Below are 230,686 nucleotides of genomic sequence, written 5' to 3'. Positions count from 1 at the left end.
GCCAACCATTTCGCCGTGACGAATGGAATTGAATTTGAAGTTTGCTTCTTGGAGCAGGCGTCGAAGCTCATCCTCCGAATAATAGACATAGAAGCGACCTGCTTCGTCACGCTCTTCGATGTCGCCTGTCTTGAGGCCAAGGTGCAGCAAGCCGCCGGTTTTCAGCGCCGTATGAATTGCCGAAAGATGACGAGGCATGTCAGCACGCGGAGCATGCAGTAAGGAGAAATTGGCCCAAATACCATCGTATAGGTTTTGCGCGGTCAAATCGTCAAACCGCTCTAATCGTGCATCTATTGCGTAGCGTTCTTTGGCGATGGCTACCATTTCAGGAGACGCATCGGAGGCGTCTACCTCCAGCCCCGCATCCCGCATCATCCGTGCAGAATTGCCAGGGCCGCAGCCCAGATCGAGGACGCGTCCCCCTTCAGGCATAGCGTCGAGGAAGGCTTGCAGGTCACCGTCAGGTGTCTTGCGCGAGACAAGGCTTGCATAGGATTCGGCCTTGGCGGCATAGGCTGCAAGAGTTTCTTTGTCGCTCATGTCGTTCCTTACGAAATGTTCTACGGGTCAACGTTTGTTGGGTGGGATGTCTCGGATCCGCGCGACATGCGCCTCGATGTCTTCCTTGGTGAACTTTGTGTGGCGTCGCGTTTGGTCTGCGGGCTGATGTCCCAAGCCCAGCTTCAAGTCTGGCCGGAACGCAGTTTGTGGCCGGATCGGACGCGGGGAGAAGCCGCCGCCGCAAGTCGGGCAAACGTTGTGAAGCACTGACTCCACGCAATGCGCACAATAGGTGCATTCGTAACTGCAGATGCGCGCGTCCTCGGCTGCGGGGGGCAAATCTTTGTCGCATAGTTCGCAATTCGGTCGTAGTGCTAGCATCGAAACCTCCTCAGGCGGGTACGCGCAGCACGCGGGGCACCTTGAATTCCACGTTCTCTACCGCGGTCTCCACGATTTCTTCGGTGACGTCGTAGCGGGATTTGAAGGCGTCAATCACCTCATTGATCAAGATTTCAGGCGCAGAAGCCCCAGCTGTGATGCCGATGCTGTCAATCCCGTCCAAAGCGCGCCAGTCAATGTCGGTGGCGCGCTGCACCAATTGTGCATAGCTGCAACCGGCCTTTGCCCCAACCTCGACCAGCCGTTTGGAGTTGGACGAGTTTGGCGCGCCAATGACCAGCATTGCCTTGGTTTTGCTGGCCATGGCCTTCACCGCCTCTTGGCGGTTGGTTGTGGCGTAGCAGATGTCTTCCTTATGCGGCCCGATGATCGCGGGGAAACGCGCGTTGAGGGCGGCGACCACATCGGCGGTATCGTCCACGGATAAGGTGGTTTGAGTGATGAAGGCCAGCTTGCTTGGGTCACGCGGGGTGATGGTGGCGACATCCGCTGCGGTTTCGACCAATATGACCTCGCCCTTTGGCAACTGCCCCATGGTTCCGACTGTCTCTGGGTGGCCGTCATGGCCGATCATCACCATCTGCAGGCCGTTTGCGTGATGACGTTCGGCTTCGATATGCACTTTGGAGACCAGCGGGCAAGTGGCGTCGACATAGACCATTTCGCGTTGGGCGGCTGCGGCGGGGACGGATTTGGGGACGCCGTGAGCCGAGAAAATAACCGGCCTGTCGTCTGGGCATTCCTCCAACTCTTCAACGAAGACTGCCCCTTTGTCCCGCAGCCTGTCGACCACATATTTGTTGTGCACGATTTCGTGGCGCACATAGACGGGAGCGCCCCATTTTTCCAACGCCATTTCCACAATCTTGATCGCGCGATCCACTCCGGCGCAAAAGCCGCGCGGGGCTGCAAGGTAGAGGGTCAGTGGTGTTTTGCTCATCTGGTGGCACTCCTGCTTCTTGTCAGATTTAGGGGCTGGGCGGGCTGGGGTCCAGTGTGCAATCTGTCTCCAGTTGAAAGATTAAGGTGAACCATGACGATTGTGATTAGAGCGATTGAAGAAAGCGACCGTGCGGAATGGGAGCAGCTCTATAGCGCCTATGCCACGTTCTACGACGTAGAGCAGACTTCTGACATGCGGGCGGTGGTTTGGGGCTGGATGATGGAGCCAGCCCATGAGGTCAACGGATTTGTAGCCGTTGCAGATGGCGTATTGGTTGGCTTTGCGCATTTCCGCCAGTTCGCGCGACCATTGGCGGCAGGTGTGGGCGGCTTTTTGGACGATCTATTTGTCAGCCCAAACGCACGTGGGCTGAAAGCCGGTGATGCGTTGATCGCAGCGGTTAAGGCAGAGGGTCGCAAACGCGGTTGGGGGGTGGTTCGGTGGATTACAGCCGACAACAACTACCGCGCACGAGGGCTGTATGATCAAGTCGCCTTGCGGACGGGCTGGGTGACGTATGATCTGGATGTAGACGGTTGAAATGAAAAACGCCGGAGTGTTGCTCCGGCGTTTGACATATTATTCAGTTGTTTCGTGTTCCCGCTCTCGGGTGAAACTCATATCACCTTCGCGAGGCGGGCGACCGATCACATCACGCAACTCGTCCAATTCGATGAAGTTATCAGCCTGACGGCGTAATTCATCAGAGATCATCGGCGGGTTGGAGCGGATCGTAGAGACTACCGATACACGCACCCCTTTGCGTTGTACCGCTTCGACCAAGGGGCGGAAGTCGCCGTCGCCAGAGAAGATCACGATGTGATCCACATGAGGCGCCAACTCCATGGCATCGACGGTAAGTTCGATATCCATGTTGCCTTTGACCTTACGCCGGCCTTCGCGGTCGGTGTATTCCTTGGCGGGTTTGGTGACCATTGTGAACCCGTTGTAATGCAGCCAGTCGACAAGTGGCCGTATTGGGGAATAGTCATCATTTTCAAGTAATGCTGTGTAGTAAAATGCACGAAGCATCTTTCCACGGCGCATGAATTCGTGTCTCAGGAGTTTGTAGTCAATGTCGAACCCCAAAGACTTGGCAGCGGCGTATAGATTCGACCCGTCTATAAACAGTGCCAACCGTTCGTCTTTATAAAACATTAAATGTCCTTCCATAAACGCTCAGCCCAATTAATAGTCCCCGAGTGAAGGGCGTAGGCAAACGCGCTTCAATAAACATAAGGAAAAAAGCTTATGCCGCAACCCACGGTGGGTCACAAAGAGCTGATAATAGCCCATGTTGCCTTAGGAAGTAACGCAACGTCAAGCTTTGGCACCCCGTTCGTGACGCTCTCTAAAGCAATAGATGCCATTTCTAATGATTCGGTTAAGTTGCTGGCACAAAGCCGTTTTTTTCGCAGTCCGGCCTTCCCAAAGGGAAGTGGCCCAGACTATGTGAACGGTGTGATCACAGTGCAGACGAGTCTGTCTGCATCGGCGCTTTTGACGCATCTACATGCCATCGAAGCAGAGTTTGAACGACAGCGGACAACTCGATGGGCGTCGCGGACTTTGGACCTTGATTTACTGGATTTTGCTGGGAAAATTCTTCCAGATGAAGCCACTTTGAAGCAGTGGATGGACCTGCCCCTTGAACGCCAAAAGACAGTGGCGCCGGACCAGCTTTTACTGCCACACCCCAGACTTCAAGATCGCGCCTTTGTGTTGATTCCTTTGGCAGAGGTAGCGCCGGATTGGGTGCATCCAATGACCGGAAAGGGGCTACCAATCTTGCTTTCGGCTCTCTCTGAAGCAGAAAAACGCGATGTTTGCCCTCTGGAGTGACGATTTTGGCAGGTTTTAAGGTTGTATTCAGGCTTTATCGGTCCTAATTGTGCGGTCTGACATCCCCTGTGAATGACTGGAGTCCCCCATGGCCCGCGTGACGGTTGAAGATTGCGTAGACAAAGTTCCTAACCGCTTTGAGCTGGTTATGTTGGCGTCCCATCGCGCCCGTGAGATTGCTTCTGGTGGGGCCATCACTGTGGACCGCGACAACGACAAAAACCCTGTCGTTTCCCTGCGTGAGATTGCGGATGAGACCCAGACTGCCGACGAACTGCGTGAGCGCATGATCGAAAGCAACCAAACCCAGATTGAAGTTGATGAGCCGGAAGAAGACGCGATGGCGCTTCTTATGGGTGTCGAGCAGGACAAGCCTGCCGAAGACGATATGTCTGAGGAAAAGCTGCTGCGCGCTTTGATGGAAGCACAAGGGCCAAAGTAAAGGCCTTCAAGAATGGCGACGGACCACACGGATGATTTCTGACAGCGACCTGATCGCATTGGTCCGCGCCTACAATCCCAAAACGAATGAAGCCTTGTTGCGGGACGCCTATGCCTATGGTGCCCAGATGCACGAAGGGCAAACGCGGCATTCGGGCGAGCCCTACTTTACCCACCCAGTCGAAGTCGCCGCCCTGCTTACTGAGCAACACCTAGACGACGCGACCCTTGTGACGGCACTTTTGCACGACACAATTGAGGACACCGGTTCCACATTCGCAGAAGTGGAGCGCCGCTTTGGTTCCGAAATTGCCGAGTTGGTGAACGGTGTTACCAAGCTGACCAATCTTGAGCTAAGCTCCACCGAAACAAAGCAGGCCGAAAACTTCCGCAAGCTGTTTATGGCGATGTCGAAGGACCTGCGCGTCATTTTGGTGAAACTGGCGGACCGGCTTCACAATATGCGCACGATCAAGCATATGCGCCCCGAGAAACAGGTCCAGAAATCCCGCGAAACAATGGATATCTACGCCCCTTTGGCTGGCCGCATGGGGATGCATTGGATGCGCGAAGAGCTGGAAGATTTGGCCTTTCGGGTTTTGAACCCCGAAGCGCGCGCATCGATCATTCGCCGGTTCATTACGTTGCAAAAAGAAACCGGAAACGTTGTCCCCAAAATCACCGAGGACATCCGCACCGAGCTGGCCAATGCCGACATTGTTGGCGAAGTTTACGGGCGAGCCAAGAAGCCGTTTTCCATCTGGCGCAAGATGGAGGAGAAGAAGCAGAGCTTCTCCAAGCTGTCGGATATCTATGGATTTCGGATTATTACCAACTCCGAAGATGACTGTTACCGCGCCTTGGGGGTGATGCATCGCCGTTGGAGCGCTGTTCCAGGGCGCTTCAAAGACTACATTAGCCAACCGAAAACCAATGGTTACCGGTCGATCCATGCGACGGTTTCCGGGCGAGACGGCAAGCGGGTGGAAATCCAAATCCGAACCCGCCAGATGCATGACGTCGCCGAAGCAGGCGTTGCAGCTCACTGGGCCTACCGCGACGGTGAGCGTGTCGAAAACCCGTTTGCTGTTGATCCGGCCACATGGATTTCCACCATGACCGAACGGTTCGAGCAGGCAGAGGACCACGACGACTTCCTCGAGCATGTGAAGCTTGAAATGTATTCTGATCAGGTGTTTTGCTTCACCCCCAAGGGGGATGTGATCAAGCTGCCGCGCGGTGCGACCCCGTTGGACTATGCCTATTCGATCCACACGCGGATCGGGCACAGCTGCGTCGGCGCCAAGGTGGATGGGCTACGTGTCCCTTTGTGGACGCGCTTGCGGAACGGGCAATCCGTAGAGATTATCACCGCTGAGGGGCAAAAACCGCAGCCTACATGGATCGATATTGCCGTGACGGGGCGGGCAAAATCGGCAATCCGCAAGTCGCTGCGCGAAGAGCACCGAGATCGCTACATCAAGTTGGGCCGCGAACTGACGCGAGTGGCGTTCGAGCATATTGGCAAGAAGTCCTCAGACAAGGCCTTGGAAACCGCCGCCAAGGAGCTCAGCCTCACCGACGCGTCTCAATTGTTGGAATATGTCGGCTCGACAGAACTGTCAGCACGCGAAGTTGTCATGGCTTTGTACCCAGAGTTGGCGGAAAACTCTGGCATGGAGACGGTCGACGCCAAGCGCCCTGTTGTCGGCTTGCCCGAAGGCGTTCAAGTGAAGCGCGCCGCCTGCTGTCAGGCTGTGCCAGGTGAACGCATCGTAGGTATCAAGTACAAAGGTCAAGGGGTGTTTGTTCACGCCATTGCCTGCGATGCCTTGGTCGAGTTTGAAGAGCAGCCGGATCGCTGGCTGGACATTCACTGGCATGCAGGCCGTCACGCCGCGAGCAACACAGTTACACTGGCTTTGACCATTGTGAACAGCTTTGGTGTGTTGGGGCGCATTTGCACATTGATCGGCGAGCAGAACGCGAATATCTCAGATATGCATTTCATCGACCGCAAACCGGACTACTTTCAACTGCTGGTGGACGTAGATGTGCGCGATGCAGAACACTTACACGGAGTTATGACCGCGATGGAGGCCGACAGTGATGTCGCGGCGCTGGAGCGGCACATGGATTTGAACCGCAAGCCCTAAAAGACAGGCTCCGCATGTCGGAGCAGAGAGGTGAATAACAAAACGTGTTCAAACGCAGGACACCAAAAAGCTGGGCGCTTTGGGCGCTACACCTGCTGTGGCCCCAAGGGGGATGGGGGCGGGCGTTTGACTATGTCAAACACCGTGTTCGTCGTCTGCCGGATGACCCGCGCCGGATCGCGCGCGGCATTTTCGCTGGCGTGTTTACGACGTTCACTCCGTTTTATGGCTTTCACTTCTTTATCGCCGCTTTTGGGGCGAAGGTGATGCGGGGCAACATGCTCGCGGCGCTTATGGCAACGTTTTTTGGCAACCCGTTGACCTATTTGCCGATTGGGGTCATTTCGCTAAAAACAGGTCACTTCTTGCTGGGGACCGAGTTTGAGCCGCATATGAACATTGGTCGCCGCTTTGCAGGGGCTTGGCGTGATCTCAAAGACAACTTTTTTGCTATGTTTACCGACGATGTCGCGCAATGGGATCGCCTGTCTGGGTTCTACGACGAGGTGTTCTTTCCCTATATGATCGGCGGGCTCATCCCCGGTGTCATTACGGCGACTGTGATTTACTACATCAGTGCGCCGCTGATTGCGGCCTATCAAAACCGCCGTAAGGGGCGGATCAAAGCCAAGTTGGAAGAAATCCGCGCACGCAAGGCCGCCAAAAAGGCCGAGGATAAGAGCGCGCAATAAGCGTTGTTGAGGTTGCCGCGCGTTCTCCTATGATCCTAAGCAACCAGCTACCTAAAGGATCCATCAGATGACCAACAAGCTACGCCTTGGCGTCAATATCGACCATGTTGCAACGGTTCGAAATGCCCGCGGCGGAGACAACCCTGATCCTGTTCGTGCGGCACTGCTCGCGCAAGAGGCGGGCGCAGATGGGATAACGGCGCATCTGCGGGAGGATCGGCGCCATGTTCGCGACGCCGATATGGCCGCGATCAAGGAGGCCATTTCGGTGCCCCTGAACTTCGAGATGGCCGCAACAGACGAGATGCAGGCGATTGCTCTGGCAACAAACCCGCATGCAGTGTGCCTTGTCCCCGAGCGGCGCGAAGAACGGACAACCGAGGGCGGGTTGGACGTGGCAACAGACGACAATCGCTTGGCTGAATATATCGCTCCCTTCAAAGACGCCGGCACGCGCGTGTCGCTGTTTATCGGTGCGGATGAACGTCAGGTGCGCGCCGCCGCCCGCATTGGCGCGGATATCATCGAGCTGCATGCAGGCAGCTATTGCGACGCCCACGCGGAAGGCCACTTGGACCTACGCGACGCCGAATTCGCCAAGCTGCGCGACATGGCAGCATTGGCCCATTCACTCGGGTTGGAGGTTCATGCGGGCCACGGGTTCACCTTTGATAGTGTACAGCCCGTCGCCGCACTGCCGGAAATCGTAGAGCTCAACATAGGACATTTCATCATCGGAGAGGCCATTTTCACGGGGCTGGTCCCCGCGATCCAAGAGATGCGCCGCTTGATGGACGAGGCGCGGGCGTGACCGGTATAGAGTTCGGGTTGCTTTTGCTGGCATGGGCGGTTGGCGGCGCGTCCCCCGGGCCTGCGACTTTGGCGATTGCGGGCACCTCGATGGAGCGGGGCCGGACAGCGGGATTGGCGGTTGCGGCTGGCATCGTTTGCGGGTCGGCCTCTTGGGGCGTTGCCGCCGCCTTAGGGATGAGCGCTTTGATGCTTGCGAACGCGTGGCTGGTGGAGATTTTACGCTATGTGGGGGCAGCCTATTTGATGTATTTGGGGTTCAAGGCCTTGCGCTCGGGCATGTCGAGCAAACCACTGACGGATGTGCAAGCTAAGCGCGGTGGGCTGCGGTCTGTGTTTCTAAAAGGGCTGCTGCTTCACCTCACAAACCCGAAAGCGGTGTTTGGGTGGGGCGCGATTTTCGCGATTGCGGTACCGCCAGGATCAGACCCGCGTGCGGTTTGGGAAACCTTCACAGCCTTGTTTGCCGTATCGAATGCCGTGTTCTTCGGGTATGCATTTTTGTTCTCTACAGGTGCCTTTATCCGAGGATACCAAAAACTGCGCCGTTGGTTTGAAATCAGCTTTGGGGTGATGTTCGGGCTGGCGGGTCTGAAAATATTGACTGCGAGGCTTTCATGATACTGGGCATCGGCACGGACTTGGCGAATATCGAACGCATCCAAGGCACATTGGATCGTTTCGGGGATCGATTCCGAAATCGGGTATTCACTGATCTGGAACAGCGCAAGGCCGAGAACCGTAAGGATGTGGCGGGGACATATGCCAAGCGCTGGGCCGCAAAGGAAGCGTGCTCCAAGGCGTTGGGGACAGGGCTTCGCATGGGGATTGCGTGGAAGGACATGGCCGTGAGCAACTTGCGCACGGGGCAGCCGGTGATGGAAGTCTCGGGCTGGGCCGCAGAGCGTTTGAGCGACATGACACCTGCGGGCCATGAGGCGATAATTCATGTCACTTTGACCGATGACCACCCTTGGGCGCAGGCGTTTGTCGTCATCGAGGCGCGTCCAATTGACCCCGCTGTGACTTGACTCCAACCCCTTGCAGTCGCATGTAGCAAACAACCTTTAAAATAAGAGAATATTGATGGCACCCAGCAGTGACAAAGAGCCCGAAGGCATCATGGAAACCGTAAAGACGGTGGTTTACGCTTTGGCAATTGCCGCCGTATTTCGCACTCTGTTCTTCCAGCCGTTTTGGATTCCGTCGGGGTCGATGAAAGATACACTGCTCGTTGGGGACTTCTTGTTCGTTAACAAGATGGCCTATGGCTACTCAAAATACAGCTGTCCCTTTGGCGTTTGCCCGATCCCAGACCGCCTGTTTGGCAGCGAGCCGGAACGCGGTGATGTCGTCGTGTTTCGCCACCCTGTAAGCGGGCAGGACTACATCAAACGCCTTGTGGGCCTGCCGGGCGACAAAGTGCAGGTGAAGAATGGTGTGCTGTTTTTGAACGGCAAAGCGCAAAAGCAAGTGCCGGTAGAGCCATTCGTGGAAACCTATGAAGCGCAGGGCTCCGTCGGTAGTTTCCCTGCATGTAGTAATGGCGCGGTCGGCCTTGGCGGCGACTGCGAAAAAGAACGCTTCATTGAGACGCTGGAAGGCGGCGTGGAGCATAGAATTTTGAACATTCGCAATGGCTTGGGTGGAGATAACACCCCTGTCTTTAATGTGCCCGAGGGCCATTTCTTCTTCATGGGTGACAACCGCGATAACTCTATCGACAGCCGCTTTACGCAGGCTGGTGACGGGGTTGGCATGGTGCCGTTCGCCAATCTGTTGGGGCGTGCCGATCGCGTCGTGTTCTCATCTGCGGGATCACGCATGCTGTATTTCTGGACTTGGCGCAGCGATCGCTTCTTCAAAGCGATTGAGTAGATCTAAATGTTGGAACCCCAATATCGCTGGTTGTTGTACCTTTTCGGGCCAATCGGAATCTGTGTTGCTGCACTCGTTTTGTGTTTTAGGCCGTTTTGGATTCCATCGGGGTCTATGCAACCATCTTTGCGCAGCGGTGATTACATGATTGCCAATCGAGCGATCTATGGGTTCCCGCAACTAAGGTGCTTTTTCGGGGGATGTTCCGAAGAACTCGGGGTAATCGGAGACAGCTTGTCACGAGGCGATGTCGTGGTGTTTAAACATCCAGTCAACGATGTCCATTATGTATCCCGCGTGATCGGGCTTTCTGGCGATGAGGTCCAGATGGTTGATGGAGAGGTGATAATAAATGGCGTTGCACTGGATCAAACACAGGTAGAAGACTTTGTTGAGCCCTTTGTCCCTAATGTGACGGGGGGGTACCCAGCCTGCGGAAATGGTAATGTTGCTTTGGGCGAGGATTGTGTAAAACAACGGTTCTCTGAAACATTGGAGAATGGTGTGTCCTATGATGTGTTAAACATCTCGGACGTGGCGCGTTCTGATAGTACGGACATTTTTAGCGTACCTGAGGGGCATATTTTCCTCCTTGGCGACAACCGCGACAATTCTATTGATAGTCGCTATCCACAGGTCGCGGGTGGCGTAGGATTTGTTCCGGTCAACAACGTGATTGGGCGCGCCGAACTTGTGATGTTTAATTTTGCAGGTGTTCAAGAGCGGAGTTGGACGTGGTTGCGATGAAACTGTCGGGTGAGCTTTCGAAATTTTGCGACCGCATTGGATACAGGTTCACTGAACCAGAACTTCTAGTGCGTGCTTTGACGCATGGCTCGATCTCATCCGCGACACGGCCTGACAACCAGCGGTTGGAATTTTTGGGAGACCGTGTTCTTGGTTTGGTGATGGCTGAGGCTTTGCTCGACGCTGACACGGGTGCGACCGAGGGTGTGTTGGCCCCGCGCTACAATGCTTTGGTGCGCAAAGAAACCTGCGCGGCGGTTGCGCGCGACATAGAGCTGGGCGCCGTGCTGAAATTGGGCAAATCGGAAATGGTCTCGGGGGGGCGCCGCAAAGAGGCGCTGCTGGGTGACGGCATGGAGGCGTTAATCGCTGCTGTTTACCGCGACGGAGGTTTCGCTAAAGCCCGCGATCTGATTTTGCGGCTTTGGGGGGCGCGCGTGCACGAGGTCGAAGACGACGCCCGCGACCCGAAAACCGCCCTACAGGAATTTGTACAAGCTCGTGGCGAACAGGCCCCGAGCTACGAAATTATCAAGCGCGAAGGCCCCGACCACGCGCCGGAATTCACCATCGCGGTGACGCTGACCTCTGGAGAGCAGGCGCAAGCGAAGGCAGGGGCCAAGAGGCAAGCGGAACAGGCTGCGGCCAAGGCGCTTTTGGAAAGGCTAGACAAATGACTGAAGCAACCCGCGCGGGGTTCATCGCGCTGATTGGGGAGCCGAACGCAGGTAAATCCACCCTGCTGAACCGTATGGTTGGCGCGAAAGTGTCGATCGTGACCCATAAGGTGCAAACCACCCGCGCCCGAATTCGGGGTGTCGCGATGGAAGGTCAGGCGCAGCTGGTGTTCGTTGATACGCCTGGTTTGTTTCGCCCGCGCCGCCGTTTGGATCGCGCCATGGTCGCGGCCGCTTGGTCAGGTGCGTCTGACGCGGACATTGTGGTGCTGCTTGTCGAGGCGCATCGCGGGGTGACTGAGGGTGTAAGCGCCATTCTGGATGGCTTGGCGGAGCGTACAGACGGCGCGCCGGTGATTTTGGCGATCAATAAAATCGACCGCGTGAAAACGGATGCTTTGCTGGGATTGACCAAAGAGTTGAACGAACGTTTTGCGTTTCAAGAGACCTTTATGATCTCTGCTGAAAAAGGTCATGGCACTGATGCATTGCGCGGCTGGCTTGCAGGCGAAGTGCCAGAAGGCCCTTGGCTGTATCCGGAAGACCAGCTGGCAGATGCCCCAATGCGCAACATTGCGGCTGAGATCACCCGAGAAAAACTGACGCTGCGTTTGCATCAAGAGCTGCCGTATCAGATGACCGTCGAGACCGAAAAATGGGAAGAGAAAGACGATGGCTCCGCCCGCATTGAGCAACTGATCTACGTTGTCCGCGACGGGCACAAAGGGATCGTTTTGGGCAACAAAGGTGAGACGATCAAAGCCGTTGGTAAGGCTGCCCGCGAAGAACTCGTCGAGTTCTTGGGGCGCAAGGTTCACCTGTTTTTGCAGGTCAAAGTTCGTCCGGGTTGGCTGGAAGACAGCGAACGGTACTCTGAAATGGGGCTGAACTTCAAAGACGGCAATGACTAACCGTCTGACCACAGACTTCTGGGTTTCAGCCTATCTGACCCGTTTGCGGCTGGCGGATATTCCGGTGTTCGTGACGGCCAAGGGCGATGCAACGGCTGGCGTGGTTATGGTGAAGGTGAATACGCTGGACGGGCAAGCGGTGGTCTATCAGCGCTCGTTTGATCTGATGAGCGGCGAGCGGGCTTGGGTTGTGTTACGGGAGGGTGCAGAGCACGAGGTCGATGAAGCGATTGCCAAGCAACGCAATTTTGATGCCGACCTTTGGGTGATCGAAGTTGAAGACAAAGCTGGGCGACATCTACTGGATCAAGACGGGTTAAGTTAACAAGGGGCGAATGATGGACTGGCGCAGCCAAGGGGTTTTGCTATCGGCGCGCCGCCATGGCGAGAACGCGGCCATCATTGATGTCTTTACCCCCGACTATGGCCGCCATGCAGGTGTCGTGCGCGGCGGGGCAGGTCGCAAGCTGTCTCCGATCCTACAACCTGGAGCCCAGCTGGATGTCTCGTGGCGCGCCCGTCTTGAGGGGCATTTGGGGGCCTATACCGTCGAGCCGATTAAATCTCGGGCCGCCGCAGTCATGGGGGACCGCAAGGCGCTGGCTGGGCTGAATGCACTTTGCGGCTTGTTGCAATTCGCGTTGGCCGAGCGTGACCCGCATCCCGACCTCTACGAGCGAAGCTTGCTGGTGTTTGACCTGCTTGGTGTGAGCGACGCGTGGCCCTTAGCCTATGTTCAATGGGAGTTGGCGTTGCTTGAGGACATGGGGTTTGGGCTGGATTTATCATCCTGTGCTGTGACTGGATCAATGCAGGAGCTGATCTATGTTTCCCCCCGTACCGGCCGCGCGGTGTCGCGTCAGGGGGCGGGGGAATGGGCGTCGCGTTTGCTTGCATTGCCTGCATGTCTGCGCGGAGTGGGCGATGGTACATTGGACGGGGTGCCGGATGCTTTGGCAACGACCGGACATTTTTTGACCACTTGGATGGCCCCGCAATTGGGGAACAAACCACTGCCACCTGCAAGGGCGCGTTTGGTTGACGTTCTTGGGGGCGCTAGTTCACGACCTTGAACAGCATTTCGCGGCCTTTGTCATTCGACAGGATCAGGGTGTCTCCGACGCTTTCAGACAGGGTCATATCGCTCAGGGCTTCGAAAAACTGCGTCTCGGATTTGAGGTCTGCGCAGGCCCGCCTCGTGCTGCCGATCTTTTCAGCGTTGAACCACGGATAGGGCACGGTCTGCGCGCCGAAGTAACTATTGCAAGGGGCCTCGCCAGCAATTTTTCCGGTTTCGGGAAAAGAGATCGTGGCGTTGGCCTTAAAGGGGACGCCGTCGATGGACTGCAGGGCCCAGCTGGCCCCTTCGGTGGAATAGCCCGAAATGGTTTCATCCTTGCATGCGGCCAGCATTGCCAAGGCGATAAGAGGGTAGAGTTTCATGGGGTGGACCCTAACAGGTCGCACCCCGAATGTTTAGTCACCTTTACTTAATCAAGCAGGCGCCGTGCGATAACTTGGGCTTGAATTTCAGCGGCCCCCTCAAAGATATTGAGGATACGTGCGTCACACAGAATACGGCTGATCTTGTATTCCAAGGCGAAACCATTGCCGCCATGAATTTGCAAGGCGTTGTCCGCACTGGCCCATGCCACGCGGGCGCCAAGCAACTTGGCCATGCCAGCCTCTAAGTCACACCGCCGGTCATTGTCTTTCTCATTGGCCGAAAAATACGTGAGTTGGCGCGCAACCATGGTCTCCACTGCCATCATGGCAATTTTCCCCGATACGCGAGGGAAATTGATCAAGGATTTCCCGAATTGCTTTCGCTCTTCGGCGTATTGCATGGCCACATCGATGGCCGATTGTGCCACGCCAATGGCACGGGCGGCGGTCTGGATGCGCGCGCTTTCGAAGGTTTGCATCAACTGTTTGAAACCCTGACCCTCATTGCCACCCAACAGGTTTTCACCTTTGACGTGGAAGTTGTCGAAGGCCAATTCATATTCCTTCATCCCGCGGTAGCCGAGAACCTCGATTTCGCCACCGCTCATGCCTTGGGTGGGGAAAGGAGCGTCGTCCGTGCCTGGGGTTTTCTCGGCGATGAACATCGACAGACCTTTGTAGTTGGTCGTTTCCGGATCGGTGCGCGCCAGTAGGGTCATAAAATGGGTGCGCGCGGCATGGGTGATCCATGTCTTGTTTCCGGTGACTTTATAGTCGTCACCGGTTTTAACCGCCCGTGTACGCAAAGACCCCAGATCGGATCCGGTGTTCGGTTCGGTAAACACCGCCGTCGGCAAGGTCTCGGCAGAGGCCAGTTTGGGCAACCATTTTTGCTTTTGCTCGTCCGTCCCGCCACAAAGGATCAACTCGGCAGCAATTTCGGAACGTGTGCCAAGGCTTCCGACACCGATATAGCCGCGTGACAGCTCTTCGGACACAACGACCATTGATGCCTTGGACAAACCAAAGCCGCCAAATTCTTCGGGAATGGTCAGGCCGAAGACGCCCATTTCAGCCAATTCTTCGATGATTTCCATCGGGATCAACTCGTCGTTGAGATGCCAGTCGTGGGCGTATGGCTCAACCTTATCGATGGAGAAACGGCGGAATTGCTCGCGGATCATTTCCAGCTCGTCATCAAGGCCGGAGGCACCGGTGATAATCTCGGCAGAGCGTTCTTGCATCAGTTCAACGAGACGCGTGCGCGCGGCTTGGGTGTTGCCACCCTGTGTCAGCGTCATGACTGCGGGGACCATCATGCCGCGCTGATCCTCTTGGCTCAGGCCGATATCTTGCATGCGCAGAATTTCGCCCTGCGACATCGGGATGCCACCATAAAGCTGCCAGAGATATTCGCCGAATGCGATCTGATGGATAAGCTGTTCAACCTCGGTGAACTTGCCTGCGGCTGTCAGGTTTTCCGCCCATTTTTGCATCTGGGTCAGGGATTGAACATAGGTCGCCAACCAAGCCAAACCATGGGCTGCGGTTTGGTTTTCCTCAAGTAATGCACCAGAAATGCGCCCGTTGTCGGTGAGTTTGCCACGCAGCGTTTCCTTGGCCTTGGCCAGCAACTCCTCCAGCGGCGTTAGGGTCGCTGCAGTCAGGGTCAAAAGATCCGGCAGAACCGCATCACCGGGCGTTGCAAGGGTCATATCCTGTCCATCATGAGCCATGTCTCGAATCCTTTATAGAGCATCCCTTTGGAATAATCACTTTGCAGGTGCAGCGCAACTTTAATGCGAAACTGCGGGTTGCTGTGAACAAAAGTGTCGCACTGCTTTTCTTGCTGCGTAGGGGCTGAGGAAGGGCTAGCAATGGCACATGGAGAGTTTCACATCCCTCATGACACTCGATTTATTGGCTTTGGCCTTGCTGGTGGGCTTGCTATCGGGCTTTGTGAAGGGGGTTATCGGATTTGCGATGCCGATGATTTTCATTTCTGGCCTCAGCAATTTTCTGTCGCCTGAATTGGCGCTGGCTGGGTTGATTGTCCCGACGTTGATCACCAACGGATTGCAGGCGTTGCGTCAGGGGGGGCGGGCAGCTTGGGCTTCTTTAGTGCACTTCAAGCTGTTCTTGGTCGTTGGCGGCGCATTCTTGGTTCTTAGCGCCCAGTTGGTCAGCGTGATCCCCGTGCATTACCTGTATTTGGCCATCGGCGTGTCGGTCGCTGCGTTCTCTGGGTTGCAGCTGACTGGCTGGCGTCCCAATACGACGAAGCGCAGCCCAAAAACGGATGTGGTTGTAGGTACAATTGCGGGATTTTCCGGCGGGATGTCGGGCATTTGGGGGCCCCCAACGGTTTTGTACCTGAACGCGATCAACACCCCCAAGCAAGAACAGTTGCGCGTTCAGGGAATTGTGTTTGGGTTGGGCGCCGTGCTGCTGATGGCGGCGCATCTTCAGTCTGGCGTTTTGAGCAAGGAGACGCTCCCGTTCTCGGCGCTTTTGGTGCTTCCAGCGGTTGCTGGCATGTGGCTCGGGTTTCAGGTGCAGGGCCGCATTGACCAAAACACCTTCCGCAATCTGACGTCATGCGTGTTGTTGATCGCGGGGTTAAACCTTATTCGGCGCGCGCTATTGGGCTAGGACAGTAGTTTGCCGGAACACAGCCCAGACAGGTTGTGAACGCGCGATGGGTCCACGGCTTTAAAGGTCACTGAATAGATGATGCGACCTTGATGGCTTGCTTGTAGCGTCCAGTCCCCTGCAATCATCTCATGGGGGAACTCGAACAAGAAGAAGTTGAGATTGGAGCCGCGCGGCTTCAGCTCTGTGTTCCAATGCTCTTGTGTTACATCGGTTCCGGGGTATGGGGGGTGGATCACGGCGATCTCCACGTCGCGCAGTTTTGCGCCCCATGGCAGTTTCACATCCACGCCAAAACCAATGCCCTTGGACAGTGGGACGATTTGGGTGGTGTGTTCGATACGTTGTGATTTGTCGCGTTGCGTGATGAAACCCAAATGTGTGTCTGGGGCTGGCAACTTGACCGTTTTGCCCGAGGGGCAGACCAGCCCGTAGCTGATGTCTTTGATCTTTTCCTCATCAAAGAAGGCCTTAGGCGCAACACTATCTAGGTGCTGCGCCTGCGCGATGGTGCCAAAGCTGATAAGGCCAGCGGTGATGATGGCCCTCACAGAGACGTTGATCATCCGATTGCGGCGTCTTTCACGTCGGTATCGATGAACGGAAGATATTGGCCAAAGTTCTCTGCGAACATTTCCACCAGCTTTGCGGCTTGCTTGTCGTAGCTTTCTGGGTTTTCCCAAGTGCGGCGCGGATCAAGCAGCACATCGGCCACGCCGCCACAGGCTACCGGAACCTCGAAGCCGAAATTTGGATCCTTGCGGAATTCGCCCGCGTTGAGAGACCCGTTCAAGGCCGCCGTCAACAACGCCCGCGTAGCGCGAATAGGCATGCGTGAACCGGTGCCATATGCGCCACCAGTCCAGCCGGTGTTTACCAACCAGCATGACGCGCCATGTGTCGCGATCTTTTCGCGAAGCAGGTTGCCGTAAACCTCAGGGCGACGCGGCATGAAGGGGGCGCCAAAGCAGGTGGAGAACGTAGGCTCCGGCTCGGTCACGCCGCGCTCGGTGCCTGCGACCTTCGATGTGAAGCCTGACAGGAAGTGGTACATGGCCTGCGCCGGCGTCAGCCGCGAGATCGGAGGCAACACACCAAAGGCATCACATGTCAGCATGATGATGTTCTTCGGGTTCCCCCCAAGGGCCGTGTCCGATGCGTTTGAGATATAAGGCAACGGGTAGGCGCAACGCATGTTGGCGGTCAGGCTGTCATCCTCAAAGTCCAGCTCTTTGGTGTCTTTGTCGAACACCATGTTTTCGATGACGGTGCCAAATTTTTCAGTGGTCGCGTAGATTTCCGGCTCTGCCTCTGCAGAGAGCGAAATGGTCTTGGCGTAGCAGCCACCTTCAAAGTTGAAGATTCCACGATCTGACCAACCGTGCTCGTCGTCGCCGATCAAAGTGCGAGACGGGTCCGCGGATAGCGTCGTTTTGCCGGTGCCGGACAATCCAAAGAACACAGCCGCATCATCGGGATTGCCATGCGCGTGGTTGGCTGAGCAGTGCATCGGCATGATGTTTTTCTCTGGAAGCAAGTAGTTCAGCAACGAGAAGACCGACTTCTTGTTTTCGCCCGCATAGGCCGTGCCACCGATCAAGATAAGCTTCTTGTCAAAGTTCATCGCGATGACAGTTTCCGACCGGCACCCGTGGCGCGACGGATCTGCCTGAAAGCTTGGGCAATTGATGATCGTGAACTCTGGAACAAAGGTTTCCAACTCTTGCGCTTCTGGGCGGCGCAACAGATGGCGAATGAACAAACCGTGCCACGCCAGCTCTGTGACGACGCGGACATCAAGGCGGTGCTCTGGGTCAGCCCCGCCAAACAAATCCTGCACAAAGTAGTCGCCACCTTTCATATGCGCGAGCATATCCGCGTGCAGAACATCAAAGGCGTCGGCCTCCATGGGGGCGTTGTTTTCCCACCAGATTGTATCTTCTACAGATGGGGTGCGGACGACAAATTTGTCCTTTGGCGAGCGCCCCGTGTGCTTGCCGGTTGTGACAAGGAAAGAGCCACCTTTTCCCAATGTACCTTCGTCCCGCTTCAAGGCCTCTTCGACCAGAGATGGCTCCAGATAGTTATAGTAGACGCCCCCAAGGCCGGTGATACCTTGTGTGTCCAACGTGTGTGCTGGATTTACGCGTCCTAAACTCATGGGCTTGCTCCTGTTGCGCGACATTGTCCGCATATCTTGGTGCCGACGGGCCGTTGTGGCCGCGGCGATCACCCCGGCGGGGCGACCTCCTTCCATATAGCACGTCACTTTTCTGAGGAAACCGGCGGAGGGCCGTGTGATAGCGTTATCATGGGCGTCAGGTGCGGCAAATTAGTCAAACATTAGGCCGCAAATGCTCAAATGAAGGGGACGGTGCCCTGATTCGCCACTATTTCGTTGATTCTGCGGCTCCAAACGCAGATGGTAGTGAAAAAATAAGAGCAACGAGCAGCACAAAGGGATCCCCAATGTCCAAAATTGCGTTGGTGGACGACGACAGGAACATTCTGACGTCCGTTCAAATGACCCTTGAGGCCGAAGGCTTCGAGGTTGAAACATATAATGACGGTCAAAGCGCCCTGGATGCGTTTTCCCGTAAGATGCCGGATATGGCGGTTCTTGATATCAAGATGCCGCGCATGGATGGTATGGACCTGTTGCAGCGTCTGCGGCAAAAGTCCGAAGTTCCTGTGATCTTCCTCACCTCTAAAGATGATGAGATTGACGAAGTTCTGGGCCTGCGGATGGGGGCGGACGACTACGTGCGCAAACCGTTTTCACAACGGTTGCTGGTTGAGCGTATTCGCACGATCCTGCGCCGCAAGGAAGCTATTGCCAAGGATGATGCCGGCGAAGGCGAAGTGGCACAAACTATGGTGCGCGGCGATCTGACAATGGATCCATTGCGCCATACGGTGACATGGAAAGGCAACGATGTTTCACTGACAGTGACCGAATTCTTGCTTTTGCAGGCGCTGGCGCAACGACCCGGCTTCGTGAAATCACGCGATCAGTTGATGGACGTCGCCTATGACGATCAGGTCTATGTTGATGACCGCACGATTGATAGCCACATCAAGCGGCTGCGCAAAAAGATGCGCACGGCGGATGATGAGTTCTCTGCGATTGAGACCCTCTACGGCATCGGTTACAGATATAACGAAGAGTAACTATGTCATTGGTGTCGAGGTTTTCTGTGGCAAATTCTAGGCCAGCGAATAACGCGGAATTGGTAATGGGCGAAGACTGGACGCGGTCTGGAGACAGCGTCGAGCAGGAGCTCAAGACCAAACGGGAGAAGCGAAATCTGATTTCGCTGAACCGGTCCCCCTTGGCACGCAAAATCATCACCTTCAACCTGTTGGCCTTGGTGCTATTGGTTGCAGGTGTTTTGTTTCTAAACCCCTTTCGCGACAGTCTTGTGGCGCAGCGCGAAGTGGCTTTGGTCTCTGAGGCGCAACTCATCGCAGATGTTTTCGAGGCGCAATTGGCGATTTCCGGCGATGAAGCTGAACTGGCCAATCCCGCAGCGACCCTAAGCGCCTTAGATATTGCGCCGGGGGTAGAAGTTTATGTTTTCTCTCCGGAGGAAGACTTGCTTGCCAGCACCCTTGGGGCCGACCGTCCGGAACTGTCGGGAACCGAAGGGCTGGCGAATGATCGAAACGGGACCGTGATTACAGGATTCTTGAACAGTGTTTGGGAATCCATCTCAGGTGCGTTCGGGGCATCAACATCCCGCGAACCAAGTATTTCCGGCGAAGAAGAAGCGCGCAACCTGCTGGCCGAAGCCATTTCCGGATCCACGTTAAACCGGACGGGCCAAGATGGCGCAGGCGGCAGCATTTTCTCGGTCGCTACTCCGATAGAACGTAACGGAGCTGTCGTTGGTGTGATCGCTTTGTCTACGGTTGCAGGGCAGATTGATCAACTGGTGCGGAGTGAGCGCGAGCAGGTGTTGCAGATGTTTGTGATTGCAATCCTCGTATCCATTGGGTTGAGCCTAGTTCTGGCCTCAACCATCGCGAACCCTTTGTCCGATCTCGCGGCAGCAGCGGAGTTGGGGCAAGATAAGAACGCCCGTAAGGTGAGCCCAAGCCGCGTGAGAATTCCTGACCTCACCGCACGACCTGATGAGATTGGCCGCTTGTCTGGTGCGATGCGTGGCATGGTATCAGCGCTCTATGAACGCATCGATGCCAATGAGCAATTTGCGGCAGATGTGGCGCATGAAATTAAGAACCCGCTTGCATCGTTGCGCTCTGCAGTCGGAACGCTTCACGTCGCCAAGACCGATGAACAGCGCGGCCGCCTTCTGGATGTGATCGAACATGACGTGCGCCGGTTGGACCGTCTGGTGAGCGACATTTCCAATGCGTCCAGACTGGACAGCGAATTGGTGAAAGAGGACGAAGAGCCGTTCGACCTTATGCGCATGATCAATAACCTGTCTGAATACCTAGGTCAGCAGGCCGCTGAAAACGGTGTCGAATTCATCAAAGATGTACCGGATGAATCGATTGTCATTCACGGACTTGAAGCGCGTTTGGCGCAGGTGTTTGTAAACCTTATTACCAACGCCACATCTTTTTGCGAAGACGGGGATGCCGTTCGCATTTGGGCGCGCCGTCGCGATAACCGTGTTCTGGTCGTCGTTGAAGACACTGGCCCCGGAATTCCAGAGCAGGCGTTGAACAAAGTCTTTAACCGGTTCTACTCCGAACGCCCTGAACGACAGTTCGGTAACCACTCTGGCCTTGGTTTGGCTATTTCCAAGCAGATCATCGAAGCACATGGTGGAGTGATCTGGGCTGAGAACATTCGCCCTACCGACGCTGACGTCACCTCCGAGCCCCTTGGCGCGCGCTTCGTGGTGGGTCTTCCAACCTAGCAGTTTTTCTTAGAATCGTCTGGGCGTCACTTCGGATCCGTTCTAGTTTCAGCTATGGCGTTTCAATGTCCTCCCCTCCCGTGCCAATTGCATGCGACCTGCGTGTCCCTAGTGGGCAACGGTCTTTTGCTTGTGGGCCGTGCGGGGATAGGGAAATCCACCTTGGCACTGGAATTGATGGCCTTGGGAGCGGAGTTAGTTGCTGACGATCGCTGTGACATCTCAATCTGTGGTGAATATGTGGCGGTTCGCCGACCTCCAAACTTGCCGCAAGCGATAGAAGCTCGCGGAATTGGACTGCTGTCGGCCCCTTGCGCGGATGAGGCCCGATTGGTGGGCGTGGTTGATCTGGAGGGTGCGTCACAGGAACGACTGCCAGTTCGACGATACGTCGATTTCGCAGGAACCCCGCTGCCGTTGATACAAAAGAGTGATCAAACAAACTTGGCAGCGGCGCTTTTGCACTTTCTAAAGTTTGGTTTTCACGGTTCAATAAACACATGAACCAAAAACCCCCGCATCAGATTGTGATTGTGACTGGCCCTTCGGGTGCCGGACGCAGTACCGCGATCAACGCGTTGGAGGATATGGGGTATGAGGCGATCGACAATTTGCCATTGTCCATGATCCCGCGATTGCTGAGCGGGGCTCCTTTGTCGCGGTCCATCGCTTTGGGCGTTGATGTCCGGAACCGTGATTTCACGACTAGGGCTTTGATGCAGCTTGTGGAAGCCCTGCCTGGGCAAGTCAGCTCGGAAGTGAGTTTGCTTTATCTGAATGCGCGCGAAGACGTTCTTGTACGCAGGTATTCTGAGAGCCGGCGCCCGCATCCGATGGCCCCGAACGAGGGTTTGATGGACGGGCTGCAACGCGAACGCGAGCTTCTGGGGGCTATTCAATCGCGAAGTGATGTGGTTATCGACACGTCTGATCTGTCCCCTCATGAATTGCGTGATGAGCTTGGCAAACTTTTCGGCACTCCTGATGACAAGGGCTTGTCCGTATTGGTGAATTCTTTCTCCTACAAGCGCGGAGTTCCACATGGGGTGGACATGGCATTTGACTGCCGCTTCCTGCGAAACCCTCATTGGGACCCGAACTTAAGAGACTTGACGGGCCAAGAGGAAAACGTGGTGGCCTATGTTGCGCAAGACGAACGATTGTCGCCCTTTTTCACTAAAATCATGGATCTCACATTGATGTTGCTGCCCGCATTCCATGATGAAGGGAAATCTTACCTCACAATCGGTCTGGGATGCACGGGTGGAAAGCACCGATCCGTTGCCGTTGCGGAAATGATGGCTAAGGGCCTTGCAAATAAGGGTTGGCAGGTGTCTATAAGGCATCGAGAATTAGAACGCCGGACCAAGTCCGGTGTTGGGGAAATGTAACGGGATGTTTGTCGGGTGATCGGAATAGTCATCGTCGCACATGGCGGGCTGGCAAGGGAATACTTGTCAGCCGTTGAGCATGTCGTCGGCAAACAAACCGGCATTCGCGCAATTACCATCGAAGAGAACCACGACCGCTCCGACAAGCAATCCGAAATCTGCCAAGCCGCAGACTCTGTGGATGACGGGGATGGGGTTGTTGTTGTTACAGATATGTTTGGCGGCTCGCCTTCCAATTTGTCCTTGTTGGCGTGTAGCCCCGAAAATAGACGTATTTTGTATGGGGCGAACTTGCCCATGCTGATCAAGCTCGCGAAATCGCGCACCACCAGCGTCGACACTGCGGTGGCGCTCGCGATGGACGCAGGGCGTAAGTATATTAACAGTTTTGACGGGTCGGTAGAATGATGATTGAACGCACACTTGATATCATCAATGAGAAGGGCCTTCATGCGCGCGCAAGCGCCAAATTCGTTGAAGTTGTAGAAGGCTTTGATGCCCGTGTGACCGTTTGCAAAGACGGCATGGATGTCTCCGGTGATAGCATTATGGGGCTGCTGATGTTGGCGGCGTCGCGCGGGACCTCAATTGAGGTGCGAACCGAAGGTGCTGATGCACAAGGGGTTCTGGACGCTTTGTCAGCCTTGATTGCCGATAAGTTTGGCGAAGGAAATTGAGCTCTGATCAAGATATCAGCGGTGCGCCTGATGAGGCACCTCGGACGGAGGACTTGCCCTTCGACCATCCTGAATATGTGGCCTACGACAAGCGCAACCTGTCCTACGCGAACACGTTTACCAATCCGTGGAAAGCCAATGCCATCCGAGTGATGGAGCTGTTCACCGGAAAGCTGCACCTTCTGTTTTTGATCCGTAAGTTCGAGCGAGGCGGGGTCAAGTTTGGCCAAGGGTTTTGGCGTGATGCATTGGATGTGATGGGCATCGAGCTGCAAACTCCGCAAGATCAGATCGACAACATCCCAAAAGATGGTCCGGTTATTTTTGTCGCCAACCACCCGCATGGGCTGGTGGATGGTATGGTTTTGGCCGAACTTATCGGCCGAGTGCGCACCGATTACAAAATTCTGACCCGCTCTTTGCTGACGGGTGTGAACGCGATCGACATGTTCATGATTCCGGTGCCATTTCCACATGAGGATGACGCCCTTCAAAAGAACCTGGAAATGCGGCGCAAAGCGATGGAGCATCTGAAAGACGGCGGAGCCATCGTGTTGTTCCCGTCAGGTGTCGTCGCCACGTCAGAGACTGCGTTTGGGCCCGCAATCGAGGCCGAATGGAACCCGTTTACCGCCAAGATGATCCACCGGTCCGGCGCCAAAGTCGTGCCGATCTATTTTCAAGGTCAGAACTCGCGCGCCTATCAAATTGCCAACAGATTGTCCGCAACCCTGCGCCAAGGGTTACTGATCTACGAAGTGCGTCACGCGCTTTACAAGCCCCAAGCCCCAGTTGTGGGGACCCCAATTGATCCAGAGGAGATCAAGGAATGGGTCAGCAATCCACGCGGCTTTGTCGCTTGGCTTCGGGAGAAAACACTCGCACTGAAGGCGCTGGCCAAGAAGTAAGGCCTATCGCGTCGGCACGGGGGGATCTTGGCGGTAATCGTAGAACCCGCGTTGCGTCTTGCGACCGAGCCAACCGGCTTCGACATATTTTGTGAGCAAAGGGCAGGGACGGTACTTGGTGTCCGCCAACCCGTCATGCAGCACATTCATGATCGCAAGACAGGTGTCGAGACCAATGAAATCGGCAAGCTCCAGCGGCCCCATCGGGTGATTTGCACCCAATTTGAGCGACTGATCGATGGATGTGACCGAACCGACCCCTTCATAAAGCGTATAGACGGCCTCGTTGATCATTGGCATCAGGATGCGGTTTACGATGAAGGCGGGAAAATCCTCGGCGCGGGCTGCTGTTTTCCCCAGCTTTTCAACCACTGCCAAACAGGCCTCGAAAGTTTCCGTATCGGTCGCAATGCCGCGGATCAGCTCTACCAATTGCATGATCGGTACAGGGTTCATGAAGTGGAACCCCATGAATTTTTCAGGACGGTCCGTGCGTGAAGCCAGCCGTGTGATCGAAATCGACGATGTGTTCGACGTCAAAATTGTATGGGGGCGTAGATGCGGTATCAACTCTTCAAAGATCGCGGTTTTAACTGTTTCACGTTCAGTTGCGGCCTCGATAATCAAATCGGATGGCCCCAAGTCCGACAACACAAGTGTGGTCGTGATGTTGGCCATAGCGGCAGCGCGATCTTCGGCAGAGATCTTTTCTCGGCTGACCTGACGATCTAAATTGCCTTTTATGACCTCAATCGCTGCATCCAAATTGTCTTGCGAAATGTCGTTGATCAAAACTTTATAGCCAGACAATGCAAACACATGTGCAATGCCATTTCCCATTTGGCCTGCGCCGATGACACCAACTTTTGAGATTTCCATTTCCGCATTCTCCATCCGGTTCGCGACAAGATAGGCCTCTGTTCACACGGGGCGCAAGGGGGCGTGGGAAAGCTAAAAGTTTTAAGAAATTAACACTTTAGCTTTTTGGCAACGGGTCACTGCGAATGTGAGGTTGGGTGAGTCGAAAAGAGGTGGGGCAATGGCCTATGAAAGAGCGGACGCTAGTCCATTAAATTACAATCAATGCCGTTACGGTCAGTCGAAACTGCTGTTCCGAGGACCAAGGCGCAGTCTTAAGAAGGAATATATTTCCTTCATTGGGGGTACAGAAACCTACGGGAAGTTTGTTGAGCATCCGTTTGTAGAAATCGTGGAAAATGCGAAGGGAATGCCCTGCCCCAATTTTAGCGCGGTGAACGCGGGGGTCGATGCATTTGTGCATGACCCATCATTGATGGGGCTGTGCAGCAAAGCGAAAACGACTGTTATACAAGTCATGGGCGCGCAAAATATGTCGAACCGCTACTACATGGTTCACGCGCGCAGGAATGACCGGTTCTTGAAAGCGTCGGCACTGTTGATGTCAATCTACCGCGAAGTCGATTTCAGCGAATTTTCCTTCACACGGCATATGCTAACAACCCTGAAAGGCATATCTGCCCAACGCTTTGCTGCAATCGAGATGGAGCTGCGCACGGCTTGGATCGCACGAATGGAGCTGATGATCCGCCAGATCAACGGGCGATGTATCCTTCTTTGGTTGCGCGAGCCACAACCGGAGTTGTCCTCTGCTGTTGATCTTGGGCCAGAGCCGCTGTTTTTGGATGCCCCGCTGGTCGGACGATTGAGCGGCCTAGTCGATGAGATCGTCGAGGTGAATATCGCCAATGAGCGCGGGATGATGGACGGCATGATCTACAGTGAGATGGAAGCCCCAGCCGCAAAGGAAATGATAGGCCCCTCAACGCATCAAATGATCGCAGAGCGTTTGCTTGACGTCTTGTAACAAAAAAGGGCCCGCCAATGGCGAGCCCTTTTACATGATGTAGAAGAGGCCTAGATCGCGTCGATCAAGGCAGGCACCGCGTCGAACAAGTCGGCGACCAGACCGTAGTCTGCGACTTGGAAAATCGGGGCTTCCTCGTCTTTGTTGATGGCGACGATGACTTTGGAGTCTTTCATACCAGCCAAGTGCTGGATTGCGCCGGAAATACCGACCGCAATGTAGAGATCCGGAGCCACAACCTTGCCGGTCTGACCAACTTGCCAGTCGTTCGGTGCATAGCCACTGTCAACAGCCGCACGGGATGCGCCTACGGCGGCCCCAAGCTTGTCAGCCAGTTTTTCGATCAATGCGAAGTCGTCCTCGGAGCCAACGCCGCGACCGCCGGATACGACGATGCCCGCGGAGGTAAGTTCTGGGCGATCAGACTCTGCAACCTTGTCTTCAACCCAAGACGACAAGCCAGGGTTTGCAGCTGCAGCCGCAGCCTCGACAGATGCAGACCCGCCTTCACCGGCCGCGTCGAAGTTCGCAGTGCGGACTGTCAGAACTTTTTTGCCATCGTTTGACTGAACGGTTTGGATCGCGTTGCCCGCGTAGATCGGGCGCTCAAAGGTGTTGCCATCCACTACGGCAGTCACATCCGAGATCATCATGGCATCCAACAGGGCCGCGACGCGCGGAAGCACGTTCTTCGCAGAGGCCGTGGAAGGCGCCACGATTTGCTCAAAGTCACCTGCCAGTGAGATGATCAAATCGGCCAAAGGCTCGGCCAAGTCGTTCGCATATGCAGCGTCATCCGCCAGCAGAACTTTGGATACACCGTCCAGTTTGGCGGCGGCATCGGCAGCTGCGGCACAGCCGGAACCTGCAACCAAAACGGTCACATCGCCCATGGCTTTGGCAGCGGTCACACCTTTTGCAGTGGCGTCTACGGCCAAATCTGCTCCGGTTGTTTCAGCAATTAGAAGAACAGCCATTTTACAAAACCCCCGCTTCGTCTTTGAGTTTCGCAACCAGCTCGTCTACGGATGCAACTTTTACACCGGCTTTGCGGCTTTCAGGCTCGGATGTTTTTACAACCGTCAGGCGGTTCGCAACATCTACGCCGTAATCAGCAGCGGCCTTTTCATCCAAAGGCTTTTTCTTAGCTTTCATGATGTTTGGCAAAGACGCATAGCGCGGCTCGTTCAAGCGCAGGTCGACAGTCGCGACCGTGGGCATGTTCACTTTGATGGTTTGCAAGCCGCCGTCCACTTCGCGGGTCACGACGGCTTGGTCGCCATCAATGTCCAGCTCGGATGCGAATGTTGCTTGGGACCAACCCAAAAGCGCAGACAGCATTTGACCTGTCGCGTTCATGTCGTTGTCGATCGCCTGTTTGCCGCATAGTACAAGGCCAGGTTGCTCTTCTTCAACCACGGCTTTGAGCAGCTTGGCGACGGCCAATGGCTCGATGTCATCATGCACATCATCGGCCGCGACAATGAGGATCGCGCGATCGGCGCCCATTGCGAGCGCTGTGCGCAGTGTTTCTTGGTTTTGCTTAACGCCAATGGAAACCGCTACGATCTCTTCGGCTTTGCCAGCCTCTTTGAGGCGGATAGCCTGTTCGACGGCAATTTCGTCGAACGGGTTCATGGACATTTTGACGTTCGCGAGATCGACACCGCTACCGTCCGCTTTTACACGAACCTTCACGTTATAGTCGATGACGCGTTTGACGGGTACGAGGACCTTCATCTGCGGTATCTCCCTAGATAAGCGTCCGGAGTGGACGCGCTAAATTTCCAGTTTCCGAGATACCGGAGGCACGCCGCGGAAAACAGGCCAAAATCGACACGGACGCCATATGTCGCGCCGTATTGATGAAAAAAAGACCAAAAATTTCACAAAGGCAAGATGTTTGCGCTACCGATTTGCTCCGGGAACCCAGAGCACGTCATCTTTCCCGTCGTTGTTGGAGATTCGGGAGGCGACGAAGAACCAATCCGACAGACGATTTAGGTATTTGATGGCGTCTGGATTTACTGATTCCACCGTCGCGAGCTCCACGGACAGGCGCTCTGCGCGGCGTGAAACGGTGCGGCAAAGATGAAGCTGGGCGGCCAGTGCCGAGCCTCCGGGCAAAATAAAGGACCGCAAAGGCTCCAACGCTGCGTTCATTGCGTCGATCTCGGCCTCCAGACGGGACACCTGATTGGCCGCAATTCGCAGAGGTTGATACTCCGCGTCGGCATCCTTCTCCATATCTGGCCGGCACAGGTCCGCCCCCAGATCGAAGAGGTCATTTTGGATCATTGCCAATTGCGCATCCATCTCGCCATCGGCGTAGTGGCGTGCCAAACCAACTGTCGCATTAGTTTCGTCAACCGTCCCGTAGGCGTTGACCCTTTGGGAGTGCTTCGCAACCCGAGCACCATTGCCAAGCGCCGTTTCACCTGCGTCACCGGTTCTGGTGTAAATTTTGTTCAAGACGACCATAAATCTATGCGCCTCCCAAGCGACGGACAAAGACGAACACCAGAATAAGGATCACCGCAACAAACTGCGCCGCGACGCGGTACCGCATAAGGCGATTGGCGTGTTTTCGATTGAAGTCCCCGCCCTTGGCGAAGGTTCCAATGCCCGCGAGCAAAATGATCAGCACCACAGCGCAGGCTAGGGCGACGACAATGAAAAGCGGATCGTTGATCATAGTTTTGGTCCTCGTGAGGAATTCGGTGGGCTGCATTTACCCCAGCATAGACCAAAAGCGAACAGGAATCACATGCGATCAATTAGCCAATCAAGAAGGCGGGTGGGCAGAATGCGTTTGAGGACCGCCATCAGGAACGTAGGGGTGGTGATCTTGTAGCGCGCACTTGGGGTGTTGTCGGTGAGGGCCCGCCAAACTTGGTCACTCACGGCGGAGGCGGGCAATTCGAACGTGTCGGGGCCGCGATCCTCATATAGCCGTTTTACCAGCGTTTCCTCATATTGAGATTTGCGCACCGAAGATTTCCAGTCGATCCATTTCTCAAAATGCGGGATGGAGTTTTGGCGAATTTTAGAGGTGATCGGCCCTGGTTGGATTAGAATGACATCGATGCCTGTGCCGCGCATTTCTATGCGCAATGTATCGGTCAGACCTTCCATTGCGAACTTGGTGCTGTTGTAGGCGCCGCGCCACTTCATCGTGACAAACCCCAAAACGGAAGAGCAATTCAGGATGCGCCCATGCCCTTGGGCCCGCATGATCGGGATCACTTGGCGGGTCAATTCGTGGTAGCCAAACAGGTTCGTCTCAAAAATGGACCGCAGGGCGTCGGTCGGCAAGTCTTCGACCGCACCCGGAACCCCAAAGGCAGCGTTATTGAACAATGCATCCAATGTGCCGCCAGTACGGTTAAGGGTTTCGGCAAGGGCCGCTGTCATGGAGGCAGCATCGGCTTGGTCGAGCACAAAGCTTTCCAGCCCCTCGGCAATCAACCGATCACAGTCGCTTTGCTTTCGGCAGGTCGCGAAAACTCTCCAACCGCGTTTGTGTAAAGAATGAGCGGTGTCATAGCCGATCCCAGAGGAACAGCCGGTGATCAAAATGGATTTGCGTGTCATAATGCTTTCGGTTTCAAAGAGTATGGTCTTTTCAGGCGATTAGCCCGCGTCTGATAGGAACTGCGAGGAAATATAGGCCTCGATGCCGGTTTCCAAAATGTAGACTTTGGCCCAACCACTTGGCAACAACTCGACTACCTCGGCGCTATCATCACGGACCGCGCGACCTACAATTTCCGAAGTGGTCGAGGGCCCTGCGCGCAGGTTCACGCGCTTTCCGGTGACGCGGCGGATGGATGTGTTGGTGGGGGCGGGTGCGATTGCTTGAGTCGTCACCGGTTCTGCTTCAGCAGGGGCAGTGGCGCCGGTCGTGGCAGAGACCAGCAACGGCGTTGTGATTTCAGCGGTAGCCGACGCATCTGCAACGGCGGGCGTTGCCTCTACCGGCGCGGCATTCGCGGAAGTTTGAAGAATGACAGGCGGCGCTGGCGTTGGTTTTACAGTGCGGGCCGCGATTTGTTCATCACGCAGCTTACGTTCCGCCAGCTCTTCTTTTGTTGGCTCGCCAATTGTGACCAAAGCCAAGTACATAATTGCGCAAAGTCCGACGACCCATTTGAACATCTATTCATCCCCCCCGAGGCGTTTTGATGCTTTTCGCATACTACCACAAAGAGGCAACGGGGAAACGATCTAAATTGCTCCCCTGCGGATAAAAAATCTCGCGGCTTTACGCTTCGGAATTGTGACGCTACACAGCATTTATGTCAGACAACGCCGACACCCCCGAAATAGAGCCAACAGAATTGGCCGAACCGCTTCGCCGTGCAATTGGCGAGCGCTACTTAACCTATGCGCTTTCGACGATTATGCACCGCGCCCTGCCGGATGCGCGCGACGGCCTGAAACCGGTTCACCGCCGCATTTTATATGCAATGCGCGAATTGAAATTGGCGTCAAACGGGGGCTTTCGGAAGTCTGCTAAAATTTCCGGCGACGTGATGGGCAACTATCACCCGCATGGCGACGCGGCGATCTACGACGCGATGGCGCGATTGGCGCAGGATTTTAACGTCCGTTATCCACTGGTCGACGGCCAAGGAAACTTTGGGAACATCGACGGCGATAACCCAGCTGCGGCGCGGTATACAGAGGCGCGCATGACCGCCGTCGCCGAGGCGCTTCTGGAAGGGCTGAATGAAGACGCGGTTGATTACCGCCCAAATTACGACGGTACGTTGGAAGAGCCGGCCGTGCTGCCTGCCACCTTCCCGAACTTGTTGGCCAACGGCTCCAGCGGGATCGCGGTGGGGATGGCGACGAACATCCCGCCTCATAACGTTGATGAATTGATCAGTGCTTGTGTGCATTTGATCAAGTCGCCAAACGCCCGCGACGAGACATTACTTGACCACGTACCTGGCCCTGATTTTCCAACCGGCGGTACCATTGTCGAGCCGCGGGAAAACATCCTCGAGGCCTACCGCACAGGGCGTGGCTCATTCCGGTTGCGTTCCAAATGGGAAGTTGAAGACCTTGGTCGCGGATTGTGGCAAATTGTAATCACCGAGATCCCGTATCAGGTGCAAAAGTCCAAGCTGATCGAGAAAATCGCCGAAGTGATCCAGACCAAGAAGGTCCCGATCCTTGCCGATATTCGAGACGAAAGTGCCGAAGACATCCGCGTTGTGCTGGAGCCAAAGTCGAAGAATGTCGACCCAGAGGTTCTGATGGGCATGATGTTCAAAAGCTCCGACCTTGAGGTACGGTTCTCACTGAACATGAACGTGCTGATCGACGGGCGCACGCCTAAGGTGTGTTCGCTGAAGGAGGTGTTGCGCGCCTTCCTTGATCACCGGCGCGAGGTTTTACAACGCCGGTCGCAGCACCGGTTGCAAAAGATTGACCATCGTTTGGAAGTGCTGGAAGGCTTCATTCTTGCCTTCTTGAACCTTGACCGAGTGATCGACATCATCCGCTATGATGACGACCCAAAAACAGCGTTGATGTACGAGGATTGGGACAAAACTCACCCTCGGGCAATGGACGAGAAAGACTATGTCGGGCCGTCTTCGCGCACGGGTGATGTGTCTTTGACCGAAGTTCAGGCCGATGCGATTTTGAATATGCGCTTGCGGTCGTTGCGTCGTCTCGAAGAGATGGAATTGAAGCGCGAGCGTGACGAATTGATGCTGGAACGTGCGGGCCTTGAAGACTTGCTCGACAGCGAAGATTTGCAATGGAAAAAGATCACCGAACAACTGCGCGAAGTGCGCAAACTCTTTGGCAAGGACAGCACAGGTGGCGCGCGCCGCACGTTGTTTGCTGAGGCCACCGAAATTGCCGAGGTGCCTCTGGAGGCGATGATCGACCGCGAGCCGGTGACGATTGTATGCTCCAAGATGGGGTGGGTGCGTGCGATGACGGGCCATATCGACCTGAACCGCGAATTGAAGTTCAAGGACGGTGACGAAGGCCGCTTTATCTTCCATGCGGAAACCACCGACCGCCTGTTGGTCTTTGGCTCGAACGGGCGCTTCTACACAGTACTTGCCGCCAACCTTCCCGGCGGGCGCGGCATGGGCGAGCCATTGCGATTGATGGTTGATTTGCCCAATGAGGCCGAGATCGTTGACATGTTTATTCATGTCCCGGGCCGCAAGCTGTTGGTGGCGTCGTCTGAGGGCAACGGTTTTGTCGTACCTGAGGACGATATCGTGGCGCAGACCCGCACAGGTAAACAGGTGCTTAACGTCAAAGACAATGTGCGCGCGGTCATCTGTAAACCTGCGACCGGTGACCACGTGGCGATTGTCAGTGAAAATGGCAAATTCTTGGTCTTCCCGTCCTCAGAGCTGCCCGAAATGGGGCGCGGCAAAGGTGTGCGCTTGCAAAAGTACAATATGGCTAGGGGCAAGCAGGGCTCGCTTGAGTTGGACGGCGGTCTGTCCGACCTGACGACCTTCCAATGGGATGAAGGCCTGACATGGGGCATGGGCGGCGGCAAAACCCGCCACGAGCCTGACTTGTCAGAGTGGCTGGGCAAGCGCGCTGGCGTGGGCAAACGCCCACCTTACGGTTTCCCGAAGAACTACAAGTTTAGCTAAACCGGCAGGCATCGGGGGCGTCAAGCCGGGAGCGAATGTGCCCTCGCTAGGCTTTCTCCACGTTCAGCCAAACGCCACCTTCTGGCCTTAGGGTCAAGATCAACACGGGTTCAGGGTCTTTGCCCTTTACTCTTGTAAACTTGAACCGCGACAGGATCGTGGCGAGGATGATCACTGCCTCTTGCACTGCGAAACTCATGCCGATGCAGACCCGTGGCCCATCGCCAAAGGGCAGGTAGGCGAAGCGGTCGATTTTATTGTCTTTGGCAAAGCGGTCCGGATCAAACGCATCGGGATCGTCCCACAACAGTCGAGAGCGGTGAAGCGCATAGACGGGCAACATCACCGTGTCGCCGGGGGCGATGGGGCGACCGCATAGTTCGTCTTGCTTTTGTGCGGTCCGCGACAGGAATGCGGCTGGGGGGTAAAGGCGAAGGGTCTCGTCGATGATTTGCTGGATGTAGGGCAGTTGGGCGATGTCGGCTTCGGTGGCGGTCCGCCCTTGCAAGACGGATTGCGCTTCTGCGCGGGCGCGCGTCTGGACAGTTTCGTCAAAGGCACACAGGAACAATGCCCAACCAAGTGTCAACGCGGTGGTTTCATGCCCCGCCACGATGAAGGTCAGCAGGTTATCGCGCAATTCCGAGGTGTTCATGGAACGCTTGGTTTCAGGATCTTCGCCGGCCATGAGCAAATCCAGCAGATCGGGCACTTCGTCCTCTGCTTTGGGCGCTCTATTGTTGATCACCTTGTCGGCCATGGATTTCATAGACTTCATGCCGCCTGATGACATCATGCGACTTGGGCGCGGAATCCACATGGGAAGGCCCATGATGTCGAACAAGGACACTTTGGCGGTGCTGTCGATATAGCTGTCGATGGCCTTGTGAATGGCCGCGCGATCAAAGCTTTCGTTCCCCGAGAATGTTACATCCGAGATGACCTCAAAGGTTGAGGTGACCATCTCCGCATACATATCTGTGGCGCGGCCCACATGTGCTTCAATGCGCGCACAAGAACGGTCGGCGGCTTTGCTCATGATCGGGGCAAGGTTTGCGACGTTGCGGTGTGAAAAAACCGGCGCGGCCGCGCGCCTTTGCCAGCGCCAATGTGCGCCCTCTGCCACGAACATACTGTCCCCAATCGCGGGGCGTAAAATGTTTTTGGTTATGTCCGATTTCGGGTAATCCTCCAGCCCGTCACGCAGAACGTGCCGGATGCCATCTGGGTCCATCAACATGTGCCAAGGCTTCCCCATTTTTCCAGAAACGATTGGTTGATGAAGCGCTACCTCTGGAATAATTTCGATCAGGTTGCGCCTTGCCGCACGTAAGGATTGCAGCATGCCCCATTTTTCGGTGACGAGTTTGACGCGGGGCGGGTAGGAGGGGGCAGTGTCTGTCATGCCCTCACTATACGGGGCAATTGCCTCACCACAATGCGACGTTTGATTGCGCCTGTTGCTCCGCTCGGGTATCCAGCTCTAACGCTTTCTTTGGGGGACCATCACATGCGCGCCTATTTTGCAGCTTTAGTTGTTGCCTCAGTGCTGTCGGCATGTGCCGTGGCCGATCCTGACACCGAGGAGCAAGTTGACTTGGGTGATTTCAAGCTCGACTTGAATGTGGGGGTTACCGACAAGGCACGAAAGATGGGAGTGACCCGAGAGGCTTCTGCTGAAGAATGGGAAGAGGTGTTGGAGGCGGCGATCGAAAAGCGCTTCCGCCGATATGAAGGCAATAAACTCTATCACATAAGCTACAGCCTTGATGGCTACATCCTTGCCACCAAGGGAGGGAGGCTGGCGCTGGCCCCTCGCTCCGCCATGAGTGTGACGGTACATGTCTGGGATAGTGAAACCAAGACGCAATTGAAGGATCGATCCAAGCAAATTCTCGTTTTGGAACAACTGGATGGCGAGACATTTATCGGCTCCGGATTTTTCAATTCCAAAGATCAGCAGATGGAGAACCTTGCGGCGCAATTTGCCAAAGCGGTAGAGCGTTGGCTGGTATCCAACGGTGATTTATTCGGGCTGGATGTGGATCAAGAGGCCAAAGACGCGGCGGCGAAAGACGATTTGGCAGCCCTGTCCGAAAAGGCGCAGGCCACGGCCGCGAATGACAAGGAAGTCGCAGTCCCAGATGAGGACGAGGCCGCCGATAACTGACGCTTGATTTTCCTGTCAATCCTGCATAACTAGCGCGCGAAGTGAACCGGGTCGTTGTGGCCCCCTAATTTTAAGGCGCCTACCGATATGGCTAAGGAAAAGTTTGAACGCTCTAAACCGCACGTTAACATCGGCACAATCGGCCACGTTGACCACGGCAAAACCACGCTGACAGCAGCAATCACGAAGTACTTTGGCGACTTCCAAGCCTACGACCAGATCGACGGCGCGCCAGAAGAAAAAGCACGTGGTATCACGATCTCCACAGCGCACGTTGAGTATGAAACAGAGACACGTCACTACGCGCACGTTGACTGCCCAGGCCACGCTGACTACGTGAAAAACATGATCACTGGTGCGGCGCAAATGGACGGCGCGATCTTGGTTGTGAACGCGGCTGACGGCCCAATGCCACAAACTCGTGAGCACATCCTGCTGGGTCGCCAAGTTGGCATCCCTAAGATGGTTGTCTACATGAACAAAGTTGACCAAGTAGACGACGAAGAGCTGCTTGAGCTGGTTGAAATGGAAATCCGCGAACTGCTGTCTTCCTACGACTACCCTGGCGACGACATTCCTGTGATCCCTGGCTCCGCACTGGCTGCTATGGAAGGCAAGACACCTGAAATCGGTGAAGAGTCGATCAAGAAGTTGATGGCTGCTGTTGACGAATACATCCCAACACCAGAGCGCGCTGTTGACCAGCCGTTCTTGCTGCCAATCGAGGACGTATTCTCGATCTCTGGCCGTGGTACAGTTGTCACTGGCCGTGTTGAGCGTGGCGTTGTGAACGTGGGCGACGAGCTGTCCATCGTTGGTATCCGCGACACAGCGAAAACCACCTGTACTGGTGTTGAAATGTTCCGCAAGCTGCTGGATCGTGGTGAAGCTGGCGATAACGTTGGTGTTCTGTTGCGCGGCATCGACCGTGACGGCGTTGAGCGCGGTCAGGTTCTGGTTAAGCCAGGCTCCGTTACTCCACACACCAAGTTCGAAGCAGAAGCCTATATTCTGACCAAAGAAGAAGGCGGTCGTCACACACCGTTCTTCGCGAACTACCGTCCACAGTTCTACTTCCGGACTACTGACGTAACCGGCACAGTTCAGCTTCCAGCTGGCACCGAGATGGTTATGCCAGGCGATAACCTGAAGTTCGACGTTGAGCTGATCGCACCAATCGCGATGGAGCAAGGCCTGCGCTTCGCGATCCGCGAAGGCGGCCGCACAGTTGGCGCGGGCGTTGTGTCTAAGATTACTGAGTAATGGGGTGCGGGCCTAGGCCCGCGTACCACGTGGGTGACCTGCGGCAGTCGTTCGTAAGAACGATGAGAGCAGAGACCCCACTCGGTTGCTAATAAAGAAGGCCGCTCCACATAGGGGCGGCCTTTTTCATCTAGGGCATTCATTGCATTCGAGTCCATTTTCCTCAAATATTTGGCCGTATGAGGTGTTGGTGTGCTCTGAAGGAAGTTAAATTGCGTTTTCTGAAATTTTTGGGGCTAAGCGAACCCGTTTGCACTAGTTTGCCTGCGGGTGTGTACGAGTATTCGAATACTTTTGAATTGGATGAGGATCGCTTTGTTTGCGAAGGTGATCTATCCATTCCCACCGAACGATTAGATCAGCAGATTCTGACTTTGTACGAAGTGCTGAGTTCGAAAGTTGATTCGAAGATGCGCAACCAGATAGCCAATGGAAGAATGACCACTTTCCTTTTTCCGGTTGTTTCCGATTGCCAAGAATTCAGCAAATTGATGTCTAGCGCATCATCCAGAAAATTTGGATATGATGAAGGCTTTACGGAGACTGATAAATTCTCTTGGAATTACCGCGATATATCTTTTTGCGATAGCTGGTTAATCGAATTGGTGTGCAATGAGACGTCAAGGGCCGGCGACGGGGATTGACCGAATTACAGTTTCCCAACAAAGCCCCAGACTTCTACTAGCCCGGATTCAAGCGCGTAGCGCGCCGGGCATCGCCAGACCGTTGTCGGCAACACATCGAAGATGTGTGAGAGACGCTCGATAGGGCTGGCGACATAGAGGCCTCACCTCATCATCTCAATGACGAATGTGCTCATCTACCATAAAGTGGTATGAACCAGTGTTGCATCGCCACCCCGCGGTCTGGCGATGCCCCGCAAATCGGCTGTTACTAAACAGAAGGCCGCGCCTGAAGGGAGGCGTCCTTTTTCCCTGCCACCTCCCGTGCTAATCTACCTTTGCAACCGATGGAGGGTGACATGAACTAAGCCGCGATCTGACCTAGTTACTTTACAGATCTACATAAGGCTTTTCGAATGTCTGAACGTTTTCCTGCGCCGACAGAGCGCTTTCCCGTGGTCTTGCCAGACGGATCCCATCACGCTGGCACCGTTTTCCTTAAACCCATCCTGAATCACCCACGAATAAATGTGGGTGACTACAGCTATGCCAGCGCGCATGAACCACCAGATGACTGGGCTGCGCGGCTTGCCCCATACTTGTATGGTTTTTCACCAGAGCGCCTGACAATTGGGAAGTTCTGCCAGATTGCGGATGGCGTGCAGTTCATAACGTCTTCCGCAAATCATCGGTATGACGGATTTACGAGTTTTCCCTTTATGGCGTTTGGCGGCGGGCATGAAGGGCGCCCTTCTATGCCGGAGCCTGGCCCAGACACTGTGATTGGTAACGATGTTTGGATCGGGCAGGGCGCGCGAATACTTCCCGGAACACATATCGGTTCGGGGGCGATTATTGGCGCAGGAAGCGTCGTTTCCGGATCTGTATCGGACTACGCCATTTACGCGGGAAACCCCGCGCAGTTGGTCCGCATGCGGTTTGATCCTGCCACGATTGAGGACCTGCTAGGCCTGTCGTGGTGGGATTGGCCAATCGAGGAAATTATTCGTTTGGAGGCTCAGATATGCGGGGCGGACATGGCGGCTTTGCGGCTGGCGATTGGGAACGCTTCAAAAGGGTGATGCGGCGTCATATTGCGAAGAAATCGACTATTTTGCACAGGCGTTGTGCGGGCTGGTGGGAGGTAATTTTTCCGATGAAAAACAGACCATTAGATATTAGTTTGCCCCCTCTCACACTGCTGTGAGCCACCGCGATGACTTCGTGTCTTCCAATCGCGCCGCTTTGCCCCACATAGAGCAGTGCCGGACCGTTTTGGTTCGACCCTAACTCGAAGGGTGTCGAGTGTTCATCGAAAGGAACACACACGATGAAAAACGTAATTATTGCACTAGGCCTTGCTTTGGGTATCGCAGCTGGTCCTGCTGTGGCGGTGACCTCTGGGGTGACGAATCCCACCCAAGCGGAAACCCTGACCGAAACCCAAACGGACGCGTTGATTGCCATTCTGTCAGGGTTGCCGCGTCAGTAATGCGTGGCATTTCTGCGCGCCTGTCGCCCCTGCAAGCGCGCAGAACACCAAAACTGACCTCTTTGAGCAGATGATGACTTGCAAAGGGATCAATGCTTGAATAACACCTCTTCAATAAGCGCAGGGGATTAGCTCAGTTGGTAGAGCATCGGTCTCCAAAACCGAGGGTCGTGAGTTCGAGTCTCTCATCCCCTGCCAGTTTGTTTCCTAGCTGGGGATACGTCGGTCGCCATGAAATGTGTCCCTGACATAGTTTACGACCCGCGTCACAAGCTGGAGTTTGACCTCTACCTTCCTGACAGCCTATCCGCCGATGCCTGTGTGATCTATGCACATGGTGGTGGCTTTCGCCGTGGGCATCGCGCCCATGTAGAGACGGGGCATTTCGCGCAGAAATTGACGGATGCGGGCTTTGCCATGGCATCTATCAGCTACAGGCTACGCACCGAACTGGATGCGTTTTCCGAGGCCGACCAAGAACATATTCGGGCGCAGGTCACGCGAAGCGAAAAGGTTGGCTTGGAGCTGTCCCCAAACCTTTATGGCGCTGCGTTTACGGCTGCGATGGAAGACGTCTCCAACGCGATCGAATACCTATGGGTTGAAGGTGAGCGCCTCGGCATTGCATCGCGCAAGATCGGAGTTTTGGGCATTTCAGCGGGGGGCATTGCCGGCTTGGCGTTGGCCTACCCGCCCATGCCTTGGGTTCGGCGTGTATCACGGCCAGATGCGGTCGTCGCCATTAGTGCTGCGATTGTACATCCTTGGCGGTTAGAGGTCGACGGCCCACCATGCTTGATGATCCACGGTCCCAACGATCAGGTTATCGATATTGGGAACGCCCAACTGGGGGCCGCAAGGGCGCAACAGATCGGGGCTCCGGTGACGCTTGTTGATACCAAGGTTGACGGCCATGTTGCGCAGGTTGGCGAAGTACTGGACGGATCGCACGCGGACGGGACGCCCTATATGCAGATGGTCATGGATCAATTCGCAAGATTGCGGGAAGAGGATTAAATTTCCTCTCCTTTCTTGAGCAATTTGTCGATCAACTCTCGGTGCAATTGCGTGCTATCCCCGCCGCCGAACTGCATTGCACCTCCGGTGAACAACGTGCCGTAGGTCAATGCCAGATTGGCGGCCTGCCCCAGACCCGAAATCAACTGATCCTTTTCAAGTGGAGACAAAGGGTGGATGAACACCGCCCATAGCTGCCCTTGCGCGACGGCATATCGCGCATCCAGTGCTGTGTCGAAATTTGCCTGCATCACGCGCATCACTTCTTCGGCGGTCATGCCGTCGACGCTTCGTATAGGTATCAAGGCGCGCATTCGGTCTGCCAGTGGGTCGGTGACGATCACCACGGGCACATCCGAGACCGTAAGCCGGAATGCGGTGCCGCCTGTTTCTACGTCCGGATCCAATGCGGTAAGGATCTCTGCCATGCGGGGCAGGGTCATCGGCGGCTCTGACGTGGGCGTGTTTTGGGCTGACACAGGCCAAGCCAGCACTGCGATCAAAGGGAGGGCGAGGGCAAGTGTTTTCATAGCATTGAGCTTTCCTGATTGCCCCCACATGCTAGGACAGCCTGCCGTATTTCGCCAATGCACCCTTTTGTGAGTATATGTTTCCTTCAGTCCCCCTCTTGCAAACTGGGCCGAGGAGCCGTAACTGACCCAGTGAACACATCTAGAGGTCCCGAATTCATGGCACGCACGAATCCAGCACAGTTTATCCAGCAGGTCCGCGGCGAGGTTTCGAAAATCGTTTGGCCGACACGTCGCGAAGTTTTGCTGACGACGGTTATGGTGTTCATCTTGGCGACGATCACCGCGATCTTCTTTTCCTTTGTGGATATTGGAATTCGCGCTGGCCTGAACGGCATCTTTGACCTGTTCTAGCCTTTGAGCTGTCATTTTGGTGTTTGCAAAGAGCGCTTGAAATAGTGCTGGCGAAGCCGTGTGTTTTCTTGTCAGATCGCCAAGACGCAATCCGGCAAAGGCGCTGACCCAATGACTGACAAAAGCAACCGCACCCCCTCATTGGTAACCAAGGTCACCCAAGCCTTGCATTTCACCGAAGAGGAGACCGGCGCGGTTGTGCCATCCATTCAGCCTGCGGCAACCTACGCCCGTGACGAGAATTACGAGGTGCGCAAGCCCTATTGGTATCGCCGTGATGGCAGTCAGACGACGGCTCATGCGGAAGCGGTGATTTCCGAACTGGAGGGCGCAAAGGAAACGCTGCTGTTTGCTTCCGGCATGTCGGCCTGTACGGCGGTGATTGAGCATTTGCCCACAGGCGCGCATGTGGTGGTGCCGGAGGTCATGTATCATGGGGTCTTGGCGCAGATCCAAAACTATCAAGCCAATGGCCGAATCCAAGTTAGCTATTACGCCGCTGGCGATTTAGACGCGCTGGCCGCCGCTGTGCGACACGAAGAGACAGCACTGGTTTGGGTTGAAACGCCAAACAATCCCAATTGGGAAGTCACCGATATCGCCGCCGCCGCCGAGATAGCGCATGGGGCAGGGGCGAAACTGCTGACTGATTGCACCGGCACGCCGCCAAATTTGACGCGGGCATTGGACTTCGGGGCGGATATTTCCTTCCATTCCGCGACCAAGTATTTGAACGGTCATTCAGATGTGACCGCTGGCGTTCTTTCTGTGCGCGAAACCGGCCAGTTCTGGGAAGACATCTACATGGTGCGCAAATTGCAGGGCACCGTTTTGCATTCATTCGATGCGTGGCTGCTGATCCGAGGTATGCGAACATTGTTTTTGCGTGTCGAGCGCTCCTGCCAAAATGCCATGGCGGTGGCGCGCCATTTCGATGGTCATCCTCATGTGGAAAAGGTGCTCTACCCCGGTTTGCCGTCCGATCCAGGACATGCCGTGGCCAAGTTGCAAACCGACGGCAAATTTGGTGGCATGATGTCAATTATCGTTAAAGGGTCGGAGCAAACGGCAATCGACGTCACGCGGTATTGCGAGGTGTTCTACCCCGCAACATCCCTTGGTGGGGTCGAAAGCCTGATTGAGCACCGCAAAACCGTTTCGGGCGAAGGGTTTCCGGTACACCCGCAGCTTTTGCGCCTTTCTATCGGCATCGAGGACGTGAGCGATCTGATCTATGATCTTGAGCAGGCTCTGACACGGGCCAACAATTAACGGGCCAACAATTAACTGCGCTGTGAATGGGTGAGGCTGGCTTAATTCACGGCGCAACCCCTTGAATCTTGGGCGATAGCGGCGTAATGCAGCGCTCAACACGGACAGTTGGCGCGTATCGATTCGAGATGCGCGCTGTTTTCGTTTCGGCAAGAGTCACCTAATTTTTTGGTGTAACTTGTTGGGAATATTGGAACTTACCGGCTAGGCCGGAACAGATAGAGGCGCAGGCAAGATGGCAAAACGTTGGTATTCGGTATCAGTGCTATCCAACTTCGAGAAGCGGATCGCGGAACAAATTCGCGCTGCTGCTGAAGAAAATGGCCTGCAGGACGAAATCGTTGAAGTTCTGGTTCCGACTGAGGAAGTCATCGAAATCCGCCGCAACAAAAAAGTGACCGCCGAGCGTCGCTTCATGCCTGGCTATGTGCTGGTGCGCATGGACATGTCCGACCGCGGCTACCACCTGATTAGCTCGATCAACCGCGTTACAGGTTTCTTGGGCCCGCAAGGCAAGCCAAGCCCGATGCGTGATGCCGAGGTTCAGGCCATCTTGGGCCGCGTCGAAGAGGGGGCGGAAGCGCCACGCTCGACCATTGTGTTCGAGATCGGCGAGAACGTGAATGTGACCGAAGGCCCGTTCGAGGGCTTCGCAGGTCAGGTCGAAGAAGTAGACGACGAGAACCAGCGCCTGAAGGTGACTGTCTCGATTTTTGGCCGCGCTACGCCGGTCGAACTGGAATTCACACAGGTCGCCAAAACGGCCTGATGTGCATCACGTGGGAGGCGAGCGGCACGCGTGCTGCGAACCGGACCACGACAACCACTTGCCCGACGGTCGCGACCCGAGGGTGTTGATAAAGGAGAAGGCCAATGGCCAAGAAGATCGCTGGTACGATGAAACTGCAGGTTCCTGCAGGTCAAGCCAACCCATCCCCACCCGTAGGCCCAGCATTGGGTCAACGCGGTATTAACATCATGGAATTCTGTAAGGCATTCAACGCCAAGACACAGGATCTGGAGCCAGGTGCGCCTTGCCCAACTGTGATTACATATTACCAAGACAAATCGTTCTCGATGGACATCAAGACGCCACCTGCGTCCTACTTCCTGAAGAAAGCGGCGAAGCTGAAGTCCGGCTCTAAAACACCTTCTCGCGAAGTTGTTGGCCATGTGACCAGCAAGCAGGTCAAAGAGATCGCTGAAGCGAAAATGAAAGATCTGAACGCGAACGACATCGACGCGGCTATGCAGATCATTCTGGGCTCTGCCCGTTCTATGGGCATCGAGGTGAAGTAATGGCTAAGTACGGAAAACGCACTACCGCCGCTCGTGAGCAATTCGCTGGCAAGCGCAACGTCACTGTCGAAGAAGCTGTTGCTCTGGTAAAGAACAACGCGAAAGCGAAATTCGACGAAACTGTAGAAATCGCAATGAACTTGGGCGTTGACCCACGTCACGCCGACCAAATGGTCCGCGGTGTGGTTGCTTTGCCAAACGGCACAGGCAAAACCATGCGCGTTGCTGTTTTTGCGCGTGATGCGAAAGCTGAAGAAGCCAAAGCGGCTGGCGCAGACATCGTTGGTGCCGAGGACCTGATGGAAATCGTGCAATCCGGCAAGATCGACTTCGATCGCTGCATTGCAACACCAGACATGATGCCAATCGTTGGTCGTCTGGGTAAAGTTCTTGGCCCACGTAACCTGATGCCTAACCCGAAGGTTGGTACAGTTACTATGGACGTCAAAGCGGCTGTTGAAGCTGCGAAGGGCGGCGAAGTTCAGTTCAAAGTTGAAAAAGCTGGTGTTGTACACGCAGGTGTCGGCAAAGCTTCTTTCGGCGAAGACAAGCTGGTTGAAAACGTTCGCGCGTTTATCGACGCAGTTGGCAAAGCTCGCCCAGCGGGTTCCAAGGGCACATACATGAAGAAGATCGTTGTGTCTTCGACAATGGGCCCAAGCGTTACCATCTCTGTGGACAACGCAACTGGCAACTAAAGCGAAGGAATGAGTGCCTATTATATAGGCGCTTAGTCGCTGCTCTAAAAATTTCTGAAAGGCGCTTCGTTTGGAGCGCCTTTTTTTATGGAAAACTGTTTTGCTTGCGAAATGTTAACCAAATTTTATTAATTATTAATTTTAATTGACGTTTAAATTGCGCCATACTTCGTTGATTGAAGTGTTTGTAGTTATTTTGTGTGTTGGAGTTTTTAGTGTGGGTAAGCACGAAGAATTAATTGAATTTAGAAGTGACGCAATTAGAGCGTTGCAAGAAAACAATTCGGATTTACAGCCGCGAAAACGTCTGCGTGCCATGGATGACATGCCAGCAGAGCTACGCGGCCTTATAGAGTTCCGCGAAGCATTCGTCGCAAACGCGGTTGTGGGTCGCTGTCGTGCGGCAGCCGCGAACAAACAGATGGCTATGTTGCGCGAAGCTCGGGAGAAGGCCGGAGCGATGCACTTGTATGACAGCTTCGAAGATCAGCTTAAGGAGCATCTGGGCGGCGTTTCGTTTGGCGCGCACGGCTTTATGGACAAGCAGCTAGCGGATTGTGAGGAAGAGGCCATCTATGAAGGTATCCGCAAGATAATAGCGGTGCTGAATGATCTGGGGTACGAGGCCTTTGCGAACTCTGGGACGCTTTTGGGTTTGGTCCGCGATAAGGGGCTTATTCCTTACGATGACGATGTTGATCTTGCGGTAATATTGCCGGTGCGCCGTGACGAGGATGCAGCCGAAGAGTTCAAGCTTCTCTTGGCCTGCCTGCTTGCGGAGGGGATTGAATGCCGTCTGATTGAAAGCAAGAATGCGATTATCAAACTTCCAAATATTGAAGGCTTCGAAGTGGATTTATTCCCAGCCTATGGGACGCACCGCCGCTACAATATTTTTCCGTATTCTCGCAAACAATTAACGTACTCAGATGTTTGGCCTTTGAAGACCTGCCCGATTAGTGGCGTTCCATTGCCTGCACATCCCGAGGTGTTGCTTAAGGAGAATTATGGCGACGACTGGAGAATTCCGAATTCGCGGTTCACGTTTCCTTGGGTGGCCCAGAAACAGAAGTTCTCGGCATTATTGAGCGAGTTGAACAATGGAGAGTAAGGACAAGGTCGTACTGACGTATGGGACGTTCGATATGTTTCATGTGGGGCATGTCCGTTTACTGGAACGGTTAAGCTATTTTGGTGATCGGTTAATCGTTGGATTGTCGACCGATGACTTCAACGCGCGTAAGGGCAAAAAGGCGGTGATATCCTATGAAGACCGCGCCTCGATTCTGCGGTCGTGCCGCTTTGTTGAAGAGGTTGTTCCCGAAAAATGCTGGAGTCAGAAGGTCCTTGATATCAGGCGCTTCAATGTCGACGTTTTTGGTATGGGGGACGACTGGCAGGGTGAATTCGATAGTTTGAAGAGCCTGTGTCAGGTGGTGTATTTACCACGCACAATCGATGTTTCGACAACTGAAATTCGTGCGAATGTTTTGAGGCACTCAGCGTAAATACGGCGCCTCAACGCCTTCCCATTTCATTCTCTGCGCTTCCATCGGCGCAAGCCTATTGAAAAGGTCACCCGTCCAACTGGGTGATCTTTTCGCATCATCCCTATATGGGGCATGAGGCCCCATGCCAGCCAATACTTGCCGGAAATGCCATCAAGCCGGATGATCTGCGCGTGATCCAGCCTGTGCTGAACTTCCGACCCTTTTCCCCTGATAATTTTAGGAAAATGCACCTAACTCTAAGGCATGGCGCAAAATGCGTCCGTAGTTTTGGTAACTGTTAGGATGGTGATATCCGCGTCGGTGACGTGGAGGCGGCCAGTAGGTAAATGGCAACAACTTTTGACGTGATATCCCTTGGTGTCCAATCGGACATGGACACCATCGAAGGAAACAACTCGGCCGAGGGCGCAGGCGCTTTGGTGGGGTTGACGTTTGGTGGTGCCGGCGACGCTTTGGTCAATGATGTTCAAACGCTGTCTCCGGGCTCAACCGGAACGTCAGGGGGCGTGTCGACGGCCTACGACATGAACAACAACGCCTCAAACGAGACCTTCTCGATAGACGGAGGGCCGGATCAGACCTTTGACGGCACATCTGTCTACAATGCAACGATCACCTATATTGACGGCACGACCGCGACGATTACAGCGGTTATTTTTCAAGACACAGACGGGAACACATATCTGGCCCCCGAATTCTCGGCCAATTCCGACCAGGTGGCGCTAGAGGCTGCTGCAATTCGGTCTTTGACCTTGGACAGTTTGCTTGGGAGCAATTTTTCCGGACTAACTGCCAGCCGCGAGGACCCAGATTTTGTGACTTGTTTTACCGCCGGTGCGCGTATCCTGACCCTCAGGGGGGAACGCCCGGTGGAGGAGCTGCAGGTTGGTGACCTCATCATGACCCAAGATCGTGGTGCGCAGCCCGTTCGATGGATCGGCACGTCCTCCTTTCTTGCGACCGGTAGGTTCACCCCTATTCGGATTGAGGCAGGGGCGTTGGGTATGGGGTTGCCCGTTGCAGATTTGGTTGTATCGCAGCAGCACCGAATGATTGTCAGCTCCAAGATCGCGCAAAGAGTTGCGGGGCAGACCGAGGTTCTGGTGGCGGCGAAAAAGCTGTTGGGCCTGCCTGGAATTTCTTATGCCAAGGACTTTTCGGTGGTCAGTTACTACCACATTTTGCTGGATCACCATGAGATCATTTTCGCCGAAGGGGCCCCGACAGAATCCCTGCTCACCGGCCCTGTGGCGTTGAAATCTATCAACGCGGCGGCGCGAAAAGAGATCGAAGAATTCTTCCCACAATTGATAGAGGCGGCGGGGTCACCTGCGCGCGTCATCATGAAGGGGGATCCGATGCGACAACTGCTTTCGCGGCACCGAAAGAACGCGCAGCCGCTGCTGCAGTCCTAAGTTCAGAAAAAATTTGAGAAACTTGCAATATTTCGCATGATCGGTCTTGGCTTTTGGGCCTCAGGGGACTAATTGAACCCATGCTTTAGAGCGCGCGATTCGTCACGCGCTCTTTTGCGTTTCGTCCGAGATGGCGGGTTGGGGCCTTAAACCCCTTTAATTCCTGCCTGAGACGGGATCAGACCAGATTGACTGTGGGTGAGAACTCCAGGCGGTTCGGGCGTCCCGTGTACGATGGACCCAACCGCCGGAGTGATCCGGTAGACTGAGCCGGGGAGCAATCCCCACAATTGGAGTGAAACTGTGGATAGAGCACAAAAAGAGAAACTGGTCGAAGAGCTCGGCCAAATCTTTGAAAGCTCTGGCGTCGTAGTGGTTAGCCACTACGAAGGTATCACGGTTGCCGAGATGCAAGACCTGCGTGCGCGTATGCGCGAAGCTGGTGGGTCTGTCCGCGTCGCCAAGAACAGGCTCGCCAAAATCGCTCTTGAGGGCCAGCCATGCGCAAGCATTGCTGAATACCTCGAGGGAATGACCGTTCTCGCCTACTCAGAGGACCCAGTCGCCGCCGCGAAAGTGGTGAACGACTATTCCAAGGACAACGAAAAGCTCGTTATCCTTGGGGGTGCTATGGGCGAAAACGCGTTGGATGTCGCTGGTGTTAAAGCCGTGGCCGCCATGCCAAGCCGCGAGGAGCTTATTGCTTCCATCGTGGGTTGCATCGGTGCCCCTGCTTCGAACATTGCCGGCGCGATTGGCGCACCTGCTTCGAACGTCGCAAGCATTCTCAGCACCATCGAGGACAAAGCAGCCGCTTAACCTCGGGACGATACTTTCGTGGGGCGAATGCCTACGCGTTGGAACACAACTTAATAGAACGGAAACAGTATAATGGCTGATCTGAAAAAACTTGCTGAAGAGATCGTTGGTCTGACCCTTCTCGAAGCACAAGAACTGAAAACCATCCTTAAAGACGAGTATGGCATCGAGCCTGCAGCCGGTGGCGCAGTCATGATGGCTGGCGGCGGCGACGCTGCTGGTGGCGCAGCGGAAGAAAAATCCGAGTTTGACGTAATCCTGGTTTCTGCTGGTGCAGCAAAAATCAACGTCATCAAAGAAGTCCGTGGCATCACTGGTCTGGGCCTCAAAGAAGCAAAAGACTTGGTCGAAGCTGGCGGCAAAGCTGTCAAAGAAGGCGTCGACAAAGCAGAAGCAGAAGACATCAAAGGCAAGCTGGAAGCAGCTGGCGCAGAAGTCGAGCTCAAGTAATTGTCGCGCAGCACTGCTGCGTCGTCAAAATAATGGCTGGATCCGGGTTAATTCCGGGTCCGGCTTTCCGCGTCTCAGAGAGGGCTTTGTTTTGGAGCCTTTTCTAAGGAGCGGTATCAGGTTCGGGAGCACGCCCGTGGGAAGGCGCGCAAGTATTGAACCACATCTCCTTGATCCAAGTGGTATGCCACCCGGCCCCGGGGTGACATATCCGAGGAAATTGAAAGGCTTTGACGAGCATGGCTCAAACATACGTTGGTCAAAAACGCATCCGTAAATATTTCGGCAAAATTAATGAAGTTTTGGCAATGCCAAACCTTATTGAAGTGCAGAAGTCCTCTTATGATCTTTTCCTGAAGTCCGGCGACCAGCTGGCGCCGATGGACGGTGAAGGTATCAAGGGCGTCTTCCAATCGGTTTTCCCGATTAAAGACTTCAATGAAACCGCAATTCTGGAGTTCGTAAAATACGAACTCGAAAAGCCAAAGTACGACGTTGAGGAATGTCAGCAGCGCGACATGACTTACAGCGCCCCGCTTAAAGTAACCCTTCGTCTGATCGTGTTTGATATCGATGAGGATACAGGCGCGAAGTCGGTTAAAGATATCAAAGAGCAAGACGTCTTCATGGGCGACATGCCTTTGATGACCCCAAATGGTACCTTCGTTGTGAACGGCACCGAGCGTGTTATCGTTTCCCAGATGCACCGCTCCCCTGGCGTGTTCTTCGACCACGACAAAGGCAAAACCCACTCCTCGGGTAAGCTGCTGTTCGCATGCCGCATCATCCCATACCGCGGCTCTTGGCTGGACTTTGAGTTCGATGCCAAGGATGTGGTTTTTGCGCGTATCGACCGTCGTCGTAAGTTGCCTGTGTCTACCCTGCTTTACGCATTGGGTCTGGACCAAGAAGGCATCATGGATGCCTATTACGATACCGTAGATTTCAACGCAGTGAAGAAAGGTGGCTGGTCCACGAAGTTCTTCCCAGAGCGGATCAAAGGCACCAAGCCTGCTGCCGACATCATTGACGCCAAAACCGGTGAAGTGATTGCAGAAGCGGGTAAGAAAGTTACACCGCGCGCAGTTAAGAAACTGATCGAAGAAGGGAACGTCGAAAACGTCCTGTTGCCGTTTGAGGGCATCATCGGTCGTTTTGTAGCGCGTGACATCATCAACGAAGAGACCGGCGAAATCTGGGTTGAAGCCGGTGACGAGCTGACTTGGGAGTTGGACAAAAAGGGCGAAGAGGTCGTAGGCGGCACTCTGAAAACTTTGATCGACAACGGTGTTACCACGATTCCAACTCTGGACATCGACCACGTCAACGTGGGCCCATACATCCGCAACACTGTGGCCGTGGACAAGAACTTCAGCCGCGAAACCGCGCTGATGGATATCTACCGCGTTATGCGCCCGGGCGAGCCGCCCACCGTTGAATCCGCATCCGCGTTGTTCGACACATTGTTCTTCGATAGCGAGCGCTACGACCTGTCGGCCGTTGGTCGCGTGAAGATGAACATGCGTCTTGATCTGGATGCTGAAGACACCGTGCGCACCCTGCGCAAGGAAGACATCATCTCCTGCATCAAAGCGCTGGTTGACCTGCGCGATGGTCGCGGCGACATCGACGACATTGACCACTTGGGCAACCGTCGTGTGCGTTCCGTTGGCGAGTTGATGGAGAACCAGTACCGCGTTGGTCTGCTGCGCATGGAGCGCGCGATCAAAGAGCGTATGTCCTCTGTCGAAATCGACACAGTGATGCCACAAGACCTGATCAACGCGAAACCGGCTGCGGCTGCGGTGCGTGAATTCTTCGGCTCCTCGCAGCTGTCGCAGTTCATGGACCAAACCAACCCGCTGTCCGAAGTCACGCACAAGCGCCGCTTGTCCGCGCTTGGACCAGGTGGTCTGACACGTGAACGTGCAGGCTTTGAGGTTCGCGACGTTCACCCAACTCACTACGGCCGCATGTGCCCGATTGAGACACCCGAGGGTCCGAACATTGGTCTGATCAACTCGTTGGCGACCTTTGCCCGCGTGAACAAATACGGCTTCATCGAGACACCTTACCGCAAAGTTGTGGACGGTGTTGTCACGGACGATGTGCAATACATGTCCGCAACCGAGGAAATGCGCCACACTGTTGCGCAGGCAAACGCCAACCTTGATGACAACATGAAGTTCGTTAACGAATTGGTTTCGACCCGTCAGTCCGGCGAATACATGCTGCAAAGCAACGCCAATGTGGACCTGATCGACGTGAGCCCGAAGCAGTTGGTCTCGGTCGCTGCTTCCTTGATCCCGTTCCTTGAGAATGACGATGCGAACCGCGCCCTGATGGGGTCGAACATGCAACGTCAGGCTGTTCCATTGCTGCAAGCTGATGCGCCATATGTGGGCACCGGTATTGAAGGCGTGGTTGCAACGGATTCGGGTGCGGCCATTCAGGCCCACCGTGGCGGCATCATCGACCAAGTGGATGCGACACGTATCGTTGTTCGCGTAACAGATGATCTGGCCCCAGGCGATCCAGGCGTGGATATCTACCGTCTGCGCAAGTTCCAGCGGTCCAACCAAAACACCTGCATCAACCAGCGTCCGCTGGTGAAAGTGGGCAACGTGGTGTCCGCCGGTCAGGTTATTGCCGATGGTCCGTCCACCGACATGGGCGAGTTGGCCCTTGGTAAGAACGTGCTCGTCGCGTTTATGCCATGGAACGGCTACAACTATGAGGACTCCATCCTGATCTCCGAGCGCATTGCGCGTGACGACGTCTTCACTTCGATTCACCTCGAAGAGTTTGAAGTCGCTGCTCGTGATACGAAGCTTGGACCAGAAGAAATCACACGCGACATTCCAAACGTTGGTGAAGAAGCGCTGCGCAACCTCGACGAGGCTGGCATCGTGTACATCGGCGCGGACGTAGAGCCGGGTGACATTCTGGTCGGTAAGATCACACCGAAGGGCGAAAGCCCGATGACGCCGGAAGAAAAGCTTCTGCGCGCCATCTTTGGTGAAAAAGCCTCCGATGTGCGTGACACATCGCTGCGCGTGAAGCCGGGTGACTTCGGGACTGTTGTTGAGGTGCGCCTCTTTAACCGTCACGGCGTTGAGAAAGACGAACGCTCCTTGCAGATCGAGCGTGAGGAAATCGAACGCCTTGCGCGTGACCGCGACGATGAGATGGGCATTCTTGACCGCAACATCTATTCACGTCTGCAGGCAATGCTGATCGGCAAAACTGCTGTGAAAGGTCCGAAAGGCGTTAAGCCGAACTCGGAAATCACACCAGAATTGTTGGAAATGTTGTCTCGTGGTCAATGGTGGCAGCTTGCTTTGGCTGAAGAAACCGAAGCCGCAGCCCTTGAGGCCCTGAACGGTCAATATGAGGCGCAAAAGAACGCGCTTCAGGCCCGTTTTGAAGACAAGGTCGAAAAAGTCCGCCGTGGTGATGACTTGCCACCGGGCGTCATGAAGATGGTTAAGGTCTTCGTTGCTGTGAAGCGCAAGCTTCAGCCGGGCGACAAAATGGCCGGCCGTCACGGCAACAAAGGTGTTATCTCCAAGGTTGTTCCAATGGAGGATATGCCATTCCTCGCAGATGGTACTCCGGTCGACTTCTGTCTGAACCCGCTGGGTGTGCCTTCACGTATGAACGTTGGGCAGATTCTTGAAACCCACATGGGTTGGGCCGCACGCGGCTTGGGTCTGAAAATTGACGACGCTTTGGAAGACTTCAAGCGGACTGGCGACAGCCAGCCTGTGCGTGATGCGCTTGAGCACGCATATGGTGCCGAGACCTACAATGAAGCCTTCGGCGGCATGATTGAAACCGACATGATTGAATCTGCCGAGGCCGTGCGCCGCGGTGTTCCAATTGCGACGCCGGTTTTTGATGGTGCGAAAGAAAGCGACATCAACGACGCGCTGACAAAAGCGGGCTTTGACACTTCGGGTCAGTCGGTTCTGTATGATGGCCGCACTGGTGAGCAATTCGCCCGTCCTGTGACCGTAGGTGTCAAATACCTGCTGAAACTGCACCACCTTGTGGACGACAAAATCCACGCTCGTTCTACGGGTCCATACTCGCTCGTCACGCAGCAACCTCTGGGTGGTAAAGCCCAGTTTGGTGGTCAGCGCTTCGGGGAGATGGAAGTCTGGGCGCTTGAAGCTTACGGGGCCGCTTACACCTTGCAAGAAATGCTGACGGTGAAATCGGATGACGTGGCAGGCCGGACGAAAGTCTACGAGTCGATCGTCAAAGGCGAGGACAACTTCGAGGCCGGTATTCCGGAATCGTTCAACGTTCTCGTGAAAGAAGTCCGAGGCCTCGGCCTCAACATGGAACTCCTGGATGCGGAGGAGGAGTAGGGCGCCGAGCGCCCCACTCAACCCATCCCCTAATTTGTAAGGACGCAAAATGAACCAGGAACTGACAAACAACCCGTTCAACCCGATCGCGGCACCAAAGAGCTTTGACGAAATCAAAGTTTCTTTGGCCTCGCCCGAGCGTATCTTGAGCTGGTCCTACGGCGAGATCAAAAAGCCGGAAACCATCAACTACCGTACGTTCAAGCCAGAGCGGGACGGCTTGTTCTGCGCGCGCATCTTTGGCCCAGTTAAAGACTACGAATGCCTGTGCGGTAAATATAAGCGCATGAAGTATCGCGGCGTTGTCTGCGAGAAATGTGGTGTCGAAGTAACGCTTCAAAAAGTACGTCGCGAACGTATGGGCCACATCGAGCTGGCAGCCCCAGTAGCGCACATCTGGTTCCTCAAGTCGCTTCCATCGCGGATCGGCCTGATGCTGGATATGACGCTGCGTGATCTGGAACGTATTCTCTACTTCGAGAACTACGTTGTCATCGAGCCGGGTCTGACTGACCTTGTTTACGGCCAATTGATGAATGAGGAAGAGTTCCTCGACGCTCAAGACGCCTATGGCATGGACGCCTTCACCGCCAACATCGGTGCAGAAGCGATCCGCGAAATGCTGGCTGCGATCGATCTGGAAGCAGAGGCTGACCAGTTGCGTGAGGACCTCAAAGAGGCCACAGGTGAGCTGAAGCCGAAGAAGATCATCAAACGTCTGAAACTGGTTGAGAACTTCCTTGAATCCGGCAACCGCCCAGAGTGGATGGTTCTGACAGTGGTTCCTGTGATCCCGCCAGAGCTGCGCCCGCTGGTCCCACTTGATGGCGGCCGCTTTGCGACGTCCGATCTGAACGACCTGTACCGCCGCGTGATCAACCGGAACAACCGCCTGAAGCGCCTGATCGAGCTTCGCGCACCTGATATCATCGTGCGCAACGAAAAGCGTATGTTGCAGGAATCTGTGGATGCGCTGTTCGACAACGGTCGTCGTGGCCGGACTATCACTGGTGCCAACAAGCGCCCGCTGAAGTCCTTGTCCGACATGCTGAAAGGGAAGCAAGGTCGCTTCCGTCAGAACCTTTTGGGTAAGCGCGTCGACTTCTCTGGACGTTCGGTCATTGTGACGGGCCCAGAGCTGAAATTGCATCAATGTGGTTTGCCCAAGAAGATGGCACTCGAGCTGTTCAAGCCGTTCATCTACTCGCGTCTGGAGGCCAAAGGTCTGTCCTCCACCGTGAAGCAGGCGAAAAAGCTTGTTGAAAAAGAGCGTCCAGAAGTTTGGGACATCCTCGACGAAGTGATCCGCGAACACCCAGTGATGCTGAACCGTGCGCCGACATTGCACCGTTTGGGTATCCAAGCGTTCGAGCCGGTTCTGATCGAAGGGAAAGCCATCCAGCTGCACCCGCTGGTCTGTTCGGCCTTTAACGCCGACTTCGACGGTGACCAAATGGCTGTTCACGTGCCTCTTTCGCTGGAAGCCCAGCTTGAAGCACGTGTTCTGATGATGTCGACCAACAACGTCCTGTCCCCTGCGAACGGTGCTCCGATTATCGTGCCATCGCAGGATATGATCCTTGGTCTGTACTACATCACCATGGAACGCGAAGGCATGCTTGGCGAAGGCAAGATCTTCTCGAATGTCGACGAAGTTCAGCACGCGCTGGATTCCGGTGAGGTTCACTTGCACGCCAAGATCCAAGCGCGCCTGCCGCAGATCGATGCGGAAGGGAACGAGGTGTTGACGCGCTTCGAGACCACTCCGGGTCGTATCCGCTTGGGTGCCTTGTTGCCAATCAACGCGAAAGCACCGTTCTCGCTGGTGAACCGCCTTCTGCGTAAGAAGGAAGTTCAGCAGGTTATTGACACTGTCTACCGCTACTGTGGTCAGAAAGAGTCCGTAATCTTCTGTGACCAGATCATGACCATGGGTTTCCGCGAAGCGTTTAAAGCGGGCATTTCGTTCGGTAAGGACGACATGCTGATCCCAGACACCAAATGGCCAATCGTTGACGGCACACGCGGTCAGGTCAAAGAGTTCGAACAGCAGTACATGGACGGCCTGATTACGCAGGGCGAGAAGTACAACAAAGTCATCGATGCATGGTCGAAATGTAACGACCAAGTGACTGACGCGATGATGTCTAACATCTCTGACTCTGGTCGTGATGAGGCGGGCGCTGAAAATGAACCGAACTCGGTTTACATGATGGCCCACTCCGGTGCGCGTGGCTCGGTTACTCAGATGAAACAGCTGGGCGGTATGCGTGGTCTTATGGCCAAGCCGAACGGTGAAATCATCGAGACGCCGATCATCTCGAACTTTAAAGAAGGCCTCAGCGTTCTTGAGTACTTCAACTCCACCCACGGTGCCCGTAAGGGTCTGTCGGATACGGCTTTGAAGACTGCGAACTCCGGTTACCTGACACGTCGTCTGGTTGACGTGGCGCAAGATTGCATCGTTCGCATGCATGACTGTGGCACTGAAAACTTCATCAACGCATCCTCCGCGGTGAATGACGGTGAAGTTGTGGCTTCCATCGGTGAACGTCTCTTGGGTCGTACAGCTGCAGAAGACATCTTGATGCCTGGCACGGACGAAATCATCGTCGCCCGTGACGAGCTGATCGACGAGCGTAAAGCTGACGCAATCGATGCGGCGGATATTCCAACTGCCCGTATGCGTTCGCCTTTGACCTGTGAAGCTGAAGAAGGCGTTTGCGCCATGTGCTACGGCCGCGACTTGGCCCGTGGTACGCTGGTGAACACTGGTGAAGCTGTCGGTATTATCGCTGCTCAGTCGATCGGTGAGCCTGGTACACAGCTGACAATGCGGACGTTCCACATTGGTGGTGTTGCGCAGGGTGGCCAGCAATCGTTCCTTGAGGCTTCGCAAGAAGGTAAGGTCGCGTTCGAGAACGCCTCCATCCTTGAGAACGCCGCAGGCGAAAAAGTGGTTATGGGGCGCAACATGCAACTCACAATCACCGATGCCAACGGCACCGAGCGCGCGCGTCACAAAATCGGCTACGGCTCCAAACTGCACGTCAAAGATAAGGCCAAAGTGGCCCGCGGCGACAAGCTATTTGAATGGGATCCGTACACATTGCCAATCATCGCTGAAAAAGACGGTAAGGCCCGTTTTGTCGACCTCATCTCCGGCATCGCCGTTAAGGATGAGACCGATGACGCAACCGGCATGACACAGAAGATCGTTGTGGACTGGCGCGCAGCGCCAAAAGGCAACGAGCTGAAACCTGAAGTGCTGATCGAAGGCCCTGACGGCGAACCTGTGCGTTTGGAAAATGGCAACCCTGCCACTTACCCAATGTCTGTAGACGCCATTCTGTCGATCGAAGACGGTCAGGACATCAAAGCCGGTGACGTGGTTGCGCGTATCCCTCGTGAGGGTGCCAAAACCAAGGACATTACCGGTGGTCTTCCACGTGTGGCTGAACTCTTTGAGGCACGTCGCCCTAAAGACCACGCTATCATCGCGGAAATCGATGGCTACGTTCGCTTCGGCAAGGACTACAAAAACAAGCGCCGCATCGCGATTGAGTCCTCCGAGGATCCGGACAACAAAGTCGAATACATGGTGCCAAAAGGGAAGCACATCCCAGTAGCCGAAGGCGACTTCGTGCAAAAAGGTGACTACATCATGGACGGCAACCCTGCGCCGCATGATATCCTTGGCATTATGGGTGTTGAGGCTTTGGCCGACTACATGATCGACGAAGTCCAAGACGTGTACCGTCTGCAAGGCGTGAAGATTAACGATAAACACATCGAAGTTATCGTGCGTCAAATGCTGCAGAAGTGGGAAGTTCAATCCTCTGGGATGACGACACTTTTGAAGGGCGAACACGTTGACAAGGCCGAGTTTGATGCCGCCAACGAGAAGGCGATTTCCAAAGGTGGGGAGCCGGCAACCGGCGAACCTATCCTGCTGGGGATCACCAAAGCGTCGCTGCAAACGCGTTCGTTTATCTCCGCTGCATCGTTCCAAGAAACGACCCGCGTTCTCACGGAAGCCTCTACAATGGGCAAACGTGACAAACTGATTGGTTTAAAAGAGAACGTCATCGTTGGCCGCCTGATCCCAGCTGGTACCGGTGGTGCGACGCAAAAAATGCGCCGCATTGCTACGGATCGTGACAATGTGGTTGTCGAGGCCCGCAAGGCCGAGGCAGAAGCCGCTCTTGCATTGGCTGCCCCTGAGGAAACCGTCGCAGACGATCCAATGGCGTCCATCATGGTCGAAACCCCAGAGAGCCGCGACGAATAAGTCCTGCTTGAGGTGAAATCACGAAGCCCCCGCCGAGAATTCGGCGGGGGCTTTTCTTTTGGTGCTATCTAGATGCGCGCTTCAATGATATTCGCGAAATCATGGCCATTTCAGATAACATTCGCGGTGCCCTATTCATGATGGGCTCAATGACAGCTTTCACGTTGAACGATGTTTGCATGAAGTCCCTGTCTGGTGACGTTCCGTTGTTTCAGGCGCTGATGTTGCGCTCTGTTCCGGTGATGCTTTTTCTGGGGTTTATGGCGTGGCGTTCGGGGGGGCTGCGTGCGCAGTTTGCCCGCAAGGATCAGCTGCTTATTGCGGTGCGTTCGGTCGCAGAACTTGGCTCGGCCTACTTTTTTATATCCGCCCTTTATCACATGCCGATTGCGGATGTGACGGCCATTCTACAAGCCCTACCTTTGACCGTCACTTTGGCCGGTGCGTTGTTCTTGGGTGAGGCTGTGGGCTGGAAACGCCTGTTGGCAATTCTAGTAGGCTTTATTGGCGTGATCTTGATACTGCAGCCACCTTTCTTGTTTGGTGATGATGGCGGGTTTTCGGTCTATTCCATCTACGTGCTGCTGGCAGTCGCCTGCGTTACAATTCGGGATCTCTGTGCGCGCCGCATATCATCGTCGGTTCCCTCAATGACGATCGCGCTGGCGGCGGCCTTCGGGGTATTTCTTATTGGCGGAGTTGGAAGCCTGACAGAGCAATGGACCCCCCTGAGTGCGACTTCAGCGATGTGGCTGGGCGGGGCAAGCTTCTTCGTTATCGGGGGCTATGTTTTCTCGGTGTCGGCAATGCGGTTTGGTGAAATCGGCTTTGTTGCCCCGTTTCGTTATACCAGTCTTATCGTGGCCTTGCTTCTTGGGCTGATTGTCTTCGGGGACTGGCCTGATGAGGTGACGCTGCTGGGCTCGGCAATCGTTGTCGCGACGGGGTTGTTTACTCTCTACCGTGAACGGGTAGCGGCAAAGCGGCGGGGGAAAGCTGTGCGTCAACGGTGACGCAGGACTGCGCGAAGCGGCCGCTGCTGTTGACACCTTGCGCGACTCCGCTTATCAGGCGCGCAAGCAGGTCGGGGAACGCTCGGCTTGTACTCAAAATTTATGTGGTCACGATCCGGACACTTACTCGTCCCGATCCTCTGTAACCTCACCGCTCGGAACCCAGGTAGGGTAACCCGATGCGGGTCTTTGTGTTTGCGGACGCGCAATCACAACCAAGAATTAAGCGGGGCGCACGCGCGTGTGTTCCAAACGAGTTTGAAACCAAGGGGACGATCCTCAATGCCAACGATCCAACAGCTGATCCGCAAACCGCGCCAGCCAAAACGCAAGACTTCCAAGTCTCAGCACCTAGAGCAATGCCCGCAAAAGCGTGGCGTTTGCACACGTGTCTATACAACGACACCTAAGAAACCGAACTCCGCTATGCGTAAGGTTGCCAAAGTGCGCCTGACAAACGGCTTCGAGGTCATCTCCTACATTCCAGGTGAAAGCCACAACCTTCAGGAGCACTCTGTGGTTCTGATCCGCGGCGGTCGTGTAAAAGACCTTCCGGGTGTCCGTTACCACATCCTGCGCGGTGTTCTGGATACCCAAGGCGTTAAAGATCGTAAACAACGTCGTTCGAAATACGGCGCGAAGCGTCCGAAGTAAGGAAGAGATTACATGTCACGTCGTCACGCCGCTGAAAAACGCGAAGTACTGCCGGACGCCAAATTTGGTGACCGCGTTCTGACAAAGTTCATGAACAACCTAATGATCGACGGCAAAAAATCTGCCGCCGAACGTATCGTATACAACGCATTTGACCGCGTTGAAGCCAAGCTGAAGAAAGCTCCTGTGGAAGTGTTCCACGAAGCTCTTGAGCTGATCAAACCATCCGTCGAAGTGCGCTCGCGCCGCGTCGGTGGTGCGACTTACCAGGTTCCCGTTGAGGTTCGTCCAGAACGTCGCGAAGCCCTGGCAATCCGTTGGTTGATCAAAGCTGCGCGCACGCGCAACGAAAACACCATGGAAGAACGTCTTGCTGGCGAATTGATGGATGCTGTGAACTCCCGTGGTTCCGCCGTCAAGAAACGCGAAGACACTCACAAAATGGCCGATGCTAACAAAGCATTCAGCCACTACCGCTGGTAAAGGGACGCACCTGATATGGCACGCGAATTTCCACTAGAGCTGTACCGCAACTTTGGTATCATGGCCCACATCGACGCAGGTAAAACCACCTGTTCCGAGCGGATCCTGTACTACACGGGCAAATCCCACAACATCGGCGAAGTCCACGACGGCGCAGCAACGATGGACTGGATGGAGCAGGAGCAGGAACGGGGTATTACAATTACTTCCGCTGCGACGACGACATTCTGGGAACGTACAGAAGACGGCACAACACCGGATTCTCCTAAGCACCGCATGAACATCATCGACACTCCGGGTCACGTTGACTTCACTATTGAAGTTGAGCGTTCCTTGGCTGTTCTCGATGGTGCCGTTTGTGTTCTGGATGGCAACGCTGGTGTTGAGCCTCAGACAGAAACTGTTTGGCGTCAGGCTGATCGCTACAAAGTTCCACGGATCGTATTCGTGAACAAAATGGATAAGATCGGCGCGGACTTCTTCAACTGTGTTGCACAGATCGAAGACCGTACAGGCGCAACAGCTGTTCCAGTCGGCGTGCCAATCGGCGCGGAAACCGAGCTGGAAGGTCTGGTTGACCTCGTAACCATGCAAGAGTGGGTCTACATCGGCGAAGACCTCGGCGCGACTTGGGAAAAACGCCCAATCCGTGCAGAGCTTCAAGATATGGCCAACGAATGGCGTGGCAAAATGATCGAAGCCGCCGTCGAAATGGACGACGACGCGATGATGGAATACCTTGAAGGCAACGAGCCTGACGTTCCAACACTGCGCAAATTGCTTCGTAAGGGCACACTGGCAATGGCATTCGTGCCGGTTCTGGGTGGCTCCGCGTTCAAAAACAAAGGCGTTCAGCCGCTTCTCAACGCTGTTGTTGACTACCTGCCGAGCCCGCTCGACGTAGTTGACTACATGGGCTTTAAGCCTGGCGATGAGACAGAGACACGTGACATCGCCCGCCGTGCGGATGATGACATGGCATTCTCTGGCCTTGCGTTCAAAATCATGAACGACCCTTACATGGGCACGCTGACGTTCACACGTATCTACTCTGGCACACTTGCCAAGGGTGACACGCTGATGAACACAACCAAAGGTCGTAAAGAGCGTATCGGCCGTATGGTTATGATGCACTCCAACAAGCAAGACGAAATCACCGAAGCATATGCTGGTGACATCATCGCGCTTGCCGGTCTGAAAGACACCACAACGGGTGACACTCTGTCCGACGACAAAGAGCAGGTTGTTCTTGAAACAATGACGTTCCCAGATCCAGTGATCGAGATCGCCGTTGAGCCTAAGACAAAAGCCGACCAAGAGAAAATGTCGATTGGTTTGCAACGTCTGGCTGCAGAGGATCCATCCTTCCGTGTTGAGACCGACCTTGAGTCCGGTCAAACCATCATGAAGGGCATGGGCGAGCTTCACCTCGACATCCTCGTGGACCGTCTGAAGCGCGAATTCAAAGTTGAAGCCAACATTGGTGCGCCTCAGGTTGCTTACCGTGAGACTATCGGTCACGAAGTCGAGCACAGCTACACCCACAAGAAGCAGTCTGGTGGGTCTGGTCAGTTCGGCGAAGTGAAGATGATCATCACTCCGACAGAGCCTGGCGAAGGGTTCTCCTTCGAGAGCCGCATCGTTGGTGGTGCTGTTCCTAAGGAATACATCCCTGGCGTTGAAAAAGGCATCAACTCGGTTATGGACAGCGGCCCATTGGCTGGCTTCCCTGTGATCGACTTCAAAGTTGCTTTGATCGACGGTAAGTTCCACGACGTTGACTCCAGCATTCTGGCATTCGAGATCGCTGCACGTATGTGTATGCGTGAAGGTATGCGCAAAGCTGGCGCGAAACTTCTGGAGCCAGTGATGAAGGTCGAAGTTGTGACACCTGACGAATACACAGGTGGTATCATCGGTGATCTGACATCACGTCGTGGTCAGGTTCAGGGTCAAGATGCTCGCGGTAACGCGATTGCCATCGACGCCTTCGTGCCTTTGGCGAACATGTTCGGCTACATCAACACATTGCGTTCGATGTCTTCGGGTCGTGCGAACTTCACCATGCAGTTCGACCACTACGAGCCAGTGCCAAACGCGATCTCTGAAGAAATTCAGGCCAAATTTGCATAATTCCGGTGCGCGCCTCGGGCGCGCATCGTTTCCCTTTTAGGTATCGGGTCGAACCCGCCACCTGCACATAGACATAAACAGGAGGCCATCATGGCTAAGGAAAAGTTTGAACGCTCTAAACCGCACGTTAACATCGGCACAATCGGCCACGTTGACCACGGCAAAACCACGCTGACAGCAGCAATCACGAAGTACTTTGGCGACTTCCAAGCCTACGACCAGATCGACGGCGCGCCAGAAGAAAAAGCACGTGGTATCACGATCTCCACAGCGCACGTTGAGTATGAAACAGAGACACGTCACTACGCGCACGTTGACTGCCCAGGCCACGCTGACTACGTGAAAAACATGATCACTGGTGCGGCGCAAATGGACGGCGCGATCTTGGTTGTGAACGCGGCTGACGGCCCAATGCCACAAACTCGTGAGCACATCCTGCTGGGTCGCCAAGTTGGCATCCCTAAGATGGTTGTCTACATGAACAAAGTTGACCAAGTAGACGACGAAGAGCTGCTTGAGCTGGTTGAAATGGAAATCCGCGAACTGCTGTCTTCCTACGACTACCCTGGCGACGACATTCCTGTGATCCCTGGCTCCGCACTGGCTGCTATGGAAGGCAAGACACCTGAAATCGGTGAAGAGTCGATCAAGAAGTTGATGGCTGCTGTTGACGAATACATCCCAACACCAGAGCGCGCTGTTGACCAGCCGTTCTTGCTGCCAATCGAGGACGTATTCTCGATCTCTGGCCGTGGTACAGTTGTCACTGGCCGTGTTGAGCGTGGCGTTGTGAACGTGGGCGACGAGCTGTCCATCGTTGGTATCCGCGACACAGCGAAAACCACCTGTACTGGTGTTGAAATGTTCCGCAAGCTGCTGGATCGTGGTGAAGCTGGCGATAACGTTGGTGTTCTGTTGCGCGGCATCGACCGTGACGGCGTTGAGCGCGGTCAGGTTCTGGTTAAGCCAGGCTCCGTTACTCCACACACCAAGTTCGAAGCAGAAGCCTATATTCTGACCAAAGAAGAAGGCGGTCGTCACACACCGTTCTTCGCGAACTACCGTCCACAGTTCTACTTCCGGACTACTGACGTAACCGGCACAGTTCAGCTTCCAGCTGGCACCGAGATGGTTATGCCAGGCGATAACCTGAAGTTCGACGTTGAGCTGATCGCACCAATCGCGATGGAGCAAGGCCTGCGCTTCGCGATCCGCGAAGGCGGCCGCACAGTTGGCGCGGGCGTTGTGTCTAAGATTACTGAGTAACGTCGCCGTTTCGCTGAGCGAAACGCGACGGTGGGTGACCTGCGGTAGTCGTTCGTAAGAACGATGAGAGCAGAGAACCCACTCGGTTGTTACTAAAAAAAAGGCCGTCGCAGAAATGCGGCGGCCTTCTTTCTTTTGAATGTTCTGAAAAGGTTGTTGTCAGTGTAGAGAACCCATGCGAATAAAAGTGAGTTTGTAATAGGAGATTTATTTTGAAACGCCTCACCGTATTGGCCGCTATTTTTGCTTCGGTTTTTGCAACAAGCACTTCTGCCGCGACTATGACTCTTAATTGTACTATGACAGACATGCACAAAAGCGGGGGGTGGATTCCGAAAATTTCGATTATTGAAGTTGATACGACTCAAAAAACGATCGAACTATTGAAACCTACCGCAGAAGAAATGGGCGGTAAGGTGAAGAGTTCCAAATTGGTTCGGAACACTCAGGACAAAATGATTTTGCGTTGGATTTTGACCGGTACCAAAAGCAAATCGAACCAGCGAACACCAGCGTTCAATTACAGAGCTTTGCTGCATAAAAATACGGGCAAGGTGAGCGTGATTGCTAAACCACTAGGTTACGGGAACGATTTTCGTGCCAAAGGCGATTGCAAGATAAGTTGAGGTAAAACCTCTAGGGGGTTTTAATACCCCCTTGCCACAACCGCCGACTCGCCCTATAGCACCCACATCGGAACAGGGGTACGCCATGCGTGCCCTTCTTTTGTTCTGGAAAATAGACGCGATGAGGGTGCCGGATGAGCTGGTATCTTCCAATCCGTTAAGACCTCATTCGAGGGATATATGTCATGGCAGCAAGCCAAAACATTCGCATCCGCCTGAAAGCATTCGACTACCGGGTACTTGATGCATCTACTCAAGAGATCGTTAACACAGCCAAGCGCACCGGCGCTGACGTTCGTGGCCCGATCCCTTTGCCAAACAAGATTGAAAAATTCACCGTTCTGCGTGGCCCACACGTGGACAAAAAATCCCGCGATCAGTTCGAGATCCGTACGCACAAGCGTCTGCTCGACATCGTTGACCCAACTCCGCAGACTGTGGACGCGCTGATGAAGCTCGACCTTGCTGCTGGCGTTGACGTCCAGATCTCGGTTTAAGGAGGGCTACTGAATGTTGCGCTCTGGTGTAATTGCGAAGAAGGTTGGCATGACCCGCCTCTTCATGGAAGACGGCAAGCAGATCCCTGTAACCGTTCTTCAACTCGACAAGCTGGAAGTTGTTGCCAACCGCACAATGGAGAAGGACGGCTACACAGCGGTTCAGCTCGGTGCTGGCACAGCGAAAGCAAAACGCACATCCAAAGCTATGCGCGGCCACTTCGCCGCTGCGAAGGTGGAGCCTAAGCGCAAGGTCGCTGAGTTCCGCGTTGCTGAGGAAAACCTGATCCCCGTTGGTGAAGAAATCATCGCGGAGCACTATTTTGAGGGCCAATACGTTGACGTAGCTGGCACCTCGATTGGTAAAGGTTTCGCTGGTGCGATGAAGCGTCACAACTTTGGCGGTCTTCGCGCGACACACGGTGTGTCTATCTCTCACCGTTCGCACGGCTCTACCGGTCAGTGTCAAGATCCTGGTAAGGTTTTCAAAGGCAAGAAAATGGCCGGCCACATGGGCGCTGCCCGCGTGACTACGCAAAACTTGCAAGTTGTCAAAACTGACGTTGATCGCGGTCTGATCATGATCAAAGGCGCCGTTCCTGGTTCCAAAGGTGGCTGGGTCACCGTTAAAGACGCCGTGAAGAAGCCTTTGGCTGACACCGTTGTCTTCCCTGCCGCTTTGCGTTCCGCCGCTGTAACTGAAGCACCAGCTGAAGCTGCTGCCCCAGAAGGAGATGCGTCCGATGAAAGCTGATGCAATCAAACTTGACGGCAAATCGGCCGGCTCCGTAGAGCTGTCTGACGCCATCTTCGGCTTGGAGCCACGTGCAGACATCCTGCACCGTGTGGTTCGCTGGCAGCGCAACAACGCGCAGGCTGGTACGCACAAGGTGAAGACCCGTTCCGAAGTGAACTACTCGACCAAGAAGATCTACCGTCAAAAAGGTACTGGTGGCGCACGTCACGGTGCGCGTTCGGCTCCGATCTTCCGCGGTGGTGGTGTCTACAAGGGCCCAACACCTCGCAGCCACGGCCACGATCTTCCTAAGAAGGTTCGTAAGCTTGGCCTGATGCACGCCCTGTCCGCCAAAGCGGTTGCAGGCGAGCTGGTCATCATCGACAGCATCGACGTGAAAGACGTGAAAACCAAAACTTTGGCCGCACAGGTTAAGGAATTGGGCTGGAAGCGCGCTTTGATCATCGACGGTGCCGACGTGAATGCTGACTTCGTTCAAGCTGCCCGCAACATCGCTGGTCTGGACGTTCTGCCAACTATGGGCGCGAATGTCTTCGACATCCTGAAACGCGACACTTTGGTTATCACCAAAGCTGGTCTCGAAGCACTGGAGGCTCGCCTGTCATGAGCACGAAGTCTGAGCACTACGACGTGATCCGCAAGCCGTTGATCACCGAGAAAGCCACTATGGCCTCGGAGAACAACGCGGTTGTATTTGAGGTCGCTATCGACTCGAACAAGCCGATGATCAAAGAAGCGGTGGAAACACTCTTCGGCGTCAAGGTGAAGGCGGTTAACACCTCCATCACCAAAGGTAAGGTCAAGCGTTTCCGTGGCCAGCCTGGTCGCCGTAAGGACGTGAAGAAGGCGTATGTTACCCTCGAAGAAGGTAACACAATCGACGTCTCCACTGGTCTTTAAGTAGGGCAGGGGGCGACCCCGCACTACGCATAGAATTGAAGAAGCCCTGCTCTGATGAGCGGGGCTTTTTTGTTGGTCCGCTCCATCCAGCTCGGAATCAAGCCGCAGGCGCCGAGCATCGCCGGACCGTCCCACGGGCTGGCGATTTGGTTGGGCTGGGTTGTATCTTGATAGGGAGGACGTGCTTGGCTGCCATAAAGTGGTGTCCAAGAAGGTTTGATCGCCATCCCCCGGTCCTGCGATGCGCGGCTTTCTGTTGATACGGATAACCCGGAGCTGTTAGCTTATGGCAATGTTCATTCGTTTTGTTACTAACTTACCGCACCCGACTGTTGACGCTGAACTTGGGATGTTTGCAGCGCGCGATGACGTTGATTTTTCGGTACAAAAGGGAAGTGTTCAGCGGGCACATGATGAAGCCTTCTATTGGTTTATCAAGGGCGGTGGAGGTGGCCTTACCTATCCACGCCTCAAAGGGAAAGCGAGGACTTCTGATGTCCGAAAGTCTCTGTTTTGGTTTCATAAGGATGCGAGCTTTTCCTGTTCGAAAAAAGGTAGCGTCGTTATGCGCGCACGTGAATTGGCATCAGTACTTACTCTGGCAGGTTGCGAGATACGGGAAGTCCGTTTGACGAACCCAGGAAAGATAGTTTGGGACGATGGGGTTCAAGTTCTTGCACAGCCCAAAAATGGAAAAGTTCCAAAAGCGTTTTGAAGGGTAATTCCTCTACTAACCCCCTTGACCCGCAACACCCTCCAACCTAAACACCGACATCGGCAAAGCCCCAGATTCGTCTGGGGCTTTGCTGTTGCTCGCATGAGCACTTTAATTCGGGGACCTTCGGGGCCCTATAAACCAAGCAGCGGTAAGTCCCGCTGCTCCAAAACGGAAGACAGAAAGCATGGCACTTAAGTCGTATAAGCCGACGACGCCAGGCCAACGTGGGTTGGTTCTGATCGACCGCTCGGAACTTTGGAAAGGCCGCCCGGTCAAGTCCCTCACAGAGGGTTTGACCAAGAATGGTGGACGGAACAATACCGGTCGGATCACAATGCGTCGCAAGGGTGGGGGCGCTAAGCGTCTTTACCGGATCGTTGACTTCAAGCGGACGAAATTTGACGTCACAGCTACAGTCGAGCGGATCGAATATGACCCGAACCGGACTGCGTTTATCGCACTGGTGAAATATGAAGACGGCGAGCAGGCCTATATCCTTGCTCCTCAGCGCTTGGGCGTTGGTGACACCGTTATCGCATCGGCTAAGGCCGACGTGAAGCCGGGCAACGCGATGCCGTTCTCCGGTCTGCCAATCGGCACAATCATCCACAACATCGAGTTGAAGCCAGGCAAAGGCGGCCAGATCGCCCGTGCTGCAGGCACATATGCTCAGTTCGTGGGTCGTGACGGTGGTTACGCTCAGATCCGTCTGAGCTCCGGCGAGCTTCGCCTCGTCCGTCAGGAGTGCATGTGTACCGTTGGTGCCGTGTCGAACCCAGACAACTCCAACCAAAACTACGGTAAAGCCGGTCGTATGCGCCACAAAGGCGTTCGCCCATCCGTACGTGGTGTTGTTATGAACCCGATCGATCACCCGCACGGTGGTGGTGAGGGTCGTACCTCTGGTGGTCGTCACCCGGTTTCCCCATGGGGCAAACCAACAAAAGGTGCTCGTACTCGCAACAAGAACAAAGCGTCGCAAAAGCTGATCATCCGCTCGCGTCACGCCAAGAAGAAGGGACGCTAATAGATGTCTCGCTCTGTATGGAAAGGTCCTTTCGTCGACGCTTATGTGTTGAAGAAGGCCGAAGCTGCGAAAGACAGCAGCCGCAACGACGTGATCAAGATCTGGTCTCGCCGCTCTACCATTTTGCCTCAGTTTGTTGGCCTCACCTTTGGTGTTTACAACGGCAAGAAGCACATCCCAGTTAGCGTAACCGAAGACATGATCGGTCAGAAGTTTGGTGAGTATTCGCCAACTCGTACCTATTACGGTCACGCCGCTGATAAAAAAGCGAAAAGGAAGTAAGCCATGGGTAAGGATAAGAACCCCCGCCGCGTGGCAGATAACGAAGCAATGGCAAAACTGCGCATGCTCCGTACTTCCCCGCAAAAACTGAACCTCGTGGCTCAGCTGATCCGTGGCAAGAAAGTGGACAAAGCTTTGTCCGACCTGACTTTCTCCAAGAAGCGTATCTCTGACGACGTTAAGAAATGCCTGCAGTCCGCAATCGCGAACGCTGAGAACAACCACAACCTTGACGTGGATGATCTGATCGTGGCCGAAGCCTATGTTGGCAAAAACTTGACCATGAAACGCGGTCGCCCTCGGGCCCGTGGCCGGTTCGGCAAGATCGTTAAGCCGTTTTCCGAGCTGACAATCAAGGTGCGCCAAGTTCAAGCTGAGGAGCAGGCATAATGGGTAATAAAGTAAATCCTATCGGCATGCGTCTTCAGGTCAACCGCACCTGGGACAGCCGCTGGTACGCTGAAAGCAAAGACTTCGGTGACATGCTTCTGGAAGACATCCGGATGCGCGAGTTCATCAAAGTTGAGTGCAAACAAGCCGGCATCAGCCGTGTGATCATTGAGCGTCCGCACAAAAAGTGCCGCGTGACAATCCACACAGCACGCCCAGGCGTCATCATCGGCAAAAAAGGCGCCGATATTGAAGGTCTGCGCAAGAAGCTGGCCGCGTTCACCGAAAGCGAACTGCACCTCAACATCCTTGAGGTTCGTAAGCCTGAATTGGACGCAGCACTGGTAGGCGAGTCCATCGCCCAGCAGCTGGAACGTCGTGTGTCCTTCCGTCGCGCTATGAAGCGCTCGGTACAGAACGCAATGCGTATGGGTGCCCTTGGCATCCGTGTGAACCTCGCTGGCCGCCTTGGTGGCGCCGAGATCGCGCGGACCGAATGGTACCGTGAAGGCCGCGTGCCTTTGCACACCCTGCGTGCCGACATCGATTACGCACACGTTGAAGCGATGACTGCCTATGGCATCATCGGGATCAAAACATGGATCTTCAAAGGCGAGATCATGGAACACGATCCACAAGCGCGTGACCGTAAGCAACAGGAACTCCAAGACGGCCCAACACCTCGCGGTGCTGGCGGTCGTCGCTAAGGGGGGCGTGAAGAATGCTACAACCAAAGCGTACTAAATTTCGCAAGATGCACAAAGGCCGCATCAAGGGTGAAGCAAAGGGCGGGACAGACCTGAACTTTGGCACCTACGGCCTCAAGGCAACTGAACCTGAGCGTATCACTGCACGCCAGATCGAAGCTGCCCGTCGTGCAATGACGCGTCACATGAAACGTCAAGGCCGTGTCTGGATCCGTATTTTCCCAGACCTGCCAGTGACCTCCAAGCCTATCGAAGTTCGTATGGGTAAGGGTAAAGGTTCCGTGGACTTTTGGGCATGTAAGGTCAAACCTGGCCGTATGATGTTCGAAATCGACGGCGTGAACGACGCAGTTGCACGCGAGGCCCTGCGCCTTGCTGCGATGAAGCTGCCTATCAAAACACGCGTCGTCGTACGCGAAGACTGGTAATCCCGTCGTTCGCTAGCGAACGAAGTTGGCGGAGGCAGCGTGTTTTCAAGAAAACGCGCGTTCCGCCACCGTAGACATAGAGAAGCCCCCGCTGAGACATCGGCGGGGGCTTTTTGTTTGGGAAATTAATAAGTAATAAATTGGGTGAGAATTGCGACTTGCGCGCGCCATTAGTAATTTGAATGATAAAAACCATGACTCTTGAGTCCATCCCTCTGAACAAGCGACTATTGAAATGGACCGCATGGTTGGCGGTCTCAATTGCAGTGGCGCTTCTTGCTCAGCGAGTGATTTTGGGCACACTTCCCAGTGCCCTTATGTCTAAGTATTCTACTGCGGTAAACACACACGGGTTTGTTTTGCTCGCACTTCCACACATACTGATCTTTTCAGCTATGATCCTTTATACGTTTAAGGATGATGCAACGACGTCCGGATTTAAATTCTTCATACTTTCAGCGGCTACCAATCGATCGACTCTGTTCAGCACTCTTTGCTTCTTGATGATAATATCGGGTGTAATTTTGATGATTTTTCAATCACTCTACATCCTAACCATCATAGAGCGTCAGTGAGTGTAGGATCTGAATTGCTGGTGTGCTCCAACACAACCGAGTGACGCTCTCATTGCTTTTACTACGAAAACGCGCGTTCCTCATCGGTAGACATTAAGAAGCCCCCGCTGAGACATCGGCGGGGGCTTTTTTGCATCCACATTCAGGGCTAGAAGAGGGGATGACTGATTTACATGACGAATATCATTTCTATTGGACCGGCCCTTTTAGCCAGTGGCAGCCGTCAAAGATTGAAATAGACGGGGCCGTTTTCAATTGTGCCGAGCAGGCGATGATGTACCTCAAAGCCAAGCTCTTTAACGACGATGAAATCGCGGCCAAAATTTTTCAGGCGGAGGATCCAGGCAAGCAAAAGGCGCTTGGCCAAAAGGTGGCGGGCTTTGATGGCGCGACATGGGATGCCCACAAAAGCGAGATCGTCCTGCAGATCAACCTTGCGAAGTTCCGGCAAAACAAAGGCCTGCGCCGCAAGCTGTTTCAGACGGGGGCAAAGCTCTTGGTCGAGGCAAGTCCGGTAGATACCATTTGGGGCATAGGCTTGGACGCCGCGACAGCCGCTGTCACGCCACCGGCAGAATGGCCGGGTCAGAACCTATTGGGCAAGGCGTTGACCAAGGTAAAAGCCGAGCTGCGGTCGGAGTTCCCTGATGAGGTCGTCGAGGTTTAGCGCGACGCGGGCGGGGGCTGTGAGTTTTTGAAAACGCGCGTTCCGCATCGGTAGCCATAGTGAAGCCCCGCTGAGAAACCGCTGAGGCTTTCTTGTTTTGGCTTAAGCCGTAGTTATTTGGATTAAATCACATTGAGTTACATTGAAAAACAATGAGCCTGATACGAAGAAGACAAGGTTCACAATGAGCAAGAATACAGACAAACTAATTAAGAGTGCCTCAGATGGCTCTTCTTCCGACTATGTGCCAACTACTGTTCTCTTAGACGTTCTGCCAGAAATTTTTGGCAGGAACATGTATGTATGTTCTATGGAGGTATTTGAGGTCGTGAGCGAAAGCAATCGACCACTTCGAGTTGATTTAAGCATAGTGGGATTTGATGAAGAATTTGAAGACGGTGCCGAAATTGACCCACTCACTGCGAGAAACGTTATTGAAAGGAAGCTACGCTTGGCTCATGGTCTGAAAAATGAAACTTGGTGCAAATTTTGGCTTGAAGAATGTGCGGGGAACTAACAATCTTAGCCGAGATACTAGGTGTTGTGTTCCAAGTGCCCATCCAAGAAATTTTGTTTAGTTCAATTGAAAAGTGAAACTAATTTCGCGGGTATCGTATTTACTTTGCTGTGTGCGGCTTAGTTCTCAACTGAAATATTAGCCTAGCCCCAAAACCCGCGACGCACCACCGTTCGCAGCCCTGCCGCGCCACTCACATGTAGGTTTACCATCGGTCCGCTCACAATCAGCGCCGGATCAAACGGTTCCACCAACACTCGATGCAAGTTCCTCACCCCCAAGCGTAGTTAAACGAGACTGAAATCCTATCATCCTCAGCCATATTCATCGGCACCTCATGGCGCAGGAAGCTTTCCCATAGCAGGACGTCACCAACCACTGGCTTCACATAGATGAACTGCCGCATCTCTTCGCGCGCGTCTTTCAGGCGGGTGGGGGCGGCCATCATCATTTGCGACCGTGGGTCCTCCAGCTTCAGTGCCGATGCGCCTTCGGGCATGGCCACATAGGTGGTGCCGGAGATCACCGAATGCGGGTGGATGTGGGAGGTGTGGATGCCGCCTTGGGGCAGGATGTTGATCCAGATGTCCTCTAGCTTCAGCTCGCGCCCGTCTAGGTCCAGCTCTAGGTCCGCGGCGAATGCGGCGACGTGTTTGTCCAGCGCCTCAACCACAGCCTTAAAGATCGGGGAGCGCCACGGCAGGTCCGTCAGGGACGCATAGCTGGTGTAGCCCGCGAATTGGTTTTCCTCGCACCAGTCCTGACCGGCCTCGTCATCCTCGGCGGTGCCAAGGCATTCGTCCTCCAGCTCCTCAGGATCAATGGGAGTGCCATGATCGGACAGGCGGGCTTGGTAGAGGCGGGTCACGAAGAGGGATCTGATTTTGGTCATATCGGTTCAATATCTCACAAAGGGAAATTGAACCAGCGCGGCAGTCGCTTTTGCTGGAAAAAGCGATGAGAGCGCTTTGTGACATCGTAACCCAAGACGCAAGTAAGCCCCTATTTTACAGATATACGCGCAGAGTCAGCGACAGGGCTTGCAATATATCGGGCAGGGGTCTAAAGCCACATTTCATCATGAACTCCATTGGAATCAGGGTGACCTCTTTTAGGGGCCCTCCGATGTTTGAAAAAGGAAAAGGCTATGAACGCCAGCGAGCTTCGCGAGAAGACTGCTGACCAGCTCAATGAAGAGCTTGTCGCACTGAAAAAGGAAGCATTTAACTTGCGCTTCCAACAGGCCACCGGCCAACTCGAAAACACTGCACGTATGCGCGACGTTAAGCGCGGTGCTGCACGTGTGAAAACAATCCTGAACGAAAAAGCGCAAGCTGCAGCTGGGGAGGCTAACTAATGCCTAAGCGTATCCTGAGTGGTGTCGTCACCAGCAACCAGAACGAGCAAACTGTAACAGTTTCCGTTGAGCGCCGTTTTCAGCACCCAGTGATGAAAAAGATTATCCGTAAGTCCAAAAAGTACCGGGCTCACGATGAGAAGAACACGTTTAACGTGGGTGACAAGGTTAGCATTCAAGAATGCGCGCCGAAGTCCAAAACCAAGCGTTGGGAAGTTATCGTCGGTTAAACGATAGCTTTTCGATTTATTCGAAACCCTGGGGCCTGAAGGTAGGTCCCCAAAGGTCGGGAGACATCAAATGATCCAGATGCAGACCAACCTAGATGTGGCTGACAACAGCGGCGCTCGCCGTGTTCAGTGCATTAAGGTTTTGGGTGGTTCCAAGCGTAAATACGCATCCGTCGGCGACATTATTGTCGTGTCGGTTAAGGAAGCCATCCCACGCGGCCGTGTGAAAAAAGGCGACGTTCGTAAAGCCGTCGTTGTTCGCACAGCTAAAGAAGTTCGTCGCGAAGATGGCACTGCCATCCGCTTTGACCGCAACGCAGCGGTTATTCTGAACAACAACAATGAGCCAGTAGGTACACGTATCTTTGGGCCAGTTGTTCGCGAATTGCGCGGCAAGAACTTCATGAAAATCATTTCGCTCGCGCCGGAGGTGCTGTGATATGGCTGCTAAATTGAAAAAAGGCGACAAGATCGTCGTGCTGACCGGTAAGGACAAGGGCAAAGAGGGCACTATTTCCTCCGTGAACCCAAAGACCGGTAAAGCGATTGTGGAAGGCATCAACGTTGCCATCCGCCACGTGAAGCAAAGCCAGAACTCGCAAGGTGGTCGCGTACCACAAGCGATGCCAATCCAGCTGAGCAACCTCTCCTTGATCGACGCCAACGGTAAGGCCACTCGCGTGGGCTTCAAAATGGACGGCGACAAGAAAGTGCGTTTCGCAAAGACAACAGGGGACGTGATCTAATGCTAGACCAAGCAAACTACACCCCGCGTCTGAAGACTGTTTATGTCGACACAATCCGTGCCGCCATGAAAGAAGAATTCAGCTACAAAAACGACATGCAGATCCCGCGTCTGGACAAAATCGTCCTGAATATCGGCGCTGGTAAAGCTGCGGTTAAAGACAGCAAAAAGCCCGCTGCGGCTGCTGCTGACCTGACCGCCATCGCTGGCCAAAAAGCCATGGTGACCCGTGCTAAGAAATCGATCGCTGGCTTCCGTGTCCGCGAAGAGATGCCTCTTGGTGCCAAGGTTACATTGCGCGGCGAGCGTATGTACGAATTCCTTGATCGCCTGATCACAATCGCAATGCCTCGTATCCGTGACTTCCGCGGCATTTCGGGCAAGTCGTTTGACGGCCGTGGCAACTACGCCATGGGTCTGAAGGAGCACCTCGTGTTCCCAGAGATCGACTTTGACAAGATTGATGAAGCCTGGGGCATGGATATCGTTATCTGCACCACCGCAACCACCGACGCTGAAGCAAAGAGCCTGTTGAAAGCTTTCAACATGCCTTTCAACAGCTGATCGCTGGAGGGAATTAGACATGGCTAAAAAAGCAATGATCGAACGCGAAAAGAAGCGCGAAAAGCTGGTGAAGAAATACGCCGCTAAACGTGCAGCTCTGCTCGCAATCGCAAACGACCAAGAAAAACCAATGGAAGAGCGTTTCAAAGCGCGCCTGAAATTGGCTGAACTGCCGCGCAATAGCTCGGCTACTCGTTTGCACAACCGCTGCCAACTGACCGGCCGTCCTCACGCTTACTACCGTAAGCTGAAGATTTCCCGGATCATGTTGCGGGACTTGGGCTCTGCTGGCCTGATCCCCGGCATGGTTAAGTCCAGCTGGTAAGGAGGGCATTAGATTATGAACGATCCTATCGCAGATATGCTCACACGTATCCGTAACTCGCAGCTTCGCGGCAAAGCCACTGTCGAGACACCAGCTTCCAAGCTTCGCGCTTGGGTTTTGGACGTCCTCGCAGACGAAGGCTACATCCGTGGCTATGAGTCGGTTACTGGCAAAGACGGTCACCCGGCTTTGAACATTGAGCTGAAATATTACGAAGGCACCCCTGTTATTCGCGAACTGAAGCGGGTTTCTAAACCTGGTCGTCGCGTTTACGTGGGTTCCAAAGACATCCCAACAGTCCGTCAGGGCTTGGGCGTGTCGATTGTCAGCACACCTCGCGGTGTGATGTCGGACGCAAATGCGCGCAGCCAGAACGTTGGCGGCGAAGTGCTTTGCACGGTATTCTAAGGAGCGCCTAGTATGTCTCGTATTGGTAAAAAACCAGTCGATCTGCCTTCCGGCGTTTCCGCGTCCGTTTCTGGCCAGACCATCGAAGTTAAGGGCCCTAAAGGGGTTCGTTCCTTCAAAGCAACTGACGATGTGTCTCTCGCTGTCGAAGACAACGTTGTGACCATCACGCCTCGCGGCACTTCCAAGCGCGCACGCCAGCAGTGGGGCATGAGCCGCACTATGGTTGCAAACTTGGTGACTGGTGTGACCGACGGCTTCACGAAAGAGCTTGAAATTCAAGGTGTGGGTTACCGCGCCGCGATGGAAGGCAAAAACCTGAAGCTGAACCTCGGCCTGTCGCATGACGTTGTGTATGAAGTGCCTGAGGGTGTAACTGTTGTGGCTCCCAAGCCTACTCAGATCACCATCGAGGGGATTGACGAGCAGCTGGTAGGCCAAGTGGCCGCCAACATCCGCGCGTGGCGCAAGCCAGAGCCTTACAAAGGCAAAGGCATCCGCTACAAAGGCGAGTTCGTCTTCCGCAAAGAAGGGAAGAAGAAATAATGGCTAATACTAAACGCGATCTGTTCATCAAACGCCGCCTGCGCGTTCGGAACAAACTTCGCAAGGTAAACGCTGGACGTGTTCGTCTATCCGTTCACCGCTCGAGCAAAAACATCAGCGTGCAGCTGATCGATGACGTGAATGGTGTCACGCTGGCTTCGGCTTCTTCCCTTGAGAAGGATCTGGGCATCGTTGGCAAAAACAACATCGAAGCTGCAACCAAAGTCGGCACAACGATTGCGGAACGCGCCAAAAAAGCTGGCGTATCCGAAGCCTACTTCGACCGCGGTGGTTTCCTGTTCCACGGTAAAGTGAAGGCCTTGGCCGAAGCTGCCCGTGAAGCTGGTCTGAAAATCTAAGTCTTTGGGCACTCCCTTGGGGGTGCCCATTTTTGCAGGTCCTGACGGGCCTCGATGATCGGGGGGCTCACGCCCACTGCGATTGAACCAAAAGCGCCCTAGGCGCATGAATTAAGGAATTGCCCAATGGCAAGAGAACAAGGAAATCGCGGTCGCCGCGATCGGGAAGAAACACCCGAATTTGCAGATCGTCTGGTTGCGATCAACCGCGTATCGAAAACTGTTAAAGGTGGTAAGCGCTTTGGCTTCGCCGCACTTGTCGTTGTTGGCGACCAAAAAGGCCGCGTAGGCTTTGGTAAAGGTAAAGCGAAAGAGGTCCCAGAGGCCATCCGCAAAGCCACCGAGCAAGCCAAGCGCCAAATGATCCGCGTTCCACTGCGCGAAGGCCGCACGTTGCACCACGATGTAGCTGGCCGTCACGGTGCTGGTAAAGTTGTGATGCGGACTGCGCCACAAGGTACTGGTATCATCGCTGGTGGTCCAATGCGTGCTGTGTTCGAGATGCTCGGCGTACAGGACGTTGTTGCGAAATCCATCGGTTCGCAAAACCCTTACAACATGATCCGTGCTACTTTGAACGGTCTCGTGAACGAAGCGTCGCCTCGTATGGTTGCGCAGCGTCGCGGTAAGAAAGTTGCCGACATCTTGAAGTCGGACGCCCCTGCAACTGCTGAAGCCGCCCCGGCTGAAGCCGAAGCGTAAGGATCTGATCAATGGCTAAAACTATTGTTGTAAAACAGATTGGCTCGCCAATCCGTCGCCCCGCCAAACAGCGCGCTACGCTGGTCGGTCTGGGTCTGAACAAGATGCACAAAACCCGTGAGCTGGAAGACACACCTTCCATCCGCGGCATGGTCGCGAAAATCTCGCACATGGTAGAGATCATCGAAGAAAAAGGCTAAGCTCCGCGCCTAGCACTTCGACGGGTTGAAAATTAGAAACGCCTCGCTGAAAAGCGGGGCGTTTTTTATGAACTTACCGGCTTGTAGTTCTCTGGAATAGTCACGGATTTTCCGCCTTCAAGTTCATAGTGATCATTCAGACGAGCGGCTCTGATTTTACCGGTAGAGATCTGAAGCAATGGATTTAAGGATCTCGCTCGACTAAAGCGTTTAGGAGGGGTCACGATGTCAATGGACTTAGTTCCGTTTATATTGCGCGCCATTTCTATAGCCGGCCTCATGTCAGTATCAGCTGATATAACTATGGCCCTATCAAATGAGTCTTCAAAGGTATCTCGGATAAGATGTATGGCTATGTTTACGTCTGTCTCTTTCTCTTCATAAGTTTGATACGGGGCACGGCACTTCTTGCATTTTAGATACTTTTTCTTGAATTTCCCTGGTATAAACTTAACGCCCTCTGCGCCTAGAGCGGATACGTAGGCGCGATGACGGCCATAAGCACCTGGAATCCAAGTTGCATAGGCTGAGAAGTATTTTACTTGCTTAAGTCGCTCTCTTGGCCCTATCAAACCCTCGGATAAGCGCCTCAGGCACAACCACTTAAGGCTGTCGTCGCCTAGTTCATCTAATGCATGGTACAGGTTGAAGCCGTCTACGTAGACAATGACATCTCTCAAATGAATCTCCCAAAAAAGGAAAAGCCGCGCCTTCCGGCGCGGCCTATCTCACAGGATATACCATGTGAGGTGAATAACTCATATATGGAACCTAGACCGTAGGTGTCAAGAATCTCTTGACGGCCCGCACGATAATTTTTCGCCATGGTTTCTATCTAGAAAGATATATTCTGGATGAAAAGTTTTCCACTGTCCTTTGAATTATCTATTTCATGCTGCTTGCAACAAGTAGAATGACCCCCTAAACACCCCCGGTGGGCATCCGGCCTACAGAATCAACAAGAAACGCCGCGTTTGGTCCATTTCGCTTCGAGGACCCTTCCGGCAATAGGAGAAGCGACATGAAACTGCACGAACTACGCGACAATCCAGGCGCTACAAAAACCAAGAAACGCATCGGCCGTGGCCCAGGCTCCGGCAAAGGTAAGATGGGTGGCCGTGGTATCAAAGGTCAAAAATCCCGCTCGGGTGTTGCCCTGAATGGCTACGAAGGTGGCCAAATGCCACTGTACATGCGCTTGCCTAAGCGCGGCTTTAACTCCCGCAACAAGAAATCTTTCGCTGTTGTGAACCTCGGCATGATCCAGAAGTTCATCGACGCCAAGAAATTGGACGCCAAAGGCGACATCACCGAGGACGCTTTGATTGAAGCTGGCCTCGTGCGTCGCAAGCTTGACGGCGTTCGCATTCTGGCCAAAGGCGAGATCACATCCAAAGTGACATTGACTGTTACTGGCGCTTCTAAAACGGCTGTTGAAGCTGTTGAAAAGGCCGGCGGCAAGCTTAACACTGCGGCTGCTGCTGAATAAGCCTTGTGAGGGGCCTATGCGCCCCTTACATAACTGACAAGTTTTCCAGCGCCGCGACGGGAAGCCCCGTTCGCGGCGCTGTGCATATCTAGACAGGGATACATCGCACATGGCTTCAGCCGCCGAGCAAATGGCACAAAACATGAGCTGGTCCGCCTTCGGGAAGGCCACCGAGTTACGCCAACGCATTCTCTTCACCATCGGTTTGCTTATTGTCTACCGTTTGGGCACCTATATTCCGGTTCCCGGTATCGACGGCGAGGCTTTGCGCCAGTTTGTCGAGCAGGCCCAGCAAGGTATCGGTGGCGTATTGAACATGTTCACCGGTGGCGCGATTGGCCGCATGGGCCTGTTTGCCCTTGGTATCATGCCCTATATTTCGGCCTCGATCATTGTGCAGCTGATGACCGCCATGGTCCCGCAGCTGGAGCAATTGAAGAAAGAGGGCGAGCAGGGCCGCAAGAAGATCAACCAATACACACGCTACGGCACTGTGTTCTTGGCAACCTTGCAGGCTTATGGCCTTGCGGCTGGCCTTGAAGGGTCCGGTCTTGCGACCGATCCAGGTCTCTATTTCCGCATTGGCGCGGTGATCACGCTTGTCGGAGGCACCATGTTCCTGATGTGGCTGGGTGAGCAGATCACCCAACGCGGCATCGGCAACGGCATCTCCTTGATCATTTTCGTCGGCATCATCGCTGAAATCCCAGCTGCTTTGGCGCAGTTCTTCGCGCAGGGGCGCTCTGGCTCGATCAGCCCTGCGGTTATCGTTGGTGTTTTGCTGCTTGTTGTTGCGACGATTATGTTCGTTGTTTTCATGGAGCGCGCCCTTCGCAAGGTCCACATTCAATACCCGCGCCGCCAAGTCGGCATGAAGGTCTATGACGGCGGCTCGTCGCATTTACCTGTTAAAGTGAACCCTGCGGGCGTTATCCCTGCGATCTTTGCATCATCCTTGCTTTTGTTGCCCGCAACGTTCTCGACGTTCTCAGGTGCGCAAACGGGCGAACTCACGGCAACCATTCTGGCGATGTTTGGCCAAGGCCAGCCGCTGAACCTGCTGTTCTTTACGGTGATGATCGTTTTCTTCGCGTATTTTTACACCTTCAACGTGGCCTTCAAGCCAGAGGAAGTTGCCGAGAACCTGAAATCTCAGAACGGCTTTATCCCAGGCATTCGTCCGGGGGAGCGTACGGCAGAATATCTTGAGTATGTGGTAAACCGCGTATTGGTCGTAGGTGCCGCCTATCTGGCCGCCGTGTGTTTGCTGCCGGAAATCCTGCGCGCACAGCTGGCGATCCCGTTCTACTTCGGGGGGACATCGGTGCTGATCGTTGTTTCCGTGACCATGGACACCATCCAACAAGTTCAATCCCATATGCTGGCACATCAGTATGAAGGCCTGATCGAAAAGTCTCAGTTGCGCGGCAAGAAGCGCGGCGGGAAGAACAAAACGAAAGGGCCATCACGTCGATGAATATTATTTTGCTTGGACCACCCGGAGCGGGTAAGGGGACACAGGCCGCAAAGCTTGTGGACGAACGCAACATGATCCAGCTGTCGACGGGCGACATGCTGCGCGAGGCTAAAAGCTCTGGCACCGTGATGGGCAACAAAGTTGCTGCCATCATGGATGCGGGGCAGTTGGTCACCGATGAGATCGTGATCGGCCTGATCGAGGAAAAGCTGGAAGGCGATCACGCCGGCGGTTTTATCTTTGACGGCTTCCCGCGGACCCTGCATCAGGCGGATGCGCTTTCGGCTTTGCTGGCCAAGCACGGCGCCTCGCTGGACGCAGTGATCGAGTTGGCGGTGAACGACGACGTTCTGGTTGGCCGTATCGTTGGCCGCGCCGAGGAGGCACGCGCCGCCGGTAAGACTGCCCGCGCTGACGACAATGAGGAAAGCCTGAAGGTTCGCCTGATGGAATACTACAAAAAGACCTCCCCGCTGATTGGCTACTACTACGCCAAAGGCGATCTCAGCAGCGTTGACGGGTTGGGCGAAATCGACGAGGTGGCGACTGCTATCTCAGAGGTTTTGGATTAGTAATCCCCGCGACTGGGTGGGGGGCTATTGACCATATGTTAAAAACCTCCTAAGCCGCATCATCCCTTTAGGGAATCGCGCCACGGCCTAGCTAGCCGACACGGTGTTGACCATATCTAAGCCAAGCCCGCAGGTTTTGAAAAACCTTCGGGCTTACGTTGTGAAAAAAGGTTCCGGAGCTACGGAACCGCGACTGAAAAAGGAATTGCCACTTGGCACGTATTTCCGGCGTTAACCTGCCAGACGCAAAGCGCGTCCCCATCGCACTGACTTACATCACCGGCATCGGCCACACTTCCGCGAAAGCGATTTGTGAAGCGATCGGTATCGACTCTGCTCGCCGCATGAACGATCTCTCGGACGCCGAGATTTTGAAAATTCGTGAGCACATCGACGAAAACTACAACGTCGAAGGCGACTTGCGTCGTGAGACAACCATGAACATCAAACGTTTGATGGATCTGGGTTGCTACCGTGGCCTGCGCCACCGTCGTAACCTCCCTGTTCGCGGTCAACGGACCCACACGAACGCACGCACTCGCAAAGGCCCTGCAAAGGCCATTGCTGGTAAGAAGAAGTAAGGGAGATCTGATCCATGGCACGTGAAAAAGTACGTACGAAGAAAAAGGTCCGCAAGAATATCGCCGCTGGCGTTGCGCACGTTAACTCCTCGTTCAACAACACAAAGATCCTGATCTCTGACGTTCAGGGCAACGCAATCTCTTGGTCCTCCGCAGGCACCATGGGCTTCAAAGGGTCGCGTAAATCGACACCTTACGCCGCTCAGATGGCTGCCGAAGACGCAGGCCGCAAGGCTCAGGAACACGGCGTTAAAACGCTGGAAGTCGAAGTTCAGGGCCCAGGCTCTGGTCGTGAGTCCGCGCTGCGTGCGCTGGCTGCTGCTGGCTTCCAAATCTCGTCCATCCGTGACGTGACGCCAATGGCCCACAACGGCTGCCGCCCACCAAAGCGTCGCCGCGTCTAAGCTACGTATTCTATCGCGCGGTCCCCGTCTGTATTTTAGGCGGGGTCCGTGTTTGTCATTTTAACCTCGAGTGGTCCTGATATTGGACATGATCCGGACCGAGCATGGAGGCGACACCTATGATCCACAAGAACTGGCAAGAGCTGATTAAGCCAACCCAATTGGACGTAAAGCCGGGCAACGACCCTGCGCGCAAAGCAACTGTTATTGCTGAGCCGCTGGAGCGTGGTTTCGGTCTGACTATGGGCAACGCCCTTCGTCGCGTTTTGATGAGCTCGTTGCAAGGTGCGGCTATTACGTCCGTACAAATCGACAACGTTCTGCACGAGTTTTCTTCAATTGCTGGTGTGCGCGAAGACGTCACCGACGTGATTTTGAACCTTAAGGGCGTGGCCATCCGCATGGAAGTTGAAGGGCCTAAGCGCCTGTCAGTTTCCGCGAAAGGCCCAGCAGTTGTAACCGCTGGTGACATCTCTGATTCCGCAGGTATCGAGATTTTGAACCGTGACCACGTGATCTGCCACCTCGATGACGGCGCTGAGCTGTTCATGGAGCTGACGGTCAACACGGGCAAAGGCTATGTCTCTGCTGAGAAGAACAAGCCTGAGGACGCGCCTATCGGCTTGATCCCGATCGACGCAATTTTCTCGCCTGTTAAGAAAGTGTCTTATGACGTGCAGCCGACCCGTGAAGGTCAAGTGCTGGACTATGACAAGCTGACTATGAAAGTCGAAACTGACGGCTCCCTGACGCCTGACGATGCAGTTGCTTACGCAGCGCGCATTCTTCAGGACCAGCTGGGCATCTTCGTCAACTTCGACGAGCCAGAGTCCGCCCGTGCGCAGGACGACGAAGACGAGCTTGAGTTCAACCCACTTCTGCTGAAGAAAGTGGACGAGCTGGAACTGTCTGTGCGTTCGGCAAACTGCCTGAAGAACGACAACATCGTCTACATTGGCGACCTGATCCAAAAGACCGAAGCCGAGATGCTCCGCACTCCGAACTTCGGCCGCAAGTCCCTCAACGAGATCAAAGAAGTGCTGTCTGGCATGGGCTTGCACCTCGGGATGGACATCGTGGATTGGCCACCAGAGAACATCGAAGATCTTGCCAAGAAATTCGAAGACGCGTTCTAAAAGTTTCAGGGTTCGCCATATCGGCGGACCCTACCAATTCCGGCGCAATGACCGGGAACATATGGGCAATCCCGCCCCAACAGAGGCATCGACACGCATCGGTGACCCGTACAAAGTATAGATAGAAGGAACGACCAAATGCGTCACGCACGAGGCTACCGCCGCCTAAACCGTACACACGAGCACCGCAAAGCGCTGTTCATCAACATGTGTGGCTCGCTCATCGAGCACGAGCAAATCAAAACAACACTGCCGAAAGCCAAAGAGCTTCGCCCGATCATCGAAAAGCTGATCACTTTGGCGAAACGTGGCGATCTGCACGCCCGCCGTCAGGCCGCAAGCAAGCTGGTTCAAGACAAAGACGTCGCCAAGCTGTTTGACGTTTTGGGCCCACGCTACAAAGACCGCCAAGGCGGTTACGTTCGTGTTCTGAAAGCTGGCTTCCGCTATGGCGACATGGCGCCAATGGCAATCATCGAGTTCGTCGACCGCGACGTCTCCGCGAAGGGTGCCGCTGACAAAGCCCGCCTAGAAGCAGAAGAAGCTTCCGCATAATTCGCCCCTAATCAGAGGCATTTTGGACAGCCCCGCCCTTACCGGCGGGGCTTTTCACTTTTTGGTCATCCGCTCGACAAGGGAAGTTCTGCGCACTAGTTTTTGCGCAAACATACAGCGGATAGGTAAGTGTCATTTTAAGAAGAACATTCCTTGGTACGTCAGTGATGGCCTTGGCCTTGGCTGGTTGCAGTAATCGGCCAATCGAGACGCCTACCGACGTGCAAATCAAAGCCTTGGCCCGGAGCATTGTTGCGCTTGGCGATCACGTTGATCCCGCTGAGGCCGCCCGCGCGGCCCGCATCGCTTACGAGTACCCCGTCGCCTTGGCCGCGCAATACGGCATTGAAGACGCGCCACTGGCCCACAATCGCAAGGTCAACAGGGGCGAGAAAGAACGCGGCCTATGTTGGCATTGGGCAGAAGACCTGCAAGCCGAGTTGAATAAGCAAAACTTCAAAACACTGGAAGTGCACCGCGCCATCGCCAATGGACTTAATCCGATCCTGATTTCCCACAGCACTGCGCTGATTTCTGCGAAAGGGGACACGATGTATGACGCCATCGTGTTGGACCCATGGCGTCATGGCGGCACGTTGTTCTGGAGCAAAACCTTGGAGGACAAGCGTTACAACTGGTACCCTCGTCTGGAAATCCTAGCCGAACGTCGCCGCCGTCGCCTTGCCTATGAGGGTGATCTGTAACCAAGCACGCATTGAATTCCCGCGTCGGGGACTGCATATCTATGGGACGCACAAATAGGGGTTTTCCATGCGATTGCTTTTACCCGTCCTTCTAAGTCTCGCTGTTTCCTTTCCCGCCTTTTCCGAGGTCAAGACACCGGAAAGCCAAGCAGAGATCAGCCTTAGCTTCGTGCCGCTGGTTAAAGAAGCGGCTCCCGCAGTCGTGAACATTTTTGCTAATCGCGTCGTTCAGCAGTCCGAAAGCCCGTTTCGTGGAAACCCGATGTTCGAGGACATGTTCCGCGGTTTTGGCACGACACGCCCACGCGTGCAGAACTCCCTCGGGTCTGGTGTAATCCTGTCTGATGACGGCATCGTTGTGTCGAATTACCATGTTGTCGGCATGGCCACTGAAATTCGCGTAGTTCTAACGGACCGCCGCGAGTTTAAAGCAGAGGTGTTACTGGCAGATCAAGATAGCGATTTGGCGATCTTGAAGATCAATGCAGACACACCACTGCCACACTTGAATTTTCGCGACAGTGACAGTGTCGAGGTGGGCGAATTGGCGCTGGCCATCGGCAACCCGTTTGGGATCGGGCAGACTGTAACCTCGGGCATCATTTCAGGCTTGGCGCGCTCTGGCACGGCCACCGGCAACGCGCGCGGTTACTATTTGCAAACTGATGCGGCGATTAACCCCGGAAACTCCGGTGGTGCGCTGATAGATGTGCAAGGGCAGTTGATCGGGGTGAATACCTCTATTTTGACCCGATCCGGAGGGTCCAACGGTGTTGGCTTCGCGATCCCCGCCAATTTGGTCGCGCGATATGTAGAACAGGCGCGCGCTGGCAATGATCGCTTTACGCAAGCTTGGGCGGGCATTTTCGGGCAGGCGGTAGATTTCTCGCTTGCCGAAGGGTTTGGACTAAGCGTGCCTGAGGGGGTTGTGATTTCCTCGCTTCATCCCGTGAGCCCGTTTGCGGTTGCCGGATTGAAGCCAGGGGACATCGTGCTGTCCGTTGACAGTCAGCCGGTAAACACGCCCGCCGAGATGTTGTTTCGGATGTCCGTGCGACCAGTTGGCGAAGACATATCTGTGGAATTCCTGTCGGAAGGCGAAACCAAAGTCGCAAAGGTTGCGCTTATCGAGGCCCCCGACACCCCCGCGCGTGAAGCAATTCTTGTGACCGAAGGCACCTTGCAGGGGCTTGGGGTCGCAAACATAAATCCGGCCGTGCAATCGGAGTTGAAGCTCCCGACAGCTGCGTCCGAAGGTGTCGTGGTGACGCAGGTGGGCAGGGCCTTGAGCCGTGTCGGGCTGCGTGTGGGCGATGTGCTGAGCGCCATCAACGGACAAGAAATCGTCAGTACCTCGGATGTGGAAACCGCCGCAAAGGAACGCAGTCGCCGTTGGCAGATTGACGGGCTACGCGGCGGGCAACGGTTTTCCTACCGGTTCCGTCTTTAATGGCGGATCTGTTTGATACAGGCGCGAAGACGCCGTCCAAGATGCAACCTCTTGCGGATCGCTTGAGGCCGACAACTTTGAGGGAGGTGATTGGTCAAGAACAAGTTCTTGGGCCCGACAGCCCCTTGGGGGTGATGCTGGCCTCGGACGCATTGTCGTCTTTGATCTTTTGGGGGCCTCCCGGTGTAGGCAAGACGACGATTGCGCGACTTCTGGCGGATGAAACCGATCTGCATTTCGTGCAAATCAGCGCGATATTTACCGGTGTGCCGGACCTCAAGAAAGTCTTTGAAGCCGCCAAAATCCGCCGCCAGAACGGGCAGGGGACATTGTTGTTCGTTGACGAAATTCACCGTTTCAACAAGGCGCAACAAGACGGGTTTTTGCCCTATATGGAAGATGGCACCATTTTGTTGGTGGGGGCCACAACTGAAAACCCGTCGTTTGAGTTGAACGCCGCTGTGCTCTCTCGTGCTCAGGTCTTGGTGCTGACGCGCCTGTCACTTGCTGATCTGGAGCGGTTGGCCCAACGCGCGGAAAAGAACGTCAACAAACCCCTTCCGCTTGATGGACCCGCGCGTGCGGCGCTGCTGGAAATGGCGGACGGTGACGGGCGGGCGTTGCTGAACCTGATTGAGCAGGTGAGCGCATGGAAAATTGACGAAAATCTGGATACCGAAGGTTTGGGTAAACGCCTGATGCGTCGGGCAGCGCAATACGACAAGTCGGGCGACAGTCATTACAACCTGATCTCGGCGTTGCATAAATCGGTGCGTGGGTCAGACCCTGATGCGGCGCTTTATTGGTACGCGCGAATGCTGACAGGGGGGGAAGACCCGCGGTATCTGGCACGGCGGATCACACGTATGGCCGTGGAAGACATTGGCTTGGCGGACACCCATGCCCATCGCGTTTGCCTCGATGCGTGGGAAACCTACGAGCGCCTTGGCTCACCGGAAGGGGAATTGGCATTGGCACAGGCCGTGACCTATCTGGCGTTGGCGCCAAAGTCGAATGCCGGTTATGTGGCCTATAAAGCAGCGATGAACGCCGCCAAGAAAACCGGATCCGAGCCCCCGCCCAAGCATATTTTGAACGCCCCGACGTCTTTGATGAAAGATCAAGGATATGGGGACGGATACGCCTATGACCATGACGCAGAGGACGGGTTTTCGGGGCAGAACTATTTTCCCGAAACCATGAAGCGTGGGGTTTACTACCTTCCTGTTGAACGGGGCTTTGAGCGAGAGCTGAAACGCCGCTTGGATTATTTTTCGAAGTTGCGGGCAAAACGCGAAACTTGACTCTGGCCCAAGCAAGGCACACAGAACGCCCATGTTTTATACCACTCTTCAAGTTGCCCTTGGTGGGGCCATCGGGGCCGCGCTTCGGTTTCTCGCAGGTGTTGGCGTCCTCAAGCTGACCGGCTCGGGGTTCCCGCTGGCCATCATGTCAGTGAACATTTTTGGCAGCTTTCTTATGGGGCTGTTCGTGGTCATCGCTGCCAAGACGTCCAACACCCATCTCAGCCCGTTCATCATGACGGGTGTGCTCGGGGGGTTCACAACGTTTTCCGCCTTTTCCCTTGAGGCATTTACTTTATTTGAGCGTGGCCAGACCGGTGCCGCCGGTCTATATGTGCTGGCTTCCGTCATTCTGTCCATAGCCGGACTGATCGCAGGCGTGATGATCGCCAGAGGACTATTCGCATGAGCAAGGTTCAGACCCTTAAAGTTGGCCCCGACGAAGCAGAGCAACGGCTGGATCGCTGGTTTCGCAAGCAATTCCCACATGTCCCGCAGGGCCGCATCGAAAAGATGTGCCGCAAAGGCGAAATCCGCGTTGACGGTGGCCGCGTGAAATCCAATACGCGCGTCGGACCGGGTCAAGAGGTGCGCATCCCACCATTGCCCACGCAAGAAGATATGGAAGCGCAAGTGCGCATGCCGCATGTCTCCAAAGCGGACGCCAAAATGATCCGCGACTGCGTCATCTATAAGGACGACCATATCATCGCGTTGAACAAGCCGCCGGGCTTGGCGGTTCAAGGGGGCTCCAAAACCACGCGCCACGTGGATGGCATGGCCGCGGCCTTGAGCTTTGATCGCCACGACACGCCGAAACTGGTGCACCGCTTGGACAAAGACACGTCGGGCGTTTTGGTTCTGGCGCGCACCCCTGCGATGGCCACGGCGTTGACTGCGGCCTTCCGCCATCACGGTACGCGCAAGATTTACTGGGCAATGGTGGCCGGCGTGCCTTACCCAAAGATCGGGACGATCAAATACGGTTTGGTCAAAGCAGGCGGTCATGGCAAAGGCGGCGAGGGCGAAAAGATGCATTGCGTCCATCCGCGCGATGTGGCGACGACAGAGGGTGCGAAGCGCGCGCAAACGGATTACGCGACGCTGTGTTTCCTTGGTCAGCGCGCCTCTTGGATGGCACTTGTGCCGGTGACCGGCCGCACCCACCAGCTACGCGCGCATATGGCGGAGATGGGCCACCCGATTGTCGGCGACGGCAAATACGGAGGCTCCGGTCAGGAAAATATGGGCGACGGCTGGGGGTCGCAACTGGGGGATGAGATCAGCAAGAAGCTGCATCTGCACGCGCGCTCTTTGGAGTTTGAACACCCTGTTACCGGCCAGATGGTAACCATAAAGGCAGAGTTGCCGACGCATATGCAACGCACATGGGACTTCCTTGGCTGGACCGAGAACGATGTGCCGAATGACCCGTTTGATGCGGATGAAAAATGGCAGAGTTAAAGCTCGTTGTTTTTGATGTCGACGGGACGTTGGTGGATAGCCAAGACGACATTGTCAGCGCTATGGCGAGTTCGTTTCAGGCACTTGGACAGCCGGTGCCGTCACGGGCCGACATCTTGGGCATTGTGGGGCTGTCCTTGCATGCGGCTTTCGAAAAATTGGCCCCAAATTTGTACCCCGAACACGGTGACGCACTTGTGGAAGGGTATAAGCGGTCATTCATGACATCGCGAAAGCTGCGCGATAGCACCGATAGCAGCCCGCTTTATGCGGGGGCACGTGACGCGATTGAGCGCCTGCATGCGCAAGACAACATATTGCTAGGGATTGCGACGGGAAAGTCGCGTCGCGGGTTGGACCACTTGCTGGATGCCCATGATCTGCGACGATATTTTGTTACTGCTCAGGTCGCGGATGATCACCCTTCGAAGCCACATCCGTCGATGCTGGAGCAATGCATGTATGACGTGGGCGTCGACGCCGCGCATTCGGTGATGATCGGCGACACCAGCTATGACATGGACATGGCGGCAAATGCGTCAATGGCCTCGATCGGGGTTGGCTGGGGCTATCATACGCCTGAAGTTTTGAAGCCAAGGGCGAGCTTGATTATTGACACCTACGCGGAGTTGGACGCCGCGCTACATAAGATTTGGAGCACGCCATCATGAGTGACTGGGCAGCAAAACGGTTTTGGAAAACGACGACGGTTGAGGCTGTTGACGGGGGGTACACTGTGCTCTTGGACGGGCGCTCGGTTCGGACGCCTGTAAAAACTTTGGTGCAGGTTCCCACGAAGGCCATGGCAGAGGCAATGGCCGCGGAATGGGATGCGCAATCCGAAAAGATCGACCCGTTGACGATGCCCGTGACGCGCGCAGCAAATGCCGCGTTGGACAAGGTGTCTGCGCAGCACGATGAAGTGGTGGATATGCTGGCGGCCTATGGAGACAGTGATCTGTTGTGCTACCGCGCAGATGGCCCCGACGGGCTGATCGCCAAACAAGCGCAGGGGTGGGATTCCCTGATTGACTGGGCTGCAACCGATCTTGGGGCACCGTTGCAGCTACGCAGTGGTATTATGCATGAACCGCAAGAGGCGAAGACCCTTTCGACGTTGCGGGGGCATGTTGCGCAATTTGATGCCTTTCGACTGACTGCGTTTCACGATCTTGTGGCGATTACCGGTTCTTTGATCTTGGGGTTGGCGGTCACGCGGGGGCGCTTATCGGCCGAGCAAGCTTGGGATTTGAGCCGAATCGATGAGGAGTGGCAGGTCGCGCAATGGGGGCGAGATGACGAAGCCGAAGCTCAGGCAGCGATCAAAAAGCGTGACCTAATTCGGGCCGATGAATTCTTTGTGCTTTGTGCCTGATTTGGCGACGAATGCTCAATAATTGCGAGGCATTGTATCATTTTTCGAATATTTCGCAGATTTTTCGATCAAATTCACAAACTTACCGTGGGTCAATTCGGCAAATTGGCTTGACGTTCTAGTGTTGATTTGGCCTTATTCAGCCTCACCAAGGGAAGTTGTTTCTCTTAGTATCGCTCACGGCCTTTCACTCGGCCGAATAAATCACTCCGCAAAAGGAGTGGACCATCAGGAAGAGGTTAACATGAAAAAATCCGTTTTTCTTGGCGCCCTGACCGTTGCTGGCATCATTGCTGGCGGCGCATCGGCAGCCACGCTTGACGAAGTAAAAGCACGCGGCAAGCTGAACTGCGGTGTTACCACCGGCGTTCCAGGTTTCGCTGAGCCAGACGCAAGCGGCGTATGGCAGGGCTTTGACGTGGCTGTATGCCGCGCGGTTGCAGCTGCTGTTCTGGGTGACGGCAACGCAGTAGAATTCGTTCCAACAACCGGTAAAACACGCTTTACGGCGCTGGCTTCCGGCGAGATCGATCTGCTGGCACGTAACACCACTTGGACATTCTCCCGTGACGTCGACCTGAAGTTCGAATTCACTGGCGTGAACTACTATGACGGCCAAGGCTTCATGGTTCCAACAGAGCTGGGCGTTGCATCGGCTAAAGATCTGGACGGCGCGACCGTTTGTATCCAAACCGGTACAACAACAGAGCTGAACCTTGCGGATTTCTTCCGCTCGAACAACATCTCTTATGAGCCAGTTCCAATCGAAACTGGTGCAGAAGCTGTTCAGCAGTATATCGCTGGCGCGTGTGACGTGTACACAACTGACGCATCCGCATTGGCTGCCCAGCGTGCAAACTTCGAAGACCCATCAGCACATGTTCTGTTGCCTGAAATCGTATCCAAAGAGCCACTCGGCCCGCTGGTACGTCACGGCGACAACGAATGGGCTGACATCGCTCGTTGGACATTGAACGCACTGATCACAGCTGAAGAGCTGGGTGTGACTTCTGTGAACCTTGAAGAGCTGTCTGCTGGCACAGAAAACCCAGAAGTTAACCGTTTGCTCGGCACCGAAGGCGAACTGGGCTCCATGCTGGGTCTGGACGCTGGTTGGGCCAAAGCGGCACTGGGTGTTGCTGGCAACTACGGCGAAATCTTTGAGAAAAACATCGGCGCTGCGACACCAATCGGTCTTGCACGCGGTTTGAACGCTCAATGGACTGACGGCGGCTTGATTTACTCGCCACCGTTCCGCTAAATACTTGAAGTTGAGGGCGCGATCCTAGATCGCGCCCTTTTCTTATCTAGACCTTACAACGACAAAGAGCTGGAAGCACCGCACGCGCAAATGACGTGCATATTTTAAGCGCCAGCCAAGACAGGGAACGTCCCAGATGACGACATTAGCCGACCCCCACAAGGAGTCGTTCAAGCTTTCTATGCTTTTGAACGACACGCGCTACCGCTCTCTTACATTTCAATTTATCGCGCTTGTCGCGATCATCGCTGCCATGGCCTTTATCGGGGGAAACCTCGTACGCAATCTCGCAGAAGCGGGATTGAATATTTCATATGATTTCCTTGGTGCGCAGGCTGGATATGATATCAACCAGCGCCTGATTTCATATGACAGCCAAGATACCCATGGTCGTGCGGCAATTGTAGGTTTGTTGAACACGCTGATCGTTGCGTTTTTGGGCTGTATCACAGCCACTGTAATCGGAGTGGTCGCAGGGGTTTTGCGCCTGTCGCCCAACTGGTTGGTGCGCAAGATCATGTCGTTCTACGTGGAAATCTTCCGCAACGTACCTGTGCTTATCTGGATCTTGATCATCTTCTCGATCATGATCAACGCCACACCGGCCCCTCGGGCGTTTAGGGGGGACAACGCGACCGCGTCGATGTGGTTCTTTGATTCTGTAGCAGTCACCAACCGTGGCGTTTACCTGCCAAAGCCGATTTGGGGCACCGGCTCCATGTTGGTCGTCGGGGTGTTTATTGCCTCAATCATCGGTATCTTCTTGTTCCGTCGCTACGCACGCAAGCAGTTGTTTGACCACGGAAAAATGGTTCCGACCTTGTGGCCAACCATCGGTCTTTTCTTCGTGCCTGCCATTCTGGCGCAACTTGTTATGGGGTCCCCAATTTCATTGGATTACCCAGAGCTGAAGGGTTTCAACTTTACAGGTGGTGCGCAAATTCGCGGCTCTCTGATTGCACTGTGGTTTGCCTTGGCAATTTACACAGGCGCCTTCATCGCCGAGAACGTGCGGGCTGGTATCCTTGCGATCTCCAAGGGGCAGACCGAAGCCGCTGGTGCATTGGGCCTGCGTCCGGGTCGTATCATGAACCTTGTTGTTCTGCCGCAAGCGCTTCGGATTATCATTCCGCCGCTGATTTCGCAGTATCTAAACATCACCAAGAACTCTTCGCTGGCGATTGCGGTGGGCTATATGGATTTGACCGGTACGCTGGGTGGCATCACTTTGCTGCAAACCGGTCGCGCTATTGAGGCCGTGCTGCTGTTGATGATGTTCTACCTCATCATCTCGCTGTCGATCTCGTTCATCATGAATATTTACAACAACTCAATGAAGCTGAAGGAGCGCTGATCATGTCTGATAGTACATCCAACGTCGCCTTCGTGCGTACAGAGCAAATCCCGCCATCGGCCCCACCAATGGCCGCGTCGGGTCCGGTTAAATGGGTCAAGGACAATTTGTTCTCTGGCGTGTTTAACACCATCCTAACTTTGGTCGCCTTCTATGTGGTGGCACGTTTCGCGGTTTTCGTCTTTCCGTGGTTCTATAACGGGGTCTGGGATGCGGCGAGCCGTAAGGAATGCCTTGAAATTCTAGATGGTGTAAACGGGGCCTGCTTCGCGGTTCTTGTAGATCGCTGGGATCACTTGGTGTTTGGCTTCAAGTACCCGCCTGAGGGGTACTGGCGCATCATTTTGTCTGTCGTGCTACTACTCGTGGCTGCAGCCCCTGCGCTATTCTCGTCATTGCCACGTAAGTTGTTGTTTTTCACAGCGTTCTACCCGTTCTTGGCCTTCTGGCTGGTTTGGGGCGGATCGCTTTGGCTGCCGCTGACCATCCTTGGGTTGATTATCGCCACACTTCTGATCTTCCGCCTGATTTCATCGGAAATTTCGGTAGATGTGCGTAAGCTTGTGGCTGGTGCAATTGGCGTGATTTGTGGCGCGGGCTTGGCGTATCTGCTGTTCATTGGCGCGCAAGAACTGGTGTTCATTGCGAACTCCGTGGGAACTGAAGGATTGGTTTCGACCGTAGCTTATGGCGTCTTCTGGATCATGGCGATCTTCGCTTACGTGTTCTGCATCCCGATGGGCATCTTCGTGGGCTACGCGATCTTCAACAGCTTTGAGGATGGAGGACTTGTATCCATTGTAGCATCGCTGTTGTTTGCCTACTTGGCTTTCAGCTTCTTGCTCGCCCCGATCTGGATGGCGCTGAATGCGGTTGCTCCGATTGAGCTGCCGGCGGTTGCTTCGCGTGACATGGGGGGCTTCATGCTCAACATGCTGCTTGGTACGATCTGTGTGTCGCTGTCCATCCCGCTTGGTATCTTGTTGGCCCTTGGCCGTCAGTCGCCAATGCCGTTGATCAAAGGCGTCTGCGTGGTGTTCATCGAATTCATCCGTGGCGTCCCCTTGATCACGCTGTTGTTCGTGGCGAACGTGATGCTGGCCTACTTCTTGCCGCCAGAATCCAACTTCGACCTGATCTTGCGCGTTATCATCATGATCACGCTTTTCTCGGCGGCCTATATTGCCGAGGTGATCCGCGGGGGCCTCGCGGCCTTGCCGAAGGGCCAGTATGAAGCTGCGGATAGTCTTGGTCTGGATTACGCCCAAGCAACCCGCCTGATCATCTTGCCACAAGCCTTGAAGATCTCGATCCCGGGCATCGTGAACGTCGCGGTGGGGCTGTTTAAGGATACCACACTGGTGTCGATCATTTCGATGTTCGATCTGGTTGGGATGATCCGTGGCCCGATCCAAAACTCGACTGAGTGGACCAGTGTTTACTGGGAAGTGTACGGCTTCGGCGCGCTACTCTTCTTCGTCGTCTGCTACTCGATCTCGCAATATTCCCAGTGGCTCGAGCGTCAGCTCAACACAAGCCATCACTAAGGAGACCTGAACCATGAACCAACAATCTCAAATGACGGTCTCCGACGAGGTCGCAATCGAAATCACCAACATGAACAAATGGTACGGCACATTTCACGTGCTGCGCGATATTGATCTGACGGTGCAACGTGGCGAACGTATCGTGATTTGTGGGCCTTCGGGCTCCGGAAAATCGACGCTGATCCGCTGCATCAACGCCTTGGAAGAGCATCAAAAGGGCAAGATCGAAGTTGACGGGACCGTGCTGTCGTCGGACCTGAAAAACATCGACAAGATCCGGTCCGAAGTGGGCATGTGCTTTCAGCACTTCAACCTGTTCCCGCATCTGACCATTTTGGAAAACTGCACGTTGGCTCCGATCTGGGTGCGCAAAACACCTAAGAAAGAAGCCGAAGAAATCGCGATGCACTTCCTTGAGAAAGTGAAAATCCCTGATCAGGCCAACAAATACCCGGGTCAGTTGTCCGGTGGTCAGCAGCAGCGTGTGGCGATTGCCCGCTCGTTGTGCATGAAGCCACGCATCATGTTGTTTGACGAGCCGACTTCGGCGCTTGACCCAGAGATGATCAAAGAGGTGCTCGACACTATGATCGAGCTGGCGGAAGAGGGCATGACCATGCTTTGCGTGACCCACGAGATGGGCTTTGCCCGTCAAGTTGCGAACCGCGTGATCTTTATGGATGCCGGCCAGATCGTAGAGCAAAACGAACCCGAAGAGTTCTTTAACAACCCGAAGTCCGAGCGGACCCAATTGTTCCTGAGCCAAATTCTCGGTCACTAAGATCACATACACACAATGCAAAAAGGTCCCGAGATTTCTCGGGACCTTTTTACGTTTTGAAGCTTTGGTTTAAGCGGTGTGAAGCTCTTTCAATTCGCGCGGCACAATGAATTGGATGACTTGGGCCATGCCGATTTTTAGCTCTGACCAATCCTCGACGGGAACTTCCGTGATCAAGGTCGCAGTGGTCGGATAAACCCCAAATCTATCGTGCGTTGGCGCCACATCCACTATGCGAGACGCCAGCTCTGCCATTCCAGGGTTATGCCCGACGATCATCAAATCACCTTTCGGCGCGCGTTGGATGCGGGCCAAAATCGCATCGCTTGAGGCGTGATAGAGGCCTTCGTCAAGGGTCAGGCTTGGTGCGCCACCCATGGCTTTGACCATCAGCTCTGCGGTCTCGTTTGCGCGTGTCGCCGTTGACGAGATCACTTGTGCGGGGACATGTCGGCGGCCCTCGACCCATTTCCCCATTCGCTGCGCTGCCGACTGACCCCTTTCATTGAGCGGGCGGTCATGGTCGTCCAGCATTAGGTCGTCCCAGCTGGATTTGGCGTGGCGGGTGAGGATAAGTTTCAAGTAGCGGCCCCTTTGTGAAATATCGACATGTGATACGCCGACTGTTCCTCCACCCTGCCATAGCTTTGGGAGATCGGGCAAGCGCGACGGACATTACACCCCCGTGATAAATGGGCCTTTCCAGCTTCCGTATCCAGAAAGCCGTGGCACTTGGGAACATCATATCCTTTGCCGTCCAGCGCTCCGGAGGGGCAGGCCGTAAGGCAAGGTTTGTCCGCGCAATCGTCACAAGGGCGCAACTGAGCGGGGGCCAAAATGGGGTCGTGAATGGAGGGCAGGTCAAGTGCGTCCTGAAACGCGAGAGCCCCGCGATAGGACACCATTAAACCGGCCTGCGCATGAACCAACAGGGAAACAGGGCTTTGCCATGCTTGGCCTGATGCCAGCGCCCAACGGAAAAAGGGGTGAAAAGGGGCGCCGCCAAAGGGGAACAACGGCTCTGCGCCAAGGGCTTCGGCCAAGCGGGAAATTACCCGCGCCGACCAACGATCCATAGGGTCGCCCAGATCGTCCATCCATTCAGGGCTGCTTGTGAAGGCGTCCCAAAACCCAGGTTCCAACGGGCCAAGCAGCACGAGCGTTTGACTGCCGGCGGGGGCAAGATCGTCGGGTGTCGGGTGAAATGCCCCCAACACAGCGAGGTTATGAGATGCGCAAAGGGTGCGAATATCAGCGAGGGTCACCACTTTTGGAAGGGCATCTTCAGAGACCAGCCAAGCTTCGCTGGGCGATCATCCTGCCATCGCAGGCCGATCTTCATGTCGTCGTGGCCCTCAGCAGGTTGCGCGATGTAGGTGCGGAACATGCGATCCCATATCGACAGGGAAAACCCGTAATTACTATCGTGTTCATGGCGATGGACGGAGTGGTGCACGCGATGCATGTCTGGGGTGACCAGCACCATCCGCATGATGGCGTCGATCCTTAAGGGGAGCTTGATATTTGCGTGATTGAACATGGCAGTGCCGTTCAAGATGATCTCGAACAGGATTACGGCCACAGCCGCAGGCCCCATCAGATAGACCAACCCGATCTTGAGCAACATCGACAGCGCTATCTCAATCGGGTGAAAGCGGATGGCGGTGGTCACATCGATATCAACATCGGCGTGATGAACCTGATGCAGCCGCCAGAGCAGAGGCACCTTATGAGTGATCAGATGTTGCGCCCATATGGCAAAATCCAGAATCAGAATGGCGAAAATGATCTCGATCCAGCTGGGCAACTCAATGGTGTTGAACAGTCCCCATCCGTTCGTTTGTGCATCATAGGCCGCACCAACCGCGAGCAAGGGCAAGAAGATCGCCATGGCACGAAGGGTAACTGAATCTATGATGATGATGGCCCAATTGGTCGTCCAGCGCGCCTTGCGTGTTTGGCGACGGTCGCGTCGCGGGGCAAAGGTCTCGAGGGCTGCGAACAAAGAGAACAGGCCTACAAAGACGACGAGGCGGATGAGTGCTTCATTTTCCATGTGTTCAAATTACGCAGTTAAGCCCAACAGGCAAGGGGGCCGACGTCGCAGTGCAGGAACTTCTATGTGAGTAGGGGGACGTTTAGCTGTCCTGACGGATCAAGGACCCCGCACCATGTGGAGTGAACAACTCCAGCAGGCAAGCGTTTGGAGCGCGACCATCCAAAATGACCGCAGCCCGCACGCCGCCATCCAATGCAGCCAAGGCCGTTTCCGTTTTGGGAATCATGCCGCCTGCGATCACACCATCTTCGGTTAACTGGCGAATGCGGGAGGCTGTCAGCTCAGTCACGACTTCGCCGCTGTCATCCTTGACCCCTGCCACATCCGTCAACAGCAACAGGCGGTCTGCCTTGAGGGAGGCGGCGATTGCTCCTGCGGCCGTATCGCCATTGATGTTAAAGGTTTCGCCCTCGTCGCCGAAGCCCAAGGGGGCGATGACGGGGATAATGTTGGCCTCAAACATTTGCCGCAAGACGCTTGGGTTAACTTCGACCGGATCACCCACAAACCCAAGTTCGGGTTGGGCCGCTTCGCAGCGTATCATCGCGGCATCTTTACCGGATAGGCCGACACCGCGCCCGCCTTGGCGGTTGATTGCTTGCACAATGCGCTTGTTGACCGACCCAGAGAGAACCATTTCCACGACCTCTACAGTCGCGGCATCAGTGACCCGCTTGCCGTTCACGAATTCCGACTGCACCCCAAGACGTGCCAACATGTCGTTGATCATCGGGCCGCCGCCATGAACAATCACGGGATTGATCCCGACTTGCTGCATGAGCACGACATCACGGGCGAACAGGTCCATAGCATCGTCGCTACCCATCGCGTGGCCACCCAGCTTTATCACGATGATGGCATCGTCATAGCGCTGCAGATAGGGCAACGCCGCCGACAATGTTTGCGCGGTTTCAATCCAGTTGCTGTTCATTGCAGTCTGCTTTTTCATGTAAGGCCGGTTAGTTGTGGGTTTCAGAGGTTCTATCGCTTGGCGTCGGCTCTGCCAAGCCGTACCAATCTAGACCAATGTGCCGATGATGTGGCGCAAAGTCGGAATGCCCAGACCTTTCTCGGAGGAGGTCAAAACAATCTCGGGGTAGGCGGCAGGGTGCTTTTGAAGTGCTGTGCTGACCTGCGCGATGACCTTGTCCAATTCGCCCTTTTTCAACTTGTCGATCTTGGTCAATACCACTTGGAAGGTCACCGCGGACTTGTTGAGCAACGTCAGGATTTCTTCGTCGACTGGTTTGACCCCATGTCGAGAATCAATCAGCACAAAGGCACGGCGCAAGGTTTGGCGGCCAGACAGATAGGCTTTCAACAAGCGTTGCCATTTTTGGACAACCGCGAGCGGGGCTTCGGCGAAACCATATCCCGGCAAGTCGACAAGGAAGTGGCTTTCTGCAAGCGTGAAGAAGTTGATTTCTTGCGTACGCCCAGGGGTGTTGGACGTCCGCGCCAAAGATTTCCGCCCGGTCAGTGCGTTGATCAGGCTTGATTTACCTACGTTTGAGCGTCCGGCAAAGCAGACTTCCAAGCGATCAGCAGGCGGCATGCCATCCATGGCGACGACGCCCTTAAGGAAGTCGGTTTCTCCGGCGAAGAGGACGCGGCCCTTTTCGACTTCTGCGGCGGTGGGTTCATCCGCGATGGTGAACGTGAATTCGGTCATATGATTTGTGCCTTATCACCCGTGCGAATTGCACCGGATTTCTTGACGACTCCATAGACACCGAAGTCTTGATGCCCCCAAGTTTTGAGCGCGCCCAATGTGTCGGAGTCTCGCTCGCCGGTCTCGGGGTTCACTGTCGTTGCAAGGCAACGGGTGATGCGTTCCTCGATGCTGAACTCAACCTCTCCAATGCGAAGTGTTTTGCCGACCCAGTTGAATTCGTCCCATGCTTCTAGCCCGTCGAGCCATAGGTTGGCGCGCCAACGTTGCATGGAAAGCTTCGTATCCAGCTGCGCCTCAACGGCGGCGTGGGTCGCTATGTTGGCGATCGACAGGGAAGGAAATGGCGTATCCGTCATGCCGCGCCCCTCCACCCGAACCACATGCGTGGACTGCGCGCGATTTTCGGGCATCAGCGGACGCACCCAATCCATGAATTGGGGCGCATCGCGTTCTGGGTGCAGAGTAACCGTTTCGCGGTTGGGGTGAGAAAGCGTCAAAGCCTCGGAGGTTTCATCGAGCTTGCAATCAATCGCCATCAGTTGCGGCGCTTTTGCACCGCGCGAGAAATTCGCGCAGCGCGCCCATTCCGTTCCATCTGTCCGCGCCCCTTCATGAGCCACGGCCCAAGTGCGATCCCACGGCATGGTTTGCCCTTCAATCAGGGCTACCTCGGACAGTTCCTCCCGCCCATGTGACTTGACGGGGTGGCGCCAGATATGAGCGAGAGTTACGGTCACTTTTTGTCACCTTCTATGGCCTTGTTCCGTTTGAAACCGGCTTTGATGTTGCCGAAGATATCGGGCTTATATCCTTGGCTGCGCATGATCGAGTATTGCTGAATGAAGGTAATCACGTTGTTCGCGATCCAGTAGATGACCAGACCGGATGCAAAACTACCCAGCATGAACATGAACACCCAAGGCATCCACGCAAAGATCATCGCCTGCGTGGCGTCGGTGGGGGCTGGGTTCAACTTTTGCTGCAACCACATGGAAATACCCAAGATGATCGGCAAGACGCCCAAGGACAGAATGAAGAAGAGTGAACCAGGCTCTGGTGTGGCATAGGGCAACGCACCAAACAAGTTCAGGATCGAGGACGGGTCAGGCGCGGAAAGGTCGCGAATCCAGCCAACCCAAGGCGCGTGGCGCAGCTCGATTGTGTTGAAGATAACCTTGTATAGCGAGAAGAAGATCGGGATCTGCAGCAAGATCGGCAAACAACCTGCGGCGGGGTTTACCTTTTCCTTTTTGTAGAGGTCCATCATGGCTTGCTGGAGCTTCTGACGGTCGTCGCCCGCCTTCTCTTTGATCTTCTCCATCTGAGGCTGCAGCTCTTTCATCTTCGCCATTGAGACATAAGATTTATACGCCAGCGGAAACAGCAGAGCCTTAATCAAAAGCGTCAGCGCAATGATCGACCAGCCCATGTTGCCGATAAGAGTATTGAGCCAGTGCAAGACCGCAAAAATCGGCTTTGTCAGGAAGAAGAACCATCCCCAGTCGATGCTGTCGATGAAGTTGTAAACGCCAGCGGCTTCGTATTCTTTGATGGCGTCCCATTCTTTCGCGCCGGCAAACAGGCGCGTGGTCACTTCTGCGGTTTCGCCAGCGGCGATGTCGACAGGCTGCAGGCGTGTTTCTGTTTGGTAAATGTCATGGCTGGGCACATATTTAACCACAGACGTGAATGGCTTGCTGCTGTCAGGGATAAGGGTGGTCATCCAGTATTTGTCGGCAAACCCGACCCATCCTTTTTCGCCCACCTCTACGACACTTGCGTTTGCAGCTTCTCGGGCCACGGTTGGCAGCTCCGGCATGTCGTCGTAATCGATCTCGTCCAACACGCCATCTGCCATCACCACAACGCCTTCGTGGGCAATGAAGAAGCCTTCGATTTCGGGCTCTCCGTGGCGGGCTACGATGCCATAAGGTTGAATGCGTTGCGCAGCGCCAGTCGTGTTTTCAACCTTCTGAGTGACGGTGAACATAAAGTTCTCGTCGACTGAGAAAATGCGGTGGAAGACAAGCCCGGCACCATTGTCCCAAGTCAGAGTAACTGGCGAGTTGGGGGCAAGATTTTCCCCTTGGGTCAAGCTCCATTGTGTGTTCGCGCCAGGAACCTGCTCATAGGTCAAAGAGCCCGAAGGCGCCCAGCCATAGAGCGCATAATAGGCGTTGTCGGTTCCAACCGGAGACAAAAGCGTCACATTGTCAGACGCATCATCCAGAGTTTCGCGGTAGCTTGAGAGCGCCAAGTCATCGAGGCGACCGCCTGTCAGGGAAATCGAACCCGTCAGGCTTGGTGTTTCGATTTTCAAACGGGTGTTTTCGGCCAACGCAGTTTCGCGGGTCTGTGCCACCGTCGCGGCCGCAGGCGCTGTGGGGACGCTGCCGGTTGCCGGCGGAAGGGCCGCAGACCCATCTTCTTGAACGACGGCTGTAGGGGTCGCATTGGGGTCTACAATGGGTTCTTCAGGCGGGAAGAAAAAGAACCAGCCAAGGATCACCAAAAAGCTAAGCGCAGTTGCAAGAATGAGGTTCTTGTTTTGATCGTCCATTGCGGGGGGCCACCTGTCAATTTTAAGTCAGGCCGGTTCAACAGGCTGAGGACCAAAAGGTCAAGCAGTATTGGCCCTTTTGCGATTTTTGGTGGTGTCTGTCGCATTGAGGGCGCGAGGATTTTCTACCCCGTCTTTTTGGGGAAGTAGCGCGTGTTGGACAGGCGATCTTTATGCTCCTGCAACCAAGCTATTGTGTGTTCGAAGGGCATCGGACGTGCAATCGCGTAGCCTTGCATATGTGTGCAGCCTAGCTGTGACAGAATACTTTTCTCCCCTAGGGTTTCTATTCCTTCGGCTAGGGTTTCAATTCCCATCTGCTCGGCCATGCTAATGATCGCGTTGATCATGCGTTGTTGATCCGCATCTTCATCAGCACGCGTAATGAAGGAGCGATCAATCTTGATGCGATCAACGGAAAACCGCCGAATGTTGGCCAAGGAGGCGTGGCCGGTCCCAAAGTCGTCGAGATCAATCCTATACCCTTGATCCCCCAAGGCTCTGATGTTGCGGGTAATTATGTCGTCATCACTTTCGGACACAACGGTTTCAAGGATCTCGATGGTCAGGCGCCGAGGTTCTATTTCGAACCGATCCACATCCCATTTGATTCGCTCAACAAGGCTGGGGTTGCGTAGGTCCTGCGTGGCGAAATTGACCGCGATCGAAGGGACCTTGTGGCCGGCAACATCCCAAGCGCGGATCGCCCGCAGGGCATGTTGCAACATGGTTTCGCTGAGTTGCTCCATTGCATTTGCAGCCTCCAGCGCAGGCAAGAAAACCATCGGGGCGATGATGCCGCGCGTGGGGTGATCCCATCGGGCCAAGACCTCGAAACCGGTGACCATCCCCGTGTCCGTGGAGATTTGCGGCTGGAACCAAGCAACGATTTGACCTGCTTGCAGGGCGTGGAGCGCATCTTGAGCATGCGCCCCAAGTTCGTCTGGCACGGCAGGAGTGTTGTTGGAGTAACCGCGCAAGCTTTCAGTGCCCTTCGATTTAGCGTCCAGTAACGCCAACAGGGCGGATTTCCGCATCGAAGACGCCGTCTTGTCGGGGGCCTGCGCTTCAAGGCAAAAGCCGGCGCTTAATGTGGTGTAGACATAGGCGTGATCAACGAGAATCGGGGTGCTGGCTGCTTTTTGCAAACGTTCAATCAGCGAGATAACCGCGCCTAATTCCGGAACGCGAACATTGGGCAAAGCCACGGCGAAACGCTGGGCATCAAGATGAACGATGACGTCATTCGTACGCAAGACTGAGCAAAGGCGATCAATCAATGTGGACGTGATTTGATCGACACCTTCTGCCCCCCAAGTCTCCAATAAGTCGGACTGCCCATCCAGCTCCAGAATAACAGCGGCACTTCGAAACGCGGGATCGGGCCGAGCAAGAGCTTCGTCAAGGGCGGCGTCGAAAGTCGCATTTCCGCCGGTGTGTAGCTGTATTCGGTAGGGGCGGGCTTGAGCAGGACGCACGCCCAGCAATAAGACCGGCAAGGCAAAGCTTGCGAGCATCAGGATTTCCCACCGCCCTGTCGCATAGGCTATCCCTGCGAACAGCGGCAACATCGCCAATCCCATCCGCGTTACCAGACTAGATTTGAATAGTCGCGACACGCTCACCCTCAACCGATCCATTGTTCACCCTTTCGCACTCCGATGACGAAACGCTAGGGGGAACGCGTGTTCGGAGCGTTAATCCTCCGGCAGCAAGTTCGGAGGGTTTTGTTCAACTTTTACCGGATCTCGCGTGAGCCCCGCAAAATCAAATAGAGTTGGATCAAGCAGGTGTGACGGGTTGGTATTGGTAAGCGCGCGGAACATTTTCTGCCGACGTCCGGGCGATTTTTCTTCCCATGTATCAAGCATTTGTTTGATGTTTTGACGTTGAAGCCCATCTTGAGACCCGCATAGGTCACAAGGAATAATCGGATAGTTCATGTCGCGCGCGAAGCGCTCGCAATCCGCCTCTGAAACATAAGCGAGCGGGCGGTAAACGAAGACGTCGCCTTCTTCGTTCAGCAGTTTGGGGGGCATCGCAGACAGGCGTGATCCATGGAACAGGTTAAGAAAGAAGGTTTCTAGGATGTCGTCTCGGTGGTGACCCAAAACCACGGCCGAGCAGCCTTCCTCGCGGGCGATTCTATAGAGATTTCCACGACGCAAACGTGAGCAAAGGGCGCAATACGTCCGACCGGCAGGGACTTTGTCCTTCACGATGGAATAAGTGTCTTGATATTCGATCCGGTTCGGCACACCCATCTTTTCCAAAAATTCCGGCAAAACAGTCGCGGGAAAATTGGGCTGACCTTGGTCCAGATTGCAGGCCAGTATTTCGACCGGAAGCAACCCGCGCCATTGCAGCTCGGTCAAGGCAGCCAACAATGTGTAGCTGTCTTTTCCTCCCGACAGGCACACCAACCATTTGGCGCCTCGTTCAACCATACCAAAGTCATCAATGGCCTGTCGCGTATCGCGGATCAGACGCTTGCGCAGCTTTTTGAACTCGGTTGTGGAAGGCGCGCCGTGAAACAGAGCGTGAATATCGTCCAAGGGCTCTTCGGGGGTGTCAGTTTTATCCAGCATGACCGCGCTTATAGGGGCAGGGCACGCGCAAAGGAAGCGCCTAGTCGCATTAGTCGGGGACGTCGTCCACACCCATTCCGCCCCACGGATTGCACCGCGCGACACGACGTGCGGCAAGCCATGATCCCTTAAGGCCACCATGTTTTCTCAGGGCTTCAAGGGCATAGGCAGAACAGGTTGGATCGTAGCGGCAATTGTGACCGACCCAAGGGCTGAAGACGGCGCGGTAGCCCCGCACGGGCAGGGCGCAGATCCACGCAAGCGGGGTCATGCGTGTACTTTCGCGACGGCGCGTTTCAGATCGTCGACCAATTGGTCAAAGGGGCGCGAGACCGTTTCGTTCGGGCGCCCGACAAGAACGTAGTCCCAACCCTGTTGCGCCTTTTCCCCCAAGACCAGCCGCGCCACCTCACGCAACCGGCGTTTTGCGCGATTGCGCGTCACAGCATTGCCGATTTTTTTGGAGCAGGTGTAGCCAATGCGGGGGCTGTCGTCGTCGCCCCTAGCGCGCGCTTGGAGAAGAAAACCGGGCTGGCCGGATCTGCGTGCACGTGCGGCACGCAAAAAGTCAGCCCGCGCTTTGATGACGTCCAGACGAACGAAAACCGCCGGTGGCGTATCCACGACCGGGACGTCTTGTCCTGTTTCGCGGGCCTCCGGCGGCATCTAGATTAACGAGAAGAAGGGCGCTTTACGCGCTCAGCTTCGTCCGGCCCTTCGCGCGGCGCGCGTTCAGGATTTTGCGACCAGCTTTGGTTGCCATACGTGCACGGAAGCCGTGACGGTGTTTGCGAACCAAGTTCGATGGTTGGTATGTACGTTTGCTCATGAGCGAGGCTCCTGCGGATCGGGGGCAAATCCAATATAGATTCGAACCCTTATGTGTTCAGAGCCTGCGTCATAGACAGCCCTGCGTTCTGCGTCAACGGGCAAAGCTGCCCATTTCTGCAACATTTCTACCAGAAGCTGTAACCAATTGCGCCTAAATTGACTATCTAGCAGGTGTTTCACTCACCCTTGATCAAGCGCGCGTGAACGACGCTATCAAATAATCAAGAATTCGCCCACTACCGTAACATCTTACAACTGCACAGAGCTGAACCCATGGCGGAGATGATGGCAAACACGAATAAATCTACCTTGCGGAAAAAACTACCGTTTCTTGTCATTTTGACTGCAGCACTGATTGGCGCTTCTACGCTACGCGATTACCTGAGTTTTGAGGCATTGCGCGATAACCGTGAGGCGCTGATCGCGTTTCGGGACGCGAATTATCTTGTGGCTGTGTTGGGGTTCATCGCTATCTATATTGTGATTGTCGCGTTCTCTTTGCCTGGGGCCGCGATCGCGACGCTGACGGGCGGTTTCCTTTTTGCCACGTTTCCCGGGTTTCTGTTTAACATCACGGCCGCGACGATCGGGGCTACTGCGATATTTTCTGCCGCACGTATGGGATTTGGCGACAAACTGGCCGCCAAAATGGAGAACAGCGAAGGTATGGTGAAGACGATCAAAGACGGCATTGATGAAAACCAGTGGTCTGTTTTGTTCTTGATCCGCCTTGTGCCCGCGGTGCCGTTCTTTGTGGCCAACTTGGTGCCCGCCTTGGTGGATGTGCCATTGCGCCGCTTTGTGATCTCGACGTTCTTTGGGATTATCCCAGGGTCGGTGGTCTACACCTCAGTGGGCGCTGGGTTGGGAGAGGTCTTCGCGCGCGGCGAAACCCCAAATCTGGGCATCATCTTCGAGCCACATATTCTATTGCCCATTCTTGGCCTATGCGCCTTGGCATTGCTGCCGATCATTATAAAGGCCGTCCGCGGCAAAGAGGGACTGTAAACATGAAGAAAATTACGACCGACTTGCTGGTCATTGGGGCCGGTTCCGGAGGTTTGTCGGTGGCCGCTGGCGCTGTGCAAATGGGGGCGAAAGTGGTGCTGTTGGAAGACCACAAGATGGGGGGGGACTGTTTGAACTATGGCTGCGTTCCCTCCAAGGCGCTGATTGCGGCGGGCAAGCAAGCATATGCTTTGCGGCACGGTGCTATGTTTGGGGTGGCGGACGTGGTGCCTCAGGTGGATTACGCGGCCGCGAAGGATCATGTGAACAAGGTGATTGCAACGATCGAGCCTGTCGACAGTCAAGAGAGGTTTGAGGGGCTTGGAGTGACCGTGATCCGCGAACGCGGGCGATTTACGGGGGAAAACACGGTTCAGGCAGGCGACACCGAAATTACTGCGCGGCGTGTTGTGATCTCGACCGGCTCTTCGCCTTTTGTCCCGCCTATTCCTGGGCTGGAGAATGTGCCCTATCTAACCAACGAAAGCCTATGGGATTTGCGTGAGTTGCCCAAGCATCTGCTGGTGGTCGGCGGCGGCCCGATTGGCATTGAGATGGCGCAGGCACATTTGCGTCTTGGGGCGAAGGTTACCGTAATTGAGGGCATGAAGGCGATGGGGAAGGATGACCCAGAGCTGGCGGCGGTTGTGTTGGAACGGATGCGCGCAGAAGGGATGGTCATTGAAGAAGATGCGCTCGCTGAAGAGATTTCCGGCACAGCTGGCAACATCACCGTGAAGGCCAAGGACGGGCGCGTTTTTGAAGGCACGCATTTGTTGATGGCGGTTGGCCGTGCGGCGAATGTGCACGATATGGACTTGGAAAAAGCCGGCATCGAATATTCCCGTCGGGGCATTGAGGTAGACGCGTCGATGAAGACGTCCAACAAAAAGGTCTATGCGATCGGGGATGTGGCGGGGCAGTTGCAGTTTACCCATGTCGCTGGGTATCACGCTGGTGTTGTCATCCGCTCGATTTTGTTCGGACTGCCCTCCAAGGCCAAGCAGGGCCACATCCCGTGGGCCACCTATACCGACCCAGAGTTGGCGCAAGTCGGCTTGACCGAAGCGGAAGCGCGGGAGGCGCATGGTGATAAGGCCGAAGTTTACCGCTTTCCATTCCACGAGAATGACCGCGCAATTGCCGAAGGAAAAACCACGGGCTTGATCAAGGTGATGGTCGTCAAAGGACGCCCAGTTGGAGCCTCTATTGTGGGCGCAAGCGCGGGCGATTTGATCGGCGTTTGGGCGCTGGCTATCGCAAACAACCTAAAAATGAGTCAGATTGCCGGAATGGTCGCCCCCTATCCCACACTGGGAGAGGTGAACAAACGCGCGGCGGGTGCCTATTTCTCGCCAAGACTGTTTGAAAGCGATATGGTGAAGCGAGTTGTTGGATTTGTTCAAAAGTTCATTCCCTAAGGCGCGCTGGTTGGAGGTAGGCCCTTGATCAATTCTCTTTCAGGCCGTTTTTTGCTGCTGTCGATCATCTTTGTGATGATTGCGGAGGTACTGATCTTCGTCCCTTCTGTTGCGCGATTCCGGCAGGATTACCTTTTGGCCCGTCTGGAAAAATCGCAGATTGCGTCTTTGTCGGTGCTGGCCTCACAAGACCAAAGCATCTCTCCTGATTTGGCGCAGGAGCTGCTTGATAACGCGGGGGTCTATAATGTTGTCCTGCGTCGTGACGTGGCCAGCCAACTTGTGCTGTCTTCGCCGGTACCAGGGGCGGTGACCACAATGGTTGATCTGCGCGATCCGTCCGCTTGGTACCTGATTATGGGGGCGATGAAGCAATTGTTCGACACCCGTGATGGGGTAATTCGCGTGCTCGGCGAGCCGACACAGGCGGCGGGCACATTGATCGAAGTTGCGATGCCACAGGCCCCACTTAGAACCGCCATGCTTGAATATGGATTGAACGTCCTTTTTCTCTCGGCTGTGATTTCGGTTTTTTCTGCGGCTCTATTGTTCTTAACAGTCGGGCGTTTCATGGTGAGGCCGATCAAGCGTGTTGTTCATTCGATGGAGGCCTATGCGCAGGCACCTGAGGACGCGCGGCTGGTGATCAAACCGACATCTGGCATCAACGAGCTGCGGGCCGCAGAGGACACATTGGCCGAATTGCAAACGCGGCTTACCGGCTCGCTCAAGCAGAAGGAACGTCTTGCCCAGCTTGGGGGGGCTGTCGCGAAGATCAGCCATGATTTACGCAATATCCTGACCACTGCCACATTGCTTGCGGACCGAATGGAGCGTTCGGAGGATCCTGCGGTGCAACGCTCGGCCCCCAAATTGGTGAATTCCCTTAGCCGCGCGGTGAACCTATGTGAAAGCACCTTGGCATTTGGCCGCGTGGACGAAGCGCAGCCCAAGTTGGCGATCACACAAGTGTTTGAGATCGCAGATGACGTACTGAAAAGCGAAGAGTTATCAGCAACGGATGGCATTCAATTCGTCTGCGATGTTCCCACACAGATGATGGTCCGCTGTGATAGTGAGCAGCTTTACCGAATACTCGGAAATCTGGTGCGAAACGCAAGGCAGGCGTTGGAAGCCGCGGGGGGAGCAGGGGAAATCAGCATCTCGGGCGCTGAATCCTCGGATGGCTGGTGTGTCATTGTCTCGGACACGGGGCCAGGACTGCCGCCCAGAGCACGAGAGAATTTGTTCACAGCATTCGAAGGCGGAGTGCGCGCAGGCGGTAGCGGACTTGGGCTTGCGATTGCGGCCGAACTCGCCCGCGGGCACGGCGGAAAGCTCTCGTTGCAGCGCTCCGACGAGTCAGGAACAGTATTCGAGTTGTATTTGCCCAAGGAAAACGCCTTGTTCAGCCAAGCCGCACAATAGCCACTTCTAGGAATGCGCCTGATGGATCATTTCACGGGCCTGTCTTTGCTGAAATTTGCTGTCCGGCGAACGTTCTTTTCAGAACTCGCTAAATTGGGGTTGCATTGCTGTTGAGGCAGGGTTACATCGCCCCCACACCGCGCGCTGGTAGCTCAGTTGGATAGAGTACTTGACTACGAATCAAGGGGTCGGGGGTTCGAATCCTCCCCAGCGCGCCACTTCTACTTTTGTGAAACGACACATAGTTCTGCCATTTGCGACGGAGCTTTACCTTTTTCGACGCATAGCTTTGCCTTTGGTCGTTTAAGATGACGTCTTGCATGATTACCCTTTCAAAACTGGTTTTGAGCAAAGCGCTTTAGCGCGCCTGCCTCTAAAACCTGCTCCCGGCGAGGGTTGGGGGTAGCAAGTGCAATACAATTCGACAGGGTTGGAGCGGCCCACAGGCGCAGCCGAGGACACGGCCCTGTTTAATTGTGTTGCAGGCGCGTGGGGACGACGTCCCCTAGTTCTTTTGTAGAGAAGGGCGGAGAGCCGACATTCGCTGCATTCGCGAAGAGTTGAGAGGGGCATGCAAGAGCGGACATTCATTCGTGACCTGATTGTCCACTGTCAATCTAATCATCAGCCATCCAAGAATGCGGCAACCCTTGCTTTTCGGTTCGTGACGTATTCTCGAAATCCATTCAAAATGTCAGGCATCGGCTGATCGCCATTTCTGGTCTCATCCAACTTACGGATTTCGTCGAGACACCGCTTCAATGACATTGGTTTGTCGTCTGGATGTGCCAGCCGCTCTGCAGTCTCACGATCTAGTCGGTCAACGACTTCTTTAGGCAAGCAAGAGCGGGCTTCAAAAAATATTAAGCGCGTTCCAAATTCGCGCAACCGCTCATCCTCCATAGTCTGGATGATTTCGTACTTGTCAGGCCATGGTGTCCTATGGAACTGGCGTGCACGCGCTGAGTCTGCATCGCTTAGCCAGATGCCGTGCAGTTTTTCTTCGATATGTGTGGGTTCTGCGAATGGTTCACGGCTAGTTGAGTAAATCTCAACTAGCCGATGCTTCAATTCGTCGTCCTCGATCACTGTACTAGCTCGATCTTCTAGCTCGTCGATACCAAGGTCTCCCAGCAACCCATCCGCTGCTTCCCACAGAGGGGTTATTGTTGGGCCCGCGTTTGTTTGGATTTTACGGATAGGGCAAGGTTTTCGAGATAGAAACGCATGCAGCTCCTGAGCGGTCAATGATGCAAGTTCGTCAAAGTTCAGCCGTAAGTCGATACAAAGCCGCCCATTCCCTGGGTTCGGGTCTTCTCCAATGAACGCGACTGGCGTGTGATAAGCTCTGTTCTTATAAATCTCTGTAAGAAGAAATCCTTCTTCTGTCGAAATGAACTCTGAAACAGCTGTTTTGTTCGAGAAGCGCACAAAGCGTTGCCATAGCTCGGGGCACCGCTGCATTATTTTCTTACATAAAAATAACGTTGTTTCTGCGTCAGACATCGCGTTATGAGCGCTGCCTACAGATATCTCATTTACTGCCGCCAAGTCAGCAAGGCGAAAGATGGGCGTTCCATCGTCCCGCAATGGTACCGTGATAGCATCTTGATCGATGGCGTAAGCGGCCAAAGCTAATGACAAGACATCATTTCTACCGTTGTTATGAAAACTGGTCAAATAGGCTGGATGAAGAGTTTGAAACAGCGCGTGCCGGAGCATCTCTTCATCAAATTTGACAGAATTGTACCCAAGGAAAATGGAAGGCGACCAACTACGCAGCTTGGCTTCCACGTGCTGCATCATTTCATAGTGAGACGGTTGTTCTTTATTGAGAAGCTTTTCGATTGGTAACCTGTTGATTGCCAATGCCTCAGGGTGTGGAACAACGTTCGGGTTAAGCCTAGAACGCATCTCGAACCGTTCAATCTCACTGAGGTTTTCATCGGTTCTGATCGCGGCAAAATGAACGATCTGGTCGAAGCCTTTGTGAAGCCCAGTCGTCTCAGTGTCAAAGAATACAAACGCCAAAAAAACTACCTCAAATCAAACCTCCCAGGCGGAACTTCATTGCAGCAACACTAACTCGGAACCTTTTTGCCAGTTTTTCGACACTTGTTTCGTCTTCCATGTCCAGGCCATCCGGCCCAATTTCTTCGAGTAAGAAATTTTCAGGCATTAAGAGTTCCGAAGCAAATGTATTAGCGTCAATTTCCAAAGGGTCGCTGCCTTGAGAAGAAACGGGATCGCGCCTCAATGCGCGCAGCCCTTTGGAAACATGAACCGTATTTTGTATCTCTGCAGCATGTAGTACGTGATGCCCCAACTCATGCGCCGCCGAAAAACGCTGACGGTTTGGGTGGTGCAACGCATTGATGCCAATAATTGAAATCCCATCTTGGGTGTATGCCATTCCAGACAGTTCTTCATCAAGCGGGGCATACTCAAGCATAATATTCTTAGATTTTATTATTCGCTCAACAGGGACTGGAACGCGTTTGATGCCGAACTCCTCTAGCACAATTTGCGCGGCGTTTCTTGCCCGTTTTCTATCGGGCGTCATCGTCCCTGTCTCTTTTGGTCACCCTGTTTCAGGGCTTTCCTAATCAAGTCGTTGACGCTTCTCCTGCTTGTATCCGACAAGGCTTCGTTTGTTGGCAACATATCGTCCTCCTCTTGAGTTCTGGCAATTGTTTTCAATGAAGGCAGCAAGTCCGAAACACTCACAACATCTAGAGCCGAGGCTATAGCGTACAGGTGATGAAGCGCGACATTTTGGTGGCCTCGCTCCATGTTTGCTATCGACGCACGTGAGAGACCCGTCCGTGTCGCTAGGTCATTCTGTGTCAAATTGAGCTGCTTTCGCCGGGACGACATGTTGTCTCCAAAGGCCATATAGATTGCTTTTCTGGACATAGACACTGTTACCCTTCGAAACCCAAGCGTGTCAACAATGCAAACATATGTTTGCAATATAAACATTGAGACGTTTACATTGACAACTCTCCGTTAACCATGCAGTTTCCAATCATGAGATTCGAAAACCTTGGATCAGACTGAAAGAAGGAAAGAAAATGCCGAAACGAAACCAGCATATTGTACCTCATGAAAACGGATGGGCAGTTCGCGGGGCTGGGGCCCAGCGGGCGACATCGGTCCATACAACACAGCAGCAAGCAATTGATGCGGGACGAAGCATCTCGCAAAATCAAGGCTCAGAGCTTCTTATTCATGGACGCAATGGTCAAATCCGCGCCAGAGACTCTCATGGCAATGATCCTTACCCACCCAAAGGTTAACACGCAGCAAGATGAGGTTTGCACCTCATACAAATAACTCCCTGAACGCAGGAGCCCAAATATGGCTAGCTACTATGTAAACAAGAACCAGCAATCCAACGGTGACCATGAAGTACACACAACAGGGTGCTCATGGCTGCCACAGACTGCCAACCGCATCTACCTTGGCGAATTCGCGGGCTGTGCAAGTGCGGTCGCAGAGGCCAAGAAACATTATTCGCAGGTGAATGGTTGCTACTATTGCTGCGAAGCGTGCCACACAGGCTAAATTAAACAAAAGGACAACGGTTATGCCGATCAAGAAAAGCGACATCGAACACGTCTGGGGGAAAGCGGCACCTGTTCGCGGGAAAAACCCCAATCAGTATCGAAGAGATTCAAAGGGAAATGTGATCTACAAGGCTGCATACGGTAGAAACAGCCCGATGGGTTGGCAGGTTGATCACATCAAGCCTTCGTCTAAAGGAGGATCCGATAGCAGGCGGAACCTGCAGGCCCTGCAAACGGCTGCCAATCGCCAGAAGTCGGATAAGATGCCAGCCAAATCAAAGTCTCGGAGCTTTTGGTGATTGGCCGTAAATGACGGATCCATGCAAATTAATCTAGCCCTGCCAAATTGGGGCCAATTTCATAAATATCAATCAACAGACCAGAAAGCCTATTACTTGTTCCGGTCGTTTAACGAAAAGATATTTGTCGAAGTGAATAGACCGAAGCTTCTATGCGTCTAATAAGATAAGGAATGAACATGGCACAATGCACAGCACCAAGAAATGGCCACCGTACTGCTAGTGGGGCCGCGAATTGTCCTGCGTGTCGTGGTGGTAGGTCTCGCGGCTATGGCGGATATAGTTCCTACTCAACCCCGTCGTACTCAACCCCATCCTACTCATCATCTGGAAGCAGACGTAGTGATGGCGGAGGGCGTAATAGCACTGCTAAGCCACGCTGGTCGCGAGCTGGTTCGTCTGTTGTCTACACGCCAGCCCAAGTACGGACACTCACGCCGGTTCGAGAAAACGTAGAGAGTCTAGCGGCCTCACAGCCTGACCTTCGTGACGTGTTTCTTTGCCACGCGTGGGACGACAGGCAGGGATCAGCAAAGGAATTGCATGATCTACTTGAAGCATCGGGTGTCCGCGTGTGGTTCAGCGAAAAAGACCTTGGCCTAGGTGTGCCGATGATGCGTGCTATCGACAAAGGTTTGGTGAATTCGCGTGTCGGCATCGTTCTGGTGACTCCAGCCATGCTAAAACGCCTTCCCGCTGAAGGCGTCGCAGACAAAGAGCTTTCGGCACTCCTTCGGCGCGAGCGGCTTATCCCGGTTGCACATGGAACAACCTACGAAGACCTTGAGAAGGTTAGCCTCTTGCTCGCCTCCCGAGCCGGTCTGAGTACCGCTGAAGAGACGATGGCCGAAGTCGCGACAAAAATCGCTGAATTGGTAGCCGTTTAGTCGGGTCATGGGCACGAAACGGAAGCCAAATTCTCCCGCGAACCATGCTTTCCAGAACGGCTCAATCTGAAATGGGGCTTTGAGATATGCGGTGAGTTTGCAGCGGGCCTGCGCTCCATTAACGTTCGTTCTGCGACATTCATTTTCAAAAAGTGGGCGAGTTTAGAGATGAACCGCGAACTTACCAAGCGGCACTTCGATGCACTCCGAAAGCTACGCGAAGAATGCGACTTCGAGGGTTCTCGCAGTAACGGGGAGTTGATATTTGTCTCTCGCAACAAGTTATCGCCCGGTATCGGTAATAAAACGCTTTCCGATCTTGAAGGTTGGAGGATGATCGAGGCTGGTATCAACAAATGGTTCGAAACTCGTGGCTATCGCATAACCGAACTAGGCCGGCGAGAGATAGAGCCCAACCCGCTGAAAAAGCCTAAACCTAAGACCACGCACAAGCTGCGATCCCTTCCTCCACGCCTGGGAAAACCAAAGGGACGGTTTGATAGATAGCCATCGGACATGTATTTGGCTCTCTGTCTGGAAGCGAGTGAACGGCAGGTTTTCCCATGTTAGAATGACCTCCGGATTAAATGGGGCGAGTATGGGCAAGATTGAGAAGAAACTTGAAGGCATGATTTCTGAGCTTCCTCGCCGGTTGGTGCGCAAGAAGCTGAAAAAGAAGCTTCGGGCAGAAGGTGTGGCGGATAAAGCCGCGATTGAAGCTTTTGTTGACCACGTCATGGGTGACAACGAGGGTAGTTTTGTTTGGGATGACGGCGAAGAAGGTCCACCACGCCAAATCAATATCTCATTCACAGAAGAAGACCAAAACGAAATCCTTGAAGCCATGGAACGTTTCACTGAAGAGCTTCCCGACGTCGTTGATACCGCTCTGCAAAAGACGGCAAAAGATGTTGCGAAGCGACTCAAGGATGACTGGGAATGGCTCAAGATCGACTACATGCATGAGCAAGCCCACTTCAAGGACCGATTAGACCAGAGATGGAAAAAGGGACTCGATCCCCTCAGGATGATGTTGGTGGCCGCGCGTGAACGGGGACAGGACTACGCGGATAGACTTGGCCGCTCAAAAGCAAAAAAAGGTATCGAAACTCGGATGGCTGTTTCAGCACTTCACATCCGTGCATGTCAAACCACGCTTGAGATACTGACCCTTATCGAGAACGGTTTGCCGGATGGTTCCTATGCGCGTTGGCGAACGCTCTACGAATTGAACGTGGTCGCTTACTTCATCCACCAAGCGGGCGATGATACGGCGAGCCGCTATTTTGCGCACGATGTCGTCAGCATGAGAACAAACATCACCAATGAGTTTCGCTTTTGTGGAGAGATCTTTGACAGGGACAAGCTGGACGAAGAAGGTCGAGAGCTTGAGGACGAATATCATGCATTGATTGCCAAATTTGGAAAACCTTTTGCGTCACCCTACGGGTGGGCCGCCGAATACCTTGGTCTCAAGAAACCCACCTTTCAAGACCTGGAAAAGGCTGTGGACTGGGGGGCGCTTCCGCCAGAATACAAAATGTCCAGCTTCAAGGTTCATGCGGGTGTCGCGGGAACCTTTCGGACGCTGAGTACTGTAGGTGGACCGGGACACATGATAGCGGGCGCGTCAAACTACGGAATGGATACGCCAGCTATTCTGACTGCGCAGTCGCTTCTTCAAATCACTGTTCTGGTGTTCAAGACGCCGCTCGATATTGAACTTGCGGCACAAATGCAGAGCCTAGCTCTTCTGAGGGACCGCGTATCAAAACACTGCAACCGAATTGCCGAAGAGATTGAATTAGAAGAACTGGCGAAACTTGGAGTCTGAAGGCAAATATGGTCCTGGTGAGAGCGGGCGGTAACGACTGTGTTTAATTTGCAATGTCTGCTTTGAAGACGCTGCATCGCAACATCACCCCACTCGGAGAAGGTCCGCTTAGGGCCGTTCCCGAGGGGGGATGCGGTCCATCAAGCAAACATGCTGCGACCGATCTGATGGCGGCAGTGAGCCCTTAGAACTAAATTTCTGCACCGCCGCCAATGTCAGCTTTCGTTGACTAGCCACGCTTTTGATTGGCCGATCTCTTCAATTAAAAAATCCATGAATACCCGAACTTTAGCGGAAACAACGTTGCTTTTAGGGTAGATCAACCACAATGCTGGTTTGTCTGTAACTTCATATTCTGGCAGCACACGTTGCAGCGAGCCGTTTGCCAGTTCTTCATGCACCAGCCAGAGAGAGTTTATGGAAATTCCAGCGCCCGCGCAGGTGGTGCGTTTTTGGGTCAGGCCATCGTTCAAAATGATGCAGTGTTTAGATTTTCTTGGATCGAAATGGGCAGTGTCCTCGTCTTGTTTGCTTAGTCCTATTGGTTCCAAATTCCTAAACGCGATCAAGCGATGTGTGTTTAATTCGGTGGGATGTTGGGGCGTTCCATATGCCTTGAGATAGTCGTGGGATGCGCAGAGTATTCGTTCGTCATCCGCTAGTTTACGCGCTGTCAGGCTGCTGTCTTCAAGAACCGAATTGCGCAAGGCAAGATCGTAGCTGCCTTCGATCAGATCAAATTGCGAATCTGAGAGGTGCAGGTCCAAGCGCAATTCCGGGTATTTTTCCATAAAGGCTGGCACCAACGGTGCGATATACAGCTGCGCAAAACTGCTAGGGGCTGCAAAACGCAGGGTTCCCCTAATCTGCGCCTGTCCTGCACCTAGTGCTGCGAGGGCGGCCTCTTCTTGCGCAATCATTTCGCGGGCGTAGGGCAGGAACTCTTGCCCTTCCAGCGACAAAGACACTTTGCGTGTGGAACGGTGTAGCAGTTCTGCACCCACATAATGTTCCAGCTTAGCAATCCGTGTACTGGCGACGGCTGGGGCAAACCCAAGAGTACGTCCAGCGGCGCTGATGTTCAGGGTTTCCGCGGCCAAAACAAATAGGCGCAGGCTTTGAATGTCCATTATTATATACCTTTTCGGAATTCTGAAGTTATTTTGGCCTGCTTTTTATAGGTTTTAGAAGTGATAAGTCATAATCAACAGCAAACGCAGGAGCATCCAATGGCCCAAACAGCGACCGTAAATTACCACGTTCACAAGCCCGAACGCCAAGCGTTTGAGCTGGATGCAGGCGGCATCGTCGGCAACCTTATCTCGCCTGAACTGGCCGCGATTGTGGTTGCGGTTTCAGATCAACGGGAGCAAAGCACTGAGGCCAGTTTTGAAGCGGATTCAGTAGGGTTTGCCGTGCGTCCAACTGCGGTTCAAAGCTTTGACGCGGACTAAGTTTGGGAAGACGTGTACACCGGAGAATTGACAGCCTTGTTGAACGATCAAGTAAGTGCGAAAGAAGTCGTGGTATTCGATCACACCGTGCGCACAGATGATCCAAACGCCGCGCGTAAGCCCGCACGAAATGTCCACAGCGACTATAGTGTCGATGGCGCTGAGCAGCGGCTGATCGATATCTTGGGCGAAGAGAAAGCCGCAGAATGGGCCAAGGGTCATTATGCGTTTATAAATGTCTGGCGTCCTGTTGGTGATACAATCAACTCCGCGCCGCTAGGATTCATTCGTCCGTCTAGCGTGGATGATGAAGACTGGATTTTGCTCGATCTGATTTACCCAGATCGCAAAGGGCAGATCATGGGATTGGCGGAAAACTCGCACCATGAATGGGTCTACATGTCAAAAATGACTCCAGACGATGTCGTTTACTTCAACATCTACGACAACCAAGGCCGGCCCTCTGTCGGGCACAGCGCTTTGGACATGGTCGAAGATCCGAACTGTCACACAATCCGCAAAAGCATCGAGAGCCGCACTTTGGTGCGCTATTAAATCAAGCCTCCTTCAAAAACGTGAAAGGGACCAGTATGTCCAAAGTTATCCTTATCACTGGCGCAACAGACGGCATCGGCCTTGTCACTGCCAAAGCCTTGACCGCAGAAGGGCACACCCTTTTGTTGCACGGGCGTAGCGCAGCCAAATTGGAGGCTGCCGCTAAAGAAGTAGGCGGCACGTGCGAAACATACTCGGCTGATCTGACGCGGATGTCCGAGGTTGTTTCCATGGCCGATAACATTCGCAGTAGTCACACACGGCTGGATGCAGTGATCAACAACGCGGGCGTTCTTAAATTGAACGACCCAAAGACGCCAGATGGATATGACGCCCGCTTCATGGTCAACACCTTTGCGCCCTACGCTTTGACGCGCGCGCTGTTGCCCATTATTCCCAAGGAAGGACGTGTTGTGAACCTGTCCTCCGCAGCCCAAGCGCCTGTTGATCTAGAGGCGTTGCAGGGCCGCAAATCGCTTGATGACATGTCCGCCTATGCGCAAAGTAAGCTGGCGATCACGATTTGGTCGGCCGAAATGGCAAAGGAACTGCCTGATGGCCCCGTTATCGTCGCTGTAAATCCAGGGTCTTTACTGGCGTCCAAAATGGTCAAAGAAGGTTTTGGCGTTGCAGGAAATGATCTGAGCATTGGCGCAGACATCCTGCGCGAAGCAGCCCTTGGCGCGTCTTTTGCAAATGCGTCGGGCCAGTATTTTGACAACGACAGCGCGCAGTTCGCACCGCCCCATTCCGCGGCTTCAAACGCAGATCATGCAGCGCAAGTGATGCGCGGCATTAAAGAAGCGGTCAAAGCGCTCAGCTAAGCCAACCTAAACGAACACTCAACCAACCCGTCAAGACATCTTGCGCGGGACCAAGAAAGGACCGCCCAAATGAAATACGAAAACTTCACAACCTTCGACGTCAAAGTAGAAGACGCTGTCGCAACTGTCACTTTTGACTTTGGAACCGTTAACGTTCAAGGCCAAGAAATGCTGGCGGATTTGAACAGCCTCGCAATGCGGCTGGAACGGGATCGCGAAACCAAAGTTGTTATCTTTCAATCAGCCAACCCCGAAATCTGGGTCTGTCACTGTGACACCGAATTGCTGAAGGATATGTCCACCGAGGCCGTATCGCGCGAAGAAGCACAGCTGCTCGATCTGCAATCCGTCTGCGAACGGCTCAGCAAAGTGCCCCAAGCCACCATTGCGAAACTTGAAGGCTTCGCGCGGGGCGGTGGGCATGAATTGGCGCTCGCGCTCGACATGCGGTTTGCTGTGCGTGGCAAATTCAAATTTATGCAAATGGAAGTAGGCATGGGTATCTTGCCCTGTGTTGGCGGTGCGTCGCGCATGGCACGTCAGACGGGTCTGGGTCGCGCATTGGAAATCATCCTTAGCGCGCGGGATTTTGATGCGGATGAAGCCGAAGCCATGGGCACCATCAACAAAGCGTTCGAGGCTGATGAGATCGACGCCTATGTGGACACGCTGGCCAAACGGATCGCAAAGTTCCCAGCGGACTCGATCAATGCTTGTAAGCAAATGGTATATGAATCCATCGACAAACCCATTGATGAAGCGCTGAAGGCAGAAGCCTATTGGCTGTACCAAGCCACCAGCAAAACGCCGGCGGTGAAACGCTTTACCATCGCGGATGAGCAGGGGCTGGAGCACGACATCGAAAACCAGCGCAACTGGAATTCCTTGGTGATGGACGTTCAGGATATCAATTAACCCTCAACAAACGCGGGCACCCCAGTCACATTTGGCGTGTCCGCATGAAATGCAAAACGAAGGATTTCGGACATTAAAAGTTCTATTTGGAAACAGCGCGAAGCGTAGATTTCGCAAGGGAACTTAACAGGAGAAAACAAAATGGCACTCGAGACATTAGATCAAGTCCGCAATGTGGAACGACCAACACGCGAAGCAATGCTAAACCGCGCCCCTTCCGTGCAGCACTTTTGGGATGAAAACAAAACTCTGTTTCAAAAGGCTTGGGCAGAATGGGAAGGCGAAGGCGCCACGCGCCCTGTTTTGGATAGCAACCTTTACGATGCAAAGTTGCGCACAGCGGTAGAAGCAGCATGGAAAGATCCATGCACAGAGGGGGCCGTTAAGGATCTTTGGAAAGAAGTCTTTCCAGGCGTTTACGAAACACAGTTCTTTGACCCAGATCAGTTGCACATTTTGCGTGGCTATATGGATGCTGCAGCCAATGCAGATATCCCGCTGCGCCCGCCATATGGCATCTCACTTAATCGAGGTGGTGCAATGCTCGACAGCCGTTCCGAAGGATACCTCGCAGCACCGAGCTTTCAATCCTTTTACCGCGACCTGATGGATGCCTATATGCGGCCAGTGTCGCGTTTGCTGTTCCCCGACATCTATGGCTATGACACGCAAACCTTTGGGTTTTCCATTCAGTGGCAAGCCGACAAAGACACGTCATTACGCGCGCATACAGATGCGTCGTCGGTGACGCTGAACCTGAATTTGAACTTACCCGGGGAGGAATTCTCTGGCTCAGGCGTTCGCTTCTTTGATCGCGTCACACGGCAAATTGCGGAGCTGAGTTTTAAACCTGGTACGGCGCTCATTCACCACGGAAGTGTCGCGCATGAATCCATGCCGATCACGAAAGGGGAACGCTCGAATCTTGTACTGTGGCTGTATGGCGATCATGGTCAGGTACCAATGCAGGGCGCGCCAGAGCTAGCGATTGGTCCCAGTGAGCGCTGGAGCGTGCCCAACAACGCCAGCGACAGTTTTGCTCCGTTTTAAAAGTAAAGAATTCTATTTTTTCCACAATCAAGCCACACGCGGGCGATGAGTATCGCCCGCGTTTTTGTAACGATTGGTGTGAGGCTGATCCAAACAAAGCTGATATGTGTTTGCGATTACTCGAATGTTGCTTTGTCCGCGATGCAGCCATCAGACATGTTCAAATTCTGTTCTCGTTAGGCAATGTCCGCTATGCGGGCTGCGCCGCAGTATTTGAGATCGTCGTGAAGGTCCGCAAAGGGCCGACCTTGCTGAAACTTCCGCATCCGAGGTGGACGATGCCTCGGAGCAGAATATGGCTGATATGAGCCCATGTTACCGAATGCTGCGCTTTGCACGAACGTCGGCTATTGAAAGAACATCAGTTCGCACCGGCAAAATAGGCCCGCTTCCAGTAGATCACTGACAGGAACAATAAGCTGGCAATGTTTGGAACCAGTATTTGTGCAAACCCAAGCAGATCACTCACGGTGAGCAAAGCAACAATACCGTTGAGAACGAACAGCCCAATATAGAAAAAGGCCCACTTCACACCCCAAGGTTTTCTGTTCCAAAGTGCGTATAAGAACACCGCTGGTCCAATGAAATCCAAAAACAAGACCACAAGTAACGCGCTAATGCCGAACACAAATGTGCCGAGTACCGGCAAACCGTTTTCCATCAGGTTTGCGAGGTTCATCGCTGATCCAATGGCCCACAACAGCATCACAACAGAAAGAACTTAGAGCGCTAGCGGAATGGGCTTCCAGCCCGTTGGCCGTGAGATATCCGTGTTCATGTGTTGCTTCCAAAAAGATCTGCGAGTTTGTCGAAGGCTTGGTTCCATCCACCATCACCGCCCGAGCCTTCTGGCACACCGACATGAACCATCGTCATAGTGGTCATACCATCGGCTTCGCTTAACTCAACGATAACTTCGGTGATATCAGGGTGCCCCGCTGGCATACCCATGCTTTGGGGTGAGATAATCGTTCCGTCTTCGTCGCACATGCTTTCAGTATAAACGAGGCGGTATGGGTTTTTGACCTCTTTGTAGACACCTGTGAACCACATCGACATCGTGCGCTCGGGCGATTTCATTTCCATGCAAACCTTGCGTATGCCGCCGACAACGACATCCATTTCAGCTGTTGGAACAGACATCCCCATAGGGCCGTACCATTGCTTGAAGAGCTCTGGGTCAGTCCACATATCCCAAACTTTTTCAATCGGCGCGTCGAATTCGCGCTGAATCTTTACCCAAGTTTGCTGATCACTCATTTTTTGTTTCCTTCATCGTTTGGAGGACTCCGGCCATCACGTCAAAGCGCGCATCCCAGATGTGGCGGTACTGATCGGTCCAATTGGCGACGACCTTTAGTGGTTGTGCATTCAGTATGCAGGGTCGGAATTGCGCATCCCGCCCCCGTGTGACTAGACCGGCATTTTCAAGAACACGTATATGTTTTGAGATGGCAGGCAGGCTCATATCGAACGGCTCTGCCAAGGTGTTCACGGTTGCTTCACCCTGTGCCAAATGCGCAAGGATCGCTCTCCGAGTCGGGTTGGCCAATGCGGCGAAGGCTGCGTCAAGTTGGTCAGATGTATTCATGGAAGCCATTAATAAACCAAACGGTTAATTAAGCAAGTGGTATAATACGGTAACCCCTTTTTCGTGGGTCTTGAACTCACTGAATTTCACAATAGCGGACGTTGCTGGACGTCATGCCAACGGCAGCAAAGTCCCGCTCTTTGGATCTTTAGAAACGCGTCGATATCACTGGTGCAGCGAATGTCCGGTTCGGGGAAGCTGCGCTGCAGCGCTTCGTCCAGCCACGAAGGTCCGCAAAGGGCCGACCTTGCTGAAACTTCCGCAATCCTAGGCGGACGATGCCTCGGAGCAGAATATGGCTGGTATGAGCCCAAAGTGCGAGATGCTGCGGCGGGCATGAACGTCAGCTATCCCGCCGCAGAAAGTTATCAGATTCGGGTCTTTGGCGCTGCTTCGCGATCTGAATCGCCTGAATTGGGTTCCCCTTTCGGCTCGATCAGCAGCACTTTAACTTCTCTGTCTGCGCGTGGCCGATGCACCACCCCCTTTGGAACAATGAACAGTTCGCCCGCCTTGATCGTGCGCGACGGCTCTCCTTCGATGTCCATCTGCATCTCACCTTCCAGCACGTAGAAAAAATCATCTGTGGTGTCGTGTTTATGAAATGGATACTCACCGATGAACTTGACCACCATGACTTCATTATCGTTGTAATCGGCAACCACATGCGGGTCCCAATGGGTTGAAAAGTGCGCCAGCTTTTCAGCAAGATTGACTGATTTCATTGATAACTTCCTTCTTGTTCTTGTTACGGATATGTTTTCGAAGCCATTAGGAGATTTCCGATCCAAAACGAACGACGATCCACTGAAGTAAGATCACATGACCTCACACCGGGTCTTGAACGATCGTGCGCGAATGATTGGGTCGTCGCTGCACCTTGGCAGACCGGTATCCAGAGGATTGAGGCCTATTTCTCTGGTGAAGCTTACGCCCCGCATCGGCATGATACTTACTCAATAGGATACACAATAAATGGCGTGCAGAGCTTCGATTATCGTGGTGCGCGTTCTGACAGTGTTGCGGGCCAAGTGATTGTTCTTCACCCTGACGAAATTCATACGGGCGAGGCCGGTACGCAAGAAGGGTTTCACTACCGGATGCTTTATGTTGAGCCATCTTTGGTGCGCGAGGCTTTAGGGCCAGAAGCGAACGCACTTCCCTTCTTGCGTGATGCCGTTCTTACAGACCCCCGTTTGATGCAGGCGATCCAAGCTGCGTTTGCTGATATGGACACATCGCTTGAGCCGGTCGCGATGGATGAGCTGGCCGTGTTGCTGGCAGATGGGCTGTTGGCAAACGACAAGTCTGCTCACCGAACAACAGGCTCGTTGATCGACCTAAAAGCGACAAACCGTGCGAGGGAATATCTCGACGGCAACCTCGCTCAAGTTGTGCATTCAGACCAACTAGAAAAAATTACTGGCTTGGACCGATTTGCGCTTGCTCGTCAGTTTAGAAAAGCGTTTGGAACAAGCCCGTATCGATATCTGACAATGCGTCGTTTGGACCAGGTCCGAGGCGACATTGCTGCTGGAACTACTTTGGTTGACGCTGCGGTGAGAGCGGGTTTCAGTGATCAATCGCATATGACACGGCGATTTAAAACGGGCTACGGAATTTCTCCCGGAGACTGGCAACGTCTGATGCATCAGACTTAAGGCTTTTCCCGTGCAGATTCCATACCCAGTCAGCATCCTTTGGAATTGAAATTCGGCGCTGGCTGCAATCTACAATCAGCGCCGAAACAAAATGCATGCTACGAGTGATTTCTAGGTTTCGTCAAAAGATGCTTCCTTCTTTCGTCTTGAGCGGCCCTTCAGCTTGATGTGGTAACGGTTGTGAGAAAGCCGATCGAGAACGGCATCTGCAATGATTGGATCGTCTATAAACGCATGCCAATCGTTGTATGGTCTCTGTCCGATGAAGATCGTCGATCGTGAATGCACACGATCTTCGACAATTGCCAAAAGGTCAGATTTGCCCTGCTGCGTCATTGGTGTGACGCCAAAGTCGTCCAGCACCAACAACTCGTATTTCTCCAGCTTGGTTTTGAACTTTAGGTAGTTGCCGTCAGCTCGCGCCAACGCCATCTCATATAGAAGGTCATCGACCTTATAATACTTGGATTTGATCGCGTTCCTGATTGCTGCCGTTGCGATGCAACATCCGATCCAGGTTTTTCCCGTACCAGTTTCACCAGATATCAGGATGTTCCATCCGCGCTTGACCCACGAGCACTGAAGGAGCTCGCGCATCTGCGCTGATTGAAAGCCTCTGTCGATCGAATAATTCAGTTCTTCAGGCACGGCATTCAGCTTCAATCGCGCGTCTTTTGTCAGGCGTTCGAGCATGTTATTGTGGCGTTTTTCCTTCTCTGATAGCATCAGAGCCCCTAAACGTTCGGTGAACGAAAGCTCGTCATGGCTGGTATCTGATTGCTGTTGTTCCAGTGCCTCGGCGAGGCCGGAAAGACGAAGCTCTCGTGCCAGTTCAAGTACTGTATGAAGCTGCATCAATTATCCCCCTCGTCCGAGTAGTATTCAGCACCTCGGATATTACCGCTCGGCATTGAAGGTGAGGGCAAATCTTCCTGGAAGCTAGTGCTCCCACGTTCGAGAATACCATAGACCGCCAGGGCATTAATCTGACCACGCTCGAGGGCTTCTGTGATTGCATTTTCTACTGCCAGCCGGCCGTAATGATGAATCTTGCTCGACAGCTTTTTAACCATGTCGCCGGCCGCTTTGACATTTCTGTGCAGGTTCAGATGCTCCTGGACGAATGTCGCGACAATCGGACCTAAGCTTTCCGAGAATCGAAGTACCGCTTCCTTACGATAAGATGTCATTGCTTTGTGATGAGCAGGTAAGTGATCTGAGCTGGTCTTTCGCCCAGACAAGTCATTTGATCGTTGATGAATGGCTATTGGAAACCCATTTGTGAAAATCTCGACCGAATTCGCAGTTGCCTTGACGTTTACCTGAGCCCCAACGAAACGAGAGGGGACACTGTATCCAACACCGTCCACAAATACATGATAGTGGAGCGGGACAGTCAGTCCGACCTGCCAGCGTCCAAATTCATATCTGGCGGTCGGTAGCGGGGCTAAACACGCGGCCTCTTGGCTTTTGAAAATTTGCCATCGGGACATGCCCGCACGTTTTGACATGGGGCGATGGTTAATTTCATCAAGCGCTTCTTTCAGCTTCTCGTTCAGATCAGTCAGCGAGTAGCAATTCAGGTAGCGCCCCTTACCGAGAAAGCTCCGCTGAACTTCCTGAACCATTTTCTCAACCATACCCTTGTCGCGCGCCGCGTAGGTTCGTGTCGGGTCTGGAAAAAGACTGTAATGGTCAAGACATGCTTGGAAATTCAGGTTGATTTTTGCTGGTTCACTCCCTCGTCGAGGTTTGTCCACCGCTGCCTTAAAGTTATCAAAAACTGCATCATCCGGCACACCGCCGAAATACTCCAACGCCGCGACGAAGGCCTCAGTGCAGTGTGGCAGAGACTGACTTGCAATCGCCATTGCGAATGTAAGCCCGCTAAATGGCAAGACTGCAATTGCAAGCTCTGCCGAAATGACCTTCCCTCCGTTGTCAACGTACGTGGGCCTCTTTCCTGAAAAATCGAACTGCAAGGAGCCACCAGGGACATGTTCGTGGCGAAATTCTGGTCCGCGCTTCTTCTTGTGCTCTCTAACTCTTTGATAGAATAGACTTTCACTCATGGGCGCCAAGTTGGGGTCGTTGAAGTTATTTACTTCATCAACATATTGACCGTGTAAGATTCTTAGAGTGACTCCAGGCTTTTTCCTATTGATCAGAACCTGATCCAAATCAGGCTCGTAGAAGCGTGATCGTACCCGTTTAGGTCCCTTGATTAACAGATCCAACTGAGCATCATCTAGCGTATCCAGCTCCTTCTTGTTCAACCCTGAGACCTGCATGTTCGCTCGATATTTGCGAATTGAATCTCGGTGCTTTCCTGTTTTCCGAGCGATTGATGTGTTTGTTTCATCGGGACACCACAAGAGGTCCACGATCCGTCTGGTCGTGCTTTTCATAAAGCTCTCCATTTAGCGATTTTCCTCAAGCACAAAAACAGGTTCGGCGAACCCGGCTTCGGCTTGACATTTTGTGTGATTTTGGAGAGGCTGCACCTAAGAGTATGGAGGTGAATTGCCTCTGAGCCTCGAATTTGCGGCCAGGCAAATTTGAGGCTTTCTCATTTTTATGGGCTCACTGTTTTTCCTCCGATTTGTAGATCCTGTTTGGGAAAAGCTCGGCGACGGTGGTATCCAGAGCTTCTGCCAGCTCTTTTTCTACCCTGACCGACCTAGCATGGCCGCCAAGTACGCCTGACACCGTGGATGGCTGAAGGTTTAACCGACGAGCGATAACTGAAAGCGAAAGACCCTTTGTGCGGAGGCGGGCCTTTATCTCTTCTTTTTTTGAAATCTTTGCGCCGTTTTCCAATTTTATCACCAACATTTGTTGGTTGAGGGTAATCGGAAATCGAACCCCAGGTCAACGTCTAAGCCATTGTTATTGTTAGGTTAAAAGTTAAAACTACCTTTGACGTTAGAGCTGTGAGCCTACCTGGTATTTATTTGAATTCATTGATCTTTAAGCAATGTCCAACTCTCAACACCCAGTCCAGTAGCGACACGGAACAAATTGTCGATCGAAATATTTTGCTCCGACCGTTCGACTGCACTCAAGTACGTGCGGTTCAAACCGGCTTCTTCGGCCAATCGTTCTTGCGACCAGCCTCGTTCCGCACGAAGCAGTCTCATATTGCGGGCGACTATGTCTCGCAGTGGGCTTTTGGGTGTTCTCTTCACACATTATTCTATTGAGGATCACCTGTTTTAGCTCTACCTGTTTTAACATACATTCGTGCTCAGTTGCTGTTGAGGAAGAGAATTATGGGATGTCAGATTTCAGAGTCGTCAGGGGTGTTAGACATGGTGTGTCGAGTGGCTAAACTGGCCTCTATGCCATTCTTGTTGGCTGCCGCACCATTGTCGGCAGTTGCGGAAGACACGCTAACCCCGATGTCGCCAGCGCTCCAAGTTACTAGCCACCCTTATATGGTGCTAGGAGTAGCCCCAGGTAACGCCAAATTAGAGGCTGCAGAAACGCTTACCGAATATTTTGATCGCAATCTGGAAGATGAAGTCGTCACTTTGAATGTGCAAAGTTCAAACGGGCGAACGTTTCGGCTCGAGTATGCACAGAGATTGGTCTCACCTTGGGTAACACCACTCGTTCGGATGGGCAGCGATCCTTATGAAGAGGTCAATGTTTCTCTTGCAACCGATGTTCTCGATGGACGCGTCCTTGGGGTCGAGCGGGTAATTGTTGCAACCGGGACTGATCGGCCTTCTGCAGGATCGGTATTCAAGCAAATCGAGGATGCCTTTGGCACCCCGTCGTTGCAGCACTTCGATAATTACGAATCTGAGATGATCTATGCCCATGCTGGGGGGATTTTAGTTCGTGACCTGAAAGCAGCCGATCCGAATCCGAGCGCTGCTGGTGTTGGGTCTTCAGATTACCTGAGTGATGGCGCCCCGTGCAAAACGGCGATTGGTCGCTCGCCAATATATAAGTTCAGATCTCCAAGAGAAGGAGATTGGATTGGGACTTGTGATCTGGTTTTTCGGATCACGGTTCAGAATAGCGTTGCCAACACGACAATCCGTTTCAGTCTGATTGACTACGCATTAACGCGGGCAAATCGAGATGAAACGGACCGGCAGATCAATGAGACGCTGCAGGAAACAGCACCAGCCAGCGAGATCAAACTGTGACAGCAAGAAGCACTGTGGAACAATCATCAATCCAATCGACGTTCGCTCCTGTATTCGCGATTAAAGCCTCCGCTTCACAGCTCACACCTGATAGCGGTCTCCTAACCTCACGCGAGAGACAACAGGCATGGGACCGCTTGCTGGTCGCTTTGCCTGCTGTCATGACGCAATGCTCTGGTTTTGGTAGCCATCCTGACGACCAAAGATATCCTGGACCAAAACTTATTTGGGATTTCCTAAATGGGCGCCTGCTGAAAATCAGCGTCAACAAGCGTGGCGGATATGATCTGGCGGTTGAAACGGAAAATTTATGTAGGACCGAGACACAGCTCCCATTGGAGCTGCTCCTGTTGAAGTTGCTCGCGTTGGATTACACGCCGGAGGAATTTCGAAGGCTTATGGGCTGACTGAACTAAAAGACAAGATCATGACAATTTGGTATACAGCCGACACCCACTTCGGCCATGAAAACATCATACGTTTTTGCAAGCGCCCATTCAAATCCGTCTCACGGATGGATGCGGCTTTGTTAGAAAATATGTGGAAAGTCGTTGGTTCGGAAGATCAACTGTGGGTTTTGGGTGATTTCGCCTTTGGGTCCAAAGCCAAAGACAGTGCTTATCTTGAACAGGTTTTCAACCAACTTCCGGGTTCAGAACGACATCTCGTGATTGGAAACCATGATCTTGCCCCAACGCTTGAGCTCCCCTGGGACTCCATCTCTCACTTCGCTGAATTGCGTGATGGCCCACAGAACCAGCTGAATACACTATGTCATTACCCAATGGTCACTTGGAATCATGCTCGCAAAGGGGCTTTGCAATTCTTTGGCCACGTCCACAACAATTGGCAGGGCACACGGAACTCGGTGAATGTCGGTGTCGATGTCTGGAATTTCTCGCCAGTCACCTACAGAGACATCGTTCAGCGTGCAAGAAAACTACCCGAGAATAAACACTGGATAAATGTGGAACGGCGATCAGCGATCAGCTAGCTGATAAGTTGAAGGCTGTTTTATCCTGCACTACGAGCGCACGGATGGGAGAGCGCGAGCTTATTCCAAATTAGGACGATCAGTGCTGTGGCAATGCACTGCGCAACCGCGAAAGCGATCATTGCGCTCAGAAGGCCAAGCCTGTCCGCCAAAATTCCGCTGGCGATGACCGGCAGTGAAAACCCGAAGTAGGCATAGACAAACAGACCTGCCGTCGCACGCGCGCGGTCATTCGCCGCGCGGAGCGAAACTTCCGCAAGCGAGGCGAGGTAGGTAAATCCGTAGCTGGCGGCACTCGTGATACAGGTTCCCGAGAGAACGAGGAACAATAACTTTAACCAGACTCCGGCCAGTAGAACGAGGAACCCCAGCGGGATCAGGACAAACCCAAGCGCCAAAGCCTGTTCGTTGGTCATACAACGCGCAATCGGCTGACATAGAAAACCCACGAAGATTGCAAGAAAAATAACCAGCCCGGTCCAGCCGCCTAGGTTATTCGCAGCCAGTTCCAGCGGCACAACAGCAATGGTCATGCCAGTGGTGGACCATGCTAAGGCCATTGCTGCGCCGAACACCCATGTGCCTGTCGGAAACACCGGGAGGCGCAGCAGAGAGACAGTACGGGGCGTATCCATGCGCGGTAGAGCCAGAGCGATCATCGCAAGGGCGGGCGCAATGACAAACAAGACGATGTAACTGACAGGCAGCAATGTTGGGCCTTGGAAGCCTAGGCTTATCCCTGTCGCTAATGCTCCGCCGCCGAATCCGAGAGATGTGGCTGAGGTCACGATCAAAGCAGCAGTTTTCGCCCGATCCGCGCCAAGGATTTCGGTCATGTAGGCAGTTCCGGCGGTCGTCGCGAGACCGGTTCCAACCCCGAGCATAAATCGGGCGATCACGAGGCTGGTCCAACTAGGCAACTGCACGAGGAGGGCTGTCGCTGCGGTTCCGAGGATCAAAGCGAGGGCAATGGGAACCCGTCTGCCGATCCGGTCGGACAACCCACCCAGCAGCAACAAGGTTGGCATCAGTCCGCCAACATAGGCGGCGAAAGCAATGGTTACTGCTGTTGCCCCAACATCGCTTTCCGCTGCATAGGCATCATAGAGCGGAGCCTGTAAGTTCACGGCAAAGGTGACGGTGAACAGACCGAGTGCAAGTAACGTAACTGGGATCAGTTTAGGCATCGGTTGACCTCGAAGATTGACATGGGATCGGAATGCCACGACAACTGAGATATGACAATTTTTCTATTGTACTAGGTACAGTTCATTGAAGAAAAAACCCCGATACCTGCGCCTTGCGAACACGCTGTCCACCGCGATCCGTGAGGGAAAGCTGGCACCGGGAACAAAGTTGCCGACACATCGCGCTTTTGCCGAGCAGTGCAATGTGGCTCTGGCGACGGCAACGCGGGTTTACAAAGAGCTTGAGCGGCGTGCCGAGGTCGTTGGTGAGGCAGGACGTGGCACATTTGTGCGTGATCTTGGTCTGCCGCCGACGCTTGGCGTTCATCAAACCGATGCCGAAGGCTTAATCGATCTTGTGTTCAATATGCCTGGTAACATGGGTGATACTGAAATGCTTAGGACCGGTTTGCGGCGGCTTTCATCCGCTGGCGATCTCGAAGCCATGTTGCGTTACCAGCCACATGGCGGGCGCACGCACGAACGCCGGATCATTGCCGAAAGCCTCAAACCCACTCTTGGTTCAGTTCCTCCTGAAAATCTGCTGATAACCTCAGGCGGTCAGCATGGCCTCGCGATCATCGCTTTCGGTGTGCTCCAAAGAGGTGAGGCCGTCGCCGCTGACACTTTGACCTACCCCGGTTTCAAATCAATCGCGGCACTCCAGGGATTGGATGTCGTTCCGGTGGAAGGAACGGATGGGGTCATGGACCCGGATGCGCTGGACAGGCGATGCCGTACGCGCAAACTGCGGGCGGTTTATCTCATACCAACTGTGCACAATCCGCTGGGGTCGGTCATGGACGTGACCACACGGCAGCGCATTGTCGAAATTGCACAGGCACACGATCTTCTCATCATCGAGGATGGGGCCTACGCGTTTCTGGAAAGTGATCCGCCGCCGAGCTTCGTCGCTCTCGCGCCGGAACGAACCATCCATGTCGGCGGGTATTCCAAGAGCATCGCGACGGGGCTGCGTCTTGGCTACCTCGTGACTCCGTCGCGGCACATTCCCTGCTTCCTAGAGGCAATCAGGGCAACGACTTGGAATGCCCCGGCATTGATTTCCGGACTTGTTACGAATTGGATTGAAGATGGAACATTGGCTAAATCCGAAGACGACCGCAAACGAGACGGCGCAGAGCGTCAGGCCATCTGCCGAGCGTCTTTACCCAACTTATCGCTCAGTGGACACCCCAACGCCGGTTTTTCTTGGGTCTGGCTTGGAAACGGAATGCGCGCCGAGCCGGTTGTCGCTGCATTGAAAGGGCAAGGGATTTCGGCATCCGGTGCAGAGCCTTTCGCGACTACAACCGCCATCCCGCAAGCGTTGCGTCTTGCTTTTGGTGGAATTCCGAAGGCAGATTTATCAGGAGTCCTGGGGAAGGTCCGCCATGCGGTGGAGAAATTTGCGCGATAGTATTAGATGCTTCTACATATCCGTTGCTTTCGCGGGGCCAATGATCAGGGTTGGGCACAAAAACCTACTTTGATAAACGTTCGCCAAGTCTGAACTTTAGTTCCCTATCGCCAATGTAGATTGGCAAGCAATCGACTGTAGTTTTCCAAAGCCTCAGAAATGAAGTCCTCGCTACCACCACCGAACCCACCGTCGGCCAACCTCTTTCGAAAATCTGTTTCCACTATCCGCGGGAGAACTCGTTCCTGATAGTCGTAGCTCCAACCTGCGCGCCCGACCGGTGCCCAAATGTAGTTGCGCCCATGCTCTGAGTTTGCCTTAACATTTTGCAATTGTTCGAGGCCCGCTGCTTCAAGATATCTGATAGCGGTTAGAGCTTCGTTCAAGAGCGTCAAGTCAGCCAGCGGTACGCGAGGCGGCAGAAAGGCCGCTCCCCAGCTAACAAAGATCTCATCGGCTAGATGGTCGTTTAGAGGAGTGTACCGCCGGTCCATGCCCGGCAGCTTTTGCCAAAGTTCCTTCTTGGAACCTTCCCAAGTGGATGGTCCAGCAACATCCAAAAGTCGCTCTGAGCGGCCGCGTTTATTCTGAACTTCGAGACCCATGAATTCATGAAGTTCCGACCACTTTTCAGCGTATTGCAAGCCCAAAGTGCAGGCGTGATAAGCTAGAACCGCCGGATACTGACGCAACTCGATGTAAATGACTCTACCGCCCTGATTGTCGTTAGCGTAATTCAAAATTCCGCGAATTGCATCTACCACCACACTTATTTGCGAACGATCCCCCCACCTGCCGATTAGCCCACATACTTTGGTCAAGCCTTCCGACACCCCTTCGCTGAGCAAAATACGTCGAAGAATGTCGTCATCACCGACCGGTCCGTGCAGAGCCATATCGTCTTGATCGTGGCGCGAGATAACTCGCTCGACCTCCTCGGCCACCAAATCAGCCAGTTGTATGCGATACTCTGGTTTTGAGAGATACCGCTTGGCTCGACTCACTAACATGTCGACACCAACTGGGTTCCGTCGCTGCGACTGAGCTAGCGTCTCCACTTGTTCGACAAGTGTACCAAAGAATGCGTCTGCATCCGAGATTGACACCGTCACGCCTTTACGGGCGCTACACAGCTCTGCTCCATGCCCCCTGAGATCGCCTCTGGAAGCCCAAAACATCGGGTAGCGCCGATTTGGCGCGCGCTCAATCGCAGCCCTCAGAGCATGGTCCCATTCGCCAGACCAACCGCACACAATCAAACCATGTTCGTCGAAAATGCGATCAAGCACTGCATTGTAAGTGCCGGGATAGGTGTCCAATTCCTCATCTGTGTTTAGAATCCGAGCATCTTTATAGTCCCCATGCAATTTCAGAATGTAGCAAGTGCTGTGCGTGATAGGTTCCGCACCTTGCAGGCTGTCCGGCGACGTAATGACGGTTGGTTCTATGCCGACCTCTCGCAACGCGTTTTCCATCAACCGATCGAAATTGGTTGTAACGATTATGCGGATGTAGCCTTGTTGAACCAAACGCGCGATTGCCCTATGCCCTAACGTGGGAATCTTCCGACCTTCTTCGCGATCTTCCTCGTTTGGTTCGATATAGCTATGAAGTATGGCGCGCCGTTCCGCCGGGGTGGATGCAAGCTGTGCCAGTAGTTCTGAGTAGTTTGGCTCCTTGCCCTCTGCTTCAGCATACCATTTGGCCCAGTCGTCTTGTTCTTCGACGCCTTGCGCAGTTGCAACGCGCCGCACAAGGTCTGTTGTGATTTCCCAGCCAGTCGGAATTTCCGCTGCCCTAGATAGACCAGACCCCAACAACAATGCGAACACGCCTCGATTTTCGTGCACGGCAAAGGCCAATTGTGTGGCTGGATCACCGAAGCCATTCATCACTTCACTCCATACTGTCTTTTGTCAGGAGGCGTGCCGTTTCTAGATAACAACCAATCCGAAATTGAATCATGCAATAGCCAAGGCGAAGGAGCGCTGCATGTGATCTCAGAGTCTCCATGCGCGGTGAAATGGCACCATTCCTCCTCATCTGAGTTCCACTCGCCGAAAACTTCCCCATCAACAAGCAATACGTCACCCTTGAATGCTCTGTTGTGGTAGCCGGTCATTACAATTCCGTGGCGGACCATGCCACCTGTTTCTACTAGGTCGCAGATGGCCTGGAACTGGGCGCGTACAGATGCGAGATTAGCACCAAATATTTGACCAACCTCAAAGGTGCGGTATTTCAATGTGCCGACGAATTGGGTGCCAATCTCGTCGAAAGCAGTCGTGCAAGACATGTCGTCAAATTCTTCGATAGTTTTCTGCATGTTGCTGGGCCCCTAGTTCTCTTTCTTTGCTGGCTTGGACACGTCTAACACCACTAGCTTGGTGGCTGCAGAAAGGTCGCGTGGAAGATTTCGCCAAAGCGCTTTCAGCATTTCCGATGCCGACTTCGGTCTCATGCCGACTGTTGGCTTGGGAATCGTCTTGCCTTTCACCTGTCCATGCCAAATGACCAAATACACTCCAGTGCCATCGGTTCGATAGTTTTCTGAGTAGACTTCCAGTTGATCGCAGGCGGCATTCCACAACTCCGAATGCCACTGCCTTTTAATCTCCACCGGGAGGTCGAATTCGTCGCAAGAGAGAAGTAGATCAACTCTTGTTTCGTTTGCCATAGCCCCTTCTTTGTGAACTCGTATTCCATACGCACTCATTTGCTGCTCCAAGCCGTCTAGTAGCCTGTCTCTGCAATAGTTTTCGACATGAGGTTTGTCTGCTTCCCAGTACGTCACATAGGTGTCCGTTTGCCCAGTTCGTATGCGGGCTTGATACCGTTCAAACTCGCCCAAGAACAAAGCCTGAAGGTCAGAGACGTTGGTCGGTTTTCCAGATAACAAGACCCTACGTACATCTTCCAAAGTTGCGGATGCGTGGCGCGCTTCTGCAAAAGCACGCTTTGCGTTAGCAAGCGCGTGAAGCACATCGTCTTGATATCCGCCCATCCGACCAGATTCAGCAAGACGCTCGAGTTGTTCTATTGCTTGCTTACTTTTCTCTGCGCCCAGATTTATGATCAGATTTCGTAGCCATTCAGTAGCGTCCCATGGGTTGTTTGAGCCGGACCAGCCGCCCGACGGTGGACTTGCAACAGGCAATTTCGGAGCAAATTTCTCTATCAAGAAAGAAGTTTGGTCAGCGCTTAGAACAAGCCTTAGAACTTCTTCAGTCCGTCGATCAGAGATAATCGCCCTGAATGACCAAAAGTGTTCTTCGGTCTCCTCCGCAAATGCATCAATGGAGTCAAAAAAACGATCAAAATCAAGCACGAATGCAGCCGCATGCCAAGCGCACTTATGCTCTTCACTTGCCCAATCCCCTTCCTTTAAGCGACTATCTATCAACTCCGCAAGCTTATCGGAGTTGCTATATCGAACAGCAGCCTTCAACAGACTCCAAACAGCATTTCCCGACGCCGTTTCGAAAGAAGTGAGCCATTCAATTGCGAGGTCGGGGAGTATGTCTGAGAAGGTTTCTTCCGAGCTCACGCGATAGAGTCCGGACACATGCTCTTCTCCAATTTCCAAACTTGGTTCCAGCGTGTCTTTAACAAACTCAAGTTTGGTCTGCCTGTCTGTGAATAGGATTTCTTCGAGTTTTGGCTGGAGGTGTTCGGTTGCATTGCCAGAAATATGCAGACCCCACTGACAAGCAGAAAGCGCACTTAGCAACGCCCTTTTGGGCAACGTGTCCAGAGATCGGCCTGCGTGAAGCGCCTCAACGCAGAGAGCCTGACATACCGTTTCAAGGTGATAGACCTTGTTTTCCTTGATCCTCAGGTCAGCGCTTCTCCTGGCGCTTGGAATATCGTCGCGTCTCCCTGCGGCTTCAAAACCATCAAGTGCGGATGACAGATTGTCTGATCCAACCATTTCCGCAATGCGTGATCTTGGGGAGTCGGAGGCCTTAAACTCATAAAAGTGTCCTAGTGATGCGCGTGCCGCTTGGTACAACGCACCCAAGTTTTTCCCTTGTGCCATTTCTTCGCGAACATCGGAAAAGCTGACATGTCTCGCTCGAGCCTTGGCGCGTTTTTCTTGTTCTTCTTTCCGTACTCGAGCCTGATGCTCGTTCTCATAGTTGCGCATCGGAGGACGTAAAAGTTCATCCAATACAGGTTGGAGTTCGGGGGTGGCTTTCGCGTGTTTTTCCGCCAGTTCTAGGGCGCTACCGTCGAAGTCGCGATGAGATTGAGCCCATCTTACAAGGCTCTTCCATCTTTCTAGCCAATCAGGTGGTCTATCATTCGCGGCAATCAGCGTGCTGAGATGGTAGATGACATCGGTCTCGCGCATATGTAGGCCCGATGAGATATCCGATAACCGGAAAAACGTCATCCAGCCATGCTGGTCGTCTTCGGCTTCCGCAAGAGCCAAAGACTGAATTTTTCGACGCACTTCGTCATGCGCCCCAAACCACGGCTGAGCGACCTTTTCCCATTCAGACTTTCGGTAAGAATCGCCACTGAGCCGAGAGATCAGTGGCCATAATTCTTCCGCTGTCGGCTCGGTCTCACGGGACAAGATTCGTGGAAGAAGTTCAAGTAGCCACTCTTCACGTCCCTTATGGACGCCTCGCCTTCTTTCGTCGCGCTCTTGAGAGATATCCTCTGCGATTGAACGGGCTATCTCTTCAATTTGCTGATCGGAACACTCCCTTGGTATCCTAAATCCTATACCAGATATGTGAAACTCATCGTCACTCGATGTTGCGCGTTCATAAGCTTTAATATGTTCGGCGATCTCCGCACCGGAAAACGTTTTCAGATTATGGGAGATCACATCGTCGATGGAAATTCTAAGGCTTTGCGCAGTTCCGCTGGACAACAAATCGTTTGCCAGTTCGTGCCAATCTATGGGCTTTGAGCTACTGGCCAAAGCGCCCACTGCTGAGTGTCTTTCTCTAGGAGTGACATCTTCGTTTAAAATGATTTCCTTCAGATCGTCAGTCACTGCATTGGCTAACTCCGTCCCCTGAATGGAATCCATCAACGTGCACTTCAGTTGAAGCGAGACGTTGCTATCGGAAACCAGTCTTACAAAACTGTCCTGAATCGAGACACGCCCGAGACTGCGACCAAAGCTTGTGTGCCAGTCTTGGCTGCGAAAATATGGATCCGTCTCTGATAGATCCGTTAAGCTCTTGAGAAGTTCTCTAACTTCCATATCGGAAAAGCTGGAAAGGTCACCGTATCGCAAGCATCCGTACGGATCGTTGGCAATATTCTGTATCCTTGTAATTTCGTCAAAGGAAGTAACCCAAGCATGTAAGCCCCGGAGCGCCGGGGGAATCTCACCTGTTCCAAATGTGAGGTAGTTCATAACGCGCGTTTGAGATAACTTGCGCGGGCTCATCTTAAATTGGGAAGCCAACCACCGGCCAGCCAGAAATTCAGCGATAGTCCTGTGAACAGGTTCGACGTTTTCTCGTTCGGCAGTCTTGAAAAGCTTGGTTTTGCAGGATGCGCTTACAGAGCTCTCAGTGTATTCAGCGCTAGCTAGTTCAGCCGGTCGTGGGAAGGTTTTTGAGGTCTTACCTCCCAAAGCGACTCCGCGTCCGCCGGACATTAGGATTTGAGTACACACCCAACCCGCCGTCGAAATAACTTCGTCAGGTGTTGGGCGGCTCACATCTTTCGCTTGGTGAACTTCATTTTCTTCTGCAGCCATAACCTCGCAGGCAGAAAGAAACAGTTCGGTCTTAGTCTTTGGCCAACCGCCGGCTTGCACCGCTTGTGAAAGCATCCTTAGTGTTTGCGGGTTTCTTACAAGATCTGAAGCTTCGTTTACCTTTGCATTTTTCAAGAATTGCTCAGCATTCCCCTCGAACTCGAATGCACGAAGAAGAGCTACTACTTCCTTGTCGTCGAGGTCACCCATATTGGCAACCTTCGCCGGAAACCGGAATGCCGTTTCGATACGCGGATTGAACAAGGAGGATCGCCATTCATAGGCGCGGCAACTTATTAGCCAATTTTTGTAACCGAGGCTGGAAACCTCACTGATTATCTTCATGAAGGCCTTGGGGATTTCCTCGGATACAACCTCATCCAGCCCATCAATGATCAATATCTGGTCATCGAAATCGGGTGCCAGCTTGAATAACCCACAGGCCAAATCCTCAGCATGGGTAAACTTGCCATTCAGAATTGAAGCGATCTCTTCGCAAGCTGCTGTTTTTCCGCCTCCTGGTGCGCCCAGCAGAACTTTTGGAAATGGCAATTGTGCGAATTCCAGATCGCCCATTGATGAGTATGAATTCTCATCATTTGCGACCTGAACGAAGCGGTTTATGTACAAGCAATCAATCCTAAATTATCAAACAAAACTTCAATCTAAGTAGTTGGGAAATCCTACTTGCTACAGAGTGCACATTAAACCGATTACGTAAGCAAATGAACCACCACTTATTGTGAATTTCGAAGCATCAACAATGAGATCATAGCGCTCTTGGCCCGAAGGCGAGAACCGCTGCGATAGATGATGTCTCCGCGCTTCTCGCCTTCTGTGGTGCGCGGCAAGATCGGGCATTTAGGTAATTGCACGACAGCGCTAGCAGCATTGCTGCGCCAATGCATTCTATCGACTCTACGTTTGCGTCGAGTTTGCTTTTCAGCGAGTGCCGATTGAAATCCGGAACCAGTGCCGAAGGTTGTTGTAATACGCATTTCCCGCAAAGCAGCCATCCGCTCCCTCTGATGCTGCGCTCTGTGACCAACGACTGCTTTGGGGAAGCTGCGCTGCGACATTCCAACCCTTGACTAATGTTCGGTTTGGGCCGTCCTCGCCAAGTCTGGGAAGTCGCGCGATCGATATGCTGCAACCGATCTAATGGCGGTTCAGAGCCCATTTTGCTGGATGTTGCACATTGCATGAATGGCGGCTTTACGAAATTGACAGTGTGATGTCACGTCTCTGCCAGCTCTGGCCGGTTCTTTTTCTTGTCGCTCTCAACTTCTGTGAATTCGGCTACCAGCTCCGCGCAAGGGCTAGTGGCAAGGTGCACCTGCACGGCCATTTGTTGGGCTTCTAGCCCCAAGCCGCTCTGTCCCTGTCCCGTGGCCGAGACGCGTTAGTAAGCCACAAATTGCGTTGCCGGTGTGTGTTTGTTCATAGGTCAGTGTAACAAGAGAACGGTCGTTCATATGTTACACTGTGAAGTGAAATTTTCCATATCAGATTTTAGTGCTATTAACTTGTGCTACACATTCTTTGGGTTTTGTGGCGTAGAAAATGGGTATCGCCACTGCTTTGATGAGGCCATCTCAATCAGCGCTTGCATCGGAATGCTTGGAAAATCCAAACTCAAAAAATACTGATCGTCAGGGCCCCCTTTAAAGAAGGGGTTTAGCAGGCCCATTATTCCAGATCGCATCTCCCGGTATTTGGGCCATGATGGCCCCTCTACTTTAAACTCATTGCAGAAGTCACAGATGAAAGACGGTATTCTCTCGTCTGGGTGCAAACGCTCCCAATCGACGCATTGTACAAGATCATCTTCAATTGACACAGGCCCACCCAGACCACGTTGCAATTCATCCTCAACAAAGTTCAAGACTCTTCTGGAGATCGCATCCGTCATTGATTTAGAAAGTCTACCTGACCGCAGGAAGCTACACACCCTCTGAACTGACTATCTTGACTGAGAATCGAAGTGGTGCCGATAGCAACCCCCAAGACACCCACAACTGGCCCCGCAGTTCGACCAACCACCGGCGCTATCCTATTTGACGTTGTCATTGGCGCGTTTCGAGTCGGGGCAGGAAGCCTGACACCACCAGGCAATCGCCTATTACCAAATGTCTGGCGTGCAGCCAAGGAAGCAACAGAGGTTCCAGGTGTAGACCCTTTAGGCTTTGCACGTGTTGGAACGTCGTTCATCGTCGACGTAACAGCTCCGACGGTTGCGGTGGCAGATCCTATGGCTGTGTTTGTACCGTTATAAACCATATCACCACAAGCGCTTTCACACATCATCGCGCTTTGCTCTTTTTGTTCAGTCAAGTCACGTATTGCTTGATTTATTTCGGCACGGCTCATTCCAGTATCAACATTTGGGCCAATTTTGCCTCTGTTAACAGCATCAATATAGGCTTGCTCGCCACTTCGCCTGCCCGGACCTGAATTTAGATGGCCAATTTCGGTATTTATTATCCCGCCCCCAGTGAGCGAGTGCATTCCACGTACTTCCATTTCTGCTTCTTCTGCAGCAGCCTGTTCTGGTGAAAAATCATAATCACCGGGAGCATTGGAAAAGTTGTTTCCAAAAGGATCGTATTGATTTATTGGGTCGTTCCCAGAATAGGCATACCGATTGGTCCCGACTCCCGGTTCGGTGGGGTCAAACCAGTCCGCCTGAATAAACATCGCACTGGCCTGCGATGCGAACACGGCAAAAAGCGTGGTGAGAATGAATTGCTGCAAAACGCGGAGCATGAGAATCTCTCCTAATACGGGTAATCTGACACGAAGCTAACTTATCTTTCGGCTTGCCGCCAACCCAAACTTTCAGCCTTGTCAAAGGTGCTTTGGTTGATCCTTTGAAGATAGGCGAGATAGCTCCGCTGATCTTCGGGCACGTCCTGAACCGTGGCGTATTTGTCGTGAAAGTTTGTTTTCAGCAGGTAATACGCCGCCGTGCCTTTCTTCACCATCGCATAGCCAAAGGTTTCGTAGTGATCGATCAGGGTATCAGCCACGGCCATCGCGTCGTGATAGCGCTTTTCCTTGATCAGGTATTCCAGCACCACAACGGCGATCACTGCCACGGCTTCCTCATTCGTCAGGGTTGCCAAAAACACCCGGTTGGCAACGGCTTCCGGCGTGATCGGCATGTTGTTTGTGTAAGGCGAGTTATCACCGCGCAAGCCGCCGTTCGTGGCCTCGATGTTGTGCTGCTTGCCGTCTTTGGTCGTGAACCTGACCAAGACATGCTGGGGAGCCAGAGAGGGGCGCACATCCAGCCCAAGCCGCTGCCCGATAGCGATGAGCAAAAACGGCATGGTCACACAGTTGCCGCGTCGATCTGAAAGATAGTCTGATAGCAAACGGTTCTCGAATTTCAGACCAAAGGGATCATCAAGATCGTATTCAAAAGGGCGGTTGTCGTTCCAATAGCCCGGTTCGTAGACGTACTGGCGGATTGCATCCACCTGATCCCATTCCGGGGCGTTCTGCGGGATCGCGGATCGGATATGGTTCGCCATGCGGTCGATATCGGCCTGCATCGCGTCACCATCCACGCGCGGATTAATGATGCGCTCCACCTTCACCATGACCTCGGCGAAATCCACCCGGCTCATGTCCCGCTCAAAGAGGGCTTTTACATCCGCCAGAATATCCGCGCGAACAGTAGAACCGCTCGCCACTGTGAACATCAATGAAACGCAAATAATCAAAAAGCGCATGAGGAAATCCTTCAACCTGAACGGTGGAAGGCTAGACGCATTGCCCTCGACGCACCAGAGGCTTCACACCACAACTCCTCAAGTGTAGATCGTGATCTGGCCAATTCGAATTCCTGAAGCACCAAAACCGCCGTTGAAGCAGCCGCATCGAAAGCCCGGTTTGTCCGCAAAGCAGACAACCACTTTGAACGATGCGCATGTCCGCTCAAGGAAGTACCAACACACAACTTAAAACTGAAGCGAGGCGCGATAACGAAATGCGAACATCTGCTAACGGGAGTTATGCAAACCGCCTTAAGGTTGAAATCTAATCTAAAAGGCAACACCTTCTCTCAGGACATTTTCACAGAAATACTGACCTTCATCTTTGAAAGACACGCCCCATCCTTGAAGGCCTACTCACGTGATGATGTTCTTCTACTAACATCAGGCACAATCAACCCAGCCTTCTTCAATCTATAGTCCAAACCATTGCGAGCGTAATACCAACTAATCCCCTGCGGGGTTTCAAACGGGCAAATGCCTCGGGCTTCAAGATGGCACCCTAAAGGGCCAGACGCCCTCCTAAATCTGCGTGCCAATTGGCCAAGTGTCTCGTAATTTCTCTGGAACTCCGTAAGGCTCTCCGAGCTTATAGCGTCCAAAAATTGTCGCGACCTAGGATTTCTAACGCGCTGTGACCTGAGCAGCCCTTCTTCGATCAAATAATTAATGGTCTGATAGGTCACGCGAAGCGTCGTAGCCGCTTCACCCTTTGTCACACCATCCATCTCCAGAGGCGGCAAGGCTGCGCGAACATCCTGCAGGCGAACTCTAAACCCTGCGAGGCCAGCCACGTTAGCGTCGCGTGCAACATGACCCAATGCGCCATCCAAGACCAATTGCACGATGTGCGTTGCGGGGCACCGGATGCGCCTCGCAGCTTCAATGATTGGCACCATTTCACCTGCCCCCACTGCCGTTACTGTAACTGAGGACGCAAGCCCCTCCAGTAGGCTCTCCAGTGCATGCTTCTCATACTTGGGGATTTGGTCCAACGCGTCAATGACAGGTTCAACAATTCCAGATTTGCGCAACAATATCAAAAAATCTGTGCTTACATTTAAGACGTTCGACGCTTCTGCCACGGTCAAGCGGTTAGAAATTTGTTCCGACAGACGAGACAAGTCTTGGGCACTCAAGCCATCATGCAGTCTAATTTCTGACTCACCGTCGTTTTTCTGGGCAACACCCTCCGCAATAAGAAAACGGTTCATTCGTGCTCGTTGAATTCCCAATGACTTCCAAGCTCCATGGATTGAATATCTCGATGGCGTTGAGCATTTTTTCCCCAGTACTACGTCCCCTTCACCACAGGGGTACGTTCGAAAAATGTATTCTCGCACAAGGGTTTTGAGCGTATCAAACTCTGGACCAACACGAGACAGCCGAAGCCATTCAAACAATGCACCCAAATCAGATCTATGGCGGACAGTACGTAACCCATTGGGACTGACCAGCGTATCAAGGGCCGCATAGAGCCCAGTCTCGCCCTGCTTCAACGCATCAAATCCGATTTGGCCACCAGTTGAAAGTCCATCTTCCGATGCACTCGTAATTTTTCGGTCAGGCCCAAACTCAAGAACAAACCCCAACAGTTCACAAAGCCGCGCCGCGATGTGCAATGGCATGTCATCCAAAAACTGGTTCTGCTTTTGACCTTCCAATCGCGCGAGAATATAGGCCTCTAATGAAGTGAATCGGCGAAACCGGTCGAGTTGCGCCTCTTTTTGAATCGTTTTCCAATGCCGCTCGATGACCCTGCAAAAATCATAATTCCGGATGGTGTGTTTTTCAGGCTCTAAACTTATCAAAGGCACCTCATGTAAGGCGCAAGATCGCATCGACAAGAAATGCCACAGATGTTTCCGATATGCCCCGTAACGCCCATGGCGCCTACAATCTTCGACAAGGCATTTGGGGCAAACGCGTACGCGTGTCCTAACTAAGGACTTTTTTGTTACGCACTCTCCCGCGACAACAAAGGAGTTTGGGTTCACCGTGCGCATGGCCCAATGCTTCATGTCTTCAGCATTTGCGCCACCGATTACAGCCATTTTTTCAAACAAGATGTCATCGCCTCGCACAAAATCTTGCCACCGAAATCCGTGATCCAAGCACAAATCACTTGGTGAAGCCAGTCCGCAATATCGCGTTAGGCGAGAGACATAAGACGTCGCTGTTTCGTGCTCGAGGATTGGGAAAGATAGAGAATGCTTGATAGTCATCGTACAGCCTCCCCGTTTCCGAAAGTCATTGTCCCCATGACAGCGCGTGTATCGATTGCATGGTAATCAGGGGCAACAAAGGGGTTGAGCCCGCGAACACAGCCCGATTTACTCTCAAAAGCATCAATGAAGTGGTCACGACGCAGTCTACCCGTCCCTTCCAGCACAGCGTTCTCAATCCCGTTCAAAATCATCGACACAGTCAGACCAAATTCATTGGCACCCGCATGGAGTAGGCGAGGCAAAAATTCCTTTGAGTCCAGTTCAGGGCATATAGAAAGACCTGCCTTGTCCGCATAGGCTTTGAAATACGCGCGCACCTCCTTTTCATGGGAAGCCCATGTCACCGCCTCGATGCTCACCATGTCGATCCGACGCTTAAGCTGGTCGTCTGAATTGATCATTTCAATCATCTTGGGAGTACCGGACAAGATCAGGCCCACAGGCCAGGCTTTGCTGTTCATAAGAGATTTCAGCGTATTTACGACGTCATTGCGCACGTTAGCGTTTTGGCTTGAGAACAGATCTTGTGCCTCATCGAGATGCACAAACAAGGTTTCTCGATTGTGCAGCAAGGTGCGCACCTGATCCCAAATTGCACCGGCCGGACTGCGGCGCATGGAATCATATCCCAACGCGCCCAGAATGGTAGAACCGACATCTTTGAGCGTAGCTGGCGATGGGACCAGAAGGCTAATCACCTCGGCCTTCTGACTCTTTGCTTGGGGTTGCAGAATATCTGGGTGCTGCGTCAACAGGCGTGCTGCAAGCGTTGACTTGCCGCTGCCTGATGCACCCACGATGGCAATCCCTCGAGCCTCCTCAAAGAGACCTAAAGACAGCGCAGCACGCCGCCGTTGCAAATGTCGATCGAACTGAACGCACAGTTGCTCATAAGCTGCATGCCTAATGAATTGCCCACGCAATTTTGCGAGCTGGATGTGAGTTTCGGACACGTTATTCATCATCGAACCTCCATGTCAGAGTCTCATGAGCATCTTCTGCTTCGGGTTCTTCCACCTCAACGGGCTTTGGAAGGGCAGCTGCTCCACCGCTGTCCTTATCCAGAAGAGGGATAACGTGCCCAAACAGATCCTCATCAGGTGGTAGGTCGAAATCTTCAGGATCATCCGGATCAATCGACAGTCCCACGAAGAGATCTTCTTCGCCACGGCGCAGGCCTGCTGGCGTTACGGCGCGCAAAGCGACACCAACGGTCGCTTCCGCAGCTCTATTCAGCGCAGCTATTTTTTGAAGCGCATCAGCGACTATATGTTCGCTCAAGGCAGCTTCCTTGCGGAACTTCAAACGCAACTCTCGTGCAGCGCCTTCCCATTCATCGTACGAAACTCCGTCGAAACACTTTTGCAATGCCGTCGCGGGAAACCACTCTTCACCAATGCGCACCATAATCCAGCCCAAGTCATTGAGGTCGACACGAATGTCGACATCCGTCTCGTGGCGATGGAGGTAAAATTGCCGTAGCGCTGAACAGGTATAATCAATACCAAATACGCGGACACCACGCCCAGACACCTTTCGATTTTGCGAATGGCCAAATGCCCGGCGGCGAACACGCTCAGGCACGTCAGGAACCACGCCTAGCTCGCATCCCAAACGTTTCCAGCAATTCGCAGGGGTCTCGCCTTTGAGCCCTGCGTGCGGCCTGTTATGGTACACATCGACCACATAAAGGATTAGCATTTGGATTAAGACATCGTCTGTTAGTGCCGCCATGGCGACAGATGGATAATCTCCTCTTTCTTTCGGGTTCGAAAACGTCTGGCCAGCAAGACCCGGCATCAAATCCGTACCAAAAGTTCCAAATATTCGCTCGACCCGAGCCCTCAACTGCGGCAGGCCGCCGGTCGGCGTTTCTGGCGAACCACCTGCATCAAAGACTGCCGCACGAAACCTATCATCTACGAAGGCCGCACCAAGATCAGTTGCGACAGTTTTGAGCCCGCCATATTGCCCCCAAATGGAGCGACAGCCTGCTGCGGCAGACAAACTTGACTTGTCGCATGTCACATCAGCAAGCAGTGCAATCGCATCTTGAGCATTTGGGGTTTCACAGAGTCTCATCCCAAGAACGCAGCGGGTCGCGGCATCGATAGCAAGATAAAGCCAGCGTCTTCCTCGCGGCAGGGCAGCAAGCTGTTCAGCGCTGAGATGATCAAGAGCCCCCCGCTCAGCCAAGATTGTGATGAGATCCACGTTCCACTCATCGATTTCAATCCGCTCCATGGGATAGCTTGCATCAACGCCAGTCTCATATAGCATGAACGCCCTATTTGCCGCCTCAATACCATGGCGTTGGGCATAGGTCGTATAGGGATCTAGCTTCGCTATCTCTCGTTCGACCTTACGCCTTGACGGAACTTTGAATGGACGCAGGCCTAGCTCGGCACGTTTCACATTCTCCGCTTCAAATTTAATCTTCGTATTCTCAGAGACACGCCGCTTGGATAGCCGGCTAAGCGTCAAATAGTCACCAATGCACTGCCCCAGAAACCTCAGTTCCTCTAAGCTAAATCGGTCTTTCCAGTTTCCTGATCGAAAGGTTTTCGGAACGAGTGCCAACGCGGAGTTTCCAGACTGTTCGAACCGCCGGACCCATTCCAGTAAGGTCCGAGGGCAAGGGGCAACGCGGTAAACTCTTTTCTTTCCCGCACGCTTACGTAGCCATCCATCTTGCTCAGACCTCGCCAACTTGTTTACATGTCTTTCGATCTCAGGCAGCCAAACTTGAACTGAAAGTTCGGTTTTCTTTACCTTGCCAGCCCTCCACAGCTCTAAAAATACTGTCACATATACATAGCGCCACATTGTTTCCGCGCGAGTTTCATCCGGCAATGTACTAATTGAATCTGCAACACCTGTTTCCCGGAGCTTTTGACGTTCGACCAAAAAATAATCTGGCTCAAGAAGCACATCGGGCTGCTTTAAAAGCGCGCGGAATTCCTCAAATGAAAAGAAAATAGTCTCCTGCGACTTACCGAGTCGATCGAATGTATAGCCTTGCTCACACGCAACCGCATTTTTGTAGGTCTGCGCATCTACCGTCAGTCGATCCAAGGACGACACTTTCATGGGAAAACTCATTGGACACCTCCTGCATACACGGCCGTCTGCAAGTTGATGATTGAGGTTTTGTCTGCATTGAGTTGGCCCTCATAGATCGCTAGGAACACCGCGCGAAATCCTTGGCCGCCTGCATTCAACTTTTGGCTCAATTCCGCTATCGTTGTCGGAAAGGATATCGTTTCTAGCACTTGATGTAGCTGATCCGCGACATCGGCACTTCTGTAGCGCGCGAAGTCAAAGTAGCGCTCGGCATTGATGGCTTCGGCGCGCAAAAAACATTGATCCGTAACTAACCTGACATCGTCAGCAAAATTCTTGCTTACGGCCTGTCGAATAAAACACAATTCATCAGCAAAGCCTTCGCTCTGGGCAATTTTTGCAGGCTTAACCGCGATCGCAACCCTGCGCCCAGACGCCCGTTGGATCAAGAAATCAAAGAAGTGATTTCTCCGCTTTCCATTAGCATCGTAGTAAGTGACCGATGGGGGCTGCTCCCACAGATCAATGACATCACCACTTGCTAAAAGTACGTATAGAACATTGAGCTCTAGACGGCTTTCGAACAACACGATCCTTGGTCGTTGCCAACTTGGCAGCTGTACAACAACGCCTCCCCGCGAGCTATTTTTCGAGCGTCTTGCAATACGCCTCATTGAACGGCTGGGAAGCGGAGGCAGGTCGCCTGTCGTAGCCGACACTTCTGGCCAAAACCTCGTTGCGGCTTGTCGCGACGATGGCAGAGGCAATGTTAGCGCGGTCGATGGATTTAGTTCTTGGTCATTGGCTATATTTGTTATCATACAGTTCGCCCTCGCCTTCCATACAACTGGACGGCGGCTAGGCACTCCTTCAATTTGAATGAACGAGACCGGCCCACAGGCTGACCTGCACGCTTGACCGGACTCAAAAATTGGTTCACAAAGAAGGTGTATTCAGGGCTCGTATCTTGAACACACCTTAGAAGCCTTTGAGAGTTAGCGCTCTCGAGGGCTTTTACTTTTTAGGTCATTTGGTTTCCTTCCCTAGGTTTTCGGCTTTGCTTTTGAAGAGCTCCTCAATGCTCAGACCTAAGGCTTTGGCAAGAGCTTGCTCGATCTTGTGAGAACGATGCTTGCGCAGACTAACCAACGTCATCGACGTACCAGATACCCCCAGTTCTCGAGACAATTGCGCGAGAGACGTTCCACGAATCTTAAGTTCCGCTTTTCGCCGCTCGTGCAGAATTCGGTTGCTGTCGACATCCGTCATCCAGTTGCTCCTCGGGTTACGCTTGCAAGCCCCGATCAATCGAAACTCGCAACCACCAAAAGTCCTAAACCCAAGTTTAGCAAGAAGAATATCATTCATAACACACTGAAAAGCATATGAACTTTTATTCACACCTACTGGAACTATTGTTCACTTCTCTCACTAATCATCTGTAATTTCTCCCTTGTCGCACACACGATTACTCCTCAAATTAGGAACAACTAACTTGAAGGAAATGCGACGTGGCGAGTGATACAGTTCAAAAACTCAAAAAAATCTACATCGATGCCACGCATCTAAAGCTGAGAGAGATGAGAGAATCAGCTGGCCTCACGCAAATTGAGTTAGCTCAACAGTGCGGGGTGTCTGCGCGAACATGGGCCAAATACGAAAACGGATCAGTTCCTTTTCCTGGCTACCTGCGCCAAGCTGTATTTGAGGCCTGTGGACATGACCCTCAACCTGCACTCACATGCCCTACAGGTGGCCTCAGAACCTTACTTGTTCTGCAACGAACAGTATTTGGCATCGCACTCCATGAATTTGCCGCCTGGCGAGCAAACCTTCGCGAAGAGAGCTCATTATTCCTAGCCTCTAAGCGCATGACATTTTTGGGGAGACACAGTGCTGCTATTCACTCGTCGGCCTTAGCTTTTGCTTTGTCCACATTTTCAATGTCTTTCCTAAACCTCGAAGACTCCCCTCAAATCGGAGCGTTGACCTACCATGAGTGGCTATTTCTATTTTGCTTTGTTTCGACTTTGATCTTTGGAAGCTATCAAGCTGTTTTCATCTTCAGATTTCAAAGGTGGAAATCTAAGCGCTAAGTAAAGCCAAGAATACTTAAGGCCTACACGAACGGCCCATAGTCGACTTTCGCCTCGTTGGAGCCCAACGACCGGTCCCAGCCCATAGCAGACATTGGGTTTTGGCATGTTGGGCGGACACTACCCCCACTCCTTCATTGATGCCACATGACTCGAAATGCAGAAACCATTCTCAAATTCTAGAAGAAGCGTGAAGACTTTGTGCCGAAATGGGGGGGCACGGTCGATCCAAATTCTAATGACAAGTAAGGCAGTGCCATCAGCACGGAATAATATGTCGTACTCTTCTACAGGGTGGTCGATATGGTCACGGAGATTATAAGCATGAACGCCATTTAGATGAAGCCCAGCGACATGGGCTGCCTCTGCCGACGACATACTTGAAGTAAGGGATAAGCTCTCCAAATCGATTACTTCGCAAATACTCGGAAGTCATAAACCCCAATTACAGTTCCATTTTTTGATTTCAAAGTTACCATAATTCGCAGATCCGGCATGAACATTCGGCGTCTTAAGCCAAAACGCAAGATCAGGCCTTTCTCCTCTGAGTCTGTCCAAAGTTGTTCAGTCAAATCGTCCGGTCCAACCACCGTGTTATCGAGTGAGTAGCTAACCCTACGCGCGCCTAAAGCAGCAACTTTCGAGGGCACTTCTCCAGTACCTATCCCGAGAAATGCGCCTTCAGTTGCTGCCCTAAGCTCATCATTTGCCGCATTCGGATTTAATCGCAGCGGCTCAGATTTTGCCATAGTACTTCCCCAGATTGATAGACTGCCCAGTACAATTCCCACACCCAAAAGTTGACGCTTTCTAATATTCATATCAATTGCATGCCTGCTCCTGGAGCAGTCACTGCCGGTTTGCGATCTGGTAATTTAGCTTTGCGAACAATACTCATGGCATAAGAGTTGCTGTTGGGGCCTGTCGGATCATACTTTATACGTTTCATACCAATTTGCGAGGAAGCTGCCAAAAGTTTCGGGACGTAGTTTGCATTAGTATCTCTTATGGTGACGAACTTGTTACCCAGAGCAACTTCTCCGCTTGTGTAATAGTCAGGTGCGATTTCTGGTTTGATGTACCCCATATCCGCATCATTACTCGGATCTCTTTTATGTCCTTCCTCAGCTTGTTTGCTCGAATCGCTTGTGGAAGCTCCACTAATTGCGCCCCAAACGCTTGGATTCCCGTCATGAGAAGGAAACGCACTGAATGTCATCTTTAGTCCCGAAGCGCCACTCCCGCCACGGTTCCAGGCAATTACAAACAGATGATAGTAGGTGTAGACCATCGGAACGCCACCCAGGAGCTTTGCACCGACCTGATACCTCCACTTCGGACACTTTTGGCATGTGCGTGCCTTCTTGGCCTTTTGCGCGCCCTTGCTAGAAGAAGTCGAGCTTCCGCCGCTACTGCGAGACCCCCCACCACCGCCACTAGATTGCGACTTACGACTAGCCTGCGATCCACGTGAGCCGGACTGCGAAGCGCGCGACGCGCTGCCAATTACTGGAAGTGACCCGGGCATTATTTGATACCTCCTTCAAAAGGTAGTCTATGTGGCAAAAGACCGTGTTTGAGCGCAAACATGCATTGACCGTGGACGTGTTCAAAGGAAATTTTCATCTCCCCCGTTTCGTCAAAGCAATATTCCATCACTTCTTTGGTAAGTTTCGCGCTTGCTTCGGCGCCATAACTAGCAAACAAAACATACACGATATCGACACATGCCGTTAGGTCTGAATAATCAAGTTCATAGCCAGAGAAAGCCGTCCTAAAGACATCGTACACTGTATCTGAGTCGCATCCGGCATCGTGATCTTGCTCCAAAGAACGGGCATGCCGTATTGCCACCATGGCCGCGCCAGCATCGAACAATCGATCAAGCTCATACTCACGGTCATATTCAGCAGGTTCAGGAGGCGAAAAGGGACCCTTTACTTCCACAACGTCACCCTCGATAGGAAGAATGAAACTCTCAACCTCCTCGAAAACTCCAAGCAGACGCGTGCCTTCAAGAAAGAAGGCCAGAAAGATAAAGTACTCTGGCTCCCAATACCGGACATAGTACCAACTTTCGTCTATATCCTTGACGCGGGTGAGTTTTCGAAAGGCTTTTTGGAGCTCGTAAATTCCGACCTTAGAGCGAAAGAAAAACCCGAGTGCCAGGCTACGGCCTGGATCGAAGAGTAGCCTGTGTATTTCAGTTGGCGCGCCTTTTTCCTCTAAGTCAAGCTCTACTAAAAAAGGAGACTCTTCGCCAAACTCCTCTGCAGTGACTCCTTGAAATAGACTGCAAAAGGGCTTTCCTGACGCTTCTAGCACCTCTTGAAGATCCCCTATCAAAGATGCCCAAACAGCTCCATCGATAAGGGCATAAGGCTTCGCATCGCCACTCCCTTGGAACAATGGCACCCACATTTCTGACAAGATCCAGTCAGGACTGGAGCTTGTTTCTACATCTATTGGGGTTATCTTTGGCACAAAGCCTGCCTCACTTATCGTCTGTAAGATCTAAAGAAATGAATAAAACAGATTTTTAGTACTAATCTCGGAGAGAATACACAACTTTTTTGACCAGCTTGATCAGAAGGAAAGTCTAAATCCTTTCAATACCAAGTCAAATCTTCGAACAGAGCCTTGCCTCACACTTTGTCGAAAGTCATCCCAAAGCGTGCGCCGACAAACTATGGTGCCACCGCTACCTCGCATTCGGATGGAACGAAAGATGCTCACTATTCTGATCAGCCCCACCTGTGTGGTCCAGTTTGATTGTTAATGCATGATCGGCCTTTGGTCCATCTGGACGATGATTTCGGGTGCTGGTGGCCGGTAACCCAATGCGCTGTGTGGTCGTTTCGTGTTATAGTGTTGGCCACCGGAGACGAACCGAGCAAACTAGCGTGAATGATGTGCTGGCGGAGGCTCAGTCCTCCACACTAATTTTATAGCAACCTAAAAAGCGTATTTTTCTTCAAAACTTTAAGCACCATACCACAATAAATGCCTCACAAGTCATATAACGATGTGCCTCCTTCGGCAATGCGAAATGCGACCGTTGCTTTATGTTAATGAGTTGTAACTAAGCTCTAAACCGTGACCGTCGGCATAGTAGCACCGGTCGGTCTGGGCTCTCTGCCGCCGTTAGCTGCATAATCCATGAACGGCCGCTATGCCGACGAAGGCAAAGCTATGAGTCGCAAAAGGTAAGAGTGGTGTGTCGCCCATTTTGTGGGGTGTGCAAAATCAATGACTTAGCGGCGTGAAAAAGGAAGAACTATGTGTCGCTCCACACTTTGTGTGAGACGACACATAGTTCTGCCTTTTGCGACAGACCTTTGCCTTTCACGACGCATAGCCTTTCCTTTTCTCATCAATTTGTAGCCTTCGTTCATTTTTCGCGCCTTCCATTTGGGGCAGGTTTTCAAGACAACCGCTTTAGCGGCTTGCTCTGAAACCTTGCCACGTGGCGAACGCGGATGGGGGCGAGGCAATGCTATTCGACAGGGTTGGTGCGGCCCGCAGCGCAGCGAGGACACGGCCCTGTCTAATGGGATTGCCCGAGGGTGAAGGCCGCGCACTTCACCCTGATGTGACACAGTGGCGTATCGCGCTTGCGCGAACCCCAAGGAACGGGAATATACTAGGTGGGGCAGGGCAGGGGCCTGCTTCGATCCAAAGCGGACCTCGGATCATAATGCGGCGAACAGCGGCAGAGAGCCCATTGTGACCGATGCTGCGCCGTGCACCAATGTTCGGTCTAGCGAAAACCAAAAAGTGGGTTTTGTAGTCGGCCCTTTGCGGACATTGGCCGGTGATTTGGAATGCTGCAGTGCGGCCCGTCGAACCAGCCATTCGCTGAGACCGCAAAATTTCAGCGTAGGCGAACTAGCAGTCTGCGGGACAAAGCGCCAATTTGCTGCGGCTGCGCTAATGACTGCTTCAAAGAAACGCTGCGGTGATCTGCAAATTAGGCAGCCGCTTAGTTGCCCACAGAAATCTTCACGTCGAACTTTTACTTCATAGAGTTAAACCCGATCATATTTCCTTCGGTGTCTTGGCAAAGAAGCACCCAGCCGAAATCATCGATTGAGAATTTTGGTCTGACGACAGATCCTCCAGCATTGACTGCGCGCTCTTGTTGAACGGCGCAGTCCTCGACCATGAAGTAAACAATTGTGCCGCCAACGCCGGGCCCTGCATGAGGTGCTTTGGTCAAGGCACCGCCTGCGCCATAAGCACTCATTTCTGCGGGAAAGCTCATCATCTGGGATTCTCCTGTCGGATCGCCCATCGGTTCGAGTTTTCCATCAAGCATGGCTTCGTAAAAGGCCACGGCCCGATCAAGGTCGTCTACGTAAATGTCGAACCATCCGACTGCGTTCATCTTTGTCATGTCTTTTTCCTATTGATTTGGATCGAGGTGTTTTGTGTGAAGGTTAGACTGCGGCTTGTGTCTCACCATCCGCGGCGACAGTGCTTTCAAGATGCCAGATCTTAGAAACGATTTTCCAACCGTCTGCGCCACAAACAAACCCGAGGTGATCAACGAAAACACTTTGATGTGCCCGAATGCGAATTTTGACGGTGGCACTGATGGGCGAAAGGAAGTCGATCATTAGAACCTCGGCCATACGTGGCTGTCCAACGCTCGCTGGCGATACACGCCCGGCGACGTCGTCACGAAAACTGTCGATAGGTTCTACGAAAATGGTGCCGTTGTCCGCGTCGAACAAGCTTGATTGTGGGTGAAACACTGACGTTAATTTGTCAGTGTCACAGCTGTGGATGGCATCGAAATAGGTTTCGATTGCAGCTTGCAGATCAGTGGAAAGTGTCATTGGTCTATCTCCGTTTCAATGTGATGCATAAGACTTGCCAGTATTCCAAAAATCGCGATACTGGCAAAATAGACAACATACGGTTGGATTCTGCCAAGATGACAAAATTTGCGACACTGCCGGAAAAACACCCGTTGGCTTGCGCGATCGCTTATGACGGGTTGTGCACATTTGAATTCGGGATCGCGGTGGAGCTTTTCGCATTGCCACGTCCCGAATTAGAACATTGGTATCAGTTCGCCACCGTAAAAGCCGAGCCTGGCCCCGTTCGCGCCGTTGGTGGCATTACACTGGACGCGGAGGACGATCTTGACCTGCTGCAAAAGGCGAGCCTGATCATTGTTCCTGGGTGGCGCGGTGCGGATACGCCGGTGCCAGAAGAGTTATGCGCGGCATTGCGTGCCGCATACGCGCGCGGCGCGCGGGTCGCTTCGATCTGTTCGGGTGTTTTCGTTTTGGCAGCCGCTGGTTTGTTGAACGGCAAAGGTGCAACGACCCATTGGCGTTACACGGATAAACTAGCTGACATGTATCCAGAAATTGACGTCGATCCTGATGTGCTGTTCGTCGAAGGTGATCGCGTTTACACTTCGGCAGGATCAGCGGCAGGGCTTGATTTGGGTTTGCATATTATTCGCCAAGACTTCGGCGCACAGGTTGCTGCATCCGTCGCAAGACGTTTGGTTTTGCCAGCCCAAAGAGACGGCGGTCAGCGCCAATTTGTTCCCCGCCCCGAGCCAAAGGCCCGCGTCGGATCAGGCTTGGCAGCTCTGCAGGACCGTATTCGAGGGGCAATTGATGAAGAGTGGCCAATCGAACGCATGGCCAGTGCAGCCGCAACAAGTGGACGCACCTTGGCCCGCAGGTTTCACGAAGAGGTCGGAACAACGCCGTTGAACTGGCTCAAAACCGAAAGAGTATCGCGGGCCGCTGAACTGCTGGAAAACGGTACAATCCCACTTTCTGACGTTTGGGAAGCTTGTGGGTTTGGATCTGCAGAAACGTTTCGTCGTGAATTTAGAAAAACGATGGGTATTCCACCTGTGCGATACCGAGAACGGCTCGGCGTTCCATCAACTGTCTAGGTAACGAAACGCATCTGACCAGTTTTGGCAGTGAATAACAACCTACCTACTTTTTGGATCAAATTACCGGCCATTCGTACTTGATGCAGCATGTGGTACTTCGGGCTCGGAGCTGTCATTCTCCGCTTCGCAGTATCCTCTCTGAAAATCCAGATCGCGCCGCCACCGACGGCCCATAGTTGCCGTTGGTCTATCCACTGACATACAGCAGTGCGGCCTGAAATTGCGGACATTCGCGCATCTTGCAGCACTTTAGATGCTCATACCTACGAAATCTACACTTGGGGCTCAGAACCGCCCATCGCTGCGCTTTGGGCGTACGTCTATTGTGGTGCAGCGCTGCAGTTTGCACAGCACAGCATTCAGTACATAGAAGTCCGCGCATCCAAAAAATTGTCTGCGCGCGTACCAAGTGGGCGTGACGTTATTTACGCGGTCTTTCATCACAATCGTCGGCACGACAAGGCAGCTTCTTCGGGACGGGCATTGGTCCATTGAACAGAATTTTATCGACGAAGGCCGGTTGGGCAGGGCTTAGGGGCGAGTGCTGCGGCAGGCTGTGAGGAGTTTGCCGTCTCCGAGAATGCAGACGGTCGTACGCTCCATGGCCTCGAAGGCGAAGTAAGGCGCAGAGGACGTCGGCAGTGCGGCACATATTTTTCGTGCTTCACCGGCTAAATCTTCGCAAGTCGACACCACCTCGAAATAATGGGTGCGATAGGTCTCCAGCAGCCCGTCACCGCCCCGTTCGATCTGCTGGGCAAGTGGTTGAGGGCGAACTCCATTGTCATGTGACAGTTTCTTAGCGGCGAGCAAGCTTTCCAGTTTGGCGCGGTTACCAGCCGTGAAGCCCTCGCCGGTGAAATCAGGACAGTTCGCTGTCCATTCGTTTTCCGCAGTGCAGGACCCGAAGGGGGCGATTGAAACGAGTTGACCGTCGCGATCCGTAACCCCAATGCGGCAGTCGGTCACTTCGTCTCCTGTTTCAAGCGATACGATGGGGCAAGTCGCATATGTGATCGTTTTGGCGTCGGCTGTGATGGGGAAAAGGTTGATCTCGAGGATCGACTGATCCCGCTCCAGCTTGAAAGATGCCCCAGCGACGCTGTTGCAGTCGGCACTGGCGGGGCCGGCGAGACACACGATGAAGGTCAAGAGGCGCATCATTGGCAAATCCGTAAATTCATATTGGCAAGAAGCGTATCACCGATCACCTCGCCAGCGGCGGCAAACATATCGTGGCCAGCAGGCAGATCAGGCATTTCACGGCGCAGGTACTGCGTACGCCAAGCCGCACGTTCGGGGTCGGCAGCGGGTTCTGGCGGAATACCCCAGCGGGTCAACGCATCGCCAATATTTGCCTCGTAATCAGCGTTGTTCCAAAGTCGGTCACCAGATTGAATGTTGATGTAATCCCCTTCAAGATAAACGGGAACGATCTGCTTGGTTGCAGGGTCGTTGTTGCCAAGATGTACTGGACTGATATTGGCGAGCCCCATTCGCAGAGCAGTTTGCTCAGTCACATTTTGCGCGGAGTTTTCGGCTGTTTGAAGCGCCGTGGCCACTGCTGTTGCGATAGACGAACCAAGGCTTGTCGCGTTCTGTCTGACAGCTTCGGTGTGATCAGCGATCGGGCGCTGGATGGTAAGCGGCCCCCGACGACCATTCGCAGAACGCGCGGATTTCGGGTAGGTGCCGCCGAGGTTTTGATCGTTCAAAGTCGTAATGGCGAAGTTGAGATTCCCATCGACCGTGCCTTGAACCTGATGAATGTCGAGTTCGACATGCGTGACAGGGCTGTGAGCGTTGAAATGGGCACAAAAGAAGAAGTCAGCCGCCAAGTCGCGAGCGACATGTGCCCTATCGCGTCCGCTGAGGTTCGTGAATTCATCAGTCTTGGTGAGATGCACTTCAATCGCTTCGAGGTTCGGGTCGTTTTCGACAATCTCGGCGGCGCGCGCTTCGATCCGATCGCGTATTGCTGGAATAAGGGCGTGGGTCATTGTCTTTTCAAGTGTGTTGCTGATGGCACCAATCGCGTTGTTGAAAGACGAGCTGGCGAGGTCGAACATCGCATCATATTCCGCCTGCGTTATCTCTCCGTTCGCAAGTTGCGCAGTGTAGGGAGCCAACAGGTTTGGATTCGACAGGTTGGCGCGGGCCGCACGTCCGCCATGACCGGGATCGAGAACGAAGATCACTGTGGTGCTACAGACCGCTGCGGCATCGGGATCGGCGGCGGCTTCTCCATTGGCTGCGGCTTGGGCTGCGGCACCTTCCTGAGATGCGGGGGCTGCTCCCTCTCCGGCAAGTTCAGCACCGATCTCATCCGTTTCCGCAGCACAGCTATGGGGCACATCTTCTGGAATGATTGCGATATCGCCAGGCTGCAAGCCACCGGGAAGGGTGTCTTCGGATAAATCATAGATGGTATCACCGCGCTTGACATTCATCGCCTGCCAGCCTGATCCGCCTCCGGGAAGGCCGCAGTTTTGCGCGATGCCCCAAAGGCTGTCATTCGCGGCGACTGGGATTTCAGTGTTAGACATTTAATCTATCTCCTAATCCAGCCAAGCCGTCCTGTGCGAGAACGGCTGGCACCCAATGATAAAGCGGATCAAGCCAAAATCCATAACCGAAAAAGTGACAGGCTATGGCGGCATCACGTGGCGTGCAGCCTGAAGTCCATTCTGCATTGCTCTATGCCGGCGGAAAACGCGCGCTCCATTGTTTCTGGCCCGAAGGCTTTCGCCCGCTTCGGGGCGACCTGTATCACAACATCGAAAGGGGCCATCGTTGTCGGCATCTTGCAGGCTTCTATAAGGCCGGGGACATAACCTTTGTTGCGGTTGATCAGGCCTTCCGAAATCATAAGGTCCACATGATCAAACATCCGGTTGAGGCCGACGATTTTATGCACAGTAGGTTCCTGCCACAGAGCAGTTGTGCGTAAATCATCTAGCAACGGGTCATGGTCGAAAAACATCCCCAAGTGCGTTGCAACAAAGCTATATTTCACACAAAGGTTGCGCCGTGAGTAGCCGCTTTTGGTGGCATGTTGCATCAGAAGGGTGAAATGCTGTTTGACGCGCTCTTCACTGTTTAGCTTCGGAAACTGCCCGAGTGACGGTGTAAAAAGGGTACTCAGTTGATTTACGAACTTGTCCCGCATGGCGTCTTTGACAGCGCCCACATCTACTCTGAATTCTGTCATGTTTGAGCCATCCACGCACGAGGTACGATTGCTTCAACCTTAAATTCACGCCTTCGCAGTTGAGCGTCTAAGCCCTTTAAAATTGGATAGGTTATCTCAAAGCACTTTGGGTCCCACCAGCGCAGAAAAAACCGTTTATCATATTTGTCACGTACCCATAATAACTTACGACACCAATGCCATATATGGTCAAAGGACGCGTCGCTTCGAATAAGGACGCCGGGGGAATGATCCCAAAGATGAAATTGCGCATCATTTTGTGTGAAAAGGTTTCGGGTGAACACTTCGGATGGATCAAGCGCGACCAACCAAGGTGCTACGTCTTCAAGTTCGGTTTGGGTATCACCTGAAAAAAGGCAGCGATGCTTCGCACTTGAGGCCCCAAGAGTTTCAACCAGAAACGGCTGTCGCGCAGCATCAATAAGTGCGTAAAGCGTTGCGTTGGTTGCAACAGGCAAAAGGGCCTCTGGCCATGTGGGGTCTTGGGCAAGCTCAGATCCGAAAGGTGCGAGGGCTTCAAGAATGACATGGTGGAGTGGCAGTCGGAATTCAGCTTCGCGTGGTTCTTCTACGTCTGAAATTTGATCGTGCAATATATTGAACCTGAATCGGGAATTTTTGAGACAGTTAGTGCATAAAAACACGAAGCTACTTGAGGCCAGCCGCAGCTTCAAGAAATTTTGGTCGACGCTGCAATGCGGCGCGTCAGAGCGAACTTTAGCCGCAATGCCGAAATTCTGACCCGCTAGAAATCACGCATCGCGGGACTAAGCCGCTGTTCGCTCTCGGTGAAGCAATGGCCTATCGCGCTTGCGCGAACCCCAAGGAACCGGAATATTCTAGGCGGGGCAGGGCAGGGGCCTGCTTCGATCCAAAGCGGACCTCGGATCATAATGCGGCGAATGGCGGCAGAGAGCCCTTAGGCGACATTGAGCAAAGCTTCGAATGATGATGGCGGCCAGTGAACCGAAACCGGGTACATGAGTTTGATCGCAGAATACTCATGAATCGAGTGTTCCTTTCTTTTTTCGCACAAAAAGTGAGCTAAAAACATCGGCGCGCAAGGAAAAATGGCACGCTATAAAGGTTTCGCGTTTCTGCAAGTTACCTTCGTTTGTTTGCAGTTTTTTCAAGTTAACTTTTACTCTCGAATGGCGTCGAAAACAAGAATCCAGCAATCCAACAGGAGTTTCGGACGTGAAATACTCTCTAACAAGACGCGGTCTTCTTAAGGCCAGCGCCGGTGCAGCAGCGGCTTTGGCAGCCCCATCTATTCTATCTGCCAGCGGCAACTTCTCAGGCAAAGAAATTCGCCTGCTGACCTGGTCTGACAACACTGGTCTAGCGATCTTGGAAAACATCGCAAAGCCGTTTGAAGAAATGACCGGCGCGAAAGTCATCGCTGATCGGACGGGTTCAACTTCTGAAATGGTGGCCAAACTGCGCGCTTCTGGCGGACGGGCACAATACGATGTGATCACCCTCGCTGGCGTTGGCGCGGTTGAGCTGGCGGGGGACGGATTGCTGGCGAAACCAGACCTCAACCAATTGCCGAATCTTGCCAAAGTTGACCCGCGCTTCCGCACAGGTGCGGATGGCCACGGTATCGGTTATCTGCTGTGGACTGGTGGTCTGATTTACAACACAAAGACTTTCAAAGAGCCGCCAAAATCCTATGCTGAAATGTGGAACGCAGACCACACAGGCCGACTGTTCATGCCGCCTGCAACCTGGACCGACGCCTTGGATACTATCTTTGCGACAGGCAAGATGATGGGCGGTGATGGTACCAACGCGGACGAAGCCTTTGCAAAGCTGTCTGAGCTGCGTCGCAATATTCTGACCTTTGGTGAAAACCCTGCACAGCTATCCGAGCTCTTCCGCTCTGACGCGCTGGACATTGGTGGCGTCTACGCACCTGCTTTCTTTGCCAAAGAACTGGCTAACCCTGAGCAATCTAACATGGGCGCGACCTATGATGTCGAAGAGGGTTTCTTTGCTGATCTGATGTACACCATCATGCCGAAATCCAAACCGGGCGCAGATGATGTCGTACATGCCTTCATCAACTACACGCTGGATGCCAAAGTGCAGGGTGTTATGGCCGAGGCCGTCCTGAATGGTCCCATCAACCAAGAAGCGCAGATGAGCGAAGCGGCGAAAGCAAGCCCATTCATTATCAAGCCAGAGCAGCTGAGCGACAAAGCCGTGGTACACGACAAGTCCTTTATTGCAGATGTGCGCGAACAGTGGATTTCCAAGTATCAACAGACACTTTCCTAAGTCAGGAAGCGGAACTCTCACGTGTCCACAACCACATTAAGCAAAGGTCAGGCGCTCGCATTTGCGGCGCCTGCCTTCATCGCAATACTCCCTTTTCTGGCGGCCTGCGTATACATTTTGCGCTTTTCGCTTTCAGCCGAGCAAGGCGTCATCGAGGGGTTCTCGATCCGCGCCTATCAAGATTTGATGACGCCCTTCTTTGGGCGATCTGTCTGGCTGACACTGAAACTGGCCTTTATCGCAACCGTTGTCGTGATGTTTATGGCCGTTCCCTTGGCCTTCCTCCTGACCAGCTTGCGTGGCTCTTTTGCGCGGCGTTTGCTGACCGTCACAATCCTTTTGCCCTTGATCCTGAATCTGCTTGTACAAGCCTACGGTTGGATCCTTCTCCTCGGCCCATCGGGGGCTTTGAACACTGTCCTGAAATCGTTGGGATTGATTGAGCGACCGCTGTTCTTGTTGTTTAATGAAACAGGGGTTTTGCTGGGGTTGATTCAGACTTCTCTGCCGCTTGCCGTCTTCCCAATTGTCAGCGCTGTGCGGGGTATTTCGAATGAACATCTTGAGGTGGCGAGCTCGCTTGGGGCCAGCAACTGGCGCATTTTGCGCGATGTAAGTTTGCCACTGCTGCGCCCCGCGCTTGTCGGGGCCGCGTCGATAGTCTTTGCCTTCAATGCAAGTGCCTTTGCCATTCCATTGCTGCTTGGCGGGCGGCGCGTGCAGATGATGGGGGTGGCAATTCGCGATATGATTTCGCCGCTGTTCAACTGGTCCGGGGCCGCTGCCGCCGGGATGATCCTGATCCTATTGACACTGTTTGTGCTTGTCGTTTCAGCGTGGCTGGTTCGGGTCACTACTGTGAAGACGAAAGGATAACCCATGCGCGTTGGCTTACTTCCGACTGACCGTGGCGGCAGCTATCGTTTCGTAATTGTGCTTCTGGCAATTCTGGGCATTCTTGTCTCTGCCCTTCCGGTGGTTGTTGTGACCATCATGTCATTCTCTGCCGCTGAAACATCGGGCTTTCCGCCGGATAGCTATTCTTTGCGTTGGTACGGCGAAGTTGCGCGTCTATTCACCAACGAAGATTCTTCCAGCGCGCAATCCGTGGTCGATTCAATGGTGACCAGTCTGGTTGTTGCCTTGATCGTGATGGTTGTCGCGACCGGCGTTTGCATCCCGCTGGCCTATGCGCTGGCGCGGGGGCAAAGACGGGTGCGCGAAGGGATGGAACTTTTGTTCACACTGCCTTTGGTCTTTCCACTTGTGATGCTCGGGATCGCATTCCTGTTGATTGCAGAAAGCCTCGCGCTGGAACTTGGCATCTGGCGGATCGTCATCCCGCATATCGCGCTGGTTCTGCCTTTCGTGCTGCGGAACTGTCTGAGCGCAATGAACGGCATCAGTGTGGAACTCGAAGAGGCGGCAATCTCGCTTGGGGCGTCACCGATGCGCGCCATTTGGGACGTTGTTATTCCTTTGATGAAAGCGGGCATTCTTGCGGGTCTGATCTTTGCCCTGATCATCAGTTTCAACGAGTTCACCATCACCTTTTTTATGTACACCATCGACGTCAGTACCCTGCCGATCTGGATGTACAGCCGAACAGTGTCGTCGCTGGATCCCTCCACGCTCGCGCTCTCGGTTTTCATTATCGCTGCCGATGTGCTGTTGATCGTGCTTGTGGACAAGCTGATCGCGGGCAAAGGCAACCTCTTCTGAAAGGGTCGCTACCATGAGCGAAACTCATCTCACTATCGAAGGCGTGTCCAAGTCCTTTGGCGACGTCCGAGCACTGTCCAATATCGATCTCAAGGTTGATCGCGGCGCCTTCGTTTGTCTGCTTGGCCCGTCAGGCTGCGGGAAGACCACCTTGCTGCGGATCATCGCGGGGTTTGAACAGGCAACGTCTGGCAAGCTTTTGTTGGACGGGGCTGACATCACAGACCTTGCGCCGCACAAACGCGGGTTTGGTATGGTGTTTCAATCCCTTGCGCTGTTTCCGCATATGTCGGTGGCTGAAAACATCGCCTATGGGCTGAAGCTTCGCAAAGCGTCACGCGTTGAACAAAAGGATCGCGTCGAGGAACTTTTGAACGTCATCGAACTCCCCCATATCGCGGATCGTCCGGTGTCGGCCCTGTCTGGTGGCCAGCGTCAACGGGTCGCTATTGCGCGCGCGCTCGCGATCCAGCCAAAGCTATTTTTGCTTGATGAACCGCTGTCCGCACTGGACGCCAAACTGCGTGACAATATGCAGATCGAATTGCGCCGCTTGCAACAGAGCTTTGGGGTGACAACGGTGCTGGTTACACACGATCAGACCGAAGCTATGATGCTGGCAGATGAGCTGGTTGTTCTGAGTGATGGTGTGATCCAGCAAGCGGCACCTCCGAGCCAAGTCTATCAGTCACCTGTCAATCCTTTTGTCGCGGATTTCATCGGCTCCGCAAATATACTGCCCGCAGTTTCAACCAGCCAAAGTACGCTAGGTCTGCTCGGTGTGGACACTGGCGTTTCTGTTGAACATGCGCCAGGCAGCACGCTTCAGGCCGCCGTGCGATCAGAGGCGATTTCGCTACGCAAAGTCGAAAGCGGCGGTACGGGTATCGTTTCTTTCGCCCGCGATCTTGGACCGGTCACCGAATGGCTAGTGCAGGCTGAGGGGCATGAAATCCGTGTCCGAGGCGCATCGAGCGCGGTATCGCCAACAGTTGGCGATCAGGTGTCGTTACAGTTTGACCAAGACCGCATTTCGGTCTTTGCGAGTTAAATTTTTGTAGACCAGCATTGCTCCTGCCAAATCCTCCAACGCCGCGCCAACGGATTTGAAAACGGTGATCTCCTGATCGTCGCGACGTCCCGCGTGATTGCCACCACAAAGATCGTATAGATCGGCTTTCACGTGATCTTCAGAGATCAATCCTGCCTTCAAAGGCTGCAAAATATCGCCCCCTTCAGCGAAGACCCCGTCGCGAGTATCTGCGAAGACAGACGTGTTCACGATGGCAGCATCGTCGCATTCACGCATGTCTGATTTGAATGCTCCGATTAGGTCCAGATGCGTACCGGGTTTCAGCCATTCGCCAAGCACCAGTGGCTCACGTGACAGCGTGCAGCAGGAGATCACATCTGCTTCCCGTGCAGAGGCCTCTAAATCGGTGCAGGCGACGGCAGTAAACCCCAAAGCCCGCGCCTTTTCGGCAATTTCTTCGGCCTGCTCAAGGCGACGCGCCCAGATTTCGATGACATCAAATTGGCGATGCACCGAATGCGCCTCGATCAGGTTGAGCGAGAGTTTCCCTGCACCAACAATCAGCAAACGACGGGCATTCGGCCGCGACAGATATTTAGCCGCCAATGCCGATGCGGCCGCCGTGCGCCGCGCGGTCAGTTCTGCGCCATCCATTATCGCCTGAAGTTCACCTGTTTTGGCAGAGCTAAGGATGTATACGCCTGCAATAGCAGGTAGACCACGGGCACCGTTTCCAGGCACCACATTGACCATCTTTACGCCAAGATGATCACCAGATCGCCACGCAGGCATCACCAATAGCGTGCCAGCCTCTTCACCGGGTACGTCAAAACTGTGGTGGTGCCGCACCGGCATGTCACAGCCCGTTTCAAAAAGCCCGTCGATTGCATCAATCAACGGGCTCATTTCTAATGCTGCAGAGGTTTGTTCTGCAGTCAAAAAATGTGTCATGGTTAGCCTTTGGTGGCGGTCACCATAACTTCAACAAGGAAGTCCGGTGTGACAAGTTTGCTTTCCACGCAGGCGCGTGCTGGCGGATTTTTTGGGTCAATCCATGCATCCCAGACTTCGTTCATCTCTGCCACGGTGGAGATGTCAGAGAGCCAGATTTGCGCCTGTAGAATGTTAGACTTGCTGCTGCCAGCCTCAGCCAACAAGCGGTCAACTTCGGCTAACATCGATACGGTTTGAGACTTCACATCAGGGCCTTCGCCGATCTGTCCAGCAAGATAGATCATGTCGTTATGGATCACGATCTGGCTCATGCGGTTATCGGGTTCTTTACGTTCAATCGCCATTCTTCATCTTTCTATTTTGAAGGGAGTGAGGGGGAAAACTGCATCAGGCTGAGAATTTCAAACAGCATCTGCGCACCGTTTTGGGCGGTGTTGGTGGTGGGGTCATAGGCCGGAGCAACTTCGACGACGTCGCCTCCAACAAAGTTCAAACCTTTGAAGCCTCGGATCAATTTCATGGCTTCACGTGTCGTAAGGCCTCCAACCTCTGGCGTTCCGGTGCCAGGGGCGAAGGCTGGATCAAGGCTGTCGATATCAAAGGATAGATAGGTTGGCCCATCGCCTACGACCTGCCGCGCCAATGCGATGATCTCCGGCAGGCGTTCCTCAGTAATATCTTTGGCTTCAATAACGGTCATCCCAGACATCGTGGAAAATTCCCAAATGTATCCTGCAGCGCCGCGAATGCCGATCTGAATGGTTCGCTCCGGGTCCAAAACACCATCTAAGACCGCGTTGCGAAAGGGCCCCCCGTGATGGAACTTCTCCCCCTCGTAGGACCCGCCGGTATCGCAGTGCGCATCGATATGGATCATGCCTACGGGCGTCTTTTCACCTACGGCGCGCAAAATAGGATGTGTGATCGAATGATCCCCGCCCACTGCCATGGGTAGGACATTGTTGGCAACGACTGCTCTGGCAAGCGCTTCAATGTCTTCATGACTCTGAGCGAGATCAAATCGACTGCGGAAAGGCACGTCGCCAATATCAGCCACCGCCATTTCATGAATGGGTGCAGTTTCAAGCGCATCGTTATAGGGGCCGACGCGCTCGATTGCGCGCAACGCACGCGGCCCAAACCGTGATCCGTTCCGATTGGTCACGCCCAAATCCATGGGCACGCCAAACAATGCAACTTGCAAGTCTTTCATGCCTTCGGCGGGGCGCTGCGGCGAGTCCAATAGCGTGGGGATACCTGCATAAGGGGCTGAACGATGCCCTCCTTCAGAAAAAACCTTTTCTGCAACGCGCTGATATTTAGGTGTGAAAATCGTTCCACCATCGGAGTCGGCAAACTTGGCCCGCAGTAATTCCAATTTTTCAGTATGGTGTGACAAACCGCACCCCTTTCTTTCGTTTCTTCTTGTTTCGAAGAAGTTGAAGGTTTTATAAACTGGAAATGAAGCAAGATTACTTGCATAAAGTGATAACTAAGAACGAGGTTTGTTTTGGCGCGGCGCAAACGCATCTTTTCGGGGAATGTTACTGAAGCTGACTTAAAGCTGATGCGGGTCTTTAAAACCGTTATCGAATGTTCCGGCCTATCAGCCGCCCAGACCGAATTAGGGGTTGGTGCATCAACGATATCGCGTCAGGTATCTGACCTTGAAACTCGATTGGGGCTGCGTTTGTGCCATCGAGGGCGTGGAGGCTTTGCGCTGACCCAGCAGGGTGAAATGGCGCTTGAGCATATCGACCGTCTCCTCGCGGCTTCAGAGGAGTTCTCTACCAACATCGCCGCGATCAACAACAAACTTGTCGGCCAAATTAACATTGGCATGATCGACTATACAGTCATCGATACACGCAATCCTCTCGTCCCGGCAATTAGCGCGTTTCGTGAACGCGCACCTGAGGCCAATGTCAGTCTGATGACCGGCACCCCGTCAGAAGTTGAACGCGGCGTCATGGACGGAAGTTTACATATCGGAATTGTGCCTGACTATCAAAGGCATCCCAGCTTGAACTACGCTTCGCTTTACGACGAGGAAGTCGGGCTTTACTGCGCCGCCAATCATCCAATTGCTACAAAAATTCGATCGGGTGTCGACGTTTCAAAGGATGTTGTCACCAAACATGCGCTGGTCCACCGCGGCTACTTTGAAAGCGACCGGTTACGCGCACTAAAACAGAACTTCCCAGTAGGGACAGTCGCTTATCAAACAGAAGCAGTGATGGCCCTGGTTGGTTTTGGGATATATCTGGGTTTTTTCCCTGCGCACTGTAGAAACACAGCGCAGTTTGAATTTCTAGAAATCCTGCCAGAGGTTTTCGGCTTTTCAACTCCGATCATGGCGATTTGGCGAAGAGATCGAAACCAGTCGCAAGTTCTGCAAGAATTCCTAGAACTTGTACTCGATCGCAAACGAATAAATATCGTTTGACGATCACGTATCACACAATCCGCAAGACCAAGCACTAAGTTCGTTTATAGTGCCGCGCTATCAAACGCTGTTGTTGCGACGTCCGGTAAATTGGGTCGGGAAGAGGCCGTTCGCCGCTGTCTGCACCAAGGTCTGCTATGCGCTTGAAGCAAACTTTGCAACGTTTTAAGCGGCCCAAGGCCGCCGTTCACTAGTGTGTGTCGATGCTGCGATGCAGCCCGTCGGAGGAGACATTCGCCGCGAGCGCGAAGGCCAGCGCTAGTCGAACCCACGGTCTGTGGACGAGGAGAGCCTTCGTTGAGCTTGCGCCAAGGGGCGCTCTGATTTAGTGAGGGGAATGACAACTGTAAGGGCAACTGCTGAGAGCAATTTGCTGGTACCAGGAATGTAATTTCTTAGCCGACGAGATCGTTTTGACTGCCACTTTCGTGCAGCTCTTACAATTGTCATAGCAACAATTTGTTTGCGACAGGAAGGTAGCTGCTAGATTTTGCAGCCAGTTCAGTAGGTAAATGCGAGTACTTCTACTAGATAACGCTAAAGGCATGCTCATCTTTTTGGTTGTGTTGGGGCATTACCTCGAAGCGATCAATGGTTGGGAGAACCGGCACCTCAGCTTGATCCTTACAGCGATTTATGTGTTTCATATGCCAGCTTTCATTTTTTTGGCGGGGATGACCTCCAAACGAGAAGGACTTAGGGAACGCGTTATATATATCGCTATTATCCTCGCGATGTTTCAGTTGGCCTATGTGGTTCCAGTGAGCGCCATCAACGGTAAATGGGTGGTGGGCCTGTTTCAGCCGTATTGGATTTTGTGGTTTCTATTGTCTTTCATTTTTTGGACGCTGTTGATTCCGCTAGTTTCTAGGGTGCCGCATGCGTTTGCGGTGTCGATTGCAGTTGCTATCATCAGTGGCTTTTATCCGGGAGACGGTTATCAGTTTAGTATCATGCGAACCCTAACCTTTTTGCCATTCTTCGTCGGCGGGTTCCTTTACGGGCATCGCGTAGTCGCAATATCGCAAACCTTTGCAACCCGATGGTACCTCGCAGTAGCGGTTCTGGGGGTAGCGGCTGTCGTAATAAATTCGTCTGGCCTGCATCAGGGGTGGCTATACGGTTCGTTCACTTACGCACGCTTAGGTTTTGATGAAGTGCCTGCCGCACTCATCAAATTTGCCCTGTTGGTCATCAGTTCCGCAAGCATAGTTGCCTTCCTTGCCTGCGTACCCACCAACCGTAGCTATTTGAGTGCAATCGGTGAGAATAGTTTGGCCATATTCGCGTTACATGGTTTCTTCGTGATGACTGTGGGAGAAGCGATTGCCAGATATGGCCCGCTCTCGCTTCACTGGAGGATTGCTCTCGTTGTCCCGATATCCCTGGTCACAACTATCGTTCTGGCAAACCCCATTTTCAGCAAGACCATTCGCGCGGTCGCCGTCAAAATTGGCAGTCGGCTTTCAGGGTACAGAAATTCCTGAAAGCTCCATACCCGTGCAGCAAAGACCAGCTATAGAACAGGGTCGCCAAGAGCGTGTACAGCGCCAGAATGGCAACATTAACTGGGTTTCCGGACAGTTTGGGCGTCTTGATTTGAGAGACGTTCAACACCGCAAGGCACAAGGCGCTGATCGCGAGAATAATCGCAAATGTTGGGCGTTCAAAAAAACCTGAAAACATAACAATAAAGACAAGACTGATACTGTTGTTATCAATCGCAAGCCCCGTGTATTTCGCATCACCCGAAAGCCCGAATGTACTGAAATAGCTCAGGCGGATCACGCCAAAAACCAAGGTGACGAACACAACGGGCAAGAACCAAGGACTGAAATCAGCATAGCTCAGGATCAATATGGCGGGCGTTACGCCGTAGCTGACAATGTCGATCAACAGATCGAGCGTGCCACCAAACGCGCGATCATCGCCGGTGCGACCCTTCATCCGACGGGCAATCAACCCATCCGCCCAATCAAACCCAACGGCCCAAATCATGCCGATCATCGCCGCAGGATAAAGCTCGATTATCGCAAAATAAATCGCCAGCAAAGAGCAGCCCAGCCCCGCGAGAGAGCAGATGTTTGGCAGATCTTTGATGTATGACAAGATCGGAGGCTTGGGCGTGACAGCGTTTTCGATTGTCATATGACATCCTTTGAGTTAGGCGAAGGGACACCTTGTCAACATTTGACAGGCAATCTCTGCTTTCCATTCTGAGTGCATTTGAAACGCGCAGTTTCAAAACGTGAACCGACTCCGGGCGTCTGAACGCCTGGAGGTATCTCAGTTTAATTATTTGAAAAAAACTGAACAAATACGCACACGCGCATTCAGATGCCTCGTGCTACCACCGATGATGGGTGGGCAAAAGGATAAAGCGAAAATGATCGTCTACACCGTTGGCACTTTCGACCTTCTTCATGTTGGCCATCTGGCTTTGTTAAATCACTGCAAATCATTGGGCGACACTTTAGCCGTTGGCGTCGCATCAGATGAGGTCGTGAACCTGTACAAGCCGAACGTTCCGGTTATCCCATTGCAACAGCGCGTTGAGATGCTTGAGGCGCTCAGTTGTGTGGACATCGTGCGGCCCTATCATGCGCTCGAATACGTTTCAGGCTGCAAAGCGGTAGGCGCCGATATCTTTGTGATCGGCGAGGATTGGGGCCGCAAACGCCACAATCTTGATGTTGATGCCTACCTGAAGGATATGGGCAAACAGGTCTCTCAGGTGCGCTACAATCCGCGAACATCATCCACAAAAATTAAACAGATGGTCATGGCGCAAACTCATGCGAGGGCAGCCGAATGAAAACCAGTCTACTCTCAAAAAAGACGACATAGATGGCGGCACTCTTTTCCCTGCCAGATGCGTTCAGCGCAGGCGAATGTGACCGCATCCTTGCGGCCATCACGGCTGCCCCGTCCAAAGATGCGCGATTGGTCGGCCAAACGCGCAACCCTTCCCTCCGCACGGCACATTTAGTTTGGCTTGATGACGTTGACGGGCTTGGTTGGGTCATGGATCGACTGATCGAAATTGTCCGCAAGTCCAATGCCGATCAGTTTGGCTTCGACCTGCACGAGTTTGCCGAAAGCCCGCAGGTCGCAAGCTATGACGCCTCTGACAGCGGCCATTTCGCATGGCACTCAGACATTGGCGAAGGCCCTGTGGCCCGCAAACGCAAGCTCACACTCGTGCTACAACTCAGCCTGCCAAATTCTTACAAAGGGGGCGATCTCGAGGTGATGCCAAGCGCCCAAATCCTGTCGGCTAACCGTGCTCAAGGCTGTGTCAGTATTTTCCCCAGCTATACCTTGCATCAGGTGGTTCCCGTGCAAAGCGGCATGCGCCACTCACTCACACTATGGGCACATGGGCCGGCGTTCAGATAGCCGATCAAAAATCATCGAACTCTGGCACATTTCCGATCCGAACTAGAAATGTTGGCGGGCTTATCTCGCCAGAACTTCGGTCCTCGACAATCATATAAGCGTCCGCGCCTGCACAATCAGGGGTTTGGCTCGCACGCTCTGCGCGGCTCTCAGCCTCTTCCGCCGTTGTATACTGAAACTGTTTGTCAATTTTGACGCCAGCCGGAGCGCCCTTTGAGCCTTTTGTCTCGATGTAGGTCTGACAAATGTAGTGGGTCTGCGACGTATCGTCTGACATTGTGTGTGATCCTTAAAGAAAATGTGCAGAAACAGGTAACCGAAGTGCTTCAAAAGGCTCAAAACGTTCCTGATATGGGTCTAACTATCTGATGTGCCTCAAAGTGTCTCTGGCGAAGTTCAATACTTAGTCACCGTCAGGAGCGTTCTGCACGGGAATAGCGTCGATTGGGACAAGCGCGGAACAAGCTTAAGATGCGGCGCAACATCCTATGATATTAGGGCTTGCCAACGTGGGGTTGTCGTTGTGAGAGGGCATGGCGGATTGGAGGATCAGTCATGGAGACACCAAACCTACCAGCCATTCGCGCACTTCGCCCAGCTTGGAACAAGGGTCGCATCGTTGGTCAGAAACGACCGCTGAAGCCCAAACATGTTTGGGCAATCCGAGTTCGACTGGAACTGGTCGAGAACCATCGCGACCTCGCACTCTTCAACATGATAATCGACAGCAAGCTTCGCGGGTGTGATCTCGTGAGAATGAAGGTGGTTGACGTCTTTGCGTCCGGCCAAGTCAAGAAACGGGCGTCGGTGTTACAGAGCAAGACACAGAAACCTGTACGGTTTGAGATATCGGATGGGACTAGAGCGTCAGTTGAGAAATGGATGGAAGACGAATTAATGGTCGGGTCAGAATATCTTTGGTCTGAGCGACTTCACGATCGGCTGCACATTTTCACCCGTCAGTACGCGCAGATCCCGTGCGACTGGATCGCCTTTTCTGGCGGCCCAAAGCTGCCGTTGGTCATGTTTTCTCGGTGCAGCGGTGCGGCCCGTCTAATCGAGGATTAGATGCGAGTGCGCGAGCTATATTTAACGTTGGCCGTAACGTAGGACAAGTCTACCGCTCGATGCAATGTTAGAGGGTGTTTGAAGAAAAATACTTTGTCTTTGTTGAGGAGATGCGCTTTACACCGATGTCGGCCTCGTCAATAATTAACGAATAATATGCGCGTCCTTTGTTTGGCGCGTATTGCACTGACACATTTTAAATCGAGTTCTAATATTTGGATTATAGAGAATAGTGAGCGCGAGGTGCTTTCTGTCCACGCCGTCAGACAGTTTCGTGCGCGCGTGGTGCAACATTGCTTTGAAAAAACGCAGTTGGAGCCTCCCTTGTCCCGGGACCAATTCGAGGTCGTCGGCAATGCTTTGTTTGATCGGACCCACGCTTTTCTTAAGGACCACCCCTCGGCAAGCTACGACAGCTATGTACTTTTGGTGCTGCTGTATTTCATACGCGGGGTAGAGGCGATGGAAGGTCCGGATCTGCAAGCCACGCTACGAAACTCCCGGATCGGTATTAACACGCGGGTGCGAGTGATCTACGATGTGACGCGATATTTGATAAAGGAGGGGTATTAATGCCAGTTCTCGCTCCATTGGTGCCGGCCGCCGCAACTGCAGGAGGCGGTACCGCAGCCGTCGGAACAACCGCAGCCGTCGGGTTGACTGCGACGGAAATGGCCGTGTTAGGTGGCGCGGCCCTGCTTATCGGCGGCGTGGTGGTTGTAGACTTGCTTGACGACTATCTCGACACGCCAGCTACCGAAAGCGAGGTTGATGCTATTCAGACGCAAGCTGGGGACCGCTCAAAGGCCGACGAGCGGCGCTTACAGGATTGCGAAAGCTGCATCTGGTGTATGGTCAACATGCAGGCTCAGGGCAGCTTCGTTGATCAGCGCGACCGAACCGCACCGCAGGGTATCGGGCCTTATTTGGTCGAAGGGCGGACCGTATTTGTGCGCGAGGGGGTCATGATTGCTGGGCTGACCCACGAATTTGCGCGTGGCATAGCCTCGAGGCGCGACTTCCGCGACATTGAAAGTTTTGACATCCTCGCCAAAACAATTGCCTTCATCCAGCGTCAGCCGCCAACGGGTCTTGCATTCAATTCGCGCGACAATCGGCCTGGCAGTCTGAACCGCTACAGCGGACAAATCCGATACGACATCAACGTCTTCGGCACCGTAAACGCGTTCATGTCATGACGCCGCATCTATTCATCGACACGTTGCTTGAAAAGTACCAGCAAGCGCCCAGCTATCCGTTTCACGACTGGGTTGAGAATCCAGTGTCGTTTTACGCGCTCATCAATCTTTGGGACGATATATTCAAGGCCGCCGCCGGAAAGGTAGCGCTCGAATTTGTGGCCGCGAATGAGCTAAAGCAAGATCCAGATTCCAAAGTCTATTCAGTCGTTCACGACGGGATGTCGCGGATTATGCATGTGAGCCACGACGCCGAAGGTGGGCTATTCTTTTTGGCGGAGTCGCAACCGAGTCCGGACGAGGATGCGCCCTTAGATCGGCTAGAAATTATTAGCGATATATCGAGACCCCAACTCCTTGCGAGTTTTCAAATGCTGCGGGAATTTGCGCGCGCCGACTTGTCCGCTCCGGACGCGCGGTCCGCGTTGGAACAAGATTTCGTAATTCGTTTCAAGAGCGCGTTCGGCTATCCTGATTTTGATCCATTTCAGGGCCCATCGATCGACGGCAACGACGATGTCGATCACAGCGGCAGCGAAGAAGCCTGACTATTCTTTGGCAATGCGAAGCCAGTGACGCGCGCCAGGCGCGATCCACGCGTCAACTGGCCCAAAAAATGCCGCTCGTTTTTCGTCAGGTAAGCTTTCTATAAAACCCGGCAAAACTGCCGGGTCGTAGAAGCGCACAAAATACCATTTTCCGGCTCGATCTTGCGCTCGGGTAAATCTACGCAAATGCTTGCGAACCGCCTGCAGGCCTGCGCTGCTGCGTAGAAACACAGCAGCGTTACTGTCCCAAAGGTGCCAGCTGGTCGCGGTATCCGGGTGCTTCGTGAACAAGCGCCGAGTAAACGTGATACCGGGTCGAAGTTCGACGAGCCATGGTGCCACCTCAGCCAGTTCTTCCTCGGCTTCGCCTTGAAATAAGCAGCCATAGGTCAAACTTGATGCATCAAGCTGTTCTCGAAGTCCCTGTATTTTTGCGGCGTCAAGCAACGCGAAAGTTCGCGTAAGCTCTACCTGCGTCTCGGTGTCACCAAATATCCAATTTCTCAATTCGGCGGGTAAATCCATAGGGGAGGCAGCGCCAAATTGCAGATCCAAGGGTAAAGGCGTGGGAAGTTCTTGCATCAGGCTTGTGCACTTACTTTTGTTCATTCGATTGAGGCTACCCTCTTACTCGGCTCTGTCAAGTTGCCAATTTATGTAACAGGGACTAGTTTTGAAGATCAACGATCCGAATTTTGATGCAAGGAGGCCGTTATGGGAACGCCCAACTTCGGTCAAGATTTCAAGCGTAAGCTGGCGCGGTCGACGGAGGAACGCGACTTATTAAAAAGGCCGCCGCGTACTTCGCCAAGGGTGCAAGATGAAGTAGGCGTTTATCGCCGATCACCGCCCCCTTTCTTCAGTGCGCCGGATGTGCCGTTGCTTCAGCATTCGCCCAATGGTTTTCATGCATGGATTAAAAACCCGCTAAGACAGCGGAAAGGTCTTAGAGTATCGCAAACTGCATGACGGTTTCATCGAACAAGGTGAGATAAGTGGCCCAAACCGCGTTTTCAGGCTGGCACGATTGGCAGGGCGCCGTGCTGAGATCGGCAGTTTGATGTCGCTAAATCGGACACGGCTTGGGTCTCAGATATCACTTACATCAATACCTAAGAGGGGTTCCTGTGTCCGGCCGTTTGACTACGAAAGCCAAAGCAATCCGTCTTGATCCAGACAGACCAGAATTCCCAATATATCAGTCGGGATTGGGCTGCATTTCTGCGGGCGCACAACGTCGGATGAGAAGGCGTGGAAACTGTCATGACAACGCGGTCGCCTGTCGCCTTCGAAAACAGTCAGCGCAATATCAGCCAACAGGGTGTCTAGGTGACTTGGCGCTATTCAGTTCAACGTAGACACGATCATCTTTGGGAGTTTCTGGTAGAGTAACGTCGTGAGGGAGTTGAGTAATGCCAATGAAGTTGGCTACGACAGGGTGCCTAATTTGGGAATGGGGATAAACTGGCTGTAGGTGCGCCTCATGAGTAAAATGGTAATGTACTGATATTATACATGTAATTTTTTTCAGACTATGTAGGCTCAGTCTGATCTGCCCGGATTTATTACATAACGCCAATTATTTGATATCAACGCTGAACAAAAATTTTACCTTTTGGCAGGAAAACTCATCCATCGATGCAAGGCTACGCCTCTCGTAATCTAGGGGTTCTCCGTACAACCGCTGTAAACGAGATGTGGTCCTAGGTTTTGGACCAGTTTGCAGCCTTCTTAAGATGGATCAGGGTTTGATTTAGGCTGCTAATCTCATCGATCCTGTTTTGCTGGGAATACGCCTCATCGGAGGCCAATAAACCGTGGGTCGACTGCAAGCGTTCAGCGTTGTAAGGTTAACCACTTGCCGATCCCAGCTCGCATTTCTGAGCCGGTCTCGACGGTATTCAGATAGACACATTCATACTCCAGGGATCGCCACAGCCGTTTGATCGCGGACATGATTGAGCTGGCGCGCCAGTACGATCGACATGGCTACCGTCGGGTCGCAGTGTTGTTGAGAGATGCTGGCCAGCCCGCTCTCGGCAGATTTGCTTTTGTTAATCGCCTGCCGTGCAATGGGTAAATGACAAACTTGTGGAAGGTTTGTGGCGACGCGAGGGGCTCAAAGTACCAATGAAACAGCCAAAGATCATATTATATTTTAATACTTCTTCGTTCTCCGGACACCTCAAGAACCATGGCGCCGGCTAAGTCATTTCCACCAGAAAACTGTGCATACTTTCGGCGGATATGATCTTCAAACCCCACATCCGTACAGACCCCGTTTTCACTAAGAAAGCTATAGTATGTGGATAAATCACTGTCCAATGATGTATCTTTTTTAGCAATGGTGTTAGGAACCGATGGAGGCAAGGGCACACCGGATCTCTTGGCCTTGTCAAACATTAAACGCAAGGATACGTTTTGAAGCCCGTGTTCAGCCTGCCAAGTAAATGTAGCGCGATCATTACCCCGTATTAGCGGCGAACCCGGGCCATTCAAAATATCGCCTCTATCGTTCCGCGCTATGCTTTGTGTGTTTCCCGGGACCCCCCACTTTTCGATTATCCAATTGTGTAATCCTCGGGCCATATAGGGGTTGTAATGATAAAAGCCTTGATTGGATTGCCCTGGCTCGTAACGGCCGCCGCCAATATCTGAGTGTGCTCCCACCATGTACATTTCAGATCCATATGCACGTGTACTCGGGAAGTTATACCGCACTTCATCTGCCGCAATTATGTGAAAGATATCAGTACCGTATAAACCGCTGGTCGTGATTGGAAGATCGCTTAACCCAACCATCTGCCCTGGAAGGTAAATAGAAGAAACGGTGTCAAACAGCCCCAAGAACCGCACCGTTGCACTGCCATGTTCGGCGGTGATGGCATGGGCCTGCACCTGATTGGCAAAATATCGGGCTGCGGCAGCCCCACGAGAAAATCCAAAAACATCCAGAACAATGTCGCAAACGCTTTGCCCGGCACTCAATTCGGTGATGAGATCATTAACTTGCCTAATCGCCTCTTGTACACGCACGTAAACGCCCTGATCACCCATACCCCTCATGCCACCGTTCAGTCCATCTAAGAAATTAGCGGGGTCACGCCAATCAATCGTCGTCCCGTTTTCCTGTACAGCAATCCCTCGCATGTACCTTTTGCCGTAGATAAAGCGCCGCATTTGCCCCTTGTAAGGTACAAATTCCTCTTCATTTGGGGCATAGAGTTGTTCCAAAAAATCCACATTCGTATGCCAATTGATACCGGACTTGCCGACATGGTTACGGGAATTATTCGTTCCATCGAAGAAGACACCAATACAAATCACGTCGCATGATACGGTGGTAGTTCCAACATCTCCTGTGCCCACCTCTGCCGCAGCTTCGTCGGCCAAACGTATGGCATCTTGCGGGTTGGGTGTTGTCAGATCATTCACCTTCAACCGTCCAATCTGGCGTGCATCTAGATGAAGGCAGCGGAAGCTTGCGCTGAATCCATGTGGCTCGACCCTTTAACTTTCCCTCAACAGACCAGTCTTCAAAACCAGCCAGCAACTCAAGCCGAACCGGATCATCATCATCCAGGCGGTCCGCACAAGATGATTCGAGCACGATGTCTTGAACCATGTCATCAGTAACTTCGCCGGTCCTATTTAGTCCGATCAAACGCGCATACTCTACTTGCGGCGTTTCAATGCTAAAATCACCACCTGCTAAAATTTTTAGTTCAATTTGGGCATGCCGTTCGTCTTCCCCAAAAGTCGTCAACCGTTCAATCGGAACTGAGAAATTTGCCCGCCAAGCCTGCTTGCTGATCATCTCGATCCAGACCAGCGTAAAATCTAAATCATTGCTCCAGCGGCTTTTGTAGGGCGTCCCCCCTGTGTCTCCAATATTGCTTGCACGGATTCTCGAAAACGTAAAACCATTTAATTCAACCCCTCGAATGATAGGAACCGCAATATGGTTTGTGACGTTCAACGACAACGTAGCAGGTCGGGGGTTCTGCCAAGCCGGCCCATATTTCCAGAAAATGCCAGCTGACACGACCAAAGCAGATGTGACGATCCAGACTATTTTTCGAGTCATGAGCAATCCTTTTGGAGCAAAGTTTTGATGCGATCTATAGACACAGCGGCTGAGTTTGCAGATTGCACGATCTGGGCAACCTCGCCATTAGCGTAGGTTTCAATAAAATCAGGTCCCAATAGTGCCTCCCAAGTCATTAGCTTGGCAATGTGTTCACGTTGTTTGTAACCCATACGAAGGAAGAGGTGGCCTGTTGCAACTAACCGGGTGCGAAGTTCTTTGCGTTGACTTCCACGCTCCGGCGGAATGCTCTTCATCACTACATGCGCCAATGCGTGCAAATCAGCCTCGACCTTGAGCCGCGTGATAGCTTTCTTGGACTGTGCGTTAAACTTCCACCGCTTCTCATGCAACGCACTATCGCTCGTTCTCTTGAGAATCTTCCACAGACCTACTCGATACATAATGACTGAGCTTACACTGGGCCTATTTGGGAGAAATAGAGGACCGAATAGCGAAACATCCTGCTCTATTACATCTGGCTCAAATCCTTCACCGATCAAAATTTCCCAAAACCTAAAATAGAACCACTTACCGTTTTCATCCTGCACCTTAGTGAACTTCCGAAAGTGCGCCCACATGTCGTCGAGCGTCCCGCGTGACCTGAGGTAGATCCCCGGCTCCGCATCCCACAGGTGCCATCTAGCTTTCGAGCGCGTGAACAAGTTGCGAGTGAACTTGTGGTCGGCCTCAAGGCGCACGATCCATGGGGCCACGTCCTTCAGCTCGTCGAACGCATCGCCCTTGAACAGGCAGCGGTGATCTAGCCCTGAGGTTGCCAGCAGCTCCGGCAAACTCGGAACCTTGGCGGCATCGAGGATCGCGTAGGTGTGCAGCGGCGGCACCGCTGCGGGGTCGCCTTCCGCTTGTTCTAGTTCAAATTCCAGCGGCTCTGGTTGCCCGAAAACTGGCGCATAGAGCGCATCCGGTACGGTCTTGGGGTCCGCGACGCCAAATTGCGCATCGAGCGGCTCAACGTTTTCGATATTCTCAATGTTCAGTAGCGGGTCTGACGGCGTTTCCTGGGGGCTGTATTGCTGGGTCCAGTAGTCGTTTAACTCGGTGTTCGCGCTCAATGCAGTCGCCTATGTGAATCTACGTAATGTAATACGCACAAGATACTGTATGCGAAGCGTAGCACAACCGCTGAACATGCCTTTTTCGGGTGCTTACAAGAAAGAACCCGACCCAAAACGCAACACCCGTATACATTACGCATATCTTGCAATTGGAATGTGCCTCGACTGAACTGCTCCCTGTTTTCCGGAGGCTGATTTATCTTTGCTATGTGGCCATGTCTAATCTTTCCAGAACCTCATAGAAGTTTTATCCGGTTCAGCTGGCGGGATATTCCCGATAGGCTCCAGCAGGCGGCGATTGTTGAGCCAATCGACCCACTGCATGGTGGCGTATTCAACGGCCTCAAAGCTGCGACATGACCCACGCCTGTGGATGATGTCGGCCTTGAATAAACCGTTGATCGTGTGGGCTCGCGGTTCTCGCATTCCAGCGCTTTCGTCTTGTCCGCCATCTCGGTTGTGATGCCGTCGCGCTGGCCGGTATCAACCCCGAACTTCTTGACCTATTCGTTTAGTGTCTGCGGCGCACAACCGATCCTCGCAGAAATCGACACAATCGCCTACCAACGGCTCTCATGATGCTCCATCCTACTCATGAGTTGGAGCCTCCGGCAAGCAGGGGGCGGTTCAGTATTTCGAGGTAGCGCGCCATATGGAGGTAGTCAAATTGAGCCTTCAATGACTCTTCATTTGTTGGTCTTTTAGCCTGCAAACAAGCCCAGCCAGACGCGTGGGGTCCTCAAGTTACGGGGAAATTCTACGGTTGAAAATGCCAGTCCATTTATAGTAGGCAACCGGCACACTCTGGCACTGAAAGCAAATGAAGTACTGTGGTTCAAGACGATATCTACGTTGCCGAGTGTCAAACAGTTTGTTTCTGTGAAACACCCACGTCTGGGCTTACCCTGAAAACACCTTTTATATCTTGCCGAAGTTCGTCATAAGGTGCCTAAAGTTTAACTATGTTGAAGGAAGTCGGATGAAAGTAGTTATCCTCGGCGGTGATGGTTTTTGTGGTTGGCCCAACGCGCTGCATCTTTCCAAGCAGGGTCATGATGTTGTTATTGTGGACAATCTCAGCCGCCGTGCCATTGATCTTGAGCTGGAGGTCGAGAGCCTGACGCCCATTCGCCCTATCGGAGAGCGCATCCGTGTTTGGAAGGAACTAACCGGCAAAGATATCAAGTTCGTTAACTTTACGGTGGGTGAGAATTATCACCGCCTTTTGACACTTATTGAAGAAGAAAAGCCCGACGCCATCGTGCATTTCGCCGAGCAACGCGCGGCACCCTATTCAATGAAATCCAGCTACCACAAGCGCTACACCGTCACGAATAACATTAACTCGACCAACGACGTGCTCGCAGCAATCGTAGAATCTGGTCAAGATATTCACTTGATCCATCTCGGGACCATGGGCGTATATGGCTATGGCACTGCAGGAATGCAGATCCCTGAGGGTTACTTGAAGGTCAAGGTTGATACACCAGCAGGCGAGAACGAGCAGGAAATTCTGTATCCGACGAATCCGGGCTCAATCTACCACATGACCAAATCCCAAGATCAGCTGTTGTTCGCTTTTTACAACAAGAACGATCAGGTTAAAGTGACAGACCTGCATCAGGGTATTGTTTGGGGTACCCAAACCGAAGAGACCAAGATGGACGAACGTCTGATCAACCGCTTTGACTATGATGGTGACTACGGTACCGTTCTGAACCGGTTTATCATGCAAGCGGCTGTAAACTATCCGATGACAGTGCATGGGACTGGTGGTCAAACTCGAGCGTTTATTCACATACAGGATACCTGTCAGTGTATTGAGATTGCGTTGAACAATCCTCCTGCCAAGGGCGAACGTGTGAGCATCCTCAATCAGATGACTGAAACGCACCGTGTGCGTGATTTGGCCAAAATGATTCAAGACGCAATGGGTGCCGACATTGCGTATCTTGAGAACCCGAGGAATGAAGCTGCAGAAAATGATCTATTTGTCGCTAACGACCGCTTTCTTGGTCTCGGACTTGAGCCGAAAAAGCTTGAAGGTGGCTTGATGGAAGAAGTTAAAGAGATAGCTTCCAAATATGCTCATCGTTGCGACACAACAAAAATCCCGTGCGTCTCCACTTGGAGCTAACTCGGTCTATAAAATGGGCATAGGCAAACTTGAACAAATTAGTCTATGCCCAAGTTGCATTCGGTGGCCGGTAACATGAATATTTGTAGGTTCGAATAGCATAGTTTTAGATCATGTTGGTGCTCACTATAAGCGTTGCTAAAGTAGCTTTAGAGATCGACCGATGGCTGAATTATTGACCAAAGGCTGAAAATGCATCAATCAAAGTTACAGGGCAAAGGTCGAGGATCTGCTAGCTGTCGTGTGACTGAAAGAATGTCAAATATCGCTCTAATCGAGGTCTGACCCGGTGAATAAAAAAGAACTAGTGTCTATCTGCATGCCCATTTTCAATGGGGCTAACTATGTCCATAGCTCTGTAAACTCTATTTTGTCACAAACTCATAAAGACATAGAGCTAATAGTAGTCGATGACGGGTCAACCGATGATACAGTTAGGGTTTTACAACAAATCAAAGACAGCAGACTGCACCTTATTGAGAACTCTGAAAACAAAGGGAACTTGACTAGGCGAAATCAGGCATTCGAAAGAGTTAGCGGTGATTATGTCGCCATTATGGACGCGGATGACATTTGTAGGTCCGACCGAGTGGAACGTCAGCTTGCTTGTTTGCAAAACGGATACGATTTATGTGGAAGTTGGGTCGCAGCGGGTGATAGCCCCGCTCTTGTGAAAAGTGTTTGGCGCATGCCGCAGCAAGGCGCAGGACTAGCTAGAAGCACATTGTTTGGATCCCCTCTCGCCAACCCAAGCGTCATGATGACGCGCGATCTACTTGTCAAAAGTGATTTTAGATTTGACTTGAATTTTTTCCCCGCCGCCGACTACGAGGCATGGGCGACAAAAATATTCGAGGAAAGAGTTCGAGCGTTTGTCGTAGAGGCACCTCTGGTTTTCCGGCGCCATCACGCAGCTTCTATTACCACTAAAAATGCGAAAAAAATGGGCCAAAGGGCTGAACAGGTTCGAGAGAAACTTCTTAAGAGCGTTGACATTCCGGCGCGGTTGATACGGCTACACAACAAAGCACTTTCTACACGAGTAAGCGATGAAGAGTTTACTGAACTTAGAGAATTGTTTGACGACATCCTTCCCCGAAAGGTGCCCGAATTCTTTTCTGACGGAAGTGTATTCTTTAAGAATAACAATCAAACGATTGAGCTCTCGGCGGCACTTCCAATAAGAAAGAAAACAAAACCAAAAGTATCGGTCATTGTTCCGGCATATAATGTTCAAGACTATTTGGAGCAATGTGTCCTTTCTGTTGTGGAAACTTGCTCTGAGGAAATTGAGGTCATTATTGTAAACGATGGCTCGACAGATGATACTGCCAAAGTTATTTCTAGGGTCAAGAAGAAACACCCAAAACGAATTTCAGTAATAACACAGAAAAATGGTGGCTTATCACGTGCTCGGAATGCAGGAGTTGCGAAGTCGCAGGCGGAGTTTATTTACTTTCTTGACGGTGATGATTTCTTGGCCCCGGGCGCAATCGACCGACTGTACAATGAGGCCATGCGCACCTCCTCTGACGTAGTTGTCTCAACCCATTCAGCTTACTACGAGACTACGGGAGAGACCAAACCTAGAACACACATAGAGAAAAGCGAAGTGTTTGGGCGGAACATTTTTGCAGCCTTCTGTGACAGAAAGTTCGGACATATTGCTGCCAATAAGTTGATAAAAAGGACCCTGGCCAACGAGGTGAAGTTCGCGCCAGATTTGTACCATGAAGATGAACTCTATTGCCCCGAGTTGTTTTTGCAGGCCAAGCGGGTAGCAAACTTCTCGGAGGAGATATATTTCTACCGTCAGCGCGAAGGTTCTATCACATTTGGAGTGACGCCTAAGCATGTTGAGGATTGGCTTCTGATTTCAGAAAAAGTTTACAAGCTTGGGATGCAGTACGGTCTGAGCACAACGACGTCGTCCGGCTTTTCAAAACTAATGAACTACCTGTTGGTCGCGGCGCGGCGCAAACTCGATCGTATTGAAGAATGTGATCCGGCGTTCATCTCGAGAATTCATTGTGAGGTCAGCCTGCTTGAAGAACAGGTCATCAGGAGTTTTGGTTTTTCGGATAGTGTAGCTGCGCAAAGTGGTACTTTCGGCGATGAACCATACAACTCGAATTTATCTAAAAATGAACTGAATGAATTAGGTAACATCAAAGACGCGATGATAATGTTAAACAACGCTATGTTTACGGAGCTGAAAAATCGAGAGAACCTGTCCAATGAGATTCAAGAAAATGGGCCAGTGATGCGAATTGCTAAAAAATTGAAAAACATGTTTTCCTCTGGTCGTCCAAAATCGGACCCTTAGCAATCCACATATGATAATGCTTCACAAAGGAGGACTAGTATGAATTTCAACATTCAGGCCGAACTAAATCACGGCAAACTAGAAGTCACAGTTTCTACCAATGAATCGGGCTTAGAAGGTGGTTTGCAAGTTCAAATCTTGTCATCCGACCAGATAGTTCAATCAGAAAATATTGAAGATGGTGTGTTGGAGCCTTCTAAACCTTATGTATGCTCGTTTCCCTTGCCAGTTTCTGATGTGCTTGCGTCTTTGGCGCTGACAGTCAATTTGACTCGGCACAATGATATCGTCACAAGCTCTGTAATGAATTTTAGGCGCGGTGACAGAGACTGCAGGCCGATCGTGTATAGCAATCTCAGACCAGAAGGAAAACGTATTCAAGGATGGGTCGTTCAAATACCGAGCAACGAACCAAGGATCTCTCTTTTTGTAAATGGCGAGCATACTGAAACTAATTCGCCCAATTCCAAAAGGTCTGATATCGAAAAACTGTACCCCGAAACCAGTAATGTTAAGAACGGTTTTGGATTTGGTGTTCCAAATTTATGCTATGATGGCTGCAAACATGAGTTCTTGGTAATCGAAGAAAAAAGCCTAACCATTGCTGAAAATTCCCCTAAAATATTGTCTGCAATTGATTTTCACGATGCACTTACGCGTCGATGGAATACGATCATGAACAATGTTAGTGATCGCATGGGAAGGGCTTAATTACGTGAAAATACTACTCACAGGCGGTGCAGGGTATATCGGGTCGCATTCCTATTTGGAGCTTCTGGAAGCTGGCCATGAAGTGGCTATAATAGATAACTTTAACAACTCATCCCCAGTTGTTATCGAAAGGCTCGAAAAGTTAAGCCAACGTCCGGTGAAAGTATTTTTTGGCGACGTCTGTACTCCTACAGATATTGCACATGCTCTCGATGATTTTGAACCCGAGTGTGTTGTTCATCTCGCAGGCCTTAAATCGGTTTCTGAAAGTGTTAAGAAACCGATTGAATACTATTCTGTCAATCTTGTGGGCACGCATGTTCTCTTAAGTGAGATGGAGAAGCGGCAGATACGAAAGATTATATTTTCTTCTTCTGCAGTTGTTTATGGGGCGCCAGTGCATTTACCGATCACGGTGGAGCATCCTCTCAACCCAATAAATCCATATGGGACAACGAAGCTTGCGGCTGAGCAACTTATTCGAGATGTAGTAGGCACAAACTCTGATTGGTCTGCAGTATTGCTGCGTTATTTCAATCCAGTAGGTGCCCATCAATCTGGTGATATTGGTGAAAGCCCGAATGATGTTCCCAATAATTTGTTACCCTATGTCGCTCAGGTTGCTGTGGGGCAACAACCTCATCTGAATGTGTTTGGTGCAGATTTTGATACCGAGGATGGCACTGGGGTGCGGGACTACATTCACGTTATGGATCTGGCGAATGGTCATGTAGCAGCTCTCAAAGGCCTCAAGCCAGGTGTTGTGAATACATATAATTTGGGCACAGGAGCTGGTTACAGTGTTTTGGAAGTTGTAAGTGCTTTCTCAGATGCAAGTGAACAACCGGTTCCCTACGTCGTTCAATCTCGACGTGTAGGAGATGTTGCCGCATGCTATTCGGATCCTTCAAAGGCCAAAGACGAATTAGGATGGTCCGCGTCCCATACATTGGAAGATATGTGTAGAGATAGCTGGCGTTGGCAATCTAAAAACCCGATGGGGTATACTGATGAATCGAAAGAAGGAAAAAATTCTCTAGTTAATACCACCGTGATTTCGGACGGATCAGAGAAACATTTTTTCCTGGCTAAGGGATACAAATATTTCACCGATGTTCCTCCCTTTGACGACACGCCCAATCGTGATGAATGGCAGGATGAAGTTTATAAATTTGCTCAAGACGTAGCTATGAAAAGCGGCGCGAGCAAAGTACTGGACGTGGGCACGGGATCTGGGTTCAAGTTGATGAAGTATTTTTCGGAGTTTGAGACAACAGGTGTTGAGGTTGGCAAAACCCTTGAGTTTCTCAAAGAGGAATTCAATGAAAATAATTGGATTTCTGTAGAGAGCTGTGCCGATGGCTATCCCGACGCAGATCTATGTATTTGCTCAGATGTTATTGAGCATATGAAGAATCCATCTGAGTTTCTATTCAAATTGAGTGAGAGCAATATAGACCAGATGGTTATCTCAACACCCGCTCGTGAGGTGCTGTCCGCAGATGGTAGGCGCCCACTCTATGGCCCCCCGGGAAATAAATTTCACTATTTTGAATGGACTATGGGAGAATTCAACAAACTATTGAGTAAGTATTTTGTCGTAAAAGAGCATTTTCTCATGTACAACGGGTTTTATTCTCAAATTGCTTTGGTCGAAAAACGCCCTTAGAGGGGCTGGTGTGATCGGGCATCTGTAGGCTGAGTGAACCGGATTCAGATCTTTGCCCTCATCTCATTGGATATCGTTCTTCAAACCCTGTTTGCACCTATTAACCATTGCGAGTCTAAAATGTGCTAGCGGTAGCTATTCCTCAGCCTCGCGAGCCTTGGCCACGTGCGTAAATGTCCTCATAGCGGATAATGTCATCTTCGCCCAGATATGGCCCAGTTTGAACTTCGATCAAAACCATTGGCACAATTCCGGGGTTTTCCATTCGATGCACTGCTCCCAGTGGGATATAGACACTTTCATTTTCGGTTAGCAGCGTGACCTTATCATCTACGGTTACTCTTGCTGTCCCATGTACAACAATCCAATGTTCTGATCGGTGATGGTGGCTTTGTAGGCTCAGGGCGGCGCCGGGATTGACTACAATGCGTTTCACTTGGAATCGATCGGCAAGCGCTAGGGTTTGGAAATTCCCCCAGGGCCGATGATCCATGGGAAGGTTCTCGGCCTGCTTGACACCTTTCTCTTTGAGTACATCAACGGCAAGTTTTACTTCCTGTCCTCGCGTTCGATCTGCGACCAAAACTGCATCATTCATGGCAATTACAATCAGGTCTTTCAATCCGATACCAACAAGTTCTTGATCGTCACTTTCTGCACGCAAGAGTGTGTTTTCGCATTCGATAGCCGTTACGTTCCCGTGGGTTGTAACCCCATCTAGATCGGCGCCCATCTCTTCTTGTACGGCGCTCCAACTGCCTAGATCAGACCAACCGGCACGAAAGGGAACGACTGACAAATTGTCGCTTTTCTCCATGATAGCATAATCAATCGAGACGGACGACACGTCAGCCCAAGCGTTAGGTGCAAGCCGCAAAAATCCTAGGTCGATCTGAGCATCATCTACGGCCTGTTGAACTAGCCCAATCATTTCGGGCGCGTGCGTTTTAAAAGCAGTGATGACATCGCGGACGGAAAACAAGAAAATCCCTGCATTCCAAAGGAAGTTGCCTGCCGCAAGCATTTCTCCAGCGCGATCTTTATCGGGTTTTTCGATAAATCGCAAAAGGGGTTGAGGACCATCTTCTGTCTCTGGCAATGCTGAAAGTTCGAGATATCCATAACCCGTCTCTGGTTTGTCGGGGGAAATGCCAAACATAACCAGGCGGCCTTCTTTAACCGCGTCCATTCCGGCCTCTACAGCACTCTGGAACGCCTTGGTATCTGGAATAACGTGATCAGAAGGAGCAACGAGTATAACCGCGTCAGGGTCGGTCTTAGATATCTCTAGCGATGCGGCAAGTACCGCAGGCGCAGTATTGCGACCCTCAGGTTCAATTAGAACTAGGCCGGGATCAACGCCAATTTCTAGAAGCTGCTCTGTTACAATAAAGCGAAAGTCAGAACCCGTTATGACCACAGGTTTGTTGTACTGTTCAGCCGACATCCTCAGCACGGCGGATTGCAGTAAAGTATGATCCTCAGAAAACTTTACAAATTGCTTTGGATAGCTTTTGCGCGACAAAGGCCAAAGCCGTGTGCCGGAACCCCCAGCAAGAATAACCGGTGTGATTTTGGTCACAAAAACCTCCAAGTTGAATTTGGCCTATGAGCCAATAATGTCTTATATGGCAAGCCGCGTGTATACTAAAGTGACACAGACACAAAAGTGGCTACCACTTTGGCAATGATAGCCTACTAGCAGGTGCGCCGCATCATGTACAACAACATCACATAGGGAGTTTTGTCCCTTGCAGGTTTTGCCCTGATTTCGTAGGCAAAGGCGCAGTATGGAGGACTTAGATGGCACTTAAAGCGCTGATCACCGGCATCACGGGTCAAGATGGCTCATATCTCGCAGAGTTCCTGCTCGCTAAAGGCTATGAAGTGCATGGCATCAAACGTCGGAGCTCTCTATTTAATACGCAGCGCATCGATCATATTTTTCAAGATCCGCACATCGAAAACGCGAATTTTCATTTACACTATGGTGATCTGACTGATTCCTCTAATTTGACACGAATTTTGCAAGAAGTGCGGCCAGATGAGGTCTACAACCTCGGCGCACAATCGCATGTTGCCGTAAGCTTTGAATCACCGGAATACACGGCTGACGTTGATGCTATGGGCGCTCTCAGATTGCTTGAGGCTATCCGTCTCCTTGGCCTTGAGAAGACTACACGCTTTTATCAGGCGTCTACATCCGAGCTCTATGGGTTGGTACAAGAATCGCCTCAAACCGAGACAACTCCCTTCTATCCCAGGAGCCCATATGCTGTCGCTAAGATGTATAGCTATTGGATCACGGTCAACTATCGCGAAGCGTATGGAATGTATGCGTGCAACGGAATTTTGTTCAATCATGAAAGTCCGCGACGTGGTGAAACATTTGTTACACGCAAGATAACACGCGGCCTGTCAAATATTGCTCAAGGGCTCGAACCGTGCCTCTATATGGGAAACATCGATGCACTGCGCGATTGGGGCCATGCCCGTGACTATGTTCGCATGCAGTGGATGATGTTACAACAAGACACAGCAGATGACTTTGTAATTGCAACTGGCAAACAATACTCAGTTCGCGATTTTATCCGCTGGACGGCGGCTGAGCTTGGCGTCGAAGTTGCCTTTACTGGGGCAGATCTGGAGGAAGTCGCAACCGTCACGGCTATTTCCGGTGACAAAGCTCCTGCGCTGAAAGTTGGCGATGTGATCATGCGCATCGATCCGCGCTATTTCCGACCAACTGAAGTTGAGACGCTTTTAGGAGACCCCGCAAAAGCAAAAAAACTGTTGGGGTGGACGCCTGAGTTTACGGCACAAGAAATGTGTGCCGAGATGGTTGCCGAAGATCTCAAAGGTGCACGCCGTGCGCGATTGTTGCTGGACCACGGCTACGAGGCCCCCACCTCGCGGGAGGGTTAAGGCTTGCGCAAAAAGCTCTTTCTAACTGGTGGTAGCGGTATGGTTGGCCGCAATCTTTTATCGCATGCAAGCGCCAAGGATTGGGATATTCTGTATCCATCCAGTAAGCAGCTTGATCTTATGGATGGACCTGCTGTTGCCGCCTATATCTCTAAACATAAACCTGATATCGTTGTACACGCTGCGGGACGTGTCGGTGGAATTAAGGCGAACATGGCCGATCCTGTAGCTTTTCTGGATCAAAACTTGATGTTGGGCCGTAATGTTATTTTGGGCGCGCGCAATGCAGGCGTGAAGCATCTGCTGAACTTGGGTTCGACCTGCATTTACCCACATGATGTTCCTAACCCTTTAAAAGAAGAAATGATTCTGACAGGTCAATTGGAGCCGACGAATGAGGGCTATGCCCTGGCCAAATTGGTGGCCTTGCGTCTTTGTATGTACATTCGGCAAGAGGACCCGTCTTTTGTCTATAAGACCCTAATACCCTGTAATCTCTACGGAATGTACGATAAGTTTGACCCAAACGGCTCGCATCTAATTCCCGCGATCATAAGAAAAGTCTATGAGGCTGAGAAGGCAGGGCATGACACAATCGAGATATGGGGTGACGGTACCGCACGCCGTGAGTTCATGTATGCTGGCGACTTGGTCGATGCTATATACAAAGCTGCCAACAGCATCGAAACCATTCCCGATCTGATGAATGTTGGAGTGGGATCGGACCACTCTGTAAACGACTATTACGCTGCAGTCGCAGGCATCGTTGGTTGGAATGGTACTTTTGTGCATGATCTTTCAAAGCCAGTAGGCATGAAACAAAAGCTCTGTGATACAGGGCGTCAAACAGCTTGGGGTTGGCAACCCGAAACATCTCTCGCTGTAGGAATTTCAAAAACTTATAAACATTTTCTGGAGATGACTTAACATGAGCGCTCGCTTTCCACTAGCCACTTCATCTTGGGATCAAGCTGAGTTTGACGCCATTCAGCGGGTCATTTCTTCGGATATGTTTTCAATGGGTCCCGAAGTTAAGGCCTTCGAAGAAGAGTTTGCTGAATTTTTCGGATCAAAATATGCCGTCATGGTGAATTCTGGTTCTTCTGCGAACCTTTTGATGACAGGAGCTCTTTTCTATACAAAGAATGAAAAACTGCGCCTCCAGAAGGGTGATGAGGTCATTGTGCCAGCCGTTAGCTGGCCAACAACCTACTATCCTTTGGCGCAATACGGGTTGGTGCAAAAGTTTGTAGATATTGATCGTGCAACATTGAACTATGATCTTGATGCGCTAGCGGAAGCTGTCACCGACAACACTCGCGCTATCATGATCGTCAACTTGTTGGGAAACCCCAACGATTTCGCACGTATTAAGGAAATAATCGGTGATCGCGATATCGTTTTGCTTGAAGACAACTGTGAAAGCATGGGTGCAAAGTTCGAGGGAAAACACACTGGCACATTTGCCAATGTTGGTAGCTTCTCAAGCTTCTTCTCTCATCATATTTCAACGATGGAAGGCGGTATTGTCACAACAGATGATGAAGAACTCTACCATATCATGCTGTCCATGCGCTCTCACGGGTGGACACGGCACCTTCCAAAAGAAAACAAAATTACCGGAATCAAGAGCGACAATGCCTTTGAAGAAAGTTTCAACTTTGTTCTTCCGGGGTACAACTTGCGCCCTGTCGAAATGTCAGGTGCCCTTGGTCGGGAGCAATTGAAAAAACTTCCCGCCCTTGTTGAAGGCCGCCGTCGGAATGCTGAAGCGTTTGTCGAGAAGCTGTCCAATCACCCACTCTTTACGATCCAACAAGAAATTGGTGACAGTAGCTGGTTTGGGTTCTCTATTGTTATGCGGCCTGAATCCGGTATGAGCCGTGAAGCACTGTTGGCCAAATTGGAAACTCTTGGTTTTGAGTATCGCCCCATCGTCGCAGGTGACTTCACAAAGAACCCTGTGATGCAACATATACCGCACGTGATACATGGCCAGCTAAGCAATGCAGAGTATATCGATGCGAACGGCTTGTTCATCGGGAACCATCACTACTCGATCAACGAAGCAGTGGAAGAGTTGGCAAAACTGCGCGCCTAAACAGGAAAGATCTTATATCTTTGTGTGCCGCGTTACACGTATCTCAAAAAGGGCTTGCCACCCATTTGGGCTGCAAGAGCGGCAAAGCCCCCCTGCCCGCTAACAATCCTGTCAGTAGAACTTAGCATTTGAAACTCATGGTAGGTAAGGTCATTTCCTTCAATATCTGCTTCTCCGCTTCTGTCCATATGCGTAGGCGTAAACAAGTCGCAATGAACCCGATGCGGCCATGACTCAGCCAAAACCTTATTCCTTGCTTCCACGGAATCTGAGATGAAGTAAAAGCTGGGATCCTTTGCTCCTGATTCTCTCGCATGTTCAAAAGCATATTCCAGAACTTTCGAATAGTTCTGCCAGTCATCAAGGCCTGGGTCTTTCCATCCATTACCGGCCCCAGTGCGCAAGTGAACTCCAACAAGCATGTCAGACGCTTCGCGAACTTCACGTATCGCAGCTCGTGATTCAGCGAAGGTTGGTTTCTCAACAAAATTGAACAGGAACTTAAAGACAGTTGTGAACAGATGATTAAACGCAAGGTCAGTGTTATAATTTTCTGTAAAGTGATTTAAGAACATCTGAACTCTTGGACTATTGATGTTCAAAATGACAACGTTAGCTCCTCCAAAAACTTCAGATTCTATTTTCTCAGGTGTTAATTTATCAACAAGCTCACTTCGGTCAATCATATCGACATGCATAACCGACATCGTTTGCAGGATAAACTTTCGTGCATTCGAAAACAGCCAGTCATATTGGCTTGGCTTGAAATTATGGGTGAGATCAAATGGAGTGTCCCACTCAATAACGAAACGCCGATCAGTTAATGTTGCCAAGCAGAAACTTGCTACTATGCCCTTCAAACGGTCGGCAAGGCCACCAACCAAACGCGATTGCGAAAATACTTCATGCCGTTTTACCGAATAAATCAAAAACCTTTGATCGTCACTTTTTCGAGTCTCAGAAATTTTTGCGTTATAGTCACATAAAAACTGATCTAGGGAATTTGCCATACTGTGGTCGAGCCTTGTGATGGTAAGAGAGAATTCATGACTGACTAACCACACCGGCTAACAGAAAACAACTACAGACATACGTCTCTGCCGAGGCAGCACTACCCTCATGTCTATACAATACAGAGCTTGTGTGCATCTAGCCCTCAAGTCACCTTCCAAATATCATGCAGTGATCCGCGCAATTCATACCGTGGCCTCCACCCCAATTCGGCTTGGATAGCAGCTGTATCTAGAACTGTCCGCGCTACATCAGCTGGACGTGCGGGCAATCGATTCACCCTGATCTCCCGCCCACTCACTTCCTGTACCATCTTAAGGATCTCTTGCACTGATATGCCTGTTCCAGAGCCCACATTCCAGGTTCTACCGAAACACAGTTCAGGTTGGTCCAATATAAGCTCAATCGCCGCCGACAAGTCGCGAATGTCAAAATAATCTCGCACCGCAGCACCTTCGCCGAACATTGGAAAGATCGTATCTTTACGGGCGGCCCGCATCATTGCTCCTACAACGCCTTGACTTACATTGACCTGCCAGCGGCCAATCGGGTTTGAAGGACGTAGCACCGTCACTTTTAGGCCTTGGGTCCGCGCCATGAAGTCAAGCGCGGCTTCGGTCATCTTCTTACCCAAGCCATAAGGAGAGATCGGCCGCAATTCATCCTGTTCCTTGATCCGCTCTACTGGTAAATCGCCATAGATAGCGCCCCCAGAAGATAGATAAATTACGTTAGCACTTGAGTGCTTCGCAACTGCGGAAATCATCCGCATAGTCGTCTCAACAGTATCGCGCGCTTCTCTCCACGGGCACTCCAAATTGGCTGTCGGCACGCTTGTTGATGCAAGGTAGACCACTGTGGTCACATCAAGCAGCGCGGCCTTGGGGTCAGACATCAATTGCGCCAACGTCAGAGATTGAACCTCCGGAGCATGTTTACTCAAAAACTCAGTGTCCGGATTACGCGACACAACACGAAGAGCACTCCCGCGTTTGGAGAGAGAAAGCACAAGGTTCTTACCGACAAAGCCGGTTCCACCAACGATCAATATCATTGGGAACGATCTGCTTTGGTATATATTTCATTGTCATAAGCCAACAGCGGGTGCCGTCGTGTCAGTGATCTGTTCTCCGACGCCTTCACTGTTTGCGAGTGCTTCTGACGGCGTTTAAATAAAACGGTTTCTGGCACAACCTTGTGGATGTAGCCAGCGGCAACGGTTTCACAATTCCACTGCCAGTCTTCATAGGCGTAGCCTGCTGCGATATCTCGAACACAAAACGGTATTTCGCGGTAGATGGCTGTGGGGCATACGCACAAGGCATCCCAGTAGTTTGCGAACCGCAACAGATCGGGCCGAAACTCAGGGCTTTCTTGATCGACGTGGGTAAATATGGTCGCCTGTTTCTCAAAAAAGTAGTTAAATTGTGGATGAGCGATATGAGTATCCGGCTTGCCTTTGAGAAAGGTCAACGCTTCCACCAGCCAGTCTCGTGACCACAGATCATCCGCATCCAAAAATGCGCAATACTTGCCATTTGCACTAGAAACAGCGCCATTCCTGACTTTGCCCTGATCCCCTTCGTCGTAGAAATCGACCGTAGCCGCATCTTTTCTATAGGCTTCAAATAGCTGCTGAGTCAGGACATCGGAGCGGTCCAGACACATCATCACCTCAACCTTGAACCCAGCCATGCGCGCCGCTTCGATTGCTGTCCAAAATGAGCGCAGAGATGGCACAGCAAGGCGCCCCTCGCGGTGTCCCGTAATGATGCAGGTCAAATCAAACGTCATACTTGCTCACCAATTGATCAACTTTCTCAACATATTCGGTATGAGTAAACTGCCTCGCGAGCCGCGCTTGTAGTGCTGCAGTCCGAACGTCAGCAACCGACGAGTCAGCGGCCACTTCTTTCAAGGCTGCGCTATAACTCTCAATAACCTCAAACTTGTCGATTAACCAACCGGTGCTGACATCTAAAAGCTCGTCAATGCCACCCACGTTGGAGGCTACGATAGGTAAACCTGCAGCCGCCATGTCGAGCAATATTGTTGGTAACCCATCCCATTGCGCCGTGTACAAGAAGCCAGTGTAGGGTGTTTCCAGAACCGTTTGCAGATCTGTGTATGTCCCCTTCAAGATAATATTGGTTGGCGGATCGAAACTGCTTATGCCTTCTTGGCCTAAGACCGTTTTCCCATAGACATCGAAGGTCATGCTAGGATTTGCCCGCGCAATCGCTACAAGAAGATCCAGACGCTTTTGTGGGGCAAACCGGCCAGCCCACAAGAAATGCCCGGACTGGTTATTCGGTCTCCTGCGGTTAGCTACGGCAACCTCTCCGTCCGCAATAGGAGTGTAAAGCGAAACCACCTGAGCATCATTCGTGTCCACCTCGTACCCCAAACGGTCGGCAATATCGTTGGCTAGGCTCTTGGTATCGGTTATGAGTAAGTGGTGATAATCGAATGTATCGCGCAGCCATTCGATGGGATACCCAAAACGGTCTCCCTTAGCGTTCTCTTCCCAAGTGAACAGATAGGTCAGTACGCGAAGCTCCTGATGCAGCTGTCGACCATAGGTACGCATCGCCTCCCAAGTTAATCGGCTATTCACATTGACGAGAATTTTGCATTCAACCCCCCGCAAAACATCTATCAACGCCCTTATTTTCTCTGCCTCTGTCAAATCAGCTATCTCTTTTGACAGGTCAAAAATATCCAGCTGTTCCGAAAACCATTCGATGTATTCACTTTCGGAACTATCGGTCGTGATCACCAAAATCTCTGCAGGGTCTCGCACCTCGGCCAAAGTGTCGGCAAAAATGGCTGCAACTCGACTTGCACCAGACAGGCGAACGTGAGGTATGGCCACAATATACTTATAGGTCTTGCCCGCCAGCCTCTGGCGCAGCACCTCAAACACATCAGTTATCTTAGCTGCTGCTTGAAGCGGGGATGTAATCACCCGCGGTCCTTCAGGCTGCGCAACCATCGGCTCCAGTGCTTTGGCTTCTGCTACCATCTTGAGCATATATGGATTTTGCTCAAACTTATCCAATGCTGCGACCTCACTAACCGAAGCAAACGGCCGCCAGTGTTCTTCTTGTCCCCGTTTTAGATGATGTAGATACGGATTGATCCCCTTGCGTCGGATGTCTTCATTGTTCCGCAGATAGTACGAGACGGAAAAATCAGGATTTGGATCACGCAGTTCAGTCCAACCGATTGTCATAAAATGCAAAAACAGATCGCTAACTTTACCTATCAAATCTGGGTTTTGCTTTTTGTAATATGCGGTATCGAATGTTCTCCTGACAAGTTTGAGATCTTTCTTACGTGGCTGTTCAGCAGTTAAAACCACTGCGGTATTTGAATCTACAGAAGATCCCTGATGGACAGCTGCCCAATACATCACGCGGTTGGTGTGCAAAGTGGATAGCTTACCATGCAGATCTACTTTGGACGAGTTTTCATGCATCATGTAGTGCACAAACGGGTTTGTCTCAGTTCCGACCAGTGCAGAATTGCGAGCTAGATATTCTTCTGGATCAAACCAACTATTGGGTCGCCTTTGCTCACGCCAGCCATGATTCATAAAGTGCTCGAACGGGTCATTTCCAGAAGCCAGCACATCACCATATGTCGTCAGATAGTAAGCAGCGTCAAAACTCTGACTTAGCCGCTCCAACAGACTACCGTCAGCGACTTTGATAGCCTGCAAGCCAACGTCATCTTTTCGCTTCAAGCCATTCAAAATCTCTCGTTTCTTTGAGAAAATACCCATAATTTGAATTCATCTTTCCCAGAACCTTGTCCTCTTTGTCACTATCTGTTTTTGAACCGTGGGTACAGATGTTGTTGGGGCAGGATCTTCTGGGCCCACTGAAAGCACTTTCCAAAGAACGAACCTATTGCTCTTCGAAACTACTCAGGAATGAGCAATGGAAAGATTACCAACGGTTATGCGCCACCCTTTGGGCCTGGAAAACTGAGAACCGGACAGTATCCCATTCACCTTAAACCCGTCAAAACTTCGCAATCAAGTTGATGAACATCCCGCGGTCGTCAAACGTCAGGTCCGTCAGGTCGTCCGAGAACTTGCCGAAGTTGTAGCCGACGCCGACCTTATAGTTGTTCCCGATATGGCGGTATGCGGCGCCCAGCAGGCCGTATTCGGTCGTTCCAGCCTGCTCTGCGCGCAAGACGCGACCCTCGATCAACGCGTCCCATTTATGGGTCACGTGATACCGTGCGTTGGCCACGACCAGCCATGCGTCATTTTCCTGAAAGGCCGTCGTCGCATTGGGTGAGCTTTCGGAGAAACGCGCGCCGACTTTGCCGCCAAGCGTCCATTGCCGATCAACATCATAGGAGGCATCTACCGAAAAAACATGGCTTCTTTGTCTTGGCCCAGGTTGATTTGTCCCATCTACCTCTTGGCCGTAAAGATCATGCAAATAGGTGTATTTGGCGAGAACATTCAAACGATCATTGTTGATCGGGCGATAGGCATACCCCAAGGTAAATTCCGCAAACCGACCATCTGGTATCGAGGAGCCGTCGGTGTCCGTGTAGCTTCCATCAAAGCTCAGCAACAGGCGGCGTTCCTCGTCAAGCTTGTAGCGCAGGGTCCCTGACATAGCGACAGTATCAGCGTCACGGCGGGTGCCGGATAGAATACCCTTGTCGCGCCGCAACTCGAGGCGGCCCCGCGCAGAGATACCCGTTTGGGTTTCATAGCGGGCGCCAAAGGACAAGGCCGTGCGATCAAAGTCGCCAGCGGGATCATTGATGCGCCCGATCTCGGCGGATGCGGAATAGGTCAGGCTTTCGCTGCGCTCGTAATCCACCCCATAGGTCGACGTCAGCGAGCGGTGGGTGCCGAAGAGATCATAGGTGTTTTCGGCGTAAACCGACACGTCACGACCCAATTTGCGGCGGCCCCCTGCGATGAATTGACCACGGTCTTTGCCCGCCAATGTCACGCCATTAAACTCGCGCCGAGGGTCCAGCGTGTAGCCGAAGTAGGACGACGTATCGCCCCCGTCGTCATATGTGACTAATGCCAAGGCCCCTACCCCAGTGGAGCCGTCAGACACCTCCCCCTCATAGGCCCAGTTCTCGGCAAACTCGTAGCGGGCCCCTGCCCCAACGCGGTTGTTGCGGGTCAGGCCACCTGACCGTTTCACCGTACCTTGCGCGAAGACATACCATTCCAACCGCTCGCTTTCGGTGATGGTCAGCTTGGCCGCCACATCCGTGCGTTCGCCCGTCTCAGCCGCGTCACCCGGTGTGTTTTTGCGGATATGCTCGATACCGAAGTCCCATGTGAACCGCTCGGACGCTTTATAGGTCAGCTCGGCGCCCGCTTCTTGCAGGGTTTTGCCAGCGCTGTCCTCGAAGTCGTCATAATACAGCCGCCACGAGAGCTGCTGAGACGGATGGTATTCCAGCGCGAAGCCGTAAAGCTCTTCGTCATTCGCGGTCTGGTAATCCAGCGTCGAGAACCCAGCCTCGCGCTGTTCTGCATAAAAGCTAAAGCGCCCGTTGAGGTCGGGATTCAGATCAGCAAACTCTATCTGCCCACGTGCAAGATAGGCCTCGCCAGTTCCCCCCGCGGCTGCCGTGTTGGACACAATGAGCCCCCCATCAGCCGAGAAGGATTGGCCAAACCCTGGCCCTTCGGTGCGGGCATATTCCAGATCAACATAGGTGTTGTCGGTCAGCTCATAGCGCAAATCGACACCTTGGGCCGTTTGGTCGGCGACATCCGTTTGCTCAACCATGCCAGTCGCGCCAAAGCGCAAGTTGTCGGTTGCCCAAACCTCGACACGCCCGCCATAGGCATAGCCATCAATGGTGCCTGCGGTAGGCGTAAATTCGTAGTTCACAGTCAGCAGGACCGTGTTCTCGCCCAGCGGGTCGGTGATCACAGTGCCGCCGCCCACAGCACCCGTCAGGGGCCTGTCGAGGGTCACAATCCCTTGCAGGTAGTTGATGTCGTAGTCGCGGCCATAGACCAATGTTTCGCGGCTGATCACCCGATTGGTGTCGGGGTCGCGAATTTCGACGCTGATCGTCTCGGACCCGATAGACAGGTCTTGGCGTTGCAAGAAATAGACCGAGCCGCCGGTGCCGCGGAATACATCGCGCCCCGGTAGGTTGTCCGGTTGTGCGGCGTAAAGATCAACGCTGGCGCGTGGCTCACCTTTGGCGGTTTGGGCCTGCGTTGCGTAATGGCCTTGGAAGCCATAGAGCGTCCGTTCGTTGCGCAAAAAGGCAGAGCCATTGATGTTGCCCTTGTAGTTCCCCCACAGCGCGTAGTTGCCGTCTTTTTCAGCCTTCAGATAGAATTTTCCAGAGGTCGGGGCATCTTCCTCGATGGTGCTGTCATCGCCGTAAACCGGATAGGCCTTGTCGCTATCAAGCCGCAGTAGCAGATGGCGCGGGTCTTTCTTGTCGATGTTGCGGAAGATGTCGGACAGGTCTTCTTCGCCGGTGTCGGCGCTTGCGGTGATCTGCCAGCCGTTGCCAGTCTTGCCTTTGGTATAGAAGGCCAAACGCCCTTCGCTGTAGCTTTTGTCAAAGCTGCCGCCAGCTGCGTCTTTGCCGCCATCGGTGCGGTAGCCAAAGGTCAAATCCACCGTGGCCACGCCAAACCATTCCGAGCGCGGGATGGTGATGTCGCGCTGCAAGAACACGTTCTCCCCTGCCCCGCTGACCTGCACCTCTACCTGCGCGTCGCCAGCAGGCAAAATGCGCTGCACGATGAAGCTGCCATCAGGCGCGGGGGTGATCGTCTCGCCCAAGGTTTGAACCGTGGCACCGTGGCGGACGCCCGTGCCATAAACGGTGACCGCACCTCCAGAAATCGGGATGCGGCGAATGGCGGTCCGGTCGGACCCTTCCTCAACCTCAGCCAAATTGCCGCCGGCATCACCGTTCTGCGCTTGGTTCAACCCAAGCGCTTCGGTCTCGTCAAACCGGCCGCGCGCATCATAGACGCGGTGAATGGCCACGAGGTCGTCGCCCTCCGGCACTTGCACCGTGACGGAGCCGTTCGGGCTGACAGGCACAACCGCCACGACCCGCGGGCCAGAGCGCGCGGAATAATCGACAAACCGCACTTCGCCCCGCGCAATATAGGCTGGGTAGTTCGTTTTGGAGCGGAAGCTGATCGTATCCCCCGCCTTGTAGTTTTTCTGCGCGTTAGTGATCGCCAGATCAAGCGATGGGTCGGCCCCAAGGCCGTCGAACTTCACCTGAATATCGGCGTTGGACAGGGCGATGTCGGTCTTGCGCGTAAGGTCCTCGACCCGCGCGTCACCCACAACAGTTTCGCCGTCAATGGAGATAGAGAACCCCGAACCGTCTACCACATTGGTGTCATTATCGATCTCGGAGTTGGCCCCAAGATCAACGACCACAACCTCACCCGCATTGGGTTGCTCGCAGGCAGCGGGCAGGCCACCGTTCACGGTGCAATCCACCTTGAGGCTTTGAGTGTGGCCCGCAACGGCACTCAGTGCCAGAACGGATAAGCTTGCCAGAGCGCGGATGGTCAAGGTCGTCGTCTTCATTGGTCCGCCTCCTGCCGTTTGACCCGTTTGATCGTTTTCTCAATGTTCAGTTTGTACCTTCCGCCCCCGCGCCATTTCTCGCGGATCAGGTCCTCTACCAGCTTGATGCGGGCACGGGCCTGTTTCGGCTCCTCCCCGCGCAGGATGTAGCTCAGGCGCAGAACCGACGGGGTGACCTCGATCTTGGCAATCAACCGCTCCACGCCCTTGACCAGCGCATTGGACATCTTGCCGTCCGCCGTAAAGGCCCGCGCGGTCAGATCAATATCAACCACATTGGACAAAGCCGCGCCGAAGTTCAGCTTGGCGAATTTACCGGCTGTCACACGGATAACGCGCGGGTTTTCGGTGGTGACGCGGTAGCCCGTCGGCAAGGTCCGCGTGTCCAGCTTCAGCGTGAAGTTGGAGCCAATGGACTTCGGCAACTCGGCGCAGGGCACATGGTAGCGGCCATATTCATCAGTGGTAATCAGGTAGCCCTGCACCGTCGCCAAACGCACACCCGGCAGGCCCGGCTCGCCTTGATCTTGGTAGCCGTTCTGGTTCACGTCATCGAAAACTTTCCCAATGATATCAGAGCAGTCGAAGACATGTTCCGGCTCAATCCGCACCACGGCAGTGGCGGTGTTTGACAATTGATTGCCAGCGGCATCGGTCATGAAGGCACGGTTGATCAGCTCCCCGTAGCTGCCATTGGCGGCAACGCGCGCGGCAAGGGTCACGGTGATCGTTTGCGTCGGCGCAATGCTCAGGCCCGCCCACGTCAGGCGCAGGCCGTTCACCGTGGGCTCCGATGGGGCGCCATCAACAGCGGCGCTGTTGGGTGTGTACAGCAGGCCAGCCGGCAGCACGTCGACAAGGTTCATATTGCTGACCGTGTTTGACGTGTTGTTGGTAAAGGCCAAGGTGAAATTCACCGTCTCGCCAAAGACAGCGCTTTCCCGATCCGCCTGTTTGGTGGCCAGAATATCAGGGATACCTTGGCAGTTTTCCAAAGGCAGGTTGTTGTTGATGATGAACGGATCACCTGGTGCAAAGGTGAAGGACGTGTAGAACTGATTGCCCGCACTGGAGAAGTCAGACAGCACGTTGGTATTGCCCAACTCAGAGCCGCCCAGCGACGCCGGATTGGCAGGCAGCAGCGAAGACGCCGCGATATTGCCTTGGCTCAGACGTGTGGTGCTGGGTTGGCCCAAGGCCGGATAGGTGGCGTTCAACGTATAGGTTCCAGGGCGGGTCACAAAGAACACGAACTGACCATTGGCACCGTCTTGGACGATGCGAATGTTGTTCGAGAAGCCAACGCCCGTCTGGGTGCCCGCAGGTCCGGTGACCGAGATCGAGCCACCCGGCAAAATGCGACCATCGTCTTCGCAGTAGAAATAGCCGGTCGGGTCAAAGTCCTCGGCGTCACAGATGCCATCGCCATCGCGGTCATTGCCGGACAATGGGTTACATCCCTCAATACCGTCCAGAATGCCGTCCCCATCGGTGTCGGCCAAGGCAACCGTCGCGGGGTTGCTTGGGGTCGGCGTGCTCAACTCGGTTGAGGTGACATTGCCGATGTTGCCCGCCGTCGCCGTTCCAGGGTCCACCTGATAGACCACGTCTATTTCAACGGTGCCGGTCTCATTCGGGGCCAAACTTGCATCGCCGGTTATGGTGTCAAAGACCGTGACGCCGTCATAGGAGGAATTCGCGGTTGGCGTACCTCCAAAGCCCGAAACGCGCACGCTGCTGCCAAAGGGGGCTTCGGTCAAAATGGTTGCCGTTCCTGCAAAGTCGGACAAGTCATCCGTCACCTGATAGCCGCTTTGGGTGATGTTGCCGGTGTTTTCAGTGACCAGCGTAAAGGTCACCTGATAAACTCCGGGGAACAAGGCCGTTGGCTCGCTTGCGGTTTTTGTCAGGGTGTTGGACGGCTGGGCATCAATGGCGGCCACTGTCGGGTCATCCAAGTCATTGCCGTCGGTCGTGTCATCATCGCGAGATACGTCCGACAGGGTCGCGCCAAGAGGCGTCGTGGCCGTGGCGGTGGCCGAGTTCGAGACCCCGCCCGCGTCCACATCTTCCAGTTGCAACGTATAGAGCACCTCGTAGGTGGCGGTCTCGTCGACCAGCACCGTGCCCTCTGCTGATCCTTCGCTTGCAGACACAAAGCGCACGCTATCGACAGTTAAGTCACCCCCGCCAATACGGGTCATGGAATCTGCCACGCTGACGTTGTTTAGGGTCACATTTCCGGTGTTTTCCACGGTGACAGAGAAGGCCACAACATCGCCAGCACGCAGGCCTGGGGTGGTCAGCGTTTTGACAACATCCAAACCTGGTTCCGCCGGAATGGAAACGACAGTCGGGTCATCTTCAGTGTTGCCATCGAACGGGTCATCATTGGCGGATGTGTCGGTGACGCTGGATCCATCTGGCGCTTCACCCGTAATGGTGGCCGAGTTTGAAATCCCGCCCGCGTCAATGTCTTCTTGGGTCAGAACATGCGTCGCCTGCCAAACGATCTCTGTGCTGGCGGGCAAGTCGGTGGTGCCGGACTGGTTCACCAAGCTCGGCGCGGGCAACGGGGTGCCATCCGCGCGTGTCAGCGTGTCGGTGATGGTCACGCCGGTCACATCGACATTGCCGGTATTGCGTGCGGTGATGGTCCAGACGACCGTCTCACCGGCAATGGTGCCCGGGGTGCCGGAAACAGCCTTCACGGTCGTGATCTGCGGCTCGGAGGTGATGTCGAATGGCGTCACATCATCGGTGGTGTTGCCGTCGCCATCGTTCCCATTGTCAGATACATCGCTGACGCTGCCTGTGCCAGTTGGGCCGTCAGCCGTCACGGTGGCGGTGTTGGTGAAGCCGCCCGCGTTGATGTCGCTTTGTGTGATCACATGGGTGGCGCTGTAGACCCAAGTCTCGTCTACATCCAAGGCACCATCATTGTCGGTATCCCCGTTTTGGAAGGCAAAGGCCGTCGTCAGCGCGGTTGGCGTGTTGTTGTTGCGCACCATTGTATCGGTGATCGAGGGCGAAGTTAGGGTCACATTTCCGGTGTTCTCGACACTTAGGAAGTAGGTGACAATGTCGTCGACACTTTGACCTGTAGTCGTCGCTATCTTTGTTGCCTCAAGCGCAGGCGCACGTAGCGGGCCTGGCACAGTGATCGTGTCTGTGTTCGACGTATCGTTGCCCAGCAAGTCGGTTCCGGTGACGTTGACGCTATTGGTAACGCCCGCCTCATCGACCATGTCTTGCGTCACCTCAAGTATGAACGAGCAGGTGACCCCATCCACTTCAAGCGGTGCCAAGCGGTCAATGATACAGGCCGGACCAACGTCAAGCACATCATCTACCATGATGTTTTGCAGGGTGGTCGTCCCCGTGTTGGTCACTTCGAAGCTAAATGTAACGTCACTGCCAACAGGGCCAAGCGTGGTCGGGCTGGCCGATTTTTCAACCGTCAGGCTGGGCGCGGCAGGTGGCACATCTGTGTTCTCTACCGCATCAATCGGGCCTACGCCTGCGCCCGTTGGTGTCTGCGCTGTGGCGCTGGCAATGTTCTCGATACCGCCATTGTCGATGTCTTCTTGGGTGACTTGGTAGTCCTCGGAACAGGTCAACGTGTCCCCGCGGGCCAAGGTCGCCACTTCGCACACCAAACCCGGCAAGCGATCGTCGGTCACAGCCACCGTGTTCAAGGTTTGGTTCCCTGTGTTGGTGACGATCAGCGTATAGGTGATGATGCTGTCAACTGGGCCAGACGGGTTCGGGTTCGATGTTTTGTCCAACGTCAACGCGGGGCGCTCATCTGCGGCAACCGTTTCGGTGGTCGGGGCGGATGTCACCGGTGTGGGGTTGGTCGGATCACCGAAGCTGGTTTGCGCATAGGCTTCGTTGATGACTTCTCCCTCATCCAGATCGTCTTGCGTCACCGCATAGGTAAATTCGCAAGAGATTGTCTGTCCGGCACTCAGGGTCGAATCCCCTGCGGGCAATGGGCAATCCAGACCGGTGTCCCCGCCTGGGATCTTGTCATCAAAGATCGTCACGGCGGCGCTGAAAGCCTGCGTGCCGTCGTTGGTCACGTCAAAGGTATAGGTCAAAATATCCCCGACTTCCGCAAAGGTAGAGCCTGCGGCGGCCGTTTTGACGATGCTGATCGACGGTGTTGCGTTGTCTGGGATGGTCTCGGATGTCAGCGGGCTTTCGATGGTGCCGCTGGTGGACGACGCAAGGTTCGTCACGGTGAACAAGGTCACGTCATCGGCGGTGATCGTATAGGTGCCGACACACTGCAAACTGTCGTCTGGCAACAGGCCACCTGCGGGCAAGTCTTCACAGGTCACGGCTGGGATCAGGTTGTCGGACACGGTGATCGGATCCGTCAGCGTCACGTTCCCGTTGTTTGTGACCGTGTAGGTGTAATTGACTTCATTACCTTCGTCGAAATCAGCAGGCGGCACGGAGTCGGCTACTTTTTCGACTTCCATGGACGGGTTTTGCAACGCCGGTACGGTGATCGTGTCTTCAGGGCTGGTTGAGGTGCCATCAGATGCGGTGGCCGCATTGGTGAAGCTGCCGGTATCCAGATCTTCCTGTGTCACGAAATACGACCCCATGCACACCACTTCTGCGTCAGGGGCAAGCGTTGCGGCCGGACAAACCACAGCGCCACCTTGGTCTTCGATCAACTGGTCAGACACCGTGAACGGGCCTTCAAGTGTCACATTCCCCGTGTTGGTGATTGTGAAGTCGAATTTGATCTCTTGGTCTAAGGTGTCGTAGTTTCCTGGCTCTGCTGCGTCCAAAGTCTTTTCTATGCTCAGGGACGGATCAGCGGGCACTACCAGCGCGGTGGGGTCATCTTCGGTGTTGCCGTCGCCGTCATCGCCATTGTCTGTCACGTCACTCACCGGTGATCCCACAGGTGGGGTGCCCGATACTGTGGCCGTATTCGCAATGCCGCCCGCGTCGATGTCTTCTTGAACCAAACGGTAGCTCGCCACGAATGTCGCGGTCTCGCCGGGGATCAAGGTGCCAGAAGGTGAGTTCTGATCCGCGCTTTGGAATGCAGGCTGGGTCGTCAATGTCAGCGGTGTGTTGGCGGCATCTGAACGGGTCAGCGTGTCGGAGCCCACTGTCACACCGGTCAGCGTCACATTGCCGGTGTTCGTCGCGGTGATCTTGAAGGTAACCACTTCGCCCACCGTCACAGTGCTGGAGGTGATTGTTTTCTCCCCCTCAATCGCGGGTTGGGACGGCACAGAGAACACAGTCGGGCTGTCTTCGCCGCTGGGCTGGCCATTTCCGGACCGGTCTTCCGCCGCGTCGCCATTCGGGCCGTTGCTGGTCGCCAGCACTTGGTTCGCCACACCACCGGCGTCGATGTCGGCTTGGTCTAGGACGTATGTGGCCTCGTAAGTCCAAGTCTCGTCCACATCAAGCTTGCCCGCGGCGCCCGTGTCGTTGGTGTCCCAATCTGGGCCGGAGGTCAGCACCAAAGGCGTGCCATCTGTGCGGGTCAATGTATCAACCAACACCGGCGCATCCAAAGTGACGTTGCCGCTGTTTCTGACCGTGATAGCAAAGGTGATGGTGGAGCCAGCGGTCGTCCCTGTCGATCCGCTGACCAGCTTCACAACGTCCAAGGCCGGATTTGTCGCCTCGACCGGAATTGTGACGGTTTTCTCGTCCGTCACTGGGTCCGTTCCCGGTGGGCCCGTGGCGCTGACGCTGGCAGTGTTGGTCAACGGGTTGCCCGCATCGATATCGGCTTGGGTCACCGTGTAGCTGGCGGTGAATTCTGCGATGTCACCCGGGGCCAATATGTCCCAGCTGCCATTGGCGCCGCTGTCGGTGCTGTCATTTGCGGGCGCCGTGTCGGTGCGCAGGGTATCGCCCGCGATGGCTAGAACATTCGTGCCCGCCGCACTCGTTTGGCTGTCGGTCACAGCTGCATTAAACAAACGCGTATTGCCGGTGTTTTCAACGGTATAGCTGTATTCAATGACGTCACCCTCAACTGCGTTTGTTGGGATAGACGGCGTTTTGACCAAGGCCACGCCCGTTGTGCGGGTGCCCTCAACGGTTTCCGTGGCCTCCGCTGGGGTCGTGATCTCGGATGAGGTCACTTCCGCTTCATTGGTGACGAAGCCCGCATCCATGTCAATCTGGGTGACCTCATAGGTCCGCGTGCATTGAACGGTCTCGGTCGGCAGCAAACCTGCGGCCGGAATGGTGCCGCAGTCAAAGGTGCCGATCTTGTCGTCAAAGACGCTGGGTTGGGCAAATAGGGTCACATTGCCGGCGTTGCCGACCACATAGGTGTAGGTGATGATATCGCCAGCTGCGGTGAAATCCGAGACATCCGCAGTCTTGGACATGGCGAAGGCAGGTTCCGCGTCGGGGCCTTGAACCGTCACCGATCCCGTGCCTTCGACACTGCCGCCTGTGCGAGGGGTTCCTGTGGCTGTCGCGTCATTGTCGAAAGAGCCGTTGTCGATTTCGTCCTGCGTCATGATGACTTCAAAGAAACACGACGTCGAAACCTCGCCTGGTGCCAGCGTGCCAATGCTGCAATTCGCCGGTGTCGCTGCGTTGACTGTGCTGGGCGTGTCCAAAACAGTGACGCCATCAACTGTAATATTGCCGGAGTTCACGACGGTGATCGCGAATGTGACGACTTGATCAACCCCCGAGTAAGCAGGGTCGCCTGCGCCGGGCACTGGGGTTACGGCCTTCGTTACGGTCAATTCCGGTCCCGTCGGGTCCACGTCTGTAAATGTGTTGGTCACAGAGTCCGTCTGGCTGTCGCCGCGCGGGTCATTGCCCATGGCCGAGGCCGTGTTGACGACCTCTTGGTCATCGATGTTGTCTTGGGTCAACGTGTAGCTGCCGGTACAGGTCAGCAGCTCGTCAGGTGCCAGTTCAACATTCGCAGGGGCCGCGATCTGGCCGCCTGCCCCGTCAGCGACAGTACAGGTCAAACTGTCGATCAGATCATCGGTGATCATCACCTGATCCAAGGTCTGGTTACCGGTGTTGGTCGCGATCAGTGTATATTCAATTGTCTCGCCAACTTTCGGGTTTGTTGGCCCTCCAGTGACGGATTTTGTCACGGTGATGCCGGGGTCGGCTGCAGAGGGAACCGTGGCTGTCGCCGGTGCGGATACCACTGTGATCGGGTTCGGGTTGTTCGGGGCAAAGATCGTTGTCGCAATCGCTTCATTCACCACTTCGCCTGCGTCCAAATCGTCTTGGGTGACGAAATACTCAGCCGTGCAGGTGTCAAATTCTCCGGCGTCGAAAGTGTCCGGTAAAGCGGGCGTAAAGCAGGTAAACGACGGACCGATGTCGGGGTCATTGATTTCAATGGGCTGCGAGAAAGAGGCCCCCGGCGGGTTGACCGAAGTGTTTTCCACCCTGAACTCGAACTCGATCCGGTCACCCACAGCGCTAAATCCGTCGCCACTGACAACGGTTTTCGTCAAGGACAAAGACGGATCAGCCCCTGCAGGAACTGTTTCAGATGTTTGCGGGCTGGTCGTTGTGCCGTCCGAGACCGAAGCAAGGTTGGTAACCTCACCCAAATCCACGTCAACAAGCGTGACCTGATAGGTCGCGGTACAAGTGTAGGATGCATTGGGATCGATGCGCAAAGGCGTCAAAACCCCGCCGCCCGCAGGACAAGAAACACTTGCAATGCGGCTGTCGGTGACCGTCAGGGACGATGTGTCAATCTCGGTGTTGCCGGTGTTTCGGATGATGTATTCATAGGCAACGATACCGTTGTTTTGGAAGTTGACGCTGGTGTTGTTCTTCTCGACCGACAAGCCCGGCTCCTGCACCGCTGATGCGGTAAAGTCATCTGTCGCATCTGTCGGAACATCGGGGCTGGAGGCGGTTCCGACATTGGTGATCGATCCCACGTTGATGGCATCTTGGGTCGCACTCCAAACAAGTTCGCAAGTGACGCTGTCGCCAGGGGCAACCGGCACAGGCCCGCAGGTTGTGGTGCCCGCAATCTGGTCATCTGATACCGTGATTGGCGATGTTAGGGTCTCATTGCCGGTGTTTTCGACCGTGTATTCATAGGTGATCTGGTCGCCGACATTGGTAAAGGTTGTGGCCGATCCGGATTTGATGGCTTTCGAAATAGTGAAGGCTGGCGCCTGTTGTGCGTTGACGGTTTCGCTGTCTGGGGCCGTCGTGGCGGTGGTCGGGTTGGCTTCGCCGTTGATACGTTGCTCTGTGGCGGCGGTCGCGGTGTTGGTTACAGCGCCAAGGTCGATATCTTCTTGGGTGACTTCGTAGTCAGCCGTGCAGGTGTGTATGGCCCCAGGGGCCAGACCCGTGATCGGCAAATTGGGACATGTCACGGGGACCGTGATGTTCGGGGTTCGCGAGGTGACAGAATCCGTCACTGTGATCGCACCATTCAACGTCACATTCGAGGTGTTGGTGACGTCATATTCATATGTGATGACCTCCCCGACCGTTGAGAAGGTTGTGCCAAATGTCTCTCGCTTGTTGAGCGACAGGGAAAGGGTCTGCGTAGGTCCCGTTACGGTTTCCGCATCTTCATCCGTCACTGCGGCCCCGCCGACCAAGCTTTCGCCGGTAACCGTCGCGGTATTTGTATAGCTCGATGCGTCTACATCCCCTTGATCAAAGGACTTGGTGAAGGACATCGGCGCGCCGCCCACACAGGTGGTGGTGCTGTTGGCTGCGGGCGCAGGCGGCAGGTCGGGCACGTCACAACGAAAGGTTTCGCCATCAGCGTCGACATCAACCAGTTCTAGGTTGGTCAATGTCACATTGCCCGTATTGGTCACGGTAAATGTAAAATCAAAACTGTCTGTTGGGCCGCTAAAGGTCGGCTGGGCTGCTGTCTTGACCACCTCAACCTGCGGATTGGCGGTCGGGCCGGTGGCGGTGTCGGTTCCGGTCTCGCTGAGCTGGGTGCCCTCTGCGCCTGTGCCGGTAACTGTGGCCAGGTTTGTAATTGATCCCGCATCAATGTCGTCTTGGTCGACCGTATAGGTCACGGTGCAGACAACTGCGTCAAATCCGGGCACGATGTCGCCCACGGCGCATGTCTCGGCTGGGGTGAAAAGAGACGCATCTTCGACATTCACACCAAGCACAGTGACATTGCCCGTGTTGCGCACGCGGATGGCAAAATCGACCGTGTCGCCGACATTCGTGTATCCGCTTAGGGCCGTTTTCTCGATTTCGATCGACGCGGTCCGCGTCGGACCATTCACAGTCTCGGAGCTGGTGTCCGGCCCATCTGTCACCAACGGGTTCGTCGCGGTCGCGGTGTTGTCCACCTGCCCTGCATCGATGTCATCTTGCGTGACAATATGGGTGAAGCGGCAAATGTCAGAACTGGTGTTTGGTGCAAGCGTTGGAATTGTGCAGCTAAATGCTGGGTCCAAAATGTCGGTCACAACAGTATTGGTGAGCGTCTTGGTGCCGTCGTTCGTCACCTCGATGGTGTAGCTGATCGCCTCTCCCACGGTGGCGAAAGTGGCTTTGTCGGCGGTTTTGCTTACCGCCAACCCAAAGATGGAGCCGGCAGGGTCTAAGGTCGAGACCTCTGTCGCATCTGGCGGGGTGAATTGGCTGCCCTGATCGCTTGCGCCAGTGGCGGTCGCGGTGTTCGTGATGGTGCCTGCATCCACGTCTTTCTGAAGCACAGTATATTGCGCGGTACATGTTCCCGTCGCACCTGGCGCAAGGTCGCTGATCGGGCAGCTTACATTCGGGATCAAGCTGTCCGAAATAGACACGCTCGCAAGCGAGACATTGCCGTCATTCACAATCGTAAAGGTGTAGGTCAGCACGTCATCTACGGCGAGGAATGTGTCCGGCCCGTCTTGTTCCTTGGCGAAGGTGAAGCTCAGGTCTTCGGTGATCGGAGTAGTTTCTACGAATTCTTGGCTGGTCACTTGGATCGTGCCGGTGCCGGTGTTGAACGGGAAGGATCCCGAAACCGTATTCACCACCTCGCCTGCGTCGCGCTCATCTTGGCTGATGTTGTTGTAATTGCGCTGACACGTATAGGAGGCGCCAACATTCAGGATGCTGGGTTGCGCACCGCCACAGATAAAGGGGGATGCGTTAATTTTGTCGTCGGTGATGGTGATCGGCGAGACGGATTCGATAATCTGTGTGTCGCCTATGTTCTCAATGGTGAACCGGTAGCGAACACTCGTGTCGGTGGCTCCGATCGGGTCCGTTAATGCTTCTTTGGTGACGCGAATGGCAGGCGTGCCCGCGTTGGAAACGGTCTCCGTTGCATCTGGGGAGGTGACAGTCCCGTCCGTTGCAGTGGCAATATTTGTAACCGCCCCCGCTGCCACATCTGCGGTCAGCAATGTGTAGTCTATGTCGCAGCTTGCAGACGCGCCGCGCGCCAAAGGCCCCGCGATGCAAGACAGGTTGTTCCCGATCTTGTTGTCATTGATCGTAAACGGGCCAGTCAGATCCGTGTTGCCGCTGTTGGTTACCGTGAAGGTGTAGGTGATCGTCTCCCCAACCGAGAATGACGCAGGATCGGCACCGGTTTTCACCAATGTTAGAGCCGGATTTTGCACCGCTGGGACCGTCAGGGTTTCTTCCGAAGAGGTGACAGTTTCCGTGCCCCCTGCCCCAGCTGTGGTGGCAGATGCGGTCGCTAGGTTGACGACTTCGCCCGCATTCAAATCCGACTGCAAGGTCGAATAACTGGCCGTACAGGTCGTGCTTGCATCTGGTAAAATATCGCCAGCCGGACAAGAGACCGCCCCGAGAATATCGACCTGATCGTCTACAACGCTTGGGTTTTGCAGCGTGACATTGCCCGTGTTTGTCAGGACATATTCATACTCGATTGTTTGGGCTGCATCATCGAATGACGTCGGCGACGAGGAGGCCAAACGCTTAACCAAGGTCAAGCCGGTTGTGCGCGTTGCCGTCACTGTTGCTTCGGCCGATTTATCGACGTTCACGCCGCCCACGGTGATGTCAGCCGTTACTTCATTGTCGATCTTGCCGTCATTGATATCGCCTTGAAGCACATCATAGCTGACCTGACACACCACGGTTTGGGTTGGCGCAACCGGACCGGTCGGGCAGCTTACCGATGCCCCCGCCAAAGCCTCTGTCACAACCGGCGTGTTCGGGAAGGTCACATTCCCTGTGTTTGTGATCTCGATGTTGTATTGCAGTGTCTCGCCAACGTCGGAATAGGTGCCGTTCAATGCGGTTTTGGCGATTGTAAAATCGGGGGCCGCCGCAGGGCCCGGAATGCTGAGGCTGTCTGATGCGGGTGCTACGGTTCCACGCGCCGCAGTCGCGGTTCCCCGTGCGACGTTCACCAGTTCATTGGCGGGGTTCGCCGCGAAATCATCAACGTCAGACTGTAGAACGGTGTAGCTTGCGGTACAGCTATCGCTTTCTCCCGGCAGCAATTGCGCAATAGTACAGCTGAACGCTGGAATAAGATCATCCGACAGCTGAACATTGGTGAGTGTCACATTGCCATCATTTGTGGCTGTGATCACATAGGGAACGGTTGAGTTCGCATTGCCGAAAGTCTGGCCCGGTGCGTCCAACACGGAGGTCTTGCTGATGCTCAGAACAGGTGCGGCGGTTGGTCCGTTAATGGTGACCGTGTCTTCAACAGCCCCCAAGTCGCCCTCATCAGGCTGCCCTTCCCCGCTCGCGATATTCGTTAAGAAACCGCGATCAATGTCGTCTTGGTCAATCTCATACACAACCGAACAGGTTGCTTGCTCCGGTCCGCGCACATCCTCAAAGGGGCGCGGGTTGATGGTCGTGACATTACAAACGATTGGGGTGGCACTTTCGTCAATCTGGTCGTCCTCAACAACCAAGTTGCGAATGGAAACGGACCCGACGTTGCTGATGACATATGTATAGGTAACTGGATCCCCAACGGCCGCGTAAGTCGGGACCGAGGCGGTTTTTTCAATCGTGTAACCCGGGGCAACTGTCGAAATTTCGGGTCGGGAAAGCCTCGGTCCCAGCTGGAAGTTCCAAAAGTTGTCATTCGGATCATCGTCGCGAACCTGCGTTACGGTTCTGCCGGTGTCCAAAAGATTGTCCAACAAGGCGGGGTTGGATGAGTTGAACCAGCCGGTGTTGAATGTGTTGTTCCCGAAGCCATCCACAAAACCCTGAGATTGCAGCCCGTTTGTCGAGGTGATCTCTGTCGTCCGCCCCGACCAGTTGCCAACATCAAAGCCGTTGATCACAAGGTTGATATCGTTCTCGTCAAAGCCGTTAACTTGGGTATCCCCATCAAAGGCCGAGAAGCGAATATAGACATTGGCAAGATCGCCACCAAAATAGTCACGACATGAACTAAAGCCACAATCCAAGGGGATCGGGTCGTTTACGGTGAAGGGGTTGCCCTCAAGTTCGTTGCGGTTCGCGCGGTTGTTGAACCCGCGAAAGGCGTTCGAAGGGTCAGAGAACTGGTAATAGATGTTTCCGTTGACACCCACCATGACGATGGCCACCCCACCCGCTTCTGGATAGTCGTCCGGAAGCGTGATTGATGTGCCGGGAACGGTTGTCGTAAACGTTGTCGCGTCTACCTGTGCAGGGCTTGCAATTACACCCGCAGCAATAACGCTGCTGAATAATGAAATACCACGCTTATAGCAGCGGGCGAAAATGGTCATATTCAATGTCCCTGTCACATATCTTCGGTTGGTTCCGAAGTTAGGTTGGAGTTGAAAAACACTACGCACCGACTACGCGGCGGACACGGGGAAAAAACCGAACTAATAAGCTTCAAACAGTAGCGGCATTTTTTGCGCTATGAGTATATTTTGCGACAAGGATTCTCAATCTGCAGCTGTGATGCCAAATCAGCACAGTCAGGAATCCTATCCAGCCAGAGGCGCTTTTACGGCGTGTTGTGGCGGCAAATCGGGCCTGAGCCCTAGGTAGAGCCAAGAATCAGTTGCCAGACGCCCCATTTTTGATCTAAGAAACGATAAACAAAGCGCTATCGAAAAAAAGCGTTACTCAATGGGCGGTAAAAACCAATGTTAAAGTCGCGTGGGCTTTTCAATATCAATACCCGTATTCGAGAGAATGCGGAAGACTTAAGCACGGCCCTACACAGCCATATGCTTAAGGTGTTTGCACCTGATGCGCGCAAAGAGCTGCGCCTGTTCTCCGCCGGTGAAGCGGCCGAACTGTTGGGGATATCCACAAGCTTTCTGCGCAAGCTTCATTTCGACGAGAAAATCGCTGATGTTCAGGCCACGGCTGGTGGAAGAAGACTCTATTCCGCCGCAAACCTGCTTGAAATCCGTGAAACCCTAGAGAAAACCGCGAAGACCAAAGGAAGCTATCAGCGTGGGCGCGGCCCCGAAGATAAAGTTCAGGTCCTTTCCTTTTTGAACTTCAAAGGCGGCTCTGGCAAAACGACAAGCGCGATCCATACTGCGCAACGTTTGGCTCTAAAGGGCTACCGCGTTCTATGCGTCGATATTGACCCGCAAGCGTCTCTAACCACCTTGTTTGGCTATACGCCCGAGGTGGATTTCATCGAGTCCGGCACGATCTATGACGCGATCCGCTATGATGATCCGGTCCCCTTCTCCCAGATTGTGCAAAAGACGTTTTTCACTGGGATCGACCTCGCTCCGGGCGGCTTGCTGTTGCAAGAATTCGAACATGAGACCCCGCAAGCCCTTCGGACGAATATTCAGCCCCCGTTTTTCGCGCGGCTGGCAACAACCTTGCAGGAAGTCGAGGATGACTACGATGTCATCCTGTTCGACTGCCCGCCGCAGCTTGGCTATCTCACCATGGCGGCCCTATGTGCCTCGACCGGTGTGTTCATCACGATCGTGCCGAACATGCTGGATGTCGCCTCCATGTCGCAGTTCTTGCAGATGAGCGCCGATCTTTTGGACGTTGTCTCTGATGCGGGGGCAGATATGCGCTTCGATTTCATGCGCTTCTTGATCAATCGTTACGAGCCAAACGACGGACCGCAGCAACAGGTCGTGGCCTTCCTGCGGCAACTGTTTGCCGAGGAAGTCATGGTGGCGCCAATGCTGAAATCCACGGCGATTTCGGACGCGGGCTTAACGCAGCAGACCATCTACGAAGTCGAAAGATCGGCATTCCACCGAAATACCTATGACCGCGCGGTCGATTCACTCAATCTTGTGAACGATGAGATTGAAACACTGCTTCAACAAGCATGGGGTCGTTAAATGGCACGTAAAGGCATCTTAAGTTCAGACATCACCAAGGCAGAGCGCCCCGCGCCGGCCCCTGCCCCAGCACGCCGCGGTGCCGTGGGTGCGCTGCAATCCTCCCTGACCAAGCTGCAAGAAGGCGCAGTGCAGGAAATAGACCCTAACTTGGTCGATGACGCCGGTGTGGAAGACCGTTTGGGCGTCGACCCAACGGCCCAAACGCAGCTCAAAGAGAGCCTCAGCACCTATGGCCAGCAGGTTCCAGTGCTGCTGCGCCCGCATAGCTCCAAACAGGGCCGCTATGAAATCGTATATGGTCGACGCCGTCTGAGGGCGTTGCGGGATCTCGGCCTGCCGGTGAAAGCGATGATCCGTCAACTCGACGATCACGCGCTGATCATGGCGCAAGGTCAGGAGAACACGGCGCGCCAAGACCTCAGCTTTATCGAAAAAGCGTCCTTTGCCGCGCAATTGCAGGACGGCGGATATGACCGGCAGACAATCGCCGCAGCGCTGTCGCTGGATTTGCCCATGGTGTCGCGGCTGCTGAAGATTGGCACCGCCTTTGATTTGGAATTTCTACGCCAAATCGGATCGGCCCCAAGCATTGGGCGTGATCGTTGGTTCGATCTGGCGAAGGCGCTCGAATCCGATAGCGTAAAGGCCCGCGTTTTGGCCTTTATGAAGACACCTGACTTCAAAGGCAGCTCCGACGCGCGCTTCGACCTTGTGCTGGCGCGTGCGGTGCAAAAACAAGACAAGCCCAAGAAATCCCCGCCCAAAGCCCGCACCTTAAGGGCAGGGGGCAAGGCCGTGGCGGACATCAAGACAGGCCCGCGTGGCGTCACGTTAACCATTCAGGCGCGCACTGCAGAGGGGTTCGACCAATGGGTCAACACCCACGCAGACAGCTTGATCCAAGAGCTTCACGATCGCTTCAAAGAAAGCGCGACGGAAGACTAACCCCGAGGAAGAGCAACCAAAGAAAGGCACGACAAGAAAGCAGACAACGGCTGAAATAAGAAAAGCCCCCCAGGTATGATCCCGGAAGGCCCTTCTCGATCTTTGCACTTTTGAGATAGCCCACATCCGATGATCCAGTCAACTCTGCGTGCCGCGCAGGGCAGGGATTTTGTTGTCTTTCGTGACATAAAAATGAAACATGCGTCCCAAACCGAGTTTGGGCGGCCGGTAGAGGTCGTCTTGAACCCAGACCAAGATCACTGCATCGACAAGTGGAAGGCGTTGAATGCGCTCACCGATGCGGCCGAACCCTATGAATTGTCGCATCGTACATTGGGCGTTTTGAAGGCTCTCATGAGTTTCTTGCCTGATCGCCTGATTCACCCGATGCCAGGGCAAGCCATCGTCTTTCCATCAAACCGCACCTTGTCCCACCGGTTGAACGGGATGCCCGACAGTACATTGCGCCGCCATCTGGCCGCGCTGGTGACCGCAGGAATTGTCAGCCGTCACGACAGCCCGAACCGCAAACGCTATGCACGCGGGCAGCGGGCAGGGCAGGGGGGTATCGCCTTCGGGTTTGATCTGTCGCCGATTGCCAGACACTCGCTGCACCTCCTTCAGACGGCCCAATCCGTTCAGCAGGCCCGCGCAGAGCTCGCCGAGCTGCGCGCAAGACTGGGGTGTCTTCGCCATCAACTGCTCGATGCAGAAGGCCCTGATGCATTAACCGAAGACACCCGCCGCGCTTTGCGTCGTAAGACAAAAAAAGACGAGCTTGAGCTGTTGATCACGCAGATAACCGCCCGCCTGAACGCCGCAGAAATGAGCACCTCAGACAGCCAAAATGAGCGGCACATACAAGCAAGATCTAAATATAACTCTGACTCTGAAGATCACGGCGCGCAACTTGCATCACCAAAAAAAACAAAGCCCCAAGGCGAACCCTCGGAGTGCTTAGAAAGACCAAGCGCAATTTCATTGGGGATGGTGCTTGAAACATGCACCTCCTTCCAAAGCTACTTTCCAGAAAAGATTCGAAACTGGTCTGACCTAGCCTTAATCTCAGAGCGACTGTCTTTGATGCTGGGCATTGATCCGCCCGTCTTTCACGAAGCCTGCGCCACCTATGGTGTTAAACGGGCCAGTGTGATCATTGTTTTCATGTTGGAAAAGGTCGATAGCATCCAAAACCCTGGTGGCTACCTTCGTCGAATCACCCAAAGGGCGCGAAACGGAGGGGTGGATGTCCACTCCATGCTGTGCAGTCTCAAATTGTCAGCTGACAATGAAAAAATTGTTTGAAAATCAGGAGGTTACGAAAGTGAACAGCGCTGTTTCCTACTTGGCCGGCCTTGCGACAGCGGTCTGCGCATTGAAGCAAGGGTGTTCCGACATTCAGAACCACATCCATGGGCGGCGGGCTTTCGCCAGAATGTCATGAAACACAGCCTTCTGCCCCGAGCGCTACCTTGCCTCTGTACCGCAAATATGGTTCATCTAGTAGCCATGGCGGCTGCAACCACAATGGCGTGGGTCGACCTGGGGGAAAGAGCATGAGAACCAAACTTTGGCTTGCGGGCCTGAGCATAGCTATTTTGGCCGTTTCGGGCTGCGCCTTGCCACGCGGTGCTGCGCTTCAATCCGAAATCGTGAAACAGTCGGATAACGACGAAGCAAAGTTGTTCGCCGTGTACCCCGTCACCCAAGAGTTTTTGCCGCGATATGCCGATTGGCCCAAAACTGGGAAAGTTCGAAACTACGCGTGGATCAGCAAGCAGAAGGGCCCGATCGGTCGCGTTCTTTTGCCTGGCGACAGCATCAATATTGCGATCTGGGACAGCGATGAAAATTCGCTTCTGACCGCGCCGGAGCAACGGATCGCTCAGCTGCAGGTGGCCAAAGTTTCTACCAATGGGACCATCTTTCTTCCCTACGTCGGATCTGTGCGCGTCAGTGGCCTGACGGAAAGAGTTGCCCGTGAGAAGATTCAAGAGTCTTTCTTGGCGGTATCCCCATCCGCACAGGTTCAAATAACTACAGAGCCCGGTAGCCGTCACAGCGTGGACCTCGTGTCTGGCGTGAACAACCCCGGATCCTTTCCGTTGCTAGAGCGTGACATGACCGTTCTCTCGGCGATCGCCAGCGGCGGGGGCGCGCGTGAAAGCTTTGAGAACCCGCATGTCCGCCTGCTGCGCGGGAACAAGACATATGCGATATCCTTGGACAAACTCTTCAAATCGCCGTCCTTGGACACCACCCTTCGGCATCAAGACAAACTTCTGGTTGTCGAGGATGAAAGCTACTTCCTGACCATCGGCGCGTCTGGACGCGAAGAGATCATCACATTTCCCCATTCGAACGTGAATGCGCTGGAGGCGGTTTCGCTCATGGGTGGATTGTCAGACGGGCGGGCCAACCCAGAAGGCCTTCTTATCCTTCGGGAGTATGGCCGAAAGGCAGTCAGAACAGACGGTATCGCCGGACCGGAGAATTCACGGGTTGTTTTCACCCTAGACTTAACCTCCGCTGACGGGTTGTTCAGTGCGAAGAACTTTACTCTCAACCCGAAGGACGTCGTTTACGCCACAGAAAGCCCCGTCAACAATGCGAGAACAATCTTCAGCTTGATTGGTTCAGTCTTTGGTGTGGCAAACCAAGTTTCCAACTGACGCAGTTTTAACCATTGGGGCTATATTTGTGCGAAGGGTGATTGATCGCCCTTTCTAAAACGCACTCAACCACCGAGGACCTATGACACAACGTAAAGGCATCATTCTGGCCGGAGGCTCTGGGACGCGTCTTTACCCGATTACGCATGGCATCTCCAAGCAGCTGATGCCCATCTATGACAAGCCGATGATCTACTACCCGTTGAGCGTCTTGATGCTTGCAGGTATTCGCGAGGTAGCGATCATCACGACACCTCAGGATCAGGCCCAGTTCAAAAGCTTGCTGAAGGACGGAAGCCAATGGGGCATCTCGCTGGAGTTTATCGAGCAACCAAGCCCCGATGGCCTCGCGCAGGCCTATTTGCTGGCTGAAGATTTCCTTGATGGCGCGCCGAGTGTCATGGTTTTGGGGGACAATATTTTCTTTGGGCACGGATTGGTTGAATTGCTGACCGAGGCCGATCAATCCGCCGAAGGGGGAACTGTCTTTGGCTACCGCGTCACTGACCCAGAGCGCTACGGCGTGGTTGCGATGGATGAGGCCGGCAAGGTTATCGACCTGATCGAGAAGCCCGAAGTGCCGCCCAGCAATTATGCGGTAACGGGGCTGTATTTCTTGGACGGATCAGCACCCCGACGCGCCCGCGCGATTACCCCGTCCGAGCGTGGCGAGCTTGAGATCACTTCCTTGTTGCAAACCTATCTGGCGGACGGCGAGCTGAATGTGCAACGCATGGGCCGCGGCTTTGCTTGGTTAGACACGGGGACGCACGGCAGCCTTTTGGATGCAGGCAATTTTGTGCGCACCCTACAAAAACGCCAAGGCATGCAAACCGGCTGCCCAGAAGAAATCGCGTTTGACCAAGGCTGGATCAATGAGGCCGACCTGCGCAAGCTGGGCGAGCTTTACCAAAAGTCGGAATACGGAAAATATCTACTGTCGTTGATCGCTTAGTACCGCCGAAGCGCCAACGCCAGCGCAAGGCCCATCTGGCCTACCAGTCCTTGCCGATAGAGACCCGGGTCGCGCAGCAGCGACAACCTGTTGCGCAGGCCAGCATCACGGCCACGTATAACTTGGTTTAACGTGTCGGCATGGCTGGCCGTCAGCATATCCTTACACACATCCAACGCATGTAGGTTGGCCGTGTTCCACCCGCGGTAATCCCCGCGTGCCATGCGCCGCAGACGCTTGGACATAGCCATCATGCCAGCCGCACTTCCGATTTGGTTCGCGCCGTGTTGACGATAGTACAAGCTGGGCTCAGGATCGAAGAGAACGTTCCCCCCGGCGCCAGAGACCAACTGATAGAGCCACCAATCATGGACGGGCACCTCTATACCTCGATCATTCGCGGCTTGAACCAACTTCAGGGCGGCGGCGTTCAACAGCATTGTGTTTCCGCCTGCAAAATTCTGCCCGATGGCGTGATTGAAGGTCAGATCAACCGTGGCCCGCCGAGATATTCTGTTGGGTTTCAGATCAAAGTCGCATTCCAAAGTAGCAGAGCCGTATAGGGCAGGGCGGCTCGGGGCCGCGCCCAAAGCCTTCACCGCACGGGCCAGCTTGTCAGGGAACCATATGTCGTCTTGATCCGAGAGGGCCACGTATTGGGTTGTGGACGTGATCCCAGAGAGTGCGCTGAGGAAGTTCGCAGCAAACCCTTTTTGCGGGCCGTCACAGATGATCGCCTTGCCGCCGGTCCAATTTGCCGCCCAAGCTTTGGCAACTTCACGTGTTTGATCTGTCGATCCGTCGTCTGAAATCAGGATCGTGTCGGGGGGCAAAGACTGTGCCGCGATGCTGTCCAATTGCGCCTGCAAGAACTGCGATCCGTTATAGGTACACACCACCACAGCACAGTGCTGTGCCTTCGCGTCCAAGGCGGATTGGTCTTCCATTGGTGTTTCCTGCTCTTGAGGCACGTGTGTTCGGGCGCTTTCTTGGGGGTCAATCTCGACGACCCAATTGGTATAACTCGTATCTATCTAAAACTAGAGTCATAGAACATAGAAACGGCCAAATTTGATACCGAAATGAGACGGCCAAATCGATCATTTCCTTAACCTGTCGAAGTCTTGGAGGCTCGGAGCAGGTTATGCAATTATTCGTTCAGGACGTGATTTTTCCGATTGGAGAAGTCACGTCTCATGTGAGTTCCTTAACAACCTATCAATTGGGGGGATCAACATTCCTTCTTGTTGGGTACAATGGAAACTTATCGATAGAGAGTTTTGAAATCTCTTCTGGGCATAATGTGTCACATCGAGACACTCTGAGCATCCCTGGAAATGTGACCGCCGGCGCAGATGGTGCACTTGCCCTAACATCTTCCGGCAGCGCCATCGTCACTGGTATTCAGGGACATTCGATACGAAACCTCTCGCTAGAGAGTGATGGGAGTCTAGAGCTGACGGGGTCACTTGATCTGGGTTCATCTTTTGACAGGCCTGTGATCGACACCGTAAGGATCGAACAAGGAGGAGCGGTTTTTTCCTACTCTATCTCCGGTTCTGGAACACAGATCGAGGTTGACCGGATTGATGGAGCTGGCGTTGTGACATCGTTGGGGGTCACAAATCTTGTGGCAACTGCGGTTGGCGCAGCTTCCGTGGCTCTTAGGGACCTTGCGCAAGTTGAGAGCGGCGGGCAGAGCTTCTTGATTGGCGTCGCAGCAGGTGCTGACGCGGTAGCTTCCTTTGGGGTCGCACCGAGCGGCAGCTTGAACCAAATCGACCTTGTCGGTGCGGAAACTGGACTGGGGATCAATGCCCCTGAAATTGTTTTGGCTGTTGATATGGTCGGGCGGTCCGTGGTGCTGGTTGCCGGAGCAGGAAGTAGCACCATTTCAGTTGTAGAGGTGCTGCCAACGGGTGAGCTTGTCGCATTGGATCAGGCGGTAGATACCGCGATGACGCGATTTCACGGGGTATGCGCCATGGCCACTCTTGAAGTGGGTGGGTCTTCCTTAGTCTTTGTGGGTGGGACTGATGGGGGGGTAAGCGTTCTGCAGTTGCTGCCGACTGGGCGCTTGATCCATTTGGATACCTTGATCGACACGACGGATATTACGCTGGATTCTGTAAGCGCGCTGACGGCCATTCAAAACGGAGATGTCATTCAGGTTTTCGTATCGAGTACCCATGAAGAAGGAGTGACATTGCTAAGCTTGCCGGTCGCGGACATCGGTGTCACACGCGTTTCAGACCAAAGTGGCATCACGCTCGATGGGACAGGGCAAACAGATGTTTTGGTCGCGCGGAATCTGGATGTTACATTGACGGGTGGAGCGGGCGAAGATCACTTTGTTTTTGATCTGCCGCTTGAAACCACCGGACATCTTGGGCACATCACCGACTTTCAATCACGAATAGATAGGATTGTGTTTCCCCAATTGGTTATGTTGTCAAACTTATCCCAGATAGCGGTTGTCCCGACGATGGAAGGCGCTGAATTATCCTATCAGGGGATGACGCTTAGCATAACCAGCGCATCGAGAGAGAGTTTGACCGCAGATGACTTTCTGCCGTCGACGTTTTTTGACCTAGACCATCATTTTGTGGGGAACGCTCCGGGTGTGCCGGATTTTAACCCTCCTGATCCGAACCCTGATCCTGACCCAACACCCGATCCTGATCCTACACCCGATCCCGATCCAACACCGGACCCTGACCCGGATCCTACTCCCGACCCTGATCCTGATCCAGCACCTGACCCCGACCCTGATCCCGACCCCGAGCCGGGAATGACTTTGCTTGGGACGACCGGCGACGATTCACTGATCGGTGGGGCTGGCCAAGATACGATGCGGGGGCGGAACGGCAATGACATGCTCCAAGGAGCGGCAGGCGACGACCAAATCTATGGCGGGAATGGCTACGATAGAATCGTAGGCGGATCAGGTAACGACACCATCTATGGTGGCTTCGATAGTGCCGATCTACGTGACGAGATTTCTGCCAATGCCGGTGATGATTTTGTCGACGCCGGCTATGGAAACGATCTTGTTTACGGTGGCGATGGTGACGACACAATTATTGGTGGCTTTGGTGCCGATCGGTTGATTGGTCAAAATGGGGATGACATCATCACGGGGGGGCCGCTCAGCGATATGATATTTGGTGGAGACGGGAGCGATTTCATTAACGGTGGCTTTGGCCATGACCGTGTCAACGGTGGCAGTGGAGGCGATGTTTTCTACCATTTGGGAATTTTTGATCACGGCTCGGACTGGATTCAGGACTTCACGAGTTTGGAGGGTGACACTCTGGTTGCCGCAATCTCTGGGGCAACAGCCGACGACTTTCGCGTCAATTTTGCCGAGACCGAAAATGCAGGTCAGGCCGGCGTGGCTGAGGCCTTTGTGATTTATCGCCCGACCAATCAAGTGCTGTGGGCATTGGTTGATGGATCTGAAAACGATAGTCTGATGCTGCAAATTGGATCAGGTTCTGCATTCGATCTGCTCTCATAAAGTAGCGAGGCAGAAAGACTTAATTTTGTCTTAATCTCTGCCATAACATAGCAAGATTTATTATGGGTTACGACGTGTTTGAAGGAAACCAAAAGGCACCTGCATTGGAAATCCAATGTATGCGGCATTCAACGCTTTTTGAGCGTCTGGGGAGCCTTTCTCTGAAACCAGCTTTTTTGATCGTGACGACTGGTGTGATCAGCACGTTTGCGGCGACGGATGCCTTAAGCCGAACCCCAAATAAAGACGTAATCAGAGTTAGTTGCGTGGATCAAACACCACCAATGCAAACCCTTTGCCAGACGCTCATTCAAATGCTGTCTGAACAGGCTCCGAAAAAAGTAATTCGTCGCGTTGAGCGGTCAGATGTGGTTCCCACCCGTCCAAATGATATTGGATTGGATTTGGCTGTGTCTTCCAAGAGCAACGGGGTATTTTCTGGCAGAATCGGAGTGTTCAAAGCCGGAAAAAGCGCTGGCCACTATGGGTCAGAAGTACGTATGACGTCACACAAAAAGAATGATGTGACGGAATACAAAAAAATTGTCACAAAGTTGCTCGACAGTTCGCGCAGACTTAGATTTACCTTACGCCAGTGACTTGGCGAGCAATCAGATAAACAGGATTTAAAGCGCCAATGTGTTTATTATGTATGATGGAAGCAGGCACGCCGCTGCCGAGCCTAGCCCCTGATTTTGCAGTTGTTCGTGAAACGTTCGGCGATGCCAGAAGCGCTATTTCTACCCAATATGGCATGAATGTAAATGACAGCTTCGTTGGAACAATCACGGCCGGTGATACAGATTTTGTCCGAATTTCTCTTGTTGAGGGCTATGCTTACGACATTAACCTTTCTGGGATTGGCGGCGGCGGCGGCAGTTTGACAGATACATATTTGTATCTTGCGGATGCATCCGGAACGGTCATTACACAAAACGATGATGGGGGGGCTTTGAGGGATTCCCAAATTACTTATGTTGCCCAGACAACGGGGACATATTACTTAGTTGCAGAGGCCTATAGCCCGACCCAAACAGGGACGTACACGCTGACTGTGGAAGATACACTTCCGCCGATACCGGCACCGACGGCAACCTTAGATGAGCTGGCTTTGTTTTTGACCGAAGGCTATTGGGGTGGGTCCCAACGCCAATTTGATACATCGCTTGATAATGTCATCACGGTAAACATCTCTGCTTTGACGGGGCAGGGGCAACAGCTGGCTCGCTGGGCTTTTGATGCGTGGGAAATGGTCGCGGACATTGAATTCAGTGTCACTGGTGGATCGGCAGACATTACCTTTGACGATGATCAAGACGGTGCCTTTGCTCAGTCTCAGGTGTTCAATGGGTTTATTGAATCCTCAACTGTTAACGTTTCGTCCGATTGGATCAGCGATGCGGGCGCGAGTTTAGACAGCTACACATTCCTGGCCTATGTCCACGAAATCGGTCACGCGATCGGTCTTGGTCACCAAGGTGACTACAATGGGAATGCGACTTATGGCACCGATAACACCTTCGCCAATGACAGCTACCAAGTCTCCGTGATGAGCTACTTTAGCCAGACCGAAAATTCGACGGTCGTGGGCAGCTACGGAACACCGCTGACAGTTATGATGGCCGATATCGTAGCGATCCAAAACCTCTATGGGGCGCCAACTGAGGTGTCCGCCACAGGGGGGGATACGGTTTGGGGGCGCGAGTCCAGCCTCGGAAACTACCTTGATCAGTATTTTGCGACGGTCACAGGCTCGCCGAACTCCTCGATCAATGCGTCGGCGCCGATTGTCGGCACAATTTACGACCAAAGCGGCGTCGATACGATCGATTTGTCCTATTTGACGACCAACAACCGTATTGATCTGAACTCGGAAGCAATTTCAGACTTCGGGGATCAGGTTGGAAATCTCGCGATTGCTCGTGGGACGCTGATTGAGAATTACGTTGGGGGCTCTGGGACCGACAACGTTACCGGAAACTCGGCAAGCAACATGATCAACGGAGGCGCTGGTAATGACATCATCGTTGGTGGTGGTGGCGGAGACACGATCTACGGTGGGGACGGGTTTGACCGGATCAACACCGGGAGCGGCGATGACTTCATTTATGGCGGAGATACTGCGGCCGACCTGCGCGACGAAATCTCAACGGGTGCCGGAAACGACTTTGTCGATGCAGGATATGGCAATGATGAAGTCTATGGCGGTTCTGGGGATGATATCATTCTGGGCGGCTTCGGAGTTGATCGACTGATTGGTCAGGACGGAGACGACGTGATTACTGGGTCGGCGTTTAGCGACGCGATCTTCGGCGGCAATGGCGACGATTTTATCAATGGTGGCTTTGGTAGTGACCGTGTGAACGGCGGGGCCGGTGCAGACGAATTCTACCATATCGGTCTAGCTGGGCATGGGTCCGATTGGATTCAGGACTACACATCTGCTGACGGCGACGTTCTGCTGTTTGCAAATGGGGATGCCTCCGTAGATGACTTCCAAGTAAACTACGCGAATACTGATCGCGTCGGTGACAGTGGTGTTGCCGAAGCATTCGTAATCTACCGCGAAACTGGCCAGATTCTTTGGGCTCTGGTCGACGGCGAAAGCGAAGCAGAGATCAACATTCGCATCGGCGGTAGCACTTTCGACATTTCCTGATCTGGCAAAAGCAAAAGCCCTATGCCTTTGGCGCGGCTTTGGCTTCTTTTGGGTCCAGCATGTCTTCGTAATGTTCGATCGCGCGTTCTACGCGTTCGTAGTAGAACAACCGGCCATTTTCGAGCACCGCCCCAGATGTGCACATGGCTTTCATTGTGGCTGTGGAGTGACTTACAACAATCGCGCCGGCTGTTTTCATCCGATGCATAAAAATGGCGTGACTTCGTTTGCGAAAGGCGGCGTCGCCGACACTTGTGACTTCGTCGACCAAGTAGGTGTCGAAAGGAATCCCCATGGACACACCAAATGCCAGTCGGGATCGCATACCAGAAGAATAGCCTCTGAATGGCATATGAAAGTGATGTCCAAGAGCCGCGAAATTGCGGACAAATTCGACCAATTGATCTGAATCTGCCCCATATATCCGAGCCACGAAACGCGCATTTTGAGCGCCCGTTAAATCGGGGTGAAAGCTGCCTGCAAAGCCCACCGGATATGAAATCCGACCCTTACGAATAATCTCGCCGCTATCCGGGCGAACGGTGCCCGCAATCATACTTAGCAAGGTGGATTTCCCCGCGCCGTTTCTGCCGAGCAACGCGATCGACTCGCCGGAGGGGAAAACATGATGAATGTTGTTCGCAACAACCGTCATCGTGCGCCGTCCTTTGTAGGTTTTGGTCAAACCGCGTAGTTCAATCATGGGCTTAGGCTCTGTCGCGAATGCTGTAATACACCAAGGAGGCGATCGTCCAAAACAGGAAGGCAAAGACCGCAACCAATAGCAATATGGTTGAACGTTCCGGATATAGTGCCCGCTCTGCGATTGACGGTTTTAGGTAGGCCGCCAAATAGCGGCTTTGGCGCTGTGCATCCGCGATCGACCCGTCGTAGGTCGCAAGGGAGGTGATATAAGCGCTTTGGGCGAACTCTAAGTCCACATTAAGCCGCTCGAATTCACCGATAATCGACACGTAGTCTTCGCCTGCGGAATCGCTGCCAGCCCCGAACTTTGCGCGTTCATCAACGATGCGATCCTCGATAACCTTAATGCGATTTTCAGCCTGAAGGATGCGAGGGTCATTTCGCCGCGTGGTTTCACGCAGAAGATCAAGTTCAATCAAGGCCGCGGCAAGTTGTTGCTGCAGGTTGTTGAGAATGCCCATTTGACCCTGAAGGTCTGCCTGCGGATCGACAATTTGAGTTTCTGCGCGGTATTCCAGAATGGCCTGCCGGGCATTCTTGAGCTTCTCTAAGGCGGTGTCGAGTTCTTCACGTGCATACCGCGTGGCGTCTTCGCGTGCGATCGCGCTGAGCTCATTGATCATCTCAGAACTCTTGTCAAAAATCGCAGTCGCGACTTGAAAGGCTTCGTCTGGATCAAATGCGTTTACACGTATTTCGATCAACCCTGTCCCGCTATCATAGAAAATTTTAACCATCTGCCCCCAATAGGCCGTCAAGTCCTCGATGGTGCCGCCAGGTTTTAACGAGAAGTACGGGTCCTCGTCATGGTGGCGGGTATAAATCTTATGCAGGTCGAGATCCTCGTGTATCGCGCTTACCAACTGCTGGCTTTGTATGAATTCATACAAAATGTCTGTGTCGGAAGAACTCGAACCGGAGAAACTCGAGAGGCCGCCTAACAGATCAGCAGCTGCGCTTGAGGCCTCAGCTGTTCTGACCGTAAAACCGACCGACGAGGAGAACTGGTCCTTGGCCATAGTGAACAGATAGAGGGCCGCGCCGCCAACAGGCAGTGCAAAAAAGATGAGGAAGCTGACCAACAACCACAGATGCCTGACGCGTCCCCGTGCGAGTTGCGCAGGTGAGTGGGGAAGTCTATTTGGCTGATTTTTAGACATTGTGACCTAGCTGCTCTACGCGGCACATTGGCGGCCGCCGTTTCGTAACGTATACCTTCGTTTGGAAGCATTGTGCAACAAAACTGGATTTGGCTTTATGGCATCTGATACATGGACCGCTTTGCCTAGATTTCGCACGGCACGGGCTATCATCGCGCTTGTCTTGCGGGAGATGTCTTCTACCTATGGCAGGTCTCCAGGTGGCTACATCTGGGCGTTGTTAGAGCCTATCGGCGCAATAGCCGTGCTGTCGTTTGTTTTCTCCTACGCCTTTCGGGCACCGGGGCTGGGCACTAACTTCCCGCTCTTTTATGCAACGGCCTTTTTGCCGTATATGATGTTCCTTGATGTTTCGACCAAGGTTGCGCAGTCGATCCTCTTTTCACGGCAGTTTTTGAGCTACCCGTCGGTGACGTTCATTGATGCTTTGGTTGCGCGGTTTCTGCTGAATATTATTACTCATATCATGGTGTTTTACGTCGTGATTGTAGGCATTCATTGGGTCTTCGATTTCAGCTCGATTATCGACTACAAGTTGATTTTCCTTGCCTTCATTGTCGCGTCATTTTTTGCCATGGGGGTAGGGGTCGTAAACTGCTTTTTGTTCACAATGTTCCCAGTATGGCAGTCCATATGGGGCATTTTGATGCGACCTATGTTCATTGTTTCAGGGGTGTTCTTTTTGTTTGAGGATGTCCCGACCGAGCTTCGCGATTACCTGTGGTTCAATCCGTTGATCCACATCACCGGATTGATGCGCGCGGCATTCTATCCGACCTATGATGCAAGCTACGTGTCCCTGACTTTTCTGTTTTTGACGTCTGCAGTGTTGCTGAGCCTTGGGCTTGTACTGCTTCGGCGGTTTTACCGTGATCTTATTGAAAGATAGACAGGCTGTGTTGAGCATTGATTTGCAAACTGATACTCAACCACAGGTTTATCGCACAGAGAGCGCGGGTATATGTCGAGATCAATTTTCAGGAAGATAGCCAGCGCCATCGGTTTCTTCTTACCTCGACCGGTCTTGGACTATTATGCGTTCCGTGTTTGGCGATCAGAGCATTTTGACAGGAACTTTTATCAAGGCGTTAACCAAGGCCTGAACCCTTTGTTTCGGTCTTTTCCTGCGCGACATTACGTTCGCTATGGCGAATCCCTAGGTTGGCAACCAAACCCTGATTTTGCGCCGGCTGAGTATCTTCAGGTAAATCCGGATCTGAGCAAAGCGGGCCTAAAGCCATTTTTGCACTACATCCGTTCTGGCGCCCGAGAGGGTCGGGTGACTAGGAACCTCACCGTTGGGATGGGCGCATATCAAGCTGGGACGCCCGACACTCGTTTTCTTGCCTCGTTGGCCCCGATGCAAACCGGCGCGCGGTTTGCCGTCCATGTTCATCTTTTCTACTTTGATATGTGGCGCGAGTTTGCAGATCGATTGAGCGAATTGGACATCGAATTTGATCTCTTCGTAACAGTTACGAAATATGGGGATCGTTCTGACGAGCTGAGACAGGACATTTTGGGTGACTTTCCGGATGCGGTCGTTGTTTTCATGCCCAATCACGGTCGAGATATTTTCCCGTTTGTACATCTCGTCAACGCGGGGCTGCTCTCGCGATACGATGCGATATGCAAAGTTCATACCAAGAAATCACCTCATCGCGAGGACGGGGATGTTTGGCGGGATCACCTTGTATCGGGCCTTATGCTCGGTTCAGAGACAAGCGCGCATTTGGACGCGTTTCTTGCGGATAAAACAGCCAGCATTTGGGTCGCGGACGGTCAACACTACAACGATACGGCGTGGTGGGGGTCAAACCAGAAACACACCAGCGATATCTTGAGCAAGGTTGAGATACCGTTCAACAAAGATCGTTTGTCGTTTCCCGCGGGTTCCATGTATTGGCTCAAGCCGCAACTTGTGGCGACGATCAAAGGTTTGCAGCTAACAGAATACGACTTCGAGCGAGAGCTTGGTCAGGTTGACGGTACTTATGCCCATGCGTTCGAGCGCGCCTTGGGGTATCTAGCAGAGGATGGCGGGCATTCGATTGTGCAAACCTCGCAGCTCAAAGGTGCGCCCGTCGCTTCAGATGCGCGCAAGCCTAGTTTTGTCTCTGCATTCTACCTGCCACAGTTTCACCGTGTGGCTGAGAATGACGCATGGTGGGGGTCTGGCTTTACCGAATGGGTAGCCGCCACGTCTGCCAAACCCAATTTCAAAGGTCATGCCCAACCTCAGGTTCCGGGAGCCCTTGGCTTTTACGACCTACGCCAAACCGAAGTTTTAGGAGAGCAGGCCAAACTTGCGCGCGCTGCGGGTATTGATGCGTTTTGCACCTATTTCTACTGGTTCGACGGTCAACGTATTCTGGAAGAACCGATTGACCGTTTACTTGACCAGACAGATGTAGAATTTCCGTTTTACTTGTGTTGGGCGAATGAAAGCTGGCGACGGAATTGGGACGGGATGTCTGGTGAAATTCTGATGCCTCAGTCTTATGGCGACGGGTTTGAGGAAACTTTGGCAGCTGATACGGCCGTCTACATGCGGGATCCACGATATCAGCGTCCCGATGGGGTGCGGCCAAGGTTTGTCATTTACCGCCCCGAAGATATGCCAGATCCGGAAGGTAGCATTGCCAAGCTACGTCAAGGCTGGCGCGATGCAGGTATCGGCGAAGTAGAGCTGGGGGCTGTGCTGTTCCATGTTGAGGGGGAGCATGTCTTCGACCCCGATCTACTGGATTTCTGGGTTGAAATGCCGCCACATAATCTGGTCAAGCCGCGCAACTATATCCTTGGAGGACCGGAAGAGCCCCAGATCGATTTGAAGCCAACGGCGGGTTTTCAAGGATTGGTCTATGACTTCCGAGGTGTCATTGCGAACAGCAGCAGCGTGGAATACACGGCGACACTGCCCAAGAACACAATCGCCGGTGTAATGCCGTCTTGGGACAATACGGCGCGCCGTGGGGTGCAGGGCCATATTGCTTGGGGCGCGAACCCCATGACGTTCTATCAATGGCTGCGCGACGTCAACGAACAGAGGTTAGAGACGTCGTACGGCGAGGAGCTTTTTGTAAACGCTTGGAACGAGTGGGCCGAAAAGGCCATGTTGGAGCCGTCTGCCCAATACGGTGATGCGCAGTTGAGGGTCTTGTCAGAATGGACGTGAACTTGACCGACATTTGTTGCATAGACCGTTTGACGAGAGTTTGGGGCGGGACGTCATGTCAAAACTAGTACTACACATCGGGACGCATAAAACCGCCACGACGACGATTCAAAAAACGTTGCATCACAACCGGACAGTGGCGTTTGAAGCCGGGCTGGTTTACCCAGACCTGCCCCAACAGCACCACGGTCTCGTCACCGAATGGATTAAGCTACCGGAATTTTACCATTACCCTGCCGGCGCACGTGCGCATTGGGAACACATTACCAAGACAAACGCATCGAGTGACAGAACGGTTCTGATCTCTAGTGAGGAGTTCTCGCGGGGCTCGCCTAACAATCAGGTGAACTTCACAGAGCTGCGCGAGTTGGTGGCTGATTTTGATGAGATCGAGGTCGTGTGCCTGATACGGGATCAACTTAGCTTGATCCAATCGATTTTCTTCGAAGTATACCGCAATCATGGGCGGCCGGGTTGGAACAACTATTTTGCGGGATGCCTCAAAACCAAACTCGCGACAGGGGTCTATCTGGACTACAGCGCTCTGTACGATCGATTGCTGCAAGATTTCTCGGCCGACGAGATCACCTTCCTTCCGTTTCGGCCGAGTGCAGGGCCGAGCAACCCGTTGGCAACATTGATGACTCATATGGGTTTTGCTGACCTGTCTGACAAAATGTCTCAGGAAGATGCCAATAGGTCGTCAGATCCGCTTGCCACTTGGCTGTCGATTCAAATCAACAGCCCAAACGGGTTTGATGAGGATTTGGCCAAGCAGATTGTACCTTTGTTCGAGGGTCGAAAATCACTCATGTACACACGACCTGAAGCCCAGCAAATTCGCGCAGCGTTTGAACCTTTGAACATGCGGTTTCTGGAACGGTATACACGTTTGACTGCCGATGATCTGAAAATGAATGCGTATGATGAAGAAAGCTATTTCTTCCGTGATCGAATGACGGCTCTGAAGTGGATCGAGCTTGCGCGTTTGGTCCGTTCGGATGCGACTTGATCAGTGATGAAAAGTTTTCCGATCAGATTTCGGCGTCGTTTGGGTCTCTTGCCCAAGAGCAAAGCTTTGGATCTGTATAGACAGAAGTCACAGTTGTTTACAGCTTATGAGCCTTTGTTGCACTTCCATGAAGATCACTTCGCGACGCAGCGGCAGAGTGAAGAACATATTTCCCGGCACGTGCCGACCTGTGAAGTTTTGCACGCCGGTCGTGACGCGCCGGCGGCGGCGAAAGTGCCCACGAGCGCAAAGTTCTTGGATCTATACAACTTTCGCGAGAGTTTTGTAGACCCAACCGGTTTGACGGCCCGCCAACGGCAACTGCTTCTCGCGACCCAAGCCCGCACAACCCATCGCGGACAGAAAGTGGCCCTGTTTGAGTACCGAACACCGTTGCATAACGAACTTCGAAAGGGGGGGCTCCGAGTGACAGGGAGCCACTATGTAGAAGATCGCTCAGACCCCAATTTTCAGGATATGCAGGGCTTGGGCTATGCCGATGGCATGTTTGACTTTGCAGTGCACAGCGATGTGCTGGAACATGTGCCCGACCACAAAGCGGCTTTGGCCGAAAGTTATCGTATCTTGAAGCCGGGTGGCTGGAGCATTTTCACCACGCCGATGTTCCCGATGGAGAAAAACATGCTTCGCGCAGAAATCGGGCCAGACGGAACGCTGATCCGTCATTTGCCCGATGAGATCCATGGGGACAACCTTACAGGTGGGATACTGGCGTTTCACAACTTTGGGTGGGAACTGGTGGAAAACTTGCGGGAAGCGGGCTTCTCTGAGGTCTCGGTAGAGGTCTGCCTTGCCCCTGAGCTAGGACTCTACTCATCCAATTGTCCTTTGTGGACAACATTTGATCCGTTCCAGCCTGGAAATATGCTGCCGTTGGTTTTCGTGGCCAGAAGGTAAAAACGATCTGTGTCACATCTTACTGTGGAATATGATATTAAGACGGCGTGAGCGACCGTTGAGCCGACTCATCGCAAGTCTACCAATGAGCGCGTCGCCGCCGTGGGCAGAGACCGAATATTGTCCACCTGACGCGGTACGGGTGTCAGCTTGTTCACTACCATAGACCTGCTCATCAGACGACGTGACCAAGTTCAGGGTCAGGGCACTATCACCATTGAAGATGACGGTATCACTCTCGGCGGCACCTTCTTCCAAAACATCAATGGCGTCTCGAACCGATTGGATTTCGACCAAGGATGCATCGCTGCTGATTAGAGCGTCTTTAACTATTTGTGCCGCAGTTTCGAATTCTGAGATCCGCCCCCGCTGATGAAAGGTCCCCTCTGAGCCCTTGGTTTATTCTAAGTTCGTTAGGCAAATTGATTGTGTTCACTTTTCTTCACGCCTCACGATAGTGGTAACATTAAAGGACACCGCTCCGACCGCATACCAACCAACGTAAGAGGCGAAAAAAATAATAGGAGCTGGCAGAAGCGGTAAATCGTCAACCCGGAAAATTAGGAACACCCCAAACCAAAAAGAACCAAATGATTGAGAGAATGGTCGCCTTGAGATGTCGAACTCTACTTTCCGCATCTCAAAAATTACGCTAATCACCACAATGATCGGAACCATTGCCAGAAAGATCAACTCTATTTCGAACATAAGGTTGTGCTGGAAAACTACGCTAAACAGGGCCCAAATAGCGATAGTTCCGAACTTTAGCGCATGCACTAATTTACCCGCTCCAATGCGAAAGTGTAAATAAGATATAGTTCTGATCATTGAGTAGCAGCAACCAAATGGTATCTTTACGCCTAGTACTACTCACCGGCTACAATTAATCCAAAACCTCAACAGCCGTGAGATATCCGACTGTTACAACTTCGCAGTCTTTCGCTTCCATCCGTCATTTCGTGAAACTGTGGTCGAAGTTTTTGAAGAACAGACGCGGCCTTACCGCGGCAATTCGCTCAAGACCTGCGCAAGCGCCGCCTGCCAGTCTGAGCCGGAAATTCCGTGCTTCTGCTCGATCAAACTGCAGTCGAGCCGCGAGTTCAACGGCCGCGTGGCTGGCGTCGGATAATCGGCCGTTGCAATGTCGCGGACCTTGGTCTTCATCTGGGCCTGCGCGAAAATTTCTCTCGCGAACTGGGCCCAGCTGACATTCGGTGTGCCTGCGAAGTGATAGGTTCCGGACGGGCCGCCCTTGCCCAAGCTCGTGGCCAAATCCATGCAGGCCTGCGCGATGTCGCGCGCGGCTGTTGGGCCGCCGATCTGGTCAGCGACGACAGTCAACTCGTCCCGTTCGGCGCCGACGCGGAGCATGGTTTTAACGAAGTTGTTGCCATGTGTTGAGAACACCCAAGATGTGCGCAGGATAGCGAAACGGCCGCCTGCCGCGCGGATCCCGTCTTCGCCCAAAAGTTTGGTCCGGCCATAAGCATTGAGCGGGGCGGGTGTGTCATGCGGCGTGAAGGCCGCTTCGCCAGACCCGTCGAACACATAATCCGTCGAGATGTGAACAAATGGCGTTCCCAATGCCGCACATGCGCGGGCCATCGCGGCGGGCGCGTCCCCGTTTATGATGCCTGCCGCATCTTCATCGGTTTCGCATTTATCCACGGCAGTGTAGGCGGCGGCATTGATCACAAAATCAGGCTCTAACTTCGCGATAAGGGCGGCACAGGCTGCAGGATCGGATAAATCCGCACGCTCACGGCCAACACAAGTAACGCCTTTCAGTGCCGCAAGCTCGCGGGCGACCTGTCCTGTTTTGCCAAAGACCAATCCAGACATTCAGCCCGTCCCCAACCGTGCGCCAACCCCGTCGCGGTTTTGCAGAGCTTTCCACCACGGTTCATTCTCTAGATACCATTGAACAGTCATTTTTAGACCCTGTTCCAGCGTAACGGATGGCCGCCAGCCAAGCTCGTTGCGGATTCTGTCAGCATCAATTGCATAGCGAAGATCATGGCCCGGTCGGTCGGTCACGAAGGTGATTTGCGCTTCATAGGCCGTATCTTTGGGCCGCATTTGATCCAACAGCGCGCAAATCTTGCGGACGATATCGATGTTGCGGGCCTCGTTTTCGCCGCCGATGTTGTAGGTCCGGCCGTTCGCGCCTTTTTGCAGAACGGTCAGCAAAGCGTCGGCATGATCTTCGACATAGAGCCAGTCGCGCACATTTTCCCCTGCGCCGTAAACTGGAATTTCTTTGCCCGCCAAAGCGTTCAAAATCACCACTGGGATCAGCTTTTCGGGGAAGTGATAGGGCCCGTAGTTGTTCGAGCAATTGGTCAAGACGAAGGGCAACCCATAGGTTTCCCCCCACGCCCGCACCAAGTGATCCGAGCTGGCTTTGGACGCGGAATAGGGACTGTTCGGCGCGTAGGGCGTGTCTTCGGTGAACATCCCGTCAGCGCCAAGCGTGCCATAGACTTCATCGGTCGAGATATGGTGGAACCGGAAGTTTTCCGGCCGCCCCGCAGCTTCCCAATAGGCCAATGCGGCCTGCAATAGGGTAAAGGTTCCCATGATATTGGTTTGCAAGAAGGCCTGCGGGCCATCGATAGAGCGGTCCACATGGCTTTCGGCGGCCAGATGCATCACAGCGTCGGGCTTATGGGTGTTAAAAACGCGCGCCATGGCATCTGCATCGCAGATGTCGGCTTTCTCAAAGGTGTATCCTGCGGCATCAGACACTGAGGCAAGATTATCCAAACATGCAGCATAGGTCAGCGCGTCGACGTTGACGACTTCATGGCCATCACGGATCGCTTGGCGCACAACGGCAGACCCAATAAAGCCCGCGCCACCTGTTACAAGAATTTTCATTGCAGGCTCTTTCTCTATTCAAATGGCGATGTGAAATCGACGAAATCTATGGCTTGCGCATCCTTGCCTGACAGCACGGCCTTTGAGGTTGAGAGGCCCCAATCGATCCCCAAACTTGCGCTGGCAAAATGCACGGAGCCATCGCACTCTGGGGCATATACGTCGGAGCATTTGTAGAGCACCTCGGTATTTGGTGTCAGCGTTACAAAGCCATGCAGAAAGCCCTTGGGCACCAGCAACTGCAAACCATTCGCGGCGCTCAATTCGACAGCCACATGCTGACCATACGTCGGGGAGCTTCTCCGAATGTCGACAGCCACATCCAAAAGGGCACCCGCCCCGCAACGGACAAGCTTGTCCTGCGCATGCGGCGGGCTTTGATAGTGCAACCCGCGCAAGGTCCCGACTTCGGCAGACAGGGAATGATTGTCTTGAACGAAATCAATCTCAAAGCCAGCACGCGCCATCGTCTGACTATTCCAAACCTCGCTGAAATAACCTCTGTCATCGCCAAAGCGTTTCGGGGCCAAGATAACAACGCCCTCTAGGGCAGTTTTGGTGACGTCCAATGTACTTTTCCTCAGGTTTGCTGGGGACGACCTAGCAGTGCTAACCGGCCTTGTCACCAGTTCGTGCCATACATTTGCGGCAAGTTCAGTCACCTTCATGCATGGATTAAAAACCCGCTAAGACAGCGGAAAGGTCTTAGGGTATCGCAAACTGCATGACGATTTCATCGAACAAGGTGAGATAAGTGGCCCAAACCGCGTTTTCAGGCTGGCACGATTGGCCAGGGGCCGTGCTGAGTGTGGCAGTTTGATGTCGCTAAATCGGGCACGGCTTGGGTCTCAGATATCCCTTACATCAATACCTAAGAGGGGTTCCTGTGTCCGGCCGTTGGGCTACGAAAGCCAAAGCAATCCGTCTTGATCCAGACAGACCAGAATTCCCAATATATCAGTCGGGATTGGGCTGCATT

The 230,686-nt window shown here is 53.4% G+C and carries 226 protein-coding genes, 2 tRNA genes and 9 pseudogenes (1 of these 237 cut by a window edge); 146 read left to right on the top strand and 91 right to left on the bottom strand.

Annotation, left to right across the window (positions count from 1 at the left end):
• The 3 genes in view from Q0746_RS06690 to ispH are tightly spaced (at most 27 nt apart) and all read right to left on the bottom strand, a layout consistent with a single transcriptional unit that may run on beyond the window.
• Positions 1–543: the 5' portion of a class I SAM-dependent methyltransferase gene (locus tag Q0746_RS06690; protein ID WP_298258527.1), read on the bottom strand. The gene continues 48 nt to the left of window position 1, outside the view; 543 of the gene's 591 nt are visible here — the first part of the coding sequence; it begins with the start codon at positions 541–543; the stop codon falls past the left edge of the window.
• 27 nt (positions 544–570) lie between these two features.
• The gene (locus Q0746_RS06685; protein WP_298258525.1) at positions 571–885 is read right to left on the bottom strand and encodes a DUF1272 domain-containing protein; all 315 of its coding nucleotides are present in this window, start codon (positions 883–885) and stop codon (positions 571–573) included.
• Positions 886–895: 10 nt separating this feature from the next.
• A complete protein-coding gene (gene ispH, locus Q0746_RS06680) occupies positions 896–1,846 on the bottom strand; it encodes a 4-hydroxy-3-methylbut-2-enyl diphosphate reductase (protein ID WP_298258523.1) in 951 nt (316 codons plus the stop codon).
• A gap of 93 nt (positions 1,847–1,939) precedes the next feature.
• Between ispH and Q0746_RS06675 the strand changes: the two genes are divergently transcribed.
• Positions 1,940–2,389 carry a GNAT family N-acetyltransferase gene (locus Q0746_RS06675; RefSeq protein ID WP_298258521.1) on the top strand — a complete coding sequence of 150 codons (450 nt, stop codon included), beginning with the start codon at positions 1,940–1,942 and terminating at the stop codon, positions 2,387–2,389.
• Positions 2,390–2,428: 39 nt separating this feature from the next.
• On the opposite strand, the gene Q0746_RS06670 is transcribed toward Q0746_RS06675, so the two are convergent.
• A complete protein-coding gene (locus Q0746_RS06670) occupies positions 2,429–3,007 on the bottom strand; it encodes an NYN domain-containing protein (protein WP_298258518.1) in 579 nt (192 codons plus the stop codon).
• 93 nt (positions 3,008–3,100) lie between these two features.
• Between Q0746_RS06670 and folK the strand changes: the two genes are divergently transcribed.
• The 13 genes from folK (at position 3,101) to recO (ending at position 13,076) form a co-directional block, all read left to right on the top strand.
• Positions 3,101–3,691, top strand: a complete 591-nt coding sequence (gene folK, locus Q0746_RS06665; protein WP_298258516.1) for a 2-amino-4-hydroxy-6-hydroxymethyldihydropteridine diphosphokinase — start codon at positions 3,101–3,103, stop codon at positions 3,689–3,691.
• 88 nt (positions 3,692–3,779) lie between these two features.
• On the top strand, positions 3,780–4,133 hold the full coding sequence (gene rpoZ / locus Q0746_RS06660; RefSeq protein ID WP_298258514.1) for a DNA-directed RNA polymerase subunit omega: 354 nt from the start codon (positions 3,780–3,782) through the stop codon (positions 4,131–4,133).
• Positions 4,134–4,164: 31 nt separating this feature from the next.
• Positions 4,165–6,288, top strand: a complete 2,124-nt coding sequence (locus Q0746_RS06655; RefSeq protein WP_298258512.1) for a bifunctional (p)ppGpp synthetase/guanosine-3',5'-bis(diphosphate) 3'-pyrophosphohydrolase — start codon at positions 4,165–4,167, stop codon at positions 6,286–6,288.
• 44 nt (positions 6,289–6,332) lie between these two features.
• Entirely contained in the window at positions 6,333–6,980 is a 648-nt protein-coding gene (locus Q0746_RS06650; RefSeq protein ID WP_298258510.1) for a DUF2062 domain-containing protein, read from the top strand.
• 67 nt (positions 6,981–7,047) lie between these two features.
• Complete coding sequence (locus tag Q0746_RS06645) at positions 7,048–7,791, top strand: pyridoxine 5'-phosphate synthase (protein WP_298258508.1); 744 nt, start codon at positions 7,048–7,050, stop codon at positions 7,789–7,791.
• A complete protein-coding gene (locus Q0746_RS06640; protein ID WP_298258506.1) occupies positions 7,788–8,411 on the top strand; it encodes a LysE family translocator in 624 nt (207 codons plus the stop codon). The genes Q0746_RS06645 and Q0746_RS06640 overlap by 4 nt, the downstream gene beginning before the upstream one ends.
• Positions 8,408–8,821, top strand: a complete 414-nt coding sequence (acpS, locus tag Q0746_RS06635) for a holo-ACP synthase (protein ID WP_298258504.1) — start codon at positions 8,408–8,410, stop codon at positions 8,819–8,821. Before Q0746_RS06640 ends, acpS begins: the two co-directional genes overlap by 4 nt.
• A 55-nt stretch (positions 8,822–8,876) precedes the next feature.
• Complete coding sequence (lepB, locus tag Q0746_RS06630; RefSeq protein WP_298258502.1) at positions 8,877–9,668, top strand: signal peptidase I; 792 nt, start codon at positions 8,877–8,879, stop codon at positions 9,666–9,668.
• Between the two features lie 234 nt (positions 9,669–9,902).
• A complete protein-coding gene (lepB, locus tag Q0746_RS06625) occupies positions 9,903–10,415 on the top strand; it encodes a signal peptidase I (protein WP_298258500.1) in 513 nt (170 codons plus the stop codon).
• A complete protein-coding gene (rnc, locus tag Q0746_RS06620; protein WP_298259692.1) occupies positions 10,412–11,092 on the top strand; it encodes a ribonuclease III in 681 nt (226 codons plus the stop codon). The genes lepB (Q0746_RS06625) and rnc overlap by 4 nt, the downstream gene beginning before the upstream one ends.
• Positions 11,089–12,003, top strand: a complete 915-nt coding sequence (era, locus tag Q0746_RS06615; protein WP_298258498.1) for a GTPase Era — start codon at positions 11,089–11,091, stop codon at positions 12,001–12,003. Before rnc ends, era begins: the two co-directional genes overlap by 4 nt.
• Positions 11,996–12,328, top strand: coding sequence for a DUF1491 family protein (locus tag Q0746_RS06610; protein WP_298258496.1), 333 nt, complete (start codon positions 11,996–11,998; stop codon positions 12,326–12,328). Before era ends, Q0746_RS06610 begins: the two co-directional genes overlap by 8 nt.
• Positions 12,329–12,341: 13 nt before the next feature.
• Positions 12,342–13,076, top strand: coding sequence for a DNA repair protein RecO (gene recO / locus Q0746_RS06605; RefSeq protein WP_298258494.1), 735 nt, complete (start codon positions 12,342–12,344; stop codon positions 13,074–13,076).
• On the opposite strand, the gene Q0746_RS06600 is transcribed toward recO, so the two are convergent.
• Together Q0746_RS06600 and Q0746_RS06595 are read right to left on the bottom strand one after the other, a co-directional pair.
• Positions 13,060–13,446, bottom strand: coding sequence for an META domain-containing protein (locus tag Q0746_RS06600; RefSeq protein WP_298258492.1), 387 nt, complete (start codon positions 13,444–13,446; stop codon positions 13,060–13,062). The genes recO and Q0746_RS06600 overlap by 17 nt on opposite strands.
• Positions 13,447–13,493: 47 nt before the next feature.
• A complete protein-coding gene (locus Q0746_RS06595; RefSeq protein ID WP_298258490.1) occupies positions 13,494–15,185 on the bottom strand; it encodes an acyl-CoA dehydrogenase family protein in 1,692 nt (563 codons plus the stop codon).
• A 169-nt stretch (positions 15,186–15,354) separates the two neighbouring features.
• Here Q0746_RS06595 and Q0746_RS06590 point away from each other — a divergent pair, with 169 nt between their 5' ends.
• On the top strand, positions 15,355–16,101 hold the full coding sequence (locus tag Q0746_RS06590) for a sulfite exporter TauE/SafE family protein (protein ID WP_298258488.1): 747 nt from the start codon (positions 15,355–15,357) through the stop codon (positions 16,099–16,101).
• Here the strand turns inward: Q0746_RS06590 and Q0746_RS06585 are convergent.
• Both Q0746_RS06585 and Q0746_RS06580 read right to left on the bottom strand, forming a co-directional pair.
• On the bottom strand, positions 16,098–16,667 hold the full coding sequence (locus Q0746_RS06585) for a DUF3859 domain-containing protein (RefSeq protein WP_298258486.1): 570 nt from the start codon (positions 16,665–16,667) through the stop codon (positions 16,098–16,100). The genes Q0746_RS06590 and Q0746_RS06585 overlap by 4 nt on opposite strands.
• Entirely contained in the window at positions 16,664–18,262 is a 1,599-nt protein-coding gene (locus Q0746_RS06580; protein ID WP_298258484.1) for a phosphoenolpyruvate carboxykinase, read from the bottom strand. The genes Q0746_RS06585 and Q0746_RS06580 overlap by 4 nt, the downstream gene beginning before the upstream one ends.
• 308 nt (positions 18,263–18,570) lie before the next feature.
• On the opposite strand from Q0746_RS06580, the gene Q0746_RS06575 reads away from it, so the two are divergent.
• From Q0746_RS06575 to Q0746_RS06550, 7 genes are read left to right on the top strand one after another with little or no spacing between them, the layout of a single operon-like run.
• Positions 18,571–19,272, top strand: coding sequence for a response regulator transcription factor (locus tag Q0746_RS06575; RefSeq protein ID WP_298258482.1), 702 nt, complete (start codon positions 18,571–18,573; stop codon positions 19,270–19,272).
• A gap of 2 nt (positions 19,273–19,274) precedes the next feature.
• Entirely contained in the window at positions 19,275–20,993 is a 1,719-nt protein-coding gene (locus tag Q0746_RS06570; protein WP_298258480.1) for a sensor histidine kinase, read from the top strand.
• A gap of 54 nt (positions 20,994–21,047) precedes the next feature.
• Positions 21,048–21,497: a serine kinase gene (locus Q0746_RS16690; RefSeq protein ID WP_363322742.1), complete on the top strand. Its 450-nt coding sequence runs from the start codon at positions 21,048–21,050 to the stop codon at positions 21,495–21,497.
• On the top strand, positions 21,494–22,384 hold the full coding sequence (gene rapZ / locus Q0746_RS06565; RefSeq protein ID WP_298258478.1) for an RNase adapter RapZ: 891 nt from the start codon (positions 21,494–21,496) through the stop codon (positions 22,382–22,384). The genes Q0746_RS16690 and rapZ overlap by 4 nt, the downstream gene beginning before the upstream one ends.
• A gap of 15 nt (positions 22,385–22,399) precedes the next feature.
• A complete protein-coding gene (locus Q0746_RS06560; protein WP_298258477.1) occupies positions 22,400–22,792 on the top strand; it encodes a PTS fructose transporter subunit IIA in 393 nt (130 codons plus the stop codon).
• The gene (locus Q0746_RS06555; protein ID WP_298259690.1) at positions 22,792–23,061 is read left to right on the top strand and encodes an HPr family phosphocarrier protein; all 270 of its coding nucleotides are present in this window, start codon (positions 22,792–22,794) and stop codon (positions 23,059–23,061) included. Before Q0746_RS06560 ends, Q0746_RS06555 begins: the two co-directional genes overlap by 1 nt.
• A 53-nt stretch (positions 23,062–23,114) precedes the next feature.
• Positions 23,115–23,969 carry a lysophospholipid acyltransferase family protein gene (locus tag Q0746_RS06550; RefSeq protein ID WP_298259688.1) on the top strand — a complete coding sequence of 285 codons (855 nt, stop codon included), beginning with the start codon at positions 23,115–23,117 and terminating at the stop codon, positions 23,967–23,969.
• 3 nt (positions 23,970–23,972) lie between these two features.
• Here Q0746_RS06550 and Q0746_RS06545 read toward each other — a convergent pair whose 3' ends face one another.
• Positions 23,973–24,848, bottom strand: coding sequence for a 3-hydroxybutyryl-CoA dehydrogenase (locus tag Q0746_RS06545; protein WP_298258475.1), 876 nt, complete (start codon positions 24,846–24,848; stop codon positions 23,973–23,975).
• A 160-nt stretch (positions 24,849–25,008) separates the two neighbouring features.
• Here Q0746_RS06545 and Q0746_RS06540 point away from each other — a divergent pair, with 160 nt between their 5' ends.
• Positions 25,009–25,815 (top strand): DUF6473 family protein, encoded by an 807-nt coding sequence (locus Q0746_RS06540; protein WP_298258473.1) that lies wholly within the window; start codon positions 25,009–25,011, stop codon positions 25,813–25,815.
• 50 nt (positions 25,816–25,865) lie between these two features.
• Here Q0746_RS06540 and Q0746_RS06535 read toward each other — a convergent pair whose 3' ends face one another.
• The 6 genes from Q0746_RS06535 to Q0746_RS06510 all read right to left on the bottom strand — a co-directional run bounded on the left by Q0746_RS06535 (position 25,866) and on the right by Q0746_RS06510 (position 29,973).
• Positions 25,866–26,792, bottom strand: coding sequence for an FAD-binding protein (locus Q0746_RS06535; protein ID WP_298258471.1), 927 nt, complete (start codon positions 26,790–26,792; stop codon positions 25,866–25,868).
• A gap of 1 nt (position 26,793) precedes the next feature.
• On the bottom strand, positions 26,794–27,555 hold the full coding sequence (locus Q0746_RS06530) for an electron transfer flavoprotein subunit beta/FixA family protein (protein WP_298258468.1): 762 nt from the start codon (positions 27,553–27,555) through the stop codon (positions 26,794–26,796).
• A 168-nt stretch (positions 27,556–27,723) separates the two neighbouring features.
• Positions 27,724–28,296 carry a cob(I)yrinic acid a,c-diamide adenosyltransferase gene (locus Q0746_RS06525; RefSeq protein WP_298258466.1) on the bottom strand — a complete coding sequence of 191 codons (573 nt, stop codon included), beginning with the start codon at positions 28,294–28,296 and terminating at the stop codon, positions 27,724–27,726.
• A gap of 4 nt (positions 28,297–28,300) precedes the next feature.
• Entirely contained in the window at positions 28,301–28,510 is a 210-nt protein-coding gene (locus tag Q0746_RS06520; RefSeq protein ID WP_298258464.1) for a twin transmembrane helix small protein, read from the bottom strand.
• Positions 28,511–28,578: 68 nt separating this feature from the next.
• On the bottom strand, positions 28,579–29,409 hold the full coding sequence (locus Q0746_RS06515; RefSeq protein ID WP_298258462.1) for an SDR family NAD(P)-dependent oxidoreductase: 831 nt from the start codon (positions 29,407–29,409) through the stop codon (positions 28,579–28,581).
• A 39-nt stretch (positions 29,410–29,448) separates the two neighbouring features.
• Positions 29,449–29,973, bottom strand: a complete 525-nt coding sequence (locus Q0746_RS06510) for an SH3 domain-containing protein (RefSeq protein ID WP_298258460.1) — start codon at positions 29,971–29,973, stop codon at positions 29,449–29,451.
• 140 nt (positions 29,974–30,113) lie between these two features.
• Between Q0746_RS06510 and Q0746_RS06505 the strand changes: the two genes are divergently transcribed.
• Positions 30,114–32,456 (top strand): DNA topoisomerase IV subunit A, encoded by a 2,343-nt coding sequence (locus Q0746_RS06505; protein ID WP_298258458.1) that lies wholly within the window; start codon positions 30,114–30,116, stop codon positions 32,454–32,456.
• A gap of 46 nt (positions 32,457–32,502) precedes the next feature.
• Here Q0746_RS06505 and Q0746_RS06500 read toward each other — a convergent pair whose 3' ends face one another.
• Positions 32,503–33,861: a cytochrome P450 gene (locus tag Q0746_RS06500; RefSeq protein ID WP_298258456.1), complete on the bottom strand. Its 1,359-nt coding sequence runs from the start codon at positions 33,859–33,861 to the stop codon at positions 32,503–32,505.
• A 105-nt stretch (positions 33,862–33,966) separates the two neighbouring features.
• Between Q0746_RS06500 and Q0746_RS06495 the strand changes: the two genes are divergently transcribed.
• The 7 genes from Q0746_RS06495 (at position 33,967) to Q0746_RS06465 (ending at position 39,021) form a co-directional block, all read left to right on the top strand.
• Positions 33,967–34,626: a hypothetical protein gene (locus Q0746_RS06495; RefSeq protein WP_298258454.1), complete on the top strand. Its 660-nt coding sequence runs from the start codon at positions 33,967–33,969 to the stop codon at positions 34,624–34,626.
• Between the two features lie 87 nt (positions 34,627–34,713).
• Positions 34,714–35,889 carry an elongation factor Tu gene (gene tuf / locus Q0746_RS06490; protein ID WP_298258411.1) on the top strand — a complete coding sequence of 392 codons (1,176 nt, stop codon included), beginning with the start codon at positions 34,714–34,716 and terminating at the stop codon, positions 35,887–35,889.
• Between the two features lie 212 nt (positions 35,890–36,101).
• Entirely contained in the window at positions 36,102–36,533 is a 432-nt protein-coding gene (locus tag Q0746_RS06485) for a hypothetical protein (RefSeq protein ID WP_298258452.1), read from the top strand.
• Positions 36,534–36,928: 395 nt separating this feature from the next.
• Positions 36,929–37,594: a CatB-related O-acetyltransferase gene (locus Q0746_RS06480; protein WP_298258450.1), complete on the top strand. Its 666-nt coding sequence runs from the start codon at positions 36,929–36,931 to the stop codon at positions 37,592–37,594.
• 248 nt (positions 37,595–37,842) lie between these two features.
• Complete coding sequence (locus tag Q0746_RS06475) at positions 37,843–38,004, top strand: hypothetical protein (protein WP_298258448.1); 162 nt, start codon at positions 37,843–37,845, stop codon at positions 38,002–38,004.
• 122 nt (positions 38,005–38,126) lie between these two features.
• A tRNA-Trp gene (locus tag Q0746_RS06470) sits at positions 38,127–38,202 on the top strand.
• A gap of 33 nt (positions 38,203–38,235) precedes the next feature.
• Positions 38,236–39,021, top strand: coding sequence for an alpha/beta hydrolase (locus Q0746_RS06465; protein ID WP_298258446.1), 786 nt, complete (start codon positions 38,236–38,238; stop codon positions 39,019–39,021).
• Here the strand turns inward: Q0746_RS06465 and Q0746_RS06460 are convergent.
• Entirely contained in the window at positions 39,018–39,551 is a 534-nt protein-coding gene (locus Q0746_RS06460; RefSeq protein ID WP_298258444.1) for a hypothetical protein, read from the bottom strand. The genes Q0746_RS06465 and Q0746_RS06460 overlap by 4 nt on opposite strands.
• Before the next feature lie 159 nt (positions 39,552–39,710).
• Between Q0746_RS06460 and secE the strand changes: the two genes are divergently transcribed.
• The 22 genes from secE (at position 39,711) to Q0746_RS06350 (ending at position 64,365) form a co-directional block, all read left to right on the top strand.
• A complete protein-coding gene (gene secE / locus Q0746_RS06455) occupies positions 39,711–39,905 on the top strand; it encodes a preprotein translocase subunit SecE (RefSeq protein WP_298258442.1) in 195 nt (64 codons plus the stop codon).
• Between the two features lie 111 nt (positions 39,906–40,016).
• A complete protein-coding gene (locus Q0746_RS06450) occupies positions 40,017–41,177 on the top strand; it encodes an aminotransferase class I/II-fold pyridoxal phosphate-dependent enzyme (RefSeq protein WP_298258440.1) in 1,161 nt (386 codons plus the stop codon).
• Positions 41,178–41,412: 235 nt separating this feature from the next.
• Positions 41,413–41,946, top strand: a complete 534-nt coding sequence (nusG, locus tag Q0746_RS06445) for a transcription termination/antitermination protein NusG (protein WP_298258438.1) — start codon at positions 41,413–41,415, stop codon at positions 41,944–41,946.
• Positions 41,947–42,050: 104 nt separating this feature from the next.
• Positions 42,051–42,476, top strand: coding sequence for a 50S ribosomal protein L11 (gene rplK, locus Q0746_RS06440; RefSeq protein ID WP_298258436.1), 426 nt, complete (start codon positions 42,051–42,053; stop codon positions 42,474–42,476).
• Positions 42,476–43,174, top strand: a complete 699-nt coding sequence (rplA, locus tag Q0746_RS06435) for a 50S ribosomal protein L1 (RefSeq protein ID WP_298258434.1) — start codon at positions 42,476–42,478, stop codon at positions 43,172–43,174. Before rplK ends, rplA begins: the two co-directional genes overlap by 1 nt.
• Before the next feature lie 217 nt (positions 43,175–43,391).
• Complete coding sequence (locus tag Q0746_RS06430; RefSeq protein WP_298258432.1) at positions 43,392–44,285, top strand: LicD family protein; 894 nt, start codon at positions 43,392–43,394, stop codon at positions 44,283–44,285.
• Positions 44,275–44,682: an adenylyltransferase/cytidyltransferase family protein gene (locus Q0746_RS06425; RefSeq protein ID WP_298258430.1), complete on the top strand. Its 408-nt coding sequence runs from the start codon at positions 44,275–44,277 to the stop codon at positions 44,680–44,682. Before Q0746_RS06430 ends, Q0746_RS06425 begins: the two co-directional genes overlap by 11 nt.
• Positions 44,683–45,011: 329 nt before the next feature.
• Positions 45,012–46,100, top strand: coding sequence for a Hint domain-containing protein (locus tag Q0746_RS06420; RefSeq protein ID WP_298258428.1), 1,089 nt, complete (start codon positions 45,012–45,014; stop codon positions 46,098–46,100).
• Positions 46,101–46,403: 303 nt separating this feature from the next.
• Entirely contained in the window at positions 46,404–46,919 is a 516-nt protein-coding gene (gene rplJ, locus Q0746_RS06415; RefSeq protein ID WP_298258426.1) for a 50S ribosomal protein L10, read from the top strand.
• 72 nt (positions 46,920–46,991) lie between these two features.
• Positions 46,992–47,369 carry a 50S ribosomal protein L7/L12 gene (gene rplL / locus Q0746_RS06410; protein ID WP_298258424.1) on the top strand — a complete coding sequence of 126 codons (378 nt, stop codon included), beginning with the start codon at positions 46,992–46,994 and terminating at the stop codon, positions 47,367–47,369.
• Between the two features lie 239 nt (positions 47,370–47,608).
• Positions 47,609–51,745 (top strand): DNA-directed RNA polymerase subunit beta, encoded by a 4,137-nt coding sequence (gene rpoB, locus Q0746_RS06405; RefSeq protein ID WP_298258422.1) that lies wholly within the window; start codon positions 47,609–47,611, stop codon positions 51,743–51,745.
• 49 nt (positions 51,746–51,794) lie between these two features.
• The gene (gene rpoC, locus Q0746_RS06400) at positions 51,795–56,036 is read left to right on the top strand and encodes a DNA-directed RNA polymerase subunit beta' (RefSeq protein WP_298258420.1); all 4,242 of its coding nucleotides are present in this window, start codon (positions 51,795–51,797) and stop codon (positions 56,034–56,036) included.
• A gap of 101 nt (positions 56,037–56,137) precedes the next feature.
• Positions 56,138–57,049 carry a DMT family transporter gene (locus tag Q0746_RS06395; protein WP_363322741.1) on the top strand — a complete coding sequence of 304 codons (912 nt, stop codon included), beginning with the start codon at positions 56,138–56,140 and terminating at the stop codon, positions 57,047–57,049.
• 282 nt (positions 57,050–57,331) lie between these two features.
• Positions 57,332–57,703, top strand: a complete 372-nt coding sequence (rpsL, locus tag Q0746_RS06390; RefSeq protein WP_089949183.1) for a 30S ribosomal protein S12 — start codon at positions 57,332–57,334, stop codon at positions 57,701–57,703.
• 12 nt (positions 57,704–57,715) lie between these two features.
• Positions 57,716–58,186 carry a 30S ribosomal protein S7 gene (gene rpsG / locus Q0746_RS06385; protein ID WP_298258415.1) on the top strand — a complete coding sequence of 157 codons (471 nt, stop codon included), beginning with the start codon at positions 57,716–57,718 and terminating at the stop codon, positions 58,184–58,186.
• A gap of 15 nt (positions 58,187–58,201) precedes the next feature.
• On the top strand, positions 58,202–60,319 hold the full coding sequence (gene fusA / locus Q0746_RS06380) for an elongation factor G (RefSeq protein WP_298258413.1): 2,118 nt from the start codon (positions 58,202–58,204) through the stop codon (positions 60,317–60,319).
• Positions 60,320–60,409: 90 nt separating this feature from the next.
• The gene (gene tuf, locus Q0746_RS06375) at positions 60,410–61,585 is read left to right on the top strand and encodes an elongation factor Tu (protein WP_298258411.1); all 1,176 of its coding nucleotides are present in this window, start codon (positions 60,410–60,412) and stop codon (positions 61,583–61,585) included.
• 212 nt (positions 61,586–61,797) lie between these two features.
• Entirely contained in the window at positions 61,798–62,211 is a 414-nt protein-coding gene (locus Q0746_RS06370; RefSeq protein WP_298258409.1) for a hypothetical protein, read from the top strand.
• Between the two features lie 185 nt (positions 62,212–62,396).
• Positions 62,397–62,708, top strand: a complete 312-nt coding sequence (gene rpsJ, locus Q0746_RS06365) for a 30S ribosomal protein S10 (RefSeq protein WP_021101968.1) — start codon at positions 62,397–62,399, stop codon at positions 62,706–62,708.
• A gap of 13 nt (positions 62,709–62,721) precedes the next feature.
• Positions 62,722–63,462 carry a 50S ribosomal protein L3 gene (gene rplC, locus Q0746_RS06360; RefSeq protein WP_298258405.1) on the top strand — a complete coding sequence of 247 codons (741 nt, stop codon included), beginning with the start codon at positions 62,722–62,724 and terminating at the stop codon, positions 63,460–63,462.
• Entirely contained in the window at positions 63,452–64,072 is a 621-nt protein-coding gene (gene rplD / locus Q0746_RS06355) for a 50S ribosomal protein L4 (protein ID WP_298258403.1), read from the top strand. Before rplC ends, rplD begins: the two co-directional genes overlap by 11 nt.
• Positions 64,069–64,365, top strand: a complete 297-nt coding sequence (locus Q0746_RS06350; protein WP_298258401.1) for a 50S ribosomal protein L23 — start codon at positions 64,069–64,071, stop codon at positions 64,363–64,365. Before rplD ends, Q0746_RS06350 begins: the two co-directional genes overlap by 4 nt.
• Before the next feature lie 23 nt (positions 64,366–64,388).
• On the opposite strand, the gene Q0746_RS06345 is transcribed toward Q0746_RS06350, so the two are convergent.
• Positions 64,389–64,592, bottom strand: coding sequence for a hypothetical protein (locus tag Q0746_RS06345; protein WP_298258399.1), 204 nt, complete (start codon positions 64,590–64,592; stop codon positions 64,389–64,391).
• Positions 64,593–64,651: 59 nt separating this feature from the next.
• On the opposite strand from Q0746_RS06345, the gene Q0746_RS06340 reads away from it, so the two are divergent.
• The 8 genes from Q0746_RS06340 to Q0746_RS06305 all read left to right on the top strand — a co-directional run bounded on the left by Q0746_RS06340 (position 64,652) and on the right by Q0746_RS06305 (position 69,676).
• Positions 64,652–65,080 carry a hypothetical protein gene (locus Q0746_RS06340; protein WP_298258397.1) on the top strand — a complete coding sequence of 143 codons (429 nt, stop codon included), beginning with the start codon at positions 64,652–64,654 and terminating at the stop codon, positions 65,078–65,080.
• 187 nt (positions 65,081–65,267) lie between these two features.
• Positions 65,268–66,110: a 50S ribosomal protein L2 gene (gene rplB / locus Q0746_RS06335; RefSeq protein WP_298258395.1), complete on the top strand. Its 843-nt coding sequence runs from the start codon at positions 65,268–65,270 to the stop codon at positions 66,108–66,110.
• 3 nt (positions 66,111–66,113) lie between these two features.
• Positions 66,114–66,392 carry a 30S ribosomal protein S19 gene (gene rpsS, locus Q0746_RS06330; RefSeq protein WP_298258392.1) on the top strand — a complete coding sequence of 93 codons (279 nt, stop codon included), beginning with the start codon at positions 66,114–66,116 and terminating at the stop codon, positions 66,390–66,392.
• A 3-nt stretch (positions 66,393–66,395) separates the two neighbouring features.
• Positions 66,396–66,782 carry a 50S ribosomal protein L22 gene (gene rplV, locus Q0746_RS06325; protein ID WP_298258390.1) on the top strand — a complete coding sequence of 129 codons (387 nt, stop codon included), beginning with the start codon at positions 66,396–66,398 and terminating at the stop codon, positions 66,780–66,782.
• A complete protein-coding gene (rpsC, locus tag Q0746_RS06320) occupies positions 66,782–67,489 on the top strand; it encodes a 30S ribosomal protein S3 (protein WP_298258389.1) in 708 nt (235 codons plus the stop codon). Before rplV ends, rpsC begins: the two co-directional genes overlap by 1 nt.
• Before the next feature lie 14 nt (positions 67,490–67,503).
• Positions 67,504–67,917: a 50S ribosomal protein L16 gene (gene rplP / locus Q0746_RS06315; protein WP_298258387.1), complete on the top strand. Its 414-nt coding sequence runs from the start codon at positions 67,504–67,506 to the stop codon at positions 67,915–67,917.
• Between the two features lie 735 nt (positions 67,918–68,652).
• Complete coding sequence (locus Q0746_RS06310) at positions 68,653–69,159, top strand: NADAR family protein (RefSeq protein WP_298258385.1); 507 nt, start codon at positions 68,653–68,655, stop codon at positions 69,157–69,159.
• A 184-nt stretch (positions 69,160–69,343) separates the two neighbouring features.
• A complete protein-coding gene (locus Q0746_RS06305; RefSeq protein WP_298258383.1) occupies positions 69,344–69,676 on the top strand; it encodes a hypothetical protein in 333 nt (110 codons plus the stop codon).
• A gap of 271 nt (positions 69,677–69,947) precedes the next feature.
• Here the strand turns inward: Q0746_RS06305 and Q0746_RS06300 are convergent, their stop codons facing one another.
• Entirely contained in the window at positions 69,948–70,568 is a 621-nt protein-coding gene (locus tag Q0746_RS06300) for a TIGR02466 family protein (RefSeq protein ID WP_298258381.1), read from the bottom strand.
• A gap of 255 nt (positions 70,569–70,823) precedes the next feature.
• Between Q0746_RS06300 and rpmC the strand changes: the two genes are divergently transcribed.
• The 11 genes from rpmC (at position 70,824) to rpmD (ending at position 75,112) form a co-directional block, all read left to right on the top strand.
• On the top strand, positions 70,824–71,033 hold the full coding sequence (gene rpmC / locus Q0746_RS06295; RefSeq protein ID WP_089947412.1) for a 50S ribosomal protein L29: 210 nt from the start codon (positions 70,824–70,826) through the stop codon (positions 71,031–71,033).
• Positions 71,033–71,263, top strand: coding sequence for a 30S ribosomal protein S17 (gene rpsQ / locus Q0746_RS06290; RefSeq protein WP_298258377.1), 231 nt, complete (start codon positions 71,033–71,035; stop codon positions 71,261–71,263). Before rpmC ends, rpsQ begins: the two co-directional genes overlap by 1 nt.
• A 70-nt stretch (positions 71,264–71,333) precedes the next feature.
• Positions 71,334–71,702, top strand: a complete 369-nt coding sequence (rplN, locus tag Q0746_RS06285; RefSeq protein ID WP_008757934.1) for a 50S ribosomal protein L14 — start codon at positions 71,334–71,336, stop codon at positions 71,700–71,702.
• A gap of 1 nt (position 71,703) precedes the next feature.
• Positions 71,704–72,009 (top strand): 50S ribosomal protein L24, encoded by a 306-nt coding sequence (gene rplX, locus Q0746_RS06280; protein WP_298258374.1) that lies wholly within the window; start codon positions 71,704–71,706, stop codon positions 72,007–72,009.
• Positions 72,009–72,572, top strand: a complete 564-nt coding sequence (gene rplE, locus Q0746_RS06275) for a 50S ribosomal protein L5 (protein WP_298258372.1) — start codon at positions 72,009–72,011, stop codon at positions 72,570–72,572. Before rplX ends, rplE begins: the two co-directional genes overlap by 1 nt.
• 19 nt (positions 72,573–72,591) lie before the next feature.
• Entirely contained in the window at positions 72,592–72,897 is a 306-nt protein-coding gene (gene rpsN / locus Q0746_RS06270) for a 30S ribosomal protein S14 (protein WP_073142245.1), read from the top strand.
• 15 nt (positions 72,898–72,912) lie between these two features.
• Positions 72,913–73,305 carry a 30S ribosomal protein S8 gene (gene rpsH, locus Q0746_RS06265; RefSeq protein WP_298258367.1) on the top strand — a complete coding sequence of 131 codons (393 nt, stop codon included), beginning with the start codon at positions 72,913–72,915 and terminating at the stop codon, positions 73,303–73,305.
• Positions 73,306–73,317: 12 nt separating this feature from the next.
• Entirely contained in the window at positions 73,318–73,851 is a 534-nt protein-coding gene (gene rplF / locus Q0746_RS06260; RefSeq protein ID WP_298258365.1) for a 50S ribosomal protein L6, read from the top strand.
• A complete protein-coding gene (gene rplR / locus Q0746_RS06255) occupies positions 73,851–74,210 on the top strand; it encodes a 50S ribosomal protein L18 (protein WP_298258363.1) in 360 nt (119 codons plus the stop codon). The genes rplF and rplR overlap by 1 nt, the downstream gene beginning before the upstream one ends.
• A 126-nt stretch (positions 74,211–74,336) precedes the next feature.
• Positions 74,337–74,912: a 30S ribosomal protein S5 gene (gene rpsE, locus Q0746_RS06250; protein WP_298258361.1), complete on the top strand. Its 576-nt coding sequence runs from the start codon at positions 74,337–74,339 to the stop codon at positions 74,910–74,912.
• 11 nt (positions 74,913–74,923) lie between these two features.
• Positions 74,924–75,112, top strand: a complete 189-nt coding sequence (gene rpmD / locus Q0746_RS06245; RefSeq protein WP_121026793.1) for a 50S ribosomal protein L30 — start codon at positions 74,924–74,926, stop codon at positions 75,110–75,112.
• Positions 75,113–75,177: 65 nt separating this feature from the next.
• On the opposite strand, the gene Q0746_RS06240 is transcribed toward rpmD, so the two are convergent.
• Positions 75,178–75,792 (bottom strand): NYN domain-containing protein, encoded by a 615-nt coding sequence (locus tag Q0746_RS06240; RefSeq protein WP_298258356.1) that lies wholly within the window; start codon positions 75,790–75,792, stop codon positions 75,178–75,180.
• Between the two features lie 341 nt (positions 75,793–76,133).
• Between Q0746_RS06240 and rplO the strand changes: the two genes are divergently transcribed.
• The 18 genes from rplO (at position 76,134) to Q0746_RS06150 (ending at position 92,566) form a co-directional block, all read left to right on the top strand.
• Positions 76,134–76,601, top strand: a complete 468-nt coding sequence (rplO, locus tag Q0746_RS06235; protein WP_298258354.1) for a 50S ribosomal protein L15 — start codon at positions 76,134–76,136, stop codon at positions 76,599–76,601.
• A 109-nt stretch (positions 76,602–76,710) separates the two neighbouring features.
• Complete coding sequence (gene secY / locus Q0746_RS06230; RefSeq protein WP_298258352.1) at positions 76,711–78,078, top strand: preprotein translocase subunit SecY; 1,368 nt, start codon at positions 76,711–76,713, stop codon at positions 78,076–78,078.
• On the top strand, positions 78,075–78,650 hold the full coding sequence (locus Q0746_RS06225; RefSeq protein ID WP_298258350.1) for an adenylate kinase: 576 nt from the start codon (positions 78,075–78,077) through the stop codon (positions 78,648–78,650). The genes secY and Q0746_RS06225 overlap by 4 nt, the downstream gene beginning before the upstream one ends.
• Positions 78,651–78,862: 212 nt before the next feature.
• Positions 78,863–79,231 carry a 30S ribosomal protein S13 gene (rpsM, locus tag Q0746_RS06220; protein WP_090219665.1) on the top strand — a complete coding sequence of 123 codons (369 nt, stop codon included), beginning with the start codon at positions 78,863–78,865 and terminating at the stop codon, positions 79,229–79,231.
• Positions 79,232–79,245: 14 nt separating this feature from the next.
• Entirely contained in the window at positions 79,246–79,635 is a 390-nt protein-coding gene (gene rpsK / locus Q0746_RS06215) for a 30S ribosomal protein S11 (protein WP_298258345.1), read from the top strand.
• A gap of 119 nt (positions 79,636–79,754) precedes the next feature.
• Positions 79,755–80,771, top strand: a complete 1,017-nt coding sequence (locus Q0746_RS06210; protein ID WP_298258343.1) for a DNA-directed RNA polymerase subunit alpha — start codon at positions 79,755–79,757, stop codon at positions 80,769–80,771.
• A gap of 138 nt (positions 80,772–80,909) precedes the next feature.
• Entirely contained in the window at positions 80,910–81,326 is a 417-nt protein-coding gene (rplQ, locus tag Q0746_RS06205) for a 50S ribosomal protein L17 (protein WP_298258342.1), read from the top strand.
• 236 nt (positions 81,327–81,562) lie between these two features.
• Positions 81,563–82,030, top strand: a complete 468-nt coding sequence (locus tag Q0746_RS06200) for a hypothetical protein (RefSeq protein ID WP_363322740.1) — start codon at positions 81,563–81,565, stop codon at positions 82,028–82,030.
• Positions 82,031–82,097: 67 nt separating this feature from the next.
• Positions 82,098–83,480, top strand: coding sequence for a trypsin-like peptidase domain-containing protein (locus Q0746_RS06195; protein ID WP_298258338.1), 1,383 nt, complete (start codon positions 82,098–82,100; stop codon positions 83,478–83,480).
• Positions 83,480–84,784 carry a replication-associated recombination protein A gene (locus tag Q0746_RS06190; RefSeq protein ID WP_298258336.1) on the top strand — a complete coding sequence of 435 codons (1,305 nt, stop codon included), beginning with the start codon at positions 83,480–83,482 and terminating at the stop codon, positions 84,782–84,784. Before Q0746_RS06195 ends, Q0746_RS06190 begins: the two co-directional genes overlap by 1 nt.
• A gap of 31 nt (positions 84,785–84,815) precedes the next feature.
• A complete protein-coding gene (gene crcB / locus Q0746_RS06185) occupies positions 84,816–85,193 on the top strand; it encodes a fluoride efflux transporter CrcB (protein ID WP_298258334.1) in 378 nt (125 codons plus the stop codon).
• Entirely contained in the window at positions 85,190–86,248 is a 1,059-nt protein-coding gene (locus Q0746_RS06180; RefSeq protein WP_298258332.1) for an RluA family pseudouridine synthase, read from the top strand. Before crcB ends, Q0746_RS06180 begins: the two co-directional genes overlap by 4 nt.
• Entirely contained in the window at positions 86,236–86,919 is a 684-nt protein-coding gene (locus Q0746_RS06175; protein ID WP_298258330.1) for an HAD-IA family hydrolase, read from the top strand. Before Q0746_RS06180 ends, Q0746_RS06175 begins: the two co-directional genes overlap by 13 nt.
• Entirely contained in the window at positions 86,916–87,623 is a 708-nt protein-coding gene (locus tag Q0746_RS06170; RefSeq protein WP_298258328.1) for an ATP12 family protein, read from the top strand. Before Q0746_RS06175 ends, Q0746_RS06170 begins: the two co-directional genes overlap by 4 nt.
• 244 nt (positions 87,624–87,867) lie before the next feature.
• Complete coding sequence (locus Q0746_RS06165) at positions 87,868–88,884, top strand: amino acid ABC transporter substrate-binding protein (protein WP_298258326.1); 1,017 nt, start codon at positions 87,868–87,870, stop codon at positions 88,882–88,884.
• Positions 88,885–89,020: 136 nt separating this feature from the next.
• Positions 89,021–90,238: an ABC transporter permease subunit gene (locus Q0746_RS06160; protein ID WP_298258325.1), complete on the top strand. Its 1,218-nt coding sequence runs from the start codon at positions 89,021–89,023 to the stop codon at positions 90,236–90,238.
• Between the two features lie 2 nt (positions 90,239–90,240).
• Complete coding sequence (locus Q0746_RS06155; RefSeq protein WP_298258323.1) at positions 90,241–91,785, top strand: amino acid ABC transporter permease; 1,545 nt, start codon at positions 90,241–90,243, stop codon at positions 91,783–91,785.
• A 13-nt stretch (positions 91,786–91,798) separates the two neighbouring features.
• A complete protein-coding gene (locus Q0746_RS06150) occupies positions 91,799–92,566 on the top strand; it encodes an amino acid ABC transporter ATP-binding protein (protein ID WP_298258321.1) in 768 nt (255 codons plus the stop codon).
• Positions 92,567–92,635: 69 nt separating this feature from the next.
• On the opposite strand, the gene Q0746_RS06145 is transcribed toward Q0746_RS06150, so the two are convergent.
• From Q0746_RS06145 to rpmH, 12 genes are all read right to left on the bottom strand, one after another.
• Entirely contained in the window at positions 92,636–93,148 is a 513-nt protein-coding gene (locus Q0746_RS06145; protein WP_298258319.1) for a histidine phosphatase family protein, read from the bottom strand.
• Entirely contained in the window at positions 93,145–93,831 is a 687-nt protein-coding gene (locus tag Q0746_RS06140; protein ID WP_298258317.1) for a ferredoxin, read from the bottom strand. Before Q0746_RS06140 ends, Q0746_RS06145 begins: the two co-directional genes overlap by 4 nt.
• Positions 93,828–94,622 (bottom strand): sterol desaturase family protein, encoded by a 795-nt coding sequence (locus Q0746_RS06135; protein ID WP_298258315.1) that lies wholly within the window; start codon positions 94,620–94,622, stop codon positions 93,828–93,830. The genes Q0746_RS06140 and Q0746_RS06135 overlap by 4 nt, the downstream gene beginning before the upstream one ends.
• Before the next feature lie 82 nt (positions 94,623–94,704).
• Positions 94,705–95,556, bottom strand: coding sequence for an acetylglutamate kinase (argB, locus tag Q0746_RS06130; protein ID WP_298258313.1), 852 nt, complete (start codon positions 95,554–95,556; stop codon positions 94,705–94,707).
• Between the two features lie 87 nt (positions 95,557–95,643).
• The gene (yihA, locus tag Q0746_RS06125; protein WP_298258312.1) at positions 95,644–96,297 is read right to left on the bottom strand and encodes a ribosome biogenesis GTP-binding protein YihA/YsxC; all 654 of its coding nucleotides are present in this window, start codon (positions 96,295–96,297) and stop codon (positions 95,644–95,646) included.
• A complete protein-coding gene (locus Q0746_RS06120; protein WP_298258310.1) occupies positions 96,294–97,037 on the bottom strand; it encodes an MOSC N-terminal beta barrel domain-containing protein in 744 nt (247 codons plus the stop codon). The genes yihA and Q0746_RS06120 overlap by 4 nt, the downstream gene beginning before the upstream one ends.
• Positions 97,034–98,860, bottom strand: a complete 1,827-nt coding sequence (gene yidC / locus Q0746_RS06115; RefSeq protein WP_298258308.1) for a membrane protein insertase YidC — start codon at positions 98,858–98,860, stop codon at positions 97,034–97,036. The genes Q0746_RS06120 and yidC overlap by 4 nt, the downstream gene beginning before the upstream one ends.
• Before the next feature lie 125 nt (positions 98,861–98,985).
• Positions 98,986–100,479 (bottom strand): GGDEF domain-containing phosphodiesterase, encoded by a 1,494-nt coding sequence (locus Q0746_RS06110; RefSeq protein ID WP_298258306.1) that lies wholly within the window; start codon positions 100,477–100,479, stop codon positions 98,986–98,988.
• 78 nt (positions 100,480–100,557) lie between these two features.
• Positions 100,558–101,448 (bottom strand): tRNA 2-thiocytidine(32) synthetase TtcA, encoded by an 891-nt coding sequence (gene ttcA, locus Q0746_RS06105; protein WP_298258304.1) that lies wholly within the window; start codon positions 101,446–101,448, stop codon positions 100,558–100,560.
• A 49-nt stretch (positions 101,449–101,497) separates the two neighbouring features.
• The gene (yidD, locus tag Q0746_RS06100; protein WP_298258302.1) at positions 101,498–101,719 is read right to left on the bottom strand and encodes a membrane protein insertion efficiency factor YidD; all 222 of its coding nucleotides are present in this window, start codon (positions 101,717–101,719) and stop codon (positions 101,498–101,500) included.
• The gene (rnpA, locus tag Q0746_RS06095; protein ID WP_298258300.1) at positions 101,716–102,072 is read right to left on the bottom strand and encodes a ribonuclease P protein component; all 357 of its coding nucleotides are present in this window, start codon (positions 102,070–102,072) and stop codon (positions 101,716–101,718) included. Before rnpA ends, yidD begins: the two co-directional genes overlap by 4 nt.
• Positions 102,073–102,139: 67 nt before the next feature.
• Entirely contained in the window at positions 102,140–102,277 is a 138-nt protein-coding gene (rpmH, locus tag Q0746_RS06090) for a 50S ribosomal protein L34 (protein WP_298258298.1), read from the bottom strand.
• Between the two features lie 287 nt (positions 102,278–102,564).
• Between rpmH and Q0746_RS06085 the strand changes: the two genes are divergently transcribed.
• The 4 genes from Q0746_RS06085 (at position 102,565) to Q0746_RS06070 (ending at position 106,354) form a co-directional block, all read left to right on the top strand.
• Entirely contained in the window at positions 102,565–103,287 is a 723-nt protein-coding gene (locus Q0746_RS06085; RefSeq protein WP_298258296.1) for a VTT domain-containing protein, read from the top strand.
• A gap of 2 nt (positions 103,288–103,289) precedes the next feature.
• Positions 103,290–104,708 (top strand): FAD-dependent oxidoreductase, encoded by a 1,419-nt coding sequence (locus Q0746_RS06080; protein WP_298258294.1) that lies wholly within the window; start codon positions 103,290–103,292, stop codon positions 104,706–104,708.
• Positions 104,709–104,732: 24 nt separating this feature from the next.
• Positions 104,733–106,136 carry a HAMP domain-containing sensor histidine kinase gene (locus Q0746_RS06075; protein WP_298258292.1) on the top strand — a complete coding sequence of 468 codons (1,404 nt, stop codon included), beginning with the start codon at positions 104,733–104,735 and terminating at the stop codon, positions 106,134–106,136.
• A 141-nt stretch (positions 106,137–106,277) separates the two neighbouring features.
• A tRNA-Arg gene (locus Q0746_RS06070) sits at positions 106,278–106,354 on the top strand.
• A gap of 406 nt (positions 106,355–106,760) precedes the next feature.
• On the opposite strand, the gene Q0746_RS06065 is transcribed toward Q0746_RS06070, so the two are convergent.
• From Q0746_RS06065 to Q0746_RS16685, 3 genes are read right to left on the bottom strand one after another with little or no spacing between them, the layout of a single operon-like run.
• Positions 106,761–108,167 carry an exonuclease domain-containing protein gene (locus Q0746_RS06065; protein WP_298258290.1) on the bottom strand — a complete coding sequence of 469 codons (1,407 nt, stop codon included), beginning with the start codon at positions 108,165–108,167 and terminating at the stop codon, positions 106,761–106,763.
• A 10-nt stretch (positions 108,168–108,177) separates the two neighbouring features.
• A complete protein-coding gene (locus Q0746_RS06060) occupies positions 108,178–108,699 on the bottom strand; it encodes an ImmA/IrrE family metallo-endopeptidase (protein ID WP_298258288.1) in 522 nt (173 codons plus the stop codon).
• Positions 108,696–109,013: a helix-turn-helix transcriptional regulator gene (locus tag Q0746_RS16685; protein WP_363322754.1), complete on the bottom strand. Its 318-nt coding sequence runs from the start codon at positions 109,011–109,013 to the stop codon at positions 108,696–108,698. The genes Q0746_RS06060 and Q0746_RS16685 overlap by 4 nt, the downstream gene beginning before the upstream one ends.
• Positions 109,014–109,210: 197 nt before the next feature.
• On the opposite strand from Q0746_RS16685, the gene Q0746_RS06055 reads away from it, so the two are divergent.
• The 5 genes from Q0746_RS06055 to Q0746_RS06035 all read left to right on the top strand — a co-directional run bounded on the left by Q0746_RS06055 (position 109,211) and on the right by Q0746_RS06035 (position 112,725).
• A complete protein-coding gene (locus tag Q0746_RS06055; protein WP_298258286.1) occupies positions 109,211–109,435 on the top strand; it encodes a DUF2188 domain-containing protein in 225 nt (74 codons plus the stop codon).
• A gap of 61 nt (positions 109,436–109,496) precedes the next feature.
• Positions 109,497–109,703: a hypothetical protein gene (locus Q0746_RS06050; RefSeq protein WP_298258284.1), complete on the top strand. Its 207-nt coding sequence runs from the start codon at positions 109,497–109,499 to the stop codon at positions 109,701–109,703.
• A gap of 22 nt (positions 109,704–109,725) precedes the next feature.
• Entirely contained in the window at positions 109,726–110,004 is a 279-nt protein-coding gene (locus tag Q0746_RS06045; RefSeq protein ID WP_298258282.1) for an HNH endonuclease domain-containing protein, read from the top strand.
• 173 nt (positions 110,005–110,177) lie between these two features.
• Positions 110,178–110,891, top strand: coding sequence for a toll/interleukin-1 receptor domain-containing protein (locus Q0746_RS06040; protein ID WP_363322739.1), 714 nt, complete (start codon positions 110,178–110,180; stop codon positions 110,889–110,891).
• A gap of 598 nt (positions 110,892–111,489) precedes the next feature.
• A complete protein-coding gene (locus Q0746_RS06035) occupies positions 111,490–112,725 on the top strand; it encodes a DUF5677 domain-containing protein (RefSeq protein WP_298258278.1) in 1,236 nt (411 codons plus the stop codon).
• Between the two features lie 215 nt (positions 112,726–112,940).
• Here the strand turns inward: Q0746_RS06035 and Q0746_RS06030 are convergent, their stop codons facing one another.
• Positions 112,941–113,855: a LysR family transcriptional regulator gene (locus tag Q0746_RS06030; protein ID WP_298258276.1), complete on the bottom strand. Its 915-nt coding sequence runs from the start codon at positions 113,853–113,855 to the stop codon at positions 112,941–112,943.
• A 99-nt stretch (positions 113,856–113,954) separates the two neighbouring features.
• Here Q0746_RS06030 and Q0746_RS06025 point away from each other — a divergent pair, with 99 nt between their 5' ends.
• From Q0746_RS06025 to Q0746_RS06005, 5 genes are all read left to right on the top strand, one after another.
• On the top strand, positions 113,955–114,179 hold the full coding sequence (locus Q0746_RS06025; protein WP_298258274.1) for a hypothetical protein: 225 nt from the start codon (positions 113,955–113,957) through the stop codon (positions 114,177–114,179).
• 12 nt (positions 114,180–114,191) lie between these two features.
• Positions 114,192–114,734: a CmcJ/NvfI family oxidoreductase gene (locus Q0746_RS06020; protein WP_298258272.1), complete on the top strand. Its 543-nt coding sequence runs from the start codon at positions 114,192–114,194 to the stop codon at positions 114,732–114,734.
• 35 nt (positions 114,735–114,769) lie between these two features.
• Positions 114,770–115,558 (top strand): SDR family NAD(P)-dependent oxidoreductase, encoded by a 789-nt coding sequence (locus Q0746_RS06015; protein WP_298258270.1) that lies wholly within the window; start codon positions 114,770–114,772, stop codon positions 115,556–115,558.
• A gap of 69 nt (positions 115,559–115,627) precedes the next feature.
• Entirely contained in the window at positions 115,628–116,473 is an 846-nt protein-coding gene (locus Q0746_RS06010; protein WP_298258268.1) for an enoyl-CoA hydratase/isomerase family protein, read from the top strand.
• A 141-nt stretch (positions 116,474–116,614) separates the two neighbouring features.
• A complete protein-coding gene (locus Q0746_RS06005) occupies positions 116,615–117,523 on the top strand; it encodes a 2OG-Fe(II) oxygenase (RefSeq protein ID WP_298258266.1) in 909 nt (302 codons plus the stop codon).
• Positions 117,524–117,884: 361 nt separating this feature from the next.
• On the opposite strand, the gene Q0746_RS06000 is transcribed toward Q0746_RS06005, so the two are convergent.
• From Q0746_RS06000 to Q0746_RS05985, 4 genes are all read right to left on the bottom strand, one after another.
• Positions 117,885–118,202, bottom strand: a complete 318-nt coding sequence (locus tag Q0746_RS06000; protein WP_298258264.1) for a hypothetical protein — start codon at positions 118,200–118,202, stop codon at positions 117,885–117,887.
• 95 nt (positions 118,203–118,297) lie between these two features.
• Positions 118,298–118,783, bottom strand: a complete 486-nt coding sequence (locus Q0746_RS05995) for an SRPBCC domain-containing protein (protein ID WP_298258262.1) — start codon at positions 118,781–118,783, stop codon at positions 118,298–118,300.
• Positions 118,776–119,114 carry a metalloregulator ArsR/SmtB family transcription factor gene (locus Q0746_RS05990; RefSeq protein ID WP_298258260.1) on the bottom strand — a complete coding sequence of 113 codons (339 nt, stop codon included), beginning with the start codon at positions 119,112–119,114 and terminating at the stop codon, positions 118,776–118,778. The genes Q0746_RS05995 and Q0746_RS05990 overlap by 8 nt, the downstream gene beginning before the upstream one ends.
• Positions 119,115–119,482: 368 nt before the next feature.
• On the bottom strand, positions 119,483–119,839 hold the full coding sequence (locus Q0746_RS05985) for a cupin domain-containing protein (protein WP_298258258.1): 357 nt from the start codon (positions 119,837–119,839) through the stop codon (positions 119,483–119,485).
• A gap of 168 nt (positions 119,840–120,007) precedes the next feature.
• On the opposite strand from Q0746_RS05985, the gene Q0746_RS05980 reads away from it, so the two are divergent.
• Positions 120,008–120,775: an AraC family transcriptional regulator gene (locus Q0746_RS05980; RefSeq protein ID WP_298259684.1), complete on the top strand. Its 768-nt coding sequence runs from the start codon at positions 120,008–120,010 to the stop codon at positions 120,773–120,775.
• 111 nt (positions 120,776–120,886) lie between these two features.
• On the opposite strand, the gene istB is transcribed toward Q0746_RS05980, so the two are convergent.
• The 4 genes from istB to Q0746_RS05960 form a co-directional block, all read right to left on the bottom strand.
• Positions 120,887–121,630, bottom strand: coding sequence for an IS21-like element helper ATPase IstB (istB, locus tag Q0746_RS05975; RefSeq protein WP_298258256.1), 744 nt, complete (start codon positions 121,628–121,630; stop codon positions 120,887–120,889).
• Entirely contained in the window at positions 121,630–123,183 is a 1,554-nt protein-coding gene (gene istA, locus Q0746_RS05970) for an IS21 family transposase (protein WP_298258254.1), read from the bottom strand. Before istA ends, istB begins: the two co-directional genes overlap by 1 nt.
• Before the next feature lie 175 nt (positions 123,184–123,358).
• Positions 123,359–123,595 (bottom strand): helix-turn-helix domain-containing protein, encoded by a 237-nt coding sequence (locus tag Q0746_RS05965; protein WP_298258252.1) that lies wholly within the window; start codon positions 123,593–123,595, stop codon positions 123,359–123,361.
• A gap of 140 nt (positions 123,596–123,735) precedes the next feature.
• Positions 123,736–123,915, bottom strand: coding sequence for a helix-turn-helix transcriptional regulator (locus Q0746_RS05960; protein ID WP_247742969.1), 180 nt, complete (start codon positions 123,913–123,915; stop codon positions 123,736–123,738).
• Positions 123,916–124,098: 183 nt separating this feature from the next.
• Here Q0746_RS05960 and Q0746_RS05955 point away from each other — a divergent pair, with 183 nt between their 5' ends.
• From Q0746_RS05955 to Q0746_RS05945, 3 genes are read left to right on the top strand one after another with little or no spacing between them, the layout of a single operon-like run.
• Entirely contained in the window at positions 124,099–124,935 is an 837-nt protein-coding gene (locus Q0746_RS05955; protein ID WP_298258249.1) for a hypothetical protein, read from the top strand.
• A 14-nt stretch (positions 124,936–124,949) separates the two neighbouring features.
• Positions 124,950–125,342, top strand: a complete 393-nt coding sequence (locus Q0746_RS05950; RefSeq protein WP_298258247.1) for a hypothetical protein — start codon at positions 124,950–124,952, stop codon at positions 125,340–125,342.
• Between the two features lie 20 nt (positions 125,343–125,362).
• Entirely contained in the window at positions 125,363–125,929 is a 567-nt protein-coding gene (locus Q0746_RS05945) for a metallophosphoesterase (protein ID WP_298258245.1), read from the top strand.
• A 20-nt stretch (positions 125,930–125,949) separates the two neighbouring features.
• Here Q0746_RS05945 and Q0746_RS05940 read toward each other — a convergent pair whose 3' ends face one another.
• Positions 125,950–127,116, bottom strand: coding sequence for an MFS transporter (locus Q0746_RS05940; protein ID WP_298258244.1), 1,167 nt, complete (start codon positions 127,114–127,116; stop codon positions 125,950–125,952).
• Positions 127,117–127,201: 85 nt separating this feature from the next.
• Here Q0746_RS05940 and Q0746_RS05935 point away from each other — a divergent pair, with 85 nt between their 5' ends.
• Positions 127,202–128,536, top strand: a complete 1,335-nt coding sequence (locus tag Q0746_RS05935) for a PLP-dependent aminotransferase family protein (protein ID WP_298258242.1) — start codon at positions 127,202–127,204, stop codon at positions 128,534–128,536.
• 104 nt (positions 128,537–128,640) lie between these two features.
• On the opposite strand, the gene Q0746_RS05930 is transcribed toward Q0746_RS05935, so the two are convergent.
• From Q0746_RS05930 to Q0746_RS05880, 12 genes and pseudogenes are all read right to left on the bottom strand, one after another.
• Positions 128,641–130,428: an SIR2 family protein gene (locus Q0746_RS05930; protein ID WP_298258240.1), complete on the bottom strand. Its 1,788-nt coding sequence runs from the start codon at positions 130,426–130,428 to the stop codon at positions 128,641–128,643.
• Positions 130,428–130,862 carry a hypothetical protein gene (locus Q0746_RS05925; RefSeq protein WP_298258239.1) on the bottom strand — a complete coding sequence of 145 codons (435 nt, stop codon included), beginning with the start codon at positions 130,860–130,862 and terminating at the stop codon, positions 130,428–130,430. The genes Q0746_RS05930 and Q0746_RS05925 overlap by 1 nt, the downstream gene beginning before the upstream one ends.
• Positions 130,863–130,874: 12 nt before the next feature.
• The gene (locus Q0746_RS05920) at positions 130,875–134,840 is read right to left on the bottom strand and encodes a hypothetical protein (RefSeq protein WP_298258237.1); all 3,966 of its coding nucleotides are present in this window, start codon (positions 134,838–134,840) and stop codon (positions 130,875–130,877) included.
• Between the two features lie 955 nt (positions 134,841–135,795).
• A complete protein-coding gene (locus Q0746_RS05915) occupies positions 135,796–136,176 on the bottom strand; it encodes a hypothetical protein (protein WP_298258235.1) in 381 nt (126 codons plus the stop codon).
• Complete coding sequence (locus Q0746_RS05910; protein ID WP_298258233.1) at positions 136,173–137,030, bottom strand: hypothetical protein; 858 nt, start codon at positions 137,028–137,030, stop codon at positions 136,173–136,175. Before Q0746_RS05910 ends, Q0746_RS05915 begins: the two co-directional genes overlap by 4 nt.
• Positions 137,031–137,071: 41 nt before the next feature.
• Positions 137,072–138,001, bottom strand: a complete 930-nt coding sequence (locus Q0746_RS05905) for a transglutaminase family protein (RefSeq protein ID WP_298258231.1) — start codon at positions 137,999–138,001, stop codon at positions 137,072–137,074.
• 395 nt (positions 138,002–138,396) lie between these two features.
• On the bottom strand, positions 138,397–139,854 hold the full coding sequence (locus tag Q0746_RS05900; RefSeq protein ID WP_298258229.1) for a hypothetical protein: 1,458 nt from the start codon (positions 139,852–139,854) through the stop codon (positions 138,397–138,399).
• 9 nt (positions 139,855–139,863) lie between these two features.
• Positions 139,864–140,268, bottom strand: a pseudogene (locus Q0746_RS16680) (TniQ family protein); the annotation flags it as partial.
• On the bottom strand, positions 140,265–141,236 hold the full coding sequence (locus Q0746_RS05895; protein WP_298258227.1) for an ATP-binding protein: 972 nt from the start codon (positions 141,234–141,236) through the stop codon (positions 140,265–140,267). The gene Q0746_RS05895 and the pseudogene Q0746_RS16680, both read right to left, overlap by 4 nt.
• Positions 141,226–143,373, bottom strand: coding sequence for a Mu transposase C-terminal domain-containing protein (locus tag Q0746_RS05890; protein WP_298258225.1), 2,148 nt, complete (start codon positions 143,371–143,373; stop codon positions 141,226–141,228). The genes Q0746_RS05895 and Q0746_RS05890 overlap by 11 nt, the downstream gene beginning before the upstream one ends.
• Positions 143,370–143,924, bottom strand: coding sequence for a TnsA endonuclease N-terminal domain-containing protein (locus tag Q0746_RS05885; protein WP_298258223.1), 555 nt, complete (start codon positions 143,922–143,924; stop codon positions 143,370–143,372). Before Q0746_RS05885 ends, Q0746_RS05890 begins: the two co-directional genes overlap by 4 nt.
• 436 nt (positions 143,925–144,360) lie before the next feature.
• Entirely contained in the window at positions 144,361–144,603 is a 243-nt protein-coding gene (locus tag Q0746_RS05880; RefSeq protein WP_298258221.1) for a helix-turn-helix domain-containing protein, read from the bottom strand.
• A gap of 242 nt (positions 144,604–144,845) precedes the next feature.
• Between Q0746_RS05880 and Q0746_RS05875 the strand changes: the two genes are divergently transcribed.
• Positions 144,846–145,430, top strand: coding sequence for a helix-turn-helix transcriptional regulator (locus Q0746_RS05875; RefSeq protein WP_298258219.1), 585 nt, complete (start codon positions 144,846–144,848; stop codon positions 145,428–145,430).
• A 410-nt stretch (positions 145,431–145,840) separates the two neighbouring features.
• On the opposite strand, the gene Q0746_RS05870 is transcribed toward Q0746_RS05875, so the two are convergent.
• The 6 genes and pseudogenes from Q0746_RS05870 to Q0746_RS05845 form a co-directional block, all read right to left on the bottom strand.
• Positions 145,841–146,251 carry a hypothetical protein gene (locus Q0746_RS05870; protein ID WP_298258217.1) on the bottom strand — a complete coding sequence of 137 codons (411 nt, stop codon included), beginning with the start codon at positions 146,249–146,251 and terminating at the stop codon, positions 145,841–145,843.
• Positions 146,248–146,721, bottom strand: a complete 474-nt coding sequence (locus Q0746_RS05865) for a hypothetical protein (RefSeq protein WP_298258215.1) — start codon at positions 146,719–146,721, stop codon at positions 146,248–146,250. The genes Q0746_RS05870 and Q0746_RS05865 overlap by 4 nt, the downstream gene beginning before the upstream one ends.
• 236 nt (positions 146,722–146,957) lie before the next feature.
• A complete protein-coding gene (locus Q0746_RS05860) occupies positions 146,958–147,914 on the bottom strand; it encodes a DUF4123 domain-containing protein (RefSeq protein ID WP_298258213.1) in 957 nt (318 codons plus the stop codon).
• A gap of 291 nt (positions 147,915–148,205) precedes the next feature.
• Positions 148,206–148,304, bottom strand: a pseudogene (locus tag Q0746_RS05855) (integrase core domain-containing protein); the annotation flags it as partial.
• Positions 148,305–149,445: 1,141 nt separating this feature from the next.
• Positions 149,446–149,826, bottom strand: coding sequence for a VOC family protein (locus tag Q0746_RS05850; RefSeq protein ID WP_298258211.1), 381 nt, complete (start codon positions 149,824–149,826; stop codon positions 149,446–149,448).
• Positions 149,827–149,869: 43 nt separating this feature from the next.
• Positions 149,870–150,271, bottom strand: a complete 402-nt coding sequence (locus Q0746_RS05845) for a nuclear transport factor 2 family protein (protein WP_298258209.1) — start codon at positions 150,269–150,271, stop codon at positions 149,870–149,872.
• Between the two features lie 98 nt (positions 150,272–150,369).
• Between Q0746_RS05845 and ftrA the strand changes: the two genes are divergently transcribed.
• Positions 150,370–151,356 (top strand): transcriptional regulator FtrA, encoded by a 987-nt coding sequence (ftrA, locus tag Q0746_RS05840; RefSeq protein ID WP_298258207.1) that lies wholly within the window; start codon positions 150,370–150,372, stop codon positions 151,354–151,356.
• 534 nt (positions 151,357–151,890) lie between these two features.
• Here the strand turns inward: ftrA and Q0746_RS05835 are convergent.
• The 4 genes from Q0746_RS05835 to Q0746_RS05820 form a co-directional block, all read right to left on the bottom strand.
• A complete protein-coding gene (locus tag Q0746_RS05835; protein WP_298258205.1) occupies positions 151,891–152,523 on the bottom strand; it encodes a hypothetical protein in 633 nt (210 codons plus the stop codon).
• Positions 152,520–153,905: an N-acetylmuramoyl-L-alanine amidase gene (locus Q0746_RS05830; RefSeq protein WP_298258203.1), complete on the bottom strand. Its 1,386-nt coding sequence runs from the start codon at positions 153,903–153,905 to the stop codon at positions 152,520–152,522. Before Q0746_RS05830 ends, Q0746_RS05835 begins: the two co-directional genes overlap by 4 nt.
• Before the next feature lie 113 nt (positions 153,906–154,018).
• A complete protein-coding gene (locus tag Q0746_RS05825) occupies positions 154,019–154,549 on the bottom strand; it encodes a hypothetical protein (protein WP_298258201.1) in 531 nt (176 codons plus the stop codon).
• A 17-nt stretch (positions 154,550–154,566) separates the two neighbouring features.
• Positions 154,567–155,163, bottom strand: a complete 597-nt coding sequence (locus Q0746_RS05820) for a DUF4123 domain-containing protein (protein WP_298258199.1) — start codon at positions 155,161–155,163, stop codon at positions 154,567–154,569.
• A gap of 604 nt (positions 155,164–155,767) precedes the next feature.
• On the opposite strand from Q0746_RS05820, the gene Q0746_RS05815 reads away from it, so the two are divergent.
• From Q0746_RS05815 to Q0746_RS05800, 4 genes are read left to right on the top strand one after another with little or no spacing between them, the layout of a single operon-like run.
• On the top strand, positions 155,768–156,853 hold the full coding sequence (locus tag Q0746_RS05815; RefSeq protein WP_298258197.1) for an extracellular solute-binding protein: 1,086 nt from the start codon (positions 155,768–155,770) through the stop codon (positions 156,851–156,853).
• A 21-nt stretch (positions 156,854–156,874) separates the two neighbouring features.
• A complete protein-coding gene (locus Q0746_RS05810) occupies positions 156,875–157,729 on the top strand; it encodes an ABC transporter permease (RefSeq protein WP_298258195.1) in 855 nt (284 codons plus the stop codon).
• Between the two features lie 3 nt (positions 157,730–157,732).
• Positions 157,733–158,575, top strand: a complete 843-nt coding sequence (locus Q0746_RS05805) for an ABC transporter permease (protein ID WP_298258193.1) — start codon at positions 157,733–157,735, stop codon at positions 158,573–158,575.
• Between the two features lie 13 nt (positions 158,576–158,588).
• Positions 158,589–159,626 carry an ABC transporter ATP-binding protein gene (locus Q0746_RS05800; protein WP_298258192.1) on the top strand — a complete coding sequence of 346 codons (1,038 nt, stop codon included), beginning with the start codon at positions 158,589–158,591 and terminating at the stop codon, positions 159,624–159,626.
• Here the strand turns inward: Q0746_RS05800 and Q0746_RS05795 are convergent.
• From Q0746_RS05795 to speB, 3 genes are read right to left on the bottom strand one after another with little or no spacing between them, the layout of a single operon-like run.
• The gene (locus tag Q0746_RS05795; RefSeq protein WP_298258190.1) at positions 159,585–160,559 is read right to left on the bottom strand and encodes an ornithine cyclodeaminase family protein; all 975 of its coding nucleotides are present in this window, start codon (positions 160,557–160,559) and stop codon (positions 159,585–159,587) included. The two genes, Q0746_RS05800 and Q0746_RS05795, sit on opposite strands and share 42 nt — an antisense overlap.
• 2 nt (positions 160,560–160,561) lie before the next feature.
• Positions 160,562–160,906, bottom strand: coding sequence for a RidA family protein (locus Q0746_RS05790; protein ID WP_298258188.1), 345 nt, complete (start codon positions 160,904–160,906; stop codon positions 160,562–160,564).
• 11 nt (positions 160,907–160,917) lie between these two features.
• Positions 160,918–161,961 (bottom strand): agmatinase, encoded by a 1,044-nt coding sequence (gene speB / locus Q0746_RS05785; RefSeq protein WP_298258186.1) that lies wholly within the window; start codon positions 161,959–161,961, stop codon positions 160,918–160,920.
• A 111-nt stretch (positions 161,962–162,072) separates the two neighbouring features.
• Here speB and Q0746_RS05780 point away from each other — a divergent pair, with 111 nt between their 5' ends.
• Together Q0746_RS05780 and Q0746_RS05775 are read left to right on the top strand one after the other, a co-directional pair.
• Positions 162,073–163,008, top strand: a complete 936-nt coding sequence (locus Q0746_RS05780; RefSeq protein ID WP_298258184.1) for a LysR family transcriptional regulator — start codon at positions 162,073–162,075, stop codon at positions 163,006–163,008.
• A 512-nt stretch (positions 163,009–163,520) separates the two neighbouring features.
• Complete coding sequence (locus Q0746_RS05775; protein WP_298258182.1) at positions 163,521–164,495, top strand: acyltransferase family protein; 975 nt, start codon at positions 163,521–163,523, stop codon at positions 164,493–164,495.
• On the opposite strand, the gene Q0746_RS05770 is transcribed toward Q0746_RS05775, so the two are convergent.
• Positions 164,455–165,156 carry a CDP-alcohol phosphatidyltransferase family protein gene (locus tag Q0746_RS05770; protein ID WP_298258180.1) on the bottom strand — a complete coding sequence of 234 codons (702 nt, stop codon included), beginning with the start codon at positions 165,154–165,156 and terminating at the stop codon, positions 164,455–164,457. The two genes, Q0746_RS05775 and Q0746_RS05770, sit on opposite strands and share 41 nt — an antisense overlap.
• Before the next feature lie 238 nt (positions 165,157–165,394).
• Here Q0746_RS05770 and Q0746_RS05765 point away from each other — a divergent pair, with 238 nt between their 5' ends.
• Positions 165,395–165,823, top strand: a complete 429-nt coding sequence (locus Q0746_RS05765; RefSeq protein ID WP_298258178.1) for an adenylyltransferase/cytidyltransferase family protein — start codon at positions 165,395–165,397, stop codon at positions 165,821–165,823.
• 32 nt (positions 165,824–165,855) lie between these two features.
• A complete protein-coding gene (locus Q0746_RS05760; protein ID WP_298258175.1) occupies positions 165,856–166,407 on the top strand; it encodes a 2OG-Fe(II) oxygenase in 552 nt (183 codons plus the stop codon).
• A 4-nt stretch (positions 166,408–166,411) separates the two neighbouring features.
• Here Q0746_RS05760 and Q0746_RS05755 read toward each other — a convergent pair whose 3' ends face one another.
• Positions 166,412–166,684 (bottom strand): hypothetical protein, encoded by a 273-nt coding sequence (locus Q0746_RS05755; RefSeq protein ID WP_298258173.1) that lies wholly within the window; start codon positions 166,682–166,684, stop codon positions 166,412–166,414.
• Between the two features lie 278 nt (positions 166,685–166,962).
• Between Q0746_RS05755 and Q0746_RS05750 the strand changes: the two are divergent.
• The 4 genes and pseudogenes from Q0746_RS05750 to Q0746_RS05735 all read left to right on the top strand — a co-directional run.
• Positions 166,963–167,397, top strand: a pseudogene (locus Q0746_RS05750) (integrase); the annotation flags it as partial.
• A 402-nt stretch (positions 167,398–167,799) separates the two neighbouring features.
• A complete protein-coding gene (locus Q0746_RS05745) occupies positions 167,800–168,048 on the top strand; it encodes a hypothetical protein (protein WP_298258171.1) in 249 nt (82 codons plus the stop codon).
• A complete protein-coding gene (locus Q0746_RS05740) occupies positions 168,048–168,674 on the top strand; it encodes a hypothetical protein (protein WP_298258169.1) in 627 nt (208 codons plus the stop codon). Before Q0746_RS05745 ends, Q0746_RS05740 begins: the two co-directional genes overlap by 1 nt.
• Positions 168,671–169,222, top strand: a complete 552-nt coding sequence (locus Q0746_RS05735) for a hypothetical protein (protein WP_298258166.1) — start codon at positions 168,671–168,673, stop codon at positions 169,220–169,222. The genes Q0746_RS05740 and Q0746_RS05735 overlap by 4 nt, the downstream gene beginning before the upstream one ends.
• Here Q0746_RS05735 and Q0746_RS05730 read toward each other — a convergent pair whose 3' ends face one another.
• Positions 169,223–169,747 (bottom strand): DUF4123 domain-containing protein, encoded by a 525-nt coding sequence (locus Q0746_RS05730; RefSeq protein ID WP_298258164.1) that lies wholly within the window; start codon positions 169,745–169,747, stop codon positions 169,223–169,225.
• A gap of 219 nt (positions 169,748–169,966) precedes the next feature.
• Between Q0746_RS05730 and Q0746_RS05725 the strand changes: the two are divergent.
• Positions 169,967–170,502, top strand: a pseudogene (locus tag Q0746_RS05725) (IS3 family transposase); the annotation flags it as partial.
• Positions 170,503–171,054: 552 nt separating this feature from the next.
• Here Q0746_RS05725 and Q0746_RS05720 read toward each other — a convergent pair.
• Positions 171,055–171,169 (bottom strand): annotated as a pseudogene (locus Q0746_RS05720) (IS3 family transposase); the annotation flags it as partial.
• Here Q0746_RS05720 and Q0746_RS05715 point away from each other — a divergent pair.
• A pseudogene (locus Q0746_RS05715) lies at positions 171,162–171,367 on the top strand (hypothetical protein); the annotation flags it as partial. The pseudogenes Q0746_RS05720 and Q0746_RS05715 overlap by 8 nt on opposite strands.
• A 6-nt stretch (positions 171,368–171,373) precedes the next feature.
• Here Q0746_RS05715 and Q0746_RS05710 read toward each other — a convergent pair.
• From Q0746_RS05710 to Q0746_RS05695, 4 genes and pseudogenes are all read right to left on the bottom strand, one after another.
• On the bottom strand, positions 171,374–172,657 hold the full coding sequence (locus Q0746_RS05710) for a DUF2235 domain-containing protein (protein ID WP_298258163.1): 1,284 nt from the start codon (positions 172,655–172,657) through the stop codon (positions 171,374–171,376).
• Positions 172,650–173,309 carry a hypothetical protein gene (locus tag Q0746_RS05705; RefSeq protein ID WP_298258161.1) on the bottom strand — a complete coding sequence of 220 codons (660 nt, stop codon included), beginning with the start codon at positions 173,307–173,309 and terminating at the stop codon, positions 172,650–172,652. The genes Q0746_RS05710 and Q0746_RS05705 overlap by 8 nt, the downstream gene beginning before the upstream one ends.
• On the bottom strand, positions 173,306–174,385 hold the full coding sequence (locus Q0746_RS05700; protein ID WP_298258159.1) for a DUF4123 domain-containing protein: 1,080 nt from the start codon (positions 174,383–174,385) through the stop codon (positions 173,306–173,308). The genes Q0746_RS05705 and Q0746_RS05700 overlap by 4 nt, the downstream gene beginning before the upstream one ends.
• 208 nt (positions 174,386–174,593) lie before the next feature.
• A pseudogene (locus Q0746_RS05695) lies at positions 174,594–174,793 on the bottom strand (IS3 family transposase); the annotation flags it as partial.
• A 574-nt stretch (positions 174,794–175,367) separates the two neighbouring features.
• Between Q0746_RS05695 and Q0746_RS05690 the strand changes: the two are divergent.
• The 4 genes and pseudogenes from Q0746_RS05690 to galE all read left to right on the top strand — a co-directional run.
• Complete coding sequence (locus Q0746_RS05690; RefSeq protein ID WP_298258157.1) at positions 175,368–176,525, top strand: NAD-dependent epimerase/dehydratase family protein; 1,158 nt, start codon at positions 175,368–175,370, stop codon at positions 176,523–176,525.
• Positions 176,526–176,814: 289 nt separating this feature from the next.
• On the top strand, positions 176,815–178,851 hold the full coding sequence (locus Q0746_RS05685) for a glycosyltransferase (RefSeq protein WP_298258155.1): 2,037 nt from the start codon (positions 176,815–176,817) through the stop codon (positions 178,849–178,851).
• 39 nt (positions 178,852–178,890) lie between these two features.
• Positions 178,891–179,562, top strand: coding sequence for a hypothetical protein (locus Q0746_RS05680; protein ID WP_298258153.1), 672 nt, complete (start codon positions 178,891–178,893; stop codon positions 179,560–179,562).
• Positions 179,563–179,566: 4 nt separating this feature from the next.
• Positions 179,567–180,574 (top strand): annotated as a pseudogene (gene galE / locus Q0746_RS05675) (UDP-glucose 4-epimerase GalE); the annotation flags it as partial.
• Positions 180,575–181,373: 799 nt separating this feature from the next.
• On the opposite strand, the gene Q0746_RS05670 reads toward galE, so the two are convergent.
• Positions 181,374–182,813: a mannose-1-phosphate guanylyltransferase/mannose-6-phosphate isomerase gene (locus tag Q0746_RS05670; protein WP_298258151.1), complete on the bottom strand. Its 1,440-nt coding sequence runs from the start codon at positions 182,811–182,813 to the stop codon at positions 181,374–181,376.
• Between the two features lie 221 nt (positions 182,814–183,034).
• Between Q0746_RS05670 and gmd the strand changes: the two genes are divergently transcribed.
• Genes gmd through Q0746_RS05655 form a run of 3 tightly spaced genes read left to right on the top strand, consistent with a single transcriptional unit; the run spans position 183,035 to position 186,257 of the window.
• Positions 183,035–184,156 carry a GDP-mannose 4,6-dehydratase gene (gene gmd, locus Q0746_RS05665; protein ID WP_298258149.1) on the top strand — a complete coding sequence of 374 codons (1,122 nt, stop codon included), beginning with the start codon at positions 183,035–183,037 and terminating at the stop codon, positions 184,154–184,156.
• Positions 184,157–184,159: 3 nt separating this feature from the next.
• Complete coding sequence (locus Q0746_RS05660) at positions 184,160–185,083, top strand: GDP-L-fucose synthase (RefSeq protein ID WP_298258147.1); 924 nt, start codon at positions 184,160–184,162, stop codon at positions 185,081–185,083.
• Position 185,084: 1 nt separating this feature from the next.
• Positions 185,085–186,257, top strand: coding sequence for a DegT/DnrJ/EryC1/StrS family aminotransferase (locus tag Q0746_RS05655; protein ID WP_298258145.1), 1,173 nt, complete (start codon positions 185,085–185,087; stop codon positions 186,255–186,257).
• A gap of 32 nt (positions 186,258–186,289) precedes the next feature.
• On the opposite strand, the gene Q0746_RS05650 is transcribed toward Q0746_RS05655, so the two are convergent.
• The 6 genes from Q0746_RS05650 to Q0746_RS05625 all read right to left on the bottom strand — a co-directional run bounded on the left by Q0746_RS05650 (position 186,290) and on the right by Q0746_RS05625 (position 207,546).
• Positions 186,290–187,267, bottom strand: a complete 978-nt coding sequence (locus Q0746_RS05650) for a hypothetical protein (protein ID WP_298258143.1) — start codon at positions 187,265–187,267, stop codon at positions 186,290–186,292.
• A 146-nt stretch (positions 187,268–187,413) separates the two neighbouring features.
• On the bottom strand, positions 187,414–188,322 hold the full coding sequence (locus tag Q0746_RS05645; RefSeq protein ID WP_298258141.1) for an NAD-dependent epimerase/dehydratase family protein: 909 nt from the start codon (positions 188,320–188,322) through the stop codon (positions 187,414–187,416).
• Positions 188,319–189,062 (bottom strand): glycosyltransferase family A protein, encoded by a 744-nt coding sequence (locus Q0746_RS05640; protein ID WP_298258139.1) that lies wholly within the window; start codon positions 189,060–189,062, stop codon positions 188,319–188,321. The genes Q0746_RS05645 and Q0746_RS05640 overlap by 4 nt, the downstream gene beginning before the upstream one ends.
• Positions 189,052–191,055, bottom strand: coding sequence for a glycosyltransferase family 4 protein (locus Q0746_RS05635; protein WP_298258137.1), 2,004 nt, complete (start codon positions 191,053–191,055; stop codon positions 189,052–189,054). Before Q0746_RS05635 ends, Q0746_RS05640 begins: the two co-directional genes overlap by 11 nt.
• A gap of 241 nt (positions 191,056–191,296) precedes the next feature.
• A complete protein-coding gene (locus Q0746_RS05630; protein ID WP_298258136.1) occupies positions 191,297–194,851 on the bottom strand; it encodes a hypothetical protein in 3,555 nt (1,184 codons plus the stop codon).
• The gene (locus tag Q0746_RS05625; RefSeq protein WP_298258134.1) at positions 194,848–207,546 is read right to left on the bottom strand and encodes a hypothetical protein; all 12,699 of its coding nucleotides are present in this window, start codon (positions 207,544–207,546) and stop codon (positions 194,848–194,850) included. The genes Q0746_RS05630 and Q0746_RS05625 overlap by 4 nt, the downstream gene beginning before the upstream one ends.
• 369 nt (positions 207,547–207,915) lie before the next feature.
• Between Q0746_RS05625 and repA the strand changes: the two genes are divergently transcribed.
• The 5 genes from repA (at position 207,916) to rfbA (ending at position 213,675) form a co-directional block, all read left to right on the top strand.
• Positions 207,916–209,100 carry a plasmid partitioning protein RepA gene (gene repA / locus Q0746_RS05620; protein ID WP_298258132.1) on the top strand — a complete coding sequence of 395 codons (1,185 nt, stop codon included), beginning with the start codon at positions 207,916–207,918 and terminating at the stop codon, positions 209,098–209,100.
• The gene (gene repB, locus Q0746_RS05615) at positions 209,101–210,048 is read left to right on the top strand and encodes a plasmid partitioning protein RepB (protein ID WP_298258130.1); all 948 of its coding nucleotides are present in this window, start codon (positions 209,101–209,103) and stop codon (positions 210,046–210,048) included.
• 192 nt (positions 210,049–210,240) lie between these two features.
• Positions 210,241–211,353 carry a plasmid replication protein RepC gene (gene repC, locus Q0746_RS05610; RefSeq protein ID WP_298258128.1) on the top strand — a complete coding sequence of 371 codons (1,113 nt, stop codon included), beginning with the start codon at positions 210,241–210,243 and terminating at the stop codon, positions 211,351–211,353.
• A gap of 251 nt (positions 211,354–211,604) precedes the next feature.
• A complete protein-coding gene (locus Q0746_RS05605) occupies positions 211,605–212,720 on the top strand; it encodes a polysaccharide biosynthesis/export family protein (protein ID WP_298258126.1) in 1,116 nt (371 codons plus the stop codon).
• Positions 212,721–212,802: 82 nt separating this feature from the next.
• Positions 212,803–213,675: a glucose-1-phosphate thymidylyltransferase RfbA gene (gene rfbA / locus Q0746_RS05600; protein ID WP_298258124.1), complete on the top strand. Its 873-nt coding sequence runs from the start codon at positions 212,803–212,805 to the stop codon at positions 213,673–213,675.
• On the opposite strand, the gene Q0746_RS05595 is transcribed toward rfbA, so the two are convergent.
• Positions 213,672–214,622, bottom strand: a complete 951-nt coding sequence (locus Q0746_RS05595) for a glycosyltransferase family 2 protein (protein WP_298258122.1) — start codon at positions 214,620–214,622, stop codon at positions 213,672–213,674. The genes rfbA and Q0746_RS05595 overlap by 4 nt on opposite strands.
• A gap of 356 nt (positions 214,623–214,978) precedes the next feature.
• On the opposite strand from Q0746_RS05595, the gene Q0746_RS05590 reads away from it, so the two are divergent.
• The 3 genes from Q0746_RS05590 (at position 214,979) to Q0746_RS05580 (ending at position 219,854) form a co-directional block, all read left to right on the top strand.
• Positions 214,979–217,195: a calcium-binding protein gene (locus Q0746_RS05590; protein WP_298258120.1), complete on the top strand. Its 2,217-nt coding sequence runs from the start codon at positions 214,979–214,981 to the stop codon at positions 217,193–217,195.
• 62 nt (positions 217,196–217,257) lie between these two features.
• The gene (locus Q0746_RS05585; protein WP_298258118.1) at positions 217,258–217,794 is read left to right on the top strand and encodes a hypothetical protein; all 537 of its coding nucleotides are present in this window, start codon (positions 217,258–217,260) and stop codon (positions 217,792–217,794) included.
• Positions 217,795–217,832: 38 nt separating this feature from the next.
• Positions 217,833–219,854, top strand: coding sequence for a M10 family metallopeptidase (locus Q0746_RS05580; RefSeq protein WP_298258116.1), 2,022 nt, complete (start codon positions 217,833–217,835; stop codon positions 219,852–219,854).
• A gap of 19 nt (positions 219,855–219,873) precedes the next feature.
• Here Q0746_RS05580 and Q0746_RS05575 read toward each other — a convergent pair whose 3' ends face one another.
• Both Q0746_RS05575 and Q0746_RS05570 read right to left on the bottom strand, forming a co-directional pair.
• A complete protein-coding gene (locus Q0746_RS05575; protein ID WP_298258113.1) occupies positions 219,874–220,557 on the bottom strand; it encodes an ABC transporter ATP-binding protein in 684 nt (227 codons plus the stop codon).
• A gap of 4 nt (positions 220,558–220,561) precedes the next feature.
• A complete protein-coding gene (locus Q0746_RS05570; protein WP_298258111.1) occupies positions 220,562–221,644 on the bottom strand; it encodes a sugar transporter in 1,083 nt (360 codons plus the stop codon).
• Positions 221,645–221,816: 172 nt separating this feature from the next.
• Here Q0746_RS05570 and Q0746_RS05565 point away from each other — a divergent pair, with 172 nt between their 5' ends.
• The 5 genes from Q0746_RS05565 to Q0746_RS05545 all read left to right on the top strand — a co-directional run bounded on the left by Q0746_RS05565 (position 221,817) and on the right by Q0746_RS05545 (position 227,145).
• Positions 221,817–222,608 (top strand): ABC transporter permease, encoded by a 792-nt coding sequence (locus Q0746_RS05565; RefSeq protein ID WP_298258109.1) that lies wholly within the window; start codon positions 221,817–221,819, stop codon positions 222,606–222,608.
• A 390-nt stretch (positions 222,609–222,998) separates the two neighbouring features.
• Complete coding sequence (locus tag Q0746_RS05560) at positions 222,999–224,897, top strand: glycoside hydrolase family 99-like domain-containing protein (RefSeq protein ID WP_298258108.1); 1,899 nt, start codon at positions 222,999–223,001, stop codon at positions 224,895–224,897.
• Positions 224,898–224,952: 55 nt separating this feature from the next.
• On the top strand, positions 224,953–225,909 hold the full coding sequence (locus Q0746_RS05555) for a hypothetical protein (RefSeq protein WP_298258106.1): 957 nt from the start codon (positions 224,953–224,955) through the stop codon (positions 225,907–225,909).
• 66 nt (positions 225,910–225,975) lie between these two features.
• Positions 225,976–226,827 (top strand): class I SAM-dependent methyltransferase, encoded by an 852-nt coding sequence (locus tag Q0746_RS05550; protein ID WP_298258104.1) that lies wholly within the window; start codon positions 225,976–225,978, stop codon positions 226,825–226,827.
• 150 nt (positions 226,828–226,977) lie between these two features.
• Positions 226,978–227,145: a hypothetical protein gene (locus Q0746_RS05545; protein WP_298258102.1), complete on the top strand. Its 168-nt coding sequence runs from the start codon at positions 226,978–226,980 to the stop codon at positions 227,143–227,145.
• 681 nt (positions 227,146–227,826) lie between these two features.
• Here the strand turns inward: Q0746_RS05545 and rfbD are convergent.
• From rfbD to rfbC, 3 genes are read right to left on the bottom strand one after another with little or no spacing between them, the layout of a single operon-like run.
• Complete coding sequence (gene rfbD / locus Q0746_RS05540; RefSeq protein ID WP_298258100.1) at positions 227,827–228,669, bottom strand: dTDP-4-dehydrorhamnose reductase; 843 nt, start codon at positions 228,667–228,669, stop codon at positions 227,827–227,829.
• Entirely contained in the window at positions 228,670–229,707 is a 1,038-nt protein-coding gene (gene rfbB, locus Q0746_RS05535; protein WP_298258098.1) for a dTDP-glucose 4,6-dehydratase, read from the bottom strand.
• Positions 229,708–229,721: 14 nt separating this feature from the next.
• Positions 229,722–230,276 carry a dTDP-4-dehydrorhamnose 3,5-epimerase gene (gene rfbC, locus Q0746_RS05530; protein WP_298258096.1) on the bottom strand — a complete coding sequence of 185 codons (555 nt, stop codon included), beginning with the start codon at positions 230,274–230,276 and terminating at the stop codon, positions 229,722–229,724.
• Positions 230,277–230,397: 121 nt separating this feature from the next.
• Here rfbC and Q0746_RS05525 point away from each other — a divergent pair.
• Positions 230,398–230,686 (top strand): annotated as a pseudogene (locus Q0746_RS05525) (IS3 family transposase); the annotation flags it as partial.

It is taken from the genome of uncultured Litoreibacter sp. (assembly GCF_947487515.1).
Classification (GTDB): Bacteria; Pseudomonadota; Alphaproteobacteria; order Rhodobacterales; family Rhodobacteraceae; genus Litoreibacter.
Note: the sequence above shows the minus strand (reverse complement) of the source record. Positions and strands in the feature narration are given on the sequence as shown.

Excerpts from the sequence above, each read along its gene's own strand:
- Q0746_RS06685 (WP_298258525.1), bottom strand. The coding sequence starts at position 885 with ATGCTAGCACTACGACCGAATTGCGAACTATGCGACAAAGATTTGCCC.
- ispH (WP_298258523.1), bottom strand. The coding sequence starts at position 1,846 with ATGAGCAAAACACCACTGACCCTCTACCTTGCAGCCCCGCGCGGCTTT.
- Q0746_RS06675 (WP_298258521.1), top strand. The coding sequence starts at position 1,940 with ATGACGATTGTGATTAGAGCGATTGAAGAAAGCGACCGTGCGGAATGG.
- Q0746_RS06670 (WP_298258518.1), bottom strand. The coding sequence starts at position 3,007 with ATGTTTTATAAAGACGAACGGTTGGCACTGTTTATAGACGGGTCGAAT.
- folK (WP_298258516.1), top strand. The coding sequence starts at position 3,101 with ATGCCGCAACCCACGGTGGGTCACAAAGAGCTGATAATAGCCCATGTT.
- rpoZ (WP_298258514.1), top strand. The coding sequence starts at position 3,780 with ATGGCCCGCGTGACGGTTGAAGATTGCGTAGACAAAGTTCCTAACCGC.
- Q0746_RS06655 (WP_298258512.1), top strand. The coding sequence starts at position 4,165 with ATGATTTCTGACAGCGACCTGATCGCATTGGTCCGCGCCTACAATCCC.
- Q0746_RS06645 (WP_298258508.1), top strand. The coding sequence starts at position 7,048 with ATGACCAACAAGCTACGCCTTGGCGTCAATATCGACCATGTTGCAACG.
- acpS (WP_298258504.1), top strand. The coding sequence starts at position 8,408 with ATGATACTGGGCATCGGCACGGACTTGGCGAATATCGAACGCATCCAA.
- lepB (WP_298258502.1), top strand. The coding sequence starts at position 8,877 with ATGGCACCCAGCAGTGACAAAGAGCCCGAAGGCATCATGGAAACCGTA.
- rnc (WP_298259692.1), top strand. The coding sequence starts at position 10,412 with ATGAAACTGTCGGGTGAGCTTTCGAAATTTTGCGACCGCATTGGATAC.
- era (WP_298258498.1), top strand. The coding sequence starts at position 11,089 with ATGACTGAAGCAACCCGCGCGGGGTTCATCGCGCTGATTGGGGAGCCG.
- Q0746_RS06610 (WP_298258496.1), top strand. The coding sequence starts at position 11,996 with ATGACTAACCGTCTGACCACAGACTTCTGGGTTTCAGCCTATCTGACC.
- recO (WP_298258494.1), top strand. The coding sequence starts at position 12,342 with ATGGACTGGCGCAGCCAAGGGGTTTTGCTATCGGCGCGCCGCCATGGC.
- Q0746_RS06600 (WP_298258492.1), bottom strand. The coding sequence starts at position 13,446 with ATGAAACTCTACCCTCTTATCGCCTTGGCAATGCTGGCCGCATGCAAG.
- Q0746_RS06595 (WP_298258490.1), bottom strand. The coding sequence starts at position 15,185 with ATGGCTCATGATGGACAGGATATGACCCTTGCAACGCCCGGTGATGCG.
- Q0746_RS06590 (WP_298258488.1), top strand. The coding sequence starts at position 15,355 with ATGACACTCGATTTATTGGCTTTGGCCTTGCTGGTGGGCTTGCTATCG.
- Q0746_RS06585 (WP_298258486.1), bottom strand. The coding sequence starts at position 16,667 with ATGATCAACGTCTCTGTGAGGGCCATCATCACCGCTGGCCTTATCAGC.
- Q0746_RS06580 (WP_298258484.1), bottom strand. The coding sequence starts at position 18,262 with ATGAGTTTAGGACGCGTAAATCCAGCACACACGTTGGACACACAAGGT.
- Q0746_RS06575 (WP_298258482.1), top strand. The coding sequence starts at position 18,571 with ATGTCCAAAATTGCGTTGGTGGACGACGACAGGAACATTCTGACGTCC.
- Q0746_RS06570 (WP_298258480.1), top strand. The coding sequence starts at position 19,275 with ATGTCATTGGTGTCGAGGTTTTCTGTGGCAAATTCTAGGCCAGCGAAT.
- Q0746_RS16690 (WP_363322742.1), top strand. The coding sequence starts at position 21,048 with ATGGCGTTTCAATGTCCTCCCCTCCCGTGCCAATTGCATGCGACCTGC.
- rapZ (WP_298258478.1), top strand. The coding sequence starts at position 21,494 with ATGAACCAAAAACCCCCGCATCAGATTGTGATTGTGACTGGCCCTTCG.
- Q0746_RS06555 (WP_298259690.1), top strand. The coding sequence starts at position 22,792 with ATGATTGAACGCACACTTGATATCATCAATGAGAAGGGCCTTCATGCG.
- Q0746_RS06545 (WP_298258475.1), bottom strand. The coding sequence starts at position 24,848 with ATGGAAATCTCAAAAGTTGGTGTCATCGGCGCAGGCCAAATGGGAAAT.
- Q0746_RS06540 (WP_298258473.1), top strand. The coding sequence starts at position 25,009 with ATGGCCTATGAAAGAGCGGACGCTAGTCCATTAAATTACAATCAATGC.
- Q0746_RS06535 (WP_298258471.1), bottom strand. The coding sequence starts at position 26,792 with ATGGCTGTTCTTCTAATTGCTGAAACAACCGGAGCAGATTTGGCCGTA.
- Q0746_RS06530 (WP_298258468.1), bottom strand. The coding sequence starts at position 27,555 with ATGAAGGTCCTCGTACCCGTCAAACGCGTCATCGACTATAACGTGAAG.
- Q0746_RS06525 (WP_298258466.1), bottom strand. The coding sequence starts at position 28,296 with ATGGTCGTCTTGAACAAAATTTACACCAGAACCGGTGACGCAGGTGAA.
- Q0746_RS06520 (WP_298258464.1), bottom strand. The coding sequence starts at position 28,510 with ATGATCAACGATCCGCTTTTCATTGTCGTCGCCCTAGCCTGCGCTGTG.
- Q0746_RS06515 (WP_298258462.1), bottom strand. The coding sequence starts at position 29,409 with ATGACACGCAAATCCATTTTGATCACCGGCTGTTCCTCTGGGATCGGC.
- Q0746_RS06510 (WP_298258460.1), bottom strand. The coding sequence starts at position 29,973 with ATGTTCAAATGGGTCGTCGGACTTTGCGCAATTATGTACTTGGCTTTG.
- Q0746_RS06505 (WP_298258458.1), top strand. The coding sequence starts at position 30,114 with ATGTCAGACAACGCCGACACCCCCGAAATAGAGCCAACAGAATTGGCC.
- Q0746_RS06500 (WP_298258456.1), bottom strand. The coding sequence starts at position 33,861 with ATGACAGACACTGCCCCCTCCTACCCGCCCCGCGTCAAACTCGTCACC.
- Q0746_RS06495 (WP_298258454.1), top strand. The coding sequence starts at position 33,967 with ATGCGCGCCTATTTTGCAGCTTTAGTTGTTGCCTCAGTGCTGTCGGCA.
- tuf (WP_298258411.1), top strand. The coding sequence starts at position 34,714 with ATGGCTAAGGAAAAGTTTGAACGCTCTAAACCGCACGTTAACATCGGC.
- Q0746_RS06480 (WP_298258450.1), top strand. The coding sequence starts at position 36,929 with ATGTCTGAACGTTTTCCTGCGCCGACAGAGCGCTTTCCCGTGGTCTTG.
- Q0746_RS06475 (WP_298258448.1), top strand. The coding sequence starts at position 37,843 with ATGAAAAACGTAATTATTGCACTAGGCCTTGCTTTGGGTATCGCAGCT.
- Q0746_RS06465 (WP_298258446.1), top strand. The coding sequence starts at position 38,236 with ATGAAATGTGTCCCTGACATAGTTTACGACCCGCGTCACAAGCTGGAG.
- Q0746_RS06460 (WP_298258444.1), bottom strand. The coding sequence starts at position 39,551 with ATGAAAACACTTGCCCTCGCCCTCCCTTTGATCGCAGTGCTGGCTTGG.
- secE (WP_298258442.1), top strand. The coding sequence starts at position 39,711 with ATGGCACGCACGAATCCAGCACAGTTTATCCAGCAGGTCCGCGGCGAG.
- Q0746_RS06450 (WP_298258440.1), top strand. The coding sequence starts at position 40,017 with ATGACTGACAAAAGCAACCGCACCCCCTCATTGGTAACCAAGGTCACC.
- nusG (WP_298258438.1), top strand. The coding sequence starts at position 41,413 with ATGGCAAAACGTTGGTATTCGGTATCAGTGCTATCCAACTTCGAGAAG.
- rplK (WP_298258436.1), top strand. The coding sequence starts at position 42,051 with ATGGCCAAGAAGATCGCTGGTACGATGAAACTGCAGGTTCCTGCAGGT.
- rplA (WP_298258434.1), top strand. The coding sequence starts at position 42,476 with ATGGCTAAGTACGGAAAACGCACTACCGCCGCTCGTGAGCAATTCGCT.
- Q0746_RS06425 (WP_298258430.1), top strand. The coding sequence starts at position 44,275 with ATGGAGAGTAAGGACAAGGTCGTACTGACGTATGGGACGTTCGATATG.
- Q0746_RS06420 (WP_298258428.1), top strand. The coding sequence starts at position 45,012 with ATGGCAACAACTTTTGACGTGATATCCCTTGGTGTCCAATCGGACATG.
- rplL (WP_298258424.1), top strand. The coding sequence starts at position 46,992 with ATGGCTGATCTGAAAAAACTTGCTGAAGAGATCGTTGGTCTGACCCTT.
- rpoB (WP_298258422.1), top strand. The coding sequence starts at position 47,609 with ATGGCTCAAACATACGTTGGTCAAAAACGCATCCGTAAATATTTCGGC.
- rpoC (WP_298258420.1), top strand. The coding sequence starts at position 51,795 with ATGAACCAGGAACTGACAAACAACCCGTTCAACCCGATCGCGGCACCA.
- Q0746_RS06395 (WP_363322741.1), top strand. The coding sequence starts at position 56,138 with ATGGCCATTTCAGATAACATTCGCGGTGCCCTATTCATGATGGGCTCA.
- rpsL (WP_089949183.1), top strand. The coding sequence starts at position 57,332 with ATGCCAACGATCCAACAGCTGATCCGCAAACCGCGCCAGCCAAAACGC.
- rpsG (WP_298258415.1), top strand. The coding sequence starts at position 57,716 with ATGTCACGTCGTCACGCCGCTGAAAAACGCGAAGTACTGCCGGACGCC.
- fusA (WP_298258413.1), top strand. The coding sequence starts at position 58,202 with ATGGCACGCGAATTTCCACTAGAGCTGTACCGCAACTTTGGTATCATG.
- tuf (WP_298258411.1), top strand. The coding sequence starts at position 60,410 with ATGGCTAAGGAAAAGTTTGAACGCTCTAAACCGCACGTTAACATCGGC.
- rpsJ (WP_021101968.1), top strand. The coding sequence starts at position 62,397 with ATGGCAGCAAGCCAAAACATTCGCATCCGCCTGAAAGCATTCGACTAC.
- rplC (WP_298258405.1), top strand. The coding sequence starts at position 62,722 with ATGTTGCGCTCTGGTGTAATTGCGAAGAAGGTTGGCATGACCCGCCTC.
- rplD (WP_298258403.1), top strand. The coding sequence starts at position 63,452 with ATGAAAGCTGATGCAATCAAACTTGACGGCAAATCGGCCGGCTCCGTA.
- Q0746_RS06350 (WP_298258401.1), top strand. The coding sequence starts at position 64,069 with ATGAGCACGAAGTCTGAGCACTACGACGTGATCCGCAAGCCGTTGATC.
- Q0746_RS06345 (WP_298258399.1), bottom strand. The coding sequence starts at position 64,592 with ATGGCGATCAAACCTTCTTGGACACCACTTTATGGCAGCCAAGCACGT.
- Q0746_RS06340 (WP_298258397.1), top strand. The coding sequence starts at position 64,652 with ATGGCAATGTTCATTCGTTTTGTTACTAACTTACCGCACCCGACTGTT.
- rplB (WP_298258395.1), top strand. The coding sequence starts at position 65,268 with ATGGCACTTAAGTCGTATAAGCCGACGACGCCAGGCCAACGTGGGTTG.
- rpsS (WP_298258392.1), top strand. The coding sequence starts at position 66,114 with ATGTCTCGCTCTGTATGGAAAGGTCCTTTCGTCGACGCTTATGTGTTG.
- rplV (WP_298258390.1), top strand. The coding sequence starts at position 66,396 with ATGGGTAAGGATAAGAACCCCCGCCGCGTGGCAGATAACGAAGCAATG.
- rpsC (WP_298258389.1), top strand. The coding sequence starts at position 66,782 with ATGGGTAATAAAGTAAATCCTATCGGCATGCGTCTTCAGGTCAACCGC.
- rplP (WP_298258387.1), top strand. The coding sequence starts at position 67,504 with ATGCTACAACCAAAGCGTACTAAATTTCGCAAGATGCACAAAGGCCGC.
- Q0746_RS06310 (WP_298258385.1), top strand. The coding sequence starts at position 68,653 with ATGACTGATTTACATGACGAATATCATTTCTATTGGACCGGCCCTTTT.
- Q0746_RS06305 (WP_298258383.1), top strand. The coding sequence starts at position 69,344 with ATGAGCAAGAATACAGACAAACTAATTAAGAGTGCCTCAGATGGCTCT.
- Q0746_RS06300 (WP_298258381.1), bottom strand. The coding sequence starts at position 70,568 with ATGACCAAAATCAGATCCCTCTTCGTGACCCGCCTCTACCAAGCCCGC.
- rpmC (WP_089947412.1), top strand. The coding sequence starts at position 70,824 with ATGAACGCCAGCGAGCTTCGCGAGAAGACTGCTGACCAGCTCAATGAA.
- rpsQ (WP_298258377.1), top strand. The coding sequence starts at position 71,033 with ATGCCTAAGCGTATCCTGAGTGGTGTCGTCACCAGCAACCAGAACGAG.
- rplN (WP_008757934.1), top strand. The coding sequence starts at position 71,334 with ATGATCCAGATGCAGACCAACCTAGATGTGGCTGACAACAGCGGCGCT.
- rplX (WP_298258374.1), top strand. The coding sequence starts at position 71,704 with ATGGCTGCTAAATTGAAAAAAGGCGACAAGATCGTCGTGCTGACCGGT.
- rplE (WP_298258372.1), top strand. The coding sequence starts at position 72,009 with ATGCTAGACCAAGCAAACTACACCCCGCGTCTGAAGACTGTTTATGTC.
- rpsN (WP_073142245.1), top strand. The coding sequence starts at position 72,592 with ATGGCTAAAAAAGCAATGATCGAACGCGAAAAGAAGCGCGAAAAGCTG.
- rpsH (WP_298258367.1), top strand. The coding sequence starts at position 72,913 with ATGAACGATCCTATCGCAGATATGCTCACACGTATCCGTAACTCGCAG.
- rplF (WP_298258365.1), top strand. The coding sequence starts at position 73,318 with ATGTCTCGTATTGGTAAAAAACCAGTCGATCTGCCTTCCGGCGTTTCC.
- rplR (WP_298258363.1), top strand. The coding sequence starts at position 73,851 with ATGGCTAATACTAAACGCGATCTGTTCATCAAACGCCGCCTGCGCGTT.
- rpsE (WP_298258361.1), top strand. The coding sequence starts at position 74,337 with ATGGCAAGAGAACAAGGAAATCGCGGTCGCCGCGATCGGGAAGAAACA.
- rpmD (WP_121026793.1), top strand. The coding sequence starts at position 74,924 with ATGGCTAAAACTATTGTTGTAAAACAGATTGGCTCGCCAATCCGTCGC.
- rplO (WP_298258354.1), top strand. The coding sequence starts at position 76,134 with ATGAAACTGCACGAACTACGCGACAATCCAGGCGCTACAAAAACCAAG.
- secY (WP_298258352.1), top strand. The coding sequence starts at position 76,711 with ATGGCTTCAGCCGCCGAGCAAATGGCACAAAACATGAGCTGGTCCGCC.
- Q0746_RS06225 (WP_298258350.1), top strand. The coding sequence starts at position 78,075 with ATGAATATTATTTTGCTTGGACCACCCGGAGCGGGTAAGGGGACACAG.
- rpsK (WP_298258345.1), top strand. The coding sequence starts at position 79,246 with ATGGCACGTGAAAAAGTACGTACGAAGAAAAAGGTCCGCAAGAATATC.
- Q0746_RS06210 (WP_298258343.1), top strand. The coding sequence starts at position 79,755 with ATGATCCACAAGAACTGGCAAGAGCTGATTAAGCCAACCCAATTGGAC.
- rplQ (WP_298258342.1), top strand. The coding sequence starts at position 80,910 with ATGCGTCACGCACGAGGCTACCGCCGCCTAAACCGTACACACGAGCAC.
- Q0746_RS06195 (WP_298258338.1), top strand. The coding sequence starts at position 82,098 with ATGCGATTGCTTTTACCCGTCCTTCTAAGTCTCGCTGTTTCCTTTCCC.
- Q0746_RS06190 (WP_298258336.1), top strand. The coding sequence starts at position 83,480 with ATGGCGGATCTGTTTGATACAGGCGCGAAGACGCCGTCCAAGATGCAA.
- crcB (WP_298258334.1), top strand. The coding sequence starts at position 84,816 with ATGTTTTATACCACTCTTCAAGTTGCCCTTGGTGGGGCCATCGGGGCC.
- Q0746_RS06180 (WP_298258332.1), top strand. The coding sequence starts at position 85,190 with ATGAGCAAGGTTCAGACCCTTAAAGTTGGCCCCGACGAAGCAGAGCAA.
- Q0746_RS06175 (WP_298258330.1), top strand. The coding sequence starts at position 86,236 with ATGGCAGAGTTAAAGCTCGTTGTTTTTGATGTCGACGGGACGTTGGTG.
- Q0746_RS06170 (WP_298258328.1), top strand. The coding sequence starts at position 86,916 with ATGAGTGACTGGGCAGCAAAACGGTTTTGGAAAACGACGACGGTTGAG.
- Q0746_RS06165 (WP_298258326.1), top strand. The coding sequence starts at position 87,868 with ATGAAAAAATCCGTTTTTCTTGGCGCCCTGACCGTTGCTGGCATCATT.
- Q0746_RS06160 (WP_298258325.1), top strand. The coding sequence starts at position 89,021 with ATGACGACATTAGCCGACCCCCACAAGGAGTCGTTCAAGCTTTCTATG.
- Q0746_RS06155 (WP_298258323.1), top strand. The coding sequence starts at position 90,241 with ATGTCTGATAGTACATCCAACGTCGCCTTCGTGCGTACAGAGCAAATC.
- Q0746_RS06150 (WP_298258321.1), top strand. The coding sequence starts at position 91,799 with ATGAACCAACAATCTCAAATGACGGTCTCCGACGAGGTCGCAATCGAA.
- Q0746_RS06135 (WP_298258315.1), bottom strand. The coding sequence starts at position 94,622 with ATGGAAAATGAAGCACTCATCCGCCTCGTCGTCTTTGTAGGCCTGTTC.
- argB (WP_298258313.1), bottom strand. The coding sequence starts at position 95,556 with ATGAACAGCAACTGGATTGAAACCGCGCAAACATTGTCGGCGGCGTTG.
- yihA (WP_298258312.1), bottom strand. The coding sequence starts at position 96,297 with ATGACCGAATTCACGTTCACCATCGCGGATGAACCCACCGCCGCAGAA.
- yidC (WP_298258308.1), bottom strand. The coding sequence starts at position 98,860 with ATGGACGATCAAAACAAGAACCTCATTCTTGCAACTGCGCTTAGCTTT.
- ttcA (WP_298258304.1), bottom strand. The coding sequence starts at position 101,448 with ATGCTGGATAAAACTGACACCCCCGAAGAGCCCTTGGACGATATTCAC.
- yidD (WP_298258302.1), bottom strand. The coding sequence starts at position 101,719 with ATGACCCCGCTTGCGTGGATCTGCGCCCTGCCCGTGCGGGGCTACCGC.
- rpmH (WP_298258298.1), bottom strand. The coding sequence starts at position 102,277 with ATGAGCAAACGTACATACCAACCATCGAACTTGGTTCGCAAACACCGT.
- Q0746_RS06085 (WP_298258296.1), top strand. The coding sequence starts at position 102,565 with ATGGCAAACACGAATAAATCTACCTTGCGGAAAAAACTACCGTTTCTT.
- Q0746_RS06080 (WP_298258294.1), top strand. The coding sequence starts at position 103,290 with ATGAAGAAAATTACGACCGACTTGCTGGTCATTGGGGCCGGTTCCGGA.
- Q0746_RS06060 (WP_298258288.1), bottom strand. The coding sequence starts at position 108,699 with ATGACGCCCGATAGAAAACGGGCAAGAAACGCCGCGCAAATTGTGCTA.
- Q0746_RS16685 (WP_363322754.1), bottom strand. The coding sequence starts at position 109,013 with ATGTCGTCCCGGCGAAAGCAGCTCAATTTGACACAGAATGACCTAGCG.
- Q0746_RS06055 (WP_298258286.1), top strand. The coding sequence starts at position 109,211 with ATGCCGAAACGAAACCAGCATATTGTACCTCATGAAAACGGATGGGCA.
- Q0746_RS06050 (WP_298258284.1), top strand. The coding sequence starts at position 109,497 with ATGGCTAGCTACTATGTAAACAAGAACCAGCAATCCAACGGTGACCAT.
- Q0746_RS06045 (WP_298258282.1), top strand. The coding sequence starts at position 109,726 with ATGCCGATCAAGAAAAGCGACATCGAACACGTCTGGGGGAAAGCGGCA.
- Q0746_RS06040 (WP_363322739.1), top strand. The coding sequence starts at position 110,178 with ATGAACATGGCACAATGCACAGCACCAAGAAATGGCCACCGTACTGCT.
- Q0746_RS06035 (WP_298258278.1), top strand. The coding sequence starts at position 111,490 with ATGGGCAAGATTGAGAAGAAACTTGAAGGCATGATTTCTGAGCTTCCT.
- Q0746_RS06030 (WP_298258276.1), bottom strand. The coding sequence starts at position 113,855 with ATGGACATTCAAAGCCTGCGCCTATTTGTTTTGGCCGCGGAAACCCTG.
- Q0746_RS06025 (WP_298258274.1), top strand. The coding sequence starts at position 113,955 with ATGGCCCAAACAGCGACCGTAAATTACCACGTTCACAAGCCCGAACGC.
- Q0746_RS06015 (WP_298258270.1), top strand. The coding sequence starts at position 114,770 with ATGTCCAAAGTTATCCTTATCACTGGCGCAACAGACGGCATCGGCCTT.
- Q0746_RS06010 (WP_298258268.1), top strand. The coding sequence starts at position 115,628 with ATGAAATACGAAAACTTCACAACCTTCGACGTCAAAGTAGAAGACGCT.
- Q0746_RS06005 (WP_298258266.1), top strand. The coding sequence starts at position 116,615 with ATGGCACTCGAGACATTAGATCAAGTCCGCAATGTGGAACGACCAACA.
- Q0746_RS06000 (WP_298258264.1), bottom strand. The coding sequence starts at position 118,202 with ATGAACCTCGCAAACCTGATGGAAAACGGTTTGCCGGTACTCGGCACA.
- Q0746_RS05995 (WP_298258262.1), bottom strand. The coding sequence starts at position 118,783 with ATGAGTGATCAGCAAACTTGGGTAAAGATTCAGCGCGAATTCGACGCG.
- Q0746_RS05990 (WP_298258260.1), bottom strand. The coding sequence starts at position 119,114 with ATGAATACATCTGACCAACTTGACGCAGCCTTCGCCGCATTGGCCAAC.
- Q0746_RS05985 (WP_298258258.1), bottom strand. The coding sequence starts at position 119,839 with ATGAAATCAGTCAATCTTGCTGAAAAGCTGGCGCACTTTTCAACCCAT.
- istB (WP_298258256.1), bottom strand. The coding sequence starts at position 121,630 with ATGCAGCTTCATACAGTACTTGAACTGGCACGAGAGCTTCGTCTTTCC.
- istA (WP_298258254.1), bottom strand. The coding sequence starts at position 123,183 with ATGAAAAGCACGACCAGACGGATCGTGGACCTCTTGTGGTGTCCCGAT.
- Q0746_RS05960 (WP_247742969.1), bottom strand. The coding sequence starts at position 123,915 with ATGAGACTGCTTCGTGCGGAACGAGGCTGGTCGCAAGAACGATTGGCC.
- Q0746_RS05945 (WP_298258245.1), top strand. The coding sequence starts at position 125,363 with ATGACAATTTGGTATACAGCCGACACCCACTTCGGCCATGAAAACATC.
- Q0746_RS05940 (WP_298258244.1), bottom strand. The coding sequence starts at position 127,116 with ATGCCTAAACTGATCCCAGTTACGTTACTTGCACTCGGTCTGTTCACC.
- Q0746_RS05930 (WP_298258240.1), bottom strand. The coding sequence starts at position 130,428 with ATGAATGGCTTCGGTGATCCAGCCACACAATTGGCCTTTGCCGTGCAC.
- Q0746_RS05925 (WP_298258239.1), bottom strand. The coding sequence starts at position 130,862 with ATGCAGAAAACTATCGAAGAATTTGACGACATGTCTTGCACGACTGCT.
- Q0746_RS05920 (WP_298258237.1), bottom strand. The coding sequence starts at position 134,840 with ATGGGCGATCTGGAATTCGCACAATTGCCATTTCCAAAAGTTCTGCTG.
- Q0746_RS05915 (WP_298258235.1), bottom strand. The coding sequence starts at position 136,176 with ATGACGGATGCGATCTCCAGAAGAGTCTTGAACTTTGTTGAGGATGAA.
- Q0746_RS05910 (WP_298258233.1), bottom strand. The coding sequence starts at position 137,030 with ATGCTCCGCGTTTTGCAGCAATTCATTCTCACCACGCTTTTTGCCGTG.
- Q0746_RS05905 (WP_298258231.1), bottom strand. The coding sequence starts at position 138,001 with ATGCGCTTTTTGATTATTTGCGTTTCATTGATGTTCACAGTGGCGAGC.
- Q0746_RS05895 (WP_298258227.1), bottom strand. The coding sequence starts at position 141,236 with ATGATGAATAACGTGTCCGAAACTCACATCCAGCTCGCAAAATTGCGT.
- Q0746_RS05890 (WP_298258225.1), bottom strand. The coding sequence starts at position 143,373 with ATGAGTTTTCCCATGAAAGTGTCGTCCTTGGATCGACTGACGGTAGAT.
- Q0746_RS05880 (WP_298258221.1), bottom strand. The coding sequence starts at position 144,603 with ATGACGGATGTCGACAGCAACCGAATTCTGCACGAGCGGCGAAAAGCG.
- Q0746_RS05870 (WP_298258217.1), bottom strand. The coding sequence starts at position 146,251 with ATGAATATTAGAAAGCGTCAACTTTTGGGTGTGGGAATTGTACTGGGC.
- Q0746_RS05865 (WP_298258215.1), bottom strand. The coding sequence starts at position 146,721 with ATGGTCTACACCTACTATCATCTGTTTGTAATTGCCTGGAACCGTGGC.
- Q0746_RS05850 (WP_298258211.1), bottom strand. The coding sequence starts at position 149,826 with ATGACAAAGATGAACGCAGTCGGATGGTTCGACATTTACGTAGACGAC.
- Q0746_RS05845 (WP_298258209.1), bottom strand. The coding sequence starts at position 150,271 with ATGACACTTTCCACTGATCTGCAAGCTGCAATCGAAACCTATTTCGAT.
- ftrA (WP_298258207.1), top strand. The coding sequence starts at position 150,370 with ATGACAAAATTTGCGACACTGCCGGAAAAACACCCGTTGGCTTGCGCG.
- Q0746_RS05835 (WP_298258205.1), bottom strand. The coding sequence starts at position 152,523 with ATGATGCGCCTCTTGACCTTCATCGTGTGTCTCGCCGGCCCCGCCAGT.
- Q0746_RS05830 (WP_298258203.1), bottom strand. The coding sequence starts at position 153,905 with ATGTCTAACACTGAAATCCCAGTCGCCGCGAATGACAGCCTTTGGGGC.
- Q0746_RS05805 (WP_298258193.1), top strand. The coding sequence starts at position 157,733 with ATGCGCGTTGGCTTACTTCCGACTGACCGTGGCGGCAGCTATCGTTTC.
- Q0746_RS05800 (WP_298258192.1), top strand. The coding sequence starts at position 158,589 with ATGAGCGAAACTCATCTCACTATCGAAGGCGTGTCCAAGTCCTTTGGC.
- Q0746_RS05795 (WP_298258190.1), bottom strand. The coding sequence starts at position 160,559 with ATGACACATTTTTTGACTGCAGAACAAACCTCTGCAGCATTAGAAATG.
- Q0746_RS05790 (WP_298258188.1), bottom strand. The coding sequence starts at position 160,906 with ATGGCGATTGAACGTAAAGAACCCGATAACCGCATGAGCCAGATCGTG.
- Q0746_RS05775 (WP_298258182.1), top strand. The coding sequence starts at position 163,521 with ATGCGAGTACTTCTACTAGATAACGCTAAAGGCATGCTCATCTTTTTG.
- Q0746_RS05770 (WP_298258180.1), bottom strand. The coding sequence starts at position 165,156 with ATGACAATCGAAAACGCTGTCACGCCCAAGCCTCCGATCTTGTCATAC.
- Q0746_RS05765 (WP_298258178.1), top strand. The coding sequence starts at position 165,395 with ATGATCGTCTACACCGTTGGCACTTTCGACCTTCTTCATGTTGGCCAT.
- Q0746_RS05760 (WP_298258175.1), top strand. The coding sequence starts at position 165,856 with ATGGCGGCACTCTTTTCCCTGCCAGATGCGTTCAGCGCAGGCGAATGT.
- Q0746_RS05755 (WP_298258173.1), bottom strand. The coding sequence starts at position 166,684 with ATGTCAGACGATACGTCGCAGACCCACTACATTTGTCAGACCTACATC.
- Q0746_RS05740 (WP_298258169.1), top strand. The coding sequence starts at position 168,048 with ATGCCAGTTCTCGCTCCATTGGTGCCGGCCGCCGCAACTGCAGGAGGC.
- Q0746_RS05735 (WP_298258166.1), top strand. The coding sequence starts at position 168,671 with ATGACGCCGCATCTATTCATCGACACGTTGCTTGAAAAGTACCAGCAA.
- Q0746_RS05730 (WP_298258164.1), bottom strand. The coding sequence starts at position 169,747 with ATGGATTTACCCGCCGAATTGAGAAATTGGATATTTGGTGACACCGAG.
- Q0746_RS05705 (WP_298258161.1), bottom strand. The coding sequence starts at position 173,309 with ATGACTCGAAAAATAGTCTGGATCGTCACATCTGCTTTGGTCGTGTCA.
- Q0746_RS05690 (WP_298258157.1), top strand. The coding sequence starts at position 175,368 with ATGAAAGTAGTTATCCTCGGCGGTGATGGTTTTTGTGGTTGGCCCAAC.
- Q0746_RS05680 (WP_298258153.1), top strand. The coding sequence starts at position 178,891 with ATGAATTTCAACATTCAGGCCGAACTAAATCACGGCAAACTAGAAGTC.
- gmd (WP_298258149.1), top strand. The coding sequence starts at position 183,035 with ATGGCACTTAAAGCGCTGATCACCGGCATCACGGGTCAAGATGGCTCA.
- Q0746_RS05655 (WP_298258145.1), top strand. The coding sequence starts at position 185,085 with ATGAGCGCTCGCTTTCCACTAGCCACTTCATCTTGGGATCAAGCTGAG.
- Q0746_RS05650 (WP_298258143.1), bottom strand. The coding sequence starts at position 187,267 with ATGGCAAATTCCCTAGATCAGTTTTTATGTGACTATAACGCAAAAATT.
- Q0746_RS05645 (WP_298258141.1), bottom strand. The coding sequence starts at position 188,322 with ATGATATTGATCGTTGGTGGAACCGGCTTTGTCGGTAAGAACCTTGTG.
- Q0746_RS05640 (WP_298258139.1), bottom strand. The coding sequence starts at position 189,062 with ATGACGTTTGATTTGACCTGCATCATTACGGGACACCGCGAGGGGCGC.
- Q0746_RS05635 (WP_298258137.1), bottom strand. The coding sequence starts at position 191,055 with ATGGGTATTTTCTCAAAGAAACGAGAGATTTTGAATGGCTTGAAGCGA.
- Q0746_RS05630 (WP_298258136.1), bottom strand. The coding sequence starts at position 194,851 with ATGAAGACGACGACCTTGACCATCCGCGCTCTGGCAAGCTTATCCGTT.
- Q0746_RS05625 (WP_298258134.1), bottom strand. The coding sequence starts at position 207,546 with ATGACCATTTTCGCCCGCTGCTATAAGCGTGGTATTTCATTATTCAGC.
- repA (WP_298258132.1), top strand. The coding sequence starts at position 207,916 with ATGTTAAAGTCGCGTGGGCTTTTCAATATCAATACCCGTATTCGAGAG.
- repB (WP_298258130.1), top strand. The coding sequence starts at position 209,101 with ATGGCACGTAAAGGCATCTTAAGTTCAGACATCACCAAGGCAGAGCGC.
- repC (WP_298258128.1), top strand. The coding sequence starts at position 210,241 with ATGAAACATGCGTCCCAAACCGAGTTTGGGCGGCCGGTAGAGGTCGTC.
- Q0746_RS05605 (WP_298258126.1), top strand. The coding sequence starts at position 211,605 with ATGAGAACCAAACTTTGGCTTGCGGGCCTGAGCATAGCTATTTTGGCC.
- rfbA (WP_298258124.1), top strand. The coding sequence starts at position 212,803 with ATGACACAACGTAAAGGCATCATTCTGGCCGGAGGCTCTGGGACGCGT.
- Q0746_RS05595 (WP_298258122.1), bottom strand. The coding sequence starts at position 214,622 with ATGGAAGACCAATCCGCCTTGGACGCGAAGGCACAGCACTGTGCTGTG.
- Q0746_RS05585 (WP_298258118.1), top strand. The coding sequence starts at position 217,258 with ATGGGTTACGACGTGTTTGAAGGAAACCAAAAGGCACCTGCATTGGAA.
- Q0746_RS05580 (WP_298258116.1), top strand. The coding sequence starts at position 217,833 with ATGTGTTTATTATGTATGATGGAAGCAGGCACGCCGCTGCCGAGCCTA.
- Q0746_RS05575 (WP_298258113.1), bottom strand. The coding sequence starts at position 220,557 with ATGATTGAACTACGCGGTTTGACCAAAACCTACAAAGGACGGCGCACG.
- Q0746_RS05565 (WP_298258109.1), top strand. The coding sequence starts at position 221,817 with ATGGCATCTGATACATGGACCGCTTTGCCTAGATTTCGCACGGCACGG.
- Q0746_RS05555 (WP_298258106.1), top strand. The coding sequence starts at position 224,953 with ATGTCAAAACTAGTACTACACATCGGGACGCATAAAACCGCCACGACG.
- rfbD (WP_298258100.1), bottom strand. The coding sequence starts at position 228,669 with ATGTCTGGATTGGTCTTTGGCAAAACAGGACAGGTCGCCCGCGAGCTT.
- rfbB (WP_298258098.1), bottom strand. The coding sequence starts at position 229,707 with ATGAAAATTCTTGTAACAGGTGGCGCGGGCTTTATTGGGTCTGCCGTT.